Raw genomic sequence first — 230,686 nt, forward strand, 5'->3', positions numbered from 1 at the left:
GATCAAACTCTCCATGAAAGTTTTGATGCATTGCTCGTTAGAGCTGACGTTGATCTTGCGATCATGTCGTTTAGTTCATAATTGGTTGTTTTGTTCAGTTTTCAAAGATCAATTTCATTCTGCCGCTCGTTTGGCGACTAGAACATTGTATCATGTTTTAACTTGCGTTGTCAACATGTTATTTGTTTGTGTCAGCTCCGTTCCGAAGCGACTTGAATAATATATCATGATCTTGGGCATACTGCAACACTTTATAATAAAAAATATTGAATTGCTGCCAAAGAAGCTAACCCTGGAATACCTAATAAGCCCACCATTACAGTTGTAGCAGCATTTATCGGAATGTGCAGCCCAGCAAGTGCTCCTACTACATTAAATAAAAATAATAGAAAGACACCAATAATGAGCCTGACTGAACCTTTAAGTATTAGACTAAACAGCTTTCCTGACGTACCTGAAATGAGTAAGACTAATACTGCTGCTAACAGTATACCGATTATTGCATATGACATATTTCATCTCTCCTTTAACTTGTCCTGCTTTCTACACTATGAGCAGGGACAAGAAAAAAGAACACGCATTGCGTTAAGTACGCAATGCGCTTAGGTTTCGGTGTCTTGCCTCACGAAGCATGAACAGATACTTGGCTTGCGCCACCTGTAAATCGTACTGCCCCATTTCACTTGCATCGACACTTCTCTCTATTATAGATTGGATGCTCACCCAATCATTTTTCATTTTGAATATATCAGCTAACAACTCTTTGTCCACGTCAGATCTCTTCAATCTTCTGCCAGCCATTAATCTCACCTGCTTTACAGTTCTCTTCTGCCTTCCATCGCTTTGGAAAGGGTGACTTCATCCGCATACTCCAGATCTCCACCCATTGGCAGGCCGTGTGCAATCCTTGTTGTTCGTATACCAGATGGTTTGACTAGTTTGGATATATACATCGCTGTTGCTTCGCCTTCTATGTTCGGATTGGTAGCTAGGATCAATTCCTTCACTTCCTCATCCTTCAGGCGGTTCAATAGAGATGGAACATTGATATCTTCAGGTCCGATACCGTCCATCGGAGAAATAGCTCCATGCAATACATGGTATTTCCCATTGAATTCACGCATCTTCTCCATAGCGATGACATCTTTCGGATCTTGCACGACACAAATAAGAGAGCTATCTCTTGCTTCATCCTGACAAATACTACAAGGATCCTGATCGGTGATATGACCGCAGATGCTGCAGTGGGTCAATTCACGTTTGGCATTGATTAATGCCTTCGCAAAATCCATGACGTCATCTTCCTTCATGCTAAGTACATGGAAGGCAAGACGCACGGCAGTCTTTGGTCCGATTCCAGGCAATTTAGTAAAGCTGTCTATCAGCTTCGAAATCGGTTCGGGATAATACATCTATTTAGTTGCCTCCTAGAACATTCCTCCAGGTAACCCTTTCGTGAACTGTCCCATTGTTTGGTTGGATTTTTCGTCGACTTGCTTCAATACTTCATTTGTTGCAGAAATGATAAGATCTTGGAGCATTTCCACATCATCCGGATCTACTACCTCTTCCTGGATGACTACATCAGTGATTTCCTTTTTACCATTGGCAACAACCTTTACAGCACCGCCGCCTGCAGTTGCTTCGAAAGTCATTTCGAAAAGCTCTTCCTGAGCCTGCATCATTTTCTTCTGCATTTTCTGCATCTGCTTCATCATATTGTTCATATTCCCACCACCACGCATGGAAAAATCCCTCCTTGAATTGGTTATTAGTCTTTTATTTCGAGTAAATCATCTCCGACCAGCTTCCTGGCCTCTGCGATAATTGGGTCTTCCTCTTGCTTTCCATCCCCTGAAGAGTCATCCTGCTTCTGATTCTTCAGGAAGTCTTCACGCAGTTCTGTCCAATTCGCCTCCGGAATTGGTATGACCGTAACTTGGTGTCCGATCCGTTCTGCTAGTAATGATTCTATCGTGTCTTTGTGTTCCAAGGCAAGTGAACAGTGAATCTCATATTTGAAACCGATTATAAGTGCATTCTGGGAGGCTGCTCTTGGCTTACTATTCAAAATCGTCGCATGCGCAGGGGCGCTCTGCCGCTTAAGGGCATCCATAAAGCTTGCCCAGTGCTCAGCAACCAGCTTCAGTTCATCCTTTGTTGCTTCTGATAATACTTGGCGTATGCGTTCAAACGGAACACGATAGCTATTCTTGCTGCCTGTTCTTACCGGACGCTTCGGCTGTTCGGCAGGAGCTGTAGCTGATTGCGGCTGCAATTTCAGTTGTTTCAATTCCTGTTCCAGCTGAGAAATCTTGCGCGTCAGCTGCTGCACAGCTTCGGCTTCCACACTCGCTGTCGGAGCACTTTTATCCGCAATATGCAAAATCGCTATTTCAACAAATACCTTCGGACTGTTTGCCCATTTGATCTCCTGCTGGCAGCGATTAAGTTCTACAATCGCCGCTTGGATCCAAGAAGCATCCACTTCCTCTGCCAGTTGTTTGAAACTATCGTCTACCAGTACGCGTTCAAGGATGTTTTCCATGCCAGGTGCACTTTGGAACATAAGCAAATCCCGTAAGTAATAGATAAGATCAAAAACGAAACGCCCTGGATCCTTTCCATCCTGTATCAGCAGATCCACTTGTTCAAGTGCTGCTTGTACATCTTGTCTGGCACAAGCGCGGATTACCTCTGTAAGTCTATCCTGTGAAACGGCACCGGTAACAGCAAGCACATCCGCAAGCTCCACAACATCTTCACTATAGGAAATAGCCTGGTCGAGCAAGCTGAGTGCATCCCGCATACCGCCTTCTGCAGCTAGTGCAACTGACTCAACTGCATCGACAGATACTGTAATCTGTTCTTTCTCCAGTATCTCCTGCATCCTGTTCACCATTGCCTGCTGGTTGATACGTTTGAAATCGAAACGCTGACAGCGTGAAATGATTGTCAGCGGAATCTTATGCGGTTCTGTTGTGGCTAAGATGAAAACCACATGTTTGGGTGGCTCTTCCAATGTCTTGAGAAGAGCATTGAATGCCCCAATCGAAAGCATATGAACTTCATCGATGATATACACTTTATATTTAACCGCACTAGGAGCATATTTCACTTTGTCCCGGATGTCCCGTATTTGTTCAACACCGTTATTGGACGCCGCATCGATTTCTATAACATCTGCAATCGAACCATCTTGGATACCTCTGCAAGCCGCACACTCGTTGCATGCTTCCTCTACTGGTGCATGCTCACAGTTGATCGTCTTTGCAAAAATCTTCGCCGCACTTGTCTTCCCTGTACCACGCGGACCGGAAAACAAGTAGGCATGCGAGAACTTATCCTGCATGATGGCATTTTTCAATGTACGGATAATCGGCTCCTGGCCTACTACATCAGCAAATGTCCTTGGCCTCCAGACACGGTATAACGCTTGATAACTCATTGCGCCGCGCTCCTTTTTTCATTCTTCCCTCATTATAACGGAATTAGGTTACTGATACTACATGTATAAAAAGAGCCCTTACCAAATGGCAAGGACTCTGATTGTGTATTAATTAAGCGCCGTGCACCCACCGTCGATAATACGGATCTAAGCGTTACATAAGTTCATGGCTCGACCCAGGCTTCCCCGCGGCACACAAGAAAGACCGCTTACTGCTGCTTCCTTCCGGACCTGACAGGGTTCACGGGTTCCTGTTGCGCAGGACCCGGGTGTCAACACCAATTCCTTATGGCAGACCTTAAAGCCGCATTACCTCGGGCGGGAATTCGGCCTCGCTATAGCGGATTGCGAGTACAGGGCACCGCTACCTCCCCGCTTAGCACGGCTAAGTTGTGAATAATGTTAGGCGCTTCGATAGCGCACTTCATAGTATAGCTTGTTTGCGGAAAAAAATCAATCCCGGCTGTTTTTCGCTGCTTTTTTCTTCCGGAGTTCCCGGAAAAATGAGGTCAACAATCCGCCGCATTCCTCCTGCAGCACACCGCCTGTCACTTCTGTCTGATGATTGAACCGATCATCTTCCAATAAATTATATAAAGTGCCTGCACAGCCAGCCTTCGGATCATACGCACCAAATACGACACGTCGGATCCGTGATTGGATGATGGCACCTGCACACATTGGGCAAGGCTCAAGGGTCACGTACAAATCACAATCCTCCAATCGCCAGCTGCCTACCTTTTCATTGGCCGCTTGGATTGCATGCATCTCTGCATGTGAGTGTGCCTGCTGTGTTGTTTCTCTAAGATTGAAGCCGGAAGCGATGATCTCTCCATCCTTCACGATAATAGCTCCAATCGGAACTTCTCCAAGATGCTCCGCTCGCTTTGCTTCCTTGATCGCTTGCTCCATCCAGTAAGCATCGTTCGTCATATCTATCTCCCACATTTCTATCCAAAGGTTTCAAATTACGTAAAGTTGATAATGTATAAGTATAAGAAGCTTCCTACTACGAAGTAAAGGAGAATTATCATGAGTGACAAAAAAGCCGTTTTATTTATAGATGTATTCAACACATTTGATTTCCCCGGCGGCGAAAAACTGCTGGAGAATACAAAAGAAATACTTCCTAACTGGGAGAAACTACGCAAAAAGGCAAAAGAAAATGATTGGCCAGTCATCTTTGTGAATGACCACTACGGCATCTGGCAGGATAACTTCAAAAAAATAGCTGATTATTGCCGGAATGAAAATAACAAGGAGATCATCGATAGTATGATGCCGCACGAAGATGATTATTTTCTTTTGAAACCGAAGCATTCTGCTTTCTTCCAGACATCACTGCCATCCTTGTTAAAGGATTTAGAATGCGATCGAGTTATTCTAGCAGGTGTTGCGGGTAATATTTGTGTTATATTCTCCGCAAATGATGCCCATATGCGGGAGTTCAAACTGGATGTGCCAAGAAACTGTGTAGCATCCAATACAAAAGAACAAAACGAAGACGCATTGCGTGTCATTGAAACGACTCTCAGTGCCAATACAGATCCAATTTGACATAGAACGGCTCCTCCGAGCATAGCTTTTCTACAGAGGCTTAATAAAGGAGGAGTCGTTTTGCAAATATATGTAGTACAGACTGGGGATTCACTGAATAGCATTGCAAGCCGCTACGGTACGACAAGTCAGGAATTGATTACCGCAAACGAACTGGCAGCACCAAATGACCTTGTCGTCGGACAGGCGCTGGTGATTCCAATCATTGGCTCATTCTATTATGTCCAAGCCGGTGACAGTCTTTACACCATTGCCAGAAGAAATAACTTATCCGTTGCAGAGCTCGCACGAATCAATAACATTTCAGCATCGGCTGTCCTGCAGCCGGGACAGCGTCTTTACCTGCCGGCTAAACCAAAGAGGCAAATCGAATCGAATGCATATATCGAGCCTTCCGGAAATACTGTTTCTCAGACATTGGAGACGGCAGCAAGACAGCGTGCACCATACCTTACCTATCTGATGCCGTTCAGTTACAGAGTAGATCGGCAAGGAAATTTAACTGCTCCGCCATTAAATGAATTTCCAACAATTGCACGCGAAAACAACACAACATTAAGTCTTGCCGTTTCCACGCTCGAAAGCGGCGCATTCAGCGCTGAATTAGGAACTCGTATTGTCACCAATACTGCTGTTCAGGATCGCTTGTTTACAAACATTATCAATACCGCCAACGAAGTCGGTTTTGGAGAGGTGCACTTTGATATCGAATTTCTGCCAGCGGAAAATCGGGAGGATTATAACAATTTTCTCAGGCGTGCTGTCGCCAGACTTCGACCTGAGGGACTGCGTGTATCGACAGCGGTCGCTCCCAAGACGAGTGCGACACAGCAAGGGCAATGGTATGAAGCACATGATTATGCCGCTCATGGGGAGATTGTCGACTTTGTCGTGTTAATGACCTATGAATGGGGCTATAGCGGCGGACCGCCAATGGCTGTTTCTCCATTACCGAATGTTCGTGAAGTTGTGGAATACGCTTTGACCGAAATGCCTGCCAATAAAATTATGCTGGGACAGAACTTGTATGGCTATGATTGGACACTACCATACGAACCCGGCGGAGAATTTGCCAGAGCCGTCAGTCCGCAGCGAGCTATTGCGATTGCCCGTGAAAATAATGCTTCGATTCAATACGACACTACTGCGCAAGCACCTTTCTTCAGATATACAGCTGCTGGCGCACAGCATGAGGTGTGGTTTGAAGATGCCCGCTCCATCCAGGCAAAGTTCGATTTGATCAAGGAGTTGAACTTGCGTGGAATCAGTTATTGGAAGCTTGGTCTTTCCTTTCCGCAGAACTGGCTGTTACTTACCGATAATTTCACAATCCGAAAGCTATGAGAGCAGTAAATCTACTGCTCTTTTTTCATGTCACCGTCACCCAGAGCTTCTCTTCACGGAACTCATCTCCGTCCACTACCACTTGTGGAATGGCAACACGGACAGGACTTTCGAGCGGTGAAGGTGTCAGTTTTACTTCCACAGACGATACCCATTCTCCGATAATTTTATCGGCAAAAGAAAACTTTTCTCCGAAACCATCCCGGAACCATTTCACTTCATTCTGCTTTGATACTCCCGGCTGATTCATACACAGGTACAAAGAAACATCATCACAGAAAGAAAGCATCTTTTGATCAATATCCAACGTAGCACTTTCGGCTGAAGTAAGTGTTTGTATGTCAGCTTGCTGCAATCCATGCTCCCTATCCAAGAATGCTTTTATCTGCTCATCTTCTGTGTTGTTGGAAAAGAACGAGCAATAATGCCGGCTGCACAATATAGCTGCATAGCGGGATTGTTCCCGTACTTCCATGATGCCCTGCTGATATGCACGCAGCTTGTCCGTTAAAGGATAATCGATAAAGCTATAAAAACCTTCCACATCAGGCTTTTGCTTTGGTACTTCATCCAACGGAATCCAAGCTCGGTCGTGCTGGTCGATGGCCATGATAGTCTCAGGACGCTGAACAGGTGAATGTGAATCATCCTTTCGCCAATGCCTGGCTATTTCCCCGGAAATAGCCGCATGGTCATGCTGCCGTATCAATACCGTTTTACCTGCATTATTCTCACGAACGATCATACTATCCCTCCTATGAAAAACTCCCGGCTCATAGCCGGGAGTAATAATCATTGCTTATTTCAATAGCTTCAAGGATTCCTCGATGAAAGCTGGAATATCATCCGGCTGTCTGCTCGTAACCAGCTGATCCTGACATACGACAACTTCCTTGTCTTCGACTGTTGCACCAGCATATTCCATATCTACTTGAATGGATTTATATCCTGTCGCTTTTCGTCCTTCAAGTGTCTTAGCGGTGATCAGCAGCTGCGGACCGTGACAAATTGCGAAAACAGGTTTCTTTTCATCCATGAAATGCTTCGCGAAATTAACAAATCGATCATCTGCACGTAAGCTATCAGGTGAGTTCCCGCCAGGAATGAACAGTGCATCAAAATCTGATGGGTTTACATCATCGATGCCTTTATCGATGGACACTGTCGCTTCTCCTTGTTTACCTGTTACACTTTTACCTGATTCAAATTCAATTGTTGTTACTTCATGACCAGCTTCTTTAAATGCTTTCGCCGGATCCGTATATTCTACATCTTCAAACGTATCGGTAATGACAGTTGCAATTTTAGCCATTGTCTAACACTCCTTTATAAAGTATTACACAATGTATAGTTCCACGCAGGCTGCCGATTAAACCTGTTATTCCTCTAAAGTAGATGTATCACCCAGCGGCAGTCCGAGCTCTTTGGCACGAAGCAGACGGCGCATGATTTTGCCGCTTCTTGTCTTTGGAATGGAGGTGACTATCTCAATTTCCCTTGGTGCTGCATGCGCACTCAGTCCTTTTTTGATGAACTGCCGGATTTCTTCGCGCAGCTCCATGGAATCTTTATACCCCTTATCCAATGTGATGAAAGCTTTGATGATCTCTCCGCGCTCTTCATCCGGTTTCCCGATTACCGCTGCTTCAGTAACAGCATAGTGCTCGATAAGCTTGCTTTCCACTTCAAAAGGTCCGACCAGTTTTCCAGACGTGTTGATCACGTCATCCAAACGTCCTTCAAACCAGAAATAGCCTTCTTCATCCATCTTGGCGCTATCCCCTGATACATACCAGCCATTGATGAAATAGCTGTCAAACTTCTCTTGATTGCCCCAAATCGTTTTCATCATCGATGGCCAGCCTGCCTTTACCGCAAGATTTCCGCTCGTATGAGGCGGCAGTATATTCCCGGCATCATCAATGATCGCTGCTTCTACACCTGGTATCGGTTTGCCCATCGCCCCTGGCTTGATTGGCAGTGTAGGGTGATTGACGATAAGCATGGCACCTGTTTCTGTCATCCACCATGTATCATGAATGCGTTTGCCGTATACTTCTTCTGCCCAATAAATGATCTCCGGGTTCAGAGGTTCCCCGACACTGAGGACATGACGAAGCGAGGACAAATCATAGGAATGAGCAACCTCATCTCCTGCAGCGGCCAGCTTCCGCAAAGCAGTCGGGGCTGTATACCAGACCGTTACCTTATGCTTCTCAATGACCTTATACCAAGCTTCCGGTGTAAAACGGCCCCCGGCAATAACATTTGTCGCCCCGTTCAGCCAAGGTCCGAATATGCCGTAACTTGTACCTGTCACCCAGCCAGGATCAGCCGTGCACCAGTACACATCATCTTCCTGCAAATCCAAGATCCATTTGCCAGTAGCATAATGCTGCACCATCGCACGATGTGCATGATAAACACCTTTCGGCTTCCCAGTGGATCCAGAGGTATAATGCAGCAGCATACCATCCTCCTTATCCAGCCACACAGGCTCGAATTCGGTTGATGCCTGATCCATCAGTTCTGTGTAGTCATGTAGTCCTTCTGTTTCACAGTTAAGTACAATGACTTCTTTCAATTCGGGCAAATTATCCCTGTTAACGCGCGGCAGCAGTTCTGCCGTTGTAATCAAGATGCTAGCGCCGCTATCCTTCAGCCGATCTTCTACTGCCTGTTCCATGAATGCTTCGAATAATGGTCCGGCTACAGCGCCAATTTTAAGAATACCAAAAAAGCTTGCGTAAAAATCAGGACAGCGAGGCATAAACAAAAAGACACGGTCTCCTTTTGCTGCACCGAGAGATTTCAGCATATTGGCGGCCTTATTGCTGCGTTCCTTCAGTTGTGTGAACGTCCACTTCTCCTCTGTCTCTCCATTCTGATAAATTAAAGCAAGCTGATCCGCTTTAGTAGGATTTTCTGCATGACGGTCAACTGCCTCATAAGCAGCATTTAATTTGCCCGTATGGAACCAGGAGAAATCCTGCTCCATCTGACTCCATTCAAACGACTGACGTAGTGCTTCAAAATCCGTTACATTGTGCTTTCCACTGAGAGGTGCTAACATTTTCATGATTCGACATCCTTCCCTATAATTTGTAAGCGTTTACAATTAACACGAATAAAAAAGCCTCTGTCTGCATCAGCAAATCAAGTAGGTTATTTCCATTGTACATTGTTTTCCTTACCAGTCAAAGCGAAATCATAAAAGCGAGCACCCGCTTCGTTAAGATCCTCTATATAGATAGAGACAATTTCACATTGCTGCTGTTATCTCCATCATAAAGAATGACAATATAAAAAGGTCCGCTCTTACAAAGAGCGGACCTTTTACTTACACTTAGCAGATTAGTGGTATGGGGGATACCTGATATCACTATACCCATCTGTGCAATATATAAACATCAAATTGAAAAAGTTTATAAGTTTTTATAGCGGGAAGAGCATAATATAGCAATTTTCATAAAGGAGTGGATTATAAATGGCTGAAAATAAACAAAGTCTGAGCGACAAAGTAAAAGGTGCCGTATCAAAAACAAAAGGTGAAGCAAAAGATCAAATCGGTAACGCAAAAAATGATAAAGGCATGCAAGCAGACGGCAAGAAAGACAAAGCAAAAGGAAATCTTCAGGATACTGCTGGTAAACTAAAAGAAGATTATGACCGTCGTTAAGAAAGAGAAAGACTGTTTGTCAGATAAACTGACAGAAATCACGGGGTACTTGGGAAAGTGAGAACAGCACCCAATTTCGGCAAATTTCGTGCTACACTTAATTCATGATTTCCCCTAAATTTCTAACGCAAAATGGCTGCCAAATCGGCAGCCATTTTTGTTTTAGACAAGTTCTACATATTGCGGATTTGCTGTAATATAGTTCCCGCTCTTTAGCCTATACATCGTGGAACCATCTACAGTCAGTGTTTCTACCACGGTGAACACTTCCCCTTGGCTCACTGTACCTGCCCGTGCATTCCAATCTGGTGCATCATAATAGTATAGAGATGCCGCCTTCACTCGAATCAAGAAAGTAGAACCCGAACCTGACTTCTTCGTTAGGCCAAGTGCTTTCTCCAAGCCATTGACATGACCTCGCGCCACATTCTGAATCCATGAGTTGGATTTCATCTTCGCTGCATCAGCACTATTATCAATAAAGCCATTTTCTGTCAGGACAGCAGGCATATTTGTTTCCCGAAGTACATGGAAGTTCGCCTTTTTTCTGCCGCGATCCGCCATTCCATTCAGCTTCATTACTTCCTCATGAATTCGTGCCCGCATTACGCCTGTCTCGGAGCTATCCGATAATGTGGAGTAAATAAAATCCTCATAACCAGTCCCACCACCAGCATTGACATGAATACTGAGGAAGAAATCAGCTCCCCATGCATTTGCATCATTCGTACGCTGCGTAAGGGACGGGAACGTATCCCCGGTGCGAGACATACGAACCTCTGCATTTTCATACTCCAGCTCCAGGATATTACGAATTGATGTCCCAATTGCCAACACGATATTTTTCTCCTGGATTCCATTTGCTGTTGCACCCGGATCTGACCCTCCATGACCTGGATCTACATAGATTTTCACCATTCGACCATCTCCCTTTCTTTTTTTGACTGCTATATGTTACTTTATGCAGCCTTGTACTAGATAAAAGCGGTTGGTGTCACAATTTCACAACCCATTCTGTATCTATTATCGAAAGGTAGGTTCAAATAGTGTTATCTGTTCATAAAATCATCGCTAACTAGACACACTAACAGAACGAGAGAGAGGTGATAGGTGATGTTTCCTTGGCAGAAAAAGAAGACAGAAGCAGTGGAAAAGCGGAAAACCACTAAGATATCCAGAAGCTTGAAAGAGAATGTGACCTATCTTGAAGAACAATATTTATATGGGACTAACTTTGATTTCAACTCTAAGGAACTTCGAGGATCAACTGGGATATACCACCTATTCTACTATTCCACAATTATTGATACGAAACAGTTAAACGAGCATATCGTGACACCTTTGCTTGAAACAAAAAGGGATATTCCGGTGCCGCGGATCGTTACATTATCCAGTCTAAGTTCTGTGAAGAATATGGATGAAGTGGAGAAAGGCCTTAGCTCGGGCTGCGTCATCATTTTCAAAGAAGGAATGAGCGAAGCATTCAAAGCAAAAATCGATGACTTTAAACACCGCGCCGTGGAAAAGCCTGAGAATGAGAAGACCATTAAGGGACCAAAAGAATCCTTTACGGAGTCTTTGCCAGTGAACATATCTATCTTTCGAAAGCAGATACCTTCCAAAGATCTGATTATCGAAAATATCAGCGTCGGTACAAGACCCGAAATGCCTGTATCTTTAGTTTATGCACGTGATCTAGTCAACGAGGAAATACTTGAAAATGTCAAACAGCGTATCAAGAAGATTACAGCCGGCAATATCCGAAATATTGAGATATTAGAGCAGTTTCTCGAGGAAAGACCCGCCTCCCTGTTTCCTACGATGCTATATACAGAACGTCCAGACAATGCAGGTAACTATATTATGGAAGGCTATGTGGCAATTATTATGGAGAATTCTTCCTCTTGTCTGATCGCCCCTATCACTATCTGGTCTTTCTTCCATTCACCAGAGGATAGGTATTTGAGATGGGCTTTTGGAAACTTTAGCCGACTAGTACGCGCTATCGCATATTTCATTACATTATTTGTTTCTGCAAGTTATGTAGCTATTACGAATTATCACAGCCAGCTTATCCCGATTGATCTGCTGCTAGCCATAGCAGCAAGCAGAGAACGAGTTCCGCTGCCAATTGTATTCGAAATCCTGTTGATGGAAGTAGCGTTTGAATTGATCAGGGAAGCAGGGATTCGCATCCCTTCCCCGCTCGGACCAACTATCGGAATTGTTGGAGCATTGATTCTCGGTCAAGCGGCAGTAGAAGCAAATATTGTAAGTCCTATAGTTGTTATAATCGTGGCTTTAAGCGGATTGTCCTCGTTTGCCGCCGCTAACTACAGTATCAATCATACATTGCGAATTTCCCGCTTTCTTTTCATTGTTGCTGCCAGTATGTATGGACTGCTTAGCCTTTTAGGAGCAATATTGCTTTGGGTAGCGTATGTCGTTTCAATCAATTCCTTTGGTGTCAGCTATTTCTCACCTGCTACCCCATCAAACCGATCACCAAGGGACACGTTCTTCCGCATGATACTAAAAAAAGAAAAATGGAGACCTGGATTCCTGAATCCGAAAGACTGGGATAAACAATGAAAGGAGGATACCATGATGGAGCTCAATAAAAAACCATTACGGATTCGTGAGCTTACAGCGATGATTTTCATGATAATTGGTCTAAAAGGCGGTGATACCACGCCAGCTCTCTTCGCTGATCAAGCTCAGAATGCCATATGGATAGTTCCGATCATCTCCTTCCTTTTTCTATTAGGTCCGTTCCTGATTCTCATGCACCTTCTTAAAAAATATAAAAAATATAATTTGATTGAGCTCATCTTCCATCTGATTGGAAAGAAGGCAGGAACCTTGCTTGCCTTATTGCTATTCATCTGTGGTTTCATCGCCATGTTTACTGACATGCGTAATGTCATGGAAGAAATCAACTATCTTTATTTCCCGAATTCCCCAACACTCGTCATTTACGTTATCTTCCTCACTGTATGTATACTAGTTGCTAACAAAGGGTTGGAAACGATAGGCAGCTTGGCTTGGGCACTGCTTCCGATAATTATTGTCACAATCATTGCAGTGATATTCGTGGACTTGAAAGAAGCTGTACCGGTACGCATTTTCCCTCTATTCGGAGGAGGAGTAGGTACTGTTATTTTCGAGGGTATCTCCAAATCAGCTGCCTTTTTAGAGATATTTTTAATAACGATTGCGTATCAGTCCTTTCACCAAACAAAATACTTTCACAGCGGTATTTATTTAGGAGGAAGTCTTTCTTTTATGCTTATCGTCTCCTTTTATGCCGTATATACGATGCTGTTTGATTATAACTCAATCAATAACATTGCTTTTCTCTATCAAGAAGCGACGGAAATCGTAACTCTTGGACATTTCTTCACGAATATCAGCACGCTTTTTATGGTCGGCTGGATGTTCTCAAACTTCTTGCGATTTATAATCTTCCTTTATTTGATATGCTGGATTTTTGGAGCAATCTTTGAAATTAAACGGTTTGAAGGATTGCTGCTACCTATCGGATTCATTGCCATGATACTTTCACTCATTCCGCCTAGTTTTGTTGTAAATGAGATGTTTTTCAGAGAAAAAAGTCTGCAAATTATGACGCCCCTCTTCTTCCTTTTTCCTTTTCTGTTATGGGCAGCATCTTACTGGAAGGATAGAAAAACATGAAGAACTTACTCATTGTTATGCTGCTTTTACAAACGGCTGTCCTTTTGAGTGGCTGCTTTGACCGTAAAGAATTAGAAGAACAGGCATACGTCATCAGTATTGGGGTTGATAAGACAGAGAGTGAAGATGTATTCCGTTTCACATTTGAAATTGCCAACCCTGAAGTAGGCAGTACTGTTTCAGGTCCTTCTACCCCAGAGCCACCCCAAGAGGTAGTCAGTGTCTTAGGTACCGACTTTCTTTCTGCTACAAATGCTGCCAATGTATCGGTTGCAAAGGAAATTTCACTGGATCAAGTACGTGTTGTAATTGTTTCCGAAAAACTGGCTCGCTCCAAGAAGTTTATCCATTTGATGCAAACTGCACCAAGCATTATCGATTTGAAACTTAATGCACAGTTGGTTATCAGTAAGGAGAAGGCTGAGGAATTTATAAGAACTAATAAACCAAAACTGGAGTCCCGCCCGCACAAGTATTTTCAATATGTGCTTGATCGAGCCAAAGAAACAGGCGTTATCCCAGAAGCACCATTGGTTCGGTACTTCCAAATTACCGAAGGCGATGCAGATCTCTTTATTGCACCGTTTGCTACTACGAAAAAAAATCCTAAAGAAGAGTACGGTGCAGAGGACAATTACAAAGCTGGTGAAGTAAATATAAAAGGCGGAAACTCGACCCAATTCATTGGATCAGCAGTGTTTAAGGAGGGTCAGATGATTGATATATTGACAGGAGAAGAGACGCGCTTCTCCTTGATGTTGGATACAACGCTGCCCCAGCAAGATATCATAGCGAATTACACAGATCCATTAAGACCTGGTTTCGATTTGGCAGCTCGTGTACAAGCGGACAAAGTAAAAGTGAAAATTGACTATAAACCTACAGGCAAGACAAATATCGATGTGTATGTAAGTATGCATATGAATATCTTTGCAGTACCAAGCACTCAAAATTATATGATCAATTCAAAAAACAGGAACATCCTGCATGCTTCGCTGGAAAAACAATTGCAAGAAGAAGGAGAAAAATTCATCAAGAAAACACAGGAGAAATATAAGCTGGAACCCTTCTATTGGTCCCTGCACATCAGAAGCAAGTTCCTTACGATCAAGGACTATGAAAAGGCAGACTGGTCGAACAAGATTTATCCGAATGCCAATGTGAGGTTGCATGTTAAGGTTAGAAGCCTGGAGTTTGGTAAAATCTTGCGGGAATCGGATTTAAGAAAGGTGCGGGATTGATGCAGATTTTCTATATGACGCTCATGGTACTCTTTGTCACTGGCTATACTTGTTTGTTTTGCTACTCGCTTTATAAGTCCAATAATAAAAAAGGAATGATAGCTGTAATCTGCCTAATCATTATAGTTATCGTAAGTCCCTTTCTGCTTTATAAATTTTAAAACAGCCACAGCCCTTCACAGGCTGTGGCTTGCTTTACATATATACGGCCCCGGCAAGATTCGAACTTGCGACACACGGTTTAGGAAACCGATGCTCTATCCCCTGAGCTACGGAGCCACGACATACTATATTATAACTGAATCGGGAAAGCTTGCAAAGTCTGTCGCTTTTTCCACTAGTTTCTTCCTTCACTGTATCGAAGCAATAGCCCTTCTATGGTAAACTATATTTATTTGCCATACAACGTTTGAGTTTGGAGGATACATCATGCACGAGCTGCCATTTATTGCAGTGGAAGGACCAATCGGTGTCGGAAAGACATCATTGGCTAAAAGAATTGCTGATCACTTTCAGTATGAACTGCTGAAGGAGATTGTAGAAGAAAACCCGTTCCTAGGCAAATTTTATGAGAATATCGAGGAATGGAGCTTTCAGCTGGAAATGTTCTTTTTGACGAACCGTTACAAACAGCTGAATGATATTCGAAAGGACTATCTGTCACAGAATCAACCGGTGGTCGCAGATTATCATATAGCAAAGAATATGATTTTTGCCCAGCGTACACTTGCTTCACCGGAGTTTGATAAATACAGCAAGATTTTCTCCATTCTTACAGAGGATATCGCGCTGCCTAATATGGTCATCTATTTGGATGCCAGCTTGGAAACATTGCTTGAACGGATCGAAATGCGTGACCGAAAAGAAGAACAGCATATCCAGCCGGACTACTTAAAGCAGCTATCTGCTGATTACCAAACCTTCATGGATCGTTTTGAGCAAGAAAACCCAGACATACCTGTGCTTCGATTAAGCGGAGATGAGTTGGATTTTGTGAAGAACGAGCAGGATTGGAAGTATATTTGTGACAGGATCTCCTCTCACTTGGATAAAGGAGTAACATCATCATGAACCTTAGAGAGAAATACCATATACCCGCAGACAGTGTGATCACCATTGCAGGTACTGTAGGTGTCGGAAAATCGACAATGACACAAGCCTTGGCAGATGCGTTACAGTTTCGGACGAGCTTTGAGAAAGTGGATGGAAATCCCTACTTGGATAAATATTATGCTGACTTTGAACGCTGGAGCTTCCACCTTCAAGTCTACTTTCTAGCTGAACGCTTCAAAGAGCAAAAAAGAATTTTCGAATACGGCGGCGGCTTTATACAAGATCGTTCCATCTATGAAGATACTGGTATTTTTGCTCGGATGGCGTATGAAGAAGGAAATATGTCCAAGGTCGACTATGAAACATATCGTTCCCTCTTTGATGCGATGGTGATGACACCCTACTTCCCTCATCCAGACTTGCTGATTTACTTGGAGGGATCCTTCGATCATATCATCAGCCGTATCAAGCAGCGCGGTCGGGAAATGGAACAGCAAACACCGATCAGCTATTGGGAAGAGATGTTCCATCGCTACGATAAATGGATTAATGATTTCAATGCTTGTCCGGTATTGCGAGTGAATATAGCAGACTATGATTTACTGAATCCAAATACGTCCATTGAACCGATTCTGGAGAAAGTCGGACACTTCATCCAGCACTCCCGTAAATGGACATCCCATCAGCCTTCCAAATAAAAAATCCGCCTTCATAGGCGGATTTTTTATTTATTGAATGCTTGTCCCATTTCCTTGGATCGATCGGCTGCTGCTTTTACGCATGCTTGAATGGCGATTTTGACGTCTTGCTCTTCTAACACGCTGATACCTGCTGCGGTCGTACCGCCAGCACTAGTAATGTTCGCACGCAGCTGAGCTGGGGTTAAATCAGACTGCTCAAGCATCTTTGCAGCCCCTTTGAAGGTCTGGATCAATAGTCGTTTGCTAACATTCTCATCAAGACCTACTTGAGAGCTTGCTTCCTCCAAAGCCTCCATCATGTAATATAGATAAGCCGGACCGCTGCCAGAAATGGCAGTGACAGCATCCATATCCTCTTCTGCTACCTCTACAGCTTCTCCAACAGTCTTGAACAGCCTGCTTACAATCTTCATTTCCTCACTACCTGCATGAACTCCAGCAGCGATAGCTGTAGCAGCCTCGAGGATTGTAGCAGAGGTATTAGGCATAGCGCGAACTACCGGCTGATTGAACGGAAGATAGCTTTCCAAGAAAGATGTGTGAATTCCTGCCAATATAGATACAATAACTTGTCCTGGCTCAAGCTTCGCTGCTTTTAAAGACGATAATGCTGCCTCCGCATCTTTAGGTTTCATTGATAGTATAATGACATCAGCATCTTTCAAGAGATCTGTCTGATCACGCGTAACAGTTACACCGTACGCTGTGTGCAATTCGTGCAATCTCTCCTCATTCGCATGATTCGTCAGCCATATATCTTCCGCTGGGAGCAGCTCTGCTGTGATCAATCCTTTAACAAGCGCTTCGGCCATTGCTCCTGCGCCTATAAATGCTATTTTCTTCATAAATGCCTCCGTTCCACGTGAAACAAGTTTGTAGTATTATCCGATGCTTCATAATAGAAGTCAATATATAAAAAAAATCGTTACGATGAACGTAACGATTTTATATATCTCCAATTTTATGCATTTGTAAAATATATGGCGGAGGAAGAGGGATTCGAACCCCCGCGAGCCGTTAAGCCCCTGTCGGTTTTCAAGACCGATCCCTTCAGCCAAACTTGGGTATTCCTCCGTAAGACAAAGACTAATATATCATATAGGATACCAATATGTCAACAAGATAAGAAAAAATGGCGGAGGAGGGGGGATTCGAACCCCCGCGAGCCTTAAACGGGCTCCTGTCGGTTTTCGAGACCGATCCCTTCAGCCGGACTTGGGTACCCCTCCATGCTTTTGTCTCCAAAAGCTATCTCACCATATTTTTAAGTTTGATGTCAAGGCTGCCGCTTTTAGCGGATTTCTGTTTTACCACCCATATAAGGTACCAACACTTCTGGAATCTTCACGGATCCATCAGCCTGCTGGTAATTTTCCAAGATAGCAGCAACCGTTCGGCCTAATGCCAAACCTGATCCATTCAATGTATGAACGAATTCTGGCTTGCTCTTGTCATCTCGTTTGAAACGGATGCCAGCACGACGCGCTTGGAAGTCCTCGAAGTTTGATACAGAGGAAATCTCGCGATACGTACCACCGCTAGGCAGCCACACCTCGATATCATACGTTTTTGCAGAAGAGAAACCAAGATCTCCCGTACATAATGTAACCACTCGGTGCGGAAGACCAAGAAGCTGCAACACTTTCTCTGCATGGCCTGTGATTTCTTCCAGCACATTATAAGATTCTTCTGGCTTCACAAATTGAACAAGCTCAACTTTGTTAAATTGATGCTGACGGATCAAACCGCGTGTATCACGGCCGGCAGATCCTGCTTCAGAACGGAAGGAAGCGCTGAATGCAGTGAATTTCTGCGGGAGCTGTTCCCCTTTCAATATTTCTTCACGATAATAGTTCGTTACAGGTACCTCAGCTGTGGGAACGAGGAAGTAATCCCAGCCTTCTACCTTGAAAGCATCCTCTTCAAACTTCGGCAGCTGACCTGTTCCTGTCATGCTTGCTCTGTTCACCATATAAGGAGGCAGCATTTCCTGATAACCATGTTCATCAGCGTGAAGGTCCATCATAAAATTGATCAAAGCTCGCTCCAGACGGGCACCTAAACCTGTGTAGAATACAAAACGGCTTCCTGTTACCTTCGCAGCACGTTCAAAATCCAGAATTCCTAAATCAGCCGCAAGATCCCAGTGCGCTTTTTCCTCAAAGTCCTTCTGCTGCACTTCTCCCCATTTACGTGCTTCTACATTATCGTCCTCAGAGTCACCTACAGGCACGCTCTCATGAGCAAGATTAGGGATGGACAGCAATAACATATCCAGCTCACCCTCCACGCTCCGGAGCTCCTCATCAAATGATTTGATTTGATCACCTACGTCGCGCATCTCTTTGATTTGGACATCGGCATCCTGCTTTTCTTTTTTAAGAACAGCAATCTGCTTGGATACCTCATTGCGTTTTGCTTTCAGTTCCTCTGTGTCATTGATCAGCTTCCGGCGGCGATCATCCAAATCTCCGAATTTATCTAAGACAGTCAGATCTTCACCCATATTTTTCAGCTTCTGTTTTACTTCTTCAAAGTTTGAACGTAAAAATTTCAAATCCAACATATGTGCTTCCTCCTTTTTTCTTAAACAAAAAAAACATCTCATCCCTATAAAGAAGGGACGAGATGTTTCACCCGCGATACCACCCTGGTTGAAGACAAATAAGTCTTCCGGCTCGACAAGGTAACGGTTTGTACCGGGTATGTTTCCATACCATTCCAGGATGGATTCACTCACAGCTCTGCATCGATTTTCACCAGCCATCGACTCTCTTAAAGCATGCTGTAAGTTACTAGTTCCTATCATCACGTTGTTGTTATTCTTCCTACAGAATAGCTAATTCCAGGTAATTATGCAAGTATGATATGCAATTCCAGCTCTAGCTTCTACATCCTAATAGGATTTTATACGAGAAAAGCGGAAAAGACTGAGTCTTTTCCGCTTTTTCTTCTTCCGCTTTTCAGCTATGTCTAGCTGCGAAAGCCAGGAACTAGAGTATAAGCAATGAATCCCTGCGTGGGGAAAAACCTCCCACTCCGTGCTCCCTTACTTATCCTTACGTTCCTAAACGGCTTTCTCCGCTTTTCTTAATTGTCTAGCTGCAAAGAACAGAAACTGCGGTATAGGCGATTAATCCCTGCATGAGGAAATGCACCTCATTACGGGCTTTCTCACCTATTCCTCCGTTTCTAAGCGTTCTTTTCCGCTTTTCTTAATTAAAACCAGCCTTTAACTGTGTCAGCAACGCTAGTGAAGATTCCTGCGAAGAAATCACCGATTGCGCCTAGGGAGAGCATGAACCAGTTTGATTTCTCTACATCTTCAGATGCTACAACGTCAACAGTATAGGAGCCGCCGTTGATGTTGCCTTGGTCATCGCCGTCATAGACAAGTGTCGCAGTTCCGACTTTGTCGCCTTTTTTCACTGGAGCGACCAATTCGCCATCTGCATTCAGCTTGTCCTTATCGACTTTATATTCCAAATAATATTTATCTTCTTCGCCATTCTTTACAGAAGTGGTAACTGCATCTTTTGTTGAGATGGCTACACTATCTTCTTTTCCTTTTGCAACTGGTACAGAATCATGATCTTTGATTTCTGTTCCTGCTTTGTAAAGTTCAGCCTGCTCGAATTGATTGAAGCCGTAATCAAGCAGCTTTGCAGTTTCCTGGAAGCGTGCTTCCTCACTGGCAGACTTCATGATAACAGTTATATATCGCTGACCATCACGTTCAGCCGTACCTGTAAAGCAGTAGCCTGCTACGTCTGTATGACCTGTTTTCAAACCATCCATGCCTTCATAGCCGTAAGCTTCCAAGTAGCCAGGCATGTTTGGCAGCATCCAGTTCCAGTTCGTGATTTGTTTACCGTCGAAATCTGTTTGGGTAACGCTGGAAACCTCAAGTGCTTCTGGGTGATCCTTGATCAAGTTATATGCCAGGATACCAGTGGACTTTGCAGTCATCAGGTTTTCATCGTTCACATTTGTTCCCTGTGGTCGGTTATCACCTAAGTCTGAGTTAGAGAGACCGGATGAGTTAACGAATTTATAGTCTTTCATACCAATGTCTTTCGCTTTTTCATTCATCATCTTGACGAATTCCGTCTCACTGCCGCCGACAAGCTCTGCAAGTACTATTGTTGCGGCATTATCGGAGTTGATAGCCATCGCGTTATAAAGGTCGCGAACTGTATAATCCTTGTTCTGCGTAAGTCCTGTGCCAGAAAAGTCTGTATTAGAGGAAATACTGTACGCATAATCGCTCACTTGTGTTGTCGTATCCCAAGAAATATCCCCTGCTGCAATAGCATCCAAGATGAGATATTCCGACATCATCTTCGTCATACTTGCTGGAGGTAAAGTGAGATCTGCCTGCTTCGCATATAATATTTCACCAGAGTTGGCGTCTATTAGAATTGCGGATTCCGCTTTAATATCCAAGCCTTCCGCAGCTTGAGTGTCTAGTGGCTTCGCTAGAAAAGTGTTAAACGTAATCAGCATCGCGAGCAAACCGATCATCGATGCTTTCAAAAGATGTTTCAAAGTCTTCCTACCTCCACAAAAATATAGAATCGATACTGTGCATCCCCGCTATTTTACCATAGACAATAGGCAGAGGGGAACGTACTTTATACCGATTCTACATTTTGTTCACAGGTCTGGAATACACCAGTCAATTGGCTTCAACCCATTATTTTCTAATATCTCGTTTGTCTTGGAAAATGGCTTGCTGCCAAAGAAACCGCGTCTTGCTGATAGCGGACTTGGATGAACCGATGTAAGTGTATAGTGCTTCTCCGTATCAATCAGCTTCTGCTTTTCTTGGGCATGTTTCCCCCAAAGAATGAAGACAACAGGATCCTGCTTCTCATTCAACGACTCAATGACTCGGTCTGTGAAGTGCTCCCACCCTTTACCGCGGTGCGATGCTGCCTGGTGAGCTTCTACTGTCAAAGCTGTATTTAAAAGCAGCACACCTTGTTCCGCCCAACGCTTCAAGTAACCATGTGTCGGAATCGGACAGCCGATATCATCTGCCAGCTCTTTGTAGATATTGATTAGCGATCTTGGTATAGCTACCTCGGGCTGTACCGAAAAACTTAGTCCATGTGCCTGATTAGGGCCATGATAGGGATCCTGTCCTAAGATGACAACCTTTGTATCGGCAAATGAAGTTACTTGCAATGCTTCGTAAATATGATGCATATCCGGATAAATCGTCCGTTCCTCATATGCTTTTTTTAAAAAGCTTCGCAGCTCCTTATAATAGTCTTTCTCAAATTCACCCTGCAGAATATCTTGCCAGTCATTATCAATTAGTTCTTTAACCATGTCACTCCACCTCCAGGACATTGTATCAGACCTATACCCGTTATGAATAACGAAAAAAAGCCACCCTCATGAAAGGGCAGCTTCTAAATCAGCTTGCAACCGGCTGATTCATTTCAGATCTTTTATACATGTACTGGAATGCGATTAGAGCAGCGAAAACAACTAAACCAGCAATACTGGTCCAGACTCCCGGGTAGATCAAGGCTAGGCCGGCAGCCAATGCTACTAGACGCTCTGGCCAATACAATCTTCGGAACCAATAACCGATCATTCCGGCACCAATGACTATCATGCCAAGAAAAGCAGTCAGGAATATCCAAGCAACCTCTAGATAATTGCTTGTGCCAACCAGCAGCAGTTCCGGCGCAAAGACGAACATATATGGAATGACGAAAGCAGCAATGGCCAGCTTCGTCGATATGACCCCGGTGGCAATCGGCCGTCCTCCAGACATACCTGCGGCCGCGAATGCTGCCAAAGCAACCGGTGGTGTAATATCAGCCATGATACCGAAATAGAAAACAAACATATGCGCTTGCAGATCACTGACTCCAAGCAGGATGATTGCTGGTGCAGCAATCGTCGATGTAATGATGTAGTTGGCTGTCGTCGGCGCACCCATACCAAGAATGAGGGACGCGATCATCGTAAAGAACAACGTCCAAAATAGCTGTTCATTTGCGAGACCGACCAAGCTGTTCGCAAGGCTCAGACCAAGTCCTGTTTTTGTAACGACTGCAACGATGATCCCAGCTGCTGCAGTTGCTGCAATTACACCGAGGGCAGTTCTTGCACCGTCCACTAATGCTTCAATTGTCTCCATGAAGTTACGGTCGAAGAAATAGCTGACAGCGATAGTTGCAATGGCTGCGATGATCAACCCATTTTGAATGGACATGCTACCGGTTATACCGCTGTAAATCAAATAAGCAACTAGTACAACCCCGAATACGATCGGGTACAGATGACGGTAGACTTCCTTTCTGATTAACGCGACAAGCACACATGTAACGATCCCATACAGTGCGGCTCGCATGATGCTGAGACCCGAGCTCAGATAAAACACCATAGCGATTATGGGAAGCAGCAAATATAGCTTGCTTAGAACTTCCTTTTTGTTTGGAAGTTCTTCTTTTTTGAGGCCTCTCAATCCAGTTCGCTTCGCCTCGAAATGCGTCATGATCCAAATGCCGGCAAAATAAAGGATAGCCGGTATGATTGCCGCTTTGGCAATCGTCCAATAGCTCACACCGATGAATTCGACCATCAAGAAGGCTGCGGCCCCCATTACAGGCGGCATGATTTGACCTCCTGTGGAAGAAGATGCTTCGACGGCACCTGCGAAGTTCTTGGAATAACCAAGTCTCTTCATCATTGGAATGGTAAAAGATCCCGATGTTACAACGTTCGCTACCGAGCTCCCGCTTACCGTACCTTGCAGAGCACTGGAGAATATCGCAACCTTCGCCGGTCCTCCAATTCTCCTTCCGGCTACAAGTAATGCAAGATCATTGAAATACTGCCCTACGCCAGTCTTTACCAGGAATGCACCGAATAAAAGAAAGAGGAAAATATACGTTGCCGATACACCGATCGGCGTACCGAGCATGCCCTCTGTTGTGAAGAATAGGGAGTTGACGAGTGTATCTATATCCACTCCTGGGTGGACGATGAAATCAGGAAGCTGCCTGCCCCAGTAAGCATATGCCATGAAGAGGATGGCGATGATGACGATAGGCAGCCCGACAGTACGTCTTGTCGCTTCCAGAACGAGCAGGACCGCTATTCCTCCTGTAATGAAATCCAATGTAGTCATCTGCCCGCCTTGTGCAATGATGTTGTCATACATGACCGGCCAATAAGCACCTACATAAAATCCAAGTGCAGCTAACAGATAATCATACCAGGCAATCCGTTTATCCTTGCTTTTACGCTTTGCCGGGAATAACAGATAAATCAACACAAGCCCGAATCCTAAGTGGACGGATCGATGAATCTGAGTCGGTACATTTCCATATGTAGCGGTATATAATTGGTACAAGGAAAACGCGAGCAATAAGAAAAAGACGACAGTAGCCATGATGCCTGTGAGCTTTCTGAAATTTGATTCAGTATCATATTTCTCAATCAGCTGCTGTTGTTCTTGTTCCGATAATACGTCAATGTTCGTAGCTTTATCGTTCATTCAAGCAGTTCTCCTTTCCATAGCTCCCATAGATTTGTGTATTCTGCTTGGATTTTAATGGAGACACCTGGTCCGATATTGTCTTGGAGAGAATAGCTGTGCTTCTGATAGACCAGCTGGTGATTTGCCACCACTTCTCCGATTGTCAGGTTAAGAGCATCCTGATAGCCCTTCATATTCCGTATATAATATTTTCCATCTTTCATCTCGAATGCTTCACCGGACTTGGCATTTGCTGGCATGCCGACTGCAGTATCTTCGTAGACAAGCTGAAAAGGATATAATCTTGTTTGCTTGATGGTGTACTCTTCCGTCACATCTGAACGATGGATGGAATGGGTGTATCGGATACTCACATGCGCTTCATCCTCGACCGGTAAATAAGCCAGGAGACGCTCACTTTGCAAATCTTTACAGGCGATTATATGCCGGAAGGGGACAAATATGTACAATGCAACCAGTGTTATGATCAGTAGACTGATCAAAAAAATGATGCGAAATCGCAATTCAATTACACCTGCTTTTGTAAAAAAAACGCCGGTAAACGAGCTACCGGCGTTTTCCGTATTCAATCAGGAAGAAGGCAGTTCCACTCCTGCTTCCTCCAAATAGCGCTGGGCACCTGGATGGAATGGAATGCTTACACCATCAGCAGCTGTTTCTGCTTTGATGAATTCTGCCTTTTGATGGCCGATATCTCCTGTATTTTCATACAATGCCTTTGTCATGTTATAAACGAGCTCCTCATCCATACCTTCAGTGGTTACAAGCATTGCATTTACAGAAACGGTTTCTACAGGCTCCTCCAAGCTGTATGTTCCTGCTTCGATCGTGTAAGGAGCGTAATAAGGCTTCTCTTCGATCAATTGATCCACTTTATCTTGATCCAGCCCTACAATCGTGACTGGAGTCGTTGCTGAAAGACTTTCTACCGCCCCTGTCGGCGTACCAGCTGTAATGAAAGCAGCATCAATGGTACCATCCTGCATACCAGCTGTTGATTCACCGAAATCAAGATTCTGGACTTCGATATCCTCCACTGTCATGTCGTAAATTCCAAGGATATCTTCTGCACTTGCATTCGTTCCTGATCCCGGGGCACCAATTGATACTGTTTTGCCTTTTAAATCTTCCACTGTCTGTATGCCGCTATCTTCCGTAGCGACAATCTGGATCGTTTCCGGATACAAAGAACCAATGGCCTGGATGCTATCGATTCCTTCACCATCAAACATCAACGTTCCTTCCGATGCATACGCAGCAATATCAGTCTGGCTGAACGCGACGATATCATCATTTCCTTCACTCAATTTATTCATATTCTCCACTGAGGCACCAGTAGAGGTAGCTGTCGCTTTTACATCATCCACATTGGAATTTAGAATCTCCGCGATACTTCCGCCAAGCGGATAATATGTACCTTCTGTTCCGCCTGTGAGCAGCGTGATGAACTGCTGTCCGCCTTCTTCCTCACCGGAATTCCCTGAACCCCCTGCTGTTCCCCCTCCACAAGCGCTGAGTATAAGTGCTAACAACGTCATAAGTACTACTGCTGAAAGTGATTTCTTCATTTTCATTCGTTCATCTCCCCCTTGAGATTATTAATTCTCCATAACGTTAGCAAACCCTCCCTACTTTTACAATATTATTTATATTGCAAAAAATCTGTTTATTTGTTAGATTATGTACTATAAAAAAGAAACGACACCGATTTTGGCGTCGTTTCAAAATATGATTAGTTTACGGAATAGTTCGGTGCTTCTTTTGTGATTTGGATATCGTGCGGATGGCTTTCGCGCAATCCTGCACCAGTCATACGGATGAACTGTGCATTTTCACGGAAGTAATCAAGATCAGGAGCACCGCAGTAGCCCATGCTGGCGCGCAAGCCGCCAAGCAGCTGATGGACTGTATCGGAAAGTGATCCTTTGTATGCTACACGGCCTTCGATACCTTCTGGTACCAATTTCTTCGCTTCTTCTGTTTCACCCTGGAAGTAACGGTCTTTGGAGCCGGATTTCATTGCACCGACAGAACCCATACCGCGATACACTTTATATTGACGGCCTTGGAAGATTTCAGTCTCACCAGGGCTTTCTGTTGTACCTGCAAACATACTGCCGAGCATGACAGCATGTCCGCCTGCTGCGATCGCTTTAGCGATATCACCGGAATACTTGATTCCGCCGTCAGCAATGATAGCGACACCATGCTTTTCAGCTTCCGCTGCACAATCGTACACAGCAGTGATTTGCGGTACACCTACACCAGCTACAACACGTGTTGTACAAATGGAGCCTGGTCCAATACCGACTTTTACGACGTCAGCACCAGCTTCAATCAGCGCTCGCGTACCTTCAGCAGTCGCAACGTTACCAGCAATCAAATCTACTTCAGGGAACTTGTCCTTGATCGCTTTCACCTGCTCCAAAACACCTTTGGAGTGACCATGCGCTGTATCAACAACAAGTACGTCTACCCCTGCGTCTACCAGTTTACTGATGCGGGTCATTGCATCACCAGTAACCCCAACAGCAGCTCCTACTAACAAACGTCCATGTTTATCTTTAGCAGAATTCGGGAACTCAATCACTTTCTCGATATCTTTGATCGTGATCAAGCCTTTCAGCACACCATTTTCATCGACAAGCGGCAGCTTTTCGATTTTATGCTTCTGAAGGATTTTCTCTGCATCATCCAATGTAGTTCCAACAGGTGCTGTCACCAAATTTTCTTTTGTCATGACATCGGAGATCGCGATGGAATAATCCTGTACGAAACGAAGATCGCGATTTGTCAGTATACCAATCAGTTTCTGCTCTTCTCTGTTGTTAACGATAGGTACACCTGAAATGCGGAATTTACCCATCAGATGCTCTGCATCGAATACTTGGTTTTCCGGGCATAAGAAGAATGGGTCTGTGATAACGCCGCTTTCAGAACGTTTAACGCGATCCACCTGCTCTGCTTGCTCTTCAATGGACATATTTTTGTGAATGATACCAAGTCCACCCTGTCTAGCCATTGCAATCGCCATGCTTGCCTCTGTTACTGTGTCCATTCCTGCACTGATCAATGGAATGTTCAAAGTGATATTTTTCGTCAATGCTGTCTGGAACTTCACATCACGTGGCAGAACCTCTGATTTCGCCGGTACAAGCAAGACATCATCAAAAGTTAAACCCTCTTTTGTAAACTTATCTTCCCGCATGTTCATCCTCCTTTTTATCATGAAATGTTTATATATGGTTAAAATACTGCTATTAAAACCTATTGTTACTTACAATACGCCAAGATGCGCGGTTTTTCAACTATATGAGCACGTAAAAATCACTGGAGGATTCTGTATGCATGATGAAAACGTATCCACCTTTCTTTCCTTCCTCGAGGCAGAGGATGCAGCTCTTTCCTTCCTGCAAAAAAGCTACCAGTATCTTGGAATTCCAGACGCCGAAGCACGGAGCTATCAGAACATTTCTGCCTTCCTTGCCTATCTGGAACACGGTAAATCTTATTATTCCCATGGAAAGAACGCCCCGCTGCTAATGAAACCTGTCTTATTATTTTACGGAATGACCCATTTTATGAAGGCGAGTTTACTGCTGACGCGTCCAGCCTACCCAGAATCCACAGCGGATCTTTCCCATGGGTTATCGACTAGAAAGCGAAAGAAGCGCGACTATCAATTCAGCTTAGATGAAGTTCTATTGCAGCAGCGCGGCTTATTCCCGTATTTTTCACGTCATGTGTGCAAGAGAGAATTTCATAGCATCAAAAAGGTTTCCATGGGGGATATGTTCGGATTAGTTCCGGAACTGTATGATCTTCTTTCGCTGCAGGAGGGAAAGCGCAATTTGACAGAAGCTAGACTGGAAAAGGATGTACTTATTCTGCCGGATTGCTTATTAGACGAGTTTCAATATACAAAACGCCGTTTCTTGGAGTTCCTGGAATCTTTCTCTTTTAATATCACAGGGCAGGAACAGCTGACAATGCAGCAGCCTGATTCGCTATGGCAAGCTGCTGGGCCGCTTTATTCAAATCCAGTAAAGGGCCAATACTACTTTGTCCGGCAAAGCTGTTGGAGCAGCTTTCATGAGTGCATGGCGCATTATGCACTGCTGTACAACCTAAGCATGATTTGCCGCTATGAAGCAGAGTGGTGGACAGATCTGCTTCATGTCAACCGCCGCAATGAATATCCGCTCATTGTCCGGTTTCTGGAGATTACTGCAGAAAAATTCCCTTTATTGATTGGATCCTATATGCTGAAGCATTTTCAGGATATTAAAAAAGCACGCTGATCAGCGTGCTTCATGAGATGATTTGTTCGATTCTTATATGCGGCATATCAGTCAATGCCTTTACTTGACCAGTCTCTTGTTCACGTACCATCGGCCTCGTCGGATGGTTATGATCGGTATAGACAACCTCCGCAAACTCCCCGGATGATAATTTGACAGTCGTGTTTTGCTGGGCATCGACAAATGCCTGGGTAAAGTTCTGGATCATTGCTGGATCAAAGCGTCTGAACTGCTCCTCCAGGATAATATCCAGCGCTTTATACGGTGATACAGCAGCCTGATAAGCACGTTCGGTTATCAAAGCATGATATGTGTCACAGATGGAAAGGAGACTTGCAAAGGAATGAATCTTTTCCTTTGGTAATCGCAATGGGTAACCAGCTCCATCAGCCCGTTCGTGATGCTGGAGAATGGCAAGCTTCGCTTTCGACGAAAGGAGAGAAGCTTTCTCGACCATCCGATAGGAGAAGGTTGGATGCTTTTGGATGTCTTCCCAATCAGTATCCTGCAAACGTCGTTTCTGGATGTGATACGGCTGCTTAAGTTTAGCCATACCGCAATCTGCCAGATAAGCAGCTAAGCCGATTTGCTTGATGTCCGCTTCAGGAAAACCTGCTTTTTGTAAAACAGCAGCCACAAGTGCAGCGGTACCAGTCGCGTGTTCCGGCAAATAATCACTATGCGTTTTGTATGCAGGCAGATTGAACACATTTCCTTCCCATTCACTGACCTTCTCCAATACAGGAAGAATGTGTTTGCGAAGTGCAGCTATATCGACAGCAGAGCCATGCTGCCATGCGTTGAACTGCTTTTGATAGCTTTCAACTGCTGCTGCATAGGCATCCAGGAAATGCACTTGTATATTGGCTGGCTGAACGCTTACAGTCTCCTTTTCGGGAACGAAACTGCTGCCATCCTCTAAGCGAGCTGCAACTGTTACTTCTTTTACGAGCATTTTTTGCAAATAAAAGATTTCTGTATCTGTCAGGACTGTCTTACTTTTTACTAGCGGCATACCGCTTTTACCTAAAACATCGGCTGTTACGATACAGCCGGAAACGAGCTGATTGGCTGAGACGATCATATTCTGCATCCTTTCATCCAAAGGTTATGTAAAAAAAAGCATTCCCACTATGGGAGCGGGAATGCTCAATATCATACTTCTTCTGTATCATCAGTCTCTGATACTACTGGTTCCTCCAGCATATCATCTGAAACTGCTTCTATTTCTTCCTCTTGCTCTTTATCAATCCGAGCAACAGTTGCTACTGCTTCATTCTCCTGAATACGAATCAGAATCACACCCTGTGTATTACGGCCGGTAGTCGAAATACTGGAAACAGGCATCCGAATCAATACACCGGAAACTGTAATGATCATGATATCTTCCTCGCCGGTAACCGGCTTAGCTGATACCATCTGTCCCGTTTTATCCGTGATTTTGGATGTAAGGATCCCTTTACCGCCACGGTTTGTGATGCGATACTCTGACTCAGGTGTCCGTTTACCGAAGCCTTTTTCTGTTACATTCAAGATATCGACACCTTCATCGATTATATCCATGGACACAACCGAATCATCTTCTCCGCGCAAGGTTATTCCTTTAACCCCAGCAGCAGTACGGCCCATTGGTCGGATTTGCTCCTCAGGGAATCGGATCAGATATCCATTCTTCGTCGCGATCATGATATGTTTATGGCCATCTGTCATTCGAACAGAAATCAATTCATCATCCTCACGCAAGTTCAATGCGATTAGACCGCCCTTACGGATATTGGCAAATTGAGATAGAGTCGTCCGTTTGGAGATACCTTGTTTGGTTGTGAAGATCAAATACCAGTCATCGGCGAACTCTTTGACTGGAATCAAAGCATTGATCCATTCGCCTTTTTCGATTTCCAGCATATTGATGATCGGAATTCCTTTTGCTGTACGGCTGAATTCCGGCACTTCATAACCTTTCGCACGATATACTTTTCCTTTGTTCGTGAAGAACAGAATCGTATCATGCGTGCTTGTGGATATTAGATGTTCGACGAAATCATCTTCATTCGTTCCCATACCTTGGATTCCACGGCCGCCGCGTCCTTGGCTGCGGTAAGTGTTTGAAGGCAGACGTTTGATGTAGCCTTGATGCGTCAATGTGATAACGACGTTCTCGACAGGGATAAGTGCTTCATCCTCAATAAAGTCAGTACCGCCAATGACGATTTCTGTACGGCGATCATCACCGAAACGTTCCTTGATCTCAGTCAATTCTTCCCGAATGATCTCAAGCACCTTCTCTTCATCTGCAAGAATTGCTTTAAGCTCCGCGATTAAGCTAACCAGCTCCTGGTACTCATCTTCGATCTTGTCACGCTCCAAGCCTGTCAGGCGCTGCAGACGCATATCAAGGATGGCTTGTGCTTGCTTGTCAGAAAGCTCGAAACGCTCTATCAATGCATCACGTGCGATATCTGTTGTCTGGGATCCACGGATCAAGCTGATGATCTCATCAAGATTATCCAGTGCAATCCGTAAACCTTCCAGGATATGTGCTCTTGCTTCTGCTTTGCGCAATTCGAATTCTGTTCTGCGGCGAATGACAACTTGCTGGTGATCAAGATAATGTGTCAAAGCCTGCTTCAAGTTCAGAATCTGCGGTTTGTCATCTACAAGAGCAAGCATATTGATCCCAAAGGATGTCTGCAGGGCTGTATGCTTGTACAAGTTGTTCAGAATGACATTCGGGTTCGCATCACGGCGAACCTCGACCACAACGCGCATACCGTTTCGGTCGGATTCATCCCGAAGGTCTGTAATTCCTTCAATGCGCTTATCACGAACAAGTTCAGCAATTTTCTCGACAAGACGTGCTTTATTCACCTGATATGGCAATTCATGTACAAGAATCGTTGATTTGCCGTTATCATGCTCGATAATTTCTGTCTTGGCACGAATTGTTATCGAACCACGGCCCGTTTCATATGCTTTCCGAATACCGCTGCGGCCCAAAATCTGAGCTGCAGTAGGGAAATCCGGACCGAATATATAATCATCCATCAATTCCTCGATAGTGATATCCGGGTTTTTACTGAGTGCCAAAACCGCGTTGATTGTTTCATTCAGGTTATGCGGTGGAATATTTGTTGCCATACCAACCGCAATACCAGAAGCTCCATTCACGAGCAAGTTAGGGAATCGAGCTGGCATTACGAGCGGCTGTTTTTCAGAGCCGTCGTAGTTATCGCCATAATCGATCGTATCCTTGTTGATATCACGCAATAGCTCCATGGATATCTTGGACATACGCGCTTCTGTATACCGCATTGCAGCAGCGGAGTCACCGTCCACAGAACCGAAGTTTCCATGTCCGTCTACGAGCATATAGCGATAGCTGAAATCCTGTGCCATCCGGACCATCGCTTCGTATACAGCTGTGTCGCCATGCGGATGATATTTACCGATTACTTCCCCGACGATACGGGCTGATTTCTTATATGCCTTATCAGCATGCATACCCAGATCATGCAATGCATAAAGGATTCTGCGATGCACCGGCTTCAAGCCGTCTCTTGCATCAGGCAATGCACGCGCTACGATAACGCTCATTGCATAATCAAGAAATGAGGTACGCATTTCCTGACTTATATCTCTTTCTTGCACACTTGGACGTAATTCATCCGCCATGCGAAAACCTCCTGTCAAATTGCCGGAAACAATACTCTATTGGTCAGATATCTAAATTCTGTACATTCTGTGCGTTATCTTGGATGAAATTCCGTCTCGGCTCAACTTTGTCGCCCATCAGGACGTCAAAGATTTGATCCGCATCGATTGCATCAGCCAAGCTGACTTGAAGCAATGTACGGTTTTCCGGATCCATTGTCGTTTCCCACAGCTGTGCTGCATTCATTTCTCCAAGACCTTTATATCGCTGCAATCCTGGTTTTGGTACTTTCGGAATCTCACTCATTACCTTCTCAAGTTCCCGGTCATTATAAGCGTAATAAGCTGCTTTTCCTTGCTGTACTTTGTAGAGTGGCGGCTGTGCGATATAAACATAGCCATTTTCGATCAGTGGTCGCATGTAACGATAGAAGAACGTCAACAGCAGTGTCCGGATATGGGCACCATCGACATCCGCATCAGTCATGATGACCAGTTTATGATAGCGTGCTTTGGAAATATCAAAGTCTTCACCAATACCGGTACCAAGCGCTGTAATCATGGCACGGATTTCATTATTGGCCAAAATTTTATCCAATCTCGCTTTTTCAACGTTGATGATCTTACCACGCAAAGGCAAGATTGCTTGGAAGTGCCGGTCGCGTCCCTGTTTTGCAGAACCGCCGGCAGAGTCTCCCTCTACGACGTACAATTCACTGATGGAAGCATCCTTGGAAGAACAGTCAGCAAGTTTACCTGGTAAGCTGCTCACTTCCAGTGCACCCTTACGGCGTGTTAGTTCGCGAGCACGCTTAGCTGCGATACGGGCACGGGATGCCATCAAACCTTTTTCAACAACAATTCGCGCTGTATCAGGGTTCTCAAATAAGAACTTGGAAAATAGCTCTGTGAACGCTGCATCCGTCACTTGACGTGCTTCACTGTTTCCGAGCTTCGTTTTCGTCTGCCCTTCGAACTGCGGATCCGGATGCTTGATGGAAATGATTGCAGTCAATCCTTCGCGCACATCATCACCAGAAAGGTTTGGATCTGCCTCTTTGAACATGTTGTTTTTACGGGCATAGTCATTAATAACACGCGTCAGGCCGGATTTGAAACCAGCTTCATGCGTTCCGCCTTCATACGTGTGGATATTATTCGCAAATGAGTAGATACTGCTTGTATAGCCGTCATTGTATTGCAAAGCAATCTCTACAGTGATTTCGGAATCTGTATTCTCTGCATAGAATGGCTCGTGCAGTACTTCCTTGGAACGGTTGAGATGCTCCACATATGAACGGATACCGCCTTCGTAATGGAAGGTGATGCGCTCTGGATTCTCTTCGCGTTTATCTTCCAGGCTGATTGCAAGTCCTTTGTTCAGGAACGCAAGCTCCCGGATACGAACTAGCAATGTCTCTTTGTTATATTCAGTCGTTTCTGTGAAAATCTCAGGATCTGGTTTGAAATGTGTAATTGTACCAGTTCTATCGGATTCACCAGTAACTTGAAGGTCTCCTGTCGGAATTCCACGCTGGAAGCTTTGTTCATGGATTTTGCCATCGCGGTGTACCTGGACATCAAGCTGCGTGGACAAAGCATTTACAACTGACGCACCTACCCCGTGCAGACCTCCGGATACCTTATAGCCCCCGCCGCCGAATTTACCGCCGGCATGAAGTACTGTCATGATAACTTCAACCGCTGGGCGGCCAGTCTTCTCATGTGTACCTACCGGGATTCCACGGCCATTATCTTCAACAGTGATACTGTTATCTTCTTCGATGATTACTTGGATATGGTCACAGTAGCCAGCAAGCGCCTCATCGATACTATTATCGACAATCTCCCATACAAGATGGTGCAGACCGCGTTCACTCGTAGAGCCGATGTACATTCCCGGTCGTTTGCGGACTGCTTCCAATCCTTCTAGTACTTGTATCTGATCTGCATCATACAACTGTTCTTCAGGCATTTTATCTTCCATTGCCATTTAAATCACCTGCATTTCTTTAAAGGTTATCTTCTTCTATCATTCTCGGAACCGTTGTATCAGCCCGTTTCTTCAATGTCTGCACGGATAAAGGACTGGAATAAATCCGATCAGTGGTGACAATGATAGATTTGGCTGATATATGATCCGCTTCATCGTTTTCTGCCAAAGTGGGATCAACTGTTTTAGCTGCTTGGCTGTATTCCAGGATGGCTACCACTTCCTCAGCTCTGACGACATTATTCCAACCGATCGAGATAAACATCAGGACCCTCCTGACTCACTGACAAGCTTCCCTGATTTTATCGTGAACAGTTCTGCCTGTTTCAGAGTTTCATGCTGGATTCCCGATACATTCGTCGTCGAGACAAAGGTTTGGACCTTCCCCTGTATTGTTTCTAGCAAATGCGATTGCCTGCTGTCATCGAGCTCGCTTAAGACATCATCCAGCAAAAGAATCGGATAATCTCCGACCTCGTTATAAATCAGTTCTATCTCAGCCAGCTTCAGCGACAGAGCAGTCGTACGCTGCTGACCCTGTGAACCGAAAGCCTGTACATCTTTCCCATTCACATAAAAAGACAGGTCATCACGATGGGGGCCTGCTAAAGTTGTCCCTCTTTCCACTTCACGTGTCCGTAATTCAGAGAATTTCTCCTCATATGCTACTCTCAGCGTTTCCTTATCGGATTCTTCTGATACGTGCAAGTTGGAAAGATATTCTATATCAAGCGTCTCAAGCTTCGTCGTGATGCTCTGGTGGATGGGCTGTGCCCATTTTCGGAGCATTCCGAGGAAGAGGAAGCGTTTCTCTAATATGATGGCAGCATGCTCGATCAGCTGCTCCGTCAGCACATCAAGCATTGTCGTGTCAGCTTGGCGCCGCTGCAGAAGCTTCAGCAGATGATTCCGCTGCTTCAATACTTTTTGGTATTGTCCAAGGTGGTAGATATAGACCGGCTGAATCTGCCCGATCTCCATATCAATAAAACGCCTGCGAATTTGCGGACTGCCTTTCACCAAGTTCAGATCCTCAGGGGCGAACATGACGACATTGAGCGCCCCGATATAATCACTTAGGCGTTTTTGTTCCAGATGATTCAGTTTTGCTTTCTTTCCCTTGGACGATAGGACGATCTCAAGCGGAAACCGCTGTTTCCGCTTGAGGATGTTCCCTTCTATTTTAGCATAATCTTGATCCCATTGGATAAGTTCTTTATCTTTAGGGGTTCGATGCGATTTGGAGAAGGCAAGCACGTAGATGGCCTCCATCAGATTCGTCTTGCCCTGTGCATTCTCGCCGATGATCACATTCACCTTATCGTCAAATTGAAGCTGCAGCTTATCGTAATTCCGATAATGCGTAAGCGTTAGCTCTTGGATATGCATGCTTAGGTCCTTTCTGTATCCGGCAGACTGCTATGCCTTTTTGACAATGAATACCTCGGATGTCGCCGGCAGCTCTACACGATCCTCCGGATACAGCTTCCTGCCGCGTCTGTTTTCTTCCTCGCCATTGACCAGCACCGGATAATCAGCTAAATACAGCTTGACCATTCCACCGCTTTCGACAGCATTCACTAGCTTCAGGAATTTCCCAAGCTGGATATATTCGGTATTGATCTGAATTTCTTCGTTCATTTCCGCTCTCCTTACTTTATGTTGCCTTCTTATTATTTTACTAAAGTATCCACAACTTTGAAAGTTATTTTCATTATGCCCAATCCTGCTGGACGTCATGTTATGCACAGAAAAAAAGCACCGCCGCCAGGGCAGTGCCTTTATCCACATGTGAATAACTCAGTAAGTACGGACTGGGGTAATCAGCTGCAGCAGGTCCTCGTCGTCAGTTGGACGGATAAGGAATGGGCGCATTGCTCCCGTGAATTCGATCTTCACTTGCTCACTTTCGATAACCTTCAATGCATCCATCATATATTTCGCACTGAAACTGATCCGCAATTCTTCACCTGAAATTTCCTGAACGGTCACTTCCTCTACGACACGTCCAACTTCCGGGGAATTACTGCTAATTTCAAGCTGTCCGGAATCCTGGGTTACCAGCTTCACGACATTATTTCTATTTTCTTTCGCCAGTAAGGATGCCCGGTCGATAGAGCGGAGCAATTCCTTCGTGTCGATAAGTAATGCTGTCTTGCTTTCTGATGGAATGAGACGGGATGTATCTGGATAGTTTCCTTCCAAAAGACGGGATAGGAAATACAGATGTTTCGTCCGGAACAGAATTTGATTATTTGTGATCCGAATTTCGACAGGATCCTGGTTCTCATCGAGGATTTTGTTCAATTCGGTCAAACTTTTCCCTGGAATGACAACATTTTGGAAACCTAACGCTGCTTCATTTGTTGAAACAGGGATCTGACGGGATGCCAAACGGTGACTATCTGTCGCAACAAAATGCAGCTGATCTTCCTGAACGCGAACATTCACACCAGTAAGCAGTGGTCGAGTTTCCTGGGTTGAAACAGCAAATACAGTTTCTTTGATGACATTTTTCAGTAAATCGGCAGGCAGTTCAAAGCTATCTTCACTATGCAGTTTTGGCAGCTGTGGATATTCCTCTGCATCCTGGCCATTTAATTTAAATTCAGCACTTCCGGATCGGATCGTTACGTTCAATTGTGCGTCAGATTCAATTTCAACAGCATTCATTGGTACTTTTCGAACGATTTCTGGGAAGTATTTTGCTTGCAGTACGATGCTGCCAGGTTCGATGTGTTCAACATAGACAATGCCGTCTTCTTCTTTTGGGATGAAAGATTCGATGGAAATATCAGAATCACTTCCTGTTAACGTAATTCCATCTTCTTTTGCTTCGATTTTCATTCCGGTAAGGATCGGAATTGCTGTTCTGGATGAGATTGCTTTCACAACATCCTGAATACTTGCTAAGAGCCGATCACGTTGTATGACAAATTTCATGATAATTGCGTTCCTCCTATGGGGGGTTCTTCTTATTAATTATTATTTATAAAAATACAGTAGTAGTAATAGGGCCTGTGATTATGTGGATAAGTATAGAAAAGCCCAGTAATATCAATAAAAATACCCTGTGGATAATATGTGAATAAAAAATGGCTTTATGCACGTTTATCAACAGGGTCCAATCGTCAGAAAGATTTGAGTCTTTCTTTTATTTCATCGATGTCGCGCTGTAAATCCTGATCTACACTTAGTAGTTTAGAGATTTTCTCATGCGCGTGAATAACGGTTGTATGGTCTCTGCCGCCGAATTCTTCTCCAATTTTCGGTAAAGAGAAATCAGTCAGTTCCCGTGATAGGAACATAGCGATTTGGCGAGGGAAAGCGATGGCCTTCGTACGTTTCTTCGCAGTGAATTCTTCCAAGCGGACATTGTAGCGCTCGCCGACTTGTTCCTGGATCGCATGGATCGTAATGACCTTCGGCTTAGAGCTGGGAATGATATTTTTCAGTGCATCTGCTGCTAACGAAGCATCAATATCCGAGTTGATAAGGGATGAATAAGCAACAACACGTATAAGAGCACCTTCCAGCTCCCGGATATTGGTGTCTATTTGATTGGCAATGTACAGCATGACTTCATTCGGGATGTCCAAGCCTTCTGCTTTTGCTTTCTTGCGAAGGATGGCAATCCGTGTCTCCAGATCCGGAGGTGTGATATCCGTGATCAATCCCCATTCAAAGCGGGACCTGAGCCGGTCCTCCAATGTTGGAATTTCCTTTGGCGGCCGGTCACTGGAAATGATGATTTGTTTATTTTCTTCATGTAACGCATTGAATGTATGGAAGAACTCTTCCTGCGTCTGTTCTTTTCCAGCCAGGAATTGAATATCATCTATGAGAAGGACGTCGATATTGCGGTATTTAGCCCGAAATTCCGCGGTCTTATTATCCCTGATGGCATTGATGAATTCATTCGTGAACTTCTCGGAGGATAAGTAAACAACCTTTGCATTCGGATTATGATCCAAGACATAATGGCCGATTCCATGCATTAAATGGGTCTTACCGAGCCCGACACCACCATATATGAATAGCGGGTTATAAGCTTTTGCGGGTGCTTCTGCAACGGCAAGCGAAGCAGCATGGGCAAACCGATTCCCAGAGCCGATAACGAATGTATCAAATGTGTACTTGCTATTCAGCATACTTTTTGGTGATTCTGCCAACGTATCCTTTACGGCAGCTTTTTTGGGCATCGGCTGGCGGATGACTTCTTCTTCCTGCTGAAATTCCGGAATGATGAATTTCGTCTGCAGCCGATTGCCTGTCACTTCATAAAGTGTATCTCCGATCAAAGAGGAGTAGCTGCTTTCCAGCCAGTCTCTGGCGAATTCGTTGGGGGCTTCAATCACAAGTGTATCTTCTTCAAGAGCATAGGCTTGTGTATTTTTCAGCCAAGTATCAAAACTGGGCTTACTGATTCGTTTTTCTATTGCTTGTAATGTCTTTTTCCATAAATCCTGAATATTCTCCAACAGGCATCCCCCTTTCTGAAAAAAAATGAAAGAAGCAGTCACTTTCCCTTAAGAACTGCAACATGATAGGTATTAAAAGGCCTTTTCGAGACATGCGAAAAAAGGTTCACGCATGCAAAAAGGCCGTGCACATACATATATGGATGTGGATAGAAGATCCGCATAATAAAGGGCAATGAAGCCACTTCTTCAGTTGTCCACGCCGCTGTTGATAACTGCATCTACAGCCCTGTGAATAGATGTCCACAGCTTATCCACAATCTGTGGATAATAGATTTTGGTGATGTGGTTATCCAATCAGTAAAACACAGATATGATACCAGAATAATCCTTGTCTTGCAATGCTTAATCGACACTTATCCACAAATGCCGGCGATTGTAGACAAAATATATCCACAGCATGCGGTTATGTGTGTAAGTTGTCGAAAACTTGTGTGGAAAAAGTTATGCACAGGGTTACTAGGTTAACATGGGCTGTGGATAAAAGAAAGAGAGGATTCCGCAAAAAATGATAGGTTGACATGTCTGCCATTCTTTACGTATAATGTTCAAGACTGTCTATGACCTTTCGCATTATTTTTATATATCCTCGAGGGAGGTGTTTTATATATGAAACGTACATTTCAACCTAATAACCGTAAAAGAAAAAAAGTACACGGCTTCCGTGAGCGTATGAGCACAAAAAACGGACGTAAAGTTCTAGCTCGTCGTCGTCGTAAAGGAAGAAAAGTATTGTCTGCATAAGACCACTTGAAGTAGTGGTCTTTTTGACTTTATATACTTGAACGGTGTACTGACACAGCAAAAAGCTGTGCTTTTACATGAGTAGAGAAGGAGAATAAACTACAAGCTTAAATGCCGCGTTTATTCTCCTTCTTTCAAATTAAAGACTATTCTCGCAAATAGGCATGCTTGAGGGGACCCTCTATGAAGAAAGAATATCGAATTAAAAAGAATGAGGCATTCCAGGAAGTATTCCAAAAGGGAAGCTCCTTTGCGAACCGTCAGCTCGTTCTATATTATAAGAAGCAGGAAACATCGGATGCGCATTTCCGTATCGGACTGTCTGTCAGCAAGAAACTTGGAAACGCTGTTATGCGGAACAAGATTAAGCGCTACTTGAGACAAGCCTTTCATGAACTGGACGAGCAGGTTGCCCCGGGCTATGATTTCATTGTCATTGCCAGGCAGCCAGCGAAGGATATGGCTTACCAGGAATTGAAAAAGAGCTTGATCCACGTGCTTTGGAAATCACATCTGCTGAAACAGCCAAACAGAAAAAATAATAAAGAGAAGCAATAGGGAAAGTCTTATGCAAGGAAGTTAAGGAGGAAACATGGTGCGTAAAAAAGTTTTATTAGTATTGGCACTCGTGCTGCTCGTCGCGGCCTTAGCAGGCTGTGCGCCGAACACCGATCCAATCACTTCGGAAAGTACCGGATTCTGGAATCAGTATTTCATCTACCCGCTATCTTGGTTGATTGCATATTTCGCAGATCTTACAGGTGAGAACTTTGGTCTTGGGATCATCATCGTAACAGTGATCATCCGATTGGTATTGCTGCCATTGAACATCAAGCAGCTGCGGAGTTCTCGGGCAATGCAGGAAATTCAACCTGAATTAAAGGAACTTCAGAAGAAATACAGCTCCAAAGATGCAAACACGCAACAGAAACTACAGCAGGAAACGATGCAGCTCTTCCAGCGTCACGGTGTAAATCCTTTGGCAGGATGTCTGCCGATCATCGTACAGATGCCAATTTTGCTTGCTTTCTATCAAGCGATCAGCCGTACAGAAGCAATCAAGGAACATAACTTCCTTTGGGTACAGCTTGGATCCCCGGATCCATACTTCATTCTGCCAATCGTAGCAGGTCTTGCAACATTCCTGCAGCAGAAATTGATGATGGCAGGAAATACAGCAATGGCAGCTAATCCGCAAATGACGATGATGCTTTATATCATGCCAGTCATGATTACTGTATTTGCGCTATTCCTTCCATCAGCTTTGGCATTGTATTGGGTAGTCGGTAACATCTTCATGGTGGCACAGACATTGCTTATCAATAAACCGATGATGTCGAAAAACAAAGCACAAGCAGACAGCAAGAAATAATGAAACAGCTGACTGCTCGCGGCAAAACAGTAGATGATGCGATTCAATCAGCTTTACAGCAGTTACGTGTTTCTAAGGAAGAAGTCGAAGTCACTATAATAGATGAAGGAAGCAAAGGCTTCCTCAATCTGTTTGGTGCCAAACCGGCAGTAATTAAAGTGGTCGTGAAGACTGATAACGTACAAGCAGCAAAAGAATATTTGGAAAGTGTCATCCAGCATCTGCGCCCAGGTGCAGAGGTGGAGATCACGGCCCGGAAGAAAAAGCATGTGATGTTTACACTTAGCGGAGAAAATCTCGGCATGTTGATTGGAAAAAGGGGACAAACGCTCAATGCGCTGGAACAGCTTGTCGAACAATTTCTGCATCAGCAAAAAGCATATCATTATACTGTTACCGTCGATGCGGAAGGATATCGGTCAAGAAGACGGGAAACGCTTGAAATGCTAGCTGTCCAGGCTGCCAGTAAGGCATTGGCGCTGCAAAAAGCAATTCCTCTTGATCCAATGCCGGCTAGCGAACGGAAAATCATCCATGCGACAGCTCAAAAGCAAAAGGGTGTCGAAACCGTTTCGAAAGGTAAGGAACCGAACAGGTATATCGTCATCCAACCAGTTAAGGAAAAGTCTTGGCAATGATGCCAAGACTTTTTTTATGCTCTCTATTCACATGTGGATAAGCCGAAGCTAGCATCCGCCACTAAATTTTCATGTGGATATCTTTCTTTTTGATAGACACCTGTGCTATTCTTATAAGTTAGTGAGTATAAACTTAATCATAGCTATATGCTGTGGATAAATAGATAAAAAAAGATAGAAAGAGGTGAAGAAATGCAGAATGATACAATAGCTGCGATATCGACTCCTGTTGGAGAAGGAGCGATAGCCATTGTTCGTCTTAGTGGTGCTGAAGCAGTGGAGATTGCTGCTAAACTTTTTGATGGAAAAAAACTGACTGATGTACCAAGTCATACAATTCATTATGGTAAACTCATCGACCCGGAAACCGGCGAGGTTGCAGAGGAAGTGATGGTGTCTGTTATGAAGGCACCGAAAACATTCACACGGGAAGATGTCGTTGAAATAAATTGCCACGGTGGTCTAGTATCCGTGAATCGTGTCCTGGAACTAGCATTGCAGGAAGGTGCACGTCTGGCAGAGCCAGGGGAGTTCACTAAGAGAGCCTTTCTTAATGGACGCATCGACCTTTCTCAAGCAGAAGCTGTCATGGATTTGATCCGAGCGAAAACTGATCGGGCAATGAACGTTGCTCTCAATCAGATGGAGGGCAGACTATCCCGTTTGATCCAGAAGCTGCGCCAGGAATTATTGGAAACAGTAGCGCATGTTGAAGTGAACATTGATTATCCCGAGTATGATGATGTGGAAGAGATGTCCCACAATATGATGATCGAGAAAACACAATATGTGTATGAAGAGATAGAGAAGCTGCTCGAAATGGCGAAGCAAGGAAAGATCCTGCGGGAGGGGTTGGCTACAGCAATTATCGGCCGTCCGAACGTGGGGAAATCTTCTCTGATGAATGCACTAGTGCATGAAAATAAAGCCATTGTTACAGAAATCGCCGGTACGACACGAGATATCATTGAAGAATACGTCAATGTACGCGGCGTTCCATTGAAGCTGGTTGATACAGCAGGAATCCGTGAAACGGAGGATATCGTGGAACGAATCGGTGTAGAGCGCTCACGTCAGGTTCTAAAGCAAAGTGACCTTATTTTGCTTGTGCTGAACTATGGAGAAGCTTTGTCTGACGAGGATCGTAACTTATTCGAAGCTGTTGCCGGTCTAGATGTGATTGTCATCGTCAACAAAACGGATCTCTCCCAGCAAATCGATCTGGAAGAAGTTCGTCAGCTGGCAGGAGACCGTCCAGTCATTACGACTGCATTGATTGAAGAAAAAGGAATCGACGAATTGGAGCTTGCTATCAAGGATACCTTCTTTGCAGGGGAAATCGATGGCGGCGACTTGAGTTATATATCGAATGTACGACATATCCAGCTTTTGAAGCAGGCATTGTCATCGCTTCGGGAAGCGATGAATGGCATCGAAATGCAAATGCCGATGGATATCGTCCAAATAGATGTGACAAGAACATGGGAATTGCTCGGTGAAATCATCGGAGATACCGTGCATGAAAGCTTAATCGACCAACTGTTTTCACAGTTTTGCTTAGGAAAATAAAAAAAGGAGAGAATGAACATGACATACGATGCTGGGCATTATGATGTCATCGTCATAGGTGCAGGACATGCCGGCTGTGAAGCTGGTGTGGCAGCAGCAAAAATGGGTGCTAATACTCTAATGCTGTCCATGAACCTTGACATGACAGGATTCATGCCATGTAATCCATCCGTCGGCGGACCTGCAAAAGGTGTGGTAGTGCGCGAAATCGATGCACTTGGCGGCGTGATGGGTAAAGTTATTGATAAAACGTATATTCAAATGCGTATGCTCAACACAGGAAAAGGTCCTGCCGTTCGTGCTTTGCGAGCTCAAGCGGATAAACCGCTATATATCACTGAAATGAAGAAAACTTTGGAAAGCCAAGAAAACCTGACGATGCGTCAAGCAATGGTTGACCGTTTGATCATGGAAGATGGTGTCTGCAAAGGTGTCATCACAGAAACGAAAGCGGCGTATTACGCAAAGACAGTCGTTATCACGACTGGAACATTCATGCGCGGACGCGTCATCATCGGAGATGTTTCTTATGAAAGCGGCCCGAACAACCAACGTGCATCCGTCACGTTGTCAGAGCATCTTGAAGAACTTGGCTTGGAAATGGTACGGTTCAAAACTGGCACACCGCCACGTGTAAACAGCCGTTCCATCGATTATTCCAAAACAGAAATTCAGCCAGGAGACGAAGAACCGCTTGCGTTCTCTTACGAAACAACTGAATTCATTACCGATCAGATCCCTTGCTGGCTGACGTACACTAATGAATTCACACATAATATCATCAATGAAAACCTAGGTCTATCTGCTATGTATTCCGGTATGATCAAAGGAACAGGACCGCGTTACTGTCCTTCTATTGAAGATAAAGTTGTCCGTTTCAACGATAAACCGCGCCACCAAATCTTCTTGGAGCCAGAAGGACGCAACACAGAGGAAGTATATGTACAAGGACTGTCTACTTCCTTGCCGGAATACGTCCAAAAAGAAATGCTTCAAACGATCCCTGGTTTGGAAAACGCTGAAATCATGCGTGCCGGCTATGCAATCGAATATGATGCAATGGTTCCGACACAGCTATGGCCGACTTTGGAAACGAAAAAAATTCCTGGTCTTTACACAGCGGGTCAAATCAATGGAACATCCGGTTATGAAGAAGCATCCGGTCAAGGAATCATGGCTGGTATCAATGCTGCTGCAAAAGCACTTGGCAAAGATCCTGTGATTCTTGATCGTTCCCAAGCTTACATCGGTGTTATGATCGATGACTTGGTTACAAAAGGTACGAATGAACCTTACCGACTTCTAACATCCCGTGCAGAATACCGTTTGCTGCTTCGTCATGATAATGCAGATATGCGTTTGACCGAAATCGGACATCAAATCGGTATGATCAGCGAAGAACGCTATGCGCGCTTCCTGGAAAAAAAACGCCTGATTGAAGAAGAACGAAATCGTTTAGCAGGAATCATCATCAAAACAGAACCGCATGTGGTTGAGCTGATGGACGAAGTCGGATCTGTCATGAAAGAAGCACAGCGTGCATCTGATCTTTTGAAGCGTCCTGAAATCAAATACAGCTTGCTGGAGAAAATCGTTCCTGCAGACAAAGAGCTGCCTGCTGACGTAAAAGAGCAAGTTGAGATTCAAACGAAGTATGAAGGCTATATCGCGAAATCCATGCAGCAAGTGGAACGGATGAAGCGTATGGAAGATAAAAAAATACCAGATACAATCAATTACGATGATGTCAGCGGGCTCGCAACAGAAGCACGCGAAAAACTGAAAAAAGTCCGTCCGCTATCTGTTGGCCAGGCATCCCGTATTTCCGGTGTAAACCCAGCCGATGTTTCCATCCTGCTCGTATTTATCGAACAAGGTGGACACGTGAAAGCAGCAAATCAATAATCTGTCGAAAAGAGGTACAGGATGAACCAAGCAGATTTTCTACAACAATTGGATGAGCAAGGAATCACATTATCCGAGAAGCAGCTAAAGCAGCTGGAGGATTATTTCCATCTATTGGTGGAGTGGAATGAAAAGATGAACTTAACAGCAATTACAGAAAAAGGGGAAGTGTATTTAAAGCACTTCTACGATTCGATTTCTGCTGCTTTCTTCTTTGATTTTAAAGGAGATGAAAGTATCTGTGATGTTGGAGCAGGAGCTGGGTTTCCATCTATCCCGCTGAAAATTGTTTTTCCAGAGCTGAAAGTGACAATTGTTGACTCCTTGAAGAAGAGAATTACATTCCTTAACGAGCTTGCAACGAAGCTTGGCTTATCCAATGTCGCTTTTTATCATGACCGAGCAGAGAACTTCGGGAAAAATGAATCCTTCCGTGAATCCTATGATTTGGTCACGGCGAGAGCAGTGGCTCGGATGTCCGTACTGTCAGAGTTGTGTCTGCCGCTTTGCCGGACTAAGGGTCATTTTATTGCCATGAAAGGACCTAATTTGGAAACGGAACTTCGGGAGGCAGAACCGGCAATTCAATTGCTGGGCGGCGAATTGGTGGAAAGCTTCACTTTCGACTTGCCGGAAGAGGGTGGAGAAAGGAATATCGCCATCATCGCCAAACGTCGGAAGACACCGAAGAAATACCCTCGTAAAGCTGGAGTTCCAAACCGCGAGCCGATCGTTTAATACAAGAGAAAAATAGTGAATGAAGTACCATACAAGCTTACCATTCTCAACCAATCTATGATAAAATAGTAGATAAGGAACTGGCTCGGCTTATGTAAGCGCAGCAGCTTCTACTGTAGAACTGCTGCGCCTTTTTATACATGTTTCACGTGAAACATTTACTATTCCTTATGTACCTGCTTGCTAGATTAGGATTGTAAAAAAAGGTGGTGTCTGAGGATGTTACACCCGTTCAGCCGTATTTTTGGGCTAGGTGATAAATCGGATTCAGCAGAAACGGAAAATGATGCGCATCAGGATGAAGTAGTAAACCTTCGGGTACAGGATATAGTCCCGAACCAATACCAACCAAGAACTGTTTTCCAAGAGGATAAAATCAAAGAGCTTGCACAGACGATCCGCACACATGGCATCATCCAGCCAATAGTTGTACGGAAAAATTCTGAAGGCAGCTATGAATTGATTGCAGGAGAGCGTCGCTGGCGTGCAGTGCAGTCCTTGGAATGGGAAACAGTGCCTGCCATCATCCGTGAAATGTCGGATACAGAGACGGCCTCTGTAGCACTGATAGAAAACCTGCAGCGTGAAGAGTTGACTGTTATCGAAGAAGCTCTTGCGTATGAGCGTTTGTTGGAGCTGCATTCTTTGACTCAGGAAGCACTGGCGCAGCGTCTCGGAAAAAGCCAATCTACCATTGCTAATAAGATGCGCTTGTTAAAGCTGCCAGAATCTGTACAGCAAGCGTTATTGGCAAAGAAAATCACAGAACGGCATGCTCGTGCGCTCATAGCTCTTAAAGATGCAGACAAACAAGAGTTGATTTTGCAGGAAATTATAGATAAAGAATTGAATGTAAAAGAGACAGAAGCACGCATTGCACGTATTTTAAATGCCCAGCCGAAAAAGAAGCGTCCGAAGCTGAAGGGTATCAATAAGGATATGCGCATTGCCATGAATACAATCCGTCAATCACTTTCCATGGTTTCCGATACCGGTATCAACTTGGAAACAGAGGAAGAAGATAAGGACGATTATTATCAAATTACGATTAAAATCCCGAAAAAATCCTGAATAAAGCTCCAATAATATCCCCATCTTGCTGAAAGATGGGTTTTTATATAGGAAAAGGGAGCTAACTTTTCAAAATCTTGAATTTATCCGTCGGTTTCTATGAAAAAATGATAGAATAAATGTATTGAGTTTGAGGTAGGTGACACCATGGGCAAAGTAATCGCAATAGCAAATCAAAAGGGCGGAGTAGGGAAGACAACTTCGAGCGTCAATTTGAGTGCTTGCCTGGCTTTTTTAGGAAATAAAGTTTTGCTAGTAGACATTGATCCGCAAGGAAATGCTACAAGCGGTGTTGGTGTAAACAAAGCAGATGTCGAAAATTGTGTATATAACGTCCTAGTCGAAGATATGGAAGCCGAAAACGTCCTTGTATCAACAGCTGTTGATAATTTGGATGTCATTCCGGCTACTATTCAGCTTGCAGGAGCCGAGATCGAGCTAGTGCCTACGATCTCAAGGGAAGTCCGTCTGAAAAAGGCTATTGATAGTGTGAAAGACAATTATGATTATGTCATCATCGATTGTCCGCCTTCTTTAGGATTGTTGACTTTGAATTCGCTGACAGCGGCAGATACGGTCCTTATCCCAGTTCAATGTGAGTATTATGCATTAGAAGGGCTAAGTCAGCTATTGAATACGATTCGGCTTGTACAAAAACATTTGAATAAGCATCTAATGATTGAAGGAGTATTGCTGACAATGCTGGATGCCCGTACGAATCTTGGTATTCAAGTTATTGAAGAAGTAAAGAAATATTTTCAAGATAAAGTGTACCAGTCGATCATTCCAAGAAATGTCCGGTTGGGAGAAGCACCTAGTTATGGTCAGCCAATCATTATTTACGATCCGAAGTCGCGTGGTGCAGAAGTTTATTTAGACTTAGCAAAGGAAGTGATGGCGCATGGCCAAAGGGTTGGGGAAAGGTCTTAATGCTTTCTTTCCAGAATTGGAAATGAAAGAAGAAGATCAGATTCAAGAAATTGCAATCAAGGAATGCCGGGCGAATCCATATCAACCGCGCAAAGTCTTTTCTGCAGATGCAATTGAGGAATTGTCGCAATCGATTCAGGAATATGGCATCCTGCAGCCACTCATTGTCCGTAAGAGTATAAAAGGCTATGAAATTGTAGCGGGAGAAAGAAGATTCCGCGCAGCAAAAGCAGCTGGTTTGAAAAAAGTGCCTGTCATCATCAAGTCACTGGATGATGAGAAGATGATGGAGCTAGCCCTGCTGGAAAACCTTCAGAGGGAAGATCTCACGCCAATTGAAGAAGCACAAGCGTATTCCAATTTGATGAAGGAATTGGATATCACGCAGGAGATTTTAGCTAAACGCTTAGGTAAGAGCCGATCTCATATAGCGAACCTTGTTCGTTTATTGACGCTGCCCCCCGAGATTAGTGACTTAATCAATCATGGTGAATTATCAATGGGTCACGGGCGCGCTCTATTGGGGTTAAAGGATAAAAAGAGATTGCAGCCGCTAGTTGAGAAAATACGCAACGAATCGCTGAATGTACGGCAAGTAGAGCAGCTCATCATCAAGATGAACAATAATCTTCCAGAACCAGAGAAAAAGAAAGCTGTAAAGGATATATTTCTTGTTCAGACTGAATCCCAGCTACGGAATCAATTCGGAACGGATGTAACAATCCATCGTGGTAAGCGAAAAGGGAAGATAGAGATTCAGTTCTTCTCCGATGAAGATTTGGAAAGAATTTTAAATGTATTGAATAGATAAAAGCCAATAGGAGCTTACGCTTCTCTTGGCTTTTTTTGTTTGTTTCACGTGAAACATATCAATTTTCGGCTGCTGTTATGTCGGGTGATAGTATAGGAACTTGTTTGCGATCGACAGCAAGTAAGAGGGTACTGATTTTGTATGCTAGCTGCATGACAAGATGCAAACGAGTATTTTGTAACACAAAATACTCCATATCACCGCTGGCGTTAACAATTCCAGTTATTTGGGCATCCCCAACTGCTGGGAGATTTTTCTTTAATGCGGCACCCGGACGAAGAGGTGTAGGAGAAACGATAATAGAACCGATGGAACTGGTTCTGCCTAAGCAGGCATCAATTGCAATTATATAAGCATTTGGATGCTTTTCCTCTATCATTTGCAGACGTTCAACCAGATTGACAGCATGCACAGGAGATTCCAGAGTCCCGTAAACCTGAAGTCTGTTCAATGGTTTTTCCGTCAGAAATGAACCAATAATGGGTCCTAGTGCATCACCGGTTGAACGATCTGTACCGATGCAAAGGACAACTATCTCCCGATCATCAGGAATCCATGAGCTGATTGTTTCATAGGCTTTACTCATAAGAAGGGGGTCTTGATAGTCGCAGCGGAACTCCTTTTTTTTCGTAAATATTCTCTTCAGGCTCATAGCTTATCCTCCATACACATATTGGTAATAGTATATAGCTTTTCTACTTTTTCTATACGTGTTCATATGAAATTGGAGGGACTGTGATGTGGGCTGCAGGGCTGAAATGGATGTTTTTGATATTGGCAACATTAATAGGGGCTGGATACGCTTCAGGAAGAGAGATCTGGCAATTTTTTGGCTATGAAAGTGGACTGGCTATCATCATTTTCACCGTTCTGTTTACGATATGCAGTCATGTGATTCTGCATATAAGCTTCACCGAAAGAAGCACGCATTACTTTCCGGTACTGGAGCGGCTTGTCGGCAGAAGGTTGGCTGCATTTTATGATGTGTTGATTGTTTTCTATCTTTTTACAGTGACAGTTGTTATGATTGCTGCTGGCGGTGCTACTGGAACGATGTATCAGATTCCGAATTGGCTGGGCATCCTCTTCATTGCGTTAATGATTGTCCTTATTTTCACATCCAATGTAGAGGGTGTCGTTTCGATGAATAGTTATATCCTCCCTATCCTAGTCGGCGGCCTTGTTCTTGTTCTTATCATCTATACAAGACATGAACAAATCAATCTGCTGCAGGATTGGCATGAACAGGCAAATTGGCAAGCGGCATTCCCATTCACAGCGCTGAATATCCTTCCTGTTGTAGCTGTAATTGGTGCAATCGGTAAGCAAATGAAAGGGAAGGGGGAGTTATGGATTGCGAGTATCGGCAGCGGGCTAATCATCGGTGCGCTTACGTACTTATACAACAATGATTTGATGCATATCAGTCATGCAATTCCACACTATGATATCCCATTGTTCTATATTTTGAAAAACTATCCCTCTATTGTCCTTATTGGCATCAGCATTGTGTTATGGCTTGCTATCTATACCTCGGCTGTCTCGGGAATACTGGGTATTGTTTCACGATTTCAAACAAAATGGAAGGGACCGCTCTGGCTGCAAGCAGCAGTGCTGGTTTTGCTTATGCTGCCGCTCACACAGCTTGGTTTTACAGACTTGATAGCTTTGATGTACCCGATTTTTGGCTTTGCTAATCTTTACATCCTCTCCGCCATTCTTGTATACCCAATACTAAATCGATACAAAATGAAATAGAAATTTGATAATATATAAAGAAAACAACTGGACGAGGAGATACGTACTTCATGAATGTAGAGGAGCAGTGGACCAGTATTTACGATTATTTGACGAGTGCCGAGCTTTGGACAACCATTGGATTAGCAGTGTTAAAGATTGTTATGATCATTATATTATCTATGGTTGTCGCTCGTGTAGCCAATAATATAGTGGAGAGGACTTTTCATAATTCCTTTAGGGAAAAGGCGAAATTAAAAGCTCCTCTCGTATCAGAACGCCGCGAAAATACGCTGAAAAAACTAATCCAAAATGTAATTACGTATGTCGTGTATTTCACCGCTGTTGTGATGGTGTTATCACAGCTTGGATTAAACATTGGCGCATTGATTGCAAGTGCCGGAGTTGCCGGTTTAGCAATAGGCTTCGGGGCACAAAACTTAGTGAAGGATGTTATCAGCGGCTTCTTCATTATTTTCGAAAACCAATTTTCTGTAGGAGATAATATTCAGACAGCTGGCGTGCGGGGAGATGTAGAGGAGATCGGATTGCGGACATGTAAGATTCGTAACTGGACAGGCGAACTGCATATCATACCAAATGGCAATATTACACAAGTGACCAATTTCTCTGTCCACAACAGCTTGGGAGTATTGGACATCAATGTACCGTATGAAGCGAATCTGCAAGTAGCAGAAGAGGTCATCATGCAGGTGCTGCTGGAAATGCCTGCTGAATATCCTGAGATACAAGCAACCCCGCAGCTGTTAGGTGTGGAGACCTTGTCAACGTCTCACATCGTTTTGCGGGCAATCATTGAAACTTTGCCAATGCAACATTTTGGTGTAGCAAGGGAAGCTAGAAACCGTATTAAAACAAAACTATTGGAACGCAATATCAGTATTCCAGCTCCAAGGCTGGTCATGTATAATAAACAAGAAGCAGAAGAGCTCATGCAGGAAAGTGCCGTAAGGGGGAATGCTCGTGAGTGACAAAGTCTATCAGCTTAATGATGTGGTACAAATGAAAAAAGCCCATCCGTGTGGCGAAAACCGGTGGAAGATTATCCGGTTGGGAATGGATATCCGGATTAAATGTGAAGGCTGTGGTCATAGCGTGCTCATTCCTCGAAAAAAATTCGAGACAAAAATGAAAAAAGTTTTGGAGCATGCAGAAGAACCGACAAATTAAAATACGCGTTTCACGTGAAACATAGAAGTCTGTCCGATTTTGTCATCGGAGGGACTTCTTTTTTTATATACAAAAATCAATTATAGAAAGAATTACGTATCCAAATGGCAGAAATCCACACATAATTTTGCTGTTTTATAGAGAATAGTGTACTCTAGAAGTACGTATGTTTACTTGGACAAAGTAAGGGCAAGCTGACATGATATATCGTAAGTCAGTTACCGGTACTGCCCCATCTTCCCTGCCTTTGGGCGGAGTGTTCAGTAAGCAGATCTATTTTGGCCGGCTGTACGTAAAAGCGGCCAGGACACTTAAGGAGTGGAAGATTACATGGCTTTAACAGCAGGTATTGTCGGATTACCAAACGTCGGTAAATCCACATTGTTCAATGCGATCACACAGGCGGGAGCGGAATCTGCAAACTATCCGTTCTGTACGATCGATCCGAATGTCGGCATCGTAGAAGTCCCTGATTCACGTTTAAATAAATTGACTGAACTGGTCAAACCGAAAAAAACCATCCCGACTGCATTTGAGTTCACCGATATCGCTGGTATCGTAAAAGGTGCAAGTAAAGGGGAGGGACTAGGAAACCAGTTCCTATCACACATCAGACAAGTGGATGCAATCGTTCACGTCGTGCGCTGCTTTGATGATGAAAATATTACGCATGTATCCGGTAAAGTAGATCCTATCGATGATATCGAGACGATTAACTTGGAATTGATCTTTGCGGATCTTGATTCTGTCAACAAACGTCTGCAGCGTGTGGAAAAACTTGCACGTCAAAAAGACAAAGAAGCTGTTGTAGAACAAGAGATCCTGTCCAAAATCAAGGATGGATTAGAGAACGAACAGCCAGCACGTGCGCTGGAATTTACTGAGGAGCAAAGTAAGATTGTGAAAGGCTTGCACCTATTGACAAGCAAACCAGTCTTGTATGCTGCTAACGTGAGCGAAGAAGAAGTAGCAGATCCTTCTGCCAATCAGAATCTTGTAAAAGTGCAGGAGTTCGCTGCAAACGAAGGTGCGCAGGTGATTGTTGTATGTGCGAAGATTGAATCGGAAATTGCAGAGCTCGAAGGAGAGGAAAAAGAAATGTTCCTAGAAGAGCTAGGTATTCCGGAGTCCGGTTTGGATCAGCTGATCAAGGCGTCTTACAGCCTTCTTGGGCTTGCAACTTACTTCACGGCTGGTGAACAAGAAGTTCGTGCTTGGACGTTCCCTATGGGCATCAAAGCTCCTCAGGCAGCTGGTATCATCCATAGTGACTTTGAAAAAGGATTCATTCGTGCGGAAACAGTTTCCTACGAGGATCTAGTTGATGCGGGTTCTATGAGTGTTGCGAAAGAACGCGGTAAGGTTCGCTTGGAAGGAAAAGAGTATTTGGTGAAAGACGGGGATGTCATGCATTTCCGTTTCAACGTGTAAGGTCGGATCCTCATCTTGCAAATATGTGGAAACAGCTTGCTTAACGGCAGATAATTTGCTATAATTCATCATTGTGAGTAATTAAGATTACTCCTTGCTCTTATGAAAGATAAGAGCCGTTAAGTCCAAAAGGAGGTGCAAACGGATGAGAGAATACGAAATCATGTACATCGTCCGCCCAGATATCGAGGAAGAAGCTAAAACTGCTCTAGTTGAGCGTTTCAACGGAATCCTAACTGATAACGGTGCGGAAATCGTGAAAGTTGACGAGAAAGGCAAGAAACGTCTTGCTTACGAAATCAACGATTACCGTGATGGCTACTACTACGTCATTAATCTAAACGGCAACGAAGCCGCTATTAATGAATTCGACCGTCAAGCGAAGTTCTCTGATGATATTATTCGTCAGATGGCTATTCGTCTAGACGAGAAATAAGGAGGGGTTCTGATGTTAAATCGTGTCGTACTTGTCGGCAGATTAACCAAGGATCCGGACCTGCGTTATACACCAAATGGAGTGGCAGTTGCCAACTTTACCTTAGCAGTAAACCGTCCTTTCTCTAATCAGTCAGGCGAACGTGAGGCAGATTTCATAAACTGTGTTGTATGGAGACGTCCAGCTGAAAATCTGGCGAACTTCATGAGCAAAGGAAGTCTGGTTGGCGTAGATGGCCGTGTCCAAACGAGAAGCTTCGATAATCAAGAGGGTAATCGTGTATATGTAACAGAAATTGTTGCGGATAGCGTGCAATTCCTCGAGACCAAAGGTGGCTCTCAAGGAGGCGGACAAGGTTCTTCTGGATACCAAAATCAGAACTCGAACTTCAACAACAATAATAACAATTTCAATAGCAACAATAACAATAATAATAACTATAATCGAAATAACGACCAAGATCCTTTCCGTGATAAAGGTGAACCGATCGATATTTCCGATGATGATCTACCATTCTAATTTAAGGGAGGCAATCTGATATGGCAGCACGTCGTGGTCGCGCTAAGCGCAGAAAAGTATGTTATTTCACAGCAAATGGCATCACTTACATCGATTACAAAGACGTTGATTTGCTTAGACGTTTCATCTCCGAGCGTGGAAAAATTCTTCCTCGCCGTGTGACTGGAACTTCTGCAAAATACCAGCGTAAATTGACAATCGCTATCAAACGTTCTCGTCAAATGGCTCTATTGCCATACGTGAGCGAGTAATGAGAAAAGCATCATCCTGATGGATGATGCTTTTTTTATATATTTTAATAGCTGAGTATACGACAAGAGGCTCTATATGGAGGGTCTCTTTTTGCATCTAGTTTTCAGAATTTAATTAATTTGATAATAAGCGCCTATTACGAACAAGATGCTTGAATCTCATAGCAGAACCCTTATAATGGGAAAAGTTGATTCTTAATCTGACAGATGGAAAGGAGCATCTATATGGCTGCTACTACACAAACAATTGACAAGCATGTGCAAGTGGAAAATCGTATTCCGTTGATCATTGTCTTAATGGTGGGGAATTTCATTGCATTGATAAATGAAACTGTGATGAATGTCGCTTTGCCCAATATAGAAGAGACCCTTGGAATCCAAACGACGACTGCTCATTGGCTTTCAACCGGTTATATGCTGACAATCGGTATTCTTATTCCGATCAGTGCTTATCTGATGCAGCGTTTTACCACGCGGCAATTATTGCTGACTGCACTATCGTTTTTCTTTATAGGAACGCTGATTGCCGGTATTGCTCCTAACTTTTCAATTCTGTTGCTCGGACGTGTGATTCAAGCTTCTGGTTCAGGGATTATCATCCCGCTTGTAACGACAGTGATCATTACGATCACACCGCTCGCCAAGCGCGGTTCCATGCTTGGGTTGCTCATGGTAGTGATACTGTTTGCACCTGCTATCGGTCCTGTATTTTCCGGTCTTGTTGTGGAACAAGCTTCCTGGCGATTTGTGTTCATCAGCGTATTGCCTGTGACACTTGTTTTGCTTGGCTTTGCTGCTTATTATGTTCGGAATGTGCTGGAGACGAAGCGTACAAAGATCGATATCCTATCTGTCGTGCTGGCAGTGATCGGTTTTGGTTCCATCGTCATCGGATTCAGCAGTGCTGGAGCAGAAGGATGGACAAGTCCGTTAGTATTGGGCGCTTTAATGATTGGCCTAGCTGCGATTGCATATTTCGCTTATCGTCAATTCAATTTGGAGACGCCGATGCTGGATTTGCGCCCATACAAAAATAAAAATTTCTTAATGGCAATTTTAGTGACCATTACAGTCATGATGTGCTTCTTTGCAGCGATGATTCTCTTGCCTGTGTTCATGCAGGATGCTTTAGGAATCAGTGCTTTTGATTCTGGTATAGTCCTGTTCCCAGGCGGTATCATGATTGCAATCATGGCATTGCTTACTGGCCGTCTTTCCGATAGATTCGGTCCTAAGCCATTTGCTATCACAGGAACAGTACTTCTAGTAGCAATGATCGGGTTGATGACGACAATTTCAACTGAAACGACAATGCTGCAGTTTACGTTGCTGTATGTTGGCTTTACTTTCGCAATTGGGCTGATTCTGACACCGATGACGACATTGGGTCTGAACCAATTGACGGAAGAGCTCTATTCTCATGGCAGTGCTTCTCTGAATGCCTTTAATCAAATCTCTGGGGCAATTGGTCCGGCACTGTTCATCACCTTGATGAGCGGCGGGAGCCAAGCTGTAGCTTCCCAGAGTGCTGATCAGGCGATGACAGCTGGCTTACAGTTTGCGTTTACTATTGCAGGGGCCTTTGCTGTTGCCGCCGTAGTATTCGTTCTGTTAGTCAAACAATCCAAACCAGTTCACCATTATCAATACGAATGAAAAATAGCGAGTTCCCTGAGGGGGCTCGCTATTTTTGTAGCTGCTGCACAATTTTGGAAAGATCATCATGAATGATAATATCAAATAGCTCATCCATGACTGTTGGTTCCCGATTGATCAGGATGGATGGCTTTCCAAGTGAGCTGGCGTATTCAGGAAGCATGTTGAATGGACTGACGAGCAGGGATGTTCCTAATACAAGTACCAGTTCGCTCTGCTGTATCGCCCGTTCTGCTCTGTCATGCTCGGTAATCGGATCACCAAACAAAACAACATCCGGCTTCAGCACATGCTCACAACTTTCGCAAACAGGGGTTTCAGCTGCCAATAGATAAGGCAAGCCATAGCTCCTGCCGCAGTTCGGGCATGTGGCACTATTCAAAGTACCATGGTATTCAATGACATGCTCATTACCTGCAAGGGTATGAAGACCATCAACATTCTGGGTGATGACAGCGATTTGTTTTCCGTTCACTTCTAAGTCTCTGAGATAGCGATGTACATGGTTCGGACCGTAATCCTTTAGCAGCTTCACGCGGAAAATATCCTTGTATTTCTGCCAGAAATCTACTGGATTCTTATAAAAATAGTGATTGGAGATATAGTATTCCCGGGATTCATCAGCAGTCCAAAGGCCAGTGGTGGAGCGGAAATCAGGAATACCGCTGGCAGTGGATACGCCAGCTCCAGTCAAGACTGCGACTGATGAAGCACCTGCGATCATTTTAGCTGCTGTTTCCAATTGCATGTTTCATACCTCCAGTGCATTTATTATTTTTTCCAGTATAGCAAAAAAGGCAGAAGGAAGCAGATAACAGCAAAATCCGAACAATCGGATTTGCTATAATTATTAGAAAACATATTGACAATGACTGTAAGTCTGCTATGATAAATAAAAAATTGAACCAAAACATAACTATGTTGATGAAGATCATACCTTTGTTCGTGATTATCCAAGAGAGCTAGTGGCTGGTGTGAACTAGCATAATTCGTCAAAGGGCAGCACTTCTGAATAGGCAGGCTGAATTTAGTAGGTTTGTCCGGTATATGCCCGTTATGCATAGCTTCAATGAAGGCTGTCGTGTGGAAGCAGACAGTGAAAAAGGGTGGCACCGCGTGAGTAGATCCAAGCTTTTCGCCCCTTACTTATCAGGTAAGGGAGCGGAAGGCTTTTCTTATGGGCTCTTTTACCTGTGAAGATATCTTACAATCCAAGGAGGAAAAGAAATTATGTTACCAGATCAACTTTTACTACGGATTCCAGGACCATCACCAATTCCGCCTAGTGTACAGCGCGCAATGAGCCAGCCGATGATCGGCCATCGCGGTGCAGAGACAACAGCTTTGCTGCAGCGGATCAAGCCGAAATTGAAGCCCGTATTCGGAACAGAACACGATGTACTGCTTGTGACAGGCAGCGGTACAGCCGGCTTGGAAGCGGCAGTAGCCAATACTTCCAAGCCAGGAGATGACGTGTTGATTGTAGTCGTAGGTGCTTTTGGTGATCGATTTGTAAAAATAGCCCAAGCATATCAGCTTCAAGTACATCGTTTGGACGTTACATGGGGAGAAGCGGTAAATCCGGAGGATATCAAGACATTCTTGCATAAACATCCGGAAATCAGCTCTGTTTTCGTCACATATTGTGAAACGTCCACAGGAGTGCTGAACCCAATCAAGGAAATCGCAGAAGCAGTCCATGATGTATCGGAGGCTTTGGTCATCGTTGATGGCGTATCCTGTGTGGCAGGTGTAGAGACGGAATTTGATAAATGGGGCATCGACATTTTGGTGACAGGAACGCAAAAGGCATTTATGCTGCCTGGAGGCATGTTCTTCGCTGTAGTAAGTGACCGGGCATGGCGTGTGATTGAAGCAAATACTCAACCCCGGTTCTATCTGGATCTGACAAAATATCGGGATGGACTCGAAAAGGACAGCACACCATTCACACCGGCTTTATCCATATTGTTCGGACTGGAGCAAGTGCTCTCATTGCTTGAGGAAGAAGGGCTGGAGCAGGTGTATGCTAGACATCGGCTGATGCGGGATATGACAAGAGCTGCTTTCCGTGCGTTAGATATACCGTTGCTAGTAGAGGATGCTAATGCTTCTCCGACAGTTACGGCCATTAAACCGGCAGACTTCGACGCCGAGCAGCTGCGTAAGCAAGTGAAGCAGGAGTTCAACCTGGCGTTTGCAGGCGGACAGCAGCATATGAAGGGAGAAATTTTCCGGATTGGTCATATGGGATATTGCTCTCCGGCAGATGTACTGCAGATTATCGGAGCAGTGGAAATCGGTCTTGTGAAAATTGGCAAACAGATCACATTAGGCGCAGGCACAGCAGCAGCACAGCAAATCTACTTGGAACAAGGAGCGAATTGAACATGACTTACCACGTACTAATCAGTGATCCGTTAAGTGAAGAAGGCATGGCCCCATTAACACAAGCAGATGACTTTGCTGTTACAGTGGACACTGGCCTGACGGAAGCAGAAATCATCCAAAAGATCAGTAAATATCATGCGCTGCTTGTCCGCAGCCAGACGACTGTTACACGTGCAATCATGGAAGCAGCTCCTAATCTTAAAGTGATCGGGCGTGCTGGTGTTGGGGTGGATAATATCGATCTGGAAGCTGCAACAGAGCTTGGCATAGTCGTTGTCAACGCACCGGATGGGAATACTAACTCCGCTGCTGAGCATACAGTTGCGATGATGATGTCACTTGCGCGCAACATCCCGCAGGCTTTCCTTGCTTTGAAGGAAGAACGCTGGGAACGTAAGCAGCATATCGGCGTGGAATTGAAAGGTAAGACACTTGGTATTGTCGGCATGGGACGAATCGGGGCAGAAGTTGCATACCGTGCAAAGGGACAGCGTATGGATGTAATCGCCTATGATCCATTCCTGACAAAAGACCGTGCGGATAAGATGGGGATTGGCTATGGAACACTGGAAGAGGTCTTTGCTGCGAGTGACTTCCTGACAGTTCATACCCCATTGCTGAAAGAAACACATCATATGATTTCCACTGAAGCTTTCGCACAGATGAAAGATGGTGTGCAGATCATGAACTGTGCAAGAGGCGGGATTATTGATGAGGATGCTTTGTATGAAGCAATCATCAGCGGGAAGGTAGCTGGCGCTGCATTGGATGTGTTCGAAGAGGAGCCGGCAGTTCATCATAAACTGCTGGAGCTGCCGCAGGTTATTGCCACACCGCATCTAGGTGCAAGCACAGTGGAAGCGCAGGAAAACGTTGCGATTGACGTCAGCAAAGATGTGATGCAGATTCTGCAAGGAGGTCAGGCGATCCATCCGGTCAACTTCTCTTCCATTTCTCCTGAAGTGATGCGGAAAATCCAGCCTTACTTTGATCTTGCTGAAAAGCTCGGAGCCTTCCTGGCGCGCACAATGCCTGATGCAATAGAGGAAGTGACCGTCTATTATGCGGGAGATCTGGCAGACCAAGAGGTTGCTCCATTGACACGAAATACAGTCAAAGGGTTGCTGCAGCGTTATCTAGGAAATGTAAATGACGTAAACGCGACTCACCTAGCCAAGAAACGCGGTATCACAATCAATGAGCAAAAAACATCTACAACAAGAGGTTTCACTAGTCTGGTAACAGTCGAGGCAAAATCGGCAACCGTGACGCATCAAGTAGCAGGAACATTGGTTAATGGTTTAGGAGCACGTATTGTGAAGGTGGATGACTATTATGTCGATGTCACGCCAGCCGGCCATATGTTGCTCGTCCGACATAAAGACCAGCCAGGAGCAATTGGCCGTGTAGGTACATTACTTGCTAAATACGCAGTCAATATCGCAACGATGCAGGTAGGGCGCTCAAATGAGGGCGGCGACGCAATCATGATGCTGACGGTCGATAAAGAGCCGCAGAAAGAAGAAGTGGAAGGATTAAAACAGCTGGATGACATTTTTGATGTGACAGCTATCACGATATAAAAAAAGCGAGCAGACTATGTCTGCTCGCTTTTTTAGCGCTTTTTGGCTTTTAACATATAAAATATCGGAAGGCCGATGACTGCTATTCCGATTGAGAGAAGGCAGCTAAGGAAGTCTGTGAATAATGTACTGATCAAGACAAACAAAGAGCCTGCAATTGCTGCAATCGGGATGAACGGATAGAGCGGCACACTATAAGCACGTTCTTTTCCTTTATTACGCCTCCGCAAGATGAAAACAGCATAAAAAGCGAGAACATAAAACATATAGATCGTGAAAATGCTGATTTCAGACAGCTTATCAGGATTGCTGACAAGCATGAAGATGATAGAAAGCACAAGCTGCAAAATGACTGCGACCCAAGGTGTATGCAAGGTAGGATGCACCTTTTTGAGCAGGTTGGAAAACGGCAGCTGACCGCGTTCAGCCATTGCGAATGGAATACGCGGGAATGTGAGGATCTTACCATTTAGACAGCCGAAAATGCTGACGATGATACCCAAACTAACGATAATCTCACCGGCATCACCTAGCACAAGCTTAGCTGCTGTGCTAGCTGCATTTGTGTTCAGACTTACAATTTCTGCTGCAGGCAGGATATAAAGCATGGCAGCGTTGATAAACAGGTAACAAGCTGTCACGATCAGAATACCGCCGATCATCGCTCTTGGTAATGTCTTTTCCGGATTCTTCATTTCGCCGCCCATGGAAGCAAGCATGATCCAGCCATCATAAGCGAACAGTGTGGCTAATACGGCCGCGCCGAAGTTTATATCGGAAATGGCTTCCGGTACTGCGCTGAAAAAGTCCGCATCGCCTTTCCAAAAACCGAAGATAACAATAAGCAGGATTGGGAGCAGCTTGCCGATTGTCGTAACAAGCTGTACAGCACCGCCGAGTTTTGTGCCTAATATGTTAATGATACAAAGGAACACGACGCTTGCGATACCAACAGCCGCTGTCCATTTTGTATTCCAGCCGAACAAATTGACCATGAGAGTTCCGAAGTATAGTCCGAGAGCCCCGATGATGGCTGGTCCATAAAGAATCGTTTGCACCCAGCCGCATAAGAAGCCCCATAGTTCTCCATACGTTTCTTCTAAGTACGCGTACAAACCGCCAGTCTTTGGAATTTGTACACCGACTTCAGCAATGGTCAGACCGCCAGCGAGTGTCAGCAGTCCGCCGATTAACCAAGCGAGCATAGCAATTTCAGAACTGCCAGCATGACTCAGCACAGGGCCTGGCTTCATAAATACTCCAGAGCCGATGATGGTTCCTACTACGATGGATAAACCTAGAAATAGTCCGATTTCCTTCTTTAATGCTGTGTTCTCTGGTTGATTCATGATGTCACTCCTTATCGACGCAGCATACTGCATTCCTTTAGTGTAGTAATGAAGATATGTAGTTCATTATAGGAAATGTGCCTGCAAATAGAAACTAGAAAAAGTATTCTGACATGTAAGGGTTTTATCATAAAAGAAAGGAGCTTGCAGCAATCTGCAGCTCCTCTGGATAGTGTCTCCAAATAAAGAGTAGTTATGTGTTTGTTCAGCCTAGCGGCATTGCTTTGCGCTGGCGCTTTTCGAATGTTTGAATCTCAGTATAGCCGACCTGTTTGGCAAGCTCTATTGCCTGTTGGTATGCATAACCTACATGCTTTGGTGCGTGTGCATCGGAGTTTATCACGATGCCGACACCAGCATCATAGCATTTCTGCAATAGTACGGGATCGGGATATATTTCCCCGACTGGCTTCCGCAGACCAGCTGTGCTGATTTCAATGCATGTGTCATTTTCTGAGAGCGCTTTGACAACTCGATCATATTCTCCTTCGACAAAGGCTTGATCGTCTGGTTTATAGCCGAAAATCTTAATCAGATCAATATGGCCGACAAAGCTGAATAACTTGGACTGGGCAAGTGTGATGATTTGGTCATAATAATCACGGTACGCCTGCTTCAGATCCCGTTTTTCATATTCTTCTTTATAAATATCCAGATCGATTCCCCACTCACGAATCCAGTGGACGGACCCGATGACGTAGTCGAAAGGATGCTGATCGAGGAATTCTGCCATTTCGGCTTCCTTACCAGGTGTGTAATCCATCTCGATTCCCATTTTGACAGGAAGTTCAGCTTGTTTGATCTCTTTGAAAAAAGCGAGATAATCCTGAAAATGAAGTGTCCGGCGGTTTTCTACCCACGGGTTGGATAGGATTTTGTTTGTTTCTTGAAAGAAGTATGCATGCTCCGAAATCCCGAATTCTTCAATCCCTTTTTCTTTCGCCGCACTGAGATATTGGCGGATATAGTCCAAAGTAAACGAGCCAGTTTCTGCCATATGTACATGATAATCGGTCAACAAAACGTCCAACTCCTAACGGTTAAGTTAAAAATAGTGTGACATATTCTGCAGGATGTTCCAAGAGGAGATTTCACAACCTGCCCGAAAGCTGAACTTCTGAAATAATAAAAAAAGCTCCGCCTTTATAAGGAAGAGCTTTCCAGGGATATAGGATTAGAAGATAGAGTGCAAGTAACCGCCGATGCTGCTGATTAAAAGTGTTGCTGCGAGAATCGCATTGAAGTGACTATTTTTCATGGTATTCCGGTCCTTTCCGTAGATTGAATTGGTTTTTGTTTACCCGTTTCGTTGTGTTTATAACCTGATCTGATCTTGGAATAATCATAGCACGCAGGAATCTTGTACTTCTTCCTGTTTCGGTAGAAAAATTGTGTAAAAAGTGTGGAAAAGAAAAATCGACTGCATGCTTGTCGCGATGCAGCCGATTTTGAGGTTCGTCTCATTAGTGGCTAATGAGGTATGTAGTATGTAGTGCTAACCCGTTGTAAGGTTGTCTCACTATTATAAAGGCTCATTTCAGAAAAATAAACAGGTAAATTAAGATATTCACAAACTTAGCAGCTGGTGGGACTATCTTCACGGCGAATCATTTGTTTGAAGACTTTCTTTCGGGTATAATCGTGGGGTAGCATTTTTTCGGATGAACAGCTTTTTTCTCATGCCTTCGTCCATTACAAACGAACGTAAGCACAGCCTATGCAGCTGTGCTTTTTCTACAAGTGCAAGATTACATATTTAAATGGGGTGTCACGATTCATGAACAATACTCGACAATTGACGGAAGGAGCTATGCTTGCGGGGATTTATCTGGTGCTGCTGCTTATCGCAACTTTTGCACCAGTGATCAGTATCCTGGCGACGTTCGCCATGCCAGTACCGATCATCCTCTATTGGATCCGCCATGGTTTCAAGCCAGGTATCTACTTTGCTATCGCCATTCTGCTTCTTTCCTTCATAGGGACACTTGCCGGGTTTTTCATTACGATTTCAGTTGTGATTGGAGCGGCAGCGACGGGTTATTCCCTTCATCACAAGCAATCGACTTATGAAGCTTTATTAAAAGGAACTGCAGGGTATGCACTAGGATTCACTATATTCCTGGCAGGTACGCAATTTGTATCAGGAATAAACATCATTGACGAAGTTCAAACAAGCTATCAGGCTACGATCCAATCGGTTCAATCTGAGATGGATACGGTCGGGGTGACAGTAACAGATGCCCAGTGGGAACAGGTCAATGCTATGTTTGATTATATCATGGTGCTGATTCCGACAATGATTGCTGCCGGCTCCCTGCTGTATGCTTTCATCACGCAATGGCTGGCTCAAAAGATCCATAATCGTCAGAGCAAAGATCGGATCCTTTATCCGCCATTCCGCCGATTCAACCTGCCGGTCATCGTATTATTCATCTATTTCATCGGTTCATTCGCCCGCTGGTTCGATATGGATCCAAATGGATGGCTCTATCCGATTGTCGCCAATGTCACGGAGCTTGCCGGAATCCTTCTCGTGCTGCAAGGATTCTCGTTCTTCTTCTATTTTGCCCACCACCGGAATCTGCCAAAAGTCCTGCCGATTCTTGCGGTCGTACTATCGGTCCTTTTCGGGACAGTACTGCTGTATCTTGTGCGTATTTTGGGTATAATTGATGTAGGATTCAGGCTGCGGGAGCGGATGAGCAGCAAAAAGTAGCATGGTCGCGGAATTTAGGTTTAGGAGCTGACATATATGCCAGAGATATTTAAGAAACCAGCATTGAGTAAGCATTTGATCGTGACATATGTACTTGCTGTCATCCTGCTTGTTTGTGTATGGTTTTATGAATGGAAGCTTGGGCTGCCGCTGACAGTGCTCCTGGCTCTGTCTTTTTTCTACAGTATACTGACGGAACAGCGAATGCAGGACCAGACGGAGGAGTACATTTCGACAATGTCCCACCGTGTCAAGAAGGTCGGCGAGGAAGCACTTTTGGAGATGCCGATCGGGATCGTACTGTACAGCGAGAATTACCAGATTGAATGGACGACGCCTTATATGAATAGGTTTGCGGAGGATACACTTGTGGGTGCCCCGCTGGATGATTTATCTGATGCGCTGATACCAGCAATCAAGGACGAAAAAAACGAGGTTTGGATTACGCTTGATGATTATGATTTCCTGACAGTGATCAAAAAGGAAGAGCGGCTTCTGTATTTATTCGATCGGACGAAGCAGTTGGAAATCCAGAACTTATATAATGAAGAACAGACCGTTCTAGCTATCATTTTTCTTGATAACTATGAAGAGATGACCCAGAATCTGGATGACACAGCGAAAAGTCAGATCAATTCCCGTGTGACAGCTCAATTGAATGAGTGGTCACGCCAAAAAGGTCTTTACTTAAAGCGTACATCTCAGGAACGATTCTTGGCAGTACTCAATCAGCGCATTTTGAGGGAACTGGAAAAGACGAAATTTGAGATTCTCGATGAAATTCGCGGCTTGATAACAGATCAGAATATACCGATCACCCTTAGTATAGGTGTCGGAGCCGGCGGGCAGACATTACCTGAGCTTGGGGAACTTGCACAATCAAGCTTGGATTTGGCGTTGGGACGTGGCGGAGACCAGGTTGCCATCAAAGGAGAAGCCGGCAAGGTGCGCTTCTATGGCGGCAAAACGAATCCGATGGAAAAACGGACCAGGGTTCGGGCACGTGTTATATCTCATGCGCTGAAGGAATTGGTCAAGCAGAGTGAGCAGGTGCTCATCATGGGGCATAAAGCGCCGGATATGGATTCAATCGGAGCTGCCATCGGAATCTTGAAAATTGCAGAAGCAAATGATATTGTCGGGCATATTGTCCTTGACAAGCAGGATATTACAGGCGTTTCTAAGCTGATGTCGGCCATTCAAAAGGATGAAGAGCTTTGGGAACAATTCATCAGTCCAGAAGAAGCGCTCGATCGTGTAACGAAGAACACACTTGTTGTCGTTGTTGATACGCACAAGCCTGTAATGGTAGCTGATGATAGACTGCTCAGCAAAACGGAACATGTTGTGGTGATCGACCACCATCGCCGGGCAGAGGAATTCATTGAAAAGCCGACGCTCGTCTATATGGAGCCATATGCATCCTCGACAGCAGAGCTTGTGACAGAGCTATTGGACTATCAGCCTAAGAAGCTGCGATTGTCCACCTTGGAAGCAAGTGCCTTGCTCGCGGGAATTATTGTCGATACGAAAAGCTTCACGCTTCGTACCGGGTCAAGAACATTCGATGCGGCATCCTATTTACGCTCCAAAGGCGCTGATACCGTCCTTGTCCAGCGTTTCATGAAAGAGGACTTGGATACGTATGTCAAACGGGCGCACTTAATTGAGAATACGGAGCTCTACCGGGAAGGCATCGCAATTTCTGCAGGTGAAAAAGGGCAGGTATTCGGGCCGGTTGTCATTGCTCAGGCAGCAGATACATTGCTGACGATGGATGGTGTGAGTGCCAGCTTTGTCATTTCCGAGCGGGAAGATGGCCGTATTGGTATCAGCGCCAGATCACTTGGACAAGTGAATGTTCAAGTGATCATGGAGAGGATGAATGGCGGCGGACATTTGACAAATGCTGCTACACAGATCGCTGACACAACAGTAGAAGCAGCGAAGGAAGAGTTGCAGCTGATCATTGATGAATATGTTGAAGGGAGAAAAGAAGAATGAAAGTAATCTTTACAGAAGACGTAAAAGGTAAAGGGAAAAAAGGACAAGTAAAAGAAGTGCCAGATGGTTATGCACGCAATTACTTGCTTAAAAATAACTTGGCTGTACCAGCTACAAAAGGCAATGTGAAAGTACAGGAAGCAAAAGACAATAAACAGCATCAGCTTGAACTCCAGGAAGTGGAGGATGCGAAAAAATTGCGTGAAACGCTTGCTAACCTAACAGTAGAAGTAAAAGCGAAATCCGGAGAAGGCGGCCGTCTATTCGGATCTATCACAAGCAAACAAATCGCTGATGAGCTGAAAAAAGCTCATAAAATTAAATTGGACAAACGGAAGATCGAACTGAACGAACCGATCCGGGCTCTTGGTTATCGTGACTTGGATGTGAAGCTGCATCCGGAAGTAACAGGTAAAGTGAAAGTCCATATCAGCGAGCAATAATATTTTTTCCAACAAAATACTAGCAGTTTTCCATCCCCCTTTTTACACAAAAGGGGGATATTTCGGTACAATGGTAGCAGTATGCCAGAAATGGGGGAATCATGATGGAAGAAGTCTGGAATGATCGGACCCCTCCACATAATATAGAAGCAGAGCAAGCTGTAATTGGTGCTATTTTCCTGGAACCGGAAGCTTTATCGAGAGCATCGGAACAGGTTGTAGCGGACGATTTCTACCGAGCAAGCCACCAGCGTATCTTTGATGCGATGATGCGCCTATCCGATAGGGGAGAACCAGTTGACCTGGTAACCGTCACCACTGCACTTGCTAATGCAAAATTGTTGGAGGAGGTCGGTGGCGTTTCGTATTTGAGCGATCTTGCTAACGCCGTTCCAACTGCAGCAAATATTGAATATTACAGCAAAATCGTAGCTGAAAAGGCGCTGCTGCGCCGACTTATACGTTCTGCCACGGATATTGTCACATCCAGCTTCGCTAAAGAAGATGCTGTCGAGGATGTTCTCAACGAAGCAGAGAAATCGATTATGGAAGTATCCGGCCGTAAAAATTCCGGAGCTTTTCAGAACATAAAGGACGTTTTGATCGAAGTATACGATAATATCGAGAAATTACATCATCAAAACGCTTCTATTACAGGTATTCCGACTGGTTACCGTGACTTAGATAAAATGACCTCCGGATTCCAGCGTAATGATTTGATCATCATTGCTGCCCGTCCTTCTGTAGGTAAGACAGCATTTGCCTTGAACATTGCACAAAATGTATCGATACATGCAGGGGAAAATGTAGCTATCTTCAGCTTGGAGATGGGTGCATCACAGCTTGTATCACGTATGCTCTGTGCAGAGGGGAATATCGATGCACAGCGTCTGCGGACAGGAAGTCTGCAAGCGGAAGACTGGGCCAAACTCACGATGGCAATGGGGAGCCTGTCTAATGCAGGGGTTTATATCGATGATACGCCTGGTATCCGTGTAAGTGATATCAGGTCCAAATGCCGTCGTCTGAAGCAGGAAGGCGGATTGGGGATGATCCTGATTGATTACTTGCAGCTCATCATGGGTTCAAGCTCTGGAAAAGGAGAAAACCGTCAGCAGGAAGTATCGGAAATCTCCCGTTCCTTAAAAGCTCTAGCCCGTGAGCTGGAAGTGCCAGTAATCGCTCTATCACAGCTTTCTCGTGGAGTAGAGCAGCGACAGGACAAACGTCCGATGATGTCCGACTTGCGTGAATCAGGAAGTATCGAGCAGGATGCCGATATCGTCGGCTTCTTGTATCGTGATGATTATTACGACAAAGAATCGGAGAAACAGAATATCATTGAGATCATTCTGGCTAAGCAGCGTAACGGCCCGGTAGGAACAGTCGAGCTGGCGTTTGTGAAAGAGTATAATAAATTCGTAGATTTGGATCATAGATATTCGGAAAGCGATGTTCCACCGGCATGATTACTGCACCCTATCAATCGATAGGGTGTTTTTTAACGAACAAATATAGGTCTTAGTCAGTAAATGTTCGGTTGTATCATTGACATGTGTTTTGGGGATTGATACACTTTAGAGGTGTTAAAAATAGTTTATTTGGCGGAGGTGCCACACAGATGTCCTCAGTAGTAGTAGTAGGAACCCAATGGGGAGATGAAGGGAAAGGGAAGATCACTGACTTCCTTTCACAAAATGCCGAAGTTGTTGCTCGTTATCAAGGCGGGAACAATGCTGGCCACACAATTAAATTCGATAATGTCACATATAAGCTTCACTTGATTCCATCGGGAATTTTCTTCCCGGAAAAGAAATGCGTATTAGGCAACGGTATGGTAATTGATCCAAAGGCGCTGCTAGAAGAATTGAAATATTTGCACGAGCGCAATGTCAGCACAGATAATCTTGTTATTTCCAACCGTGCACATGTCATTCTTCCGTATCATCTGAAATTGGATGAGCTTCAGGAAGAAGCAAAAGGTGTTAATAAAATCGGTACAACTAAAAAAGGTATCGGTCCTGCTTACATGGATAAAGCAGCCCGCATGGGTATCCGAATTGCAGATTTGCTGGACAAAGATGCTTTCCGTGAAAAGCTGGAACAGAACTTGGACGAAAAGAACCGCCTGTTCGAGAAAGTTTATGAAAGCAAAGCCTTCACAGTAGAAGAAATCCTTGATGAGTACTATGAATATGGACAGCAAATCGCGAAGTATGTAACAGATACATCCGTTGAGCTGAACAATGCACTGGATCAAGGCCGCCGCGTACTGTTTGAAGGTGCACAGGGTGTCATGCTTGATATCGACCAAGGTACTTATCCGTTCGTTACAAGCTCCAACCCGATTGCTGGGGGAGTTACGATCGGTTCTGGTGTAGGTCCGACTAAAATCAATCACGTTGTTGGTGTTTCCAAGGCATACACAACTCGTGTCGGTGATGGTCCGTTTCCAACAGAATTGCATGATGAGATCGGTGATCAGATCCGTGAAGTCGGTCGTGAATACGGTACAACAACAGGCCGTCCGCGCCGTGTGGGCTGGTTCGATAGCGTAGTTGTCCGTCATGCGCAGCGCGTGAGCGGTATTACAGATCTTTCTTTGAACTCGATCGATGTACTGACAGGGATCGAAACCTTGAAAATCTGTGTTGCTTATCGTTACAAAGGCGAAGTCATGGAGCATTTCCCAGCAAGCCTGAAAGAATTGGCGCAATGTGAGCCAGTTTATGAAGAGCTGCCAGGCTGGACAGAAGATATTACAGGTGTTCGCAACTTGAGCGAGCTTCCAGCGAATGCGCGCCACTATCTTGAGCGTATTTCCCAGCTTACAGGTATTCCACTAAGCATCTTCTCTGTAGGTCCAGACCGTACACAAACAAACGAAGTAAGAAGTGTATACAGCCAATAAGTTGAAAAATCGTCCATAGGGGCGATTTTTTCTTTTTTCTTCCAAAAACTGCCGAATCGACCCCTTGCAAAGACATTTGACCGAAATTGCTGTAAAATAGGAAGGGTATGCAAACACTGAACTAGTAATAAAAGATAATACAATTCAGATAAAAAACACTGGAAAGCGTGGGAATACGATGAACCATAAGATCTTAGTGGTGGACGACGAAAAACCAATCGCTGATATATTGAAATTCAACTTAGAGAAGGAAGGATACGAGGTGATCTGTGCATATGACGGTGATGAAGCTGTCGAATTAGTGCAGCAAGAGAACCCGGATTTGATCCTTTTGGATATTATGCTGCCGAACAAAGATGGCAATGAAGTTTGCCGTGAAGTGCGGAAGACACATAATATGCCGATCATCATGCTGACTGCAAAAGATGCAGAGATTGATAAGGTACTCGGTCTTGAGCTTGGTGCTGATGACTATGTCACAAAACCTTTCAGCAACCGGGAAGTGATTGCCCGTGTTAAAGCGAATTTACGCAGACAGGCTCAAATTCCAGAGGATGACAGCAAAGAAAACAAAGATATCGAAATCGGTAAGCTTGTCATTCATCCGGAAGCCTATACCGTTACAAATGATGGCGTACAGGTAGAACTGACGCATCGTGAATTTGAATTGCTTCATTACCTTGCCCGTCACAGCGGACAAGTCATGACACGTGAACATTTGCTGGAGACAGTATGGGGATATGACTATTTCGGCGATGTACGCACAGTTGACGTAACTGTCCGCCGTCTCCGGGAGAAAATCGAAGACAATCCGAGCAGTCCGCTCTGGATCATTACACGCAGGGGTGTAGGTTATTATCTTCGCAGCCCTGAACAGGAGTAACATCTATGAATAAAATAGGCTTTTTCCGTTCTGTGAGCCTAAAACTGGTTGTCGTTTACATTTTGCTGCTGATCATCGCCCTTTTGTTGATCGGCGTCTTTTTTACCAACAGCTTGGAAAACCAGCTGATAAGAAATACGCGTGATTCTCTTGATTCCAATATGCAATGGCTGGAGCAATCATTAGCTCAGGAATTTGAAGAAGAGCGTTCCCCGACCGATCCTACATTAGAGGAAGACATCGCGGATTTACTGAAGACTTATTCAGAGGGCGGAGAGACAAAAATACAGGTAATTGATATACAGAGGCAGCTTGTCGGGACAAGTGAGCTTGGTGATCAGACTTCAATCGGTTCCAGGGTGACAGACAATAATATCGTTCAAGCGATCACGAATAATGGTTTTGCACCTGCATCGGAGACAAAGCTTAACATCGTTATAGATAAAGCCACAGGCGATCGCACGCTGAAATCGTATTACAACATCGAAGGAACAGATAGTAATGGCGAGAGTGAACTGCTCGGCTTGATTTATGTTCGTACGTCGATTGAAGATGTCTATAGTCAGCTGAAAAGCACGAACCTTATCTTCTTGCGCGCCACATTTATCGCACTTATCTTTGCAGCTATCCTAGGGGTACTCATTGCCCGGGCAATAACGAAACCAATCAAGGAAATGCAAAAGCAGGCCCGTGTTATGGCAACTGGGGACTTCTCCAAACGAGTGAATGTCTATGGAGAGGATGAAATTGGGCAGCTAGCCCGTACTTTCAATCACATGAATGATGAACTCCGGCAAGCACATATGCGGACTGAGGGAGAACGCCGCAAGCTTAGTTCTGTCCTTTCTCATATGTCAGATGGTGTCATCGCGACCGACAGGAATGGAGCTATCACGCTAATGAATGCTCCAGCAGAGAGTCTGATTGGACGAAGTGCTGACGAAGTACGCGGTCAATTCCTAATTGAAGTATTGAATCTGAATGAAAAGATAGTCGATATAACAGAGATTCAGGAAACAGGATCGATCATCATTGATATGAGTGATGATGACCAGTATTTGCTGCTGCGATGCAATTTCTCGATCGTGCAGGATGAATACGAGCAAATCAGCGGGTTCATCACTGTAATCAGTGATGTTACCGAACAGGAACAAATTGATCAAGAACGCCGGGAGTTTGTATCAAACGTATCTCACGAGCTCCGGACTCCGCTGACAACCATGAGGAGTTATTTGGAGGCACTGACAGATGGTGCATGGAAGGATGAATCAATCGCACCGCATTTCCTTGACGTAACCCAGCAGGAAACGGATCGGATGATCCGGCTTGTCAATGATCTGCTGCAGCTCTCCCGTATGGATAGCAGCAACTACACGATGGAGTGGGATCGAATTAATTTTGTTGACTTCTTCCATCACGTAATTGACCGTTTTGAAATGAACAAGCGCGATGATATCCATTTCGAACGCTATTTGCCGAAGGAAGAAGCGCTCGTCACGATTGATAAAGATAAAGTTATGCAAGTTTTGGATAACGTGATTAGTAATGCAATCAAATATTCTCCCGATGGCGGTACCATCCGTTTCCGCCTTCGTAAAGACAGCCAGAAGCTATTAGTCAGCATTTCCGATGAGGGTATGGGTATCGCATATGAAAAACTAGATAAGATATTCGAACGATTTTACCGGACGGACAAAGCTCGTACACGTAAACTGGGTGGAACGGGTCTTGGCCTTGCAATTGCGAAAGACCTTGTCGAAGCGCATCATGGTGTCATTTGGGCAGAGAGCAAGGAAGGAAGAGGCACGACCGTGCTCTTCACCATTCCGATAAACCGGAAAAGGGGTGAGGTGCGATGAAGATGGAAACTTTCAATACGATTCTTCTAATCATACTTGTGGCATTAAGTTTGGTCCTGACAGCCTATGTATGGACATTTCAGCCTAACAGTTTGAAATCAGATTCAATCGGCACTGAAGAACCTAAAACATTGGACGGGACAGAAAAACAGCTGGCTGATGTGGTTCGGCCCACGCATACGTATGTGCATAACGGTGGCAGTCACTTTGTTTTTACTTCTAAGGATGAAGAGCAGGTCTTCGTGAATGGATTGGCTGACTGGACACTTACGAATACCAAATCAGGAAGCGTAACGGAACTGCCCCAGACGAGTATAGAACTTGTTTATCCGGTGACTGTTGCCTATTCCCAGCTGAATGCTCTCTTCCAGGTTGAAGGAGCAGAGAACGTAACAAACAGACTTGGTAACGGTGGCTTTACAAGACTGTATTTGGAACCGAGCAAAGATGGCAGGACGACAAAATTGACTTTTGTCAACGAACGGCAGGAAAACCCATTGGAGAGTGTCGTAACTGCTACTGCCACAAATAGTGTCTATGATTTCATTCACGATGAGGATAAACTCAATGCTGCAGTTTCCTTATCAGATACAAATGAATGGAATAGAATTTATCTGCCGGAAACGGCTGATGTTAACGATAGTATTGTCCGCGGCGAGACGATTACCAGGAATGATTTCGCGGATGTTTATATGGAGGAAAAATCTGTACAAGGTACAGATCAATATACGGATAGCAACTTATTAGAAATGATCAAGTTCAGAAACAATGGTCAATTCGCTTCTTATCAATATAATTCAACCTCTTCCAGCGTAGGGACAACGAGCAGGACGGATCAGCTGCAATCTGCAATCAATGCCATCAATACGCATAAGGGATGGACGGATGATTATAATTTGTATGCTATAAGCGGAGAAAACAACTTTACATTTCAGTTTCGGATGATAAGTAACGGCTATCCTGTTTTTCAGACAAATGATCTTTCCTTGATTTCTATCCGCATGCAGGATAATCTTCCCGAACCAGTAAGCTATGAGAGGACGCTCCTTAACATTGGTGTTGCCGGTGGTTCACAGAATGAATATCAGCTAACAGCACAGCAAGTGATAGACTGGATCAATGAAAACAAGTATAGTCCGCGTGATATCCAGGATGCTATCATTGGGTATCGCTTGGAAGATAACGATGATTCTGCTATTTACAAATATCATCTGAAACCAAGCTGGTATGTGAAATACCAGGGAGAATGGTATGAGGTAGGAGACAGTGAGACAGGGGGAGAGAGCTGATGCAGTGGAATAAAATAAAGCTCATGTTCATTCTCGCCTTCCTTGTCTTAAACATTTATCTCATCTTTCAGCTGTTTCCGCAGGAAGAAACGGAACAGCTAGTACTGGAGACAGAAAGCCAGGATAAAGTTCTGTCCACTGTGACAGGGTATAATGAGCTTTCTGATGAAGAAACGGAACCAAATCAGCAATATGAAGCTAAAAAGCTTCTTTTTACAGAAGAAGAATTAGAAAAGATCCCATCAAAGGATCAAATGGACCTTGATATCAGCTCGCGTAATCAGCTTGTTGCGAAATTTAAGGAACCACAAGAATTGCCGATCGAGGTTCCGATCGATGAAGATAAAGAGCAGACAGCTGAAAAATTAAGCACCTTTGTCGATGATTATGTCCTGCACGGAAATGATTATACCTATTGGGGCAGGCAAGGGAATAAACTGCTATTTTTCCAGAAGACAAGTGAAGGACAAACTTATTTTAGTCCGGATAGCATGCTACTTGTCACTATCAATGACGAGTACGATGTAACCGAATATACACAAACATATATCGAGGATTTTAAAAAGAGCGAGCATAACGGGGATCTAAAGCAGTATTCAGAGAAGCAGGCGGTTAAAGCACTGCAAAGTCAGCAGTATATTGAGGCCAATGACACAATTGAAGTGGAAAAAGGCTTCTATCCGACTATTGAGCTTTCTTCAAAGCCGAACTATGCACCTGCGTACAAAATAACAGTGAACAATACGAAGCATTACTTTTATTTGCTGCTGCCGGATTATCCATATGTGTACGCACCGACCGAGTCAGGTTTTCTAAGCAGTTTACAGCCAGAGACAGAAGAAACACAATAAGAGGTGAAACAGCATGACGTTAAGCTTTAGCGTACTTGCTTCAGGCAGTTCTGGGAATGCGTTCTTTATCGGAACGGAAAAAGAGCGCATCCTGGTCGATGCTGGTCTGACAGGCAAGGAGCTGCAGCGTTTATTGGAGGAGGCAGGAATCGATCCGGCGACACTGACGAAAATCCTAGTCACACATGAGCATAGTGACCATATAAAGGGATTAGGTGTGGCGGCAAGGAAATTCGATCTGCCGATCTATGCAAACGAAAAGACATGGAAAGCGATGGAGAACAGCATCGGGAAAATACCTTTGGATCATAAATTCATTTTTGACATGGAAGAGACGAAAACATTTGGAGATCTGGATGTGCAGTCCTTCGGTGTATCCCATGATGCGGCAGAGCCGATGTTTTATGCTTTCCATCACGAAGGTAAAAAGGTAGCGTTAGTGACAGATACTGGTTATGTATCCGATCGAGTGAAGAAAATCGTCGAGAAAGCAGATGCTTATATTTTTGAAGCAAACCATGATGTAAGTATGCTGCAAATGGGCGCCTATCCGTGGAATGTAAAACGAAGGATACTTGGTGACCTTGGTCACGTATCCAATGAAGACAGTGCGCTTGCTCTTACAGACTTGATTGATAACAATACGAAACGCATTTATCTTGCACATCTGAGCCGCGATAACAATATGAAGGACCTTGCACGGCTTGCAGTTGGAAATATCCTGCAGGAGCGAGGCTTTGATTTGAATAAACACATTGAGTTGCATGATACTGATCCAAAAACACCGACACCGATTTTCCAGATAGTTTAAATTTCCGAAATCGTGGAAAGATAGCTATATCGAAAAGAATTGGAACGGAGGCTAATATGGACTACTTTGATGATCACCAGAAGGAACCGGAAAAACCGAAGCGCACAAGCTGGCTGCTGCCGGCTATATTGGGCGGTATCATCGGAGCTGGTATCGTATTGCTTGTTGCTTATGGCCTTGATCGAGACAGTCTGACGCCGAACGATCAATCACAGTCACAGCAAGGAGAGGCTACGCAGCTCGCATCAGATTCGAATCAGAATCCCAATTTACAAAATGTCAGCGTGGATGTGCAATCAGGTATTACAGATATTGTCGATAAAACAGCACCAGCAGTCGTCGGTGTCGTGAATCTGCAGCAGGGTGATGCGCTTTTTTCACAGGAGGAGAGCACTGCAGGAAGCGGCTCTGGCGTCATTTATAAAAAAGAAGGCGATAAAGCCTATGTGGTGACCAATCATCATGTTGTCGAAGGTGCGACGGATGTAGATGTTATTCTCCATAACGGGGTGGAAGTTTCCGCAAAGCTGCTAGGCAGTGACGTTTTCACGGATTTGGCAGTCTTGGAAATGGATGCTTCCCGAGTGGAGCAGGTGATTGAGATTGGTACTTCTTCTACTGTCAAAACAGGTGAGCCTGTAATTGCAATCGGAGATCCGCTAGGCTTCTCGGGATCAGTTACACAAGGTATCATCAGCGGAGTCAATCGCACCGTTCCCCAGGATTTTAATGGGGATGGCAGAGCAGATTGGCAGGCAGATGTTATGCAGACAGATGCAGCAATCAACCCTGGTAACAGCGGTGGCGCCCTTATCAATATGGCGGGGCAACTGATTGGTATCAATTCGATGAAAATCGCTGAATCCTCTGTGGAGGGAATCGGATTTGCTATTCCAGTCGATAGTGCAGTACCTATCATGGAACAGCTTGAACAGAATGGGCAAGTGGAGCGCCCCTACTTAGGAGTAGAAGCATATTCATTGAATGAAATACCGGCATCGGAACGGACAGAACATCTCGGGTTGCCGGATGACATGGAAAATGGTGTCTACATTTGGAGTCTTGAAGCCCTATCTCCTGCGGGAAAAGCAGGATTACAGGAGCTGGATGTCATCACAGAGCTTGATGGTCAGCCAATTGATGATATGACATCTTTACGCAAGCATCTTTATGAGGATAAAAAAATCGGAGATCAAATGAAAGTAACGTATTATCGAGATGGCGAGAAAAACGAAACGACCGTCACATTAAGTGAACAGCAATGAGGCAGCCAATATGGCTGCCTTTTTAGTTATGCACATCCTGTGGATGCACATGAGGATAACATACTCTATTTTGTAGCGAACAAATATTCTTATTACTAAATAAAGAATTCATCATGTGTATATGTGGATAAGTTTGTTGATAAGTTGTTCATAGACTGTGGAATGCTGTGTATAAAAGGGTTATGCACAAGTTATGCACAACTAAAGTGGATAAACCAGTGTAAGCGACTACATAATTTTTATTGAGCTTAACCATTGTGGCTATAGGCTTTTTCTGCTATTATTAGCTAGTAAATTGACCATAATTCCAATTTGGTCATTTGGTCTATGTGGACAACTCGTGAAGTACAATTTGGGAGGAAAAGTTATGAACATGTTGAAAAAAGAATGGCTTCGCATATGGAAAGACCGGAAAATGCTCCTAGCCATTTGCGGTATTTTAGTTGTTCCGCTGCTTTACAGTACAATTTTTCTGGCAGCTAACTGGGATCCATATAACAAAACTGATAACTTAGCAGTTGCTGTCGTGAATAAAGATAAGGGCTCCACATTTGAAGGCAAAGATCTCCATGTTGGAGATGATTTTGTGGATAATCTGAAAGACAATGATAAGTTCGACTGGCAGTTCGTTGATGAAGCAAAAGCGATGGATGGGCTGAAGGCAGAGGACTACTATATGGTTGTGAAAATTCCAGAGAATTTTTCCGCCAATGCGGCTACGTTGCTGGATGAAGAACCGAAACAGATGAATATTGATTACTATTCCAACCCAGGAAAGAACTATCCAGCCTCCAAAATAACAGACACTGCCATGCAGCAGCTGGAGAAAGAAGTGGCTGAACAAGTAACAGAGGAGTACGCTCATTCCGTCTTTGCCAGTCTTTCTGATGTAGCAGATGGACTTAAGAAGGCTAGCGATGGTTCCAAGGAACTTGCAGACGGTTCGAATGAAGTGAATGAAGGTGCGAAAAATTTAAGCAAAAACTTGGCTAGCCTGTCGGCAAGCACAGCGACGTATACAGAAAAGGTCGGTGAAGCAGACCAAGGAATGCAGAAATTGGATCAAGGTATTCAAAGTCTAGCATCACAGTATCCTGACCTTGATGAAGGAATCACCCAAGTCAATGAGGGCTTGCAGACTTTGAATGGCAAGAGCGGAGAACTGTCCAGTGGTTCGGATAAATTGGTCTCTGCTACAGATGATTTAACAAGCGGTCTTGAAAAACTGCAGCAAGCAACAGATCAGTTGGCTGGTAAGTTCCCGGAACTGAATAACGGAATTGCCTCAGCGAATGAGCAAGCACAAGCAGTCAAAGGTGACTTGGAAAATGCTCAGTCGAGATTGTCTGATTTGATGGTATTGGCAGAGCAGCTGCAAGAATCTCAGCAGCAAGTGGAAAGTCAGCAAGCTGACCAGCTGCAGAAGATTGAGGATACAATAGCAAGCAGCAGCAGTCTGTCGGATGAGCAGAAAGAAGAACTCCAAAACCAGATTCAACAGATTGGCGGATCTTCACCTGATATTCAGCTGCCGGATATCGATCCTGAAGCGATCAAGCAGCAGCTGGCAGAAGTGACTACGCAGCTAGATAGAATCAACGAACTGGCTGAAGGTGCACAGCAGACACAAACAGCATTGAACGGTATCAATGATGCAACTGGTAAACTATTAGCTGGTGCAACGGCTATTCAATCTGGCCAAACAGATTTGAATGATGGAATCAATGCATATACGGATGGAGTCAGTCAGTTGGCTGATGGATCTCCTGCACTGGTTTCAGGTTCTCAATCTGTTAACGATGGATTGAATCAGCTGCAATCAGGCAGCACGCAGCTAACCGCAGGACTGGATCAATTGAACGCGAATGGTCCGCAGTTGTCTGATGGAGCGCAGCAGCTGACAGAAGGTTCTCAAACTCTATCCGATGGTACACAAAGCGTGACAAATGGAAGTAATGAACTGTATGGTGAGCTGGCTAAAGGTGCAGAAGACGCAAATATCAGTACAACTGATAAAACGGATACGATGTTTGCTAGTCCGACGGAAGTGAAGGATGAAAAATTGAGTAATGTGCATACCTATGGAGAAGGGCTCGCGCCATACATCCTTTCCTTAGGATTATTTGTTGGAGCACTTGTATTCACGAATATCTTCCCGCTCCGTGATCCGGCAAGTAAACCGACATCTGGTTTTGCTTGGTTCCTGAGCAAATTCAGTATTGTACTGTTTGTCAGTGTGCTTCAATCTATATTCGCAGTGATTATGCTTGTCCATGTGGTTCACCTGCAGGTGCATAGTGAATGGCGGCTGCTTCTATTCGCCATCCTATTCAGCATCACAAGCTTCCTGCTTATTCAGCTGCTCACAGTTGCATTAGATAATGTGGGTCGCTTCTTAGGTATCATTGTATTGCTGATTCAAATAGGTGCAGGCGCAGGAACTTATCCGGTAGCATTGCTTCCGGAATTCTTCCAAGTTGTTCATAAGTTCGTGCCGATGACATATGCAATCAATGGATTCCGGGAGATTATTTCTATTGGGGATGACTGGGGCTATCTATGGCGACAAGCAGGTTACCTGAGCATCTTTTCTGTGATATTCTTAGCTTTGACAATTCTCGTATATATATTGCAGAATCGTAAATTCAAAAAGATTAATGATGAAGAGTCTGCAGTTTCTATGTAAATGAAAAAGGGGTAGAGAACAATGATTACAGATAAAAAAGAACGAGTCATCGAAGCAGCAGCATTGTCTTTTAGTCAATTTGGTTTCAAAGCAACGACGATGGCTTCTGTTGCGAAAATAGCCAAAGTAGCAAAGGGCACAATCTATACGTTCTTTGATAGCAAAGAGTCATTGTTCTCCACTATCCTGGAACGGACAATGAAGCAGTTGCGACAAGCAGCTGATACAGCGATACAGGAAGAAGCAGCTTTTCATGAAAATATCCAAGCAATGCTGGATGCAATTCTCGGGTTCCGGGAAAATCACCAGCTGCTGATCAAGATGGGACAGGAAGCGAAGGAATTGGGTACAGCAGAAGTATTAGAGATTCTTACCCAAGTAGAGAGACAGATCCTAGATTATATCAAGTCAGTTATCCTGAAAGAAAAGGCGAAAGGTATTGTTACCAAACATGATCCTGAGCTGCTTGCATTTCTAGTTTATAAAACGTATATTGCGCTCATTTCCGATTGGGAGCGGCAGCATGACCCGCTGCCAAAGGAAACAATCTCAGAAGTCATTAGAGCTCAAATTCATTGAAAAAACCGCTGCTATTATGCAGCGGTTTTTTAATGGTTGGCACGGGTAGCTTCTAAGGCTTGCTGAACATTTGCGTAAAATGAAATTTCTTTTTTACGGAAGTCTGCCAGCTTGACGCTGGCTTTAGCAGTTCTCGGTTCAAGCCCTGTAACGATCAGCCGAGCTCCCATCACTTGCAGCAATTGATGGAGTCGCACAATTCCTCTATGCACGTCTTCATTCAATTCCAACACACCTTGCAGATCCATAATAAATGTTTCTTCATCATGATCATGGACATGGACGGAGATACGCTGGTAGATTTCTTCCCAGCGCTCCGAATTAATATTGCCTACCAGAGGAAGTATACATACCTTTTCTGAGATTGGAACGAATGGAGTAGACAGCAGAGAGGCCTCCTGTTTATAGTCGTCTGCTTGCCTTTCTTTGTTCTTACGATCTGAGATATCCTGTTGAACACCAACAAAATATAACTTATCTTCGCTAGGAACAAAAATTGGATACATGGAAAGTTCATTCCAGAAAGATTTTCCGTCTTTTCGATAATTCAGCAATTCTACAATGACAGATTGTTCCTCTTCTATCGCTTTTCGTACTTTTGCTACTTCTTCTCGAGAAGTCTTTTCTCCTTGGAGGAATCGGCAATTTTGGCCGATTATTTCTTTTGTCGTGTAGCCTGTGACCTGCTCAAATGCTTTATTCGTATAGATGATCGGATTATCTGGCAGTGAAGGATCAGTGATAACAACGCCGGCTCCTACATAATCGATGACTTGGCGAAAGAAGGCATCGTTTATTTTGGTCGAATAGTGGATCTCTTTTTCCATGATTGTCTATCCTTCCTGAATAAGAATGTATTCTTATAACTTCCTCATCTGGTGATTTCTAAACGTCGTTCAAGCGCTGCAGACTCCTAGCTAGTTACGTTCATCATATAGAAACTCGCAGGTTCATACAACAAATATATAGTCGCAGAAGGGAACTATTGGTAAAATAACGGAGAGAAGCTAGTGTCAAAAAGTGAGGAGATTCTTTATGTATAAACAGGAGCCTATTTTTCTGGAACCCGCTTTGCAAGAGCGGATCTGGGGAGGGACGAAGCTTGCAGATGTATTCGGTTATCAGCTGCCTTCCGAACAAACTGGTGAAGCTTGGGTTATTTCTGCACATCCGAACGGACCAAGCAAGATACGGAATGGTGAATTAGCAGGTCAGACGTTATTGGATGCATGGCAGAATCATCGTGATTTATTTGGAGAGCATGACAATGAAGATTATCCATTGCTTGTAAAAATCCTCGATGCGAAGACGGACTTGTCTGTACAGGTGCATCCCGCTGATGACTATGCCCAGGAAGTGGAGAACGAACCTTATGGAAAGACCGAATGCTGGTATGTAATCGATGCCGAGCCTGGAGCCGAGATTGTTTTCGGTCATCATGCACAAACGAAGGAACAGCTGGAACAGATGATTGATCAAGGTGAATGGAATCAGCTGTTGCAAAGGATCCCTGTTAAAAAGGGCGATTTCGTGTATGTCCCAAGTGGGGCGATCCACGCTATCGGAGCGGGTATTGTCATTCTAGAAACGCAGCAAAGCTCTGACATCACTTATCGTGTGTATGACTATGACCGGAAAGATGACCAAGGGAATGAACGAGAGCTGCATTTGGATTCTGCCAAAGCTGTGTCGACTGTTCCACATGTAACAAATGAAACAAGAAAATCAGCTGTGACGAATGGTGCACTAACAGAGCAGCAGCTCGTGCAAAGTGAGTACTTTACAGTCTATCATTGGCAGCTAGCAGGTCAGATTGAACTGAAAGCTCCAGATTCGTTTCTGCAAGTCAGCATTATCGAAGGGAACGGAGAGATCATATTGGATGGTCAATCTTATCAATTGAAAAAAGGCGATCATTTCGTACTGCCTGTTCACATCGGCAATTATACGTTGAAAGGGCAACTCGAAGCGATAGTTTCTCATGTGTAAGAGACTGGGGAAAAGATGTATCAGATAAACGGGAACCCGAACAAGGACGTGAATCTTCCAGCAAAGATTTACATAAGTTCGGGTTTTTGTAAGGCGAAATTTCTTTTGCCGAAGTGGTACTCAGAAGGATGGTTATTTTTAAGTACTAGTATTTTGGTTATATCCCAGCCTCATTATTCGACAGCTTTCGTCTATTTCCTGGGAAATAGTTGGGTTTTTTCTGCAAAGTATTTCCTTCCCTATGCTATAATTGGGGAACAGTTTAAAGAGACAGGAAAGGTGAGCTATGAAACGATTAGCAGCATTGTTATTTGGGCTTAGTATGATATTCCTGCTTTCTGCTTGTTCGGATGATCAGACAGCAAAGGATGGTCTTGATCAGTTTGTCGACAATTGGAACGCTCAGGATTTCGATAAGATGTACGAGCAGCTGACAGAAGAATCGCAGAAAGAGATTTCCAAGGAAGATTTCGTCAAACGCTATACAGATATCTATGATCAATCTGGTGTAGCCGATTTGAAAGTCACTGCAGGAGATGTTTCAGAGGATGAAGAGAAATCCGACGCTGACACACAGCAGCTGCCTTTGTCTGTATCCATGCAGACAGTTGCTGGTGAAGTGAAATTCGATAAAGACGCAGAGCTTGTCAAAGTTGATGGAGAAGACGGTGCAACATGGAAAGTGAATTGGGACCCTTCTTATATATTTGCACAGCTTAATGATAACGAGAGCGTGCGCATCACTTCTGTTGAACCAGAACGCGGCCGCATTCTGGATACGAATGGAGAGGAGCTTGCATTCAATGCAACTGTTCCTTCTATCGGCATCATCCCAGGTCAGCTTGAAGGGGAAGGGATGACACGGGATGAGACGCTGGATCAAGTGGCTGAACTTCTTGAGATGGACCGGGAAGAGATTGACAGCTTACTTGACCAGAGCTGGGTGACGGATGAAGTAGATGTACCAATTAAAACATTGCGCCCAGATCAGCGTGATCTAGCTGCGGAAGTAACGTCACTTCCAGGTGTGCAGAGTACAGATACAACTTCAAGGTATTATCCGTACGGAGAAGCGGCAGCACATTTGACTGGGTATGTGAAGAAAGTAGATGCTGAGTTCCTTGAGAAGGACGACAATGCCTCTAACTACGATGCTAACTCCTCTGTTGGCTCAACAGGGTTGGAATCAGTCTATGAGGATCAGCTTCGCGGGACATTAGGATGGAAAATCTACACAGTTTCAGAAGACAGCGATGAGCAAGAAGTGATTGCTGAGACAGCTGTGAAAAATGGTGAAGATGTCGAGCTGACCATTGATATTAATACGCAAGAGAAGATATATGAACAGCTAAAGGATGACAGCGGTGCTTCTGTTGCCTTGGATCCGAAAACAGGAGCTACCCTGGCATTGGTGAGTGCACCATCTTATGATCCGAATAATTTCATTTTTGGATGGGATGATGAGGAATACGAGAAGCTGTCCAATGATGAGAATAGTCCGTTTTCAGCTAAATTCAATAAAGCTTATGCACCAGGATCCACTATCAAGCCGCTTACAGCAGCTATTGGATTGGAAAATGGAGTCATTACACCAGATGAGAAGAAGCATATTGAAGGGCTGAAATGGGATAATGATGGCAAGTTCGGAAATTACAGTGTGACGCGTGTTTCAGAAGCCCTTTCGGATGTGAATCTAGAGAATGCGCTGATTACATCGGATAATATCTACTTTGCGATGACAGCGGTGGATACCGGAGCGAAAAACTTCGAAAAAGGTTTGAAATCCTTCGGCTTCGATGAAGAATTGGATTATGCATTCCCAACGGCAGCATCGTCTATTTCCAATGAAGGTCTTGATAATGAGACCCTTCTTGCAGATTCGGGCTATGGCCAAGGGCAAGTGCTTATGTCTCCGCTTCATTTAGCAGCATCTTATACGCCTTTTATCAATGATGGCAACTTGATCAAGCCGACGTTGCTGAAGTCGGAAGCGGAGGAAGCTGTCGTATGGCATGAAGGTGTTTTGCCGAAAGAAGGAGCAGATGCTATCACAGAAGGTCTTCGCGGTGTTGTGGAAGATGAACGCGGCTCAGCACATCAGCCTGTTGTGGATGGTCTGACGCTCGCTGGTAAAACTGGTACTGCTGAATTGAAGCAAAGCCAAGATGACAAGAACGGTACGGAAAATGGCTGGTTCGTTGCTTATGATTACGATAAGCAGGACATGCTGATCAGCATGATGGTAGAGGGTGTCCAGGATAAAGGCGGCAGCCATTATACTGTTGAGAAAGTGAAGAATGTCTTCAAATAAAGAGAAGCGTGCGGGTTCCGCACGCTTTTTCTATATCAAGAATATAAGCTATAATAACATGTTGACAGGGAATATAAATGGGAATTAAAGGAAGGAGGGGGATATATGGGGGAAAAACGCTATTCACCATCAGGCACGCTGGCACTTGGTATTCTATCGATGACACTCCCAGTGATCGGAATAATCACAGGTATCATTGCACTTATATTTGCGAATAAAAGTATCAAGGTGACAGAAGATACAGAAACTGCAAAGGCATTGTATTTGGCAGGAAGAGTATGCGGTATCATTGGATTGTGCTATCAAGCATTCATCATGATTTACTTCATTATCATAATCACTATGATTTTGACAATGCCAGGGTATTATTAAAAAAACAGCCTCGGACTCAGTCCGGGGCTGTTTCATGTTCAGGAGTTGTCAAATCAACATCTTCCAGTTTATGCATTTTCGTTTTGTATTTCACTTTATAGATAAGCCAGCAAAGCAGGAAGATCGGGATACCAATATAGGAAGCGATGAATCCTCCAAGATCGAAACCGTCTTCTGTAAAGGATGATACGCTTTGACCGACTACAACAATGATACTTAGTGCAAGCGCGAATATTGGAGCGAATGGGTAGAACTTCGCTGTGTACGGCAGGTCCTTGATATCATTGCCTTGTGCTACATACGCTTTACGGAAGCGATAATGACTGATTGCGATTCCTATCCAGATAATGAAACCAGTCATACCGGCAACATTCAATAGCCATGTATAAACGATTCCGTTACCGAAGAAGGAAGTAAGGAATGCCGCACATCCTACGACTGCTGTACCGATCAAGGCGTTGACAGGAACGCCATTTTTGTTCAATTTTCCAAGGAAACGAGGAGCTTTGCCTTCTTTGGCAAGGTTCCATAGCATACGAGTGCTCGCATACATACCGGAGTTTCCGGCAGATAAGACAGCTGTCAGGATGACAGCATTCATAACGGATGCAGCAAACGCGATACCGGCTTTTTCGAAGACGAGTGTGAACGGACTAAGCTGTACATCCTCACTTGCCAAGCTTTCCGTTGTATACGGAATGAGCATTCCGATGACGAAGATGGCGAGAATATAGAATAACAGGATACGCCAGAAAACTGACCGAATCGCTTTTGGAATGGATTCTCTCGGGTTGTCAGCTTCTCCGGCGGCAGCCCCAAGCAATTCCGTTCCTTGGAAGGAAAAGCCGGCAGCCATGAACACACCGATTAAAGCAAGAAAGCCACCATTGAATGGAGCGTCACCTGTCGTAAAATTCGAAAAGCCTGGAGACTCCCCGCCTAATATACCGATAATCATCAGCAGTCCGACGATGATGAAGATAATTACAGTGATTACTTTGATTAAGGCGAACCAATATTCAGATTCCCCGAAGCCTTTAACAGAAATATAATTCAGTAAGAACATGATGATCAGACTGATCGCACTCCAAATCCATGATGGTGTATCCGGGAACCAGAAGTCCATGATCAGGGTTACAGCAACTAACTCAGCTGCGATAGTCGATGCCCAGCTGAACCAATAGTTCCATCCTAATGCAAAGCCAAGTGATTCATCGACAAATTTAGTTGCATATGTGCTGAAGCTGCCTGATACGGGCATGAAGGCTGCCATCTCTGCTAGGCTGGTCATCAGGAAAAAGACCATACAGCCGATGAGGGCATATGCCAGCAGTGCGCCGCCAGGACCAGCTTCACTGATCGCACCGCCACTGGCAAGGAACAGGCCGGTACCAATTGTACCTCCAAGGGAGATCATCCCTAAATGACGGGCTTTGAGTTTTCTTTGCAGTCCAGGTGCTGTGTTGTTATGTTTGTTGCTCACTTCTTTCACCTCGTCTATAGTATGGCATGTTACTGTGTACTTACTAAAAAAAGCCGTATCAGATAGACTTGCTCTATCTGAACGGCTTATTATACAAAACAGCATCATTCTAAAATAATAAGATAGCGCAGCACGTGTATATTAGCTCACGTGGTTATTCTGTCCCTATTCGGTCCAGATGCAGCATTTTTGTAAAAGCTACGTACTATTTTCATTGATTAATGAGTGCCTATGCAAATCAATGAGTTCTTATGCAATTGAAACCTTCCTAACTTTACTATACAAGGGGACAGATTTCAACTGTATTCTAGAATGGATTATTTTGGTGCTTTCCGGTGCTGTGTAGCGCACTCGTAGCTATAGCCGATTTCTATTAAGGTAGATTCCTCAAAAGCACCGGCAGTAAACGTAATTCCGAATGGTTCACCAGCCTCTGTGTATCCAGCAGGTACAGTAATAGAAGGATATCCTGCTTTGGCAGCAATATCGCATCCATAATAGCTAGGGAAGATGATCGCATCGAGCTTCCCATCAGCCATAACGCGATCGAGACCTTCTGTGCGGGATTGCCGTATGTCAGCTAACCGATCTTGCAGATAGTCTGCTTGTTTTAATGTGCCATCTGTTTTCTCAGAAGCTTCAAGAATATCTTGACCGTGCTGGAGTGCAGTCTCGGTGTTGATGCGGTTCCATTCAATCACTTCTTTTAATGTATGAGCGGGCAAATGGGATGAGACTGTTCGTAAGTATCGATTCACACCATGCTTGAATTCATGATACAGAACACTGGATTCCCTCGTTATCTCCGGGACTTTTACGTTGATAAGTTCTGCCCCTTGCTCACGCAATGCAGTAAAAGCTTTCTCCATTAGCTCGCGTTTCTCGGGGGCAAGATTATCCAGCGTTTGTCCGTCTATACCAAGGCGTTTTCCGTTCAATCCTTCCGTTCGAATATACGCAGTGTAATCCGGAAGAGATGGAGCAAAGAGAGTGGCCGGATCTGCTTCATCCCTGCCGGCAATCACTTGCAGCAGGAGGGCTGCATCCTGAACTGTCCTTGTCATTGGTCCAGCAGTATCTTGACTGTGAGCAATCGGAATGATTCCATTGCGTGATACTAGCCCGACCGTAGGTTTGATCCCGGCTAATGAATTACTGCTTGAAGGGCTGAGAATAGAGCCGCTCGTTTCTGTTCCTATGCCAACCACAGCTAGATTGTTCGCAATAGCTGCACCAGTCCCGGAACTGGAACCACCGACATCAAAGCTGCCATAAGGGTTTCGCACTTGGCCTCCGCGTCCGCTGAAACCATTCGGCATCGGCTCTGACATAAAATTAGCCCATTCTGTCATGTTGACCTTCCCTATAATAATAGCGCCTGCTTCCCGCAGCTTTCTGACGATAAAAGCATCCTGCTTAGCAAAGTTATCAGCAAGAACTAACGTGCCGGCACTTGTGTGCATACCGTCCGCTGTATCTATATTGTCTTTAATAAGTACAGGAATACCATGAAGCGGTCCGCGCAGTTTTGCTTCTTTTCTTTCCATATCCATCTGTTCGGCAATGAATAAGGCATCCGGATTGATTTCCAATACACTATTTGTGCCTTCTTCGCAGGAATCTGCCGTTGCAATACGCTCCAGATAAGTCTGGACTAACTGAACTGATGTAATGTTTCCAGCTGCTAAATCAGTTTGTAAGGATGTAATTGTCATTTCTTTAATTGTAAAAATATTCATAGACTGGATTCTCCCCTGTAAAATGTGTATGATTAGAAAATCTTCTGTATTTAGATAAGTCGGACTTATTAATTATACTAAATTTTCTTGCAATAAACTTCTAGGGGACCCCGATTTTATCATTTATACAGAAGCATCCAGAAAGGGGAAAAAGATTTGGAAACAACAAAGACAGTCAAGGTGCTGACTGCCGATCCTAGCGCATTAGGATTATTCGGACTAGCAATGGTCACATTAGTAGCATCTTCGCAAAAACTTGGTTTGACGGAAGGACTTTCTATGGTTCTGCCATGGGCATTCTTCTTAGGAGGCATTGCACAGCTGATTGCTTCCGCTCAGGACTTTAAACATAATAATATCTTTGGGGCAACAGCATTTGGTGCTTTCGGTTTGTTTTGGTTCGGTGTTGGCATGAGCTGGCTCATTCAGCTTGGTGCTTTTGGGGAAAACCTGCAAACCGCCGCAGACAGCCGCCAATTAGGTGTAGCTTTTATTGGATATCTTATATTCAGTCTCTTTATGACAGTTGGTGCTATGGGGACACATAAAGTACTATTTTTTATATTTGTAGCAATTGATTTTCTATTTATCGGTTTATCTTTAAGTTCTTTTGATATAGCATATGGAATAACACATACGCTTGCGGGCGTTGCGGAATTGATTATTTCACTATTATCTTTCTATGGTTCTGCTGCTGCAGTGCTGAACGGTCATTATGGACATACAGTCCTTCCGATCGGCAAAGCATTCGGTGTTTTCACAAAAGCAGACTAATGGAAAAATAGTTAGCAAGGGGCATAGACATGGCAAGAAGTGATCGAGCATCAAATGATTTACACAAAGGTTTGAAAAATCGTCATGTGCAGATGATCGCGCTTGGCGGAGCAATCGGAACAGGTTTGTTTTATGGTTCTGCTTCATCGATCGGACTGGCTGGGCCTGCAATTGCACTTGCGTACTTAGTCGGCGGTATCATGATTTTCTTCATCATGCGGGCACTAGGTGAGCTTTCTGTAGATTCTCCAAACTCTGGTTCCATCAGTTACTACGCTTATCAGAATTTAGGCGATTTCTTCGGATTTGTTTCCGGCTGGAATTATTGGTTCAATTATGTGGCAGTGAGCATGGCGGAGCTGACAGTCGTCGGTATCTATGTACAGTATTGGTTCCCGAGTATCCCTACTTGGGTCACGGCATTCGGTTTTCTGGTCTTGATTACATTTATCAACCTTTTGAGTGTCAAATTGTATGGTGAGTTCGAATTTTACTTTGCCATCATCAAAGTTATCGCAATTATCGGGATGATAGTTCTTGGCTTGCTTATCATCTTCACTGGTATTGGGAACGGCGGCGTACCGACTGGCTTCTCTAACTTGTTTGATGAGGGCGGCTTCATGCCGAATGGATGGACTGGTGTAATCTTATCCCTTGTCCTTGTCATGTTCAGTTTCGGCGGGGTTGAATTGGTGGGAATTACAGCAGGTGAAGTGGATACTCCAAAGAAGACGATACCGAAAGCAATTAATCAAGTTGTTTATCGGATATTGATTTTCTATGTAGGTGCATTGCTTGTTATCATGTCTGTCTTTCCTTGGAATCAAATCGATGGTCAAAGCAGTCCGTTCGTACAGATATTTGATGGCGTCGGAATTCCGGCTGCTGCAGGTATTCTGAATTTGGTCGTTCTTACTGCTGCGGTATCTGCACATAACAGCAGTCTTTACAGCAACGGACGTATGCTGCACTCCTTGGCAAAGCAAGGGAATGCACCAAAGTTCTTGGGTAAAGTCGGTAAACGGACAGGAGCCCCGGTAGCGGCGATCTTTGTATCATCAGGGGTTGCAGCGATAGCAGTCATCGTAAACTACCTGTTCCCTGAAAAAGTGTTCAGTTATCTGATGGCGATTGCGACAATCGCTGTAATTATCAACTGGATCATGATTGTCATCATCCATTTAGCTTTTCGGAAGCGGATAGGAAAGACTGCAGTAAGTAAGCTATCTTTCAAAATGCCATTATATCCGATTGCCAACTATATGGTTCTGGTATTCTTAGTAGCAGTAATTGTGATAATGGGCTTTATACCGGATTACCGTCTGGCGCTGTTTATACTGCCGATTTGGGTGATCATTCTCTCGGTTGGCTACAAGCTGAAACGAAAATAAAAAAATGCGTATCCTCTAATGGATACGCGTTTTTTTGTGTTGTTTTTATACATGCTGCAGCATACGGAAACTGCCATTGGATAGCTGAATCGTCACATCAGATTGGGCTGCGATTTGCGGATCATGTGTAACCATGATGACGCATTTGTTCTCCTGGTGAGCGAGGTCGGTAAAGAGCTTTACAATTTCCTTGGAAGTCTTATCGTCCAGGTTCCCAGTAGGCTCATCTGCTACTATCAAATCGGTGTCACAGCAGAAAGCCCGTGTGATGGCCACACGCTGCTGCTGCCCGCCGCTTAGCGTCAGAACACGCTGCTTCGCTTGCTCCTCGGAGATGCCGACCTTTGTCAGCATTTTTAAGATATAGTCTTCTTGGTTCTCCACTTTTTTTCCGGTGATAGCCATAGCCGAAGCAATATTTTGATAAGCTGTCATGTAAGGAATCAGATTATAAGACTGGAAAATGATCGAGACATAATCGTGGCGGAATTTGCCGAGCCCCATTTTGCGGATTGATTTCCCGTCATATTCGATGTCTCCTTCTTTGGCTTTGTCCAGCCCTCCTGCCAAAGACAGGAAGGTGGTCTTGCCGGATCCAGATGTACCAGTGATCGTATAGAAGGTGTTTTTATAAAAGTCGATATTCACAGATTGGAACAACGGATTTTGTTTATCCGTGTACCAGTAACCAACGTTTTTGAATGCCAATAATGGTGCTGTCATGTTTACCCCTGCTTTCTATTCTTGTTTCGTCAAAATGTTTTTCGGCTGAAGTCGAAGGATCGAAATGGATGGGATAAGTGCTGCAATGATGGCTACAGCCAATCCGATACCGCCAAGAATCAAGATATTTTCCCATGTCACATTAATATTCAGGCTGCTGATTGCTTCACTAGGCTGACTAAATGCATCAGAGACAGCTTGTCCTGGGCCACCACCGCCCATCATACCGCCGCCAGGTCCTTGCTGCATGGACGTAGATGCAGTCTCGGCAGATGCCGTTGTTTGCTGATCTAACAGCTGGTTACCTAGTACGTTCGCAATCGGATTTCCGAATATGGAAGACAATCCGACTGCAACAATGGCAATCACAACGATTTCTGTAATGAACTGTCCTGCCAGCTTCCATTTCTTCTCACCGATCGCCATAAGCACACCCATTTCATATTTACGCTCCCGGATGGATAGCATAACGATCAATGCAAGGATAATCGCACCTGCAATCGTTACAAGATAGACGATGTTTTTCGCAAAACTAGCAACATTTTCGATTGGTCCTACCATTTGCTGGTACAGGTCATCGTTTGCATCGAGTTGATACACGTCGAAGTCGACATCCGTTTTCTCTGCTGCGGCAATGAATGCATCGATGTTTTCAGCATCGTCCATTTGATACGTTACAGATTCTACTGTATCCGTATAGTCTTCACCTTTTAGCGTATTTGCTGCTGTATATGGAACATAAATCGTGTTATACGGATTCAGGAAGGAGAAGTTCATTGCTTGGTCGCTTCCTGCTGAACTTGTTTCGTAAATACCGACAATTTCAAGCTCTTGTGTTGTATCTTCATCACTAGCAGAGCTGATATTGATTGTATCCCCAACGGCTAGATCATTTTCCTCGGCAAGTGTCTGCTCGATGACAGCAACGTTGCTGCCAGCGTCTGATTCTTCAATTCCTCGTCCGTCTACGATTTCTGCTTCGCCATCACTGAAGCTATCTGCTTCATCACTGGTCAGCGTACCGTTTACGGTAAGATCGGCTTGAACTATACCGCCGCGGCCTTGGTCACCGCCAGGGGCCTGTTCGCTTTCTGTGTCACTGCTGTCTGTGGATGTGCTGCTTTCGATAATATCGAAGTTTTCCGCATTAGCAGAAGCTGAAACAGAATAGTTGTAGCTCTTCACATGATCTAAAGCTGCGATTGACTCTGCATCATCCAGGCTGATTGGTGTGCTGGTGAACTGCGGCGGGCCGTCTGACTCGCTTTGCTCACTCTGCTGCTTCTCCATCGCTGCTTCCCGGTCGACTTGCAGTGTGACAGAGCCACCCAGCTCCTGTCTTGCCAATTCACTGGATGCCTTGGCTGCTGATTGAATTGTAAGCCCAGATAGTACGAATACACATATGACGGTGAAAATCACCAGTTGTAATAAGGTCTTTCCTTTTTTTGCTTTCATGCTCCAGAAAGCACGTTTCAAGAAATTCATTTTGCCATCTCCTTTACTTTTTCCGGGCATGCTATAATGCTTCTGAGCCACGCCCGACCTGCTAATTGCTAGTATGGGGGCACGTGCTGAAGTGTACTTGAAAGCTAGCTGAAGATTTGCTGAAAGTGAAAAAATCTGGAATCTTCAGCTGTTTTTCAGCTAGTTGTTCCATAATAAAGAAAAAAAGAAGAATGGATGACAGAATGGAGAACATAAAAGTATTAGTCGTCGATGATGAACAGACAATCACACAGTTCCTGATGCTTGGATTGCAAAATGAAGGCTATATTGTTGAGAGTGCAGCTGATGGTATGCAAGCTATTGCCAAAGCAGATCAGTTCGAGCCGCATATCGTCATATTAGATGTCATGATGCCGGGGATGGATGGCTTTGAGGTGTGCCGGATGCTGAAAAAGAAAGGACGGAAGCTTTCTATCATTATGCTGACAGCAAGGGATCAAGTGGACGATCGTGTGAAAGGATTGAATGGCGGTGCGGATGACTACTTGGTCAAACCGTTCAGTTTTGAAGAACTGCTAGCCAGAATGCAGGCACGGCTCCGCAATCAATTTCCGGAACTGGGCGATTCCCTTGTAGCGGGACCTGTACGAATAGATGACCGCCGCAAGGAAATATACTTGGAGGAAGAGCTGCTGCAGCTTTCTCCGACAGAGTATGAGCTGTTAAAATACCTTGCTATGAACCAGGGGATTGTCCTCAGCAAGGCACTTATCCTCGATAAAGTATGGGGATATGCATTCGGCGGAGAAGAAAATATTGTAGAAGTGTATATCCGTTCTCTGCGGGAAAAGCTCCACGATAAAGATCGGCAGCTGATTCGCACAATCCGGGGGGCAGGCTATCGCCTGGATGTCAGATGAAGCGAATACCCAGATTGAAGCCAAGAACCTTGAATAAGCAGATTGTTGCGTTATCCTGTCTTATTCTTGCCATTATCCTGACAGTCATCGGTATCTTACAATACTTCTTGATGAAAGATTTCCTATATCAGAATGAGGCAGATGCCATGCAGTCACAGCTGCATTCGCTTCCGCCAGCATTGCTTGAACAAAATGATGATATGCATCAGCCATTTCTATTCGATCGTTCTTTAGCCAGGATCGATACAAATGGTAACTACACAGATGTATCAGAGGAGAACGGCTTATCGAGTCCGCGCTTGGAGCAGGAAGAGCTTCGCAAGTATATGAACAGCAGGGATGATAAGTCCGCCAGATACATCGTGACGGAAGATGAAGACGGCAATGAGCAGCTCGTGGTCATTGTCGCTGACAGACGGTTCGGTGATATTAGCGGTTATTTACAAGCAGGGACGGAGACCGCTTCAATCAACGATGTCATCAATGGGCAGCTGCAGGTATTTTTCCTGCTGGCTATCGTGGCATTGGCTGCAGGCATCCTGCTTTACACACGAGTGATCAAAAAGGCGCTCGATCCGTTGCATCGGATAATCAGGAGGGTAGAGAGGACGAATGCGGAGAATTTGTCCGAGCGGATGGAAGAGGACTCTGAGCAAATCGAAATCAAACGACTTACAGTCGCCTTCAATCAAATGGTAGAGAGAATCGACTGCTCGTTCCAGTCGGAACGGGAAGCAAAAGAACAAATGCAGCAGTTCATTGCGGATGCATCCCATGAACTGCGAACGCCGCTTACTTCCATTCACGGGTTTTTGGAGGTCCTGCTTCGAGGAGCAGCAGATAACCCAGCCCAGCTCTATCCAGCCCTTGAAAGCATGCTCAAGGAATCGAAGCGGATCAAGAAGCTGGTAGAGGATTTGCTTTTACTCACCAAGCTGGATCAGTCTGAGGATATGCAGCTGCAGGATCTGGAGGTGAGTACTGTACTGGAGGAAATGATGCCGCATTTTGATATGCTTGCTGGCAGCAGGAAAGTACAGTTTTCAGTAAATGAGCATCTATTAGTAGCTGCTGATAAAGATAAATTGAAACAAGTGCTGTTGAATCTATTTTATAATGCAGTCCAACATACGGATCCTGAACATGGAGAGATTGATATAATCCTTGGTAAAACAGATCATGCAGCTGAAATTGCCGTAAAAGATAATGGATCCGGTATCCCAGAAGCACATCTTCCGCATGTCTTTGACCGATTCTATCGAAGTGACAGTTCACGCGCGCGTCAGCAGGGCGGTGCGGGTCTTGGTCTTTCCATCAGCCATTCTATCGTCAAGGCGCATAACGGGACGATAGAGGTGGAGAGTGAAGAAGGCAAGGGCACTATATTCCGAGTGTCAATACCGAAAAAAAGAAGGAACCCGTAGATGAACGGGTTCCTTCTTTGCTATTAATCTTCGCGGGAGATTTCAATCTTACCGACTGAACCATCCTTGCTGTCATCTTTTACTTCAAATTCGATTCCATACTCTGGTACTTTACGTCCAGCATCAGGAAGTGCTTTGTTCAAGTAATTATTATCATCCTCGAACTCATCATAGCTCTTCGTATGGTTGTCCTTCAGTGTCAAACCATTCGTTGCGCGATAATCAAGGAACATCTTCTCGGATTTATCCTTGCTGAATGCGGCATCGTGAATTTGATAACGAGTGGAAGCTACTGATTTGTCGCTCCAGTAAAGTGCCTTCTGATCAGCATCCACTACCCCAAGGAAGCCTTCGCCTGGATGAGTACCAGTCCAGTTGTTGTCATAAGAATTATCGACGTACCATACTAGAAGGCCAGTGTTGTAGCTCATCAAGCTGTCACCACGACGGATACGATCAAGTCCGATATCAACGCCGTTATGCGTACGCCATTCTAGCAAGTAGTAATGCTCGGAAAGGGAAACGCCTTTATCTTGAGCAAATCCATTTAGCTCAAAACTACTGTCAGCTTCTGCATCGTCTGTCAGGACAGTGCTGCCATCAGCTGTCACTTGAATATCGTCCACATAGAATCCAGCGTTGTTTACAGCTACATCCGTCCAATAGTTCAAGGAAAGCTCTATTTCCTGGCCTGCATAGGCACTCAAATCGAAAGTAGCATCCACCCAGCCATCAGATGTACCGGTGATACCATCACCTGGGTTCTGTTCGTTCGGATTTTCTGTTGTCGTGATGCTGCCAGGGACAGTTTCCCCATTCACTTTGACAGAGGCATAATCCCAATCTTGTTCAATATCATACCAAGTTTTAAATGTCAGCTCAGCTGAAGAGGCATTGGTCAAATCAACAGTTGCCGTCATGTTATTATCAACATTATTACCTTTTCCGCTGAAATAGGCGAATGTGCCGCTTGCAGGTTGTGTGACTTCGGTTTCTTTATCTGGCAAGTTAACGCGAATCACGTCATTATTCGTACCTTTTGTCACAGCTTCATCCAATAGCAGTTCAATACCATCGTCATCCAAATCTTCTGCTTCGATCGTTGTACCGCTCAGCCAGTTACCACCATGTGCGTTTTGCAAATATTCCTTTGCATAGGCACTGAAACCTGAAGGCTCTGTTCCAGGTACATCACCAGCCCAGCTTCCGCTTGCCATGATGGACCAATAAGCAACCGCTTCCCCTTGGCCGGTATAGTTCGTATCATACTCATCCGGCAAGCCTAGGTCATGGCCGTATTCATGCGCGAATACCCCCATAGCTCCGTCTTCCGGTTCGATTGTATAGTCGTAAGCAGCAAGCTGTCCGTCAAAGCGGTCACTAGTGGAGCTTCCGCCAGGGACTGCAACAAGTCCGCCAAGATTCCAGCGGTGAGACCAGATTGCATCGCCGCCAAGGCTTCCGCCGCCCGCTTCTTCACCGACACCTGCGTGAATGACCATCAAGTGGTCGATGATACCGTCTGGCTCATGGTAAACGCCATCGCCATCATAGTCATCGCGATCCCACTGATCGTACTCGCTCAAGTCGACGTTCGGATCTTGTCCAGCCTTCGTTAGTGCTTCGTAGACCAATTCCCGCGCAGCAGTATCACTGCCATCTGGAGCAGGATCGTTGGCACCATAGTAAGCTGCAGGATGATCTGCTGTGTACCATCCGGCAATTTCTCCGTCGACAGTATAGCTGCCGCCGGATTGTGCCTCATAATACTGCTTCATAGAAGCGAACTCCTGGCCATCCGGACCAGTATAGCCATCATCACCAAAGATCATGTTTTGGAAGTGATCATGTGTATAATCTTCGTACCACATATCCGTTTCTTCCGGTGTGATAGAGCTGTTCTGGTAATCAGGGAAGTCAATTGCGAGGACGAGTACTTTGTCTTCCCGCACTTCACCGTCATACTCTTCTTCCTTCACGTTATCTACTTTCTTATTTTTTCCTTTATCTTTACCTTTTCCTTTGTCTTTGCCTTTCTCTTTGGATGCACTTGCAGCATTGTCGGCATTGCCATTCTGCTTATCAGTGTCACTAACCACTGTTTCATCGATTGCAGCTTCTTTCAGCTCATCCGGCAAAGGCTGCTTAGCAGCTTCTGCGCTCTTTTCTTCCCGTTCCTTTAGATAAGCATTCAATACTTCCTGGGCTTCCGCTTCCGTAGCATCCTTACTGATCTTTCCTTCTTCTTTAAGCAATTCAATCAATTTATCCTCATTTGCAATTGCACTGTCGAAAGGTCCGCCGCTTTGGGCAGTTTTCGGCGAGTACGTCACAGCTGGTGTTTTTTCAACAGTTGCTTCGGCATGGGCTTCCTGCGCTGGCACAAATGATAATGTAAAAGTGCTAAATCCGATAACGGCTGCCATCGCAGAAGCCATCCATTTATTCTTCTTCAAGCAAGTCACTCTCCCTGTGCTAATAGTTTAAATAGTCGGAAAACAGATTCGATATGTAGGTAAAGTTTTCCTTAAAGGGTAGTATAGCGACTAGTCTGCTAGATTTACAATGGTACTTTGGAAGGAAGAGAAGTGGTATATACATTGAAATAATGCGGTTTTCGTGAGATGTCATCACATAATCCGACAGGGTTGGCAATAAAGTTGGGAAACAAGAGAGTGGAAAATAACGTAAACATATGGAAACTTGTAGAAGGATGAGGAAAGTTGGGAAAGTACAAGCAATCAGAAAATATTACTTTTACTAGAAAAATGAGATAATAGACCTATCTATTTATCTTATTCAATAGAATTGAAGTTGCAATATATGGAATATCAGTATGTATTTTTAATAATAGAAGGGGGAGGAAGCTGATATCTCCCCTCCCGTATTTATGTATGCAGTATTTCTTCCGTGTAATCAGAAGCTTCAGATTCAGCATGCGCAAATGTACCTTCTTGGAAGAATAACGGAAAGACAGTGCGGACTACATCCTGCATTGGCAGTTCCATCGCTTCAGACTTCTGGAACCATGATGGATTGCCTTCTCTGGAATCTGACAGCAGTGTGCCGGAAAAAGAATCAGTTATATAATAGAAGATCAGATAACGGACATTTTGTTCATCGTTCACGTAATGCTGTACGCCTTTATACTCCAGATTCCATACGTCCAGTCCTGTCTCTTCCTTCACCTCGCGCATTGCGCTTGCAGTGAGACTCTCAGGAAAGTCCACCTTTCCGCCAGGCGGGATAAATCCGCGGAAGTCATCATGCTGACGATCCAGCAGAAGCACCTGATCCTCATTATGTATCATCACCATATTATAGATCTTGTGCTCGATCATTTCAGTATCCCGTCTCGACGGAAGCGTTCACGATATACATCATATCGTTTTTATCCTGTTTCTCCTCTAAGTAGATAGCGCTTGTAGTCAGCATACCACCATCGATTACTTCTACTGTTACAGTACCATATGGAATCCGGGCCTTGACCTGCTCGATATCCAGCTTGTCCTTATCAGCAGGGACAGCCAAGCGGATATTTACCTTCATATTATGCAAATCGTTGTCTGGCAGGACGCTCGTAATACCAGGCATGGAATTTGTATGTATAGCATTGACTACTGCACGTACCGCTGCTTTTGTAACGTCTTGACCGTGTACATCGACACCGAAGCCGGTTTGTATGGACATGATTTTTTCCATATGATCACTCCTAGATTGTTCTGATATAGTTACTGTATCATATTAAGATTAAAGAATTCTATCAGCTATATGTAAGATTTGGTAAACTTGTTGAGTGAAAGGGGATGTGCTTGTGAACTATGTAGAGAATCTTCGGAAGTACGTCGGGCATCAGCCTGTCATATTAGTTGGGGCATTATGCCTTCTTTTTGATGAAAAGCAGCATGTCCTTTTACAGAAACGAATCCACCCGCCCGAAACATGGGGCTTGCCTGGAGGATTGATGGAACTTGGTGAATCAGCTGAACAGACAGCTGCCAGGGAAGTGCTGGAAGAAACAGGACTGACAGTGGAGGAATTGAAGCTGGTTGATGTGTATTCCGGAAAAGATAATTTTGCCGTAGCTGCGAATGGTGATGAATTTTACAATGTGACAATCGTGTACCAGACTAGTAAGTTTCACGGAGAATTAATGCTGGATGAAGCAGAATCTATGCAGCTGGGCTTTTTCCCGCTTGATGAACTGCCGGAAAAGATGGTCAGGAGCCATCGCCGATTTATAAAGGAATTCAGTGAAAAGGGGTAGCTTATCAGCTACTCCTTTTCTGCCTTGTGATAGCTGTTATTTTAACTAGTCATGGCATGGATGATACAGCATATTCAATTAGCAAAGAGACAAGGGCAAGAACGATCATAAATACGGTGGATATACCTAAAATCCAATCACTGTTATCGAGCATATTTTTTCGTTGCCGTCTTTGGAAAATGAAAAATAAAGCCCCTAGTAAAGCAGAACTTCCCCAAATCATCAAACCCAACTTAGTGAAAAGCAGCTCCCATGCAGCCAGCCAAAAAGCGAGTATACCTAGATGAATAGCACATAATGAATAATTGGCTGTTCGCCTTAAGATCAACATTATCATCACCTCTATTGCACTATCCTAGCACGCGGAACGATTCTACTTATATAAAACTTTTTGATAGCCTCATACCTGGACTTGCTTAACACCTCTGGCAGTAGACTGACGCTCTGTCAGAGAGAAGGCAAGTTCGGCTGGTGTGTATGGTGTTTCCGTTAATACCGCGTGCATGCGACGAAACGCTTCTGCTCCCATCTGCTTGAGCGGATTGCGGACATGAGTCAGCTCCATCAGTCCAGCAACATCGCTTTGGTCGGATTCGAAACCTACCAAGCCCAGCTCATCAGGAATGCTGATTCCCTGCGTCCGTGCTTCGGCAGCCATGCCGGCTGCAACGTAATCACTGGCGTGGATGACCGCATCAGGCATATTCCTACCGTTTAAAAGCTCCTGCAGGGCTCTGCGTCCGTCATCGACGGTGAATGTCTCATCTAAGATCCATTCGGGATGGACGGGAAGGTTATGTGTTTGCAATATATCCTCAAAAGCCTTCTTCCGTTCCAGGCTGTTTCGGCTTTCGGCTCTTCCTATTGTACAGGCAATGCGGTTATAGCCTTTTTCGATCAAATGCTCAAGCCCAAGCTGGAACCCTTCGTAATGATTCATATAGATGGATTGGATCTGTGGATGCTGCAGAGGCTCACATGTCATAATCGGTCCGTACTTTGTATAAGTGGCAACTTTCTCCCAATCTAATCCGCAGCGCAGGATAATCAGCCCGTCCAAGCGCTTTTGACGCAGCATTTCCAATGCCTGCAATTCCTGATCGGCTTTTTCATTCGTTTGGTAAAGTAAGGTTTGATATTGGCAGGAGGTGCCAGCTTCGGCGATACCTTGAACAATTTGCATAAAATAATGACTGATGGAAGGCGATACGACACCAATAGTATTGGTCCTGCCTTTTTTCAGCTGTACTGCATTGCTATTTTGAATATAGTCTAGTTCATCAATGACTTGCTGGACTTTGCGCCGAGTATCTTCATGGACATGGGGATGGTGATTGAGGACACGTGAAACAGTGCTGCGGGAAACGCCAGCCATCTGTGCAATCTGTTTGATATTACTCATGTGCTTCACCTCATTAGAAATCGCTTTCTTACCTTTATTTTAGCGGAAAATGAACGTTTTGTAAGCTTTGGTCGACCGGTTTACAAATTCCTTACGAATTTGTTCTTGACCTGGGATGCATTCCAGCATTTAAGCTGTGGTTGTAGATCAAAAATGTAACCATATAGGAGGCACTGATCATGGGAAAATTGAAGATCGTTACAATCGGCGGAGGTTCAAGTTACACACCGGAAATCGTGGAAGGGTTCATTAAACGCTATGATGAATTGCCAATTACAGAGCTTTGGCTCGTGGACGTAGAAGCAGGGAAGGAAAAGCTTGAGATTGTAGGAAATATGGCAAAGCGCATGGTGGAAAAAGCAGGCTTGCCGATCGATGTGCATTTGACATTGGATCGCCGGGAAGCTTTGAAGGATGCAGACTTTGTTACAACACAATTCCGTGTTGGACTATTGGACGCACGGGCAAAAGACGAAAGAATCCCATTGAAATATAATGTAATCGGACAGGAAACGAACGGACCAGGCGGATTGTTCAAAGGTCTGCGTACTATTCCTGTCATCCTTGATATTTGTAAAGACATGGAGGAGCTTTGCCCGAATGCATGGCTTGTGAACTTCACAAACCCAGCTGGTATGGTAACGGAGGCAGTGCTTCGCTACTCTAATATCAAAAATGTCGTCGGCTTATGTAACGTGCCGATCATGATGAAGATGCAAGTAGCAGAGCTGCTTGGTGCCGATGGAGATCGTGTGCACATCGACTTTGCTGGTCTGAATCACATGGTATTTGGCTTGAATGTATACTTGGACGGAGAAAATGTTACGGATACCGTGCTGGATAAAATGACAAGCGCCGATAAAAAAGAGATGACGATGAGAAACATCAAAAACCTTGACTGGGAACCTAGCTTCATCAAAGGTCTGAAAGCTATCCCGTGTCCATACCACCGTTACTACTACAAGACTTCGCAAATGCTTGAAGCGGAGCTTGAAGAAGCAGATAACGAAGGTACGCGTGCCGAGGTCGTGCAAGGCGTTGAGCGTGATTTGTTCGAGCTTTACAAAGATCCGAATCTTGCAGAGAAACCTGAGCAGCTGTCCAAACGCGGCGGTGCATACTACAGTGATGCTGCTTGCAGTCTGATCAACTCCATCTACAATGACAAACGTGATATTCAGACAGTGAACACAATCAATAATGGTGCTATCCAGAGCATTCCGAACGATTCCGCTATCGAAATCAACTGTGTCATTACCAAAGATGGTCCAAAACCGATTGGCATTGGTGACCTTCCAGTACCAGTGCGCGGACTTGTTCAGCAAATCAAGTCATTCGAGCGTGTTGGAGCTGAGGCAGCTGTAACAGGTGATTACAACACTGCTTTGCTTGCGATGACAATCAACCCGCTTGTACCTTCTGATGAGATAGCGAAGAAGATAATGGATGAAATGTTGGAGGCTCACAAAGAGCATTTGCCACAGTTCTTTAAAAAGATAGAAGCATAAAAAGATGACCCGTGCAGAGAGCACGGGTCTTTTTTACGTGGAATGCCTCGGTACAAGATATCCTTGCCATTGAAATAGCTTGGGTACATTAATGTTACCAGATAGCTGCATATCTAATTGTTCTGCAGTCTTTCGTGCCATGGCCTCTATCTCATTATCATAGGTGGTCAGCGGAGGATCGGTAATCTGAGAGATAGGATGGTTATCAAACCCGGTAACTGCGCAATTTTCTGGCACAGCGATTTGATGCTGCTTGGCAGCATGCAGAATCCCAGCGGCAACGAAGTCACTTCCTGCAAATATGCCATCTATGAGCAATTGTTTATCATGAAATAAATCAGTACCCAAACGAATACCATCCTCAATTGATACCATTCCTTCTATGCGTTTCCCGCCTTCCTTTAGATTTCTCGCACCTAAGGCATTTAGAAAACCTTTATATCTAGCTTCTTGGGATGGGGAAGTGTGGTCAAGGCAGAATAAGAGTCGCTTCTTACCTGTTTGCAGCATATGCATGGTCAATTTATAGGCGGCACTCTCTTCATCTAGACTGCATACAGTTGTGTCAATTTCATATTTCTCATTACAAATAAGTATTGGACCGTTTTCTAAGCAACGGGCTAAAAGGTGAGCTTCCAGTGCGGATGAAGTTGCGATTATAGCGTCCAGTTCACGCTGTTTCAGCTTGGCGAATACATCCAGTTCACGTTTCTTATCACCGAATGTCTGAAAGATAACGGGTTTCCATCCTTTTGCTGTACAGGCATTCGATAATGATTGCACCAGTGCTGCGAAATAAGGATGATCGACTTGAGGTGTGAGAATACCTATGGCAGAGGTTTTTCGCTTACGAAATTGAACAGCCAAGCTATTCGGGGTAAATCCGGATTCCTCGATAGCAGAAAGGATCTCTTGCCGCTTCTGTTCAGATACATATGGATGCCCATTTAATACGCGAGAGACAGTACTTTTGGAAACACCGCATTTCTTTGCGATGTCGTTTATAGTAGGCATTCAACCAGCTCCTTGGACATTGAATGTAGCTTTATCATAGCATACCTGTTTTCTTGTTGACCTGGGAACGTTCCCATCTCTTATGGTAGGAAGGGAGGTGGTTGAATAATGAGTGTGAAAAAATGCTTTGCTAGTACCGACAGCACAAAGGCACTTATTTGTTTTGATTTTGATGAGACTTATTTTCCTCATGCTTGTGAGAAAGGGCAGCTGGAGGATTTGCATGCGATGGAGCTTTATCTAAATGGGATTTCCAGACAGTATCATGTGAAGATTGCATGGGTTACCGGAAGTGATTGTAATTCCCTGGCGGCTAAAATGGAGCGTGCACGTCTGACTTATATGCCCCATTTCATTGCAGCTAATCTGGGAACCGAACTGTACCAACTAACAGCTGGTGGAGAACTAAAGGAGATATACGATTGGAAAAAGCATTTACCTGTTCAAGAAGAATTCAATCAGCTTGTAGAGGATTTGATTCATATGCTCTCTTTGGATGGGATAGCATTACAGCCACAGACGATGCATGGGCAGAGCTCGTACAAAAAGAACTATTATTACTTTCCTAATGAAGATGATTTGGCCGAGGTAATGCATCGTATAAGGCAGGCAGCCGCTGCAGCTAAGGTAGGTTTGAATGTGAACGCATGCAATCCACTGGCAGGAGATCCAGACGGGGCATATGATGTGGATTTCATTCCGTTAAGGACTGGAAAACGAGCGGCCGTTCAGTTCTTGGCAAACCATTGCATGGTGGAACCATCGCAGATCTATGCTTTTGGAGACAGTGGAAATGACCTTGAAATGCTGCGATATGCAGGAAATGGTTTCCTTGTTGCTAATGCAACAGAGGAGGCGAAACAGAAGCATAGTCAGGTATGCGGAACACCTTACGCAGCCGGTATCCGTACGACGCTGCAACATTTCTTTATTTGATAAGAGTAGTGTGGAATTGTTGAACCTAGAAAAATACCGGTTTCTTCTTTGCGTCCCAAAAGTTGAGGGTTACTTGGGACGCAGTTCATTTATTAGCAGAACCGTTAATGCGCTGCTTGGTCTTTTTGATCCTCTTTCATTGAATATATAGCACCCAGCTGACTAATAAATATAGCTAGGAAAACCATTTAATATGTCTCTCTAGAACCAAATCATAAGGAAGCTGTGCTGTATTAAGATTCCTACTATATATTGAAAATCAACCAAATCCTGATAATGAACTCCTCTGACAACTAATTGGTATCCTTTATATAACTGTATTACCAAATAGAAGAATAAAATTGTTTGTTTAGAGCAGTCTTTTTTCATTTTTCCTCCCTATCCAAAAATTACAGCTACTATAACTGCCTCGAATCGGGTAATCTAAAGTGAGAACATTTGTTCCCTTTGGAGGTGGTAAAGATGGATTATAGCGGATTTCAGCAGCATGAGGTATTGTGTGTGGATATGCGGAGCTTCTATGCGAGTGTGGAATGCGTGAAACGCGGCCTTGATCCGATGACGACACTGCTTGCAGTGGTCGGGGATACGAAGCGGCCGGGTAGTATCGTGCTAGCTGCCAGTCCTGCGCTGAAGAAGAAGCATGGCGTCAGCAATGTGAGCCGTTATTTCGAGCTGCCGGAAGATCCGGAACTCGTCATTGCGGAAGCACATATGAAGGATTACTTGGAGGTTTCGGTGGCAATTACCGAGCTAGTGCATGAGTATGTGCCAATGGAAGCAATCCATGTTTATTCTGTCGACGAATTCTGGGTGACACTTGATGGCACGGAGAAGCTGCATGGAACTGCAGAGGAGACAGCGGCCAAGCTGCAGGCGGATATCCTGGAGCAATTCGGTGTTACGGCGGCCATTGGAATCGGAGATAACAAGTTCCTGGCCAAGGTCGTGATGGATATTCATGCAAAGAAACAGACCTCTGGTATTGCCGTTTGCCATTATCAGGATGTGCCGCGCTTATTGTGGCCGGTCCCGATACAGGATGTTTGGGGGATTGGACGACGAATGCAGCGGAATTTGAATCGGATGGGTATTGTCACGCTTGGGCATCTTGCTCACACTTCTTTGGAGCATCTCAAGAAACGGTATGGTGTGATGGGTGAGCAATTATACTGGCATGCATGGGGAATCGATGAGAGCGAGGTGCTCGGTGATTTCGTCAAACAGGAGCAGAAAAGCTACGGACACGGCATTACACTGCTGCGTAATTACCGTGGCGAAGAGATTCCGACCATCATCTTGGAGCTGTGCGAGGAGGCCTGCAGACGGGCAAGACGGGACAGGAAGGAAGGCAATACAGTCCATCTGGCCGTTGGATATGCCAGTCAGCATGGCGGCGGCTTCAGTCGGTCCCGTTCCTTTACGAGCCCTTCGAATCTGACGACGGATATGTATAAGCTCTGCCTCGAACTATTTCATGAGCACTACCAAAAAGGCCACGAAGTCAGACGAGTGTCTGTCTCCCTGACCAATTTATACGATGAAGAAGCGACCCAGCTCAGCTTGTTCGAGGACAAGAGCAAGCAGAAGGATCTGAGTCGGACGATGGATCAGATTCGGGCACGTTTCGGTACGACCGCCATTCTGCGTGCCAGCAGCCATACAGCTGCCGGAATGACAATTGAACGCAGTGCGAAAATCGGGGGCCATCAAGCCTGAGTCAAGCTGCTGCCGTCTGCTGAAACAGCCGGCGCAGCTTTGGTACATACATGATAAGGAAGACGGACCGACCGAGACTGAAGAGCAGGAAGGCGATCCATAGTCCGTGATTGCCGAGTGGCTGCAGGGCATAAAGAGCCGCTAAGTAAAGCAGGACAGCAAGAATCATGGAGTTGCGGACAAAGCGTACTTCCGTTACGCCAGTGAAAACGCCATAATAGACAAGGCCAAGGCTGGCGGCGATCGGAAATAGAACAAGCCAGTTGGCATAGGATCCAGTCAGCTCGATAATGTGCTGCTGATCGGAGAACAAAGGATAGATCCACTTCTGGCCAGCAAAAAACAGAAGCGCAAGCGTCACCCCGATACCAAGCCCCCATTGCAAAGATAGACGCAGAGACTGCGAAAAGAGTTTTTCATTGCGTTCCCCAAGAGCCCGACCGGCCACAATGCTGGACGCATTAGCAAAGCCATCAAAGAAATACGCCATCATATAGTGAATCTGAATCAGGATGGCATTGGCTGCCAGCATATCTTCCCCAAACGCAGCACCTTTTGCTGTAAACAGGTTAAAAACAATTAGTAAACATATCGTCCGAATGAATAAATCTCGGTTGACCTTCATCATTCGCCACATCGGTTTAGGATCGACTGCGCGTCGCAAGACCTGTATGAATGGATGCTGCCGGCATATTTGCGCAGCAGGACAATGCCGAATACACAAGAGAAAATCTCGGCAATCAGCGTAGAAGCACCTACACCTGCCACTCCCAAATCCCACACATGAACAGAAAGAATACAAAGAATGATATTCAGCATATTCGTGCTTATCTGCAGAACAAGTGTTGCTTTGATATAGGACATGCCGATCAGCCAGCCAAGGATGACATAGTTGGCAAGCGCAAATGGCGCACCCCAAATCCGGATAGAGAAGTAAGCCGAAGCGCTGCTATTCACGGCATCACTCGCTCCTAGGAAGGAGAAGGAATAGTGCAGGATCGGCTGCTGTATAAGAACGAATAGCAGGCCGACAATAAAAGCGACCAGGAAAGGACGCATTAACGCCATTACATGTTCTTCTTTATCGAGACTGGCAGATGCCTGAGCGGCAAACCCGGATGTGCTTACCCGCAGGAATCCGAAAAGCCAGTACATCGTATTGAATATGATCGTACCGATGGCGACCCCGCCAATATAAGAAGCATTGGAAAGCTGGCCGACAACGGCTGTATCAACAACACCCAGCAATGGCGTCGTAATCGTTGACAGGGTCAGCGGCAGGGCCAGCGCTAAGTAGTTTTTATGCTGCATGCACTCACCTTAATAGTAGTAATTACGATATAATATACCGCACATGTTTGCAGAAGTAAACGCTATTTGTTTCCAAACATAAACGTCATCGTATTCACACGCATATTGAGGATCAATCCAAGAGATGCGAGTGTAATGACGAGGGCACTTCCTCCATAGCTGATAAGCGGCAAACCAAGTCCCGTAACGGGCATCAGTCCGATACTCATACCGACATTTTGGAATATCTGAAATGTCAGGAACCCAGCGATTCCTGCGCCAATCAAGGTTCCGAATGAATCATGATAGCGCTGGGAAATCATGACGATTTTATAAATGAGCATAAAGTAAAGCAGCAGTACAAGACTTGTCCCGACAAAGCCGAAAACGCCGCCTATGACTGCGAAAATCAAATCTGAATAGGCGTATGGCACATGTGGCAGATGTTCGTAGCCACTCATATTACCAGATCCAATCGCCATGATCGATTGATTCAGCTGATAGCCGGAAATCGTATATTTTTCTGGCTGCAGCCAGCCATAGAAACGGCTTGCCTGATAGCTTGGCAGCATGCCGAGTATCCGATCGAGGAAGAAATCAGTCGCAAAGAAGTATGTAATGGTTAAGGCAAGTACAATCGTTAATGGAACAGAGAAGATAAGCAGTATCGTTTTTATCCGGACGCGGGAAACAAGCAGCATCGCCCCGTAAATAGCAAGATAAACCATTGCATTACCGAAGTCCGGAAATTGCATGACGACAGCAACAGGGATTAATGTGATAACTGTCAGTTTGCCGACAAGCAGTATTTCCTCCTTTAATGCAGGAGAGCTATCCGTCCCTTTACTGATCACTTGTGCCAGATAAAGAATCAATCCGATTTTCATCGATTCAGCAGGCTGGAATGAAAAGCCGCCGATTGTATACCAGCCGTATGCTTCATTGATTTCTTTGGAGATGCTGGAGGGTGCAATCAAGATACCTACTAATAACAGCAGGAAAAAAAGATAAACAAAAAGTGATAAACGCTTCAGTATATCGAGATCAAGAAAATAAGACACGACAAAACAGCCGCCTAAACCAATTACATACCAGACAACCTGCTGCAGAACAAAATATTCTCCTTGCAAGAGTTGTACTTGATATAAACTGACTAGGCTTGCAAGTCCGAGCAGTATGATAAGCGAGAAATAGAGATAATCAAATTTTTCCAGATATATTCGCAGTTTTTGCATGCATGTCACCATTTCATCATAAGGATAATCTACAGTTCTATCGTAACAGAAATTTCCAATTTAAAAAGCCGTATTCTGGAAGAAATACGGCTTTTTCCTATTAATGATGATGGTGGCTTCCGCTATCATCCTGTTTTTTCTGTTCTTGTTCCTGTTGTATCTTTTCTATCTCTTCTTGTGTCAATTCTCCAACGCGAATCTGCTTCGTCGGCATCAAATGGATATTATCGACCTTTACATCTGCTTTAACAAAATATACGCCATCAGATGGGAAGTTATATTCCAGATGATAGGTTCCGTCTGTATCCAATGAGGCAGGAATTGTTTCTGCATCTGCTTTGTTCTCATCTTTCCATACAAGGAAGTTGACGGTTGCTTCCTGTTCAAGTGCTTTCCCATCATGTGACAGCTTTACACCTATTTTCGGAGCAGAATCTGCTTCGATGGATTCAGGAGCTTCAATGATCACGTTCACTTCTTCCCGTTTCGCATAGTGGTCAGCTGCTTCAGGATCGGCAGAGCATGCAGCAAGGAGAAAGAATGTCAGTAACAACGGCGTAATTTTAAATAGTCGCATCTGCTTTTCTCCTTTCTTACGCATTAAAGAACCTCTTCAGTGCAGGCACCCTCGGAATGACAAACCGATCAAACAGCCAGACGACGATAATCGAGATTCCGACAAGCGGGAAGATGATGCCAAGAATGATAATCAGTACGATAACGCCTTTCATGACTTTGTCAGACGGTGCTTTCGGTGAGCCAAGCTTACCTTCCGGTTTCCGGGAGAGCCATAGGATGAAGCCGCTCACAGCAATACCTACAATGCCAATCAAAACAAGCAACCCGATAATCTGATTCCAGATACCGAATTCCGTTCCTTTATGAATGGTAATACCATAGGCAATTACTTTTCCAAGTGTATGGTAATTATCATAGCGGTAATCTGCCAAAACAGCACCAGTATACTGATCAATGTGCATCGTCACTTCATCACGGGCATGCGGCGGGAAAGCAGATAAAGTGAATACACCATCCTGCGTTTGCGGAATCATGATATTATAGCCAGGTTTTACACCTTCATCTTCGGCTATCGACACAACATCATCAACAGAAAGCTGTGTGTATTGCTGATTTGTAGAAATTGGGACTGGCAAGTTCTCAGCTGACCAAGGCACATCAGCGATTTCTTTTGTTTTCACATCAGAAGCAGGAGCATCACCAACCCACACAGAAGGTGGATAGCCGACACCTGCATTAGTGGTAATCGTTTGGAAATTGTTTCCCCATAATCCTGACCAAGGCAGTCCTGTAAGAATCAGAAATAGCAGACCTAACGAAATCCAGAATGCAGGCACTACGTGCAAGTCACGTGCCCGTAGTTTTTTCCCTTTGTTCAAGCGCGGAATGAGAACACCAAAGATTTTTGATTTCCCTTTCATTTTAGGCGAGCCCAGGTAAACGCCAGTAATGATCAAAATCAGCGCCCAGCAAGCTGCCCACTCGACAATACGATCCCCGAAAGTACCCATCAGCAGCTCGCCATGAATTTTTTCAAATACGTTAACGAGCTTGAAAGAGTCTTCTAATTTACCGAGTATGACATTTTCATAAGGGTCGACGTAAACGGTATAAGCTTTCCCGTCTTCTGTAATACCTACCTCAGCAGAACGGTCTGGACTGTCACTTGGACGATACGACGTCACTGCTGCATTCGGATTCACAGCTTCCACTGTATTGATTTGCTCGGATGGCGTTGTGACAGTAGTTTGCGGAGTGACTTCATAATAGTCCTTGTAAAGGGCTGCTTCGATTTGAGGTTTAAATAGATAAACACCGCCTGTGATAGCCAGAATGATGAGGAATGGCATAATTATAAGACCTGCATAGAAATGCCAGCGCCAGACAGACTGGTAAAGTGACCGACGTTTCTGTTGTTTCTGCTTCGACACCGACGGCTCCTTTTGTGCCTCCATATAGGACAACTCCTTTTCTTCTATATTTAAATGTAATAATAGGCAAAGTAGTACAAGCCTAAGCTTAGGACAATTTTCACGCCCATACAAGTAGGGAAATGCAGGTTATTATGACCATTCCTTGAACATAACATTGATAAATTTGTAAAGCGTTTCCATTCTGTTGTGCATGGGGCTGAAACGCTGATAGGACAGGCTTTTGTGATGTGGCATTCCTTGACATGGAGTCCTATAGTGTTAGCATAGATAACTGTTAACAGGGAACGAAAAATTTTCTCAAAAGGAGCGATTAGGTATCTTAACTAACAAACGGATTTTGTATGTCGGAGCAGGATCGATGGCAGAAGGAATGATTGCAGGAATGAATGGGTCAGATAGCATGCATCACGAGCAGATATATGTGACGAATCGAACAAATTCGGAGCGTCTCTGTGAGCTGCAGGAGCGCTATGCTATTACCGGAATTCCTCAGGCTGAGGTGGATTGGAGCAGTATGGATATTATCATACTCGCGATGAAACCGAAGGATCTAACTGCTTCATTAATCGATCTGCAAGATAAGGTTCAAGAAGGACAGCTAATTATATCGGTAGCTGCAGGCATCCAGAATGAACAAATCGAGCATTATCTGCCAGAGAACCAACCCGTTGTTCGTATTATGCCTAACACTTCCAGTACCATAGGTGAATCGGCTACGGCTATTGCACCTGGAACACATGTATCCGTCGAACAGCTTACACTTGTCACAGAGCTGGTAAAGACATTTGGCGAGGCTTTTGTCATTGCGGAGGAACAGATGGATGTCTTTACAGGAATGGCTGGAAGCGGACCTGCCTATTTCTATAAGCTGATGGAGCATTTCGAGGAAACAGGTGTAGCTGCAGGCTTTGACCGAGATACAGCAAGAAAGATCGGAACGCAAACTATGCTTGGAGCAGCCAGAATGCTAGAGGAAACAGAAGAAGAGCCGGCTATTCTGCGGAAGAATGTAACCTCTCCGAATGGAACAACTGCAGCCGGACTTGATGCACTTAATGATGCTGGAGCGGGAGAAGCGATGACAAAAGCGATTCTTTCTGCAGCGGAACGATCCAATGAAATCAGTGAAGAGCTTAAAAAACAGCTTTTGACACGCTAATGCATGATAGTGAAAAAATGAAAACTGGAGGACGTTATTATTTCTATTCAAGCAACAAAACCGAAACGTATTGTCGTCAAGATCGGAAGCAGTTCATTGACCAGCCTGCATGGAGAAATCAGCCGTAAGAAGCTGGAGAAACTAGTGGAGCAGCTCGTGAAGCTGAAAGACAATGGCTATGAGGTATTGCTTGTATCATCGGGAGCTGTGGCAGCCGGCTATCGCAAGCTCGGTTTCCTGGAAAGACCGAAGTCGCTGCCGGAAAAACAAGCCGCTGCATCTATTGGGCAGGGTCTGCTGATGGAAGCCTATTCGGACTTATTCCTGTCGCATGGCTATGTAGCATCACAGATTTTAATTACACGTGGCGACTTCTCGGACGAAACCCGCTATAATAATGTTAGAAATACAATAAATGTATTAGTTGATCGCGGCATCATTCCGATCATAAACGAAAACGATACAGTGACAGTCGACAGACTGCGCTTTGGAGATAATGACACACTTTCAGCAAAGGTTGCCGGATTGGTCGGTGCGGATTTTCTGGCAGTCCTTTCTGATATTGATGGTTTGTATACTGATAATCCAGTCGAAAATCCGGAAGCAACACGCATCGAGCTGGTAAAAGCCATCACACCAGAAATAGAGGCAGCTGCAGGCGATGCAGGAAGTGCAGTCGGAACCGGCGGTATGAAGTCCAAGCTGGATGCATTCAAGATTGCGATGGCATCTGGTATTAAAGGTTTTCTAGGCAATGCAACAGCAGAGGATATTATCTATCATTCTGTGTTGGGTGAAGCAGAAGGAACTTATTTCGAAGCGGATCAAGATATGGATTATTTGAATCGCAAGAAGCAGTGGATTGCGTTCAATTCAGGACCTGTAGGTGAAATCATCTTGAAGAGAGCTGAACAGACACCAGATTCCGTTGAATTCCAGAATATCAGCACCATCAAGGGCAATTTCAAAAAAGGCGACGTTGTGCGCATTCTGGATGAAAAAGGCGCTCGGATCGGTTTAGGCATCGTGAATCAAGCTGCGTCCGACCTTTGGCAGGCTTTGGCGAGTCCGGTAAGGAATATAGAAGAGACGATAGTCGATCAGGAAGCATTTGTTTGCGAACTGGAGCACACCGTACCTATTCAATGACAGAAGGAGGAACATCATGGAGCATATAAAAGAAGTAGTAACAGTAGAAGAGCAAGCCATTGCAGCAAAAGCAGCGGCTAAGAAGCTTGCACTCCTGACAACAGCGGAAAAAAATGAGGCACTGCTTGCAGTCGCAGCGTATTTAGAAAAGGAATATGAAGTTATTCTGACTGCGAACGATAAAGATATGCAAGCGGGAGAAGAAAAAGGCTTTGATGCTGCTTTTCTTGATCGTTTGAAGCTCACTCGCGAACGTATTGAGGATTTTGCAAATGGTTTGAAGGAAGTAGTTGAACTTGATGATCCAACTGATCATGTGGTCAGCGAATGGACACTGGAAAACGGCTTGCACGTTAGCCGTATCACGGTGCCATTAGGCGTCATCGGTATGATTTATGAAGCTCGTCCTAACGTAACAGCAGATGCGACTGGTTTGGCACTTAAGTCGGGCAATGCAATCGTTCTGAAAGGCGGATCATCTGCTATTCATACAAATACAGCAATCGTAGAGGTTATCAAAAAAGCCCTTCAGCAGACAAAAGTTCCAGCGGATGCTGTGCAGCTTATCCAATCGACTGATAGGAAGGAGACGGCGAAGCTCTTTACAATGAAGGAGCACATCGACGTTCTTATCCCTCGCGGCGGTGCATCACTCATCCAAGCCGTGATTGATTCTGCAACGGTTCCTGTTTTGGAAACCGGTGTAGGAAACTGCCATATGTATGTGGATAATACTGCACAAGTTGATATGGCGATCTCGACATTTTTGAACGCCAAGACAGATCGTCCGGCAGTTTGTAATGCATTGGAGACATTGATTGTTCAGCGGGAATGGCTGGAGACAAATAAAGATGCACTAGTACAAGCATTACGTGAAAATGGTATTCAAACACATGGAGATGATATAGCGGTTAAGCTTTTACCTGATTGTAAACCTGCTGTAGAAGCGGACTGGGCTAATGAATATCTAAGCCTGGACGTCGCAGTACGCGTAGTTGAATCCGTAGAAGAAGCAATTGACCACATCGATCGTTATGGTACAAAGCATTCGGAGGCAATCATTTCTGAAGATGACGAAGCAGTAAACAAATTCATGAAGGCGGTAGATGCAGCTGCAATTTACCATAATGCATCGACACGTTTTACAGATGGTCATGCTCTTGGATTTGGAGCTGAGATTGGTATTTCAACACAGAAGCTTCATGCTCGCGGACCGATGGGGTTGCCTGCGTTAACGACGTATAAGTACGTTATGAAAGGCAACGGCCAAACAAGATAATAGAAAGCTCATCCTAATGGATGGGCTTTTTTTGTTACTAATATGAGACAGAATATATTCGTATTTATCAAGGTTGTAGCTTGAGTTTTCTGCAGCCTATTCAGTTTTTCTATACAGCTAATTTCCATTTTTTTATTGCATAAAATCCCTATTTTGTTATAGTTGATTATGATAATCATTATCAATTAGAGGGTTGCTTTAGTCCTGATCACGCTAAAGTACGAAAAGGAGAAGAGCAAAATGAAGTGGAAAACAGTAAGTGGTATTGGTCTTGCAGCAGCCTTAAGCTTTTCTTTGGCAGCTTGCGGAAATAGCGAGGATACAGCATCTGGTGAATCTTCGGATAAGAAGGAACAGCAGATTACATATTTGGATAAGGAATACACACTTCCAAAAGAGACGGATACAATCGTGGCAGCAAGTCTTGAGTCAATGGAGGATGCAACTGCATTGGGAGTGAAGCCTGCGGGGGCATTATCTGTTGGTGGTGAAACTCCTGCATATTTAGAAGAGGATTTATCAGGGGTGGAATTGATCGGCGAGAAAATGCAGCCGAATTATGAAACAATTCTCTCGCTGGAACCAGATGTGATTCTAGGATCCTCTAAGTTTCCTGAGGATGTAAGCAAATCACTGAATGACATAGCTACGACTATTCCATACTCCCATATTTCAGAGAACTGGGAAGCGAATTTGGAGCTGCTCGGTTCTTTGACAGGTAAAGAGGACGAAGCAGAACAAATCATTTCAGATTATGAACAGGATTCGGAGGAAGCTAAAACGGAACTTGGTGAAAAGCTTGAGGACAAGCAGGTGTTAGTAGTCAGAATCCGGGCAGGCAGTTTGTACGTGTATCCACAAAATGTATATTTGAATCCGGTATTATACGGAGATCTAGGCTTGCAGGTACCTGACGTTATCAACGAAGCAGAAGCACAGGCAGAAATTTCCTTGGAGAAGCTGGCGGAAGTAAATCCAGATTACCTGTTCCTTCAATTTGAAACAACTGAAAATCCTGAAAATGCTAGTGCTTTGGAAGACCTGCAAAATAACGACATATTCAAGTCTACTAATGCAGCTAAGGAAGATCATGTATTCGTGAATGCTATTGATCCATTGGCACAGGGCGGAACGGCATGGAGTAAGACAGAATTCCTGAAAGCAGCAACTGAAAAGCTGGCTGAATAACAATGTATGGCACGAGGAATAGAATTGCTTGGATAGTGCTGCTTACTGCTCCTTTGACAGGAGTGATTGTTGTATTGATTTCAGTCTTGAATGGCGTGAAGGATATGCCAGTCAGTACGATTTGGGATGCGATTTTTCATTATGACTCTGCCAATGTAGACCATACCATCTTGCTGACTGCGAGACTGCCAAGAGCTTTGGCGGCCTTGCTGGTAGGTGCGTTCCTAGCTATAGCTGGGTCAATTATGCAGGGAATCACACGTAATTATCTCGCCTCTCCATCTATCATGGGGGTCAATGATGGTTCTGCACTAGTAATTACATTGTGCATGGTGCTTGCTCCCGGTCTATCTGGTAATATGATGATTCTTTACTCCATGGCAGGTTCTGCAGTCGGTGCCGGTATTGTGTTCGGCTTCGCGTCACTGTTGAAAAATGGGATGGCGCCTGTTCAATTGGCTATTATCGGGACAGTCATCGGAACCTTCCTCAGCGGTTGTGCAGCGGCTTTCGCCTCCTATTATCAGGTGTCACAGCACGTAAGCATTTGGTATAACGCGAGAATGGACAGTGTGGATGTCCATATGCTGAAATTGGCTGTGCCGATTGGCCTGATTGGTTTAATTCTGGCTATGTCCGTTTCTAAGTCAGTTACAGTCATGGCGCTAGGTGAGGAAGTTGCTGCGGGTCTTGGGCAAAAGACAGTTTATATTAAACTAATCAGTATGCTCAGTGTTGTCTGTCTGACTGGTACGGCTGTCGCCCTTGTCGGAAAGATAGCTTTTGTCGGACTTGTTATCCCGCATATCACCCGGTTTCTAATCGGGGTTGATTACCGTCTGCTCATTCCTTGCTCTGCAGTGATTGGCGGAATCTTCCTTTGCTTATCAGATGTGGTCAGCCGCTTTATCAACACACCGTTCGAAACACCAATTGGCGTTGTGACAGCTTTTATTGGTGTTCCATTCTTCCTGTATCTCATTTGGAGAAAGGGAGGAAAGCAATATGCGGCTTAGAATCGGTTCCAAATTAATTCTAAGTGGATTGATTATTAGCTTGCTGCTGTTGCTTTCTATCTACCTGCATTTAACGAATGGCAGCTATACCATGACTGTGGGAGACATTGCCCGAACATTATTTGGATTAAATGATGATCGCAAGCTTGAACTGGTCATCTTTCAGTTTCGCCTGCCTCGGATTGTAATCGGAGCATTGGTAGGTGCAGGCTTGGGCATAGCTGGAGCAGTTATGCAGGGAGTCACGCGCAATGGACTAGCCGATCCAGGAATACTCGGCATCAATGCTGGTGCTGGTACAGCCATTGTTATATATATCTTCTTTTTCCAGGGAATGATTCAATCCGAGTCGATTGGCGGTTGGCTGGCTGTCTTGATGATGCCGATATTCGGCTTCATTGGTGGTCTGCTGGTGGCGTTGCTCATTTTTGCTTTCTCCTGGCGGCAGGGTACACTTGATATGCAACGGCTAATCCTGACGGGTATTGCCCTTGGAACAGGTTTTGGAGCGTTGTCACTGTACATATCGTTGAAAATGAATGCAAATGATTTTGAAATGGCCACTGTATGGACGACAGGCAGCATTTACAATGCGAATTGGATTTATATCTATGCGATGCTACCATGGATCATCATCCTTGGTGCCTTGCTTTACCGGAAATCTTATCTGCTCAATTATTTTCAGTTAAGCGATGACTCCATTCGGAGCTTAGGTATCCGAAATGAACGCGAAAAGGCGATACTGCTGCTGGCAAGTATTGGTCTAGTGAGTGCCTGCGTGTCTGTTTCTGGAGGGATTGCGTTTGTAGGCTTGATTGCACCACATATTAGCAGGCGTCTTGTCGGAAATGATTACCGCTATAACATGCCAATCAGTGCATTAACCGGCATGGTACTGCTCGTCTTTTCAGATTATATTGCTAAAACTGTTTTTGCTCCGGCAGAACTGGCGGTAGGTATTGTTGTATCAATAATAGGTGTACCTTATTTCTTGTACTTACTGGTAAAAGCAAATAGAGGAGGTTGACATATGTCAGAGGAATGGATTCTTTCGGGGAAAGAGCCGGGAGTGAATTATCGTGTTCAAATATATATACCAGATCAGCCCCCGCAATCAGAAGAAGGCTATCCGGTTATCTATATGCTGGATGGAAATGCTTATTTTGGATTGGGTAAAGATGTCATACGTAATCAATCGCATAACTTGCTTAAAACAGAAGTGGATCCAGCAATAGTTGTAGGGATATCACTAGATGCAGAGGAGTCGGTTATCAGAGAAAGACGTTTCTACGATTTCACACCGCCAGCATCAGATTATAAATTTCCAGATAGGATGAAATGGAAAACGACTGGGAAGCATGGAGGGGCAGAAATTTTCCTGGACTGGCTAATAGATGAGCTTCAGCCGAAGATCATGGAAAATTATCATGTTCAGCAGGATAAGCAATGTCTGTACGGCCATTCTTTGGGTGGATTGTTTGCGCTGTACAGTATGTTCAAGCGACCGGAAGCTTTCCAATGCTATCTGGCTATCAGTCCTTCCATCTGGTGGAATGAAAAGCATATTTATTCCTTTTTGAACGAAGCTAAAGATTCCAAGCTCTTCATCGGTGTAGGGGAGAAGGAAGGCTTCATGGTGGAAGATGTAATGGCGCTCTATCATCGTTTACCGAGCGTGATGGATGGAAAGACTGCATACTACGTCGCAGATGATGAAAATCATGCGTCAGTCGTTCCTGCTACGCTGAGTCGTGCATTTCGCTATTTCTTCACCTGAACCGGTTTTTTTGTTTCCAGCTCGATATCTGCTAAAATGATAGGAAGCGATTAAAACGGAGGGATGTCCACATGCAAGCCTTTATCCGGAATGACCAGTACAACAATATTAAAGAACAGGTGCAGCAGCTTGTGAATAGTTCAGCTGCTGTCAAAGATATAGACATTATTTTTGGACTCCGCTCATTAGCTGAAGAGAAAATCATGAACCGGTTCGAGAAGCTCTCGGAGGAAGAGGCGGAAATGCTTGGAAGAATCCATGGTGTGCAGGATGAAATTGATGCAGAGCTCTTTTTGGCTCAGCTTCGTCCGTCCATCAAGCCATTTCCTGTCGTTACAGAACAGCAGCTTCGGAAGCTGTTCCCGAAAGTGAAGCACTTGCATGTACCTAAACTTGATGAAGTTGATTGGGAGAAAACATCCTATCTGGGGTGGAACGATTCGGGACAGCAGGCAAAATACATGGTCGCTCCGCATGAGGGTGGGATGATAGCCGCTCGCGGCACGATCACGCCCTCCTCTCAGCCGGGGATTTGCACCATATGCAATAAGCTTGAGAGTGTAGGGTTATTCATGGCAGAGCCTATTGGCCGCGGCCAAGGAACGTATGTGAAACGCGGGAACTATGTTTGCAGGGATAGCTCCAAGTGCAATCGAAACCTGACAGATATCAACCGGTTCTACAGCTTCATCGCTAATTTGCATGCATCATAAACAAAAGAAGGAGCACATGCCTTGAGGCGTGTGCTCCTTCTTTTATTCTTCGGGCAAATCAAATGTCAAATCAGCAGCCAGCAAGTCTTCTTCCTTGTCAGTGATACTGGAGATACGCAGGGAGAAGGAATCTTCTTCTTTGTAATCTGCCTGATCCATGAGGAAAACAACATATTTCGTCGAAGTCTGGCCAGGTTGGATCTCACCAGAATCTGCTTCCAAAACATTATGGTTCAGGATCCGGTATGTTGGAGTTTCAAGAAAAGCACCCATTTCCTTCAAAGGAACCGCACTTTCTCCATCATTCTTCACTTCCAGCTTCGCTGTTGCCGCAACGATTTTCTCCGGATCCTCGAAACCGGTGAAGGATTCCTCATAGGAATCTGCCGGTTTCAGTTTCGTATATTGAATCCCTTTCAGGGTCACTTCCAGATTGTCATTAGTTTCGGACTGATCAAAGTTCTGCTCAGCCAGCATTTCCTTCTCTGCAACCGAATCTTTCGTCAGGCGGTCCGGGAAGTAGGGGTTTTCTGCTGTCACAGTGTCCGTCAAATCGGCAGACAATGCATCTGTATCTTCGTTTCCTTCTGTAACTGCTGCCTGTGCTGCCGGTGTTTTTGGCTCATCTGCTGCTTTTTCATCCTTGCTGCAGGCGGATAAAGTCAATGCGATCACGATCAGCAATACCGCAGCTGGAATACGGAACAGTTTCATATACTTCTTTCATCCTCTCTTTTAACAAGATCGTCTTCTAGAAATAAGTAAATAAAGACATAAATATCATACCGTAACCCTATATGGAATGAAATGAAAAGAGCCTAAACTCCTAGAAGAAAGTCTAGGAAGGGCTGGAAAAATTGGAGATGAGAGGTATCATTTCTCCCTAATGGCTGGTAAAATGTAGGAGAGTATAGGTGATTTATAACAAACAGAAAAGAGTTGCATTTGCCGCATTTTTTTATTGCATAAATTCCGAAGTGCGATATATATTTAGAAAGTATGAATCAGGATTGGAAGCAAGTACATTAAGTGAGGAGAACGCGGAAAATGGGGCAAAAAAGAGATCTGAAGGAATTGTCCATGTACCTAGAAGAAGACGAACGGATTTTTCTCTACGTACAAAGTAAGCTCGACGAGAGGAATGGCATCCTTGGCGTCACGCAGAACCGAATCCTGTTTACGCACAAACCGTTGATAAAACCAGCTTATCTGGATACGACCAGCTATGACAGCATCGATTATATCCTTTATACAGAAGGTACCGGGGAAGGCGAATTGTCTATCCATTTAAACAATGGAGATATAAAATATGTAACCAGTCATCGCCTGATCCATCTCAAGGGTGTAAGTGATATCGTCAGAATGTTCGTTAACAATCATCAGCGGGATCTCTTGTTCCGGAATACGTTCAATCGCAAGCAATTGTTGGAATAGATAGACGCAAGGAACAGAAGCAGTAGGATGGAGAACTGTCATAGAGAGCTGCTGGTTGGTGCAAGGCAGTCAGGGAAGCATCCGAACTCGTCTGGGAGTGCCCGGGAGGAAATGCCTGGTCGGCTGGCAGCCGTTATCAGCTTTTGAGGGTGAGCTGCTTTCTCGCCGAAAAAGAGTGGTACCACAATGTCCATTGTCTCTTTACGAGATAATGGGCATTTTTTTATAAGGAGGAGTGTACTATGGAGAATTGTTTTATCTGTGACAAGCATGCAGGTCGTTTTCAACTGAGCGGCGATTGTATCTTTGAAGATGATTATATTTATATCAGTCATATTGATAAAAAAGGACAACCAACTTATCTCAGTCATATCATGCTCGATTTGAAACGCCATGTTCCACAAGTCGGGGATATGGCGGAGGAAGAGGCTGCAGCATTCGGTATCGCAATGAAACGAGCGGCCAAGGCATTACAGGAAACGCTTCATGCAGAGCATGTGTACAAACTTGTCTCCGGAAATTCTGTGCCTCATGCTCACATGCATATCATTCCCAGATACGCTGGAACTCCTGAAAGGTACTGGGGACCGGTGGAGGTTTATGATTGGCCGGGTGCTCCTTTTGGCGGTGAGTCGGACATAAAGGAAGTCTAAGCAAAACTAACAGGGCGGGTTTGATATAGAAATAACCGGTCAAATGGTACTAGTTATATAATGCTGAATTCTTAAGGGAAATGATAAAAAACTGTTATATAAAGAAAGACAATAGTAACGTTTTGAAAAATTTAGGAGATAAACCTTGTTTTGTACCGAGATGCTTATATAATGAAACCACACCTAGTAATTACATAATTTAACAATTTTATGGAGGGGTGATGAGAGTGTCAAAGTTCAAGAAAGGTTTGACAGGCGTGCTGCTGGCAGGTGTGATTGTAGGTGGAATTTCTGGTGGGGTTTCAGCATCAAGTAATGGAATCACTGAGAATGGCAACTCGGAAGTCATTAAAGCAGATCAAGGGGTAACAGAGGGCTATGTGAAAGACACCCAAACTGGATTCACTATCAATGCAGAATCCGGTGCAATATCTGGCGGGTATTGGATCCGTGGTAAAAGGGATGGCAGAGTCGTTTCTGAGTTTAAGCACTATACAAAAGAAGGACGTGCCTCTGTGACTAATGGTGCCGGCTACCACGATGACGGAGGATGGAAAGCACAAGATGTTTGGAGCAAGGCTGACTTGGACTGGAGTTTCTGGGGAACAAACAAGGCTTACTACGATTATAAGTAAAAAATACAAGGAAATAATGCAAGGGTGTTATCACTCTTGCATTATTTTATGAGGTGAAATTGTGAGAGCGATTTTAGGGTTCTTAGCTTCTCTATTCCTGTTGATAAGCCTGTACGTTACGAATGACTTACTCGAGCAATACAAGTTCAATCACTTACTGTATAAAGATAGAACAGCGGCAGCATTGAATTTCACTAATTACGAGGGCAATCCTAACGATTTACTTGAATCATATGCAGAACGATATGATTTGGAAATATCCAAATATGTATTCGTGAATCAGGATACCATCAGAATATTCACTACTGATCCTTCACTAGGGTCCCGTATTGATAGGATAGACGGTGATTTTCCCAATAAGGGCACCGCACAATTTATAACGAATCGACTTAATAATTCCAGCAATGATAAAAGTGGATCTTTTCATTCCGGAGAAAGTACGATAGCTATATCCATTTGGAATTTAGATAACCAGAAACAGGCTAGTGCAAGCGGTATTTATTACATAGATGATAAAGATGGTTCCGTATCTGTCATGCTGGATCAGCTGCAAAAAGATGGCGTTTCATCTGAGCTGATAGAGGCACGCATTGACCCAGTAGTGATCAGTCAGCCGCTGACCTTTCTCATATCACCGCTTATCATTCTTCTTTCTATGATTGGCGTTATTTCCTTTTACCTGATAAACCGAAGTGATCATATCATGCTTTATAAAGTGATGGGTTACTCTTATATCAGAATATCTTTTATCTTAGTAAAAAAGCTTATTTCACCTTTGGGCGCGGCAGTTTTAACAAGTTATATCCTATATCTGATCTTCCGTATTGTTACGAAGAAAGAGATTCTGAATTTGGTGGACTTTACGCTTCTGTACGCAGGATTGGCAGTAGTACTCTTTGTTGGAATAGTTCTTTATACGTTCCTGCTTATAGGCTTAATCTTTTTCTTTGGGAAAGAATATGAGGCTTTGAAAGGTAAGAGGCTTTATAAAACGTTGATGGCACTCAGTTATGTAATGAAGATTTTATTCCTTATTGCTGCTGTTGGGGCCCTGTCGCAATTGGATCAAACAAAGAAATCGCTGGAAGAGTACCAAAATAATCTCGAAACATGGAATCAAACAGAGAATTTGTACCAAACGGTATTGTATTCCACAGGACAAGTTGATCTAGCGATAGAAAGTGGGCAGAATAACAACTTAAAGCAGGTATATAATCAATTAAATAATGAACTGAATGGTTTTCTGATTGATGCAGGCAACTATGAAATAAGCTCTAATGGAAGCTATTTATATGAGATGAACACAGATGACCAGAATGCGTCGACTTCTCCTTATGGAAAAGCTATAACTATAAATGAGAACTACTTGGAATTCAATAAGATACGTGCAGAGACGGGAGAAATTGAAGGATCTATCGTATCCGACCCTTCTGTCACGAATTTGCTGGTTCCTGCAGCTCTCAAAGACAAAGAGGATGAAATTAAAAAGAACTTCCTGGACTACTTCTATTTCCAGAAGGTTGAAGTTGGAAACATTTATAGAGAAGCAAAAGGTCAGGAACTGGACGACAGCCCTAAGAACGATTTAAGTATAAATATTATCTATGTACGAGATAACCAGGAATACTTTACGTATAATCCCGCTAACAAAGGAGAAGGAGATTACTTTATTAAAGATCCGATTGCCATATTAGATACTGGGCAGTTCGATGCTTCCTATTACATGAGCTACTTGTCCCGGGCATATTTCTTTTATTCGGATCAATCGGAACCTACTCAGAAATTAGAAGAGATCGCTGGCGAACATGATGTTACGTCACAAATTAATTCCGTTATCTCGGTCTTTGACGAGTACGGGCAGAAGATACAAGAGTTGAAAACAGACAATTATTTATTATTATTGGCGATCATTCTATTATATATCGCTACATTCACCACTAGTGTTTACTTCACAATATGTCATTTCTATAACTATAAGATGGAAGTATTATTGAAGAATATTCACGGCTATTCGTATTTCAGAACGAACAGAACGCTGTTGCTATTGCAATTTTTGAGTTATTGCATTCTTTTAATAGGGATATTGTTTGTATCATTACCGTCCCTAATCATTATTGTGTTCGGAGGGATATTGATTGATGCTCTGCTAGTGATCGGCTTAAGCAAATATTATACCGCTAATATGCATACTAAACTTAGAAGAGAGGCATAGAGATGATCAAAGCTACTCATCTAAAGAAAAAATTTAAAGAGAAAACCATATTTGATGATTTTTCTTTAACAGTGAAAAGCGGCGAGTTCCTATCCATTACAGGGGAGAGCGGCAGGGGAAAAACAACTTTAATTAATCTATTGAGTCTTCTGGAAAAGCCGGATAGCGGTGATATAGAGTACGACGGGATTAAGAATCCCAATGCGAAACAGACAATGCTGCTGCGCAGGAATGAGTTTGGTTATTTATTTCAGAATTACTCCTTGATTAACAACGAAACGGTAGAGAAGAATATCCTTTTGGCCATTGCTTATAAAAAGATTAACAATAAAAAAAGAATGATACAGGAAATCCTAGCGAAAGTCGGCCTTTCCGGTTATGAAAAGAAGCGTGTCTATACGTTAAGCGGAGGTCAGCAGCAACGAGTTGCACTTGCACGAGTCATTGCGAGGGACTGCAAGTATATATTTGCTGATGAACCAACAGGAAACCTCGATATTAAAAACAGGGATGCTATCTTTCAGCTGCTGTTGGATATGAACAAAGCCGGTAAGACAATTATCATGGTTACACATGATTTAGAGATAGCCAGAGCTTCTTCAGCTCAACTTGAAATCTAGCAGTCAAAATTATTTCCATGCGAATACGATAATTAAAACTAGAAATCAGAGTAATATCAATATAATCTGCAAGTGTAGAGGAGAATCAATCGGAAGTGACAGACCATAACGAGAAAGTGAAAGCATATTACGAAGCTTATACGAAAGGAAATCCTGATGCACCGCTAACTTATACGGCCTGGAGCTTCGGCGGAAATAATGCTTTAGCTGACGAACTGGCCGAATTGGTCGTTCAAGGAGTCAAAACGGCAACCTCCTCTAATCATCTGCTATATGAATTAGAGAATGAGCCAATTCCTGAGCCGGGTCTCCATAGTGTCATTCTTGATAGTGCAGGAAACCCTCATGCCGTGATCGAAATTGTTCAGGTAGAAGTGAAATCGTATAAGGATGTTGATGCAGCATTTGCCTATAAGGAAGGAGAAGGTGATCGTTCACTTGCTTATTGGCGTTCAGTCCATGAGCCTTTCTTTACAAAGGAAATGGAAGAGATCGGACGGAGGTTCTCACCAGAAATGCTTGTAGTTTGCGAAGAATTTGCAGTGAGGTTCATTGCTTGAAGGCTGTGAAATCTTTTCTAACCGAATGTAAGATGAAAAAAAAGTCCATTGTCTACTTAGCAGACAATGGACTTTTATATGAATAATGCTTGGAACATTGTAGGGGGAAATCTTAATCATATGTAGAATGTCTTCTTAAGAGGTTAAGTTTTACTTATAATCAGGACTCATATAAGCCCAAAGAAATAAGTAGGGGAGTTTAGGACAGTTGGTTAATTTGGTGAGTAATAGTGAGTAGGGTTTTCCTTTTAAAAGGATGACTTTAAATGCAGCCTGGTACCAATCTAAAGGTTGAAAACACAATGTAGTCCTGCGGAAATAATATAGCATCGTTATAAATCTACTCAATATAAGCTTTTAGCCTTATTAAGAAGGGATAATATAACTTGTGAATTACTTCTATCCATTTTTAAACTGCGTTGATATCAATTACGCTTAATGTAAAAATATAATATCGCTATTTCTATTGCTCATAAATAATTGGCACCCTGCACACACTGTAAACAAGAAGAAACAGTGGAGGGAACCTGATGAAAAAAGCGATAGTTGTATTTGTGTTTCTGCTTGCTTTTTCTGCTTTTACACACCCATCGCAAGCACAACCGACAAAGAATGTAATTGTGGAAACAGAGTATTACGATGACATCGAAGAATTGAAATACCCGCAAGTAAAACATGCGGGAACACCGAAGCTTACAAGAATGATCAACAAGGACTTCCAGGCATATATTGAAAAAGCAGCATTAGCTCGTAAGGAAAATATAGAGGCTGGCAAAAAGTATAAATATGACCCGGATTTTCAGACTGATTTTGAAGTCAAATATAATACGGATCGTAAGCTCAGTATCTTGATGAGCAGTTATATCTTTACTGGAGGAGCGCACGGCTCTACTGCGGTAGAATCGTTTAATTACGACTTGAAAGAAAAGAAACGCGTCTATTTGACGGATATACTGCAGACGCCAAGTCAGCTAAAGAAAGTTCAGCACTATGTCTTCACCTACGCTAAGGCGAGACCAGAGATATTCTATCCGGATTTGAAAAAAGAGGACATCCACCTAAATGAAAAAACAGCGTTCTTTTTTACAGATGAAGGAATAGCCCTTGTCTTCCAGCAATACGATATTGCACCATATGTCTCCGGTAATCAAGTTATCAAAATACCTAAGAAAATATACAGCTAAGAAAGAAGCCATGGAAGTATGCTGCATCCATGGCTTTTTCGGGTATACCTACACTAATAAAATAGAGAAATGGGGAGAACAAATAATGAAGTGGGGAATTCTAGGACCAGGTTCGATTGCACATCATTTTGCGGAAGCATTACAGAAAGAAGGGGAATCCATCCTGGCTGTTGGTGCAAGAAACAAAGAAAAGGGGAAGGCATTTGCAGAGAAATTCGATATACCTAGAGTTTATGAAGGATTCCAGGGTGTGCTTGATGATTCTGAAGTAGATGTTGTATACATAGCGACGCCGCACGCCTTTCATTATGAAACAATCATAGAAGCCTTAAAGCATGGAAAACATGTGCTGGCTGAGAAAGCGATTACAGTGAACGGCAAGCAGCTTGATGAAATCACTACGCTGGCAGCAGAGAAGCAACTGATTGTGGCAGAAGCAATGACAATTTATCATATGCCGATTTATAAAGAACTACATCAATTGATCGATGCTGGTAAAATTGGGGATATTCAGACGCTGAGTGTGAACTTCAATAGTATAAAGGAAAATAATCCCAAAAATCGTTTCTTCAACCCCGATTTAGCAGGCGGAGCACTCCTCGATATCGGAGTCTATGCCTTGTCATTTGTTCGCATGTTTATCCAGGATGAGCCAACTGAAGTCATCAGCACGGTTACGAAGCATGAGACAGGTGTGGACCAGCAGGCTGGAATTATACTGAAGAATAAAAAAGGGCAGCTTGCTACAATTACTTTATCCTTTATGGTGGAATCACCAGAACGTGCTACAGTCATGGGTACAAAGGGATTCATTGATATGGAGAAATTCTCCCGAGCCCAACAGGCTACCGTTTGTTATATAGAGCAAGGCAAAACAGAAACAATAGAAGCAGGGGAGACGGAGAAGGCGCTGCAGTATGAAGTAAGAGCAATGAAGGAACTTATCGAGAAGGATGTTCCACATGTAACATTACCGTATACGAGGGATGTCATGAAGATTATGGATCAGCTTCGGAAACAGTGGGAAATAGAATTTGATTTTGAGTGATAGATAAAAAGCAGGGATCCTCAGGATGCCTGCTTTATTTTTAATTCATAGAAGCTTGCCATGGTGGTCCGAAAGTATGGTTCCAGCCAGAACGCACCGATGCCTAAGGTTAGTATTGTCAATAGTGCCCAACCGATAAAGCTGAGCTGTAACAAAAATAACCTGCCCTTATTGCCGCGCATCTTTTCTTTACTTTCCCGAATAGCCTCAAAAATAGAATAATGTGGATTCTCCCGTAAAATATATAGTGTCTGGGAATAACTTAGATATTTGATGATGCTCGGTACAACCAACAATAGGGTCCAAAAAGTCAGCAGGGCAGTTAGAATCAGTCCTGTCAGCATATACCGCCAGAAACGTTTGAAAGGTGTAAAGATGAAGCCGAAGGTAGGCCGATCTCCTTGGACGAAGCTTTGGAATAGCCAAGTTGTTCCCGTGAAAAGTGGCATAAGCAACACATAATTAAAAAGAGTATCTCTTACAAAACGGAGCGTCTCTTCCTTAATGGTAATCTCTTCTTCAACCACAATAGAAAAGCCAAACCAAGAGTTTGATATTAACTTTATCGTAAATGAAATCACGGAGAAGAGGAAGACTGCAAGTACACTTTTCCCCCAGTTGCCTCTTAGGCTGTCCAAAGCATCCTGCTTCAGAGATTGATTAGTAATCATATAAGTCGTCCCCCGGCCTTTTTAATATATATACGTTATATTTTTATTGAGCATACCACACATTTATGGGGAAGTATGGTTGATTTGGCAGTGAAGTCATGTTAATATTTAACTATCTTGCAAAACAAAGTAGTGGGTTCTTTTTTTTAGTCCAACTATCTTGTAAAACAATATAGTTGAGGAGGAAGCGGATATTGTCATCCAGTCAATTATTAAAAGGCATCCTGGAGGGGTGTCTGCTTGCGATCATTGCTGAGCGTGAAACGTATGGCTATGAAATGGTGGAGAAGCTGGCTTCCTATGGTTTTACCATGGTAAGCGAGGGCAGTATCTATCCATTGCTGCTGCGCATGAAAAAAGAAGGCCTCGTTACGACAACCAGTAAGACATTACCATCAGGCGGACCAAAGCGGAAGTATTATCAGTTAACCTCAGAAGGTCATGCTGAACTGGAAAATTTCAAAGGGAGATGGGCAGACATCTCTACGAGCGTGGATAACATTTTGAAGGGGGATCAATCGTGACATTATCTAAGGAAAGCCAGACATTTCTCGAAAACTTGCGGATTTATCTATTCGCCAGCAACAAAAAAGAAGACGAAGTGAATGAATTAATGGAAGAGCTGGAAGATCACTTGTATGAAGCAGAGCAGAATGGCAAGAGTGTCGAGCATATTATCGGAAAGTCTCCAAAAGCATATATGAAGGAAATAGAAGCAGTGGTGGAAACGGATGGGAGGTTTTGGCTTATATATGTCCCGCTTATCCTGTTGAATGCCTTTGCGTATCTCATCATGAATAAGGCGATAGCGGACGAAAGAGATTATTCCATGCTGGCGCTCATTGGAAATCCCTTAGTATTTATTGTTACCTTACTCTTGCTGTTTGGAATGTATCGCTTTCTAGCAGCAAATAAACTATCTAAAAAGGTAACCGTCATATTATATCTATTGATGGGAATAGCTCCTTTTGTCATGTTCTTAGGGATACTGGTGGGAGATTTCTTCATTGAGACACCAGTGCTTACAATCAGTCCTGCCATGAATATAGCAGTGATTATTGCCGCTTGCATCATTTTCATTGCTGCGGCACTATATTGGAAAGCCTGGATTTCCGTCATCGTTCCAGCGGTTCTCTATATTCCACAGGTAATTTTACGTTACATTGATATAGCTGAGGAAACCAAGTTAATCGTTATACTCGCGATTATTATTGTTTTCTCCCTTTCATTAATAATCTGGCAACTTATTCAGTACAAGAAAGACAATTGACGCATGCTGCGGCATGCGTTTTTATATTGACTGGAAATTGATTTACATGTAATATATATCTTGCAAATGTAATGTATATATTACATAGGAGAGTCGTATCTATGAAAAACAACGTAAAGATAACAAGAATGGAACTGAAAATGACACAGGAGCAGCTGGCCAGGCAAGTACGTGTCACCAGACAGACAATCGGTTTAATCGAAAAAGGAGAGTATAATCCAACACTACAGCTTTGTGTTGCGATTGCAAAAGCGTTAGGTAAGACTCTGGATGATCTATTTTGGGAGGTAAGGTGAAATGGAGAAAACTTGGATTCGGTTTTTGCTGCCGGATGATGAATATAAGCGAAGGAACATGCTCGTTTATTTTGCGGAAGCTGCTATTCTGCAGCTAGTGGTGATGATTGTCTTACTTGTCATATCCCGCTTTGATCCATTCCCTATAAATAGTGTTCTTGTATTACTATGGATGCTGTTCGGGACAATAGCTTACATCTGGATTCGTTATATACTGTCTGGTATGGAGTTCGCTGAAATCATGACTGAAAAAGCTTATCGACGAGAGAGGAAAGTAATCGTAATTAAATCAACGTCATTTCTCCTTGTTATGTGTGCGGGTATTTTGTTTCTTTATATCTTTGGCATGATGTCAGTTCCTTTTATAGAAGGTCTGATGGTACCCTTCATTGCAGCATTACTGCTATTCATAACTAATTATGTATCACTAAGAAGGTCCTACCAGAAAAACAAAGAGCTGATTGAATAACCAGATCATTTACCTGTCTAAGCACTGCATCCCGCAGTGCTTTTTTCGTGTTTTTTTAACAGAGGAAGGAATTTGTTTTTACTTAAGGGAAACAGTAGACAAGACGAAGGAGGAGCGCGGATGATACGTATTGGCCAGCAGTTGACTATTTTCTCACTTATGTTCTTGCTATTATTTGTCCCTGCGGAAGCATTGGCAAACATCAATGAGTACCCAACTTTGGAAAAGGTGAAGAGAGCTGAAGAAGCGGGATTCTCTAAGGAAGGTTTGGCGAAAGTGGATGAATTAATTGAAACTGATATTCAAAATGGGTTCCCGGGTGCATCATTGATCATTATAAAAGACGGAAAGATAGTAAAGGATTCTCGTTACGGCTACCGCCAAGTGTACGACGGACTGGAAGAGCTTACGCATCCAAAGAAAGTCAAAAAGGATACGTTATACGATCTGGCTTCCAATACGAAAATGTACGCCACCAACTTTGCACTGCAGCATCTGGTCAGTGAGGGAGAAATCAGGTTGACGGATAAGGTCAGTGATTACATTCCGGAATTCAAGGATGAGGCTAATGCAGCGATAAAAGGAAAGGATACAATCCTAATACAAGATCTGCTGCAGCATCAGGCAGGTTTCCCGGCGAGTATCGAGTTTCATAATCCAGATAGAGCAGGAGCTCTTTATTCACAGGATCGAGAGCGAACAATCGGACTTCTGCCTAAAGTTCCGCTCCAATATGAACCAAGAACAAACCATCTGTACAGCGACATTGATTATATGCTCCTTGGTGCCATAGTGGAACGCGTGACAGGAGAACGGCTGGATAAGTATGTAGAAGAAACCTTTTATGAGCCGCTTCGTTTGAAAAAAACAATGTTCAATCCATTGGAAAATGGTGTGAAGGTAAAAGATGTGGCTGCGACAGAACGGCTCGGTAACACAAGAGATGGGTATTTCTCTTTCCCGAATATCAGGACGGAAACGATAATCGGAGAAGTGCATGATGAGAAGAGCTATTATGCAATGGATGGTATATCCGGTCACGCGGGACTCTTCTCGACGACGAACGATATGGCTGTTTTGCTGCAAGTCATGCTGAACGGCGGAGGGTATGGCAAACAGGAATTTTTTGATGAAGATGTGATCGAGGCGTTTACGGCGGCTTCTCCTACAAATGAAACGTATGGACTTGGCTGGCGCAGGAACGGGGATGAGGGGACCATGGATTGGATGTTCGGTTCGTTGGCAAGTGATGCAGCTTATGGTCATACGGGCTGGACTGGTACAGTAACGATCCTCGACCCGGAATATGACCTAGGGATTGTGCTGCTGACGAATAAGAAGCACACGCCTGTGCTTGATCCGGCAGCAAATAGTAATCTGTTTGCTGGTGACGAATATGCTACAGGCGATTATGGACCAGTAGTCCAGGCAATATATGAGGCGATGGAATAAGACACGGTCATAGACCGTGTCTTTTCATGTGATAACGAGAGCCCGTCTACCCATTGCATCATATACACGTATAAAGTGGGCTTTCTCTACTCTTATATGTTCGCCGCTTTTTTCTGTTGATTCACAGTCATGGAAATAAACGTAGTTTTCATCCGTACCGGTGACAACGATGCAATGCAGCGGTCGGGGTGCTTGAACAACCTTCCCAGCCGGAGTGTGCCAGATGCGGGGAGTGGGCATGTCATGATGAATGGTAAACCAGACTAATACAGGGCATTCATTTGACACATGGGTTTCAATTACCTCGAATGCCTCTCCATACAGTGCCAAACTGCCGGACCGGTACGTATCTGCTGCTTGTTTCAGCGGATTAGGATTTATCGTAATACCATTATCGAATGGGTCGCCGACAAAACCATCCTCCGGATCGCCCCATATGCGGATTGTCCCATCCTCATTCCGCTCTACAGATGTGTTATCCATGGGCATTTCCCGGGCTAATGAAAGTTTATCGACAGCTTCTCCATAATAAGACAGAGCCATTGCCAGCGCCGTTACTTCGCACCCGGAAGGCAGTTCAGGTCGCTGTTTGATATAAGGAACAGTCAAAAGTTTCATAAGCATCCTCCAAATTGTATCTCAGCGGCTTTGAACCTCTGCTTTGATTAGGTTTTGTCGTTTAATATGCGATTCGTAAAAGCCAGCGCGAGTCGTTTTATAATATGGATATGACCAAAGGTGACTAATTGTTGTAAAACTGCCTAACAGATACCAGCCGATGAAGCTTAACTGCATCAGGAATAATTCCCCTCTTTTACCTTCCATGCGGCGCTTACTTTCATTTATGGCTTCCATCGCACTGAGATCAGGTTCGTCTTTTAAGATATAAATAGTTTGAGAATAGCTGTAATATCTTAAAATACCAGGAATGATAAGCAGAAGAGACCAAAGAGTTACCAAAATCATTTTCAGTAATCCAGTTGTAAATAGCTTAGGGAAGTACCTAAAGGTCGTGAACATCAAAGAGAACGGTGCATGTTCCTTGCGAACAAGATGAAGGTACATCCAGCTCGTTCCGACAAACAACGGCATAAAGAATGTATAACAAATTATGTATACTATACCCATAGTAATTAGCAGAGCTAAATCTTCTTCTCTAGGATAAGTTAGAAGGAGAATGAATACATGTAACACCAAGGCTATGAAAATAATGATTACGTATAATAGTATTCCAGACCCAACACCTTTTCCCCAGTTATTTGCCAGTCCATCCAATGCTTTTTTCTTCAAGTCTTGATTGCTTGTCATCTACAAAACCTCCACATTTTTAACTCCATATTGGAAAAACATGTATTATCATATCATTTAGAAATTCGATATGGAGATGTCAAGGTTAATATTTCCAAAAATAATTAATACTGCCTATTGAGTGATTGAGCGAATATACTTATGCACCCAAAGACAGATGTAGCCTGATACCTACTTTGATATAATGGACAGACAATAGCATAGAGGACTCAAGGGTGGTCGGCTCACTTATCCCTCCAGGGAGGGAGGTGATGCCTCTGACAGTATTCGAGACGCTGACGCTGATGATTTCTTTCGGTACGCTGGTTGTTGCGATTATGTCTGATAATAACCAAAAAAAATAACCACCCTTGAGTGACAGCTCATGATGGGTAGGTTATTTTTTCGCTCTTCTGTGGGTCGATTCCTTTGAGGAATCCTTGCTATTGCTTGACCGTTTGGTGTTACCAGCACCAGATGGTCTTTTTTTCGTTATTATCTTATGCACATTCTATCGTAAATAAACCTTGTTGTCATGTGTTTTATGTATGCTTGAAATGTCCAAACCGAATACCTCAGCAAACCCAGTTCTCCCTGTCTCGGTAAGCAGGAGTGCTCGCGATTCAGGCTTTCTTCTTAGCCAGTCCAATTCCAGAAAGCGTTCCAGCATGGCACTTCCTAATGCGCCAGCGACGTGATGCTTGCGCTCGCTCCAGTCCAAGCAGCAATGACTGAATGAACGTCTTTTTCTTCGGGCTGTTTCCACGTCGATACCAAAGCTTGAAAAGAAGATTTCTCCGTTAGCCGTCAGGTTGAATTGATCGCGATCTTGAATTACATAGCCGCTATCAACTAGAGCGTTCGCAACCAGTATGCCAAGTGAGCCAGCTAAATGGTCATAGCAAGTCCTTGCGTAGCGGATAGCTTGGTCTTCTGTTGCCTGCTTTAAGGAGGAAACTCGAGCTGTCGGGGTGATCGTCAGCAGAGATTCGATTACTTTTGCAATGGCAGGATCTTTTAATCCGTAATAACGGTGGCGGCCCTGCTTGGTCTGACCAAGGAAACCGGCTTCTTCTAGCTTTTTCAGGTGAAAACTGGCTGTTTGCGGCGTGATACCGGCAGCACGGGCCAGTTCACCTGAAGTATGGAATCGGCCGTCTAGCATGTAAGTGAGCATGATACTCCGGGACGGTTCACTAAGCAGGCTAGCAGCAGCTGCGACATGTTGAGGATGCAAAGTCATTCTCCTTTCCTGACATCCACATTTCGATGACGCTCGTAATATCTTTATTTTAAGCTAAAGATGGAAAGGAGAGAAGCAAGATGATGGAAACCAAAACAATTAATCCTAAAATTTTATATTATGGCAACCCTGTTGTCCTGCTAACGACAGTGAATGAGGATGGAACGACGAATATCAGTCCAATTTCCTCTTCCTGGGCATTGGATCATTTTCTTGTTATCGGCCTTGGTACAACGGGAAAGGCATATGAGAATCTGCAGCGAAAAAGAGAATGTGTGCTGAATATTCCTAGTCCTGATTTATGGCAGCACGTTGAAAGGCTTGCTGCTTGCACCGGTAAAGAGACCGTTCCTTCAGATAAAGCGGCGTATGGATACGTCTACGTAAAAGATAAATTCCACACTGCTGGTTTGACGAGAAAATCCACCTCGGTTGTGAGTGCAGAGGCTATTGCGGAATGCCCGCTGCAGATTGAAGCAGAAGTACGACATATTAGAGAACCAGATTATATGGAAAGTATAGCGATTATAGAGCTGGAAGCTGCAGCCATCCATGCACAGGAAGGCATTATAAAAGAGGGTAAGCATATAGATCCGAGTAAGTGGAGTCCGCTCATTTACAACTTCCGTCATTACTTTGGCCTTGGGGAAGAATTAGGCAAGACAGCACGAGCATGATGGAAGAACCCCCTCGTCGAATAGATGAGGGGGTTCTTTTATTTAACGAGTAATAGTTCTTGGAAATTTGTAAAATCCTGAATAATGCCACCAGAACCAAGCTTGTTCTGTTCAAAGGTTTCACGATTTTTACCAAAAGGATCGATTGCAATAACTGTACCGATTCCAGCTTTTTTCGCGGCAGTAAGACCTGAAAAGGCGTCCTCGATTACAAGGCACTCGTTTGGCTGGAGACCTAGCTTTTTCGCTGCTATTAGGAAGATATCAGGAGCGGGTTTTCCCGGGAAACTGCCATCATCGAATGTAACAGTTTCAAAATCGAACCACCTGTCCAGCTTGAATACGTCAAAGTAAAAGGCTACATTTTCTTTCACTGTTGCTGTGGCGATCGTACGAGGCATGCCCTGTGCTTTCAGGTGATCTAAAATCTCGGCCAAACCTTTTGTCAGCACCAGATCCTTTTCATTTTGCAGACATAGCTCCCGGTAAAGACCTTCTTTTTCATCCGATAGCTTCCGGATATCTTCACTTGTGAGGTCCTTATTGATGAAGTGCCGTAAAATTTCACTATTTGTTCGACCGTGGATATTTGTAAAGATTTCTTCATCTGTTATGGTTGCTGCAGCATACTTGCGGATCATATGGAACCAAGCTTGCTCATGTAAATGGGAATCCAGGAACATGGTACCGTTGAAATCAAAAATGACGCCCTTCAATTTTATTCCCCCTTATGCCTTTTGTGGTAATTGCACCTCAACATACTGCTCATAATGCGCCTGAACGTCTGCGCGCAGCTTATCATCCGTTATTAAGTAATCCATATCATGCAAGTTGTAAAATACATAGAAATCTTCCCGATTGAATTTCGTATGATCGACAAGCAAGTACTTACTGCGAGAATTGTTCAGCGCAATCTGATGCGCTTCACCTTCTTCAATACTGTAGGTAGAAATCTCTTCATTATGGACACCGTTCGCGCTGATAAAAGCCTTCGTAAAATTGAGCTTTTGCAAGCTGCTATTTACAAGTGGCCCAACAAACGTACCGGTATTCTTGCGGAAGTCACCACCTATCAGCATAATCTCCGCTGTATCACTCTGGGTCAAGATCTCAAACACAGGATAGCTATTCGTGATAATTCTGATTTTCTTATGAAGTAAGTGGCGGGCAAGCAGTTCAATCGTCGTTCCTGGCCCAAGAAAAACCGTATCTCGATCGCTTATGACCGAAGCAGCTAGTGCAGCAATCTGTGTTTTTTCCTCTACCTGGACATCTAGCTTTTCCACGTGGGACAACTCCTGATCCATTGCATGGGTGATACTTTGTGCCCCGCCATGTATCCTTACGAGCTTACCTGCCTTATCTAATTCATCCAAATCTCTGCGGATTGTCATATCTGAAACGTTCAATTCGTGGATGATATCGTTGACTGTTATGATTCCTTGTTTGTTGACGATGTCCACTATTTTCAATAAACGCTCTCTTTTCAACATATTTTCACCTCAAAACTTTAAACATAACTTATCATATGCAAGTTTAAGCAGTCAATAAAAATAAACAAATACAAACAGAGAAATGTTCGTGTTACGCACTAATTTGCCTAATTTTAGAAAATATATCGTTGACAGGTTAATTGTATCCGTTTACAATAAACGAAAGATAACAAAAACAAACAATAATTCACTACTTAAACAAACATTTTGAAGGAGGAATCCGATTATGTATAAGTTGCCTGAGGATTTCATATTTGGAGGAGCAACAGCAGCCTATCAAGCAGAGGGCGCGACGAAGGAAGGCGGTAAGGGGCCGGTAGCCTGGGATGAGTTCCTGGAGAAGCAAGGTCGATTCAGTCCCGATCCTGCCAGTGACTTTTATCATCAATACCCAGAGGACATCAGACTTTGTGAGAAATTCGGTGTGAATGGTATCCGTATTTCCATTGCTTGGACAAGAATCTTCCCGGATGGAACTGGAGAAGTGAATCAAGAAGGCGTTGATTTCTACCATAATCTTTTCGCAGAGTGTCAAAATCGGAATATCACAGCCTTCGTCACCTTACATCACTTCGACACACCGAAGACACTGTTCGATAAAGGAGATTTCTTGAATCGGGACAACTTGGACGCCTTCGTCGACTATGCGGCGTTCTGTTTCAAGGAATTCCATGAAGTTCACTACTGGAGCACTTTCAATGAAATTTATCCAGTTGCGACAAATCAGTACTTGCTAGGGACATTCCCTCCGTCGGTAAAAAGTGATTTCTCAATGATTATCCAATGCTTGCATAATATGATGGTTGCCCATGCACGGACGGTTAACTTGTTCAAGGACAATAATTACCCTGGTGAGATTGGGGTCGTGCATTCTTTAGAAACAAAATATCCAGCAACAGACTCACCGGAAGATCAGCATGCGGCTTTCTTGGATGATGCACTTTCCATCCGCTTCCTCTTGGATGCTACATATCTCGGATACTATTCAGATAAGACGATGCAGGCGCTCGAAGAAATTGCTGAAGCGAATGGAGCAACATATGAATTCCTGGAAGAAGATTTTGAGATTATGAAGAAGGCATCCCGCCGAAATGATTATCTTGGTATCAACCATTACCAGTGCCACTTCGTAAAAGCGTATGATGGCGAAACGCAGATTCATCACAATGGAACAGGAGACAAAGGGACTTCTGTTTACAAAGTGAAAGGTATTGGAGAACGGATTTACAAAGAAGGTTTGAAGCGTACAGATTGGGATTGGCTGATTTATCCGGAAGGTATGTATGACATCCTTGTGCGTATAAAAGAGGATTATCCTCATTACAAAAAAATTTATATCACGGAAAATGGTATGGGCTACAAAGATGAGTTCGAGGATGGCGTCATTATGGATGAGGCGCGGATTGACTATTTGAAAGTCTATATGGAAGCGATCGGCAAGGCGATTGAGGATGGAGTAAATGTAAAAGGTTACTTCCTCTGGTCTTTGATGGATCTGTTTTCTTGGACAAATGGTTATAACAAACGCTACGGATTATTCTATGTCGATTTCGAAACGCAAAAGCGTTATCCGAAGGCTTCTGCTTACTGGTACAAGCGGCTTAGTGAGACAAAGACAATCAGTTGATCTTCTGCACGGTGGTTCCTGCTCGCCGTGCTTTTCCGAAATTAATATAAAGCAAGCATTCTAGGAGGATTATTATGACAAAAGAATCATTACAAATGCTAGGTTTTGAGATTGTAGCATATGCCGGGGATGCGCGCAGCTCGCTCATGAAATTGCTGCGGGAAGTGCGGACAGGTAACTTCGAGAATGTAGAAGAAGAGTTGAAAAATGCGGATGAAAACCTTAAATTGGCTCACAATGCACAAACACAGATACTGGCAGATGAGGCAGCTGGCAAGGATATGGATATTGGCTTCATCTTCATCCATGGTCAGGATCATTTGATGACAACATTGCTTCTTCGGGAGCTTGTACAGGACTTCGTCGAGCTCTACCGCAAAACGAGTTAAAGAGGAGGAAGTAGGATGAAAGGGATTATTGGACAAATTGAAAAAGGGAAACCGTTCTTCGAGAAGGTTTCCCGAAATATCTATCTTGGGGCAGTTCGTGATGGTTTCCTGACCGCAATGCCTGCAATTCTGTTCGCAAGTATTTTCATCCTTCTGGCAGCTTTGCCTGAAGTACTGGGATTTGCCTGGCCGGAAAGTGTTTCGACATGGCTGTGGAAAGTATATAACTATTCCATGGGTGTGGTAGGCTTGCTGGTTTCCGCTACTACAGCCAGAAGTCTAAGTGAATCAGTGAACCGGAAAATGCCAAAGAATAAAGTTATCAACTCGACATCAGCAATGCTTGCATCCATTGTTGGGTTCATGCTATTGAGCGTTTCGCAGATCGACGGCGGATTCTCTGCCGAATACATGGGAACCAAAGGTTTACTGGCATCATTTGTATCCGCTTTCATAACGGTTAATGTCTATCGTTTCTGTGTATTGAAAAATATCACGATCAAAATGCCAAAGGAAGTACCAGGAACGATCTCCCAGACATTCAAGGATATTTTCCCGTTCGCATTCTCTGTCCTTGGTATGGTCATTATCGACTTGATTGTTCGTACTACATTGAATGTGCCATTCGCAGAAGCACTAGTCAAATTGCTTTCCCCATTATTCACTGCGGCCGACGGCTACCTTGGTATCATGATCATCTGGGGTATGATGGCATTCTTCTGGTTTGTCGGTGTGCACGGTCCGTCTATCGTTGAACCAGCGATTGCTGCCATCATCTATGTCAATGTAGAGGCTAATCTGCAACTATATAATGCAGGAGAGCAGGCATCCAATGTCTTGACAGTAGGCCTTGGTAACTTTGTAGGTACGATGGGCGGAACAGGTGCCACGCTTGTAGTACCGTTCATCTTCATGCTCTTGGCAAAATCCAAGCAGCTGAAGGCAGTTGGTAAGGCGTCCTTCATACCAGTTAGCTTTGCGGTGAACGAGCCATTATTATTCTCGGCGCCGATCATCCTGAATCCGTATTTCTTCATTCCATTCTTGCTGACACCGATGATCAACGTATGTATCTTTAAATTCTTCGTTGATGTCATCGGCATGAATAGTTTCATGTATGTCCTGCCCTGGGCCACGCCGGCACCAATAGGTCTTGTGCTCGGAACCGGAATGGGACTATGGTCGTTCGTGCTAGTGTTGACCTTGATTGTCGTAGACTTCTTGATTTATCTGCCATTCTGTAAGGTATACGACAAAGAGCTCGTCATGGAGGAAGCGCGCAACGCGCAGCTGGAAGCAGCGGCGGCAAGAACGCAGCCAGCGATGGCTTCCGCAGTAAGCGGCATTGCAGCAACGCAAGCAGCAGTAGAATTGGAAGAAACAGAATCTGTTTCAAATGAAGTAAAACCTACAAACGTCCTCGTCCTTTGTGCAGGTGCTGGTACAAGTGCCATGCTAGCCAATGCTTTAACAGAAGGAGCCGAACAATTCAGCGTACCGATCTCTGCGTCTGCTGGAGCATACGGCTCGCATTATGAAATCATGCAAGATTACGATATGGTCATCCTGGCACCGCAAGTAGGATCGTATTTTGAAGATATAAAAGAAGATACTGATCGTCTCGGTATTAAATTAGCTGCAACAAAAGGCGCAGAATATATCAGTTTGACACGTGATCCAAAGAAAGCAGTGGATTATATCATCGATCAGCTTAAATAAACAGGAGGAGAAACCTTTGAAAAAAAATTTCATATTGCTGTTTGTTTTATTGTTAAGTTTCGCGGGTGCATTTGCAGGAGTTCAGCCGGCTGAGGCAGCTGGCTATGACAGCTCCTTCATCCGAGGTGCAGATATATCCACGCTGGCGGATATGGAGAAGGCTGGAGCGAAGTATTATGAGAACGGAATGCAGAAGGATCCCTTGCAAATCTTAAAGGATAACGGAGCTAACTATGTCCGACTGCGCATTTGGAATGATCCGAAAGATGCTGCAGGCAATACGTATGGTGCGGGTACAAATGATTTGAAAACGACAATCGATTTGGCCAAGCGAGCTAAAGCAAAAGGTATGAAGGTATTGCTTGATTTCCATTACAGCGATTTCTGGGTTGATCCTGGTAAGCAAAACCTGCCGAAAAGCTGGCAGGGATTATCCTTCGAACAGCTTAACACGAAGGTATATGATTATACGTATAGCGTGCTTGCCGAAATGAAGAAACAAAATGTCTACCCGGATATGGTTCAGATAGGAAATGAATTAAATAGCGGCATGCTGTGGCCTCATGGCAAGAGCTGGGGAGAAGGCGGCGGTGAATTCGACAGACTGGCAGCTTTCCTCAAGTCCGGTATTAAAGCGGTGAGGGATACAGAGCCGAAAGATACCACTTTGATGCTGCATTTGGCGGAGGGCGGTAATTATGAGACCTTTAAATGGTGGTTCGACGAAATTACTGCCCGCAATGTGGAATACGATACAATTGGAATTTCCTATTATCCTTATTGGCACGGTACGCTTGATGACTTGGAAACAAATATGAACAATATATCCAAGCGTTATGGAAAAGATGTCATTGTTGTCGAAACAGCATATGGCCATACGACGGGTAACGCCGATGCAAAGGAAAATGCATTTGGTCAGGAAGAAGCTGCAACAGCTGGTTATGCAGCAACCCCGAAAGGACAACATAACTTCATGCAGGATCTGGTAACATCTATCCAGCAAGTGCCGAATAAGAAGGGAACCGGATTCTTCTACTGGGAGCCACTATGGAATAACGGAAAAGTATCCTGGGCTACGACCGCTGGTATGAATTATCTCGGCGTTACAGATGATCCGGGTAATGAGTGGGATAACCAAGCAATCTTTGATTTCAATGGAAATGCATTGGATGCTGTGAAGATTTTTGGTACACCGAATGCAGCTGCTCAAACTAATTATGCGAAGAATCCCAGCTTTGAATCAGGCGGTTCCACTGGAACTCCTGCTGATTGGACAAAATGGACTGCTTCTGGAACAACAGGCACAGCTGTCAAAACAGAAGCTGATGCACTTGATGGGAATTACAAGTTATCGTTCTGGGATGCAAAAGCATATGAAGCTTCTGTCTACCAGCAGCTGACTGGTTTGCCGAATGGCACGTATAAACTATCTGCTTGGGTAAAGTCTGGCGGTACACATACAACTTCTGAGATCTATACGAAGAATGGCAGTTTACAGCTGAAACAGACAATACCCGGCGCTGCTGCAGATTGGACAAAAGTAACGCTTGATAATGTCAAAGTCACAGACGGTAAATTAGAGATTGGCATCTACAACAAAGCTCAAGCGAACGCTTGGCTGAATGTCGATCACATAAAGCTCCAGAAAAAATAAAGAACAGCCCGCAGCTAATACTGCGGGCTGTTCTTATTCTGTTGTCAGTGCTTCAAGAGAGTCCAGAATATGATCAATCAGATTCGGCAGATCCTCCATCTGATTCTCGTTGACTTTCCTGTCAAAGCGCACTTCAGCAGTATTTTGATAATGCTTTTGCTGTTTATCGTACGTATATTGCAGCGTTTGTTCCGGCCGGCTTGGCGGCGTCCAAATCTGAGTCAGGATAGACTCGATTTCAGGACATTCTGTATCAGGCTCTTCTACTGTCATATAGAAGAATAATCGTAAGGTACAGCCAGGATTCTTTTCTGGCTCTTCCAGAATCTCATCTGCCAAATCACGTAAAGAAGCCTCCAGACAGATTTCAGCTGTCACTTCCGCATTTTCCTGCAATGTGAACCCGAGACGGAATTCCCGCGACATTGTAGCCATTTCCATGCGGTCATGACGGGATACAATGGTTATTTCCTTATCTAAGTTATCCAAATCATAAAGCTGATTCTCGAAAGCGACTTTCAAGTTATCAAATACAGTAGGATCGAACATCGTGCAGGACCTCGCTTTATCTATATGAGAAAACTCTAGCATAAGCCCGATATAGAAACAATCTTTACCCAGGGGTGCTAGTAAAAACTGTCCGCATTCGTTACAATTTTATGGAAGACAAATGAGGTGAAGAACGTGTTTAAGATACTATTGATCGAGGATGACAAAAGTCTGTTCGAAGAAATAAAAACGCGATTGACGCAATGGTCTTATGAGGTGCATGGGATAGAAGACTTTGGACAGGTAATGAAGGAGTTCTCCAGTGTGCAGCCGGAATTAGTACTGATTGATATCCAGCTCCCAAGCTATGATGGTTTCCATTGGTGCCGTATGATAAGGGCGCATTCCAATGTTCCGATCATCTTCCTGTCGTCCCGGGATCATCCAATGGATATGGTCATGGCGATGCAGCTGGGCGGAGATGATTTTGTCCAAAAGCCGTTCCATTTTGAAGTGCTAATCGCAAAAATCCAGGCTATTCTTCGGCGTGTTTACAACTATAATACCGATAGCGTGACATTGAAAACGTGGAATGGCGCAACGGTTGATTATGAGAAAAATGAAGTAGAGAATGAGACTGGCAAAGTAGAATTGACGAAGAATGAAATGTACATCCTGAAGCTTTTGGTAGAACAGAAAAACAAGATTGTCTCCCGGGAAAAGCTTATTACAAGTCTATGGGATGACGAGCGTTTTATCAGTGATAATACATTGACTGTTAACGTGAATAGACTGCGGAAGAAGCTGGATGACATCGGACTGGGACAGCAGATTGAAACCAAAGTAGGACAAGGCTACTGTGCATTGGAGACAGGTCAATGATTCGAAAATATCTTCGGGATAAAGCCAGCTGGATAGGCATGTTCGTCCTGCTTTCCGGATTGCTGCTGTTAGTGGCGTATGTGGATACGACGATTCCTTTTGATTCTATTTTTTATGTACTTCTGCTGTTTTGGCTGCTTCTTACGGTATTCCTCTTCTTCCGTTATCACCGGGAAACACGCTTTTATCGCAGCTTGAATGATTGGGAGAAGAGTCTGGATGTTTCGACGCTGCCAGATCCAGATCGGCCATACGAATATATCGTTCACGAAAGTCTCCAAGAGCAAGTGAATTTCCTGAATCGAACTTCTTCTGATCGACGGGAGATGTTAGAGCGGGAGAAGGATGAACTGCTATCCTGGATTCATGAAGTAAAGACACCGCTGACTGCTATGCAGCTGATCATTGATCGTATGGAAGATGATGCACTGAAGCAGCAGCTGACATATGAATGGCTGCGCGTGCACATGCTGCTCGATACACAAATCCATCAGAAGCGTATCTCATTCATCGAGAATGACTTATATATAGAAGAAATCGAATTGCCCACTGTCATCAGTCAGGAAATCCGTTCCTTGCGTTCGTGGTGTATGCAGAAGGGTATCGGATTCGACCTTGATTTGCAGACAGAAGTAGTGCTGAGTGATACAAAATGGCTCACGTTCATTCTGCGCCAGCTGCTATCCAATGCGGTAAAGTACAGTGAAAACAGCGACATTCATATTTCTAGTGAGAAAATCGATGATCATGTGCAGATTCGTATTCAGGATCATGGTATAGGGATTGATGCAAAAGACTTGCCGCGTATATTTGATCAAGGGTTCACATCCACTATCCAGCACAATAAGGCTGCCACCGGCATGGGGCTTTATTTGACCAAGAAAGCGGCAATACCGCTGAAAATCAAAGTGGATGTAGCTTCTGAACTCGGGAAGGGTACATGTGTTACACTTACTTTCCCGAAACGAAACGATATGGTCGGCATGACTGGCGTGTGACAGGATTGTCACACGCTTTTGTTCGTTTGTTAGCTGAAAAGCAGGAGCATATGGTAAAGCATCCGTATACTTGAGGTAACAAATCAGACAAAGAGGTGCGAAACAATGGGAATTCTAGAAGCCACAAGAGTCCAGAAGAATTACGGAAATAAATTCAATAAACAGGAAGTACTGCGAGGTGTCGACCTAAGTATCGAGGAGGGAGAGTTCGTCGGCATCATGGGTTCTTCCGGATCTGGTAAGACGACGCTGCTGAACGTGCTTTCTTCCATCGACCGTGCAAGCGGCGGAACTATCCTGATCCAAAACAACGAGATTACAAACATGAAAGAGAAGCAGCTGGCTGAATTTCGCAAGAACCATCTTGGATTTGTATTCCAGGACTATAACTTGCTTGATACGCTGACAGTGAAGGAGAACATACTGCTTCCTTTATCTATCAAAAAAGTACCCAAAAAAGAGGCTGATCGCAAATTTGAGGAAGTAGCTAATCAGCTCGGTATCTTGGAGCTGCAAAATAAATATCCAAGCGAGATCTCCGGGGGGCAAAAACAGCGGACTTCTGCTGCGCGTGCATTCATCCATGAGCCAAGCATCATCTTCGCAGATGAACCGACAGGTGCACTTGATTCGAAATCTGCATCTGATTTGTTGAACAAGCTTAGCTCCTTGAATGCAAATCGAAAGGCAACCATTGTTATGGTCACGCATGATCCGGCAGCAGCCAGCTATTGCAGCCGCGTCATTTTCATCAAGGATGGTCAGATTTATACACAGCTGAACAAGGGTCAGCAGGAGCGCCAAGCTTTCTTCAGAGACATCATGTCTACACAAGGTGTCCTCAGCGGGGTGCAAAATGAGCATTAATAGTCTGATACTCCGCAATCTGAAGAAAAACCTGCGTAACTATTATCTTTATGTATTTGCTTTGATTTTCAGTGCTGGTCTATATTTTGCATTTGTTACGCTACAGTATGACAAGTCGATGGATCCTGTAGAAGGTTCGGTAAAAGGCGGAGCAGGGATAGCTACCGCTTCGGTGCTTCTCATCTTTATCGTTGCAGTATTCTTGCTGTACGCAAATACGATTTTTATCAAGCAGCGCAGCAAGGAAATCGGTCTGTTTCAGCTGATTGGTATGACGAAAAATAAGATTTTTAGATTATTAAGCGCAGAAAATGCCATCCTTTATTTTGGCAGTCTCTTAATTGGTATCCTATTGGGATTTGCCGGTTCAAAGCTTTTAATCATGATCTTGTTTAAAGTTACAGGTGTGGAAGGAATAGCATCACTGTCCTTTTCATCAAGAGCATTACTTCAAACGCTGTTAGTATTCCTTTGTATTTACGTACTTATCATGCTGATGAACATACTCTTTATCAAACGCCAGACCATTCTTTCATTGTTTCACGTGAAATCAAAAACAGAAATGACTGCGCGGAAGCTGTCTGCTTTCCAAGTCATCATCGGAATTTTAGGGATTGCACTGATTGCGGTGGGATACGCTGTCTCGGGCAAGCTGTTTGATGGTGATTTCACCTCCATGGTGGAATTGTTCGGAGCTATGTTCTTTATCTTGTTCTGTGTCATTCTTGGTACTTACTTGTTCTATAAAGGATCTGTTGCGTTCCTGGTAAGTCTTATTAGGAAGCAAAAAGGCGGCTATCTGAATATTAAGCAGGTACTGTCTCTTTCATCCATCATGTTCCGTATGAAGTCCAATGCGATGCTGCTTACCATCATTACTACTGTATCTGCGTTAGCAATTGGCTTACTGTCCTTGAGTTATATCACGTTCTATTCAGCGGAAGAAACAGCTTATAACTATACAGGGGGAGAAGATTTCTCCTTGCTGACAGAGAGCGATGCTGAAGCCTTTCGTCAGGCTATGGAAGACAACAAGATTGCTTATACGGAACATAAAGCCGAAGTGTACACAGTACAACTCAATATAGACGACATTCTACAAACAGAGCTGGAGCTGAACTTTAACGCGTCTATGATGGATACAGCTGTTATAAGCGAGAAGGCAGCGGGTTTGGATGTAGCTCCAGATGAATTGAAACTAACCGGATATAATGAGCTGCTGCAGCGTTTTATGTCTCTAAAAGATGAAGGCGATGTTGTTGTCCATGGGAAAGAGTCCGAAACGACACTCCACTACACAGGGCTTGAGGACGAATATCCAATCTCCAACTATTACACCATGGGCGGTCTGCCGACAATGATTGTCGATGATGCCTTGTTCCAGGAATTGAAGCAGGATATTAATCCAGATTTGAATCAAGGCTATCATTGGTATTTCGGCTATACAATCGAAAATAATGATCAGCTGCAAAAGGCAAATGATATATTCAACGGTTTGGATCTAGAAGCAAAGGATAACAGTGAATCTAGAATCGATATACTCGAAGACCAGAAATCAACAATTGGTTTAACGTTATTCATCGTCGGCTTCCTTGGTCTGACTTTCCTGATTACGTCCGGCTGTATCCTCTACTTCAAGCAGATGGATGAAGCAGAAAGCGAGAAACCGAATTACACGATCCTCCGCAAGCTTGGATTCACAACAACCGATCTTCGCCGCGGTATCCAGCACAAGCAGCTATTCAACTTCGGAATTCCGCTCGTCATCGGACTTTTGCACAGCTACTTTGCTGTCCAATCTGGCTGGTTCCTGTTTGGTTCAGTCATGCTGACACCGATGATAGTCGTGATGGTGATTTATACACTGTTGTATTCCATCTTTGGTATTCTTTCGGTTGTTCATTATAACAAGGTAATCAAACAATCGCTTTAAACTATGGGGCTGCCGGGCAGCCCTTATTACTTGGAGGCAAGTAATATGACGATCTACCAATTGATCTATCGCAATACCAAACGGAATATACGCCACTATGGACTTTATTTTTTCGCACTTGTATTCAGCGTCGGATTGTATTTCGCATTTTTGACAATGCAGTTTGATGCTTCTATGGGCTCGATTGAAGATTCTATAAAAGTCAGTGCAGCAATACAGGTAGCCTCCATGATGCTGTTGTGGATTGTAGCTGTTTTTCTTATCTATGCCAATAGGCTTTTAATCAAACGCAGATCAAAGGAAATCGGTTTGTACGAGTTGGTTGGAATGACAAAGCATCGGATAGCTTTTTTGCTTGGCGTAGAAAATGCGATTTTATATTTGGGAAGTTTAATCTTAGGGGTCTTTGCAGGGTATTTGGGATCTAAATTACTCACTATGATTCTCTATAAACTGACAGGGCTTGAAAATATAGCGGAACTGAATCTTTCAGCTTCGGCGCTAAAATGGACTATTCTCGTTTTCAGTTTACTCTACTTGCTTTTGATGACCATGACGACTTTCCAAATAAAAAGGCAAACCTTGCTTTCTCTTTTCCTTGTGCGTGATACGTCTGAAACAGCTGGGAAACGCATTACTTGGTGCCAGATGGTGATCGGCATAGCTGGAATACTCTTTATCCTATTCGGTTATTATTTGTCTACAAGGCTGTTCGGCGGTGATTTTGATGCAACGAATGAGTTGATGATGCTAATGCTGATCATTCTGACATTCTGTATTGCTGGTACATATCTTTTCTTTAAAGGATCTGTTACGTTCCTGCTGATGCTATTTCGTAAACGTAAGGGTGGGTATCTTTCTATCAAGCAGGTTCTATCTTTAGGGAGTATAATGTTCCGGATGCAGACAAATGCTTTCTTGCTTACAGTCATCACAACAGTATCAGCACTGGCAATTGGATTTCTGTCTCTGGCTTATATTACGTATTATTCTGTAGGCAAAGATGGAGATGCGCTGACCGCGGGAGCAGACTTTGTCTTTATAGCAAAAGAGGATGCGAATAGTTTTGAACACTTGCTTATGGAATCAGGCATTCAGGGGCAGGTGAAGGAAACGTCAACGTTGGAGCTTAGCGTTGATTTAACTGATATACTTGCGAAGGGTGCAGGAATTACAGCAGAGCAGCAATTCTTGGTTATACCAGATAGTCAAGCAGGCATGGATGTATCGAGAGGGCAGATGGTATTGACAGGTCAAAGTGATCGGTTAAAGCGCTCGATGAAATTCAAGTCTGGAGAGATGCAGATTTTAGGAGAAGCTGAACGTACCTTGCAGCTGGTAGACATCCACGACACTTATCAAGTCCCTTCTTTTCTTTCCTTTGGTGCTCCGATAGGCGTTTTAAATGAAGGAGATTATAGGCAGCTGCAAGAGATTTCTTCTGTGATATCACAATCCTTTTTCAAAGTGATTGTACAGGATTATGAGGACAAAGAGGATGCAGCTCAATTATTTCGGGAGCAGCAATTTGATGACAACGCTGTTTCAAAAGTGCTGGCGGCGGAGCAGCAGAAGATGCAGATGGGTCTGTATTTATTCATCGTCGGGTTCCTTGGTCTGGCATTTCTCATCACATCCGGCAGCATTTTGTATATCAAGCAGATGGATGAAGGTGATAGCGAACAACAAACTTACACCATTCTACGTAAGATAGGCTATACAAAAAATGATCTTAGGAAAGGCATCGTGCATAAACAGCTTTTCAACTTCGGTATTCCATTACTGATTGGCTTGTCTCATAGCTATTTTGCTGTGAAGTCCGGCTGGTTTTGGTTCGGTTCGTCTCTATGGATCCCGATGCTGGTTGTAATGGTTGTTTACACATTCTTATATGCCATTTTTGGTGCTCTTTCTGTTATGTATTACAAGCAGATTATTGCAAAATCCCTCTAGGGCAGTCAACAGACTGTCCTTTTTTCGTGTCAGGATCCATAAGTTTTCTGTGGTTTCCAAAGGGTATAGGAGAAGAAGAGTATGATACATACTAGTGCTAGAAAAGGAGGAGAATCGAATGAGGATACTGATGATTCTGCTTGCGACAGTTTTCGTACTCAGTGCGTGTGGTAATAATGAATCACAAACGCAAGATAGCCAGGGTGCCAATGATACGGAACATATGCAGCATGATGAATCCGGAAAATTGTCGGAGGGACTGGAGCAAGCAGATGATCCTGAATTTCCGCCTGGCAGCAAAGCCATTATACAAGCTGACCATATGGAAGGTATGAAAGGTGCAGAAGCGACAATCGTGGGTGCATTTGATACATATGCTTATGAAGTGACGTATACGCCAACGAATGGCGGCAAGCACGTTGATCACCATCGCTGGGTGATTCAGGAAGAGCTGAAGGAACCGGGTGACCATCCCTTAGAACCGGGAATAGAGGCTACGCTTGAGGCAGACCATATGGAAGGCATGAAGGGTGCAACTGCGATTGTGGAAAAAGTAGAGGATACAACAGTATATATGGTCGACTATGCTTCGACACTCACAAGTGAAGAAGTGAAAAATCATAAGTGGCTGACGGCAGAAGAGTTGGCACCGTTAAAAGAATAGCTCCATAGCGGGGCTATTTTTTATGGAAATTTATCTTTACAAATAGTAATCATTACGATAATATACAAAACGTAATGATTACGAAATCATAGCATACATATAGATTTAGAGGAGGAAGAGGGATGAAGAAATTATGGATGAAGGTTTTAGGGATAGCAGGGTTGCTGATGCTGCTTGCAGCTTGTACGAATAACGCAGATTCGGAGGGTGATAAAAAGCATCTGACCTTCGTTTATAATTTCGCGACTAATTCCTTGGATCCGAATGTAGACTCCAGCTACGTACCTTTGCGTGCAGGTATTACAGAAACGCTAGTACGATTGAATGAAGAAACATTAACAATCGAACCGTGGCTGGCTGAGAGCTGGGAAGGTAAAAACGAAGGGAGAGAATGGACTATCAAGCTTCGTGAAGGTATCAGCTTCCAAAATGGCGAACCGATGGATGCAGTCGCAGTGAAAGCATCATTGGAGAGATCTTTGAAGGATAACGTAGCCATCCAAAATGCATTGAAAATAGATTCTATCGAAGCAACAGATGATAGAACATTGCATATCACAAATACACAGGCGTTTCCGGAATTCGTTTCAGAACTTGTAAATCCAAATGTATCGATTATTGATGTTGAAGCAGGCGACTTTGTAAACAACCCAATTGGGATAGGCCCTTTCAAGCTGGAATCCTTTACACCAGGCAGCAAATTGGAGCTTGTTCGGAACGAGGACTATTGGGATGAGAAAGCAAAGCTTGATTCTGTGACATTCTCTTTTAATGAAGATGCAAATGCACGCTCCTTAGCATTGGAATCTGGTGATGCGGATGTTGTATTCCGTCCGGAAACGGAAAGCATTGAGAGCTTGGAAGCTAAGGATGGTGTGAAGGTTGAATCGACTGAGACCTTCCGTGTGCACCAGCTGACGATGAATATGCAGCGGGAAGCTCTGAAAGATGTGAATGTCCGTAAGGCAGTAGATGCCTTGATTAATCGGGAGGAAATTGCAAATTCTGTATTGCTTGGATATGCACAGCCGGCAAAAGGCCCGTTCCCTGACTCCTTGCCGTTTGCGCCAAGTTATAGTGCTCGTGAAACGGGAGAAGAGGTTGCAAAAGAATATCTTGAAAAAGCAGGTTACTCTCTAATAGACGGTAAAATGCAAAAAGACGGAGAACCTCTTGAGCTTACGATGCTGACATACTCCTCCAGAGCTGATCTTCCATTGATTGCACAGATATTCCAATCTGATGCTAAAAAGCTTGGTATTGAGGTAGAGCTGCGCCAAATCGAGATCCCGGAAGAATATATGGCGGCAAATCGCGATTGGGATCTGGCAACATACAGTAATTTGACAGCACCCCGTGGTGATGCAGGGTATTACTTGAATGCGACGTATCATCCAGATGGAGCTTTGAATTTCAGTGGGGCAGATGAACCAGAGCTGACTAAGATCATCGATGAATTAAATGTAACAGTAGATACAGACAAGCGTGCAGAACTAGCCGAAGCGGCTGCTAACTATGTGGATGAAAATCAGATCAATTCGTTTGTGATTTATCCTGACACACTCGTAGCTTTCGATGAAACGAAAGTAAAGAACTGGGTTACGACAAGAAGTGAGTATTACATGATTACAAACCAATTGGATGTGAAGTGATGTTTCGTATTATCGGGAGACGGCTGCTGGAGGTTGTGCTATTCATCTTATTCGTCACCTTCTTCAGTTTCCTTTTTCTTCGTCTTGCGCCAGGGGATCCAGCGCTCTCAATCCTGAATGTGGACGAGCTGAATGTAAGCCAAGAGCAAGTAGAAGCGCTTAGGGAAGATATGGGCTTCAACGATCCTTTGCTTGTTCAATATGGAAAGTGGCTGTTGGATTTTATTCAACTTGATTTTGGAAATTCATATATAACTAGTCAGCCGGTTTCAGAGATGCTGCTGACGGGTCTGCCAGCCACACTGGAGCTGACGATCGGTTCCTTGATCGTTATGCTCTTGGTTGCTATTCCGTTAGGATCGCTGTCAGCTCTATATAAGGATAGCTGGATTGACCATATCAGCAGATATTTTTCCATTATTGGAGCAGCTGTTCCTAGTTTCTGGCTCGGACTTATCTTGATAGATATGTTCGCTGTGAGGCTTAGCTGGTTCCCAACAATGGGACGTGACAGTTTGTTATCCCTTATCCTGCCATCAGTGACATTGGGACTTGCTATTGCAGGTGTTTACGTACGGCTGCTCCGTTCCAGTCTATTGGACTCTCTAGGGCAGGAATTTGTTCGCGCGGCGAGAGCACGTGGCATCTCAGAAAGACGCATTTTCTTTTCACATGCTTTCCGATACAGTTTACCGCCTGTCATCACAGTATTCGGTGTCAGTCTTGGCAGCTTGATTGGCGGCGTAGTCGTTGTGGAAGTATTATTTGCTTACCCTGGCGTAGGTAAACTTGTCGTTGACTCTATCCGGCAGCGCGATTATCCGCTGATTCAAGGTTACATAGTTCTGATGGCAGCTATCGTATTCGTTGTGAATACATTAGTGGACTTATCTTATCGTTATGTAAATCCTGAACTTCGATTAAAAGAAAGGAAGCTCAGCTAGATGAGTGTTATGGCTCTTTCTCCAAAAAAAATAAAGAAAACCAAGGTCTGGCTAATCAGTGCGCTTTTGCTTTTATTAATAGCAGTAGTGTCATATACCTTCCTTTACTTGAAGCATGATGCCACGATGACAGATGTCGGGAACCGGTTGGCATCTCCGTCATGGGAGCATCCCATGGGAACGGATCATTTAGGACGAGATGTACTGACGAGGCTCTTGCTCGGCTTCCGCCTGACTGTCGGCTACAGTGTGATTGCTTTGGCAGCAGCAGTCATCATCGGTGTTCCATTCGGATTGCTTGCTGGATTAAAGGGAGGTTGGGTTGATCGCCTATTCATGCGAATTGCCGATGGCTTCCTTGCCTTTCCGGATACAGTGATAGCCATTGTTCTTAGCGGTTTGCTGGGGCCCGGTATTGGAAATCTGCTTTTTGCAATTGTTCTCGTGAAGTGGGTCAACTATGCCAGGATGGTGCGCAGTACAGTGCTGACAGAAGTGCAAAAAGACTACATCACCATTGCCCGAATCAATGGTCTTTCCACATTTACAATTATGCGCAAACATCTGATGCCGCATATCATCGGAAATGTACTCGTCCTGGCCAGTTTGGATTTTGGTAAGATCATCTTGCTGATCTCCTCGCTTTCCTATATCGGACTCGGAGCACAGCCTCCGACGCCAGAGTGGGGCGCTATGCTGAACGAGTCCAGACCTTATTTCCAAGCGAACCCGGAAATGATGATATATCCTGGACTGGCAATAGTGGCGGTTGTGTTGGTGGCAAATATCCTTGGTGACTATTTACGAGATAAATTCGATGTGAAAAAGGAGGTGCAGCCATGATTTTATCGATTAAAGATCTAACCGTATCACATGGTGAGAAAACGATTGTGGATCATGCCAGTCTAACTATCGATAAAGGAGAATGGTTTGCCCTCGTAGGTCAAAGCGGCAGCGGCAAAACGATGCTGTCACAAGCAATCGGCCAGCTGCTCGGACCTAATCTAAGCGCCTCTGGCAGTATAATTTACCAAGACAGCAATATCCTTGAACGTCCAAGAACAGAAATGAACCAATTGCGAGGAAAGGCGATCAGTTACATTTTCCAAGACTATCACGGTTCGTTCACGCCGTTTCTGACGATTCAGCAGCATATGGAAGAGTATTTACTAACACATGGAGTGCAAGAAAAGAAAAAGCGTAAAAGTATGATAAATGAAGCATTTGAATCGGTTGGTCTGGATGCAGCTTTTATTAGGAGATACCCATTTCAGCTGAGCGGAGGCCAGCTGCAGCGTGCATCTATAGCACTTGCACTGCTTTTAGAACCTGATATTTTGATTGCAGATGAAGCAACAACGGCACTTGATAGTGTATCAGCGCATAAGATTCTTTCTCTGCTTCAAGAGCTCCAGCAAAAAACAGGCTGTGCCATTCTTTTCATCACACATGATTGGCGGCATGTTGCTCGTTATGCAGATAAAATTGCTGTCATGAAAGATGGGAAAATCATTGAAGCTGGTTCAAAACAAAAGCTCATCAACCAGCCGGAACATGCGTATACCAAACAGCTGATCCAGGCTGCACCTACGCTTCCAATGCGTATCAAGGAGGCAAGCAAATCATGACTGTTATGGAGATTAGTCATTTGAAAAAGAGCTATAATCCTGGAATGCTCGCTGTGAATGATGTGTCCCTTTCCATTCATCAAGGGGAAAGCCTGGGATTAGCAGGTGAAAGCGGATGCGGCAAAAGTACGCTGGCGCGCTGTCTGCTTGGTGTGGAAAAGATTGATGGCGGGTCCATCAGTTTTGATGGGAAACCGCTGGCCAAGGCAAATCGTAAGGGGCTTCGAGACTATCGCCGGAACGTTCAGACAGTCTTTCAAAATCCAACTGCTGCATTAAATCCGAAGCTGAAAATCAAGGACTCCTTGCTCGATCCTTACTTACAGTTTCAGCAGGAGCTTGAACTGGAGCATTTTACATTTACTTCAAAAAAAGGTTTTGTGGAGCAGCTGCTTGAAGCAGTTGAACTGCCGAAAGAACTTGGCGACCGTTATCCGCATGAGCTGAGCGGCGGACAAAAACAGCGTGTAACCATTGCACGCGCCATCAGTATCGAGCCAAAACTCATTGTCCTGGATGAACCGACAGCAAGTCTTGATGTGATTTCCCAAGGAGCCATTCTCGAGCTGCTTGCTTCTCTGCAAAAGACATTAGGCATGTCCTATCTGTTCATTTCACATGATTTAGCCGCAGTTTATCAGCTGTGTCAGCGCATCGCTGTCATGAAAGATGGGGAACTGATGGATATCTTTCAGAAGGAAGAAATTTACGATAATAGCCGTCATGCTTACACGAAAGAATTGATTAGTATATTTTGAGCGGATGCTCCAAGAGCACCCGCTTTTTCTTTATGACTTGAACTGCTCGATTAGATCCTTCAAAGACAGCTCCCCAATATTTCCTTCCGGCCGCTTCCGGACAGCAACTGTTTTATTCTGCAGTTCGTTGTCCCCGACAATGAGCAGATAAGGGACTTTCTGTTGTGACCCCTCCCTAATTTTAAGACCAATCTTCTCCGAACGATCATCAACTGACACACGATAACCTGCCTTACGTAATTCCTCACAAACTGCCTTGGCATAATCAGCATGCGCATCGCTGATTGGAAGGATACTTGCTTGAACAGGTGCTAACCAGAATGGAAAGTCTCCTGCATAGTGCTCGATGAGGATAGCCATGAACCGTTCGATTGAACCGTAGATAGCCCGGTGAATCATAATCGGCTGTCTGCGGCTGTTTTCTTGATTCACATAGCTGCAATCGAATTTCTCCGGCATTTGGAAATCGAGCTGAACAGTCCCGCATTGCCAGCTGCGTCCAAGGCTGTCGAGAATATGAAAGTCGATTTTAGGTCCGTAGAAAGCACCGTCGCCAGCATTTACTTTATACGCGATGCCTTGTCGTTTCAGGACATTTTCTAAGGATGCTTCCGCTTTATCCCAAACAGCTGGTGAACCCATGAAGTCCTCTGGGCGAGTGGATAGCTCTACTTCATAAGAAAAGCCAAATAGACTGTAAAATTCATCAATCAGCTGCAGTACTTTTTCCACTTCTTGTTCAATCTGATCTTCACGGACGAACAGATGCGCATCATCCTGTGTGAATGACCGAACACGCAGCAATCCATTCAGGGAGCCAGACAGTTCGTGCCGGTGCACCAGACCTAATTCTGCATAACGCATTGGAAGATCGCGATAGCTGCGGAGCTTGCTGTTGTAGATGAGGACTGCTCCCGGGCAGCTCATTGGTTTAATAGCATAGCGCTGATCATCTACCTCAGAAAAATACATGTTTTCGTGATAATGATCCCAATGGCCGGACTGCTCCCAGAGCTGCTGCTTCATCATGATTGGAGTTTTGATTTCATCATATCCAGCTTGGGCATGTTTTTCTTTCCACAGCTCCTCCAGTTTATTGCGCAAAACCATTCCTTTTGGCAAGAAGAAAGGCATGCCAGGTGCTTCCTCCATGCTTAGGAAAAGTTCGAGCTGCTGTCCTAGTTTGCGGTGATTCCTTTTTTCTGCTTCTGCTTGTTTGTTCATGATAATTCCTCCTTTTAAATATAAAAAAAGACCACAATCCTCCCGTGATCGGGACGATTGTGGTCGTGGTTCCACCCAGATTTCCGCCAGAAAAATGGCGCTCATATGTTTTAACGGTTCCTACCGATAGCGGATACTGCAAGTTCCCCGCTATAGCTTGAAGGTGGTAATCCAAATCGTTCTCCTGCAGGGCTCTCAGCCGGTGACCCTGCTTTCTGTCAGGAGAAGGATGATCTGAATCATGTCCTTCGCATTGCTTTTCTCGATATAAAATTGTAAACAAAAAGACCGCACTCATCTCCCTGAAGGGACGATTGCGGTCGTGGTTCCACCCTAATTCCATCAGCATATAGCTGATGCTTCAAAATACGATAACGGTCTTCCCGATTACGGATACTTTTGTTTCCCCGTAATAGCTCCAAGGTGGTAATACATATGCTTATCTGCGAAGGTTCCAGCAATTCCTTCGCTCTCTGAGAGATAGAGGCTTGTGCATCATGTCCTTATCAACGCTTCTGTTTTGTTGTATGCTCATTATACAGATACTGGATATAGGCGTCAAATGGAAATGAGGGATTTTTTTGAGAAACCCAAAGGATACTGCCAAAAGATTCATCGAAATCAATCACCCCGAATGCGCAGGAGCATTGCTGGCAGGAAGCTGTGCCAGAGGGGAAGCAACACAGACCTCTGATTTGGATATTATTATTCTGTACGCAGGAGAAAATCAGGCATATAGGGAATCATTGCTTTTTGAAGGATGGCCGGTAGAGGCATTTGTATACACCGGAGAAGCTTACCTCAAATTCTTTGCCAGTGATGCAGAGCGCGGAATCCCGTCCATGCCAAGGATGGTGAGTGAAGCGATTGTGCTGAAGGAGTCGCCGGCCGTTACCAAGATGAAATCCGAAGCAAACAGCATATTTTCTGCTGGACCTTCCCCCTGGAGCAAACAGAAGATCGATCATAACCGGTACATGATTACCAATCTAATGGATGATTTCCTGGATAAAGAAGTTGGAGGAGAAGCATATTTTCTGGCAAATGCAATCATCAATGATCTGGCCATATTCACACTCCGTACCAGACAGCATTGGATTGGTTCTGGTAAATGGATGTTCAGGGAGCTGAAGAGTATGGACGCAGCGCTGGCGAATCGATTCGAGCAAAGTTTAGCTGCGTTTTATCAGCAGCATGATAAACAAGCTATCGTGGAGCTGGCAGATGACTGTCTGGATCCATACGGCGGTCGACTATTCGAGGGATATTATGTTGGGTAAGGGGGAGAGAAACATGGAAATCCGAAAGTTGACAGCCTCTGATGCAGAAGCATACTGGGAACTTAGACTGGAAGCCTTGCAGGCACATCCAGATGCATTCGGTACTTCCTATGAGGATGCAATAAAACAAGAAAACCCGATAGAAAGAGTAAAGGGAAATTTAGTGAGCTCGCACGCAGAGACATATGGGATATTTATGCATGATAAGCTCGCCGGCAACGCAACATTAAGATATGAGATGCCTGCAAAGCTCCGCCACCGTGCAGATTTAGTAGCAGTTTATCTAGCTCCGGAAGCAAGGGGAAAAGGGTACGGAAAAAAGCTGATAGAGCATATGCTCAAAGTGGCTAAAGAACGTGGGGGCATAGAGAAGGTAAATCTGGTCGTAGCTGCGACAAATCCGGTTGCCAAGCATGTTTACGAACAAGCTGGGTTCAAGCAATTTGGCGTAGAAGAGCATGCATTGAAAATAGGAGATACATATATTTCAGAGATACATATGGCTTTGATTTTGGAAGAGAGCAAATGAATTACATTTTTGAATTGGATGGTACGATCTAACCTGGAGATCCTACGAACTGATGTGTAGTATAGTAAGCAAATGAACCCTCACATTAGCGAGGGTTCATTCTTTGATCAACAAATAAATAAAATAAGGTGCACCAATTGCAGAAACAACCAATCCGATCGGAATCTCCGAGGGTGCTAGAATCGTTCGCGATAAAGTGTCCGCTACAAGCATGATCAGCGCGCCGATCAGTGCACAAATCGGGAGCAGATGCTTGTGGTTCGGTCCAACGATACGTCTTGCCAAGTGCGGTGCGACAAGTCCGAGGAATGTAATTGCTCCTCCAGCTGCTACGCAAGCTCCCGCCAGTGCAACAGCAAGGAGCAGAAGGATTGTGCGCTCTTTTTGCACCGGAGCCCCGACACCGACAGCGATTTGGTCGCCTAGTGTCAAAACGTTTAATGCTTTTGCTTTATAAATTGCATATGGGACGAGCAGTATAATCCAAGGCAAGAGTGCAAGGACATAATTCCAGCTCGTCTGCCAGATGCTGCCGTTCAGCCAGATTGTCGCCTGCGTGAAATCCTTCGGTTCCATCATAAGCTGGAAGACGATGATCAGACCGCCGAAGGCAGCGTTTATCCCAATACCGACAAGAATTAGACGGACTGGCGTAACACCTTTTTTCCAAGCTAATGCGTAAATAAGGCTTGCTGCGAGGAGCGCCCCAGCGAATGCGAATAGTGGCATGATGAATACTTGCAGGCTGCCGGTACCAGCCAGCTTATCCTGCAGGAAGAAAATATAAAGGACGACAGCAAAACCTGCCCCTGCATTGATTCCTAAGATACCTGGGTCAGCAAGTCCATTCTGGGATACACCCTGCAGGATCGCACCGGCAATACCCATTCCGATTCCTATCAATAGCGCAATTACCATACGCGGCAGACGGAAATCGAATAAGATCACATCAAATGAGCCATCGCCCGTACCAAGCAACGTCTTTACAACATCTGCCGGTCCGATAGGGATTGTTCCTGAATTCAAGCTGATGAAAAATACAATGAGAATAGCAGCAATGATTCCAATTGCCACCAGGCTTGTCTTTTTCGCAGAGTGTATCATATGTTCTTACCCTCCCGGCGAGCTAGATAAATGAAGAATGGTACGCCGATCAAAGCTGTGAGGGCACCAACAGGTGTTTCAAAGGGCGGGTTGATCATCCGGGATGCAATATCCGCAAAGTTAAGCAAAAGACCGCCCAATACTGCCGAACATGGAATGATCCAGCGATAATCTGGTCCGACGAGGAACCGCGTGATATGCGGAATGACCAATCCGACAAATCCGATGGTACCGCCGACTGAAACGGCAGCTCCTGTTAAAATCAGCACAACCAGCACCCCGGCTGCTTTCACCAGGCCGGTTTTCAAACCAAGTCCGGTCGCCACATCTTCTCCGAGACTGAGTGTCGTAACCGAACCGCTGATGAACAATGCCAGCACCAATCCGATAGCAGCAGCTGGGAATAACAGCTTCACTGTATCCCATTGCACATTCGCAACGCCGCCCGCGTACCAGAAGCTCAAGTCCCTCGCTACATCAAAATGAATTGCCATTGCATTAGAGAAGGCTCCAAGCAAAGCAGTGATAGCAGTTCCTGCCAATGCCAGCTTCACTGGTGTCAATCCGGTTCTTGCCAGCAGGCCGATTCCGAAAACAAGTCCAAGGCCAAGTCCTGCACCTAGGAATGAGAATAAAAGCAGGTTCACATTGGAGATACCAGGAAGGAAGACAAGCGCAATCGCAATCATGAAAGTCGCACCGGATGTTACGCCCATGATTTGCGGAGAAGCAAGTGGATTGCGAGTCATCCCTTGCATGATAGCTCCGGATGCAGCAAGCATAGCGCCGATCAGAACTGCCGCTACAGTACGAGGCATGCGAAGCCGATGAATGATTTGATGGGATGTATTTGCCGCATCGTAATGGAAAATACTATTCCAGACAGTGCCCAGTGAGATATCCGCAACACCGAATACGATGGATAGTCCTATAGAAAGAATCAGCAGGGCGATACCTGCGATAAGTATGATTGTGCCAATTAGTCTGCGTGCTTGCATCGTTATCCCGCTTTCTGCACTCTATGTATACCAAATGAATGAAATGATGCTTGTAATTGATAATGAGAATTGTTATCATCTAATATGATAACATAAACCAAGAGGTGAGTCCCTTGTTCAAAAGAAAGAGTATGTTTTTACTGCTGGCAGTCTTCGCCAGTGTTGTATTCATTATAACAGGTTGCGGCAACAACGATTCAAGTGATAATGCTGAAAATAACTCCTCCGATCAAAAGAGAAGTGAAACACGTACAGTTACGGATGCAATGGGCCATGAAATAGAAATCCCTGCAAACCCTGAAAATGTACTTGCTTCCTATTTGGAGGACAACCTTGTAGCACTTGATATCACACCAGTAGCGCAATGGTCTGTAAATAATGGCGATCCACAAGGTTACTTACAGGATAGCTTGAAAGACGTGCCAACAATTGATTCCACACTTCCCTTTGAGGCGGTGGCAAGCTTTAAACCAGACTTGATCATCATGGATTCTGCTTCCATGGTAGAAGGCGATAAGTACGAGCAGTACAATAAAATTGCCCCTACATATGTAATGGGCACAGAAGAAAACGGCGACTGGCGCAAAGAATTGCAAACAGTCGGTGAAATCTTCGGTAAAGAGGATGAAGCACAAAAGGTGCTTGATGATTATGATGCAAAAGCAGCAGATGCAAAAGAACAAATCCAAGGTGCAATTGGCGATGAATCCGCAGCTGCTATCTGGCTTGTCGGCGGACAGCTTTACATCGTAAGTGAGAACCTATCCAGCGGTGCGGTCCTTTACGGTGACCTAGGTCTTACAGTTCCAGAAGGCGTTAAGGAAATTTCCGAAGGTGCAACAGCAAACTGGAACCCAGTTTCTCTTGAGCAACTGGCTGAGATGGATGTTGACCACCTCTTCTTGGTCAATAGCGATGAAGGCGACGGATCTGAAATCCTGGATGATCCATTGCTTGCAAATGTACCAGCTATCAAAGAAGGCAATGTCTATAAATATGATAAAGAAACAAGCTGGCTGTACACTGGCCCGATTGCGAACGAGCAAATTGTGGACGATGCAGTTGAAAGCTTAGTGAAGTAAGAGAAACTTCTTCCCTGTGAAAATGGGGGAGAAGTTTTTTTTGTGTAATGAAATAAATTGTTTATTGAATGCAGATAAATTTAAGGAGAATAAGTATAGAGCAGGAGGATCACTCCTGCTTTTTTGCTGATCAAATAAAGATACTTTGGTATGTATGGAAGTAAATATCCAAAGCTGTACAGATCGAGGCTGTCAGGATAAAGAAATCGTACGCTGAAAAATTCTTTCTCTGGTGTTAATCCAGCCGATCACAAAAAGAGGAAAAATAATTGATACCCATATATCGCTATGATTAAAGGCAGATACGGAAATAGCTTTATAAAGAAGCCAACTGTAAATAAATATCGTAATGACTACACTGTTAACGGTAAAAAAAAAAGCATTTTCAAAGTGATATATCCTTGTAAGTAGGATTTCCTTTCAGTGTACACGAATGATGTTAAGAGAAAGTAATAACAGGAGGTTTCTTATAGATGACTAAGATAGCAATAGTAACTGGAGTTTCGTATCCCCGCTCCATTGGTACGGCAGTATGCCGCCGGCTAGCAGAACAAGGAGTGGATATCTTTTTTACATATTGGCGGGCAGGTGAGACCTGGCCTGATCAGCTTAGGAGCGAGTTGAAAGAAGCCGGTGTCAAAAGCATTGGTATGGAAGCAGATCTAGAACAACCGGAGACAGCCGAAACTATTCTGCAAGAAGTACAGCAGCAGCTAGGAGTCCCGGCTATATTAATCAATTGTGCTGCTTTTTCAGAGAATGGCAGCTATGAGGAACTTGATAGGGTTCAGCTTGATCGTCATTATGCTGTGAATATGAGAAGTGTCTTCCTGCTTTGCGCAGAATTCGCAAAACTTTTTAAAGAGCATCGGCCAGCCGACAAGGGAAGTATCGTAAACCTCACTTCTGGTCAGAGCCAAGGGCCTATGCCTGACGAACTGGCATACATCGCTACCAAGGGTGCCATTACGGCATTCTCTCAATCTCTCGCAGCTGACTTGGCGGCGCTTGGAATCAATGTCAATGCAGTCAATCCAGGTCCGACAGACAGTACATGGATGACAGACGATATAAGACAGCACCTGCTTCCTCAATTTCCAATGGGGAGAATCGGAGAGCCGGATGATGCAGCGAGACTTATCAGTTTCCTAGTCGGAGAAGATGGCTACTGGGTGACGGGACAGGAGCTTCATTCAGAAGGCGGTTTCCTTCGTAGATGACATTTATGGAAAATAAATCTATTAATGGTTCATGCTATCAGTTAAGATGAAAGGGAAGTAAGTACGAGGGGGAAACTGATTGCGTTACTTGTATGAAGAAACAGTTAAGGAAACAGGAAAAGAGATGCCTGGATACCCTGCATTTGCGGGATTAATGAAAAGCATGCAAGAGGAACTCCAGGAAAAGTATGGTGAATTTTACGCTGTGTATAATACAGACGATGTTCATTTTGAATTATGGACTATCGTAGAAGAAGATATCCGAAAAGAAAATCCGGAAATCGAGCATGTTGCGCAGCTTTTTGAGCGGCTGGAAAGCTATACATTTGAATACGATGAAGAAGCACAGGAGCCAGTTTATAAGGTATACCGCGCGTTAAATAACCAGTTGTATGCATATCCTGCTGCTGGTGTTGCTTTTGCGAGAATCCCGTATTTCAGTGATGCCAGCATCGTGTATTTGCAATGTGTGCTGGCTACAGGAAAAGAAAATATCTCCTCCTTCCTGCAAACGCTTCGAGATAGAGTCTGGAAGAAAAGCAGAGATGAAGTTCTTGTCTTCAAGGATAATGGCGAGGGTGTCACACAGGAACAGCAGCAAGTCACAAATACGGTAAAGCGCGAGGATGTCGTGCTCAATGAATCTATAAAAAAAGAGATTTATGGCATGCTCGATCAATTTTTTACAGAAGATCGATCCTTTTTCACTACCTATGACATTCCGTACCGTCGCGGGATCCTATTATATGGACCGCCAGGAAACGGAAAGACAACACTAGTAAAGTCGATTGCCAATACGGTTGCAGCACCTGTGGCTTACTGGCAGATTACGGAGCATACATCCAGTGAATCGATAGAGGAAGTATTCAGTTCTGCTACAAGACTGGCACCAATGGTACTGGTCATCGAGGATATCGACTCTATGCCGGATGAAGTGCGTTCCTACTTCTTGAATACATTGGATGGGGCAACGTCCAAGGAAGGCATCTTCTTGATTGGAACAACCAACTATCCAGAAGAAATCGATCCTGGCTTGATTAATCGTGCAGGAAGATTTGATCGCGGCTATGAAATCACTTTGCCGGATGCATCCTTGCGCAGCCAGTATGTTGAGAAAGTTGGCTTCCTGAATCTATTGAATCAAGAAGAAGTGGATAAAGTGGTTGATAAGACAGAAGGTTTCTCGTTTGCACAGCTCAAGGAACTCTTTGTTTTCCTGGCAGCAGCTAAACATCAAGGAGATGAGGTTTCCGCTAAAGACATCATTAAGAATATGAAGCGGGAATACAAGAAAAGCAAGTCTGGGAAATGGTGGGAAGAACAGCAGGATGAACTAGGATTCCGCTAAAAAGGGAAAAGGCGATCTGGTTTTAATCAGATCGCCTTTTTCAATGAATTCTTCAGCTTGCTGCAAGTACGACAACCAGCAAAACAGCAGCAAGTACAATGCGGTAAATAGCAAATGGAACAAGCTTGTACTTGGATATGATTTTTAGGAACGTTCGTATTGCAAGCAGTGCAAAAACAAACGCACTGATAAATCCAGCAACAAAGAACGGAATGACATCAGGAGTGAAAGCATCCAAGTGCTTTATAAGCGTAAGTGCACTTGCGCCTGCCATAACAGGAACAGCCATGATAAACGTGAAGTCAGATGCTACACGGTGATTCAATCCTAGGAGGACACCGCCGGAAATAGTTGAGCCTGAACGAGAAAACCCGGGCCAAAGAGCGATACATTGGAAGAGTCCGATCATAAATGCTTTCTTATATGTCAGTTCATCCAACGATTCCACTGTTGGCGGATGCTTTTTTGTATGGCGGTCTGCAACTAACATGAGGATAGCACCTGCAATGAGTGCTGCAATCACTGTGATAATTGAAAACAGATAGTTGTCCACCATATCCTGTACTAAGAAACCGAGCACTGCTGCCGGGATAAGACCTGTAATGACAATTCCCAGGCTGAATTTACCTTGCTTGCCTGGAAGCTGTTCCGTCTTTCCCTGCAGTTTTCTTATTCCGAGTATGTCCATGAATCGGTCCTTGAACACAATCACGGCAGCCAGTATGGAACCTAGCTGAATCACGACCATGAATGTGATGCTAACTTCCTTATTGAAAAGCTGATCAATATTCAGCCATAAATCGTCTACGATAATCATATGCCCGGTGGAGGAGACAGGAGCAAACTCCGTCAACCCTTCCACTAAGCCCATGATGAGCCCTACAATAATTTCATACATTTGTTTTCTTCCTTACTGTTTGAATTGTATTCTTCTTCCGGAGCTTTCGCAGGAACCAGATTCCAGCACCTGCTAAAACAAGTAGTGCTAAAGCAAGAACGCCGTATTGATAATAACCCAGGTATGTTTCTACACTTTCCCACGATGCGCCAAGCCATACACCAAGCATGACCATGACAGCGTTCCAAATTAACGTGCCAAAAGTAGAATAGAGAAGAAACATGCCGAAATGCATATTCGCCATACCTGCCGGAATCGATATGAGACTTCGTACGACAGGGATGAATCGGCATAGGAATACTGTCCATACGCCATATTTATCAAACCAGCTATCTGCTTTATGTAAATGGGAACTTTTTAATTTCAAATATCGACCCCAGCGTTCCACCCAAGCCTCGAGCCGTTCCAGATCGAAAAGCTTTCCGACCCAATACAATATAACGCTTCCGAGCATAGCCCCAACAGTTGCGGACAAGATTACACCTACGGGACTTAAGCTGGTACTGGCAGCGAGAAAGCCCCCGAATAGAAGAATGATTTCGGAAGGAATTGGCGGAAAGACATTCTCAAAAGCCATCAAAAAAAGAATGGCAGGGTATCCGTAGGTTTCCATTAGGTCAGTCATCCAAGATTCCACAAGCGTTTCTCCTTTTATTTATTGGTAGCCTGCATAGCGGAATGCACTGCCAAGGTATCATCCAGATATCCAAAAGGGAAAATATAATCAGGAAGCGCATCAATTGGATTGATGAAATATAACAATGCTGCTCCTAGAATGATCAATTCACGTTTAGATCCCGCACCGGTCTGAAATTTGACGTACATCTGCTTCAAGTCTTGGACAAGCTTGCCGACACTTCCAACGGCATTAAGCTTCTCTTCGAATTTCTCGTCAATAATTTGTTTTCCGCCATCAGTCAGTGCGACTTCCTCGTATGAAGCAAGCTGTTTTTCGACGCGTCCCTGACTGAAATCTGGATCAGCTTGCTGACAAAGAGCTAGTAGATGCTGCTGCCCATCAATCGGTGCGGATTCAATAAAGCCGGCTGCAGTCATTAATTCTTCAAGGGGCACATCCAATGATTCGCTCAATTTATGTAAATGATTTACCGTTGCATTGCGTTTTCCATTCATGATCTTGGAAACAATTGCTGGATCGATGCCAGTTTGCCTGCTTAAAGCACGCATCGATAAACCTTTTTCTTTGGTTTTATGCTTCAATAATGTGATTAGTTTGTCATTCATTTGCATGAAAAGATGCCTCCTTTGTTCAATCACCTGTTAAAGGTACAAGAGTGTTGACAATTTGTCAATCAATGAGGTAGAAATGAAAGAGAAAGAAGGGATGGAAGTGCAGCATTGGAATTTTCAAGCGGCAGTTTTGATTCTATGTGTCGTTTCAGGACTTGTCGATGTATTGGGATATATCGGATTAGCCCATGTGTTTACTGCGAATATGACAGGGAATATCGTTCTCCTTGGAATTGGTTTGGGAGATGCCAGGCAGGTCGTAATAAGCAATGCATTATTTGCTTTACTTGGATTTGTCATAGGAATCTTAGCAACTAAAATAGTTGGAAAAGAAAAAGGAGAGCCAAGAAGAATCGTGTTTGCCGAGTTTGTATGGCTGACAATCATTGCATTGTGCGTACTCTTCGTACCGGCTTCCTCTATCTGGTCTATTGTGTTATTGGTGTCATTAAGTGCAGCTATGGGGATGCAGACCATTGCTGGCAGGAATATGAAGGTCGCTGGGGTTTCCTCCACGGTGCTGACTAGCACACTGGCTGCCTTTGTTGAAGGAATCGCAGACTGGGTTACTCGTAGGTCACAATCCATGATTGATTCTTATCTTAGAGGAGCAGCAATTCTCCTCTATCTGCTTGGTGCCGCACTCGGCAGCTTTAGTGAACGAATGATTGGTCTTCACAGTTTATGGGTTGCAGTCATTTTGTTATTTGCCGCGTTTTTATTACAGAAGGAAAAATCCATTGCGTGACTAATAGAAAAAAGCGATCCGTTGTGGATCGCTTTATTTGCTGATGCTATCATGTATGGTTTGAATCTCTTCATCAGGGATGAGCAGATAGTAGATACCATCAATGGTTGTACCTTGTCCTTTCATCTCATGCTCTTGGACAGACTGCCGGACATTTCGGTAATCTGTAAACAAGTGCTGCATGGAAGAAAGATTAAGATTCGTCTGTACATTATTGCCCATTACTTTAAGTAGATCGTCAATCTTGTTAACCGATTTAATGCTTGCTCCTTTATTGATCACAGCTTCGATCACTTGGCGCTGACGGGCGTTCCTCCCGAAATCACCTTCCGGATCCAAATGTCTCATCCTTGCATAACCAAGAGCCTGAGGACCATCCAGCGTGATTTCGCCTTTTTTATAATGATAGTCCTTCTTATAAAATCCTTCATCATACCAGTCTAATTCATTCTGTACAGTTATTCCGCCAACAGCATCGACCAGATCGGATAATCCTTCCATATTTATCTCTACGAAATAATCAATATCCGTATCAAAAAGGTTTTCAACCGTATTAATGGACATATCCACTCCGCCAAATGCGTAGGCATGATTGATCTTATCCACTGTACCGTGACCGACAATTTCTGTACGCGTATCCCGTGGGATACTGATTAAATCCATTGATTCCGAAGCAGGATCCAAGGACATCATCAAAAGCGCATCAGAGCGTCCTGCATCACCATCACGTTCATCAACACCAAGCAGCAGGATATTGATGCGCTCTTTGTTCTTCACTTTTTCCGATGTTACGCCATCATCAATAGCTGCAGATTCCTTCTGTATACCGTCCACCGTCTGCTTTACATCTTTTGCAGTAAGGAAAAGGAAGGAACCAGCCCCAATTAGGAGCACAAGGAGGATGAGTAGGATATACCTGCCTATTCGTCGCTTCTTCTTACGTCTTGTATGCCGTTGTTTTTCCATTTGCGTATCCCCCTAACCATTAAAAGGTACGCTGTTGTTGACATTTTGTCAACAACATACATAATTATCAGCACATGAGGGATACTAACTGTATCGTAACAATTATCGGACTTTACTTCCCAGCAACAGACCTGCCCGATGAGTTTTTGAAGGGAGGAATGTCTGCCATGAAGGATTCCCCAACCAATCCAAAACAGCCAAAAGATAATCTGGCTCTTCTGCTCGCACTCTTCACTGTCATCCCTACAGCTTGCAATCAACTACTGGATGCTGCACATAAATTTATCAAACTATTCTTCTAAGGCGAAACCGCAGGGCTGCGTGCTCTGCGGTTTTTTCCATGCATCTTTCATCTATACAAAAATTTACAAATATTACTTTATTATTGATACACTTAGGAAAAGGGGTGGTTTTGTGAAAGTCATCTTACTATTTGGACCGCAGGCTGTCGGAAAAATGACAGTCGGGCAAGAGCTTGAGAAACGGATGGGATATCGATTGCTGCACAATCATATGACAATCGATTTGCTAGTACCTTTTTTCGGATTTAGTGAGGAAATGTGGCGTCTATCCACGCTTTTTAGAGAAGAAATATTCCAATCGGTAGCTAAGACAAATCTTCCGGGTTTCATATTCACTTTTGTTTGGGATTTTTCAAGTCAGGAAGATTGGGAAACGGTTGATAGAATGTGTGCAATCTTTAAACAGCAGCGTATAACAGTCTATTTCGTCGAATTGCAAGCAGATGTCGGTATCAGATTGAAACGCAACGTAACCGAGAACCGTTTGGAGCATAAGCCGACAAAAAGGAATATTGCCTTTTCGGAAGCGGATCTTCTCCGCACGATGGAAACAAGCCGCCTTCAATCAAGAGAGGGAGAAATCAAGGAAACAAATTATGTACGGCTTCAAACCGATGATCTTTCGGCTACTGAGACAGCAGAGGTGATCATTCAGCATTTTGGTTTAGAGGATATGCAATGAACATCGGGCATAAATTTGGGGCAGGCTTTTTACTTGTTAGTATGTTTTCTTTATGTGTCGGTTTAAACGGCTTTTTACAGATGGATCAGGACATAGGTATTGGAGGAGCACTTATCTTCGCTATGTATATGAGTCCTTTTATTTTTATTTATGGCATCTGCATTTCCTGGCTGATCAGCAGGAAAGTAAAACCAGTTAATCCGGGGAAGATAGGACTTTATATGGCACTGCATGGATTAGGGGGACTGCCGTTTGCAGTCTTGAGTCTTTCTTCTCAAAGTTCTGCTGCTTTTCTGTTTGCTGCTGGTCTAGGTGCATTTTTGGCGATACTGTTCGCTTTGATTGAACTCGGTCTATTATATATAACGAAAAAGGCGCGTATCGGATGGCTGGTGCTGTATGTGCCAATCCTAGCTTACTTGATGGTTTTCCTTATTGGTCAGGTGCAATCGGCACCACCTCCAATTGATGAGATAGGAGACATCGATCCAGGTTATTCTGCCAGAGAAGCAGTTATATTCGTTACACAGCGGCATGGTCAGGAAGAAAACGGAGGATTCCCTGCGGAAACAGGAAAAGTAGAAAGGTGGGAGCTATTCGGAGAGCGTTTCACGAGAGAAACGGTTATTGAAAACGTTCCGGGGGAAAAGGAAACATATTATGTAACATTGATGGAAAAGAACTTGGATCGGCAGGAAGTCTATAAGACGACCTATCTAACTAGGGAGAATGAATTGATGCTTCATAATAGAGTGAGTGAATAACAGAAGGAGGGATAGAATGGATAGCAAGGCAATCATTCTTTTTGATGGTGTTTGCAACTTATGTAATAGCAGTGTCCAATTTATCATCAAACATGACAAAGCTGCTTACTTCAATTTCGCCTCCCTCCAAAGCGATCTTGGCGGACAGCTGAAAGAGACTAAGCAAATTCCGGATAACGCAGACAGCATCATACTTATGGAAAATGGCAAGGTGTATATGCAATCCAGTGCGATTTTGCGTATCGCTCGAAATCTGGATGGTGTATGGAAATTGGCTGCTGCAGCTCTTATCATTCCGCGGCCAATTCGAGATATGGTTTACCGATATGTGGCTAAAAATCGTTACCGCTGGTTCGGCAAACAAGATCAATGCATGCTGCCATCACCCGAATTAAAAGAGCGATTTTTGTGAGAATAAAGATATTGTGAAGATTGAGCAGGGCTCCTATACAAATTGCCTAATGAACGGTATCATACTAGCAGTAGCCAAGAACGGCAAATTTTGCATAGAAAAGAGTCAGCTAATGAGAATAACGATTCTGGCCGCAATCGTACTGTGCTTGATTGGCGCGGGCATCTATTCGATTGCGTCGAACAACAAGAAGGAAGTGGAAGCAGTGACAGCTCCCAAACAGCTATTCGTTGCTACTGATGGCAACGATGAGAATGAAGGAACGAAAGAAAAGCCCCTTCGTACGATACAGGCAGCTGTGGATCAAGCCACCGCAGGTACAACCGTTTATATTCGTGGAGGAACTTATACGGATGGATTTGAATCTGTCCATAGCGGAGCGGAAGAGGCACCAGTTATCATTCGGAATTTTGAAGATGAAGAAGTGGTCATCAGCGGAAAAGAAAAGGTAATGGAAGAAGATACAGCACTTGTGAATGTTGATGACAACGAATACATCACAATACAAGGACTAACCATTCAGGATTTGAATGTGGATTCTCCAGATTTTGCTGTGATGGGTATCCTCGTAACGGGCAATAGCTCTCATATTACTATCATTCAAAATCATATCCACCATATAGGGAACGATTCGGATGAAGGTAATGCCCACGGCATTGCAGTATATGGAACCGGCAAAATGGAACAAATACGGGTTATGGATAATATTGTAGAGGAATTAACCCTTGGTCTTAGTGAAGCAGTTGTGCTGAACGGTAATATCGATGGATTTGCTGTAACAGGCAATACCGTTCGCCATAACAATAATATCGGAATTGATCTGATTGGATATGAGGGTACATCGGAAGACCCTGATGCAGATTATGTACGGAACGGAACAGTCCAGGGCAATGTAGTTCATGATAACTCTTCTTATGGCAATCCGGCATATGGAGAAGATTACTCTGCAGGCGGCATTTATGTAGATGGTGCTAAGAATATCAAAATAAAAGCGAATACAGTTTTCCGAAATGATCTAGGTATTGAAGCAACTTCTGAGCATAAAGGACAGTACGCTGATAACATTGAAATTACTGAAAACGAAGTATATGAAAATAACTATACAGGCATTTCAATTGGAGGCTATGACGAGGAGCGAGGCGGAACTAAAAATTCGTCTATCACCTATAATGTGCTTTTCAGAAATGACACAAAAGACCTTTATGGCGGTCAGCTGCTTCTGCAGCATGATATTAGCGGCAATGAGATCTCATATAATGTGTTCACAGCGGGCAAGAATGGTCTATTTATCGCAAATGACTTCCAAACAAACAGCAATACTTCCATGACTAGAAATGTATACGATAAAGACAAAGAAAACAGCTGGGTGTGGAGACAGCAAGAATATAGCGATTTTGCCAGTTTTAAGGAAGCAACCGGACAAGAAGAGGATTCGGCTTATATAGAAGTGCATTACATGGACGCCTCCAGTAAGGATTTCACCCTGAAAGAAGGAACCACAGCACAAGCAGTCATAGACTGAAAAAACCTGCATGCTCAGCATGCAGGTTTTTTTGTATGAAGGTTGTGGGATGATAATAAATCTTCCTTTTACATAATAGGATTACAGCTGCGTAAATATTCTCTTATCTTTGTAGCATTTGTGTAAACGAATACAAATGTAGACGAGTATTTGCTATGCTTTATCTATTAAATTAAGGGAGGAATCTGCTCGTGAAAAGAGCGATGGATTGGAAGTTCTTCGTATTGGCTGTTTTGCTTATTCCTTTTACAGTCTTCGGTTATGCAGTACAAAGCCAAGCTGAAACTGCAGCTGACCCTGCACCGGAAATACAGCCAAAGGGGGAGGCGAACGGAAAAAAGGTCTTATTTGATAATACACATGGACAGACTGCTGGTGCGGCAGACTGGGTTATTGATGGTGCTTTTTCTGATTTTGGTGATGCCTTGGCTGAGGAAGGCTACTATGTGAAGGAATTACGAAAAACATCCGCTATCACGTATGAGGATATTAGTGCGTACGATGTTTTCGTCATTCCGGAACCGAACATCCCTTTCAAGACATCAGAGCAGGATGCGATGCTGCGCTACACGCAGGAGGGCGGCAGTATCTTCTTCATCGGAGATCATTATAATGCCGATCGCAACTACAACCGTTGGGACTCTGGAGAAATCTTTAATGGTTATCGCCGAGGAGCTTTTGAAGATCCAGCTAAAGGTATGTCGGCTGATGAAGCAAATTCTGATCGAATGCAAGGTGTAGAGAGCTCCGACTGGTTAGGAGATAATTTCGGCATCCGCTTCCGATTCAATGCTGTAGGAGATATTGAATCTGGACAGACTGTGGTCGATCCATCTGATTCCTTTGGGATTACAGAAGGTATTGAAGTCGTTGAATCACACGCGGGAGCTACATTGACAATTCTCGACCCGACGAAATCCAAAGGCTTAATTTATTTCCCGGAAAATATTCCAGCTTGGCCGAATGCTGTCGACCAGGGAGTTTACGCTGGCGGTGGAATTGATGAAGGTGCTTTTGCGGCAATATCCAAAGTCGAGCAAGGTAAAGCTGCATTCATTGGCGACTCATCGCCTGTAGAAGATGCTACACCTAAGTATCTTCGCGAGGACAGCGGCAGAACGAAACGTACGTATGATGGCTTTACAGGAGAAGGCAATAACGGGCAGTATCTGCTTAATGTTATGGAGTGGTTGAGTGAAAAGGAAAGCTATTCAAGCTTTGAGGAAACATCTATTTCTTTGAGTGAGGAGACTCCCCTGCTTGAAACAGCTACAATCAATGAAAATCCAGAGCAAACTACTGAAACACAAGCAGAACCATGGTCTAATCCGCCAGCCGGATATCGCTGGTATGATCCGAGCACGTTTGCTGCTGGTTCCTACGGATCTGATGAGGTAGCATCCAATCCAACATACGACGTTGTGACGCCTGCTACATTACCAACTCAGCAGGAATTCACCGTGCGAGTTGTGGTGGAAGATCTGGAGCCGGGTGAAACACTGACTGGTTTGCAGCTAGGTGCTTACTTACCGGGTGGACAGCAAATCGGGAAGTTCAATACGACCGGGTCTTGGCCGAGCAGCTATGGATATAGCAGCAGTTTTTCCGTCACTGCAGATGCGACAGGAAGAGCTGTAGCAGATGTACCTGCCCAATTGAATCCGTCGACTGCGGATGGTACTGCAAGCTTGCGACTTCGCAAGGATGGCAGCAATCTTCTGACTAAGTCTGTACGGGTCGGAAACGTTGAAACAGAACCCCTGCCGGAAGACGAGGTGGAGCTTCCGCAGCAGGTAGCTATTGAGGAAGCGCGCAACGTACAGGACGGAGAGGTCGTTACGATAGAGGGCGTTGTAACGTCAACTCCGGGCAGCTTTGGCGGGAAAGGTTTCTATGTACAAGACGACACTGCCGGTATTTATGTTTTTCAAGACAGTGACAGTTTTAAAGCAGGGGATCTTGTCCAAATCAGCGCTGTAAAAACTACCTATAACGGAGAAGTGGAAGTAATGGATATCATCAAGTCCGAAATTATTGGCCAAGCAGAGGTACCAGCACCTAAGTCCGTTTCTGTGGTTGATGACACGAACCAAGGGCAGCTTGTTAAACTTAGTGAAGTGACAATCCAGAATATCGAAGCGGTCGGCACATATGGGACGTTTGAGTTTGATGCAGAAGCAGCAGATGGAAACGTGACGCGTGTGCGAGTAGACAATCGAATTGGATTGAATCATGACGCCTTCACTTCACAGTTCCAAGAAGGAGAAAAAGTTGACATTACAGGTATTTCATCTATCTTCAATGATACGTATCAGCTAAAACCTGTTGCAACGGATAATATCGTCAAGTTAGCTCAAGCGGAAGAGCCGGTTCCATGTAAAACCGATAATGGAAAACATAAAGGTGCAGACAAAGGAAATGGGAAAGGCAAAGGTCACGATAAAAGCTGGAAATGTGCTGCATAAAAATATGGAGAAGCAGGGGAGTCATCCCTGCTTCCTTTTTCATTGCTCTTCATAACCTCCTGTTTTGGCTGTTTGTTAATCACAATCTAAGGCATGATAAAACCCTGAACGCCTCCTTCTGACTCTGAATCTGATTTTGTTTAAGTAACCGTTTATCGGGAATACATTTATTAAGCGTGGCTGCGCTTCGTTAAAGTAATGTGAAAGAGACGCATATCTGGAGGAGGAGACTATCATGACACAGAACAATAACAAAATGAGTAATGAAGAAGCGGGCAGAAAAGGCGGACAAGCAACATCCAATAACCATGATAAAGACTTCTATAGAGAGATTGGTACTAAAGGCGGTAATGCTAACGCAGACGCCCATGATAAGAAGCATTTTCAGGAGATCGGCTCTAAGGGCGGAAATTCCAATAAAAACAGCAGTAATTAAGAAAGCAGTGTGAACAAATGAAAAGACAAAAGTGATCGCTTCCGAAGTCATTGATTCGGGAGCGATTTTTTTATTGTTTATTGGGCTGTTTATTCCATGATAACCGGTACGCATCCAAGGGAACATACATAGAATGACTTGAGTCAAAAAGGAGGGATATCATGTCTGAAAGTTACGGCGGCGGAAAAGGATACGGCAGCGGCTTCGCGCTTCTAGTAGTACTTTTCATTTTGTTGATCATCATCGGTGCTTCTTACGTTGGAGGCGGCTACGGTTACTAATCAATAGGAAAAGAAACCGCGGTTATGTACCGCGGTTTCTTCTTCTTTTTTTCTTTTCATGATCCAAGGTTACCTCTGTCAGGGCAATGAAAGCTGTAACAACAATTTCCGTATACCATACTAAATGTACAGGTTCGTATAAGCCATTCACAATGGAGATTGCAATCCAATTCATTAAAAAGTTCAAAGAAAAAGCTATCATAAACTCATATAAGGTCTGTGTCTTATGCTTCTTAGTAAGAATATAATAGAGAGCTTTTGCAAATAACTCACCGAAAATACTTAGAACAAGATATACACCGACGAATACGGCCAAATGCTTGGGTGATTCATAAGCAACACCAAGGATGCTGAAGGCACCAAGAAAACCAAAATAGTAGAGGGCGGCTACAAAAGCGAGGGAAAATCCAACTAGTATGGTTAAGATTATTGTTACCGAAATCTTGGATTCTCTGTTTCTTTTACCTTTGCGCTGCCACATTGTCACTGCTATCACCTCATGCATTCTCTCTGACACTTCATACGAATAATCTATTTAAAAGTTTCATATAGATGATTAGTCAGAGTGAAGCAGGCTATACATGACCATATCCAGGAAGACACCATTCAATTTTTCATATCCACGTAGAATACCTTCTTCATGAAAGCCAGCTTTTTTGAGCAGACGACGCGAAGGTGCATTACCCGGCTCCACCTTTGCTTCTATTCGGTTCAACTTTAACGTATGGAAGCCTTCCTCGATTAAAGCTTGCAATGCTTGGCTCATATAACCCTTTCTCCAATATTCCTTTCCTATTTCATAGCCAATTTCTCCGCGTTGATTCTCGGCATCAATGTAGTTGAATCCGCAAGTACCAACGATTGTGTCATCTTCCAGAACAATTGTATAGCGACCAGCATGTTCCAGCTGCGTCAGGTATAAAATCATTTCTTCTGCCTGTTCTACAGACTGCATTGGGTTGATATTCATGAATGCAGTCACATCCGGATCGGACCAGAATTGAAATAAGGCAGGCGCATCGGAAACGGATATGGGACGCAGATGAATTTGTTTTTGTTTGGACAATCTATATGCTCCTCTCATTGTATGATTAAACAGAATTATGTATATTTAGTATATTATGATAGGCGGTGATACTCTTGTTATCTTTGTTTCTGACAAATGTGCTTTTAGGACTGTCTATCGCTCTCCCAGTTGGTACAGTTACGATTGAGATGACCAAACAAGGCTTAAAGAATGGTTTTGTACACGGCTGGATGGTGGGAATAGGCGGTATGACGGTTGACTTTCTGTTGATGGTCGCTCTTTTTCTTGGTCTTGCCCCGATTTTGGCAACCCCTGCAATTCAGACGGGCATGTGGCTGCTTGGTGCTCTCTTCTTGTTGTATATTGCCTATGACAGTATCAAAAATGCGGACAAGCAGATTATGATAAACGGTGAGAAATCGACAAAAAAACTGCTATCCTCTTACAAAAACGGACTGCTTGTAGCAATTTCACCTAGTAACCTCGTGTTTTGGATAAGCGTTTTTGGTACCTTTTTATCAAGCAGCTTTTCAGAAGGAAACGAGCTTTCCTTCATTGTCGCTGGACTCGGTATTCTGGCCGGTATCCAAGTGCATGATATCGGTCTGATGAGTATCGTCGCAGGTACAAGAAGGGTCGTAAACGAAACATTTGTCAAATGGGTCTCCATTGGAGCGGGATTAGTTCTAAGTTATTTTGCTGTCCTTTTCTTCACCCAATTTTTAAAAAGTATCCTCTGACAAAGGCTATTTGTAGTTTACCGCTTTTTTCCTGTAGAATATAGATATAATTTCCTGGAGGCGGTAGTTGTGGCAGAACCCTTGAAAGCAATATATACGGAGGATTTCCTGAAAGGTTTCGCTTTCAAGGTGAAACAAGCTCATCATGATTTTGATGAAAGAAAATTCGTTGATACAGTGATGGATGCTGAATGGGAAGAACTCGAATTAAAGGGTCGAATACGCCGGATCAGCATGGTACTCGGTTCCTTTCTTCCGGAGAATTATCCAGAAGCATTAGGGATTCTGCTGGCTATTCAGGACCAGTGTGAGGGGTTTCCTTATTTGTTTTTCCCCGATTTTGTCGAGGTTTTCGGGGTGGAACCAGAGCATGAAGAAATATCGCTGCAGGCATTGGAGCAATTCACTAAGCGTTCGACTGCAGAATTTGCCATCAGGCCGTTTCTTATCAGGGCCCCTGATCGGATTATGAAACGAATGGTGGAATGGGCGCAATCTGATGATCATCATGTGCGGCGTCTGGCAAGTGAAGGCTGTCGTCCGAGGCTGCCATGGGGGCAGGCAATTCGTCAGTTCAAAGAAGATCCAAGTCCTATATTTGAAGTGCTGGAATTATTGAAAGCAGACGCCTCTTTGTATGTACGGAAAAGTGTTGCCAATAATTTGAATGATATTGCCAAGGATAATCCAAACAAAGTTATTTTGACGGCGAAACGCTGGAGCGGTTTTTCATCAGAGACGGACTGGATCATCCGGCATGGCTGTCGTACACTGCTGCGAAGCGGGGAACCAGAGATAATGGCTTTATTCGGTTATGAGGAAGCGGCTGAAATGCTAGCTGACGCCAGAATAGTTACGGATCGTCATAGCGTAAACATCGGTGGGGCAGTGACGATGACATATTCTTTTAATGTGAAGAAGCAGGCTAAGCTGCGTATAGAGTATGCAATAGACTTCATAAAAAAGCGCGGGATTTCCCGAAAAAAATTTCTCCTGTCGGATCGGATATTTACGGCGGGAGAGAGTATCGCGAAAGAACGAGTCCACAATTGGAAAGACTTGACCACCAGGGTTCATTATCCGGGTATACACCGTATTGTACTGCTTGCCAATGGGGTGGAAGTAGCTCATACAGATCTGGAACTGATTAAGTAAAGGAGTGGGAAGATGAAACGCATTGCAGTATTCTGCGGCTCTAGCATTGGCGCTTCGCCAGTATACATCGCCGCGGCTAAAGAGTTAGGAAAGACACTGGCAGCCCAAGGTCTGACACTTGTATATGGTGGTGCGAGTGTAGGATTGATGGGGGCAGTAGCAAATGGAGCCATGCAAGCAGGCGGTCATGTGATCGGTGTGATGCCTGAATTCCTGGAGAAGCGGGAAATCGTCCATTCCCATGTATCGGAACTGATCGTCGTTTCTTCCATGCATGAACGAAAAGCGAAAATGGCAGAGTTAGCAGATGGCTTCATCGCACTTCCTGGAGGACCAGGTACGCTGGAAGAGTTTTTCGAGATCTTCACATGGGCACAACTTGGATTGCATAAAAAGCCACTCGGTATTTTGAATGTGGAAGGCTATTATGATAGGCTGGTAAGCCTATTTGACCATATGGCAGATGAGCTGTTTATGCATGAAAAGTACCGGTCGATGACACTAACAGATACTGAGCCTGAAAGTCTTCTGGAGAAGTTCCGTCAATATGAGGCACCGGAAGTAAAAGCCTATATCAGGCGACCAGAGCAGACGTGATAGCGTCTGCTCTTTTATTTACCGAAATCTTCCTCGGATTAAGCATAAGTCCATTGAGACGGCAGTTCCCATTAAGATATATATACCTCTCACTTCTTCTCCTTCGTGTGTCACAGCTACTTGGACATCGCGTTCCCAGTGCTTGCTGTCCAGTATATCGGGATATTTTTACAACTCAGCAAAAATTATCAAAAGCGCAATATATTTTTAAGTTAAGCTGTAACTAAGGAGGTGAGCAAGTGCAGGGGAATGAAACGACTGTACAAAGAGCTATTTCTTTTATCGAAAACAATTTACATGAACCTCTTACGGCCGACCGAGTTGCGCGTGAAGCCGGATTCTCCAAATTCCATTTTCATCGATTATTCCAGTCTTCCGTTGGATTGTCGTTCACAGATTATATCCGCCGAAGGAGGCTGGCTGGAGCGTCAGCTGCGCTGCTGCATACTGAATTAGGAATACTCGATATCGCGTTCATGTTTCACTTTGAATCCCAAGAGTCATTTACCAGGGCTTTCAAAAAGCATTACGGCCTTCCGCCAGGAAAATACAGACGTATGATGCGAGCTGCTCTGCATCAGAAGGAGGAAAAAATGGAGGATAAACAAGTACGAGGGTGGATACTAAGCGGTTCCGATCCTCACAATTATGAAATGGGGATTGACTATAAACATGTACATCAAGGGAAAGCATCAGGTTATCTGAAATCGAAAACGGTCATGGGAGCGGAGGAATTTGCCACGATGATGCAGCAATTCAAAGCAGCAAATTATATAAAAAAAAGGCTGCAGCTGACTTGCTTCATCAAGACAGAAGATGTACAAAGCTTTGCCAGCATGTGGATGCGAGTAGACAATACATCTGATGATATTGTCCAATTCGATAACATGAGCAACCGCCCAATCCTGGGAACGACAAATTGGACTCGGTATCGCATTGTGCTTGATGTACCGGAGAATAGTGCCGTCATTTCATTTGGAGTTATCTTATCCGGAAAAGGAAAGGTTTGGGCAGATGGGTTTCGTTTTGAGGAAGTGGATGAGTCTGTTCCGACTACGAATATAGATATGACATATACTCTGCAGGATGAGCCAGTCAATCTGGCATTTGAGGAGGAACTGAGTTGATATGCTTGAAATACTTTTAAATATCATTCAGCTTTTCGTTTTGTATTGGAGGCAAGGTGTGCCTGATGAGGTGCTTTTCATATGGATTCCTATTCCATTGTTACTCGTGATTTCAGAAATGTTTACACGCAAGGTTATTCATCGGCCGGTACAAGGAATAGCAGCTTACATGAGACTCCTGTGTAATTGTATTTTGTTGAGCGTAGCATGGCTGGCTTTATTTCCCGGCTTGCTGCACGTAGCAAGGCAGTATCATATTCAATCAAACGAATTGTCATTAGAGGTATCTGTTCAACTAGCCAGCGTATCACTTGGACTTGCTGCGTTCCTGCTTCCTTTGGCTGTCTTTTGGATTAGAATTGAGGGGCGAATTCTAAGATACTGCTATATTTTTATTTTCAGCATCCTTTATCATATGCTTCTGCAGTTGGGTGTAGACCTGTGGAAAGCGGAGATAGAGTTACCAATCTTAATAAGCATCGGAATAAGCCTGCTGTTCTTTGTGCTGACAGTAGTCATACCTAACTTGGATTACACAGATGAACAAGCAACGTACCGTCTAAAAGGGCAGCATACCTAATATGCTTGTCCTTTTTATGTTCTCTTCTAACCTATTGCCTATATTACCAGCTCACTCCTTATGGTAAAATATTCGAAAAAAGGGAAGTGTTGCGGTGTGTCAGATTTCCAGATTGGCAGTGTGTTTGTGCATGTTAAAGATGTGAATAAGACGGCAAATTGGTATGCAAATCTTTTAGGTAAGCCCCAACCGCAACCAACATCGGGACCGGTGCAGTTTATGGAAACAGCTGATGGAAGAGGACTTGTTATCGATGATAACCGGAATAATGCATCGGGTATCCGTCCTGCCTTCATGCTTGAGACGACAGATGTTGGACTCGCATATAAAAAGGTCAGAGAACAAGGGGGCAAGATTGTCCGGGAACTAGAGAAAGATGAAGCAGTCGCTTTCTTCAATTTCCAGGATCCTGATGGCAATATCGTCATGGTGTGTGAACGGCGTACATGATTATTTGGATTAATGGAGCATTCGGTGCTGGAAAGACACAAACTGCGATAGCTTTACGACATCGGCTGCCGAATGCATTCATCTATGACCCTGAAGAAGCAGGTTTTTACATAAGGAAGCTTATACCGAAATCGATGCAGAAACTGGATTTCCAGGAGCATGAGCTCTGGCGTTCCATCGTATATGAGCATCTGGCTTATATAGCTGCAAATACGGAAGATGTCATTATTGTTCCAATGACAATCACAGACCCGACTTACTACAAAGAGATCATTGGGAATTTGCGAATGGAAGGACACCAAACCTATCATCTCGTACTAACTGCTTCTGAGGATACCTTACTTTTACGCCTTGCCAAACGGGGCAACAAGCAGATTTCCTGGGCTGTTCAGCAGATACCACGGTGCGTACAAGGTCTCTCAAACCCAATTTTTGAAAATAAGCTGGTTACAGATAATATGTCGATAGCCGAGGTAGTCGAAGCAATCGGCAGACAAACAGGTCTTCATCTGCAAAAGGATCACCGTTCCTGGTGGAAGGCATATTGGCCACGATTAACCTCAAGGTGGAGATAGAGTTTGTGGCTGTCCTAAAAGATATGCGACTAACTATGAATATACGATAATGCCTCAAAAAAGGTGGTGCATAAAATGAGTATCGAAAACGTAAAAGATTATTTAGCGAATTACAATCGAAGCAAAGATATCATAGAGCTCGATTTATCTAGTGCCACTGTAGATCTAGCTGCTGCTGCACTCGAAGTGGAGCCTGCACGCATCGCGAAGACGTTAGCTTTCAGAGGCAGGGAAGATGGGGAATCTGTGCTGATTGTTGCTGCAGGTGATGCAAAAATCGATAATAAAAAGTTTAAAGAACTATTCGGGGTAAAGGCGCGGATGCTTTCTGCTGATGAAGCGTTAGAACAAACAGGACATGCTGTCGGAGGGGTTTGCCCGTTTGGATTGATAAATGATTTGCCTGTTTATATGGACATCTCGTTAAAACGTTTTACTACGGTTTTTCCGGCCTGTGGCAGCAGTAACTCGGCAATAGAGCTGACTTGTGAAGAACTTGCCGAATACGGCAAGGGAAAAGAATGGGTAGATGTTTGCAAGGGCTGGGCTGAAAATAGCTAACGAAAGTAATGGCTGTTGCTTACAAGGGGTTCCGCTTTGCTTCTATCTCTGACACTGCTAAACTTAGCATGTACCCTATACTTCACAAAAAGATAGGTTAGGAGAAAGAATTATGTCAGAAAATAATACAAAAAATGAGATATTTTCTTGGTTGCGAGCAATCGGGATTGCTGTCATTATTGCTTTTGGCTGCCGATATTTCCTGTTTACACCGTCAACGGTGCATGGAGAGTCAATGCTTCCGACATACCAGGATAGCGATCATGTCATTGTCAGCAAGGTTTCGAAAATAGAGCGAAATGATATTGTGGTATTCAACGCACCCGATGCGGATGCCCACTATATCAAGCGGGTTATCGGTCTGCCTGGGGATACAATTGAGGTTATAGATAATGTGCTGTATGTGAATGGTGAAGCGCAGGATCAATCTTATTTGCCGGATGATATGGTTACTGGTGATTTCAAACTGAAGGAATTGACCGGCGAGGAAAAGGTACCTGAAGGTAAAGTATTTGTCATGGGTGATAACCGTACAAATAGTAAAGACAGCCGTATGTTCGGTTTCATTTCAGAGGAAGAAGTAATCGGAGAAGTGAAGATGACCTTCTATCCATTTTCTGATTTCCACATAGGAAATTAATATGTGTCATGTACATGGAAAGACAGTAGATGCGGAGACAAGGTGCGTTCATTATCACTCTCCATTGGATGTCATAGCAATTAAGTTTGCTTGCTGTAATCAATTTTACCCTTGTCACCAATGCCATGAAGAAACTGCCGGTCATGAGGCCATAGTCTGGCCGAAAGATCAATTCGATGAGAAAGCAATACTATGCGGTGTGTGTAAAGCTACGCTCCGTATCGATCAGTATATGGATACAGACCATTGTCCGGCATGTGATGCAGCATTCAACCCTGGTTGTCAGCTGCATTATCATCTATATTTTGAGCGAATAGAAAGAGACTGTCGTTGACTGACAGTCTCTTTCGTTTGTTTTAAGATACAGACCGCTGCTGTGAGGTATCTCCTGTTTTGGAGAAGATAAATTTCAGCATGGACGGCGTTACAAGTGTTGTCACAATAACCATTATGATAATACTTGTGTAATATTCCGGATCAAGTAAACCGGAGCTTAAGCCAGTACCGGCAATGATCAAGGCAACTTCGCCTCTTGAAACCATACCAGTTCCGACTGCCAAGGAGGATCTTACATTGAAGCCTGTCAGCCTTGCGCCCAGCGCACCGCCTAGAAGCTTCGTCACAATAGCCATAATGCTGATAAGCACAATGAAAAGAAGCTGTGATCCAACTCCTTCGAAACTGATGTTCAAGCCTATGCTGACAAAGAAGACCGGAACAAACACACCGTAAGCGATTGGCTCTAATTTATGCTCAATGACTTCTTTATGCTTGGTTTGGGAAATGGCAATCCCAGCTGCAAATGCCCCGATAATGCCTGCGACACCCATGTACTCAGCAAAGTAGCTGAACACAAGTGCTAGGATGATGCCGCCTGATACGATTGCTTCACTTACTTGGAGACGGGCAAACAGTTTCATGACTAGCGGAATCAGCCAAATGCAAGCGACGATGATAACCCCGAAGAAGAGTACTTTCTTCCCGATCAAAGCACCAAGACTAACGGATTCCCCTGTGCCGAGCACACTCATCAGCACGGCAAGCAAGACGACAACGAGAATATCGTCAACAACAGCTGCTCCAAGGATTGTCGTACCTTCCCTTGAATTCAGCTTGTTCATTTCCTTCAATGCCTGGACAGAAATGCTGACGCTTGTTGCGCAGAAGAGTAGAGCCAAAAATAGCGCGTGTCCCTGACTCATCCCAAATGCAAGGGCAAGGCTGTAACCACCGATGAAGGGGAAAAGAACACCCAGAACAGCAACTGCAAAAGCGGATTTCCAGTTTTCTTTCAGCTGTTGCAGATCTGTTTCCAGTCCGGCAATGAACATGAGGACAAGTACTCCGATTTCGGAGAATTCATGGATGAAGGAAGTTTGCTGTATCCAGCCGAGTACGGCAGGACCAAGAATGACACCGGCAAGCAGCTCCCCCAAAACAGATGGCTGCCCAATTTTTAAGGCTAGCTGACCAGCAATTTTCGTAAACAACAAAATTAAAGCTAAGTGCAAAATGAATTCCATATCTTACTCCTTTGTAAAGTATTTATGCAATTCCGGCCACAAAAAAGGCATATCCGCCAGTTTTCACTGTGGATATGCCTAAAAGGACACAGAGGGGCCTGGGGTGGCAGGCTCCTCCGGAAAATGCATATGTAATTGATTTATAGTTACTCATTATAGAGTAGTTATTGAACCAAAACAACCATTTTTCAACTGTTTGTAGCTGGCAGAAAAGGGAAAACAGGTGACGTAACCTATGTAAAGGAGTGTCAGACGTGAAAAACACATTTGATTTTCATACAAAAAAAGGACTCTATCAGCATATTGAAGAGACACTTGCATTCTATTATCCTGCAGCAATAGATAGCACTTACGGAGGATATAACGAAGGCTATTATAAGGATGGAACACTCACAGAAGATACAACCAAACATATCGTCGGTCAGGCGCGTCACTTGTATAATTTCAGCGTCGGCTTCAAACTTACGGGACAAACAGAATACAAAGAGGCAGCAGAGCATGGTATAGCCTTTTTTCAGGAGAAACTAAGGGATAAAGAGTATGGCGGTTATTTTACAGCGATGCAGGATGGAAGTGTGACAGATGATAAGAAGCTGACATATGGACATGCATTTATCTTTCGGGCCGCGGTTGCTGCGGTGGAAGCAGATATAGAGGGAGCAGAGGAACTGCTTGCTGATGTGTATCAAGTGCTGGAAGAAAGGTTCTATGAACCAACCGTAAAACTGTATAAGGATGAAGCGTCACGAGATTGGTCCAGCTTTTTGGAATACCGCGGACAAAATTGCAATATGCACATATGTGAGTCAGCAATTACTGCATATGAAACAACGGGTCAGCAAAGATACCTGGATCAGGCTCTAAGTATTGCAGACCAAATAACTAATAAACTTGCTGCTCAAAGTAACGGCTTTATATGGGAAAACTACGATGAGGCTTGGATGAAGGATGAACAATTCAATCACGGCGAGACAAGAGATGAATTTCGCGCCTATGGATTCGTTGGAGGTCACCAATTTGAATGGAGCAAGCTCCTTGCTTGGCTGTATATCCACAAGCAGGACAGCTGGTTGCTTGAACGTGCAGAAGAGCTTTATCAAACTGGCTGGAATCATTACCATGATCAAGAAAAAGGCGGTATATTCTTTGTAATGAACCCAGAAAAAGAGTTGATCGATAAAGGGAAATCTTATTGGGTGTTAGCAGAAACGCTTGCGGCCTCAGCATTGCTGCATGGCCAGACAGGAAATGATGTATATAGCGAGCATTATGAGGAGCTGTTCCGATATGTACAGGAACATTTCATTGATCCAGTACATGGTGCTTGGTATCAATGGCTCACAGCTGATAATAAAGTGGAGGACGAGGTTAAAAGCCCTTCCCCGAAAACAGATTATCATCCGATTAGTGCAAGCTTCCTGATAGCGGCCTACCGTGGAGAGGATCTGTAGCGCTTTGCGCAGATCCTCTTTCTTATTGTTATAATGAAAAGGAAGGGAGCGGATTTGTATGTATGAAAGTGAAAGATTGCAGATCAAACCATTAGAGAAAAAGCATGCCAGTGAGCTTCTTGATTTGAACCTGCGCAACAGAGAACTTTTTGAGTCTATCTCACCGGTAGAACGCAGTGATTCGGACTATACACTGGAGAAATACAAAAAGAATATTGAAGCGGCAAAGAAGGATTGGCAGGATGATAAACGCTATGAATTCGGAATATTCCTGAAACAGGATAATGTTTTGATTGGCACTGCTTCTTTATTCTTTATTGAGCGGACTACAGCAGAAAAATGCATGATCGGTTATTCGCTGGATGAAGCACATAATGGAAAAGGCTATATGACAGAAGCTGTACAGCTAGTATTGGATTTTGCTTTCGGAGATGCAAAATTCCACAGGATTGAAGCCGGGGTAATGCCGCGAAATCTAGGGTCGGTTGCGGTACTGGAGAAATGCGGGTTCCAACGAGAAGGCTTGGAACGCGACCTGCTTCGTATTGATGGCAAGTTCGAGGATCATTATAAATATTCTATACTGGCAACTGATCCGCGCACAAACTAAAACCCAGGAGCTATGTCTGCTCCTGGGTTAATCATTTAATGCTGCTGGGATGGAACTGGGCGTGAATGCCGGCGTTCATTATTCTTCTTAGCAGCAGCTGGCTGCTGCGGACTGCGGACCGTTACCGCAAGGAAGAATGAAATGACACAAAGTACTGCAATAGCTACGAATGTCGGCTGGAATCCGCCAAGCAGTGACGCGATGAATGAGCCTCCTAAAGCCCCGATACCAAACCCCTGATAAATGACACCATAGTTTTTGCTTTGGTTTTTCAATCCAAAATAATCTGCGACGATAGTTGGGAAGACAGTAATGTTACCGCCGAAGAAGAAAGCAATTGCCGCCACACAGATGAAGAACAATGTTGTTGATACTTCTACCATGCTTAGTACTGCTACAGCTCCCGCTGTGACAAGAAGTCCTGCAGCAACCAAGTACAACCGTTCCACCTTATCGGACAGGGCACCTAGTACGACTCTGCCAGTCGTATTACAGATAGCAACGACAGCTACGGCGTTCGCTGCTGTTGCAGCAGAAAGACCCGCGAGTTCCATGCCGGCATCTTTAACGATCCCGATTAAATACAAGCCGCTCATGCAGGCTGTCAGGAAGATGATGAACAGAATATATGCTTGCTTCGTATGAAGCATTTCCTTGATACTGAAGTTCTTGGTTGCTGCCCCAGTAGTTGTTTCCTGTGGAAGGATAGCATCCTTAAGGAAGAAGGCTCCTCCGCTGATTAAGATAAGTGCTGCTATTCCCCAGATTAAGAATGTACCTTGTACACCAGCTGATGAAAGCAATGCTTGGTTAATATATTTGAAGACTAAGCTTCCTGTTCCGAATGCCCCTACTGATATACCAGATATGAGGCCTTTCTTTTCCGGGAACCATTTGATGACGTTCGATAGTGTAGTGATATAAGCAATACCGTTGGCAAAGCCGACAACAACGCCTGCTAATAGATAGATGAGCCATAGTGATGTAGCTAGAGAGCTTAATATCAGCCCGGCACCGAGCAGGATTCCGGCAAAGATGACTAGTTTCTTGATGCCGAGTTTATCCTGCAGCTTTCCGCCGAAAAGAGTGGCTACTGCCAGTGCAAAGCTCGTAATCGAGAAGGTGATAGCTACAGAAGATGTGCTCCACCCATATGCATCAGCCAATGGCTGGTTAAATAAACTCCACGTATAAATAGTACCTAGACCAATTTGGGTAATGATCGTACCAAGTACAATCAGCCAGCGATTCGTTCCTGTTTTCATGAGAAGTCCCTCATTTCATCTACGTTGTTTTGATAGTTTTATCATATCCGCAATAGATGTATCTGAAAGCGTTTTCTCATGAGTTGCTCTATTTGAGGAATGAATGGTCCTTAAAGGCGCATAATCTGTCTGAACTCTTTTGCTTTACTGCGGCTGACTGGAATCTGCTCATTAAGTCCTTTCATTTTCACAAGATACGTATTATGGAACCAAGGCAGAATCTCATGTATTTTTTCTGTATTTACGATATAAGAACGATGGCAGCGGAAGAACATATCTGTTGGAAGCTGCTGCTCGAAAGTAGTGATAGAACCAGGGTAAGTATATACCGCATCCTTTGTGTGCACAGTCGTCTGCTTCTCGTCGGCCTCGGCGAAGGCAATTTCCTTTAAATTGATTACATAGATCTTCTCGCCCTTCCAAACATTCAGCCGCGCTGGTGTCTCTGCTGATTCTATTCGCTCTGTATCTGCCGATGCTTTATGGGATTCTAGTTTCTTAAGCATGGCCGCAACACGTTCCTCGCTGTATGGCTTTAATATATAGTCGAATGCTTCAAGCTCAAATGCCTTAGCTGCATGTTCTTTATAGGCAGTTGTAAATACGATGGTCGGTTTATGCTTGAACTGAGCCAGGCTCCCCGCCAGCATCATGCCATCTAATGACGGCAGATTAATATCGAGGAACAATACATCTGTGGTGTGATCCTGAAAATATTTCAGTACATCCAATCCATCATCGAAGCAGTTTGTTACTTCAATAGAGCTATAAGTCTCAATCAAATACTGCAGCTCCTCTTGTGCCGGTAATTCATCTTCCGCAATGATTGCCCGTAATGGCATGTTCATTTCCCTTCCTTCACTGGTATATCAAAATATATCTCCGTACCGGGATCAAGCCGATTGATAGTCAGCCCTTTTCCATAGATCAAACGGACACGCTGATGCACGTTGGCTAGTCCGATATTTTTCACACTTGCTTCATCCTTATATAGTTTTTCAATAATCTCTGGGTCGATCCCAACTCCTGTGTCTCGTATACTGATGCGGATATCATTCTCCCGTGCTTTGACAGAGAGATAGACCGCACCTTGCCATTTTCGTTTGCGAACGCCATGATGGATAGCATTCTCTACCAAAGGCTGAAGCAGCAGACTAGGAACCTTTATCTGTACCGGATCAATCTCATACACAATCTGGAGCTTGTCACCGAAGCGGGATTTCTCGATTTCCACATAATCGCGCACCTGCTTCAGTTCCTCTTCTATAGCTATCATTTCATCATGAAGCTCCAGGTTATAGCGCAAGTAGCCAGATAGATTATGGATCAGCTCACGAGCCCGGTTCGGATCGCGTCTCGTTGTTGATGCGATCGCATTCAGCGAGTTAAAGAGGAAATGCGGATTGATCTTTGATTGCAGAGCCTTGAGCTCAGCCTTATTAGCTGTTTCTTTTATCTGCTCAATTCGGGAAATCTCCATCAGATTTGAAATGATCTGTGCCAACCCAATTCCAAGCGTCTGTAAAGAGTCTGTTATCCGGTTTTCCTTTTCATAATATATCTTTAAAGCACCTGTCACTTCGTCGCCTTCCTGGAAAGGAACGATGAGCAAACAGTGCATCTGCGGCAGATGATGATCATCCACTTCATTCCGGATGACAATTTCGCCGCTGTTGATTGCCTGCTTCGTCATTTCGCTTACAATCGACGTTGTATCCTGATAGCGCTCCGCTCCGAGTCCGTAATAGGCAACCACTGTTTTGGTATCCGTTATAGCCACAGCATCCGCATCAATCTCTTCTTTGATGATTTGGCAGATACGCTGCAAGGAAGCGGGTGTGATGGACCGGAAATACGGTAGTGTCTTGTTGGCAATATCCAATGCAAGCTTCGCCTGAGCGGCGGCGATTTGTTTCTTTTCTCCCTCGATATTATGGACGAGCAGGATGAGTAAACCGATGCTGATTTCCCCAATCATCATCGGAACTGCTATTTGTTCTACGATAGAGATACCTTGAGACCTTGGCTCCCCGAGTGCAATGATCAGCAGCATGGTCAATACCTGGCTCAGAATACCTGCACCGATACCGACATACCACCAACGATGCTTCTTGACTTTTTTATTGATAAAACCGGAGGCAAAACCTGCAGTCACACTAGTGATCAAGCAAGGTAAGGAAGTGATACCATCAATATCGATCAAATAACGGTGCAATCCTGATACGACCCCTGTAATGATGCCGACCCATGGTCCGAATAAAATACCGCCAGAAAAGATAGCCACTGTCCTTATATTAACGAGACTGCCTTCCACTTCAATTCCTGAATATGTCCCGAATATAGCAAAACTGCAAAAGACGACAGTCAGCACACTGAGTTCCCGGACCGAGTGATTTTCTTTTTGGAGTATTTCCTTAAACCCTTTAATTTTCGTCAGGAAAAAAAGGATAATCAGCAGCAAGGCAGCACGCTCGAATATCGATATGATCATTTCCAAGGTTGAATGCATAGTTGTAATCCCTTTCATCTGTATTACTACCAGTTTATCAGAAAATTAGACTGGAAGGGAATGGATGCTGTAATGATTAGGTTGTCAAATGATAGATTCATTTGATTAAACTGACAGAATGGAAATAATATGTCATATTGTATAATTAGGCTGGATTTATTAAAATGAAAGCGCTATAATTAATATAATGAAACACCGTTCCACAATGTGGAATGATATTAAAGACATCAGATTCTGATGTCTTTACTTCTGAATATAAATGTAAGGGGTTTCAACGGAAGCGGGAGCTACTGAAAAAAAGTAAGGAGATGATAGAAATGGAACTGCGATACGCGACGCACCCAGACCATGCAAAAACATTCACAACCGAGGAATTACGCAATCATTACTTAGTTGAGCAACTTTTTGTACCTGGAGAAATCAAGCTTGTATACAGCATGGAGGACCGGACGATCATCGGAGGTATTCAGCCAGCTGGCAGCTCAATCGCCTTGGAAGGCTATGACGAGATCAAAGCGGATTACTTCCTGGAACGACGGGAAGTCGGGATTTTCAATATCGGCGGAAATGGAAAAATATCAGTTGATGGAGAATCATACGAAATGGCGAACAAGGATTGCATTTATATCGGCAAAGGCAATCAGGAATTACTGTTTACCAGCAATGATGAAACAGATCCAGCTAAGTATTATTTGTTTTCTGCACCTGCACATACCACTTATCCGACCAAGCACGTGTCATTCCAAGATGTTCCGGGAGATGCGATGGGTGCTAAGGAAAGTGCGAATGAACGCGTGATCCGCCGCATTATTCATTTGGAAGGTATCCAAAGCTGTCAAATCGCGATGGGTATCACGATTCTGGAAAGCGGCAGTGTCTGGAATAGCATGCCGACACATACTCATAACCGCCGGATGGAAGCGTACCTGTATATCGATTTGGATGAAGATGCACGTATGTTCCATTTGATGGGGGAACCGCAAGAAACACGTCATCTTGTCATGAAAAATGAACAAGCAGTCATTTCTCCGCCTTGGTCCATCCATTGCGGAAGTGCAACAAGCAACTATGCATTCATTTGGGCAATGGCTGGAGAAAATAAGACGTACACCGACATGGATCAAGTGTCGATGGATGAGCTTCGCTAAAGGGGGATAAAGATGAGTTTAACGGACTTTTCCATGAGTTATTTCGATTTGACTGGCAAGGTTGCAATCGTGACAGGCGGCAGCAAGGGACTGGGTCAGGGCTATGCAGTCGCTCTGGCAAAGGCAGGGGCTGATGTCTTCGTCGTGACACACCGGGATGATTGGGAGGAAACGAAAGCATTGGTCGAAGAAGCTGGTGGCAGGGCACATTTTCATCAGGCTGATCTGACAGATAGAGAAAAAGTGAAGCAGGTTGTGACGAGTTGTGTGGAGGTCTTCGGAAAGGTTGATATTCTCGTAAACAACGCTGGTACAATCATCCGGACACCTTTGCTTGAGTACAAGGAAGAAGACTGGGATAAGGTCATGGACGTTAATCTGCATGCTGTCTATTTGTTAGGGCAGGAAGCGGCTAAGGTGATGGCAGAACAAGGCGGCGGGAAAATCATCAATGTCGCATCGATGCTGTCGTTCCAAGGCGGCAAATTCGTACCGTCCTATACGGCAAGCAAGCATGCTGTTGCAGGATTGACGAAAGCCTTTGCCAACGAGCTGGGCGCTTATAATATCCAAACGAATGCGATAGCACCGGGGTATGTGGCGACTGCCAATACTGCACCGATCCGTGCCGATGAAAAACGTAACGCAGAGATTTTGTCCCGGATTCCGAGCGGCCGCTGGGCAGATCCGTCTGATTTGATGGGTGTAGTTGTATTCCTGGCAAGTCGTGCATCTGACTATATGAATGGCCATGTTCTGGCTGTTGACGGAGGCTGGCTCGCAAGATAAGCAGGTTGGAAGAATTGCGTCGGAGTTGTTTGACGGGAAAGAGATATTGAGAGGACTGGGAAGGTGACCAAAGATCTGGAGAATCTTTGTGTGTGCCACCCTCTCATTCCAAAGATCTGGGCGATCACTATAAAAATAGCATATCACGTAAAGTGATTCAAACATCTCAATTTCTTTTGCTCGATTACCTATAAGGAAAGGTAAGGAATGCAAAATGAAAATAATGAAAACGATGGAGAGAATTCCTGGCGGGCTCATGCTCGTACCGTTATTTTTAGGGGCAATCATCAATACCTTCGCGCCGAGTTCGGCGGAGTACTTCGGATCCTTCACTGGCGGACTCATGACAGGCACTATTCCGATTCTGGCAGTTTGGTTCTTCTGTATGGGAGCAGGCATCCAGCTGAAATCCACGGGTACTATTTTGCGCAAATCCGGCACACTCGTTATCACGAAGATTGCTGTTGCATGGGTTGTAGCTATTATTGCAGCGCAGTTCCTGCCTGAAGGCGGCATACAGACTGGTCTTTTTGCCGGCTTTTCCGTTCTGACACTCGTTGCAGCCATGGATATGACGAATGGCGGATTGTATGCATCGATCATGCAGCAATACGGATCAAAAGAGGAAGCTGGGGCATTTGTCCTTATGTCCTTGGAATCCGGCCCGCTCATGACGATGATCATACTTGGTTCTACTGGTCTTGCAGCGTTTGAACCACAAGTATTCGTTGGAGCAGTACTACCGTTTCTAGTTGGATTCCTGCTAGGTAACTTGGATGGCGATCTTCGTGCCTTCTTCAGCAGAGCAACACAAACTATGATTCCGTTCTTCGGTTTCGCGCTGGGTAACTCCATTGATTTAGGTGTCATCTTGGAGACAGGTCTTGCAGGTATCATCCTTGGGGTGCTTGTTATCGTCGTTACTGGTATACCGCTCATGATTGCGGATAAATATATCGGAGGCGGAAATGGAACTGCTGGTATCGCAGCATCCAGTACTGCTGGTGCGGCAGTTGCCAACCCAATGATCATTGCCACAATGATTCCGGAATTCATGCCGATTGCAGAAGCAGCTACTGCACTTGTTGCAGCATCTGTTGTTGTTACGTCGATTCTCGTCCCGATTCTGACAGCTTTTTGGGCACAGCATATGAAGAAGAAGGAAAAGCAGAATACAGACGACACAAATATCGACCCGAACAGTATCAACTCAAATACTGTATAAAACCACCGGAGAGGCATATACAGTATGTCTCTCTTTGCATAAAGGAGACGTTGACAGATGAGCAGGATTTTAACAATTGGGGAACCGATGGCACTGTTTGTTGCGGAACAAGAAGGACTGCTGGATGATGCCGAACGCTTTTCCCGTTTTATTGCAGGAGCAGAAGTGAATTTCTCTATCGGAATGGCGCGACTTGGCCATCAAGTGACGTATGTCACGCAGCTGGGTTTGGATCCATTCGGTCGAAACATCCATAAATTTTTACAAAAAAATAAGATAGATACAACGTTTGTCAGCTATGAACCTGCATTCGTGACAGGAATGCAATGGAAACAGAAAGTGAAAAGCGGAGATCCGGAAGTATTTTCGGCACGGAAGAACTCCGCAGCATCCCATATGGATAAAAAGCTGATCAAGAAAATCAAATGGGCGGATTATGATCATCTCCATTTGACAGGCATTCCTCCCGCTTTGTCTGAAAGCTGCCGGGAATTGGTTTTTCAGATGATGAAGGAAGCCAAGGAAAATGGACTTCAGGTATCATTCGATCCGAACCTCCGGCCGGGGCTGTGGCCTGATAAGCAGGAGATGGCGCAGGTTATCAATGAGCTTGCCAGCCAAGCGGATATTATCTTCCCCGGTGTAGCTGAAGGAAGACAACTGACTGGCAAAACAAATGTGCTCGATATTGCTGCATATTATCATGAGGCTGGTGTACCGATTGTTGTCCTGAAGCTGGGAGCAGAAGGAGCATTTACAAGTCGCATGGATGGTACGCAATTTTATACAGAAGGATTCCCGGTTAAAGAAGTGGTCGATACAGTTGGTGCAGGAGACGGCTTTGCGGTCGGTGTCGTGAGTGGATTGCTGGAAGGGCTGGAGCTGCCTGACAGCATCGCAAGGGGAGCGGCCATCGGTGCGCTTGCCGTCATGTCACCTGGAGATAATGATGGCTTGCCGAACCGTGAAGAGCTTTCACTTTTCATGAAACGAGAGCCGATTGGGTAAAAAGGAAGACCTTCCGCTTGGAAGGTCTTCTCCTCTATCCGGAATAGCCTAGTGCATGAGATATCTCCAAGCTGCAGGCCTTCATTTTAGTTATCAATTCGTTGTTTACTCTATCCATCGTTACGCGATTGCTTGGTCCTGAGATGCTGAAGCTCGCCACGATCCGATGTTCATGGCTGTAAATCGGAGCAGCGATACACCGAATGCCTTCTTCATTTTCGATATTGTCAAGCGCATACCCCTGTTGTCGGACTTTGTCCACTTCGGTGCGCAGCTCTTCCGGCGACGTGATCGTACGTGGCGTGCGCGGCGTGAAAGTCGTGGAATCAGCTATTTCTTCTGTACGATCTGCCGCCATACCTGATAAAAGTATTTTTCCTACAGCCGTACAGTACATGGGCGCTCTGTTGCCGATACGCGAATACATGCGTATCGTCTGGTTGCTTTCGAGTTTATCGATGTAGACAATCTCACCTTTATCCTCGATGCAAAGGTGGACAGTCTCATTGACATCCGCACACAGCTGCTTCAAATAAGGTTTGGCCACATTGGCGATGTTGTTATTATTCAAGACACTGCGAGCAACATAAAGTGTTTGTAAACCGACCTTATACTTGTCTGATTCCGGGTCCTTAGCAACATAATTCATATCCACAAGCGTTGCCAGAAGCCGATGCGTCGTACTCTTCGATAAGTCTACCAGCCTGGTCAGCTTCGCAATCGATAGTCCGTCGGGATAATCGGAAAGCGTATTCAAAAGAGTCAAGGCACGTTCGAGTGATTGCACATTAGACATAGATATTACTCCGTTTCTATTGCATTCATTGCTTACTTCTATGATACGGGAACGGTTGGAGTTTGTAAATTCAGTACACATATGGAGGGATAGTTAAATGAGAAAAGCAGAAGTATTAGCTAAGATTAACGAACAAGCTATTGTTGCTGTAGTCCGTGCCGATTCGCCAGAGCAGGCAATCCAAATTTCCGATGCTTGTATAGAGGGTGGATTGACAGCAATCGAAGTGACATTTACTGTCAAGGACGCTGATCAAGTGATTAAACAGCTTTCTGCTCAATATACGGAAAACACAGATGTGATTATAGGGGCAGGCACGGTACTGGATAGAACGACAGCCCGTCTAGCCATACTTGCAGGCGCCAGTTTCATAGTGAGTCCAACTTTTGATGCTGAAACTGCCAAGCTATGTAATCTTTATCAAATTCCCTACTTGCCAGGGTGTATGACGATCGGGGAGATAAAGCAGGCGATGGAAGCAGGAGCTGATATTATCAAGCTCTTCCCGGGAAGTGTTTTCGGTCCAAGTTTTATCAAAGCTATCAAAGCGCCTCTTCCGCAGGCAAATATCATGCCAACAGGAGGAGTAGACTTGGAGAATGTAGGTGATTGGCTGAAGAATGGGGCAGCAGCTGTTGGGGTCGGCGGCAATCTTGTTGCTCCTGCCAGTACCGGAGACTATGAGAAGATCACACTTATTGCACAGCAGTATATCCAAAAGGTAAAGGAAGCACAATCAGATCGTGTGAATATTTGAACATGGGTCAAGCTGCTCCCCTCATAAACTGAACACGGAGGAAGGGGGCTTGCTTCATGTCAGCAAAAAAGCGGGAAATCGTAATCATTGTTGTGAAAGCTACGGCTATTTACTCATTTGTCGTGATTGATATTGCTGCAGGTACAGGATTTTATATGACTGCAAAGCTATTCGATGCAGGTGTGATTATTGCTTCAATCTGCAGTATGGCGGGTGTGGAAAGTTTGAAAAGGAGCCCTGGATTGGTTCGTAATTTGACAAGCAGAGAAAGGAAAACATAGCAATTGATATGACAAGGTCGACAGGAAATGTGACTGCATATTATCCTTACGCCAGCCCTGGTTCTATTGATACCGGAGATAGATTTTGTAGGGGAAAATGAAATAAGAAGGAATGCAGAAAATGCATTCCTTCTTATTTTGCTATTGTTTCGTTGACCCGCATATTACCGACCGTAAAATAAAATGGTGCAGGAAATGGAGGTTTCTTTCCTCTTTTAAGCCGGTCACCCGCTTCATTGAGCCAATAAATGGATTTATTGATAGCGGAGAAGAAGACGACCAGCTCCCCATCATCACCAACACAAAGACAGGACCCGAATATGCCATTCTGGTACCAGGGATCACCGATGTCCGCTTTAATGAGCAGCTTCGGCTCCTCCGACCAATCAGCTCTTGTGAAGCTTGCTGTCTTACTTTTGAGTAACCAGAGATCCTGTGGTTTATAAGTGTCTTCTCCGAAGGCATTGCCGCAGCGGCTGACAAGTAAGTAGTACATATTATGAATTCGCTTCGGTCTCGCATGCGTAAATGCTTCCTCCCGAGTGAAAAACAGACGTGGCTTTGTCCAAGTATCAAGACCGTTTTCACTTTCGGCGGCATACACCTCGTGCATTGGGATATCTCCTTTACCAGGCTCGTGTGGTGTAGCCGCAAACCACATCTTCCATTTACCTTCATCAAAAATTACCTTGGGTGCAAGCACACTATCATTCCTTACAGTGCCGACCATTACTGGTTTTGGGTGCCGAAACCATCTTCCATGCCTCATTTCCAGACAGCCGATCGAATAGGGAGATTCATTTCCAAGAACATTACTGGCACTTCGGCCGGTATAGTAAATACGCCTGACAGGCGCACCATTCACTTCTCCTTCAACATAACAGGGCTCGTGGAGTCCGTACCGATCCCAGGCTGCTTCCTTCGGCTGAGGCAGCAAAGGCTTCGCTTTGTTGGGCTTTCCTGGATAAGTCGAAATCCTCCAGGCATTAGCTGTCGTCAATGGTGCTCCTTTTGGAAGACTGGCGCTGAACAGGTTGTTTTTGAAGTTGCGCTGGAGTCCGCCAAAAAACATCCACCACTGGTCATCTATCTTCTGCACGCTGGGATCACCTAATCCTAGCAAATTGCGAATGGGCTTATAGCCATCCAGCATCGAATATAATAGATTTGGTCTTGTATCCATCCTAACCACCTCACTAGCAAGCAGTATAGACGAAAGAAGCATCAAACATACCAAGCATTATAGTCTTGCATAACAGAAGCCTAACTGTGGTTATGCTTTCTTCTCAAGCCATGATCCCTCCGATATTTTTTGATCGATAAAGTCCAAAACAGTCTGTATTTGTACCATTTGATTTTTAAGTTTTTCCTTGTGTTGCAGCATGCTTGCCATTACATCAGGATGTTCATGCATATTGCCTGTTTCGGCAATATCAAGGTAAGACTTCAATTCTTCTAAGGTAAACCCTGCTTTTTTCATACAGATGATAATTTTCATCCGTTCAATATCTGTCGGTAAAAAAGAGCGATGTCCATTTGGCAGCCGGTTAATTGCAGGTAGTAATCCAGCTTTCTCATAAAAACGAATTGTATCAATACTTAAACCGGAAAGCGCACTTGCTTGTTTAATCGTATACATACGTCCGCCTCCTTCTTTTATAACTTTATTGTAAAACCTGGAGTTCACTCCAGGTCAAGAAAATAATTCCGAATTGACCTGGAGTGAACTCCATTTTATATACTACAGCCATTCACGAATGGAGGAGAAAGAAATGACAGAAGGAAAGAAAAAAATAGCACTTGTTACAGGAGCAAACAGCGGTATAGGTTTGGAGCTGACAAAGAAACTGATTGAAAACGATTGGGAGGTTGTCGCATTAATTCGTTCCGGATTCCCGGAAGAAGAACTTAAGCTGCAGCAGAAGATCCGTCAGAGGATAATTAGGATTTATCGCACTGATTTATCAGATTTCACGAAGCTCAAGTCTGCTTTGGAACAAATAAAGGAAAAGGAGCCGAAGCTCGATGCGCTTTTCAATAATGCTGGGGGCAGTTTTCCGGAGCTGCTATTTTCACCGCAAGGGCGTGAGCTTCATTACGAAGTGCAGACCGTAGTCCCATACATTATCACAATGGAGCTATTAGAGCTATTGAAAAAAGGTTCGCCAGGTATGGTTATACAGACGAGTTCAGATGCATTCAGATTCAGGAAAACATTTGAACCTGAGGAATTGGCAAGACCGAAGAAGTTTCAGAAGCTTACCGGCCCATATACATCAACGAAGCTAGCCATTACCCTATGGACACACGCTCTAGCTCCAGAACTGAAGGAAGAAGGCGTTACGATTATCAGTGTTGATCCAGGGAATAACAACACAATGCGAAAAGGCCGAAACGGAGGCTTACCGCTGCTTATTCAGCCATTCATCCGCTTCTTAGGCCCTCATCCTAGCGTAGGAGCAGGGAGATTGTTCGCAGGATTAGAAAGATCCCCGGACGAGGCTGGGTTATATTTTTCGAAAGGCCAGCCAACCGAGTACAAGTTTAAACAGCATGCTTCCCAAGTTCTTTTCCAAGTACGAACCGTTTATGAAAGAGAGTTTATTTCTTTGTAAAAGGGACCCGATTAGGCCCCTTATTTTTGGTGGTAAGTTGTGTCCAATCGGCGGATGATTGCCACGGTACTAGGTGGCTGGGATATAACAAATTCCCATTGCTTTAAACCGAATGATATTCTTGGGCGCCGCTTCGGCAGAACACTCCGCTTTCCACGAGCACGGCCTCAGCCTCCACGTGGAAAGTTTACCACTGCGGGGTCTTAAGCTTGTGCTGTTCCTGTAGGAGTCTCCGTATTCTGCCTACGATAGGATGGATAACTAATCAAAACGACCGAACTCATGTAAATTCTCTTAGGAAAATTTACATGAGTTCGGTTTTTTATCTGGCTAAAACACTTTTCTCCCAGCCTCTTTATTACTAAGTCAGCGATTGGAAAAGAGAGCAGAGAGTCGATGACGCTGTTGGCTTTTTGACTAAGGGATATAATTAGCTGATTTCTACAGGAAGTTTCATAGTGCAGTGGGAACAGAGTGGTGTTGAGCTTTGTTTCAGGTAACAGCAGTTCAGCTAGTCTCCTAAATTCCCAAAGATTCCGTTAGCCACGTTTAATCGTTTCGTTCAACTTTGCGCGATACTTGTCTTGCCATGTTGTCACGTCCCTCACTAGTTCATCACAGAAATCGGCCACGTCTTCACCAGTGAGATCGGTCACTTTTTTGCCTTCCATTGCACCGTCCTCAAAGAGGTCGAGAATGCCTCCGAAGATACGGCTGATGTCCTTCCAGTCGGATTGACCACTAGAGGTCCACATATATTTTTTGATAGCATTGTAAGCATTCCGGTATTCGCTTGGAAGTGCACTTGCACGCTTCTCCATTGCCTTCCATTCTCGCTTGTCATCCAAATCACCGATAATTTTTTTTATAATACTCATATCATTTCTCCTTTTGATTTGTTTTAAGCTCGTTAATTTTGCTTGAAACGAATTCCCACTTTTCCCAAAAACGCTCAAGTTGCTCTTGACCTGATGTATTGAGCTTGTAAAACTTTCTCGGCGGTCCGATAGTAGATGGTTTTTTCTCTGTATCCACTAATTTGTTTTTCTCTAGACGCATGGTGATCGTATAAACTGTGCCTTCCACTACATCAGTAAAGCCTAGCTCTCGCAGTTGTTGCGTAATTTCATAACCATAAGTTTCACCGCGACTGATGATTTCAAGCACACAACCCTCAAGCACCCCTTTCAACATTTCTGTGATGTTTTCCAATATTGCCCCTCCGTTTGAGTTATTTATATTTTTACTTTTCGCACCATATAGCAATGTATTCTGTGTTGCTGGTATTCGGTATTACTTACTACTGGTATATAGTATTACAGGGTAGCTTTTGTTGTGTCAAGATTTTAATCATATAAATTTATTTTAATTTCCGAGAAACATCGTAATCATTAGATAAATGACGATTTTAAAAGAGAATATGAAAAATCGTCGTATTCTTTAGCTTATTTGACTGTTTTCTTATTAAAAACAGAGCGTATTCAAATTTTTCATCGTTTTACTAACCCTTATAACGGGCGTAGAATAAGGTTCATCTTCCAAGTGTAACCAAACAAAATTGCATAGCATTCGTAATCGCTTAATTCCTGAATCCAGGAAGCGGGGGAACCAACCGTAACAATTGTTACATGGGGTGAATCTCTGAAAAGAGTAGGGCTACTCTCTGGCCCGAATCCGTCAGCTAACTTCGTAAGCGTTCGAGAGGAAGCCAAAAATTGTGATAGGCACACGTTTATTTCGTTATGCCCAGAAGTCGCAGAAGAGGGCCCTCTTCTGCGGCTTCTTTTTTATGCACTTTTTTAGGGTGTAAATATGAAAGAACCGAGGAGGATCAGCATGGATTTACTTTACATTGGATTGAGTTTATTGCTTTTCGGAGGCATGGCTGTGTTACTGGCAGCTGCTGCTCAGATTGCCGAGAAAGAAGGGACACGTTAATGGTTCAAATTGGCTTGCTTGTATTAGGTATAGGAATCATCGGTTATCTGATCTATGCCTTGTTTTATCCGGAAAAATTTTAACGAAGGAAGGTTCACATGATGATCGTTTCGGTAATAGTCTTGGCCATTGTACTCGTTTTAATTGGGTTCTCTTTAAAGCCTATGGGCTTATATTTGGCTGCTGCATTCTCAGAATCAAGGATTGACCGGTTTTTCCTGCCGCTGGAAAACATCTTATTCCGCATTTCAGGCATAAAAAACCACAAGCAGACGTGGAAGCAATACGTGCTATCTATGCTCTTGCTAAATATGGTATTGCTGCTGTTTGTCTATACAGTGTTCCGCCTTCAGGGCGTTTTACCGCTGAATCCGCTCGATATTTCAGGAATGGATCCAGCTTTAGCTTTTAATACTGCAGTAAGTTTTATCACAAACACAAACTTGCAGCATTATAGCGGAGAATCAGGTCTATCGCTATTTTCACAGGTCACATCCATCTTGTTCATGATGTTCGCAGCCCCTGCTACAGCGCTTGCGGTAGCAATTGGGTTCATCCGATTGCTTGGCAGTAAGCCAATCGGGAATTTCTTCGAGGATTTCGTCAGAGCGTTGGTACGCGTACTTTTGCCGATTTCCTTTATCACAGCAATTGTATTCATTGCACTCGGAATGCCGCAGACATTTTCAGGAGCTGTGCATGCGACTACGATGACAGGTGCGGAACAAACCATTCTGCGCGGACCGATCGGTGCATTCCTATCCATTAAGGAGCTCGGGAATAATGGCGGTGGATTCTTCGGGGTAAACTCTGCTCATCCATTTGAGAATCCAAATGCGTATACGAACGTGCTGCAATGCTGGCTAATGCTTTTGCTGCCTGCTTCCTTGCCTTTTACATACGGAAAGCTGGCAGGAAAGCCGAAACAAGGAGTAATGCTTTTCGGTGCAATGGCAACTGTATTCCTTGTCATGCTTGCGGCAGGCATCGCTTTCGAGATGGAAGGTAGTCCAATGCTTCAAGGAGCGATGATGGAAGGGAAGGAAACCCGCTTTGGGGTTATCGGAAGTGTATTTTATGCCATTGTCACAACCGCTGCAGAAACCGGTGCAGTCAACACGATGCATGATACACTCAGCCCTCTCACAGGGATGCTTGCGCTCGGAAATATGCTTTTGAATACAGTTTTTGGCGGTGTAGGTACTGGCTTCATGAATGTCATTCTTTATGTGATGATTGCCGTCTTCATTGCTGGCCTGATGGTAGGGCGTACACCTGCCTTCCTTGGTAAAAAGCTTGAGGGAGCTGAAATGAAGCTGCTGGCGATCACGCTGCTGGTCCAGCCGATACTTATCCTTGTTGGTACAGCGATTGCAATGTATTTTCCAGCAGGTAACGGAGCAATATCAAACCCCGGGTATCATGGTTTGACGCAAGTACTGTACGAGATTGCATCATCAGCTGCTAATAATGGTTCAGGATTTGAAGGACTGGGGGATGCAACTACATTCTGGAATGTCCTTACAGGCATCATAATGTTCCTGGGACGCTATATTTCCATCATCACGCTGATTGCTGTCGCAGCATCACTGGCGAGGAAAACTGCTGTTCAAGAGAGCAAGGGCAGTTTGCGGATCGGCAGTCCTTTATTTGCAAGTTTATTAGTCGCCACCTTTTTCTTAGTAGGTGCATTGACCTTCCTGCCTGTACTGGTTCTTGGTCCGATTGCAGAATACGTAACTTTATAGGAGAGTGACTTGTTATGCTAGCACATACTGCAGGGAAAGAAGAGATTCCCTCCAATCGTTTAGTTTCAAAGAAAATCTTGAAGGAAGCTTGTGTGGATGCTGTAGTGAAGCTGCATCCGGCTTATATGGTTCGGAATCCTATCCTTTTCATTGTTGAACTTGGATTTCTAGTTACGTTATTACTCGCGTTTTTTCCTGGCGCCCATTCCCAGACAATGGGCAGCGGTTTTTACTGGAGCGTTTCAGTGATTCTGCTGATGACAGTGCTGTTCGCGAATATAGCGGAGGCGGTGGCCGAAGGAAGAGGGAAGGCGCAAGCGAATACGCTGAAACAAACAAAACAGGATACGGCTGCCAGGCGTATCCTCCGAGGAAAAGAGGAAATCATCTCATCGGCTGATCTTCGAAAGGGCGATGTCGTACTCGTTAAGGAAGGAGAGGTCATCCCTGGAGACGGCACGATTATTGCTGGTATGGCAAGTGTTGATGAATCGGCAATTACCGGGGAGTCAGCTCCGGTTCTAAAAGAAGCGGGAGGAGATTTCAGCTCCGTCACAGGCGGCACAACTGTCGTCAGTGATGAGCTTACGATTGAAATCACCAGTCAGCCAGGAGAAAGCTTCCTGGATCGGATGATTGCGCTAGTAGAAGGAGCAGACCGTAAGAAGACACCTAATGAAATTGCTTTAAACACGGTGTTGATTAGCTTAACGATTATTTTCATGCTCGTCGTCATCACATTGCCTTTTTTTACAAACTATATTGGCTTCTCGATTGATACAGGCATGCTTGTTGCGCTGCTTGTCTGCCTCATTCCGACTACGATTGGCGGTTTACTGAGTGCAATAGGAATTGCGGGTATGGACAGGGTGACACGATTCAATGTTTTGGCGATGTCTGGCCGAGCTGTGGAAGCAGCAGGTGATATTGATACAATCATTTTGGATAAGACCGGTACGATAACTTTCGGAAATCGCATGGCAGCTGATTTCATACCTGTAGAATCTGTATCAAGAAATGCTTTGATGCAAGCTGCAGTCATCACATCCTGGAAAGATGAAACACCGGAAGGCCGATCAGTGCTCAGTTTGGCCGAAGAACAGGGTATAGCTATGGATCAAAAGAAATGGGAAGAAGCAGTATTCGTGCCTTTCCAAGCACAAACAAGAATGAGCGGCATGGACTTGGCTGACGGCGGCAGCTATCGAAAAGGTGCGGTAGGGGCAGTCAAAGATTGGGTGCTGAAACGTGGCGGTAAGGTTCCGGTGGGTTTACAGGAAAAATCTGATCATATCGCGAAAATGGGAGGAACCCCTTTAGCGGTGGCGGTGGATACGGAGCTTCTCGGATTGATTTATCTAAAGGATACCGTCAAACCGGGAATGAGGGAACGCTTCGATGAGCTGCGGAAGATGGGAATAAAGACAATTATGTGTACCGGAGACAATCCGCTTACCGCAGCGACCATTGCGAAAGAAGCTGGAGTCGATGATTTTATCGCAGAAAGCACACCGGAGGATAAGATCGAGGTAATCAAACGAGAGCAGGCACAAGGTAAACTTGTTGCAATGACCGGAGATGGTACGAATGACGCACCTGCACTAGCTCAAGCTGATGTCGGGCTTGCGATGAATAGCGGAACGACAGCTGCGAAGGAAGCGGCGAATATGATCGATCTGGATTCTGATCCGACAAAAATAATTGAGGTTGTTGCTATCGGAAAACAGCTGCTGATGACGAGAGGGGCACTTACTACTTTCAGTATTGCCAATGATGTAGCTAAGTACTTTGCAATCATTCCGGCTCTGTTCATGCTCGGCATACCGGAGATGAATGTCTTGAATATCATGCAGCTGGAGTCACCGACAACAGCAATTCTATCTGCACTTTTATTCAATGGTTTGATCATCCCTGCGCTAGTACCGCTGGCGGTAAAAGGTGTGGCGTATAAGCCTGTTTCTGCGGATAAGCTGCTGAGAAAAAATATGTTCGTATACGGACTTGGCGGTGTTGTCGTCCCGTTTATAGGAATAAAAGCTATTGATATGCTGTTAAGTCTGTTTCTATAGGAGGCAAATGAATATGAATAAACATGTATCCAATATCGTTCCTGTACTGCGGCTTGCATTAGTATGCCTGGTTTTGTGCAGTGTACTTTATCCTTTGGCTGTGACGGGAATCGGACAGCTATTCTTTCCTTATCATGCTGATGGCAGCTTGGTAAAAGATGAGAACGGCACAGTGATTGGTTCGGAGCTGATTGGACAAACGTTTACTGACCCTGCACTATTCCAGGGAAGGGTGTCGAGTATAGATAATGATGCTTCGGGATCTGGAACACCAAACTACGCACCATCAAATCCGGATTTGATTTTGCGGACAGAAGAAGCGATAAAGGATCAGCAAACGGCTAATCCAGACGGCGGGCCTGTACCGCTGGATTTAGTGACGAATTCCGGTTCTGGGCTTGATCCGCATATCTCGGTGGAAGCAGCAGAATTTCAGGTGCCGAGAATAGCTGAAGCGAGCGGTATTCATGAAGAGGAGCTATACAAGTTGATTGACCAGCACCGCACATCACAAGCAGAAGAGCTGCTCGGTGCACCCGCTGTAAATGTACTGCAGTTGAATATGGATTTGCAGGCAATGAAATGATGGAAACAAATGAAAAAGCTGCTGCGTTTTTGGCAGCTGCATCGGCACAAGGGAGAGGGCGTCTGAAGCTATATATCGGCGCTGCTCCCGGTGTCGGTAAAACCTATAAGATGCTGACGGATGCACTGCAGATGAAAAAGGAAGATATAGATGTTGTTATCGGTGTGATTGAAACACATGGAAGGCCGGAAACCTACGCGCAGCTAGGCGATCTCGAACATGTTCCATTGCTCGATATTCAGTATAAGGACCGTCCATTTCTTGAGCTTAATGTAGATGGAATATTGCAGCGTGCGCCAAAAGTGGTTTTAGTCGATGAGTTGGCGCATACGAATATTCCAGGTTCGAAACATGCGAAACGTTACCAAGATATTATGGAATTACTGGATGCAGGCATTGATGTGCACGCTGCCGTCAATATTCAGCATTTGGAAAGTGTACATGATATTGTGCAGACGATTACCGGAGTTCGAGTCAATGAACGTGTACCGGACTTATTCGTGCAGCAGGCAGACGAAATCCAGCTCATTGATGCTACTCCTGAAACCTTGCAGAAGAGATTGCGGGAAGGGAAAATCTACCCCTCGCATCGTATTCAAAAAAGCTTGCAGAATTATTTTCAGCTGACCAATCTCGCTGCACTGCGTGAACTTGCACTTCGGGAAATTGCGGATGAGGTGGACGAAAAGCTGGAACGACAAAATGGAACGGATTATCGCGGACCTTTGGGGGTCCACGAAAAGATACTTATTTGTGTACAGCATGTCGATACTGCTGAGAGGCTTATACGACGTGGATATCGAATGGCAAATCGTTTGAATGCGGAACTTTTCATTCTTCACGTAACGCGTGATGGGATGGCTGAAAAAGAGAAGATTGATTACATCAGGCAGCTTTGTTCAACATTCGATGCACATTTTCTCCTGCATACATCCAATAAGCGTGCAGCAAATGCGATAGTCTCGGAAGCGAAGAAACATTTCATCACCCAAATCCTATTGGGGCAGTCTGCCCGAACCCGCTGGGAGGAAATATGGAAGGGATCTATTGTAAATACAATCATGCGGCAGACATGCAACATTGATATTCATATTGTTGCTGATCAGGAGTCTGTTCGTTAGTTATCATAAGCATAGCGGAGCATTGCTTATGATAAAAAGGAGGTGTCACCGATTGGTGTCACCTCTATTTCTTCTGTTCTCGTATGACGTTATTGATACGCACCATGGTTTCTGTCATCTGATGCAATTCCTCAAGGTCGATTTTGGAATAGTATTTATCGATGAGTATTTCATCCAATTGCTTGAGACTATCCATATACTCTCTGCCGTTATTACCAAGAGCTAAAAAGTACTCACGCTTGTTAGTAGGATTGGCTTGCTTCGTAATCATCTCTCTTTTCTCCAGTTTGGACAGTACTTGGCTGACAGCACTTTTGGAGATGCCGAAATCTGCTGCAATATCGTTGGCTGTAGTTTGTTTATTCCTTTGGATATAAGACAGCATATATTCCTGCTGAACAGTTAAATCCAGCTCATCAAGTTTCTTTGTTTCTTGGGAGATAAGAATGCCAAACTCCTCATACGCTTCATTCATTCTTCGGATGATTTCCTTATATGAACGGCTCATGTGCATCGTTCCTTCCAAAACAGCTTCTTTATTGCATATTACGCCATTTTTTAGCTTTTGCAAATACCAGGGCTGCCATTAGTAATCCAGTACCTGCGAAAGCGGCCAGCAAAATACGTGCAGAGAAACCAACGCTCATTAAAGAACTGAACAGGGTTTGAGATATAGGATCGAAAGCTGTGGAAGCCAAGAACACGATACTCATGACCCTTCCCATCATGGCAGGATCCGTTTTCTCCTGAATGATGACATCAGTCGGAATGTATGTGATAAAACCGAAAAATCCAATCATTGCTGCAACTGGAATCAGCCAATATAAGCTTGGGATTTGACTGAAGACGCCAAGAGCTAAAACACTGGCAATCAGGAATAAAAGAATCTGTCTTCCGCGATTCTTTTTTAGTGTGAAGATAAGCAGGAAGATGGTCGCTGCAAGAGAGCCGACAGAGAAACCAGCCTCTAAAAAGCTAAGATCCAAAGCACTGCCGCCGAGTTCTTCAGCCAGGATAGGCAAGCTGAGAAACATTGGGCCAAAAACAAAGAAATTCACAATGATTATGATGCTGATTGCAGATACATAGATAGAAGAGGATCGCAGGTAATGATAACCTTCTTTAAATTCTGTAATAAACGAAGTTTTCTCTTTGTTTTTATCCGGCTTTGTATCCTTAATAAAGGACGGATAGACAAAACATGCACCCATTACAGTAGCTGCAATACTGACAGCAAAGGTAGCACTGAAATTGTAATAATGCAATATAGCGCCAGCAGCAACTGGACCAATTAAATAAAGCAGTTCTTGGGAACTATGAATAAGTGTATTGGCCGGCTGCAGTTCTTTCTGGGAAACAGTGCTCGGGATTAAAGACGAGAGAGCAGGGAAGAAAAAACCATCCAAACAGCCGATGAAAAAGGACACAATCAGGAGTAGAGCTAATGTTAAGGAATCATTTATTACACTCCAAAGCAGGATACCTAGTAAAACTCCCTTTAGCAATTGAGTACTGAATAAAATTTTTGATTTCTGAACGCGGTCGGCAAGCACACCGCCAATTATCATCGTGATCATACGCGGTATTGAAGCGGCCGCCATTACAAGGCCGAGGTACTGAGGATGATGCAGTACATCAACAACATACCAGGACACAGTAATCATATACATGGAGAAACTCAAAACCGTGAAGAGTTCAGAAGTAAGAAGACAGCTGAATTGTTTGTTTTTAAATAAAGCCTTCATCGTAAGCACCTCATAAATTAAGTTAACTAAACTAAACTATATGAGTTTCTTTGTTTGTTGTCAACGGTAAAATACCTAAATGGTATATACTGGAGATAAAGAGGGGGGGTATGAAAATGAAAGAAGTGCGAGTAGCCTACGCATTGATTCACAATGAAGAAACACAGCAAGTCCTTATGGTACATAACAAAAAGAACGGCAGCTGGACACTGCCAGGCGGCTTGGTTGAACCAGGTGAATCTCTAGCTGATGCTGCAGTACGGGAAGCGAAAGAAGAAACAGGTTTGGAAGTAGAAGTAACGACAATCCTTGCTGTAAACGAGGCCAAACTCCAAGCTATCAATGAACATGCTACCTTTGTGACGTTTAAAGCGGAGCATATTAGTGGAGAAATTCAGATCCAGGATATGAAGAAAATAGCCGAAGTTGAATGGAAGTCGTATGCCGAAGTCGATGAAGTAATGACCTATCATCCAGGTGGAATTGAGAGTTTGCTTGGTGTCGGTGTGCCTTACGTAGATGAAGGCATCATTGCTCCTGTCGAGGAATAATTACAGGGAAAGGAAGAACCTGTAAGTGGATGGCAGAAATGATACCCAATTGATGGATCATCTAGTTCATAGAGATTTATTTATCTTTCTAAAGAATATGGATGGCAAAGGAGATCGCGTTCGCGATCTCCTTTTTTTCAGATAATGAAGTTTATCGAAGTGGGGGATGTACGTAAAAAACATTGATTTAAAGCTGTGTAGAGCGATTTGGGCCCTTTATACTGCAATATACAAGGAGTCCTGGAAAAGGAGGGGATTACGGGCTGAAATTTACTACTAAATGCCGATATTGTCAGATTATAGAACATGTTACGCTTATTAACATACGTTTTGAATGGAGGATGAAAAATTGAATAAGAAATTAATGCTGTTCTTCGGCGCAATTCTTTCTGTGGTTATTATTAGTGGTTGCGGAAGTGACAGTAAAAAAGAGGCGAGTACGGAAGAAAAACCGGCTGCATCTGAAACAGCTGGTCAAAAAGATGAAGAAGTAAAAGCAGAGGAAACGGCTGCAGATAAAGGAGAAGCTGATTCCGGTTCTGCCGATTTCACCGAACTAATTGATTATATGAAAACGACTACAGATGCAGAGGAAACAACTGTCTTTTTTGAAGCTACCGAGCCACAAACACATGAAATGGAAGGTGTGACAGTCTCCTTGGATTCCTACTCCCTGGTCGGTTTGAAGGACTTCCACACAGACTACAGTATTCCTTTCAACGATGAAACAAATGGAGGCGTCATTCTTGCTCAATTTACAGTTAAGAATGAAACAGATAAAGATCTCCACTATACACCATTTATGTATATGAGTTTTACAGGTGCCGTTAAAGATTATAATAACTACAAAGATATTATCCCGGAAGAAGGTCAACTAGCGACAAAGCTAAATCCTGATAACAAATACGAGATTAAAGCAGGAGAAACCATAACCGGTACTTATGCTTATCCGATGGGTGAAACGGAACTTAAAGCAGCAGTGGAATCCGGAGCTGCTACTATAGAAGTTCCTGCACCAACGACTGATCCGGATGATTTAAGTACAGCTCTTGGAACCAAAGGTCAATTCACTGTTAATTTGAGTGAAGAAGGCGCAAAACAAACAGAAGCAAATGCAGCTTTTTATCAGGATGGAATTTCGGTGGATAACATGGGTGAAAAAATAATGATCGAGGAGAAGGAAGGCATCGGGCAGAGTCAGGAGCTTGGTGATTCTACCATTACATTGGATGGCTACCAATTCACTGATTTTACACCAAATGAATACGAAGCACCTCGCTTTGAGAATTTTAAAAATGGTGTTGTCCTGTTGACTGTTAAATTCAATGTTGATAACAAAGGATCAGATAATATCGGGTTGGATAACATCGCATCCAATCTTTATGTGAACGATGGGTCACAGTACCAAATGAGTGAACGTATGCTATCCCCTTATGAGTACCAGCAAAGCATTGCAGCGGGTGAATCCGGTGAATTGCTGCAGGTATATGTACTTGATAAGGAGCAGTACGACAAGATATGGAAAGATAAAGCATTCGATATCGAGCTTGGACCTTTGTATGATGAAAACTCAGAGGACATTTCCAAAGGAAAGAAAGCTGAATTCAAACTTAAATAAAGTCTGCTTTTAGTAATAGCCGCTTGAAATTATAGTGAAAACCGACTGGCACCTGCCAGTCGGTTTTTTTTTGCTTGGGATAACGATTAGAGCTACTTTTGAACCAATACTAGATTTGCCTGTAATATGTTCACAAATTATATTAGATAGGCACTATATGTATGTTAATATTAAATGATAAAATCTATATATAGTTTTTCTTTCTATGGCTAAGGGAATAGCTTACTGTATCGAAGCGACCCGGAATATGATAGAATTATGGACAGATTGGACTGATACGATGGGACTTTCTGAAAGAGGTTCAGCAACGATGCCCAAATCCCTCCAAACAAAAACCTTGCTCATCGCATATGCTTCCGTCAGCGGAAATACAAAGGAAGTTGCCGAACTGATCGCACAAGAGCTGACACATAAGCAGCAGGACGTGACGCTTTATTGCGTGACTGGCAATGAGCCGTTTCCGCATGTGCCGGATTATGATGCGATGCTTATTGGTACGTATACATGGGGATCAGGTGATACCCCATTCGATGTGAAGGATTTTGTGGCAGATGTCGGATATAAGCCGGAGAATGTGTTTGTGTTCGGCACTGGTGATACGCAGTTCGGCGGTGATGATATGTTTTGCATGGCAGCTGACAAGCTGGCGAAATTCTATCATTCTCCGCTTGCCCCGCTCAAAATAGAGCAATCGCCAAGGGGATCTCAGGAAGAAGAAGTATTGGAATGGACGAGAGGAGTATTGGAATGTCTAAATTGATGAAGGCTACCGTTCTGGAGCCGACGAATCCAAATAAATCTACTGCATTATTTAACGGAGATGCAAGCGGAATCCTGCATTGGGATAACGTTGCATACCCGCATTTTTATGAACTGCGCAAAACAATCCGCGGTTTGTTCTGGACTGCCAATGAAGTGAATATGGTGGCAGATACGAAGCAATTTGCAAATCTATCAGATCAGGAGCGTACAGCATTCCTGAAAATTATCGGTTTGCTGGCGACATTGGATGGTCCTCAAACAGATATCGCCTCCAAAATAGCTGCTTATTCGACAGACCCAAGCGTCAAATCGATTTTAGCGACAATTGCTGACCAGGAAAGTGAGCATAACCATAGCTATACGTATGTACTTGCGTCTGTAACAAATTATGATAACCAAATTGCTTCCTTTAACGAAGGGCGTACGGACAAAGTTTTGCTCGAACGGAACGAAAGAATAGCTGCTGTTTACAACGAATTCGCACAAAACCCAACGATTGAGACAGTGCTTAAAGCAATGGTGTACTCTACGCTTTTGGAAGGGTTATTCTTCTACAGCGGATTTGCCTTCTTCTATAACTTAGCGCGTAACCAGAAAATGGTCGGAACATCCACGATGATTTCCTATATCAACCGTGATGAACTGCATCATGGTCGTTTTATCAGTGAGTTGTTCCGCGCTACATTAGCGGAGAATCCAGAATACAATAATGATGAGTTCATTGAATGGGTATATGATCAATTCCGCCATTCTGTTGAGCAAGAAACACGATGGAGCCGTTATGTATTGGATGGTATCGATGGTATCAACTTGGATGATATGGAAGGCTACGTAAAATATCGTGCTAATAAAATGCTTCGTATGCTTGGACTAAGCGAAATTTACGAAGGCTACGAAAAGAACCCGATGAAATGGATCCGTGCTTACACGGATAACTTCAATGGAACAAAATCTGACTTCTTCGAACAAAAATCCCGTCAGTACACGAAAACGAGTGATCTGAACGGTTTCGATGATCTATAAGAACAGCAAAAGAGCCAGCCGGGTAACGGCTGGCTCTAGCTGTATTCCTCTTTTTTCTGTACAATCCGGTGAATATGGATTGTCAGGTAAAGCAAATCTTCATTCGTAAGCTGCTCCTGGTACATCTTCTGGATATAGGACTGCACCTTCTGCGCACATGCAAAAGCTTTGCTGTAATTTGTCTTTACCATATCAAAAAGACTATTGTCTTCTTCTTTTTGTTTACGATGGTTCAAAATCCGCTGAGCGAAGAATTTAAGATGGGTAACGAATCGATAGTAAGCCAGGGATTCTTCGTCATATTCTATGCCAAAATGAAATTTTACAATATGAAGGACATCCTGGATGAACTTTGTAATGTTAATCATCACGGGCATATTTTCGTTCATTTGCGCATTGACGATATGCAAGGCGATAAAGCCTGCTTCATCCTCCGGCAGAATAATACCGACTTTCTCCGCAATGATCGAAAGGGCGTGCTGTCCTATTCGGTATTCATCGGGATAAAACCGTTTTGTTTCCCAAAGGAGCGCATTCTTTATATCGATACCTTGCTGGAACCTTTCTACTGCATAGTAGATATGATCAGTCAGACTAACATAGATATTGTCATGTATTTTTTTACTGGTGTTTTGCTTGGCATATCGGATGATTTCCTCGGATACTTCGACGAAGGTAAGGGGAATCTCACTTAAGAGTTCCATCAGCCTTTTATTCATTTCCTTATCATCGAGCTTGAAAGTCTTTTCTATTTTGGATTTATCCACTGTATCGCCTGCCTTACGACCAAAGGCAATACCCCGTCCCATGATGACAAGCTCATGTTCCTGCTCGTCCAAGACGGTGATGACGTTATTATTCAACACTTGCTTGATCTGCATCAGGACCACCTATTCCTTAGAAAGGATAAACTATCTAGGTCTATAGTATAGGAAATTGATAACGATTACAATCCGAATTATCCGAATAAATTATGTCAAAATCAATTGCTTATGTAATAGAAAGAAGCCGAGCACGAAAGCCCGGCTCCTATAATTTTATAGGATTTCTATTCTCACCAATAGAGCCAATAGAACCTGAAGGAGCAATTGAACATTTACAGCTAAATCAGTATCTGTTGTAGTTACTCTGACATTTCGGGAGTTTTTGACAAAGGTCTTCTGAACATTCTTTTGTTTGATAGTAGCTCTTTGGAAGAGTTCTTGAGCGATCTGATCAGCTTTGCTGCTATCAGCAATAGAGAGTTGCAATACAACACCGATAGCCGCCTGAAGAGCTGCTTGTATTGTAAGAGCTGCTTGTGTGTCAGTTGTTGTTACCTCTACATCTACAGAATCGATAACATAGATACTTTCCTTTGAAAGTTGTTCTGTATCGGATTTTTGTCTAGCTGATTGATTCACTTCTGGATCTGAAAAGTTACCTGCTGTTCTTGGATCAAGTGCACTCCATTTTTGGTTTCTATTTGGTTGCCAAACCTCACTCATCTATATCACCTCCTTAATCTAGTATTCGTTTTAGTTCTACCTGAAGCTCGTCGGTAATCTTTTTGATTTTCTGACGTCTTTCTGGAGAAAGGTTCCGTAAAGCATCATCGGATACCCCATGTTTAGCTAGAACATTTGATAGCATTAGATCCATAACGGATCCTTGAGGATTGCTTCTAGCAATCTCAGTGAATTTCTTTTTGAAATTTTCATCCATTAGTAGCAGACCTCCTTTTTGTTATGTTTTTCGTATAGTGTAGATTATGTAGAAAGGCTATTTTGTAGTGGGTAAATTACGGTTGTGAAAAACCTATTTTTTTGAAAGGTAGAATAGATGTCCCTGTTTCAGCTAGATTAATGCCTTGTTTAAAGAGAAAATGGACATGTGCCGTTGATAGGTTTCATGTCGTTCTAGACAGAAAAGAAAAGAGAGCGTAACGATTTCTTTGTGCTGTTTGATTTGCAAAGAGCCAATTGAGATGTTATTTTATTACTGTACCGTCTGGACGGTTAGGAGTGATGGGATGAAAACACAAGATAAAATCCTGAATGCTGCAGCGGAGCTCATCCTGGAAGAGGGCATCAGCAATGTCACACTTGAGAAAATAGCCAATCGCGCAGAAATAAGCAAGGGTGGGTTGCTGTACCATTACCGCACAAAGGAAGCATTGTTTCAGGAGTTGAATGTAGCTGCTATCAGAGAATTTGATGAGGCAATTGTCCGTTATTTAAATGAACAACCAAATGGAAGAGGTGCATATGCAAGGGCATATGCGTTAGCAACTATAGAGGATATCCAAAAAGGCGGCACACATCGAAGCAGTGCACTTATATCTATTTTCAGTGACCATCCGGAAATCATGGAAATCTGGAAAGAGGGCTATTCGAGATGGCAGCAGCAATTTGATCAAGATGGATTGGATTGGGAAGAAGCTGCTGTAATCCGTTATGTTAGTGATGGGCTTTGGTTCAATGAGATGGCAGGCACAACAAGCACATCCTCTTTTGCTGCTGATTTATTACACAAATTGCTGGCACGTATAGATAAAGAAAAGGAGGATTAACATGTCTTATTTATTTTTGGCTGCTTCCATCCTATTTGAAGTTTTCAGTTCTACAATGCTGAAATTCTCAGATGGATTCAAACGTCTGCTGCCAGTGATTGGTATTGTCGTGGGATATGGGATCAGCTTCTACGCTCTATCCATCACATTGCAGTCCCTACCGCTGGGGGTTGTCTATGCGACATGGAGTGGTGTTGGTACCATTTTGACTGTTGTGATCGGTGTATTGCTTTTCAAAGAGAAGGTTAACAAAAAAGGTGCACTAGGCATCGCCATACTGCTAGTTGGTCTTGTATTGATGAATTTATCCAAGTAAAGGAAGATGCTAAATGAAAGCAGGTCTATTTCTTGCTGCAGCAATTATATTGGAAACAATCGCTTCATCCATGCTGAAAGTATCGGATGGGTTTTCTGTCTTGCTTCCGTCGATTATCGTTGTAATCGGATATCTAGGTGCATTTCTATTCTTATCCTTCACACTGAAGTCCATGTCACTGTCTACTGCTTACGCGACTTGGTCTGGAGCTGGAACGGCTCTTACAGCTATGATCGGTATCACAGTATTTGGAGAATCCGCTTCCTGGATGAAGTTTATCGGCTTGGCATTAGTGATTGTCGGCTTGGTGTTATTGAACACACAGCATAAGGAATCAAAAGAGAAAGAGGCTTCAGTCCAATAAGAAAAGAGGTACTGCAAATGCAGTACCTCTTATTTTTTCAGCAGAAGATAAAGGAAATAAGGAGCGCCTATAAAGGCGACAACAATACCAGCGGGCAGCCCATCCACCGTCGCTATATTCCGTCCAATCGTGTCTGCCAGCAGCAAGAGCCAGCCGCCGATCAAGGAAGCGACAGGGAGTACGTACTGATGCCTGGCACCAACAAGCGCTCGTGCGATATGCGGTGCCATCAAACCAACAAAGCTTATGCCGCCAGCAACCGACACAGCTGCCGCAGCAATTGCTACCGCTGCAATCATAAGAATGATACGATCGCGATTCAGCTGAACACCTATCCCAACTCCGACTTCTTCACTCAGCGCCAGCACATTGAGCCGATTCGCCATGTAAAGCGTAAGCGGCAGAATGATAAGGATCCAAGGCAGCAGGGCAAGGACGAATGGCCAGTCCGTGCCCCAGATATTTCCCGCGAGCCATTTTGCGATGAAATCCACTTTTTCCCTGTCAGCAGAGGATATCAGGACGATCATCATACCGGATAAAGCCATGGAAAAACCGACACCGACTAATACAAGCCGGACCGGCTGGAGACCGTGCTGTTTGCTGTAGGAAAAAAGATAAATCAGCATGGCTGTCACAAGTGCACTACCAAATCCTACAAGCGGCAAGGCATATGCAAAGCTTCCTGCATCGATCGGCATGAATAGGAAAAATACCGCGATACCCAATCCGGCACCGGAATTAATACCGATGATTCCGGGATCTGTCAGATCATTTCTCGTGATTCCTTGGAGGATTGTACCAGACAGGGCCAATGCCATTCCAGCTAATAGTGTAACTGTAATACGAGGAAGCCGAATATCGAACAGAACAAATGATTCAGGAAAAGTCCCATTGCCAAATAGTGTCGGCAGTAACCGATTATAAGATAACGAGGCAGGACCAAGCCCCATTCCGATGACGATTGTAACAAGGATCAACGCAGCCAGAGAAATCATCAGGATAGCCTGTTTGCTTTTCTTTGCTGTTTTCATGAGTAAGCGCGACCTCCCCGGTGGACGATGAATAAGAAGAATGGCAAACCGAGCGCAGCCACGATGGCCACAAGCGGTGTTTCATATGGTGCATTGATCGTCCGGGCAGCTGTATCAGCGAGCAGCATGAAAGTTCCTCCGGCAAAAAAGGATAACGGCAGTATATAACGATAATCCGTACCCGCAAAAAAACGGACAATATGAGGAATCATCAGACCGATGAATGTCATGTTACCGACCAATGCAACTGATGCTCCTGCCAAAAGGATAGTTACAAGGAATAATAATGCTTTGATTGCAAAAGTTTTCTGACCAAGGCCAACAGCTACTTCATCACTTAAGCTGAGCAGTGTTAGCTGATGCGAAAGAAATAATGACAAGATGATTCCAGCCAGTATGATTGGAATAACGAGCTGTAGCTGCGTCCAGTTAACACCGACTAGACCGCCGGCTGTCCAAGCAGAAACTTGCTTGGACAGCTTGAAGCTTAAACCGATTGCTTCGGATATCGCATATAACAAGGCGGATACAGCAGCCCCAGCCAAGACGACCTTCACTGGGGAAAGACCGCCAAGACGAAGCGATCCAATCCCGAATACTAGTCCTGCACCGACAGCTGCTCCGATGAAGCAGGCAATAATAATAACAATATAATTTGCTTGGGGGATGAACGCCATAGCAGCTGCCAGCGCGGCATTGGCTCCGGCTGTTAAACCGAGCAGTCCCGGATCCGCCAGCGGATTGCGTGTCATGCCCTGCATGATGGCACCCGCCACAGCTAAAGCCGCTCCGACAAAGAAAGCCCCGACTTCCCGCGGCAGACGATTTTCACGGATTATTAATATGTCTGCATTATGTTGACTGGTGAATATTGCACCCCACACATCCCGAAAGGATATATCAGCAGCCCCGAATGATAAAGCCACAGTGAATGCTGTAAGGGAAAGCATGATTCCAACTACAAGTTTCAGAGTAAATGGTATGTTCTTCATCAGGCACGCATCTTTCTATGTAAGATAAGGGAAAGAGCCTCCTATTTCCCTAGGAAGCTCTCTTTAATAAAGTCTAACTGGTAATCCAGTGTATTGGAATCGTTAAAGTAGAAGGCATTTCCATCGACTTCGTATACATGATTGTTCTTTGCAGCAGTCGTATTCTGGAAGGACTCGGAATCCTCGACAGATGTATCCGTATCATCGAATTTACTGAAGATCACGTAGTCGCCCATGTACTCTGGTAATACTTCCGTTGATAAAGCGAAGTAGCCGGCCTCCAGTGCATCCGCTTTTACTTTCTCTGGCATATTCAAGCCCATTGCCTGGTAAAGTACTTCTGTTCCGCGTCCCCAGTTATCACCATATACGTAGAGCTGTTTATCAAAGTTCTCGACAACAGAGACTGTTGCATCAGGACCAATTTTCTCCTTAATCTGTTCACCAGTTTCCGCTGCGCGTTTTGTAAAGTCATCGACCCAAGCCTGTGCTTCTTCTTCTTTATTGACCAGTTTGCCGATTTCCACATGCTGATCAAGATAATTCAATTTACCGTAAGTAAAAGTCACTGTAGGGGCGATTTCTTTTAGCTTATCTAGATTTTTTAAACTGGTAAACCCAATGATCAAGTCCGGTTTGAGTTCGATGATTTTCTCCAAATCATCCTCTGTCACTTCTTCGGCATCCTTTAACGCATCTTCAAAGCGTGGATTCTGCATTGACCAGGCATCAGCTCCGACAATTGGCACATCTAAATCGATTAAATCACCAACGTAAGAGGAAAGCACTACCACGCGTTCCGGGTCAGCGGGCACCTCAACTGGGCCATTTTCGGATTCGTAAGTGAATGTGTCGTTCCCATCGCCGGTTGAACGCGCCTTTTCTTCAGAACCAGAAGAATTATTGCTGCCGCAAGCAGCTAATACAATCACTAAAATTAATAAGACCGGGAATAGCTTTTTCATTATGTATATCACTCCTCATTTTATAGGGGGGAGTGCCCTGTTAGGGGGACAGGGCACCAGGGTTATACGATGAGAATGAGAATGATTATCAATCTCGCTTGATTACATCATAAAGGCAGAAAATTTAGATGTCAACATTGATTTCGAGAAAATTTTCCGTTATATTTGAATGAGAATGATTATCACTATCGGATTAAAGGAGGAGTCAGTGTGCAGGAAGAATTGCTGTATGATGTTACCATCATTGGTGGAGGTCCAGCGGGATTATATTCCGCTTTCTATAGTGGGTTACGGCAAATGAAGACGAAAATCATCGAGTTTCAGCCTTATTTGGGCGGCAAGCTCCATGTTTATCCGGAAAAGATGATTTGGGACGTAGGCGGATTACCGCCGCTTCCGGCAGGCAAACTGATTGACCAGCTGACAGAGCAGGCGCTTACCTTCGATCCGGAAGTGGTATTGAACGAGAAGGTAACAAGCATCAAGCGAAACGATGATGGAATCTTTGAGCTCCATGCGGCAAGTGGTACAGTCCACTATTCGAAGACAATTATTGCAGCGGTCGGCGGCGGAATACTTAATCCGCAAAAACTGTCCATTGAAGGCTGTGAGAGATTTGAGGTAGCAAATCTCAACTATACAGTGAAAGACATGCAGCGTTTCAAGGATAAGACTGTCATCATCTCTGGCGGCGGAAACTCTGCTGTCGATTGGGCAAACGAGCTGGAGCCCATTGCGAAAAGGGTATATGTTACATATCGCAATGAGGCGCTGAAGGGACATGAAGCATCAGTGGAACGCTTAATGTGCAGCGGTGCTAAGTGTTTCCTTTGTACATCGATCACAAAGCTCGTGGCGTGTCCGAACCAGCAGCATATTGAACGTGTGGAATTGACGAATCATGAAACGAACGAAACTACTTTCTTGCCAATTGATGAGGTAATTGTCAATCACGGCTACGAACGGGATATGGATTTGATTCAAAATAGCGAAGTGGATATTGAGCTTGTGGATAATTACTATATCGCTGGAACGCCGAGCGGGGAATCCTCTGTACCTGGTCTGTTTGCAGCAGGAGATATTTTGAAGCATGATGGCAAGGTCACTTTGATTGCCGGCTGCTTCCAGGATGCAGCGAATGCTGTCAATAAAGCGAAACAGTATATCGAGCCAGCTGCAGACGGCTGGGGTATGGTTTCCTCTCATAATGTATTGTTCAAGCAGCGTAATCGTGAGCTGGCAAAGAAATTGGTATAAGAGCGCATATTGTGCGCTCTTTTCTTTTTGGGATATGCGGATGAATCAATCAGACTATCGGCAGGTATTCCATAGGAAAAACACTTAGTATAACTGAATCAGAAGTAAAAGCCTTTTTATGAGTAAAGTACCTTTATTTTACAAATGATTACAATATCTGCTTATTCCTTCTGTTTCGGTGGTATAGCTTATCGAGGTGATGAGATGGATAAAAGATTTCTGATTGCGCCATTTGCTGCATTACTCCTATTCCTGTGTGGCTGTGGGGCAAGCGCAACCGATGAGACTGCAAGTGACGAAAATACAAAAAGCGAAGCAGCAGAAACGGAATCATCTGCTAATGAGAATCAAGAATCATCTAATTCAGATACAATTGCTAGTGAAGACAAAGAAGCAGCGGAACCAGATGAATTTTTTGCAGCAGAAGAGGACAGTACAGCAATGCCTAAAAGTGATCCTCCTGTCCAAGAGGAAGCAACAGACACATTGGAAGCTGACACCCTGGAATCGGAAACTTCATCTGCTGAACCTGTAGATGGAAAAGTAACATTTGAAGGTGTGACCTTCGAGCTGCCGTCTGAGTATATCTCTTTAGGTGAAATGGAAGAAATGGGCATACCTATGGTGGGGTATCAATATGGATCCACCACGCTCAGTGTCGTAGCGGAAGACATTTCTACATTTCCCGATCTTACACTGGAAACATATATTGCACTTGCAAAGCAGCAAACAGGCTATGACTATACAAGTGATGTAACGTATGAGATTAAAGGCATGGAAACAAATGAACTTATCAGCAAGATGGATGGCTTCACGTTACAGCAAAATACGATCATCCATGACGGAACTGCATATATTTTTTCTTTTAATACACTGGATGAGACGTACGAACAAGATAAGGAAGTTTTCCGAGCTATATTGGAATCAGTCTCGTTTGAGGGTGAAAGTAACGTGTAGAGAGCTGTCTATTAGGCAGCTCTTTTGTGTGGTGATCAAAAGACTTGTTAGTAATAGGGAAGAATTTGGTAGAGTATAAATTGTTTTTATAAGGATTTTCCTGTATATACTTTGATGCTAAGCTAAAATAATAGAAGTTTGCACGGCATGAAAAATCACAATTCGGTTGGTAGTCCGGATGCATTTTTGCAAGTAGCCTTCCCTCCTCGGGATGTCCATCATGCCAGTACGTGCACAGAGGAGGAGTTAGTATGAAACTTACGATATATTTTGACGGGCAATTTTATACAGGGATTATCGAAATAGAAATATCTGGTCGCTATCATGCGTATAGACATTTATTTGGAAAGGAACCTAATAGTGAAGAGGTCTTGTATTTTGTTAACCATGAATTATTGGGATTGATAGAAAATAAAAGCGGATCTGGTATTCAATTTAAAGAAGAGAAGCGGAGACCTATAAACCCAAAACGATTGCAAAGACTAGCTGCTAAGGAATCCAAAAAAATGAGCTTATCTACAAAGGCAGAGCTGGCTCTGAAACAAAGCTATGAAGAAAATAAAAGGAAGAAACAGATTAGAAAGAGACAATTCTTGGAGCAACATAAGGCTCACAAGCGTCAGCTCAAAATTATGAAGAAAAAAGCGAAGCATAAAGGAAGATAAAAATTCACCAGGTTCACATAGAACCTGGTGAATTTTTTACAATTTGTGAACTCTTTCCACAATCGCTGCCGTTACATCCTCTGTACGATATGTCCCGCCCAAATCAGGAGTCAGAATCCCAGCCGCTGTCACATCTTCAATAATATCCAGCAGTTTAACTCCAAGCTCTTCCTCACCAAAATGATCGAGCATTAACTTCGCTGTCCATATTTGCCCGATCGGATTAGCAATTCCTTTACCTACAATATCTGGAGCGGAACCGTGGACGGGCTCGAACATGGAAGGGTATTTACCATTCACATTGATATTGGCAGCAGGAGCAATACCGATACTTCCCATAATGGCGGCTCCGATATCGGTAAGAACATCTCCAAATAGATTGCTTGCGACAATAACATCGAAGCGCTGCGGCTGCGTAACAAAGAAGGCGGCGAGGGCATCGATGTGCTGACTGTCTGTTCCGATATCTGGATAATCACTTTTCACAGTTTGAAAGACTTCATCCCAAAACGGCATAGAATGTACTATTCCATTTGACTTTGTTGCGCTTGTTACATGTTTTCGGCGCTTTGCGGCAAGCTCAAAAGCATAGCGCATCGCTCTTTCTGTGCCTCGTCTTGAGAAAATTGCGTTTTGAATTGCCACTTCGTCTTCACCACGGAAGATCCGGCCGCCCACTTCGCTGTATTCCCCTTCACTATTCTCCCGTACAACTAATAAATCGAAGTCCTTCGGGTTGGTAAGTGGTGAGGTAATACCTTTCAATAGTTTGGCAGGTCTGATATTGATGACCTGTTCAAATTCTCGCCGTATCTTGATCAGCATACCCCACAAGGAAATATGATCCGGAACTAGCTTCTGGTTCCCGACAGCACCGAGAAAAATAGCATCTGCATTCTGCAGGCGATCCAATGCATCGTCTGGCATCATTCGGTTGTGCTCCAGATAATATTCGCAGCTCCACGGGTACTCGTCGAATGCGAACTGCAGACCGCCATGAACCTCAGAAATCGCTTTCAAAACTGTCTGTGCTGCAGGAACTACTTCTTTTCCTACTCCATCTCCTGGTAAGCTTGCTATCTTTAATTTCTTCATACGTCTCCTCCTTGTTTCGCTTCGATGATAGTTTCCCGCATTTCTTATGATTTTGACTTTATGAGACAGAGATAATGTAATCCAAAGGAGTGCAGCTGTTATCTGGAACAGCCTTCGGTAAAAGGATATCCAGTCCTTCTATCAATGATAGCGGTTACTGTTATTATAGCTGAGTGAAATAAAATTCGAAAATAATTCACGGTGATTTATTTGAAAATACAGCATATATACCTTATAATTTCGATAAGCTAGTATACAAGAGCGGAGAAAAAAGCCTCCATCCCGGTAACGAGATGGGGGTTTTTTTTTAAAATTGAAAGGAGGCGATTCCCTTGGGAAGGTGAAGGTGCTGAATATATTGCCGCTGCGGAAAAAGACACCAATATAGAAAAACAACATCATACGGAGGTGAACCCCTGTTTAGGGGGAAAATTTGGACCCATTATTAGTACTTAATCTAGCTTTAGTAGCCTTGTTCATCATTCTGACGGCATTCTTCGTCGGTGCCGAGTTCTCGGTCGTAAAGGTACGTATGTCACGAGTCGAGCAGCTCATCGAGGAAGGAAACAAGAACGCCTTAGTCGTCAAGAAGCTAGTCCATAATCTCGATTACTATTTATCTGCTTGTCAGCTTGGGATTACTGTTACTGCATTGGTACTTGGTGCATTAGGTGAACCGACTGTAGAGAAGATATTACACCCAGTATTCGATTACTTCGGTTTTTCAGAATCTCTTTCTACCATTCTTTCATTTGCTATCGCCTTTGCGGTCGTGACTTTCCTGCACGTCGTTATCGGTGAGCTGGCTCCGAAAACATTGGCAATCCAATATACAGAGAAGATGACGCTCATTCTGGCGCGTCCGCTGTATTGGTTCGGAAAGCTGATGGCACCTTTTATCTACACACTGAATGGATCTGCACGCGTATTCCTGCGCATGTTCGGTGTTAAGCAGGTTGCGCATGAACAGGCCCACTCCGAAGAGGAACTGAAGATTATTATGGCACAAAGCTTCCAGAGCGGTGAAATCAACAAAACTGAGCTGGATTATATGGAGAACATCTTCACATTCAACGATCGCGTCGTCAAGGATATCCTTGTTCCGAGAACACAGGTTGTCGCGATTTCTGATACAATGACACGCCAAGAAATCCAGGAAATAATGGTGGAGCATCAGTATACACGCTATCCTGTAACAGAAGGCGGTGACAAAGACCGGATTTACGGCTTTGTTAACGTCAAAGAAATGCTGACTGATTTCACGTCGAAAGAAGACAAGAAATTAGATGCTTTCATCCATCCAATCCCGACAGTGCATGAAGGAACAAGTCTGAATGATACGCTGCTGACAATGCAGAAGAGACGTGTTCATATCGCGCTAGTAGTCGATGAGTACGGCGGAACTGCTGGTATTGTGACGATGGAGGATATGCTTGAAGAGATCGTCGGGGAAATACGCGACGAATTCGATGAAAATGAAAAACCGGACATCCAAAAGGTTTCTGAGAATAAGTACCGTTTGAATGGCCGTGTCCTGCTTGAGGAAATCGAAGAGCAATTTGACATTCGTTTCATTAACGAGGCAGAAGTCGATACAATCGGCGGATGGATGCTCACCAATCTTAGAAGTATCGAGGAGCATCGCGTCATAGAAGCTCATGGATATGAGTGGGAAATAACGGAGACGCTGAATCATCAGATCGTTGAAGTGGAAATGCGCAAGCAAACCCAGGTCGAACAGCTGGAAGAAAGCATTTCCAATTAAATAAACGCCGCCCAACTGAAGGGGCGGCGTTTTTTGCTGTTGGAAATACTTTTGCAATCCATATATATAGTATTAAAAACCATAGTGAAGTATACTATGGTTGTTATTTATTAACAAACAAGATAATGTTTTTTGATAAATAGTAACATTATATGTTGACAATTAACATTATAAAGCATATCATGAACACATAAGATGTTCATGATTAACAAAGGTGATACAAAATGCAGCCAAATGAACGCAGAAATGTGATTTTAGAACAATTAAATAAGAATGAAAAGATAGATATCGATGCATTGGCAGCGGAGTTGAATGTATCTGCTATGACAATCCGACGAGATTTAAACTACTTGGAGGAACAGGAGCAGATCATCCGGACGCTGGGTGGTGCAATTCTCAACAAGCCGCTGGTGATGGAGTCGTCATTCCAGACAAAAGAAGGTAAGCATGCTGAGGAAAAGCGTCAGATTGCGAAACGGGCTGTTGAACTGGTGCAGGAACACTTTACAATCCTCCTTGATTCAGGAACAACGACACTTGAAATCGCAAAGCTGCTAAAGCAGAAACGAAATCTGACCGTCGTTACGAATGATATCAAGATCGCAGCTGAGCTGATGGACAGTGAGGTCAAGGTGATTCTGACTGGCGGAGAGATGCAGAATAATATCGGGGCGCTATTTGGTCCGCTCACAGAGCAGACATTGCGTAACCTGCATGTAGATCTGTTTTTCCTAGGTGCCCATGCAGTTCACCTGCAAGTTGGTGTGACGGCGCCTACTTTTGAGAAGGCTTCCATCAAGAAATTGATGGTCGAATCAGCTCAGGCAACTTGGCTGGTGGCAGATTCGAGCAAGCTGGATCAAAAGGCGCTGGCGAAAGTTTGTGACTTGGAAGTATTATCCGGTGTCATTTCGGATAGCGGTATAAAGGCTTATCATCCGAGAGAATTACCGGAGCTTTTGGAGGTCGTAGCAGCAGAGGAGGAAGCCTGATGAAGATTGGTGTAATTGCAGATGATCTGACTGGTGGGAATGGAACTGGTGTTAAGCTGACGAAGCTTGGATATAACGTTGCGACGATGGTCTTCTACGATCATCTTCCTTCTTCAGAACAGATTAACGGTGTGATTGTCGATACCGATAGCCGGTATGTGAAAGAGGAGGTTGCACACCGTCGTGTGAAAACGGTTGCGGGGAATCTGAAGAAGTGGGAAACGGATATCGTCTGCAAGCGAATCGACAGTACAGTGCGCGGTAATATCGGCGTTGAGCTTGATACACTGCTCGATGAATTGGGGACACAGGCAGTTGCTGTTGTCGTACCGGCTTACCCGGATTCCGGACGAATCGTTTCTGGCGGGTACTTGCTTGTTCACGGTGTACCTGTTCAATTGTCAGATGTAGGGAAGGATCCGGTTAAACCGGTTACAGAGTCACATGTACCGAAATTGGTTGAAAAACAGAGCAAATTTACAGTAGCAAGCATCGGCCTTGAAACAATCCTTGCAGGCAAGCAAGCGATCGAGAGCAAGATGCAGGAAGCAATTGACGCGGGTGCCAGAATCATTGTTCCAGACGTCATCACGAATGAAGATATTGATGCGGTAGCAGGAGCTATGGCAGAGCTTGAATCCTATCAAATGGTGCCAGCTGATCCTGGCCCGCTGACAGCAGCATTCGCTCGAGCATTTAGCAGGAAGCGAATGAAGGATAAAAAGATTATTGTCACAGTTGGAAGTGTAACATCGAATAGCTCAAAACAGCTGCAATATCTGAAGGACAAAACGAATCTCAGACCAATTTATGTAGACTCCAAGAAGCTGGCAACAGTAGATGGTGTTTGGGATGAAGAGGTAGATCGGGTAATTGCGCTGGCAAAGCAGGAGTTGGAGAAACAAGACATCTTGTTAATCACAACTGATGCACCAGGTGCTGAGATTCTTGATTTGAAAACGCTCGGGGCACAGCAGGGTGTGAGTCAGGATGCGTTAGCGAAACGTATTGCGGACGGTCTCGGCAAAATTACAAGAGTGGTTGTCCAGGAGAGCAAGTTCGAAATTGGAGGCTGCTTCTCTAGTGGTGGAGATGTAACCGCTTCACTATGCTCGATAAGCAGAGCAGAAGGAATTCAGCTGTTGGATGAGATCTTGCCGCTGATCGCTTATGGAAAGTTTATGGGAGGATACCTGGATGGTATTCCGATTGTAACTAAAGGCGGCACGGCAGGTGGAACAAAAGCAATTTATACAAGCGTGAAATATTTGGAAGCTAAATTTTAAGGAGGAATAACAATGGCAGAAAGAGCAATTATCGCAATTCCAATGGGAGATCCAGCAGGTATCGGACCAGAGATCACAATGAAATCACTAACAAAGCAGGAAATTTACGATGTATGTAAACCGCTTGTGATTGGTGATACTGCAGTCATCAAAAAAGCGATTGAAATCGTTGAAGCGGATCTGGAAGTAAATGAAGTATCTTCCCCGACAGAAGGAAAATACGAATTAGGTACAGTCGACGTAATCAACTTGGACAACATCGATATCAATACACTAGAGTACGGCCAAGTTTCTGCTCAGGGCGGCCAAGGCGCTTTCGAATATATCAAAAAATCTGTTGAGCTTGCGATGGATGGTCAAGTGCAAGCACTTGCGACAACACCAATCAACAAAGAATCTTTGAAAGCAGCGAAGGTTCCTTACATCGGACATACAGAAATGCTGGAAGACCTAGCTGGTTCTGATGATCCGCTAACAATGTTCGAAGTAAACGGTATGCGTATCTTCTTCCTTACACGTCACCTTTCTTTGAAAGATGCTATTGCACAGATGACAAAAGAAAGAGTACAAGATTACTTGATTCGCTGTGACAAAGCACTTCAGCGTCTCGGTGTGGAAAATCGCCGCTTTGCAGTGGCAGGCTTGAACCCGCATAGCGGTGAAGGCGGCTTGTTCGGCTGGGAGGAAGTAGAACAAATCAAACCAGGTATCGAGCTTGCTGTTAAAGATGGTATCGATGCAGTCGGACCTGTTCCTGCTGACTCTGTCTTCTTCCAAGCACTAAACGGCAAGTACGATGCAGTTCTTTCCTTGTACCATGACCAAGGTCATATCGCAGCGAAGATGACAGACTTCCACCGTACTGTTTCCATCACGAATGGCCTGCCGTTCTTGCGTACATCCGTCGACCACGGTACAGCATTCGATATTGCCGGCAAGAACATTGCGGAAAGTATCAGTATGGAAGAATGTATCAAAGTTGCAGCGCAATATGCACCAAACTTTACTCGTACGACGCTTTAAGCAAAACAACATACCGGAAGATTGGAAGGATGTAGAAGTCCTTCCTTTCTGACGGACAACAATGTAAACACTTACAAAGAGATTTGGGGGAAATCATCATGCCATTACTGATCATAGCTTTAGGTGTACTATTATTGCTTATCATGATTATGGGACTTAAACTGAACACATTCGTTTCCTTGATCATTGTTTCCTTTATCGTCGCATTGCTGCTAGGAATGCCGATGTCAGAAGTTGTTGGCTCAATTGAAAGCGGTTTAGGCGGCACACTCGGTCATATAGCGCTGATATTCGGTATGGGTGCTATGCTTGGCCGTCTGATTGCAGACGCTGGCGGTGCCAACCGCATTGCGACTACGCTTATTGATAAATTCGGCGAAAAACGTATTCAGTGGGCTGTTCTATTTGCGTCCTTCATCGTTGGTATCGCATTGTTCCTTGAAGTAACAATCGTTTTGCTTATTCCGATCATCTTCTCGATTGCAAAAGAATTGAAAGTATCGATCGTGCATCTTGGTTTGCCGATGGTAACAGCGGCACTAGCAACACACGCATTCCTGCCGCCGCATCCGGGTCCGACTGCAGTAGCAGCTGAATATGGTGCAAATATTGGTCTTATGCTTATTTATGGTATCATCGTTGCGATTCCTACGGTTATCCTTGCAGGTATCCTGTATCCGAAGCTAGCTAAAAAAATCGTTCCAACTGCTTGGACACGTGAGGGCAGTGAATCGTTTGGTGTTGCAAAAACATTTAAAGAAGAAGAAATGCCAGGTTTCGGTATCAGTGTTTTCACGGCACTATTCCCAGTTATCCTCATGGCAATCGGTGCAGCTGTGGATATCCTGCAAGCAGAACGAGGGTTTGCTGACAATATGTTGATAGAAATCATCCGCTTTGTGGGTAACTCCTCCACAGCGATGGTAATTTCTCTATTAGTTGCGATATACACAATGGGGATAAGAAGAAATATTCCTATTAAGAAACTGATGGATTCTTGTGGATCGGCTATTAATGCACTTGGTATGCTGCTATTGATCATCGGTGGAGGCGGAGCCTTGAAGCAGGTTCTTATCGATGGCGGTGTTGGTGACTATGTAGCTTCTATCTTTGCAGATACATCCATGTCTCCAGTGTTCTTTGCTTGGATGGTTGCTGCAATCCTTCGTATCTGTCTTGGTTCTGGAACTGTTGCTACACTGACAACGGCTGGTTTGGTTATTCCGTCACTAGGTACAATGCCAGATGTGAACCTGGAGCTGGTAGCACTTGCAACTGGTGCCGGAAGTGCGATTGCATCTCACGTCAATGACGCTGGATTCTGGATGGTAAAAGAGTCACTCGGAATGACATTGAAAGAAGCTTTCGGTACGTATACAGTTCTTTCAACAGTTGTGGCGGTATCGGGTCTTGTATTCACAATGATTCTGGATATCTTTATCTAATATAAGAAACGGGTACAGCCAAGGCTGTATCCGTTTCTTTTTTATGCCTCTTATTAGTTGGATAACTCTGTTAAATCCTATAGACAAATTTACACAGCAGGATAATTTTTCAAGTTAGATGAATCCTTACAACACTTGAAAGACACATCCAATTGCGACACTATTTATTTAAAGGGAACTAATAAAAGGGGTACTTATGAAAAAGAAATTTATGATTGCTGTACTGTTGATAATTATCGCTATCTTAAGTACACATTTTATTAACAGATACATTGCAGAGAAGAAAATCGATCAATATATCGAAGACTATGGTATTACCAAAGATGATATAAGTGAGGAGGGATATCCACTATTCAATTCATTGAGCGCACCGAAAGGATATTTTAAATCAATAAGCACAAAGGAAGATGGGGAAAATTATTATATTTTTAGGTATTTTAAAGACAAAGTCGAGTTCTATGGTGTTGTAGAAGGTAATGAAGTTTCAATTGATGATAAGTTAATCAAAAAACTTAAACATCAACCTTCTGAAAAAGTTCTTCCTTAACATCTTAAGTTTGCATCAAGTAAAAAAGGAGAACAGCTTAGCTGTTCTCCTTTCATTTTTATATTACTGAGCTAGGTAACCGCCATCAACTACAAGCGTTTCGCCTGTTACGAAGTCGTTTTCAGTCAAGAATACGATAGCGTGTGCGATTTCATCCGCTTTGCCAAGACGGCCGATTGGGTGTTTCGCTACAAGTCCATCATAGAAGTCACCAAGAGCTTCTTTGTTCACCATTCCTGATTCAACGAATCCTGGGTTTACAGCGTTAACACGAATGCCTTTATCGCCATATTCCACAGCAAGAGATTTAGTCAATGTGTTAACAGCACCTTTGCTGGCGTTGTAAGAAAACGCACCAGGCTGTGCAACGAAGCCTAGAACAGAAGATGTATTGATGATGACACCGCCGCCTGATTTCAGCATTTCCTGGATAGCATACTTGGAAGCCAAGAAGATACCATCTTGGTTGATCGCAATTACTTTGCGGTAATCTTCATAAGAAAGCTCATGAGTTGCGCCCATACCGCCGATACCAGCGTTGTTCACAAGAATATCAACTTGACCGTAGTGTGCTACTGTTTGATCGATCAAGTTTTTAATAGAATCTTCTTCAGCAGCGTTGAACTCAATGAATAGAACGTCCCCGCCAGCTGCTTTCAGTCTGTCTGTTTCTCTTTGTCCTGCTTCAGCGTTATAGTCCGCAATGACTACTTTACCGCCTTTATTTACATAAGCTTCTGCGGCTGCAAGGCCGATGCCAGATGCTGCTCCTGTAACGATTGCTACTTTTCCTTCGATTGTTGACATATGCGTTACCCCCAGTTTGTTTAGGTAAATTATCCTACAACTTTATGATGAACTTTTGAACTAAAGAAGTCAAGAAATTGACACATTATTAGTAATTTCTTCATATTAAAAAGGGTAGTGTTCGTAAACACTACCCTTTTTAATATCTCAACTATTTAACATACTTATACACAATTGCCTCATACGGTCTTAATGTATCCTTATTATCCACATGTGGATAATTACTGATAACACAATGCTTTTTATCCCAATCATCCACACACTCCCTGGGGATATCGTAGTGTGCTTCTTCACCCGTCATGTTTAGCAGGATGACCCATTCTTCATCATCCAGCCTGCGTATATACCCAAAGATTTGCTCGTGATCATTCAGGATAATCTCAAACTCTCCATAAACCATGATGGAATTTTCCTTACGCAGCCGAATCAGCTTTCGATAAAATTGCAGAACGGAATCAGGATTCTCAACACCGGATTGCACATTGATTTCCTTATGATTTGGATTGACTGGCAGCCATGGTGTGGCGGTTGTGAACCCTGCATGATCAGAGGTATCCCACTGCATTGGAGTTCTGGCATGGTCTCGGGTCTTATTCCGTATCCGATCCATAATAGTCGTTTCGGATTCACCGTACTGATTCACTTTCAAATCATAGTAGCTGAGTGCTTCTTGGTCATCTATTGTATCAATAGAATCGAAATGCGGATAGTTGGTCATGCCAAGCTCCTCTCCCTGAAAAATGAACGGCGTTCCGCGCAAAGTATGCAGCATCGTAGCTAGCAGCTTTGCCGATGGAATCCGATATTCTCCATCATCTGCAAAGGTGGAAACCATTCGCGGAGCATCGTGGTGGCTTAGGTATAAGCCGAACCAGCCACCGCCATCTCCAACGTCCTTTTGCCATTTGCGAAGTACCTCTCGGAAATCGTGTACTGTCCATTTCTTACTCTTATACTTATCTTCATCCTGATCAGCGAGCTCCGTTGCTTCAGCAGAAAGTACCATATCCATTTCTTCCCGTTCCGGCTTCGTATACCGAAGTACATCATGATCATGTACGGCAGATGTTTCACCTGCTGTGAAAAATTCGAAATCCTTTTTCAGCTCTCTGTTCATTTCATGGAGATAGTCGTGGATGTGTGGGCCGTTTTTAAAGTAATCCTCACCTTTAGCCTGCAATGCATCCTGGTCGGAATCTGGGAAGCGACGATCCTTTGAGATGACATTCACTGCATCAATACGGAAGCCGTCTATCCCTTTTTCCAGCCAGAAACGCATTATGTCATATATTTCTTGGCGAACTTGCGGGTTATCCCAATTCAAATCAGGCTGTTTATCACTGTACAGATGCAAATAATATTCCTCTGTTTCCTCGTTCCACGTCCATACAGGTTGTCCAAGATGGGAGAGCCAATTCGAGGGTGGGGAGCCATCGTGGCTTCCTTGTTCCCAAATATAATAATCATGATATGGATTATCCTTAGAGGATTTCGCTTGCTGGAACCATTCATGCTCAATAGAGGTATGGTTCGGGACGATATCGAGCACAAGCTTAATGCCGCGACGATGAAACTCTGACAGTAAGATCTCGAATTGTTCCATGGTTCCGTACTCTGGCTGAATCGCTCTGAAATCCTTTACATCATAGCCGTGGTCAAAATCCGCGGATACATAGATTGGCGGAAGCCATACTGTATCCACTCCGAGATATTCCAGGTAGTCTATCTTCTCTAATATACCGCCAAAATCACCAATACCATCCCCATTGCTGTCTTTAAAGCTGCGGGTATACAACTCATAGATAACACTTTCTTTCCAATACTTTCTCTCCATCTGATCACCTGTCCTCCAAATTTTCATGTAGGACTATTCCCTTACTAGAGATAAATGAAAACCGCCAAGCTTAGTGAAAGCAAGGCGGTTGAGTATTAGCTGCGAATTTTCTTGATGATGAAGAGAAGTAACTAGCCGCTGCAGCGATTCCTGCTGCAACGTACGGGGAGATTTCCAGCTTTATTTAGATGGATAGTTTCCTCGCCTTTTCCTCCATATATAATCGATAGTAATTGCAAGAAAGTGTTCACACGAAAGGCTATTTTGTTTCGATTACTCTTTAGACTCAGCCTTTTTCGCTGCTATTTTTCTCAATCTGCGGTACAGCAATAATCCAGCCAGTCCATACACTAGTCCAAGCACAACAAAAGCAATTCCTAAATAAAATTTATCACTAGCCCAAATCATCACAGCAATTCCTGCGAGGATACAGAGTATACCAAGGAAGAGTATATAAAGGGCGTTCTTTTTCAACATAAGTAAAAGCCTCCTAAACGGTGTTAAACTCGTACTATTATAACAGAAAAGCAGGATCATTTTGATACGTTATCTATTAAACTGGAAGCCTTTCCGATAAAATGGAACTAAGACATATTGCGGGGGGAGACAGCATGCTGAGTTTGGTTCCATTAATGATTGAGCGGGTAGGTATCATTTTGATAACGGTTTTCCTGTTCTCCCAATTGAAAGCGTTTCGACGGCTTATTCTTCATAATCAATCAATGAAGGAGAAGCTCCTTTTATTGCTTATTTTCGGCTTCTTTGGTGTGTTGAGTAACTATACGGGCGTGGAAATACATGGTGACAGCCGTATGGCAAACACGTGGTTATTGGACATTGAAGCGGATAGTGCCATTGCAAATACACGGATACTTGGAGTGACGATCGGAGGCTTGCTGGGAGGACCTTTCGTTGGACTGGGTGTTGGTTTGATAGCTGGTTTGCACCGATTATTTCTAGGCGGATTCACAGCCGAGGCTTGTGCAATCTCGACTGTGTTAGCTGGTTTAGCAGCGGGCTATTTCGGACGACGGCGCAAACAGAAAAAACAGCTGACAGCAGGTTATGCTATCCTGATCGGTGTTTCAATGGAAATCATCCAGATGGCGCTGATTTTGTTATTAGCATCCGACATGGAACCAGCTTGGCAGCTTGTTCAGATCATCGGTTTGCCAATGATTGTGATCAATGGAATCGGCATGCTGCTGTTCATGCTGATCATCCAGATCATTCTGCGGGAGCAGGAGCGTACGCGAGCATTGCAGACGAATGCAGCATTTGCTATTGCAGACAGGACGCTCCCTTATTTTCGGAAAGGGCTGAACACAGATTCGTGTAATAAAGTTGCTGAAATCATGCTGGAATGGACAGAGGCCGATGCGATCGCAATCACAGATAAACATGGTGTACTAACTCATGTTGGCGTCGGGTCTGATCATCACTTGCCAATCCATGGTTTTGCTACCGAGCTGACAAAGCGTTCGCTTCGGGAAGGCCGTGTACTGACAGCTAAATCACAGGAAGAGATTTTATGCTCCCATCCGAACTGCCCGCTGCGTGCGGCGGTCGTTCTGCCGCTTCGAGTCGGAGAGGAAACAGTCGGCACGTTAAAGCTGTATTTCATGAATCCCAATGATTTGACGCGGGTGGAGCAGGAGCTGGCAGAAGGGTTAGCTAATCTATTTTCCACACAGCTGGAACTCGCTGAAGCAGAGCAGCAGAGCAAGCTGCTGAAGGACGCTGAAATCAAAGCATTGCAAGCACAAGTACATCCGCATTTTCTATTTAACAGCATCAATACGATATCCATTCTTTGCAGAACGGACCCGAATCAGGCGCGTCGCCTGCTGCAGGAGCTGA

Annotated in this window: 229 protein-coding genes, 3 tRNA genes, 1 other RNA gene, 1 pseudogene, 1 riboswitch and 4 other annotated features (1 of these 239 cut by a window edge); of the genes and pseudogenes, 147 read left to right on the forward strand and 87 right to left on the reverse strand. The window is 44.1% G+C overall.

What is annotated here, in order from left to right; genetic code table 11:
* Positions 1-251 precede the first annotated feature (251 nt).
* The 7 genes from ACH6C1_RS00005 to tadA form a co-directional block, all read right to left on the reverse strand.
* Positions 252-512 carry a pro-sigmaK processing inhibitor BofA family protein gene (locus ACH6C1_RS00005; RefSeq protein ID WP_374073513.1) on the reverse strand — a complete coding sequence of 87 codons (261 nt, stop codon included), beginning with the start codon at positions 510-512 and terminating at the stop codon, positions 252-254.
* Positions 513-585: 73 nt separating this feature from the next.
* On the reverse strand, positions 586-801 hold the full coding sequence (locus ACH6C1_RS00010) for a YaaL family protein (protein WP_038562524.1): 216 nt from the start codon (positions 799-801) through the stop codon (positions 586-588).
* A 14-nt stretch (positions 802-815) separates the two neighbouring features.
* Positions 816-1,412: a recombination mediator RecR gene (gene recR, locus ACH6C1_RS00015; RefSeq protein ID WP_038562527.1), complete on the reverse strand. Its 597-nt coding sequence runs from the start codon at positions 1,410-1,412 to the stop codon at positions 816-818.
* A gap of 15 nt (positions 1,413-1,427) precedes the next feature.
* Complete coding sequence (locus ACH6C1_RS00020) at positions 1,428-1,745, reverse strand: YbaB/EbfC family nucleoid-associated protein (protein WP_095222150.1); 318 nt, start codon at positions 1,743-1,745, stop codon at positions 1,428-1,430.
* Positions 1,746-1,771: 26 nt separating this feature from the next.
* Positions 1,772-3,448: a DNA polymerase III subunit gamma/tau gene (dnaX, locus tag ACH6C1_RS00025; RefSeq protein WP_374073516.1), complete on the reverse strand. Its 1,677-nt coding sequence runs from the start codon at positions 3,446-3,448 to the stop codon at positions 1,772-1,774.
* Positions 3,449-3,567: 119 nt separating this feature from the next.
* Positions 3,568-3,833, reverse strand: an RNA gene (gene ffs / locus ACH6C1_RS00030) — signal recognition particle sRNA large type.
* Positions 3,834-3,901: 68 nt separating this feature from the next.
* Entirely contained in the window at positions 3,902-4,381 is a 480-nt protein-coding gene (gene tadA, locus ACH6C1_RS00035) for a tRNA adenosine(34) deaminase TadA (protein ID WP_374073518.1), read from the reverse strand.
* A 99-nt stretch (positions 4,382-4,480) separates the two neighbouring features.
* Here tadA and ACH6C1_RS00040 point away from each other — a divergent pair, with 99 nt between their 5' ends.
* Both ACH6C1_RS00040 and ACH6C1_RS00045 read left to right on the forward strand, forming a co-directional pair.
* The gene (locus ACH6C1_RS00040) at positions 4,481-5,005 is read left to right on the forward strand and encodes a cysteine hydrolase family protein (RefSeq protein WP_374073521.1); all 525 of its coding nucleotides are present in this window, start codon (positions 4,481-4,483) and stop codon (positions 5,003-5,005) included.
* A gap of 60 nt (positions 5,006-5,065) precedes the next feature.
* Positions 5,066-6,349 (forward strand): glycoside hydrolase family 18 protein, encoded by a 1,284-nt coding sequence (locus tag ACH6C1_RS00045; RefSeq protein ID WP_374073523.1) that lies wholly within the window; start codon positions 5,066-5,068, stop codon positions 6,347-6,349.
* Between the two features lie 25 nt (positions 6,350-6,374).
* On the opposite strand, the gene ACH6C1_RS00050 is transcribed toward ACH6C1_RS00045, so the two are convergent.
* The 3 genes from ACH6C1_RS00050 to acsA form a co-directional block, all read right to left on the reverse strand.
* Complete coding sequence (locus tag ACH6C1_RS00050) at positions 6,375-7,094, reverse strand: DUF3891 family protein (protein WP_374073525.1); 720 nt, start codon at positions 7,092-7,094, stop codon at positions 6,375-6,377.
* Between the two features lie 54 nt (positions 7,095-7,148).
* A complete protein-coding gene (locus ACH6C1_RS00055; RefSeq protein WP_374073527.1) occupies positions 7,149-7,661 on the reverse strand; it encodes a type 1 glutamine amidotransferase domain-containing protein in 513 nt (170 codons plus the stop codon).
* A gap of 66 nt (positions 7,662-7,727) precedes the next feature.
* A complete protein-coding gene (gene acsA, locus ACH6C1_RS00060) occupies positions 7,728-9,428 on the reverse strand; it encodes an acetate--CoA ligase (protein ID WP_374073529.1) in 1,701 nt (566 codons plus the stop codon).
* 408 nt (positions 9,429-9,836) lie between these two features.
* Between acsA and ACH6C1_RS00065 the strand changes: the two genes are divergently transcribed.
* Positions 9,837-10,028, forward strand: coding sequence for a CsbD family protein (locus ACH6C1_RS00065; protein WP_374073531.1), 192 nt, complete (start codon positions 9,837-9,839; stop codon positions 10,026-10,028).
* 162 nt (positions 10,029-10,190) lie between these two features.
* On the opposite strand, the gene ACH6C1_RS00070 is transcribed toward ACH6C1_RS00065, so the two are convergent.
* Positions 10,191-10,946, reverse strand: coding sequence for an N-acetylmuramoyl-L-alanine amidase (locus tag ACH6C1_RS00070; RefSeq protein WP_374073533.1), 756 nt, complete (start codon positions 10,944-10,946; stop codon positions 10,191-10,193).
* Between the two features lie 195 nt (positions 10,947-11,141).
* Between ACH6C1_RS00070 and ACH6C1_RS00075 the strand changes: the two genes are divergently transcribed.
* Genes ACH6C1_RS00075 through ACH6C1_RS00085 form a run of 3 tightly spaced genes read left to right on the forward strand, consistent with a single transcriptional unit; the run spans position 11,142 to position 14,965 of the window.
* Entirely contained in the window at positions 11,142-12,620 is a 1,479-nt protein-coding gene (locus ACH6C1_RS00075) for a spore germination protein (RefSeq protein ID WP_374073535.1), read from the forward strand.
* Positions 12,621-12,632: 12 nt separating this feature from the next.
* Positions 12,633-13,724, forward strand: a complete 1,092-nt coding sequence (locus ACH6C1_RS00080; RefSeq protein WP_374073537.1) for a GerAB/ArcD/ProY family transporter — start codon at positions 12,633-12,635, stop codon at positions 13,722-13,724.
* Positions 13,721-14,965 (forward strand): Ger(x)C family spore germination protein, encoded by a 1,245-nt coding sequence (locus tag ACH6C1_RS00085; protein ID WP_374073539.1) that lies wholly within the window; start codon positions 13,721-13,723, stop codon positions 14,963-14,965. Before ACH6C1_RS00080 ends, ACH6C1_RS00085 begins: the two co-directional genes overlap by 4 nt.
* 206 nt (positions 14,966-15,171) lie before the next feature.
* On the opposite strand, the gene ACH6C1_RS00090 is transcribed toward ACH6C1_RS00085, so the two are convergent.
* A tRNA-Arg gene (locus ACH6C1_RS00090) sits at positions 15,172-15,244 on the reverse strand.
* A 150-nt stretch (positions 15,245-15,394) separates the two neighbouring features.
* Here ACH6C1_RS00090 and ACH6C1_RS00095 point away from each other — a divergent pair.
* Together ACH6C1_RS00095 and ACH6C1_RS00100 are read left to right on the forward strand one after the other, a co-directional pair.
* Positions 15,395-16,036, forward strand: a complete 642-nt coding sequence (locus tag ACH6C1_RS00095) for a deoxynucleoside kinase (protein ID WP_374073541.1) — start codon at positions 15,395-15,397, stop codon at positions 16,034-16,036.
* Positions 16,033-16,716, forward strand: coding sequence for a deoxynucleoside kinase (locus ACH6C1_RS00100; RefSeq protein WP_095222122.1), 684 nt, complete (start codon positions 16,033-16,035; stop codon positions 16,714-16,716). Before ACH6C1_RS00095 ends, ACH6C1_RS00100 begins: the two co-directional genes overlap by 4 nt.
* Positions 16,717-16,742: 26 nt before the next feature.
* Here ACH6C1_RS00100 and proC (ACH6C1_RS00105) read toward each other — a convergent pair whose 3' ends face one another.
* The 10 genes from proC (ACH6C1_RS00105) to guaB all read right to left on the reverse strand — a co-directional run bounded on the left by proC (ACH6C1_RS00105) (position 16,743) and on the right by guaB (position 27,452).
* A complete protein-coding gene (gene proC, locus ACH6C1_RS00105) occupies positions 16,743-17,564 on the reverse strand; it encodes a pyrroline-5-carboxylate reductase (RefSeq protein WP_374073544.1) in 822 nt (273 codons plus the stop codon).
* Between the two features lie 136 nt (positions 17,565-17,700).
* Positions 17,701-17,793 (reverse strand) — tRNA-Ser (locus ACH6C1_RS00110).
* 59 nt (positions 17,794-17,852) lie between these two features.
* Positions 17,853-17,948 (reverse strand) — tRNA-Ser (locus tag ACH6C1_RS00115).
* A gap of 62 nt (positions 17,949-18,010) precedes the next feature.
* Complete coding sequence (gene serS / locus ACH6C1_RS00120; RefSeq protein WP_374073546.1) at positions 18,011-19,285, reverse strand: serine--tRNA ligase; 1,275 nt, start codon at positions 19,283-19,285, stop codon at positions 18,011-18,013.
* 50 nt (positions 19,286-19,335) lie between these two features.
* Positions 19,336-19,537: a binding site (T-box leader), on the reverse strand.
* Between the two features lie 401 nt (positions 19,538-19,938).
* Positions 19,939-21,267, reverse strand: a complete 1,329-nt coding sequence (locus ACH6C1_RS00125) for a serine hydrolase (RefSeq protein WP_374073548.1) — start codon at positions 21,265-21,267, stop codon at positions 19,939-19,941.
* 108 nt (positions 21,268-21,375) lie between these two features.
* The gene (locus tag ACH6C1_RS00130; protein WP_374073550.1) at positions 21,376-22,056 is read right to left on the reverse strand and encodes a uracil-DNA glycosylase; all 681 of its coding nucleotides are present in this window, start codon (positions 22,054-22,056) and stop codon (positions 21,376-21,378) included.
* Positions 22,057-22,144: 88 nt separating this feature from the next.
* A complete protein-coding gene (locus ACH6C1_RS00135) occupies positions 22,145-24,241 on the reverse strand; it encodes a TRAP transporter permease (protein WP_374073552.1) in 2,097 nt (698 codons plus the stop codon).
* Positions 24,238-24,747 (reverse strand): DUF1850 domain-containing protein, encoded by a 510-nt coding sequence (locus tag ACH6C1_RS00140; protein WP_374073554.1) that lies wholly within the window; start codon positions 24,745-24,747, stop codon positions 24,238-24,240. The genes ACH6C1_RS00135 and ACH6C1_RS00140 overlap by 4 nt, the downstream gene beginning before the upstream one ends.
* Positions 24,748-24,813: 66 nt before the next feature.
* Positions 24,814-25,818: a TAXI family TRAP transporter solute-binding subunit gene (locus ACH6C1_RS00145; RefSeq protein WP_374073556.1), complete on the reverse strand. Its 1,005-nt coding sequence runs from the start codon at positions 25,816-25,818 to the stop codon at positions 24,814-24,816.
* Positions 25,819-25,976: 158 nt separating this feature from the next.
* On the reverse strand, positions 25,977-27,452 hold the full coding sequence (gene guaB, locus ACH6C1_RS00150; RefSeq protein WP_095222095.1) for an IMP dehydrogenase: 1,476 nt from the start codon (positions 27,450-27,452) through the stop codon (positions 25,977-25,979).
* Between the two features lie 136 nt (positions 27,453-27,588).
* Here guaB and ACH6C1_RS00155 point away from each other — a divergent pair, with 136 nt between their 5' ends.
* Positions 27,589-28,545: a YaaC family protein gene (locus ACH6C1_RS00155; protein ID WP_374073559.1), complete on the forward strand. Its 957-nt coding sequence runs from the start codon at positions 27,589-27,591 to the stop codon at positions 28,543-28,545.
* 10 nt (positions 28,546-28,555) lie between these two features.
* Here ACH6C1_RS00155 and ACH6C1_RS00160 read toward each other — a convergent pair whose 3' ends face one another.
* The 8 genes from ACH6C1_RS00160 to dnaA form a co-directional block, all read right to left on the reverse strand.
* A complete protein-coding gene (locus tag ACH6C1_RS00160; protein WP_374073561.1) occupies positions 28,556-29,629 on the reverse strand; it encodes an HD-GYP domain-containing protein in 1,074 nt (357 codons plus the stop codon).
* Between the two features lie 71 nt (positions 29,630-29,700).
* Positions 29,701-32,217, reverse strand: a complete 2,517-nt coding sequence (gene gyrA / locus ACH6C1_RS00165) for a DNA gyrase subunit A (protein WP_095222089.1) — start codon at positions 32,215-32,217, stop codon at positions 29,701-29,703.
* Positions 32,218-32,260: 43 nt separating this feature from the next.
* On the reverse strand, positions 32,261-34,189 hold the full coding sequence (gene gyrB, locus ACH6C1_RS00170; protein ID WP_095222087.1) for a DNA topoisomerase (ATP-hydrolyzing) subunit B: 1,929 nt from the start codon (positions 34,187-34,189) through the stop codon (positions 32,261-32,263).
* A 19-nt stretch (positions 34,190-34,208) separates the two neighbouring features.
* Positions 34,209-34,454 (reverse strand): extracellular matrix regulator RemB, encoded by a 246-nt coding sequence (remB, locus tag ACH6C1_RS00175; RefSeq protein WP_095222085.1) that lies wholly within the window; start codon positions 34,452-34,454, stop codon positions 34,209-34,211.
* Positions 34,454-35,578, reverse strand: coding sequence for a DNA replication/repair protein RecF (recF, locus tag ACH6C1_RS00180; RefSeq protein WP_095222084.1), 1,125 nt, complete (start codon positions 35,576-35,578; stop codon positions 34,454-34,456). The genes remB and recF overlap by 1 nt, the downstream gene beginning before the upstream one ends.
* A 30-nt stretch (positions 35,579-35,608) precedes the next feature.
* A complete protein-coding gene (yaaA, locus tag ACH6C1_RS00185; RefSeq protein ID WP_095220703.1) occupies positions 35,609-35,830 on the reverse strand; it encodes a S4 domain-containing protein YaaA in 222 nt (73 codons plus the stop codon).
* A 159-nt stretch (positions 35,831-35,989) separates the two neighbouring features.
* A complete protein-coding gene (gene dnaN, locus ACH6C1_RS00190) occupies positions 35,990-37,132 on the reverse strand; it encodes a DNA polymerase III subunit beta (protein ID WP_095222082.1) in 1,143 nt (380 codons plus the stop codon).
* Positions 37,133-37,320: 188 nt separating this feature from the next.
* On the reverse strand, positions 37,321-38,670 hold the full coding sequence (gene dnaA / locus ACH6C1_RS00195) for a chromosomal replication initiator protein DnaA (RefSeq protein ID WP_374073568.1): 1,350 nt from the start codon (positions 38,668-38,670) through the stop codon (positions 37,321-37,323).
* Positions 38,671-39,279: 609 nt separating this feature from the next.
* On the opposite strand from dnaA, the gene rpmH reads away from it, so the two are divergent.
* The 10 genes from rpmH (at position 39,280) to ACH6C1_RS00245 (ending at position 48,448) form a co-directional block, all read left to right on the forward strand.
* Positions 39,280-39,414, forward strand: a complete 135-nt coding sequence (rpmH, locus tag ACH6C1_RS00200; protein WP_093726343.1) for a 50S ribosomal protein L34 — start codon at positions 39,280-39,282, stop codon at positions 39,412-39,414.
* Positions 39,415-39,597: 183 nt separating this feature from the next.
* Positions 39,598-39,972, forward strand: a complete 375-nt coding sequence (gene rnpA / locus ACH6C1_RS00205) for a ribonuclease P protein component (protein WP_374073570.1) — start codon at positions 39,598-39,600, stop codon at positions 39,970-39,972.
* 37 nt (positions 39,973-40,009) lie between these two features.
* A complete protein-coding gene (gene spoIIIJ, locus ACH6C1_RS00210; protein ID WP_095222076.1) occupies positions 40,010-40,786 on the forward strand; it encodes a YidC family membrane integrase SpoIIIJ in 777 nt (258 codons plus the stop codon).
* Positions 40,786-41,424, forward strand: coding sequence for an RNA-binding cell elongation regulator Jag/EloR (jag, locus tag ACH6C1_RS00215; protein WP_374073572.1), 639 nt, complete (start codon positions 40,786-40,788; stop codon positions 41,422-41,424). The genes spoIIIJ and jag overlap by 1 nt, the downstream gene beginning before the upstream one ends.
* A 192-nt stretch (positions 41,425-41,616) precedes the next feature.
* A complete protein-coding gene (gene mnmE / locus ACH6C1_RS00220) occupies positions 41,617-42,993 on the forward strand; it encodes a tRNA uridine-5-carboxymethylaminomethyl(34) synthesis GTPase MnmE (RefSeq protein WP_095222072.1) in 1,377 nt (458 codons plus the stop codon).
* A gap of 18 nt (positions 42,994-43,011) precedes the next feature.
* On the forward strand, positions 43,012-44,898 hold the full coding sequence (mnmG, locus tag ACH6C1_RS00225; protein WP_374073575.1) for a tRNA uridine-5-carboxymethylaminomethyl(34) synthesis enzyme MnmG: 1,887 nt from the start codon (positions 43,012-43,014) through the stop codon (positions 44,896-44,898).
* Between the two features lie 21 nt (positions 44,899-44,919).
* Positions 44,920-45,636 (forward strand): 16S rRNA (guanine(527)-N(7))-methyltransferase RsmG, encoded by a 717-nt coding sequence (gene rsmG / locus ACH6C1_RS00230; protein ID WP_095222069.1) that lies wholly within the window; start codon positions 44,920-44,922, stop codon positions 45,634-45,636.
* Between the two features lie 219 nt (positions 45,637-45,855).
* Positions 45,856-46,707, forward strand: a complete 852-nt coding sequence (gene noc / locus ACH6C1_RS00235) for a nucleoid occlusion protein (RefSeq protein ID WP_095222068.1) — start codon at positions 45,856-45,858, stop codon at positions 46,705-46,707.
* A gap of 147 nt (positions 46,708-46,854) precedes the next feature.
* Complete coding sequence (locus tag ACH6C1_RS00240) at positions 46,855-47,637, forward strand: ParA family protein (RefSeq protein WP_095222066.1); 783 nt, start codon at positions 46,855-46,857, stop codon at positions 47,635-47,637.
* Positions 47,609-48,448 carry a ParB/RepB/Spo0J family partition protein gene (locus ACH6C1_RS00245; RefSeq protein WP_095222065.1) on the forward strand — a complete coding sequence of 280 codons (840 nt, stop codon included), beginning with the start codon at positions 47,609-47,611 and terminating at the stop codon, positions 48,446-48,448. The genes ACH6C1_RS00240 and ACH6C1_RS00245 overlap by 29 nt, the downstream gene beginning before the upstream one ends.
* A gap of 58 nt (positions 48,449-48,506) precedes the next feature.
* On the opposite strand, the gene yyaC is transcribed toward ACH6C1_RS00245, so the two are convergent.
* Positions 48,507-49,100: a spore protease YyaC gene (gene yyaC, locus ACH6C1_RS00250; protein WP_374073579.1), complete on the reverse strand. Its 594-nt coding sequence runs from the start codon at positions 49,098-49,100 to the stop codon at positions 48,507-48,509.
* A gap of 86 nt (positions 49,101-49,186) precedes the next feature.
* Between yyaC and ACH6C1_RS00255 the strand changes: the two genes are divergently transcribed.
* From ACH6C1_RS00255 to ACH6C1_RS00295, 9 genes are all read left to right on the forward strand, one after another.
* A complete protein-coding gene (locus tag ACH6C1_RS00255) occupies positions 49,187-50,206 on the forward strand; it encodes a YkvI family membrane protein (RefSeq protein ID WP_374073581.1) in 1,020 nt (339 codons plus the stop codon).
* Positions 50,207-50,256: 50 nt separating this feature from the next.
* On the forward strand, positions 50,257-51,177 hold the full coding sequence (locus ACH6C1_RS00260; RefSeq protein ID WP_374073583.1) for a mechanosensitive ion channel family protein: 921 nt from the start codon (positions 50,257-50,259) through the stop codon (positions 51,175-51,177).
* The gene (locus tag ACH6C1_RS00265) at positions 51,170-51,376 is read left to right on the forward strand and encodes a DUF951 domain-containing protein (RefSeq protein ID WP_093726332.1); all 207 of its coding nucleotides are present in this window, start codon (positions 51,170-51,172) and stop codon (positions 51,374-51,376) included. The genes ACH6C1_RS00260 and ACH6C1_RS00265 overlap by 8 nt, the downstream gene beginning before the upstream one ends.
* Before the next feature lie 199 nt (positions 51,377-51,575).
* The gene (locus tag ACH6C1_RS00270) at positions 51,576-51,716 is read left to right on the forward strand and encodes a hypothetical protein (protein ID WP_176465656.1); all 141 of its coding nucleotides are present in this window, start codon (positions 51,576-51,578) and stop codon (positions 51,714-51,716) included.
* A complete protein-coding gene (gene ychF, locus ACH6C1_RS00275) occupies positions 51,707-52,807 on the forward strand; it encodes a redox-regulated ATPase YchF (RefSeq protein WP_095222057.1) in 1,101 nt (366 codons plus the stop codon). Before ACH6C1_RS00270 ends, ychF begins: the two co-directional genes overlap by 10 nt.
* Positions 52,808-52,952: 145 nt before the next feature.
* Positions 52,953-53,243 carry a 30S ribosomal protein S6 gene (gene rpsF, locus ACH6C1_RS00280; RefSeq protein ID WP_095222056.1) on the forward strand — a complete coding sequence of 97 codons (291 nt, stop codon included), beginning with the start codon at positions 52,953-52,955 and terminating at the stop codon, positions 53,241-53,243.
* A gap of 12 nt (positions 53,244-53,255) precedes the next feature.
* Positions 53,256-53,762: a single-stranded DNA-binding protein gene (ssb, locus tag ACH6C1_RS00285; RefSeq protein WP_095222054.1), complete on the forward strand. Its 507-nt coding sequence runs from the start codon at positions 53,256-53,258 to the stop codon at positions 53,760-53,762.
* A 20-nt stretch (positions 53,763-53,782) separates the two neighbouring features.
* Complete coding sequence (gene rpsR, locus ACH6C1_RS00290; protein ID WP_038562624.1) at positions 53,783-54,013, forward strand: 30S ribosomal protein S18; 231 nt, start codon at positions 53,783-53,785, stop codon at positions 54,011-54,013.
* 225 nt (positions 54,014-54,238) lie between these two features.
* Complete coding sequence (locus ACH6C1_RS00295; RefSeq protein ID WP_366248353.1) at positions 54,239-55,669, forward strand: MDR family MFS transporter; 1,431 nt, start codon at positions 54,239-54,241, stop codon at positions 55,667-55,669.
* Positions 55,670-55,697: 28 nt separating this feature from the next.
* On the opposite strand, the gene ACH6C1_RS00300 is transcribed toward ACH6C1_RS00295, so the two are convergent.
* The gene (locus tag ACH6C1_RS00300; RefSeq protein ID WP_374073589.1) at positions 55,698-56,417 is read right to left on the reverse strand and encodes an NAD-dependent protein deacylase; all 720 of its coding nucleotides are present in this window, start codon (positions 56,415-56,417) and stop codon (positions 55,698-55,700) included.
* Between the two features lie 164 nt (positions 56,418-56,581).
* Positions 56,582-56,815 (forward strand) — a binding site (T-box leader).
* Between the two features lie 84 nt (positions 56,816-56,899).
* On the opposite strand from ACH6C1_RS00300, the gene ACH6C1_RS00305 reads away from it, so the two are divergent.
* On the forward strand, positions 56,900-58,057 hold the full coding sequence (locus ACH6C1_RS00305) for a pyridoxal-phosphate-dependent aminotransferase family protein (RefSeq protein ID WP_374073591.1): 1,158 nt from the start codon (positions 56,900-56,902) through the stop codon (positions 58,055-58,057).
* A gap of 2 nt (positions 58,058-58,059) precedes the next feature.
* The gene (gene serA, locus ACH6C1_RS00310; protein WP_095222036.1) at positions 58,060-59,643 is read left to right on the forward strand and encodes a phosphoglycerate dehydrogenase; all 1,584 of its coding nucleotides are present in this window, start codon (positions 58,060-58,062) and stop codon (positions 59,641-59,643) included.
* Between the two features lie 32 nt (positions 59,644-59,675).
* Here serA and ACH6C1_RS00315 read toward each other — a convergent pair whose 3' ends face one another.
* Both ACH6C1_RS00315 and ACH6C1_RS00320 read right to left on the reverse strand, forming a co-directional pair.
* A complete protein-coding gene (locus ACH6C1_RS00315) occupies positions 59,676-60,992 on the reverse strand; it encodes an APC family permease (RefSeq protein ID WP_374073594.1) in 1,317 nt (438 codons plus the stop codon).
* 205 nt (positions 60,993-61,197) lie between these two features.
* The gene (locus ACH6C1_RS00320; protein ID WP_095222032.1) at positions 61,198-62,013 is read right to left on the reverse strand and encodes a histidinol-phosphatase HisJ family protein; all 816 of its coding nucleotides are present in this window, start codon (positions 62,011-62,013) and stop codon (positions 61,198-61,200) included.
* 756 nt (positions 62,014-62,769) lie between these two features.
* Here ACH6C1_RS00320 and ACH6C1_RS00325 point away from each other — a divergent pair.
* The 13 genes from ACH6C1_RS00325 (at position 62,770) to ACH6C1_RS00385 (ending at position 79,289) form a co-directional block, all read left to right on the forward strand.
* Positions 62,770-63,708, forward strand: coding sequence for a YybS family protein (locus ACH6C1_RS00325; protein WP_374073597.1), 939 nt, complete (start codon positions 62,770-62,772; stop codon positions 63,706-63,708).
* 36 nt (positions 63,709-63,744) lie between these two features.
* Positions 63,745-65,712 carry a DHH family phosphoesterase gene (locus ACH6C1_RS00330; protein WP_374073601.1) on the forward strand — a complete coding sequence of 656 codons (1,968 nt, stop codon included), beginning with the start codon at positions 63,745-63,747 and terminating at the stop codon, positions 65,710-65,712.
* Positions 65,709-66,155 carry a 50S ribosomal protein L9 gene (gene rplI, locus ACH6C1_RS00335; RefSeq protein WP_095222027.1) on the forward strand — a complete coding sequence of 149 codons (447 nt, stop codon included), beginning with the start codon at positions 65,709-65,711 and terminating at the stop codon, positions 66,153-66,155. The genes ACH6C1_RS00330 and rplI overlap by 4 nt, the downstream gene beginning before the upstream one ends.
* A 104-nt stretch (positions 66,156-66,259) precedes the next feature.
* On the forward strand, positions 66,260-67,624 hold the full coding sequence (gene dnaB, locus ACH6C1_RS00340; protein WP_095222025.1) for a replicative DNA helicase: 1,365 nt from the start codon (positions 66,260-66,262) through the stop codon (positions 67,622-67,624).
* Between the two features lie 152 nt (positions 67,625-67,776).
* Complete coding sequence (locus ACH6C1_RS00345) at positions 67,777-69,066, forward strand: adenylosuccinate synthase (RefSeq protein ID WP_374073603.1); 1,290 nt, start codon at positions 67,777-67,779, stop codon at positions 69,064-69,066.
* Positions 69,067-69,244: 178 nt separating this feature from the next.
* Positions 69,245-69,949: a response regulator YycF gene (gene yycF, locus ACH6C1_RS00350; protein WP_095219677.1), complete on the forward strand. Its 705-nt coding sequence runs from the start codon at positions 69,245-69,247 to the stop codon at positions 69,947-69,949.
* A 5-nt stretch (positions 69,950-69,954) separates the two neighbouring features.
* Positions 69,955-71,808: a cell wall metabolism sensor histidine kinase WalK gene (gene walK / locus ACH6C1_RS00355; protein WP_095222021.1), complete on the forward strand. Its 1,854-nt coding sequence runs from the start codon at positions 69,955-69,957 to the stop codon at positions 71,806-71,808.
* Positions 71,805-73,097, forward strand: coding sequence for a YycH family regulatory protein (locus ACH6C1_RS00360; RefSeq protein ID WP_374073606.1), 1,293 nt, complete (start codon positions 71,805-71,807; stop codon positions 73,095-73,097). The genes walK and ACH6C1_RS00360 overlap by 4 nt, the downstream gene beginning before the upstream one ends.
* Positions 73,097-73,948 carry a two-component system regulatory protein YycI gene (locus ACH6C1_RS00365; RefSeq protein ID WP_366248342.1) on the forward strand — a complete coding sequence of 284 codons (852 nt, stop codon included), beginning with the start codon at positions 73,097-73,099 and terminating at the stop codon, positions 73,946-73,948. The genes ACH6C1_RS00360 and ACH6C1_RS00365 overlap by 1 nt, the downstream gene beginning before the upstream one ends.
* 13 nt (positions 73,949-73,961) lie before the next feature.
* The gene (locus ACH6C1_RS00370) at positions 73,962-74,759 is read left to right on the forward strand and encodes an MBL fold metallo-hydrolase (RefSeq protein WP_095222017.1); all 798 of its coding nucleotides are present in this window, start codon (positions 73,962-73,964) and stop codon (positions 74,757-74,759) included.
* A 56-nt stretch (positions 74,760-74,815) separates the two neighbouring features.
* Positions 74,816-76,024 (forward strand): S1C family serine protease, encoded by a 1,209-nt coding sequence (locus tag ACH6C1_RS00375; protein WP_374073609.1) that lies wholly within the window; start codon positions 74,816-74,818, stop codon positions 76,022-76,024.
* Between the two features lie 367 nt (positions 76,025-76,391).
* On the forward strand, positions 76,392-78,710 hold the full coding sequence (locus tag ACH6C1_RS00380) for a YhgE/Pip family protein (protein WP_374073611.1): 2,319 nt from the start codon (positions 76,392-76,394) through the stop codon (positions 78,708-78,710).
* Between the two features lie 21 nt (positions 78,711-78,731).
* Positions 78,732-79,289, forward strand: coding sequence for a TetR/AcrR family transcriptional regulator (locus tag ACH6C1_RS00385; protein WP_374073613.1), 558 nt, complete (start codon positions 78,732-78,734; stop codon positions 79,287-79,289).
* A 29-nt stretch (positions 79,290-79,318) separates the two neighbouring features.
* On the opposite strand, the gene ytvA is transcribed toward ACH6C1_RS00385, so the two are convergent.
* On the reverse strand, positions 79,319-80,116 hold the full coding sequence (gene ytvA / locus ACH6C1_RS00390) for a YtvA family blue-light photoreceptor (RefSeq protein ID WP_374073615.1): 798 nt from the start codon (positions 80,114-80,116) through the stop codon (positions 79,319-79,321).
* Between the two features lie 208 nt (positions 80,117-80,324).
* Here ytvA and manA point away from each other — a divergent pair, with 208 nt between their 5' ends.
* The 3 genes from manA (at position 80,325) to ACH6C1_RS00405 (ending at position 83,961) form a co-directional block, all read left to right on the forward strand.
* The gene (manA, locus tag ACH6C1_RS00395; RefSeq protein WP_374073617.1) at positions 80,325-81,278 is read left to right on the forward strand and encodes a mannose-6-phosphate isomerase, class I; all 954 of its coding nucleotides are present in this window, start codon (positions 80,325-80,327) and stop codon (positions 81,276-81,278) included.
* 286 nt (positions 81,279-81,564) lie between these two features.
* On the forward strand, positions 81,565-83,589 hold the full coding sequence (locus ACH6C1_RS00400) for a penicillin-binding transpeptidase domain-containing protein (RefSeq protein ID WP_374073619.1): 2,025 nt from the start codon (positions 81,565-81,567) through the stop codon (positions 83,587-83,589).
* A 105-nt stretch (positions 83,590-83,694) separates the two neighbouring features.
* A complete protein-coding gene (locus ACH6C1_RS00405) occupies positions 83,695-83,961 on the forward strand; it encodes a DUF4190 domain-containing protein (protein ID WP_374073621.1) in 267 nt (88 codons plus the stop codon).
* A 16-nt stretch (positions 83,962-83,977) separates the two neighbouring features.
* Here the strand turns inward: ACH6C1_RS00405 and ACH6C1_RS00410 are convergent, their stop codons facing one another.
* Positions 83,978-85,444: an amino acid permease gene (locus ACH6C1_RS00410; RefSeq protein WP_366248334.1), complete on the reverse strand. Its 1,467-nt coding sequence runs from the start codon at positions 85,442-85,444 to the stop codon at positions 83,978-83,980.
* 317 nt (positions 85,445-85,761) lie between these two features.
* A complete protein-coding gene (locus tag ACH6C1_RS00415) occupies positions 85,762-87,183 on the reverse strand; it encodes an amidase family protein (protein ID WP_374073623.1) in 1,422 nt (473 codons plus the stop codon).
* A gap of 156 nt (positions 87,184-87,339) precedes the next feature.
* Here ACH6C1_RS00415 and ACH6C1_RS00420 point away from each other — a divergent pair, with 156 nt between their 5' ends.
* Together ACH6C1_RS00420 and ACH6C1_RS00425 are read left to right on the forward strand one after the other, a co-directional pair.
* The gene (locus ACH6C1_RS00420; RefSeq protein WP_374073625.1) at positions 87,340-87,957 is read left to right on the forward strand and encodes an acetate uptake transporter; all 618 of its coding nucleotides are present in this window, start codon (positions 87,340-87,342) and stop codon (positions 87,955-87,957) included.
* A 29-nt stretch (positions 87,958-87,986) separates the two neighbouring features.
* On the forward strand, positions 87,987-89,348 hold the full coding sequence (locus ACH6C1_RS00425; RefSeq protein WP_374073627.1) for an amino acid permease: 1,362 nt from the start codon (positions 87,987-87,989) through the stop codon (positions 89,346-89,348).
* A 45-nt stretch (positions 89,349-89,393) separates the two neighbouring features.
* On the opposite strand, the gene ACH6C1_RS00430 is transcribed toward ACH6C1_RS00425, so the two are convergent.
* Both ACH6C1_RS00430 and ACH6C1_RS00435 read right to left on the reverse strand, forming a co-directional pair.
* The gene (locus tag ACH6C1_RS00430) at positions 89,394-90,071 is read right to left on the reverse strand and encodes an ABC transporter ATP-binding protein (protein WP_095221996.1); all 678 of its coding nucleotides are present in this window, start codon (positions 90,069-90,071) and stop codon (positions 89,394-89,396) included.
* Between the two features lie 15 nt (positions 90,072-90,086).
* Positions 90,087-91,559, reverse strand: coding sequence for an ABC transporter permease (locus ACH6C1_RS00435; RefSeq protein WP_374073629.1), 1,473 nt, complete (start codon positions 91,557-91,559; stop codon positions 90,087-90,089).
* Positions 91,560-91,762: 203 nt separating this feature from the next.
* Here ACH6C1_RS00435 and ACH6C1_RS00440 point away from each other — a divergent pair, with 203 nt between their 5' ends.
* Together ACH6C1_RS00440 and ACH6C1_RS00445 are read left to right on the forward strand one after the other, a co-directional pair.
* The gene (locus ACH6C1_RS00440) at positions 91,763-92,440 is read left to right on the forward strand and encodes a response regulator transcription factor (RefSeq protein WP_217973690.1); all 678 of its coding nucleotides are present in this window, start codon (positions 91,763-91,765) and stop codon (positions 92,438-92,440) included.
* Entirely contained in the window at positions 92,437-93,864 is a 1,428-nt protein-coding gene (locus tag ACH6C1_RS00445) for a sensor histidine kinase (protein WP_374073633.1), read from the forward strand. Before ACH6C1_RS00440 ends, ACH6C1_RS00445 begins: the two co-directional genes overlap by 4 nt.
* A 23-nt stretch (positions 93,865-93,887) precedes the next feature.
* On the opposite strand, the gene ACH6C1_RS00450 is transcribed toward ACH6C1_RS00445, so the two are convergent.
* From ACH6C1_RS00450 to ACH6C1_RS00460, 3 genes are all read right to left on the reverse strand, one after another.
* On the reverse strand, positions 93,888-96,302 hold the full coding sequence (locus tag ACH6C1_RS00450; protein ID WP_374075514.1) for an immune inhibitor A domain-containing protein: 2,415 nt from the start codon (positions 96,300-96,302) through the stop codon (positions 93,888-93,890).
* Between the two features lie 450 nt (positions 96,303-96,752).
* Positions 96,753-97,205 carry an 8-oxo-dGTP diphosphatase gene (locus tag ACH6C1_RS00455; RefSeq protein WP_374073636.1) on the reverse strand — a complete coding sequence of 151 codons (453 nt, stop codon included), beginning with the start codon at positions 97,203-97,205 and terminating at the stop codon, positions 96,753-96,755.
* A gap of 1 nt (position 97,206) precedes the next feature.
* The gene (locus tag ACH6C1_RS00460) at positions 97,207-97,566 is read right to left on the reverse strand and encodes a Lin0512 family protein (RefSeq protein ID WP_374073638.1); all 360 of its coding nucleotides are present in this window, start codon (positions 97,564-97,566) and stop codon (positions 97,207-97,209) included.
* A gap of 112 nt (positions 97,567-97,678) precedes the next feature.
* On the opposite strand from ACH6C1_RS00460, the gene ACH6C1_RS00465 reads away from it, so the two are divergent.
* A complete protein-coding gene (locus ACH6C1_RS00465; RefSeq protein WP_374073640.1) occupies positions 97,679-98,131 on the forward strand; it encodes an NUDIX hydrolase in 453 nt (150 codons plus the stop codon).
* 49 nt (positions 98,132-98,180) lie between these two features.
* Here ACH6C1_RS00465 and ACH6C1_RS00470 read toward each other — a convergent pair whose 3' ends face one another.
* Together ACH6C1_RS00470 and ACH6C1_RS00475 are read right to left on the reverse strand one after the other, a co-directional pair.
* Positions 98,181-98,462 (reverse strand): hypothetical protein, encoded by a 282-nt coding sequence (locus ACH6C1_RS00470; RefSeq protein ID WP_374073643.1) that lies wholly within the window; start codon positions 98,460-98,462, stop codon positions 98,181-98,183.
* A 69-nt stretch (positions 98,463-98,531) separates the two neighbouring features.
* The gene (locus tag ACH6C1_RS00475; RefSeq protein WP_374073645.1) at positions 98,532-99,533 is read right to left on the reverse strand and encodes a LacI family DNA-binding transcriptional regulator; all 1,002 of its coding nucleotides are present in this window, start codon (positions 99,531-99,533) and stop codon (positions 98,532-98,534) included.
* Between the two features lie 179 nt (positions 99,534-99,712).
* Here ACH6C1_RS00475 and ACH6C1_RS00480 point away from each other — a divergent pair, with 179 nt between their 5' ends.
* Positions 99,713-101,041 (forward strand): 6-phospho-beta-glucosidase, encoded by a 1,329-nt coding sequence (locus ACH6C1_RS00480; RefSeq protein WP_366248324.1) that lies wholly within the window; start codon positions 99,713-99,715, stop codon positions 101,039-101,041.
* Positions 101,042-101,074: 33 nt separating this feature from the next.
* Here the strand turns inward: ACH6C1_RS00480 and ACH6C1_RS00485 are convergent, their stop codons facing one another.
* Positions 101,075-102,055 carry a LacI family DNA-binding transcriptional regulator gene (locus ACH6C1_RS00485; protein WP_374073647.1) on the reverse strand — a complete coding sequence of 327 codons (981 nt, stop codon included), beginning with the start codon at positions 102,053-102,055 and terminating at the stop codon, positions 101,075-101,077.
* 108 nt (positions 102,056-102,163) lie between these two features.
* Here ACH6C1_RS00485 and ACH6C1_RS00490 point away from each other — a divergent pair, with 108 nt between their 5' ends.
* Together ACH6C1_RS00490 and ACH6C1_RS00495 are read left to right on the forward strand one after the other, a co-directional pair.
* The gene (locus tag ACH6C1_RS00490; protein ID WP_374073649.1) at positions 102,164-102,991 is read left to right on the forward strand and encodes an HAD-IIB family hydrolase; all 828 of its coding nucleotides are present in this window, start codon (positions 102,164-102,166) and stop codon (positions 102,989-102,991) included.
* A 462-nt stretch (positions 102,992-103,453) separates the two neighbouring features.
* Positions 103,454-104,710, forward strand: coding sequence for a DNA polymerase IV (locus tag ACH6C1_RS00495; protein ID WP_374073651.1), 1,257 nt, complete (start codon positions 103,454-103,456; stop codon positions 104,708-104,710).
* 1 nt (position 104,711) lies between these two features.
* Here the strand turns inward: ACH6C1_RS00495 and ACH6C1_RS00500 are convergent.
* The 4 genes and pseudogenes from ACH6C1_RS00500 to ACH6C1_RS00515 form a co-directional block, all read right to left on the reverse strand.
* Positions 104,712-106,021 (reverse strand): annotated as a pseudogene (locus ACH6C1_RS00500) (MATE family efflux transporter).
* Positions 106,022-106,083: 62 nt separating this feature from the next.
* Complete coding sequence (locus tag ACH6C1_RS00505; protein WP_374073653.1) at positions 106,084-107,235, reverse strand: FtsW/RodA/SpoVE family cell cycle protein; 1,152 nt, start codon at positions 107,233-107,235, stop codon at positions 106,084-106,086.
* Positions 107,236-107,335: 100 nt separating this feature from the next.
* Positions 107,336-107,812, reverse strand: coding sequence for a FixH family protein (locus ACH6C1_RS00510; RefSeq protein ID WP_374073655.1), 477 nt, complete (start codon positions 107,810-107,812; stop codon positions 107,336-107,338).
* 16 nt (positions 107,813-107,828) lie between these two features.
* Complete coding sequence (locus ACH6C1_RS00515) at positions 107,829-109,208, reverse strand: PepSY-associated TM helix domain-containing protein (protein ID WP_374073658.1); 1,380 nt, start codon at positions 109,206-109,208, stop codon at positions 107,829-107,831.
* A 250-nt stretch (positions 109,209-109,458) separates the two neighbouring features.
* On the opposite strand from ACH6C1_RS00515, the gene proC (ACH6C1_RS00520) reads away from it, so the two are divergent.
* The 8 genes from proC (ACH6C1_RS00520) (at position 109,459) to ACH6C1_RS00555 (ending at position 117,468) form a co-directional block, all read left to right on the forward strand.
* Complete coding sequence (gene proC / locus ACH6C1_RS00520; RefSeq protein WP_374075516.1) at positions 109,459-110,346, forward strand: pyrroline-5-carboxylate reductase; 888 nt, start codon at positions 109,459-109,461, stop codon at positions 110,344-110,346.
* 45 nt (positions 110,347-110,391) lie between these two features.
* On the forward strand, positions 110,392-111,495 hold the full coding sequence (gene proB, locus ACH6C1_RS00525) for a glutamate 5-kinase (RefSeq protein ID WP_374075519.1): 1,104 nt from the start codon (positions 110,392-110,394) through the stop codon (positions 111,493-111,495).
* Positions 111,496-111,511: 16 nt separating this feature from the next.
* The gene (locus tag ACH6C1_RS00530; protein WP_374073660.1) at positions 111,512-112,774 is read left to right on the forward strand and encodes a glutamate-5-semialdehyde dehydrogenase; all 1,263 of its coding nucleotides are present in this window, start codon (positions 111,512-111,514) and stop codon (positions 112,772-112,774) included.
* Between the two features lie 240 nt (positions 112,775-113,014).
* Entirely contained in the window at positions 113,015-113,962 is a 948-nt protein-coding gene (locus ACH6C1_RS00535; RefSeq protein ID WP_374073662.1) for an iron-hydroxamate ABC transporter substrate-binding protein, read from the forward strand.
* 2 nt (positions 113,963-113,964) lie between these two features.
* Complete coding sequence (locus ACH6C1_RS00540; protein ID WP_374073664.1) at positions 113,965-114,978, forward strand: FecCD family ABC transporter permease; 1,014 nt, start codon at positions 113,965-113,967, stop codon at positions 114,976-114,978.
* On the forward strand, positions 114,968-116,005 hold the full coding sequence (locus ACH6C1_RS00545) for a FecCD family ABC transporter permease (protein WP_367459274.1): 1,038 nt from the start codon (positions 114,968-114,970) through the stop codon (positions 116,003-116,005). Before ACH6C1_RS00540 ends, ACH6C1_RS00545 begins: the two co-directional genes overlap by 11 nt.
* Before the next feature lie 3 nt (positions 116,006-116,008).
* Positions 116,009-116,755 (forward strand): alpha/beta hydrolase, encoded by a 747-nt coding sequence (locus ACH6C1_RS00550; RefSeq protein ID WP_374073667.1) that lies wholly within the window; start codon positions 116,009-116,011, stop codon positions 116,753-116,755.
* Between the two features lie 71 nt (positions 116,756-116,826).
* The gene (locus tag ACH6C1_RS00555; protein WP_366248313.1) at positions 116,827-117,468 is read left to right on the forward strand and encodes a FusB/FusC family EF-G-binding protein; all 642 of its coding nucleotides are present in this window, start codon (positions 116,827-116,829) and stop codon (positions 117,466-117,468) included.
* 42 nt (positions 117,469-117,510) lie between these two features.
* On the opposite strand, the gene ACH6C1_RS00560 is transcribed toward ACH6C1_RS00555, so the two are convergent.
* Positions 117,511-118,182: a DUF4352 domain-containing protein gene (locus ACH6C1_RS00560; protein ID WP_374073669.1), complete on the reverse strand. Its 672-nt coding sequence runs from the start codon at positions 118,180-118,182 to the stop codon at positions 117,511-117,513.
* 333 nt (positions 118,183-118,515) lie between these two features.
* Here ACH6C1_RS00560 and ACH6C1_RS00565 point away from each other — a divergent pair, with 333 nt between their 5' ends.
* The 8 genes from ACH6C1_RS00565 (at position 118,516) to ACH6C1_RS00600 (ending at position 125,814) form a co-directional block, all read left to right on the forward strand.
* On the forward strand, positions 118,516-118,902 hold the full coding sequence (locus ACH6C1_RS00565) for a PH domain-containing protein (RefSeq protein ID WP_095221958.1): 387 nt from the start codon (positions 118,516-118,518) through the stop codon (positions 118,900-118,902).
* Positions 118,903-119,106 (forward strand) — a binding site (T-box leader). It begins immediately after the preceding gene.
* A gap of 38 nt (positions 119,107-119,144) precedes the next feature.
* A complete protein-coding gene (locus tag ACH6C1_RS00570; RefSeq protein WP_374073671.1) occupies positions 119,145-119,555 on the forward strand; it encodes an HIT family protein in 411 nt (136 codons plus the stop codon).
* A gap of 227 nt (positions 119,556-119,782) precedes the next feature.
* Positions 119,783-120,190: a hypothetical protein gene (locus tag ACH6C1_RS00575; RefSeq protein WP_374073673.1), complete on the forward strand. Its 408-nt coding sequence runs from the start codon at positions 119,783-119,785 to the stop codon at positions 120,188-120,190.
* Positions 120,191-120,251: 61 nt separating this feature from the next.
* Positions 120,252-122,402 carry a DUF1430 domain-containing protein gene (locus ACH6C1_RS00580; RefSeq protein ID WP_374073675.1) on the forward strand — a complete coding sequence of 717 codons (2,151 nt, stop codon included), beginning with the start codon at positions 120,252-120,254 and terminating at the stop codon, positions 122,400-122,402.
* A gap of 2 nt (positions 122,403-122,404) precedes the next feature.
* Positions 122,405-123,022, forward strand: coding sequence for an ATP-binding cassette domain-containing protein (locus ACH6C1_RS00585; protein WP_374073677.1), 618 nt, complete (start codon positions 122,405-122,407; stop codon positions 123,020-123,022).
* 95 nt (positions 123,023-123,117) lie between these two features.
* Complete coding sequence (locus ACH6C1_RS00590) at positions 123,118-123,582, forward strand: ASCH domain-containing protein (protein WP_374073679.1); 465 nt, start codon at positions 123,118-123,120, stop codon at positions 123,580-123,582.
* 530 nt (positions 123,583-124,112) lie between these two features.
* Positions 124,113-124,766 (forward strand): DUF3298 and DUF4163 domain-containing protein, encoded by a 654-nt coding sequence (locus tag ACH6C1_RS00595; protein ID WP_374073681.1) that lies wholly within the window; start codon positions 124,113-124,115, stop codon positions 124,764-124,766.
* An 85-nt stretch (positions 124,767-124,851) separates the two neighbouring features.
* Positions 124,852-125,814 (forward strand): Gfo/Idh/MocA family protein, encoded by a 963-nt coding sequence (locus ACH6C1_RS00600; RefSeq protein WP_374073683.1) that lies wholly within the window; start codon positions 124,852-124,854, stop codon positions 125,812-125,814.
* 20 nt (positions 125,815-125,834) lie between these two features.
* On the opposite strand, the gene ACH6C1_RS00605 is transcribed toward ACH6C1_RS00600, so the two are convergent.
* On the reverse strand, positions 125,835-126,485 hold the full coding sequence (locus ACH6C1_RS00605) for a DUF975 family protein (RefSeq protein WP_374073685.1): 651 nt from the start codon (positions 126,483-126,485) through the stop codon (positions 125,835-125,837).
* Between the two features lie 194 nt (positions 126,486-126,679).
* Between ACH6C1_RS00605 and ACH6C1_RS00610 the strand changes: the two genes are divergently transcribed.
* From ACH6C1_RS00610 to pbp4b, 5 genes are all read left to right on the forward strand, one after another.
* Positions 126,680-127,009: a PadR family transcriptional regulator gene (locus tag ACH6C1_RS00610; RefSeq protein ID WP_374073687.1), complete on the forward strand. Its 330-nt coding sequence runs from the start codon at positions 126,680-126,682 to the stop codon at positions 127,007-127,009.
* A complete protein-coding gene (locus tag ACH6C1_RS00615) occupies positions 127,006-127,755 on the forward strand; it encodes an HAAS domain-containing protein (protein ID WP_374073689.1) in 750 nt (249 codons plus the stop codon). Before ACH6C1_RS00610 ends, ACH6C1_RS00615 begins: the two co-directional genes overlap by 4 nt.
* 101 nt (positions 127,756-127,856) lie before the next feature.
* Positions 127,857-128,051, forward strand: coding sequence for a helix-turn-helix transcriptional regulator (locus ACH6C1_RS00620; RefSeq protein ID WP_374073691.1), 195 nt, complete (start codon positions 127,857-127,859; stop codon positions 128,049-128,051).
* Position 128,052: 1 nt separating this feature from the next.
* Entirely contained in the window at positions 128,053-128,520 is a 468-nt protein-coding gene (locus tag ACH6C1_RS00625) for a hypothetical protein (RefSeq protein ID WP_374073693.1), read from the forward strand.
* 159 nt (positions 128,521-128,679) lie between these two features.
* Complete coding sequence (gene pbp4b / locus ACH6C1_RS00630) at positions 128,680-129,972, forward strand: penicillin binding protein PBP4B (RefSeq protein ID WP_374075521.1); 1,293 nt, start codon at positions 128,680-128,682, stop codon at positions 129,970-129,972.
* Positions 129,973-129,996: 24 nt separating this feature from the next.
* On the opposite strand, the gene ACH6C1_RS00635 is transcribed toward pbp4b, so the two are convergent.
* Entirely contained in the window at positions 129,997-130,590 is a 594-nt protein-coding gene (locus tag ACH6C1_RS00635; protein WP_374073695.1) for a C39 family peptidase, read from the reverse strand.
* Positions 130,591-130,611: 21 nt separating this feature from the next.
* Positions 130,612-131,280, reverse strand: a complete 669-nt coding sequence (locus ACH6C1_RS00640; RefSeq protein WP_374073697.1) for a DUF975 family protein — start codon at positions 131,278-131,280, stop codon at positions 130,612-130,614.
* A 251-nt stretch (positions 131,281-131,531) separates the two neighbouring features.
* Between ACH6C1_RS00640 and ACH6C1_RS00645 the strand changes: the two genes are divergently transcribed.
* On the forward strand, positions 131,532-131,624 hold the full coding sequence (locus ACH6C1_RS00645; protein WP_374073699.1) for a putative holin-like toxin: 93 nt from the start codon (positions 131,532-131,534) through the stop codon (positions 131,622-131,624).
* Positions 131,625-131,770: 146 nt separating this feature from the next.
* Here ACH6C1_RS00645 and ACH6C1_RS00650 read toward each other — a convergent pair whose 3' ends face one another.
* Positions 131,771-132,502: an ArsR/SmtB family transcription factor gene (locus ACH6C1_RS00650; protein ID WP_374073701.1), complete on the reverse strand. Its 732-nt coding sequence runs from the start codon at positions 132,500-132,502 to the stop codon at positions 131,771-131,773.
* Positions 132,503-132,582: 80 nt separating this feature from the next.
* On the opposite strand from ACH6C1_RS00650, the gene ACH6C1_RS00655 reads away from it, so the two are divergent.
* Positions 132,583-133,179: a flavin reductase family protein gene (locus tag ACH6C1_RS00655; protein ID WP_374073702.1), complete on the forward strand. Its 597-nt coding sequence runs from the start codon at positions 132,583-132,585 to the stop codon at positions 133,177-133,179.
* A 38-nt stretch (positions 133,180-133,217) separates the two neighbouring features.
* On the opposite strand, the gene ACH6C1_RS00660 is transcribed toward ACH6C1_RS00655, so the two are convergent.
* Positions 133,218-133,895, reverse strand: a complete 678-nt coding sequence (locus tag ACH6C1_RS00660; RefSeq protein ID WP_374073704.1) for an HAD family hydrolase — start codon at positions 133,893-133,895, stop codon at positions 133,218-133,220.
* Positions 133,896-133,907: 12 nt separating this feature from the next.
* Entirely contained in the window at positions 133,908-134,672 is a 765-nt protein-coding gene (locus tag ACH6C1_RS00665) for a DeoR/GlpR family DNA-binding transcription regulator (RefSeq protein ID WP_374073706.1), read from the reverse strand.
* A 226-nt stretch (positions 134,673-134,898) separates the two neighbouring features.
* On the opposite strand from ACH6C1_RS00665, the gene lacG reads away from it, so the two are divergent.
* The 4 genes from lacG to ACH6C1_RS00685 all read left to right on the forward strand — a co-directional run bounded on the left by lacG (position 134,899) and on the right by ACH6C1_RS00685 (position 140,061).
* The gene (gene lacG / locus ACH6C1_RS00670; RefSeq protein WP_374073708.1) at positions 134,899-136,299 is read left to right on the forward strand and encodes a 6-phospho-beta-galactosidase; all 1,401 of its coding nucleotides are present in this window, start codon (positions 134,899-134,901) and stop codon (positions 136,297-136,299) included.
* A gap of 74 nt (positions 136,300-136,373) precedes the next feature.
* Positions 136,374-136,688 carry a PTS lactose/cellobiose transporter subunit IIA gene (locus tag ACH6C1_RS00675; protein ID WP_095221919.1) on the forward strand — a complete coding sequence of 105 codons (315 nt, stop codon included), beginning with the start codon at positions 136,374-136,376 and terminating at the stop codon, positions 136,686-136,688.
* A gap of 15 nt (positions 136,689-136,703) precedes the next feature.
* Positions 136,704-138,407 (forward strand): PTS lactose transporter subunit IIBC, encoded by a 1,704-nt coding sequence (locus ACH6C1_RS00680; protein WP_374073710.1) that lies wholly within the window; start codon positions 136,704-136,706, stop codon positions 138,405-138,407.
* Positions 138,408-138,423: 16 nt separating this feature from the next.
* Positions 138,424-140,061 (forward strand): glycosyl hydrolase 53 family protein, encoded by a 1,638-nt coding sequence (locus tag ACH6C1_RS00685; RefSeq protein ID WP_374073712.1) that lies wholly within the window; start codon positions 138,424-138,426, stop codon positions 140,059-140,061.
* Positions 140,062-140,094: 33 nt separating this feature from the next.
* On the opposite strand, the gene ACH6C1_RS00690 is transcribed toward ACH6C1_RS00685, so the two are convergent.
* Positions 140,095-140,610 carry a hypothetical protein gene (locus tag ACH6C1_RS00690; RefSeq protein ID WP_095221916.1) on the reverse strand — a complete coding sequence of 172 codons (516 nt, stop codon included), beginning with the start codon at positions 140,608-140,610 and terminating at the stop codon, positions 140,095-140,097.
* A 135-nt stretch (positions 140,611-140,745) separates the two neighbouring features.
* On the opposite strand from ACH6C1_RS00690, the gene ACH6C1_RS00695 reads away from it, so the two are divergent.
* From ACH6C1_RS00695 to ACH6C1_RS00745, 11 genes are all read left to right on the forward strand, one after another.
* On the forward strand, positions 140,746-141,432 hold the full coding sequence (locus tag ACH6C1_RS00695; protein ID WP_374073715.1) for a response regulator transcription factor: 687 nt from the start codon (positions 140,746-140,748) through the stop codon (positions 141,430-141,432).
* Positions 141,429-142,430 (forward strand): sensor histidine kinase, encoded by a 1,002-nt coding sequence (locus ACH6C1_RS00700; RefSeq protein WP_374073717.1) that lies wholly within the window; start codon positions 141,429-141,431, stop codon positions 142,428-142,430. Before ACH6C1_RS00695 ends, ACH6C1_RS00700 begins: the two co-directional genes overlap by 4 nt.
* A gap of 105 nt (positions 142,431-142,535) precedes the next feature.
* Positions 142,536-143,297, forward strand: coding sequence for an ABC transporter ATP-binding protein (locus tag ACH6C1_RS00705; RefSeq protein WP_374073720.1), 762 nt, complete (start codon positions 142,536-142,538; stop codon positions 143,295-143,297).
* On the forward strand, positions 143,287-145,230 hold the full coding sequence (locus tag ACH6C1_RS00710; protein ID WP_374073723.1) for an ABC transporter permease: 1,944 nt from the start codon (positions 143,287-143,289) through the stop codon (positions 145,228-145,230). The genes ACH6C1_RS00705 and ACH6C1_RS00710 overlap by 11 nt, the downstream gene beginning before the upstream one ends.
* Positions 145,231-145,275: 45 nt before the next feature.
* Entirely contained in the window at positions 145,276-147,183 is a 1,908-nt protein-coding gene (locus ACH6C1_RS00715; RefSeq protein WP_374073725.1) for an FtsX-like permease family protein, read from the forward strand.
* Between the two features lie 118 nt (positions 147,184-147,301).
* Positions 147,302-147,847 carry a YdhK family protein gene (locus ACH6C1_RS00720; protein ID WP_374073727.1) on the forward strand — a complete coding sequence of 182 codons (546 nt, stop codon included), beginning with the start codon at positions 147,302-147,304 and terminating at the stop codon, positions 147,845-147,847.
* Between the two features lie 122 nt (positions 147,848-147,969).
* Positions 147,970-149,499: a nickel ABC transporter substrate-binding protein gene (gene nikA, locus ACH6C1_RS00725; protein ID WP_374073729.1), complete on the forward strand. Its 1,530-nt coding sequence runs from the start codon at positions 147,970-147,972 to the stop codon at positions 149,497-149,499.
* Positions 149,499-150,443 (forward strand): nickel ABC transporter permease, encoded by a 945-nt coding sequence (nikB, locus tag ACH6C1_RS00730; protein ID WP_374073731.1) that lies wholly within the window; start codon positions 149,499-149,501, stop codon positions 150,441-150,443. The genes nikA and nikB overlap by 1 nt, the downstream gene beginning before the upstream one ends.
* A 9-nt stretch (positions 150,444-150,452) precedes the next feature.
* Positions 150,453-151,286, forward strand: a complete 834-nt coding sequence (gene nikC / locus ACH6C1_RS00735) for a nickel transporter permease (RefSeq protein ID WP_374075523.1) — start codon at positions 150,453-150,455, stop codon at positions 151,284-151,286.
* On the forward strand, positions 151,283-152,071 hold the full coding sequence (locus ACH6C1_RS00740) for an ABC transporter ATP-binding protein (protein ID WP_374073733.1): 789 nt from the start codon (positions 151,283-151,285) through the stop codon (positions 152,069-152,071). Before nikC ends, ACH6C1_RS00740 begins: the two co-directional genes overlap by 4 nt.
* Positions 152,068-152,829: an ABC transporter ATP-binding protein gene (locus ACH6C1_RS00745; RefSeq protein ID WP_374073735.1), complete on the forward strand. Its 762-nt coding sequence runs from the start codon at positions 152,068-152,070 to the stop codon at positions 152,827-152,829. Before ACH6C1_RS00740 ends, ACH6C1_RS00745 begins: the two co-directional genes overlap by 4 nt.
* A gap of 30 nt (positions 152,830-152,859) precedes the next feature.
* Here the strand turns inward: ACH6C1_RS00745 and thrS are convergent, their stop codons facing one another.
* A complete protein-coding gene (gene thrS / locus ACH6C1_RS00750; protein WP_374073737.1) occupies positions 152,860-154,053 on the reverse strand; it encodes a threonine--tRNA ligase in 1,194 nt (397 codons plus the stop codon).
* Between the two features lie 303 nt (positions 154,054-154,356).
* Positions 154,357-154,572: a binding site (T-box leader), on the reverse strand.
* 62 nt (positions 154,573-154,634) lie between these two features.
* Between thrS and ACH6C1_RS00755 the strand changes: the two genes are divergently transcribed.
* Complete coding sequence (locus tag ACH6C1_RS00755; RefSeq protein WP_374073739.1) at positions 154,635-155,333, forward strand: nucleotidyltransferase domain-containing protein; 699 nt, start codon at positions 154,635-154,637, stop codon at positions 155,331-155,333.
* A 13-nt stretch (positions 155,334-155,346) separates the two neighbouring features.
* Positions 155,347-155,862, forward strand: a complete 516-nt coding sequence (locus ACH6C1_RS00760) for a GNAT family N-acetyltransferase (protein WP_374073741.1) — start codon at positions 155,347-155,349, stop codon at positions 155,860-155,862.
* A gap of 96 nt (positions 155,863-155,958) precedes the next feature.
* Here the strand turns inward: ACH6C1_RS00760 and ACH6C1_RS00765 are convergent, their stop codons facing one another.
* Positions 155,959-156,966: a FecCD family ABC transporter permease gene (locus ACH6C1_RS00765; RefSeq protein WP_374073743.1), complete on the reverse strand. Its 1,008-nt coding sequence runs from the start codon at positions 156,964-156,966 to the stop codon at positions 155,959-155,961.
* Positions 156,963-157,964 (reverse strand): FecCD family ABC transporter permease, encoded by a 1,002-nt coding sequence (locus tag ACH6C1_RS00770; protein WP_095221889.1) that lies wholly within the window; start codon positions 157,962-157,964, stop codon positions 156,963-156,965. The genes ACH6C1_RS00765 and ACH6C1_RS00770 overlap by 4 nt, the downstream gene beginning before the upstream one ends.
* Before the next feature lie 113 nt (positions 157,965-158,077).
* Between ACH6C1_RS00770 and ACH6C1_RS00775 the strand changes: the two genes are divergently transcribed.
* From ACH6C1_RS00775 to ACH6C1_RS00785, 3 genes are all read left to right on the forward strand, one after another.
* Positions 158,078-159,046 (forward strand): ABC transporter substrate-binding protein, encoded by a 969-nt coding sequence (locus ACH6C1_RS00775; RefSeq protein ID WP_374073747.1) that lies wholly within the window; start codon positions 158,078-158,080, stop codon positions 159,044-159,046.
* 473 nt (positions 159,047-159,519) lie between these two features.
* Positions 159,520-160,266 carry an SDR family oxidoreductase gene (locus ACH6C1_RS00780; RefSeq protein WP_374073749.1) on the forward strand — a complete coding sequence of 249 codons (747 nt, stop codon included), beginning with the start codon at positions 159,520-159,522 and terminating at the stop codon, positions 160,264-160,266.
* Positions 160,267-160,390: 124 nt separating this feature from the next.
* Positions 160,391-161,614, forward strand: a complete 1,224-nt coding sequence (locus tag ACH6C1_RS00785) for an AAA family ATPase (RefSeq protein ID WP_374075525.1) — start codon at positions 160,391-160,393, stop codon at positions 161,612-161,614.
* A gap of 52 nt (positions 161,615-161,666) precedes the next feature.
* Here the strand turns inward: ACH6C1_RS00785 and ACH6C1_RS00790 are convergent, their stop codons facing one another.
* From ACH6C1_RS00790 to ACH6C1_RS00800, 3 genes are read right to left on the reverse strand one after another with little or no spacing between them, the layout of a single operon-like run.
* The gene (locus ACH6C1_RS00790) at positions 161,667-162,512 is read right to left on the reverse strand and encodes an undecaprenyl-diphosphate phosphatase (protein WP_374073751.1); all 846 of its coding nucleotides are present in this window, start codon (positions 162,510-162,512) and stop codon (positions 161,667-161,669) included.
* Positions 162,505-163,149, reverse strand: a complete 645-nt coding sequence (locus ACH6C1_RS00795) for a DedA family protein (RefSeq protein ID WP_374073754.1) — start codon at positions 163,147-163,149, stop codon at positions 162,505-162,507. The genes ACH6C1_RS00790 and ACH6C1_RS00795 overlap by 8 nt, the downstream gene beginning before the upstream one ends.
* Positions 163,150-163,163: 14 nt before the next feature.
* Entirely contained in the window at positions 163,164-163,763 is a 600-nt protein-coding gene (locus tag ACH6C1_RS00800) for a helix-turn-helix domain-containing protein (RefSeq protein ID WP_374073756.1), read from the reverse strand.
* Between the two features lie 55 nt (positions 163,764-163,818).
* On the opposite strand from ACH6C1_RS00800, the gene ACH6C1_RS00805 reads away from it, so the two are divergent.
* Complete coding sequence (locus tag ACH6C1_RS00805; protein WP_374073758.1) at positions 163,819-164,511, forward strand: YoaK family protein; 693 nt, start codon at positions 163,819-163,821, stop codon at positions 164,509-164,511.
* 33 nt (positions 164,512-164,544) lie between these two features.
* Here the strand turns inward: ACH6C1_RS00805 and ACH6C1_RS00810 are convergent, their stop codons facing one another.
* Positions 164,545-165,477: an LCP family glycopolymer transferase gene (locus tag ACH6C1_RS00810; RefSeq protein WP_366248263.1), complete on the reverse strand. Its 933-nt coding sequence runs from the start codon at positions 165,475-165,477 to the stop codon at positions 164,545-164,547.
* 167 nt (positions 165,478-165,644) lie between these two features.
* On the opposite strand from ACH6C1_RS00810, the gene ACH6C1_RS00815 reads away from it, so the two are divergent.
* The 8 genes from ACH6C1_RS00815 to ACH6C1_RS00850 all read left to right on the forward strand — a co-directional run bounded on the left by ACH6C1_RS00815 (position 165,645) and on the right by ACH6C1_RS00850 (position 172,341).
* Positions 165,645-165,779, forward strand: a complete 135-nt coding sequence (locus ACH6C1_RS00815; RefSeq protein WP_286160680.1) for a hypothetical protein — start codon at positions 165,645-165,647, stop codon at positions 165,777-165,779.
* A gap of 112 nt (positions 165,780-165,891) precedes the next feature.
* Positions 165,892-166,461 (forward strand): DEAD/DEAH box helicase family protein, encoded by a 570-nt coding sequence (locus ACH6C1_RS00820; protein ID WP_374073762.1) that lies wholly within the window; start codon positions 165,892-165,894, stop codon positions 166,459-166,461.
* A complete protein-coding gene (locus ACH6C1_RS00825; protein WP_374073764.1) occupies positions 166,458-167,225 on the forward strand; it encodes a hypothetical protein in 768 nt (255 codons plus the stop codon). Before ACH6C1_RS00820 ends, ACH6C1_RS00825 begins: the two co-directional genes overlap by 4 nt.
* Before the next feature lie 16 nt (positions 167,226-167,241).
* Entirely contained in the window at positions 167,242-167,637 is a 396-nt protein-coding gene (locus ACH6C1_RS00830; protein ID WP_374073766.1) for a thiol-disulfide oxidoreductase DCC family protein, read from the forward strand.
* A gap of 112 nt (positions 167,638-167,749) precedes the next feature.
* Positions 167,750-169,159, forward strand: a complete 1,410-nt coding sequence (locus tag ACH6C1_RS00835) for a DUF1565 domain-containing protein (protein WP_374073769.1) — start codon at positions 167,750-167,752, stop codon at positions 169,157-169,159.
* 203 nt (positions 169,160-169,362) lie between these two features.
* Positions 169,363-171,624: an endonuclease gene (locus ACH6C1_RS00840; RefSeq protein ID WP_483887687.1), complete on the forward strand. Its 2,262-nt coding sequence runs from the start codon at positions 169,363-169,365 to the stop codon at positions 171,622-171,624.
* Positions 171,625-171,859: 235 nt separating this feature from the next.
* On the forward strand, positions 171,860-172,060 hold the full coding sequence (locus ACH6C1_RS00845) for a stress-induced protein, KGG, repeat-containing protein (RefSeq protein WP_095221865.1): 201 nt from the start codon (positions 171,860-171,862) through the stop codon (positions 172,058-172,060).
* A gap of 161 nt (positions 172,061-172,221) precedes the next feature.
* Complete coding sequence (locus tag ACH6C1_RS00850; RefSeq protein ID WP_084160736.1) at positions 172,222-172,341, forward strand: YjcZ family sporulation protein; 120 nt, start codon at positions 172,222-172,224, stop codon at positions 172,339-172,341.
* 22 nt (positions 172,342-172,363) lie between these two features.
* Here the strand turns inward: ACH6C1_RS00850 and ACH6C1_RS00855 are convergent, their stop codons facing one another.
* Together ACH6C1_RS00855 and ACH6C1_RS00860 are read right to left on the reverse strand one after the other, a co-directional pair.
* Positions 172,364-172,822: a YrvL family regulatory protein gene (locus tag ACH6C1_RS00855; RefSeq protein ID WP_286160683.1), complete on the reverse strand. Its 459-nt coding sequence runs from the start codon at positions 172,820-172,822 to the stop codon at positions 172,364-172,366.
* Positions 172,823-172,897: 75 nt separating this feature from the next.
* Positions 172,898-173,407 (reverse strand): GNAT family N-acetyltransferase, encoded by a 510-nt coding sequence (locus tag ACH6C1_RS00860; RefSeq protein ID WP_374073772.1) that lies wholly within the window; start codon positions 173,405-173,407, stop codon positions 172,898-172,900.
* A 74-nt stretch (positions 173,408-173,481) separates the two neighbouring features.
* On the opposite strand from ACH6C1_RS00860, the gene ACH6C1_RS00865 reads away from it, so the two are divergent.
* From ACH6C1_RS00865 to ACH6C1_RS00910, 10 genes are all read left to right on the forward strand, one after another.
* Positions 173,482-174,108 carry a LysE family translocator gene (locus tag ACH6C1_RS00865; protein ID WP_374073774.1) on the forward strand — a complete coding sequence of 209 codons (627 nt, stop codon included), beginning with the start codon at positions 173,482-173,484 and terminating at the stop codon, positions 174,106-174,108.
* A gap of 69 nt (positions 174,109-174,177) precedes the next feature.
* The gene (locus ACH6C1_RS00870; protein ID WP_374073776.1) at positions 174,178-175,263 is read left to right on the forward strand and encodes a DNA alkylation repair protein; all 1,086 of its coding nucleotides are present in this window, start codon (positions 174,178-174,180) and stop codon (positions 175,261-175,263) included.
* 12 nt (positions 175,264-175,275) lie between these two features.
* A complete protein-coding gene (locus tag ACH6C1_RS00875) occupies positions 175,276-175,860 on the forward strand; it encodes an LOG family protein (RefSeq protein ID WP_374073778.1) in 585 nt (194 codons plus the stop codon).
* A 239-nt stretch (positions 175,861-176,099) separates the two neighbouring features.
* Positions 176,100-176,987 carry a helix-turn-helix domain-containing protein gene (locus tag ACH6C1_RS00880; RefSeq protein WP_374073781.1) on the forward strand — a complete coding sequence of 296 codons (888 nt, stop codon included), beginning with the start codon at positions 176,100-176,102 and terminating at the stop codon, positions 176,985-176,987.
* A 1-nt stretch (position 176,988) separates the two neighbouring features.
* Positions 176,989-177,567 carry a hypothetical protein gene (locus ACH6C1_RS00885; RefSeq protein ID WP_374073783.1) on the forward strand — a complete coding sequence of 193 codons (579 nt, stop codon included), beginning with the start codon at positions 176,989-176,991 and terminating at the stop codon, positions 177,565-177,567.
* A gap of 96 nt (positions 177,568-177,663) precedes the next feature.
* The gene (locus ACH6C1_RS00890; protein ID WP_374073785.1) at positions 177,664-178,017 is read left to right on the forward strand and encodes a VOC family protein; all 354 of its coding nucleotides are present in this window, start codon (positions 177,664-177,666) and stop codon (positions 178,015-178,017) included.
* On the forward strand, positions 178,014-178,592 hold the full coding sequence (locus ACH6C1_RS00895) for an AAA family ATPase (protein ID WP_374073787.1): 579 nt from the start codon (positions 178,014-178,016) through the stop codon (positions 178,590-178,592). The genes ACH6C1_RS00890 and ACH6C1_RS00895 overlap by 4 nt, the downstream gene beginning before the upstream one ends.
* A 75-nt stretch (positions 178,593-178,667) precedes the next feature.
* Positions 178,668-179,153 (forward strand): YbaK/EbsC family protein, encoded by a 486-nt coding sequence (locus ACH6C1_RS00900; RefSeq protein WP_374073790.1) that lies wholly within the window; start codon positions 178,668-178,670, stop codon positions 179,151-179,153.
* Between the two features lie 112 nt (positions 179,154-179,265).
* A complete protein-coding gene (gene lepB / locus ACH6C1_RS00905) occupies positions 179,266-179,793 on the forward strand; it encodes a signal peptidase I (RefSeq protein ID WP_374073792.1) in 528 nt (175 codons plus the stop codon).
* A gap of 1 nt (position 179,794) precedes the next feature.
* On the forward strand, positions 179,795-180,127 hold the full coding sequence (locus tag ACH6C1_RS00910) for a CHY zinc finger protein (RefSeq protein WP_374073794.1): 333 nt from the start codon (positions 179,795-179,797) through the stop codon (positions 180,125-180,127).
* Positions 180,128-180,149: 22 nt separating this feature from the next.
* On the opposite strand, the gene ACH6C1_RS00915 is transcribed toward ACH6C1_RS00910, so the two are convergent.
* Positions 180,150-181,316, reverse strand: a complete 1,167-nt coding sequence (locus ACH6C1_RS00915) for a cation:proton antiporter (RefSeq protein ID WP_374073796.1) — start codon at positions 181,314-181,316, stop codon at positions 180,150-180,152.
* Positions 181,317-181,570: 254 nt separating this feature from the next.
* Between ACH6C1_RS00915 and ACH6C1_RS00920 the strand changes: the two genes are divergently transcribed.
* On the forward strand, positions 181,571-182,767 hold the full coding sequence (locus ACH6C1_RS00920) for an AGE family epimerase/isomerase (RefSeq protein ID WP_374073798.1): 1,197 nt from the start codon (positions 181,571-181,573) through the stop codon (positions 182,765-182,767).
* A 58-nt stretch (positions 182,768-182,825) separates the two neighbouring features.
* Positions 182,826-183,377 carry a GNAT family N-acetyltransferase gene (locus ACH6C1_RS00925; RefSeq protein WP_374073801.1) on the forward strand — a complete coding sequence of 184 codons (552 nt, stop codon included), beginning with the start codon at positions 182,826-182,828 and terminating at the stop codon, positions 183,375-183,377.
* Positions 183,378-183,412: 35 nt separating this feature from the next.
* On the opposite strand, the gene ACH6C1_RS00930 is transcribed toward ACH6C1_RS00925, so the two are convergent.
* The 3 genes from ACH6C1_RS00930 to ACH6C1_RS00940 form a co-directional block, all read right to left on the reverse strand.
* The gene (locus ACH6C1_RS00930) at positions 183,413-184,642 is read right to left on the reverse strand and encodes an L-lactate MFS transporter (RefSeq protein ID WP_374073803.1); all 1,230 of its coding nucleotides are present in this window, start codon (positions 184,640-184,642) and stop codon (positions 183,413-183,415) included.
* A 110-nt stretch (positions 184,643-184,752) separates the two neighbouring features.
* Positions 184,753-185,490 carry a LytR/AlgR family response regulator transcription factor gene (locus tag ACH6C1_RS00935; protein ID WP_374073805.1) on the reverse strand — a complete coding sequence of 246 codons (738 nt, stop codon included), beginning with the start codon at positions 185,488-185,490 and terminating at the stop codon, positions 184,753-184,755.
* Positions 185,487-187,151, reverse strand: coding sequence for a LytS/YhcK type 5TM receptor domain-containing protein (locus tag ACH6C1_RS00940; protein ID WP_374073807.1), 1,665 nt, complete (start codon positions 187,149-187,151; stop codon positions 185,487-185,489). The genes ACH6C1_RS00935 and ACH6C1_RS00940 overlap by 4 nt, the downstream gene beginning before the upstream one ends.
* Positions 187,152-187,468: 317 nt before the next feature.
* Between ACH6C1_RS00940 and kduI the strand changes: the two genes are divergently transcribed.
* From kduI to ACH6C1_RS00960, 4 genes are all read left to right on the forward strand, one after another.
* Complete coding sequence (kduI, locus tag ACH6C1_RS00945; RefSeq protein WP_374073809.1) at positions 187,469-188,299, forward strand: 5-dehydro-4-deoxy-D-glucuronate isomerase; 831 nt, start codon at positions 187,469-187,471, stop codon at positions 188,297-188,299.
* Positions 188,300-188,311: 12 nt separating this feature from the next.
* Entirely contained in the window at positions 188,312-189,088 is a 777-nt protein-coding gene (gene kduD / locus ACH6C1_RS00950) for a 2-dehydro-3-deoxy-D-gluconate 5-dehydrogenase KduD (RefSeq protein WP_374073812.1), read from the forward strand.
* Between the two features lie 214 nt (positions 189,089-189,302).
* Complete coding sequence (gene kdgT / locus ACH6C1_RS00955; protein ID WP_095221826.1) at positions 189,303-190,313, forward strand: 2-keto-3-deoxygluconate transporter; 1,011 nt, start codon at positions 189,303-189,305, stop codon at positions 190,311-190,313.
* Between the two features lie 57 nt (positions 190,314-190,370).
* Positions 190,371-191,321 carry a sugar kinase gene (locus tag ACH6C1_RS00960; protein ID WP_374073814.1) on the forward strand — a complete coding sequence of 317 codons (951 nt, stop codon included), beginning with the start codon at positions 190,371-190,373 and terminating at the stop codon, positions 191,319-191,321.
* Positions 191,322-191,355: 34 nt separating this feature from the next.
* Here ACH6C1_RS00960 and ACH6C1_RS00965 read toward each other — a convergent pair whose 3' ends face one another.
* Positions 191,356-192,117: an IclR family transcriptional regulator gene (locus tag ACH6C1_RS00965; protein WP_374073816.1), complete on the reverse strand. Its 762-nt coding sequence runs from the start codon at positions 192,115-192,117 to the stop codon at positions 191,356-191,358.
* A 97-nt stretch (positions 192,118-192,214) separates the two neighbouring features.
* Here ACH6C1_RS00965 and ACH6C1_RS00970 point away from each other — a divergent pair, with 97 nt between their 5' ends.
* Entirely contained in the window at positions 192,215-192,874 is a 660-nt protein-coding gene (locus tag ACH6C1_RS00970; protein ID WP_374073818.1) for a bifunctional 4-hydroxy-2-oxoglutarate aldolase/2-dehydro-3-deoxy-phosphogluconate aldolase, read from the forward strand.
* Between the two features lie 56 nt (positions 192,875-192,930).
* The gene (locus ACH6C1_RS00975) at positions 192,931-193,155 is read left to right on the forward strand and encodes a hypothetical protein (RefSeq protein WP_374073820.1); all 225 of its coding nucleotides are present in this window, start codon (positions 192,931-192,933) and stop codon (positions 193,153-193,155) included.
* Positions 193,156-193,288: 133 nt separating this feature from the next.
* Here the strand turns inward: ACH6C1_RS00975 and ACH6C1_RS00980 are convergent, their stop codons facing one another.
* Both ACH6C1_RS00980 and ACH6C1_RS00985 read right to left on the reverse strand, forming a co-directional pair.
* Positions 193,289-194,338 carry a glycoside hydrolase family protein gene (locus tag ACH6C1_RS00980; RefSeq protein ID WP_374073822.1) on the reverse strand — a complete coding sequence of 350 codons (1,050 nt, stop codon included), beginning with the start codon at positions 194,336-194,338 and terminating at the stop codon, positions 193,289-193,291.
* Between the two features lie 90 nt (positions 194,339-194,428).
* Positions 194,429-194,794: a MerR family transcriptional regulator gene (locus tag ACH6C1_RS00985; RefSeq protein WP_374073824.1), complete on the reverse strand. Its 366-nt coding sequence runs from the start codon at positions 194,792-194,794 to the stop codon at positions 194,429-194,431.
* A gap of 133 nt (positions 194,795-194,927) precedes the next feature.
* Between ACH6C1_RS00985 and ACH6C1_RS00990 the strand changes: the two genes are divergently transcribed.
* Positions 194,928-195,770 (forward strand): SDR family NAD(P)-dependent oxidoreductase, encoded by an 843-nt coding sequence (locus ACH6C1_RS00990; protein ID WP_374073826.1) that lies wholly within the window; start codon positions 194,928-194,930, stop codon positions 195,768-195,770.
* Positions 195,771-196,309: 539 nt separating this feature from the next.
* On the opposite strand, the gene ACH6C1_RS00995 is transcribed toward ACH6C1_RS00990, so the two are convergent.
* Both ACH6C1_RS00995 and ACH6C1_RS01000 read right to left on the reverse strand, forming a co-directional pair.
* On the reverse strand, positions 196,310-196,648 hold the full coding sequence (locus tag ACH6C1_RS00995) for a DUF1048 domain-containing protein (protein ID WP_374073828.1): 339 nt from the start codon (positions 196,646-196,648) through the stop codon (positions 196,310-196,312).
* Position 196,649: 1 nt separating this feature from the next.
* On the reverse strand, positions 196,650-196,982 hold the full coding sequence (locus tag ACH6C1_RS01000) for a PadR family transcriptional regulator (protein WP_366248226.1): 333 nt from the start codon (positions 196,980-196,982) through the stop codon (positions 196,650-196,652).
* Positions 196,983-197,336: 354 nt separating this feature from the next.
* A riboswitch (cyclic di-AMP (ydaO/yuaA leader) is annotated at positions 197,337-197,481 on the forward strand.
* Between the two features lie 226 nt (positions 197,482-197,707).
* On the opposite strand from ACH6C1_RS01000, the gene kdpF reads away from it, so the two are divergent.
* Genes kdpF through kdpDN form a run of 5 tightly spaced genes read left to right on the forward strand, consistent with a single transcriptional unit; the run spans position 197,708 to position 203,232 of the window.
* Entirely contained in the window at positions 197,708-197,791 is an 84-nt protein-coding gene (gene kdpF, locus ACH6C1_RS01005; protein WP_141234116.1) for a K(+)-transporting ATPase subunit F, read from the forward strand.
* Between the two features lie 15 nt (positions 197,792-197,806).
* Positions 197,807-199,456, forward strand: coding sequence for a potassium-transporting ATPase subunit KdpA (kdpA, locus tag ACH6C1_RS01010; RefSeq protein ID WP_374073831.1), 1,650 nt, complete (start codon positions 197,807-197,809; stop codon positions 199,454-199,456).
* Between the two features lie 14 nt (positions 199,457-199,470).
* Complete coding sequence (gene kdpB / locus ACH6C1_RS01015) at positions 199,471-201,525, forward strand: potassium-transporting ATPase subunit KdpB (protein ID WP_374073834.1); 2,055 nt, start codon at positions 199,471-199,473, stop codon at positions 201,523-201,525.
* Positions 201,526-201,538: 13 nt separating this feature from the next.
* On the forward strand, positions 201,539-202,111 hold the full coding sequence (gene kdpC, locus ACH6C1_RS01020; protein ID WP_374073836.1) for a potassium-transporting ATPase subunit KdpC: 573 nt from the start codon (positions 201,539-201,541) through the stop codon (positions 202,109-202,111).
* Positions 202,108-203,232 (forward strand): KdpD-like non-kinase potassium sensor, encoded by a 1,125-nt coding sequence (kdpDN, locus tag ACH6C1_RS01025; protein WP_374073838.1) that lies wholly within the window; start codon positions 202,108-202,110, stop codon positions 203,230-203,232. The genes kdpC and kdpDN overlap by 4 nt, the downstream gene beginning before the upstream one ends.
* 64 nt (positions 203,233-203,296) lie before the next feature.
* Here the strand turns inward: kdpDN and ACH6C1_RS01030 are convergent, their stop codons facing one another.
* Entirely contained in the window at positions 203,297-203,740 is a 444-nt protein-coding gene (locus ACH6C1_RS01030) for a MarR family winged helix-turn-helix transcriptional regulator (RefSeq protein ID WP_374073840.1), read from the reverse strand.
* Between the two features lie 28 nt (positions 203,741-203,768).
* A complete protein-coding gene (locus ACH6C1_RS01035; protein ID WP_374073842.1) occupies positions 203,769-204,977 on the reverse strand; it encodes an MFS transporter in 1,209 nt (402 codons plus the stop codon).
* A 116-nt stretch (positions 204,978-205,093) separates the two neighbouring features.
* Between ACH6C1_RS01035 and ACH6C1_RS01040 the strand changes: the two genes are divergently transcribed.
* The 4 genes from ACH6C1_RS01040 to ACH6C1_RS01055 all read left to right on the forward strand — a co-directional run bounded on the left by ACH6C1_RS01040 (position 205,094) and on the right by ACH6C1_RS01055 (position 208,931).
* Complete coding sequence (locus ACH6C1_RS01040) at positions 205,094-205,528, forward strand: NUDIX hydrolase (RefSeq protein ID WP_374073844.1); 435 nt, start codon at positions 205,094-205,096, stop codon at positions 205,526-205,528.
* A 349-nt stretch (positions 205,529-205,877) separates the two neighbouring features.
* On the forward strand, positions 205,878-207,146 hold the full coding sequence (locus ACH6C1_RS01045; RefSeq protein ID WP_374073846.1) for a DUF5068 domain-containing protein: 1,269 nt from the start codon (positions 205,878-205,880) through the stop codon (positions 207,144-207,146).
* 310 nt (positions 207,147-207,456) lie between these two features.
* Complete coding sequence (locus tag ACH6C1_RS01050; RefSeq protein WP_095222108.1) at positions 207,457-207,906, forward strand: flavodoxin; 450 nt, start codon at positions 207,457-207,459, stop codon at positions 207,904-207,906.
* Positions 207,894-208,931 (forward strand): ribonucleotide-diphosphate reductase subunit beta, encoded by a 1,038-nt coding sequence (locus tag ACH6C1_RS01055; RefSeq protein ID WP_038562910.1) that lies wholly within the window; start codon positions 207,894-207,896, stop codon positions 208,929-208,931. Before ACH6C1_RS01050 ends, ACH6C1_RS01055 begins: the two co-directional genes overlap by 13 nt.
* A gap of 35 nt (positions 208,932-208,966) precedes the next feature.
* Here the strand turns inward: ACH6C1_RS01055 and licT are convergent, their stop codons facing one another.
* The 3 genes from licT to ACH6C1_RS01070 form a co-directional block, all read right to left on the reverse strand.
* Positions 208,967-209,812, reverse strand: a complete 846-nt coding sequence (gene licT / locus ACH6C1_RS01060; protein WP_374073848.1) for a BglG family transcription antiterminator LicT — start codon at positions 209,810-209,812, stop codon at positions 208,967-208,969.
* A gap of 156 nt (positions 209,813-209,968) precedes the next feature.
* The gene (locus ACH6C1_RS01065; RefSeq protein WP_095221794.1) at positions 209,969-210,418 is read right to left on the reverse strand and encodes a spore coat protein; all 450 of its coding nucleotides are present in this window, start codon (positions 210,416-210,418) and stop codon (positions 209,969-209,971) included.
* 13 nt (positions 210,419-210,431) lie between these two features.
* Entirely contained in the window at positions 210,432-210,635 is a 204-nt protein-coding gene (locus tag ACH6C1_RS01070; RefSeq protein WP_095221793.1) for a spore coat protein, read from the reverse strand.
* A 307-nt stretch (positions 210,636-210,942) separates the two neighbouring features.
* On the opposite strand from ACH6C1_RS01070, the gene ACH6C1_RS01075 reads away from it, so the two are divergent.
* From ACH6C1_RS01075 to ACH6C1_RS01085, 3 genes are read left to right on the forward strand one after another with little or no spacing between them, the layout of a single operon-like run.
* Complete coding sequence (locus tag ACH6C1_RS01075; RefSeq protein WP_374073851.1) at positions 210,943-211,482, forward strand: TetR/AcrR family transcriptional regulator; 540 nt, start codon at positions 210,943-210,945, stop codon at positions 211,480-211,482.
* On the forward strand, positions 211,478-211,798 hold the full coding sequence (locus ACH6C1_RS01080; protein WP_176465659.1) for a DMT family transporter: 321 nt from the start codon (positions 211,478-211,480) through the stop codon (positions 211,796-211,798). The genes ACH6C1_RS01075 and ACH6C1_RS01080 overlap by 5 nt, the downstream gene beginning before the upstream one ends.
* A gap of 13 nt (positions 211,799-211,811) precedes the next feature.
* Entirely contained in the window at positions 211,812-212,162 is a 351-nt protein-coding gene (locus ACH6C1_RS01085) for a DMT family transporter (RefSeq protein ID WP_095221788.1), read from the forward strand.
* A gap of 29 nt (positions 212,163-212,191) precedes the next feature.
* Here the strand turns inward: ACH6C1_RS01085 and ACH6C1_RS01090 are convergent, their stop codons facing one another.
* Genes ACH6C1_RS01090 through ACH6C1_RS01100 form a run of 3 tightly spaced genes read right to left on the reverse strand, consistent with a single transcriptional unit; the run spans position 212,192 to position 215,153 of the window.
* Positions 212,192-213,196 carry a FecCD family ABC transporter permease gene (locus tag ACH6C1_RS01090; protein WP_366248212.1) on the reverse strand — a complete coding sequence of 335 codons (1,005 nt, stop codon included), beginning with the start codon at positions 213,194-213,196 and terminating at the stop codon, positions 212,192-212,194.
* Entirely contained in the window at positions 213,193-214,188 is a 996-nt protein-coding gene (locus ACH6C1_RS01095; protein WP_374073853.1) for a FecCD family ABC transporter permease, read from the reverse strand. The genes ACH6C1_RS01090 and ACH6C1_RS01095 overlap by 4 nt, the downstream gene beginning before the upstream one ends.
* A 41-nt stretch (positions 214,189-214,229) precedes the next feature.
* Positions 214,230-215,153, reverse strand: a complete 924-nt coding sequence (locus ACH6C1_RS01100; RefSeq protein WP_374073855.1) for an iron-hydroxamate ABC transporter substrate-binding protein — start codon at positions 215,151-215,153, stop codon at positions 214,230-214,232.
* 210 nt (positions 215,154-215,363) lie between these two features.
* Between ACH6C1_RS01100 and ACH6C1_RS01105 the strand changes: the two genes are divergently transcribed.
* The 3 genes from ACH6C1_RS01105 (at position 215,364) to ACH6C1_RS01115 (ending at position 218,032) form a co-directional block, all read left to right on the forward strand.
* Positions 215,364-216,410, forward strand: coding sequence for an NAD(P)/FAD-dependent oxidoreductase (locus tag ACH6C1_RS01105; protein WP_374073857.1), 1,047 nt, complete (start codon positions 215,364-215,366; stop codon positions 216,408-216,410).
* A 204-nt stretch (positions 216,411-216,614) separates the two neighbouring features.
* Entirely contained in the window at positions 216,615-217,367 is a 753-nt protein-coding gene (locus ACH6C1_RS01110; protein WP_374073859.1) for a hypothetical protein, read from the forward strand.
* 251 nt (positions 217,368-217,618) lie between these two features.
* On the forward strand, positions 217,619-218,032 hold the full coding sequence (locus ACH6C1_RS01115; protein WP_374073861.1) for a YjdF family protein: 414 nt from the start codon (positions 217,619-217,621) through the stop codon (positions 218,030-218,032).
* A 36-nt stretch (positions 218,033-218,068) separates the two neighbouring features.
* On the opposite strand, the gene ACH6C1_RS01120 is transcribed toward ACH6C1_RS01115, so the two are convergent.
* Positions 218,069-219,127 (reverse strand): tartrate dehydrogenase, encoded by a 1,059-nt coding sequence (locus ACH6C1_RS01120; protein ID WP_374073863.1) that lies wholly within the window; start codon positions 219,125-219,127, stop codon positions 218,069-218,071.
* A gap of 433 nt (positions 219,128-219,560) precedes the next feature.
* On the opposite strand from ACH6C1_RS01120, the gene ACH6C1_RS01125 reads away from it, so the two are divergent.
* The 6 genes from ACH6C1_RS01125 to ACH6C1_RS01150 all read left to right on the forward strand — a co-directional run bounded on the left by ACH6C1_RS01125 (position 219,561) and on the right by ACH6C1_RS01150 (position 226,185).
* Positions 219,561-220,892 (forward strand): hemolysin family protein, encoded by a 1,332-nt coding sequence (locus tag ACH6C1_RS01125; protein ID WP_374073865.1) that lies wholly within the window; start codon positions 219,561-219,563, stop codon positions 220,890-220,892.
* A 224-nt stretch (positions 220,893-221,116) separates the two neighbouring features.
* Positions 221,117-221,884 (forward strand): DeoR/GlpR family DNA-binding transcription regulator, encoded by a 768-nt coding sequence (locus ACH6C1_RS01130; RefSeq protein ID WP_095221774.1) that lies wholly within the window; start codon positions 221,117-221,119, stop codon positions 221,882-221,884.
* Complete coding sequence (locus ACH6C1_RS01135) at positions 221,884-223,170, forward strand: four-carbon acid sugar kinase family protein (RefSeq protein ID WP_374073867.1); 1,287 nt, start codon at positions 221,884-221,886, stop codon at positions 223,168-223,170. The genes ACH6C1_RS01130 and ACH6C1_RS01135 overlap by 1 nt, the downstream gene beginning before the upstream one ends.
* A 12-nt stretch (positions 223,171-223,182) precedes the next feature.
* On the forward strand, positions 223,183-224,193 hold the full coding sequence (pdxA, locus tag ACH6C1_RS01140; protein WP_374073869.1) for a 4-hydroxythreonine-4-phosphate dehydrogenase PdxA: 1,011 nt from the start codon (positions 223,183-223,185) through the stop codon (positions 224,191-224,193).
* Between the two features lie 98 nt (positions 224,194-224,291).
* Positions 224,292-225,638 carry a gluconate:H+ symporter gene (locus ACH6C1_RS01145; RefSeq protein WP_366248200.1) on the forward strand — a complete coding sequence of 449 codons (1,347 nt, stop codon included), beginning with the start codon at positions 224,292-224,294 and terminating at the stop codon, positions 225,636-225,638.
* A 196-nt stretch (positions 225,639-225,834) separates the two neighbouring features.
* The gene (locus tag ACH6C1_RS01150; RefSeq protein ID WP_374073872.1) at positions 225,835-226,185 is read left to right on the forward strand and encodes a hypothetical protein; all 351 of its coding nucleotides are present in this window, start codon (positions 225,835-225,837) and stop codon (positions 226,183-226,185) included.
* Between the two features lie 63 nt (positions 226,186-226,248).
* On the opposite strand, the gene ACH6C1_RS01155 is transcribed toward ACH6C1_RS01150, so the two are convergent.
* The 3 genes from ACH6C1_RS01155 to ACH6C1_RS01165 form a co-directional block, all read right to left on the reverse strand.
* Positions 226,249-226,992, reverse strand: coding sequence for an SDR family NAD(P)-dependent oxidoreductase (locus tag ACH6C1_RS01155; protein ID WP_374073874.1), 744 nt, complete (start codon positions 226,990-226,992; stop codon positions 226,249-226,251).
* Positions 226,993-227,143: 151 nt separating this feature from the next.
* Positions 227,144-228,853: a glycoside hydrolase family 13 protein gene (locus tag ACH6C1_RS01160; RefSeq protein WP_374073876.1), complete on the reverse strand. Its 1,710-nt coding sequence runs from the start codon at positions 228,851-228,853 to the stop codon at positions 227,144-227,146.
* A 246-nt stretch (positions 228,854-229,099) separates the two neighbouring features.
* Complete coding sequence (locus ACH6C1_RS01165) at positions 229,100-229,303, reverse strand: hypothetical protein (RefSeq protein ID WP_366248192.1); 204 nt, start codon at positions 229,301-229,303, stop codon at positions 229,100-229,102.
* Between the two features lie 134 nt (positions 229,304-229,437).
* Here ACH6C1_RS01165 and ACH6C1_RS01170 point away from each other — a divergent pair, with 134 nt between their 5' ends.
* Positions 229,438-230,686, forward strand: the 5' portion of a protein-coding gene (locus tag ACH6C1_RS01170) for a LytS/YhcK type 5TM receptor domain-containing protein (protein WP_374073878.1). 533 nt of this gene lie beyond the right edge of the window; only the first 1,249 of its 1,782 coding nucleotides appear in the window; the start codon lies at positions 229,438-229,440; its stop codon lies beyond the right edge, outside the window.

This window comes from Terribacillus sp. JSM ZJ617 (genome assembly GCF_044383785.1).
In the GTDB taxonomy this organism is placed as follows: Bacteria; Bacillota; Bacilli; order Bacillales; family Amphibacillaceae; genus Terribacillus.

Excerpts from the sequence above, each read along its gene's own strand:
- kduI (WP_374073809.1), top strand. The coding sequence starts at position 187,469 with ATGGAACTGCGATACGCGACGCACCCAGACCATGCAAAAACATTCACA.
- ACH6C1_RS00380 (WP_374073611.1), top strand. The coding sequence starts at position 76,392 with ATGAACATGTTGAAAAAAGAATGGCTTCGCATATGGAAAGACCGGAAA.
- serS (WP_374073546.1), bottom strand. The coding sequence starts at position 19,285 with ATGTTGGATTTGAAATTTTTACGTTCAAACTTTGAAGAAGTAAAACAG.
- ACH6C1_RS01050 (WP_095222108.1), top strand. The coding sequence starts at position 207,457 with ATGCCCAAATCCCTCCAAACAAAAACCTTGCTCATCGCATATGCTTCC.
- ACH6C1_RS00040 (WP_374073521.1), top strand. The coding sequence starts at position 4,481 with ATGAGTGACAAAAAAGCCGTTTTATTTATAGATGTATTCAACACATTT.
- yycF (WP_095219677.1), top strand. The coding sequence starts at position 69,245 with ATGAACCATAAGATCTTAGTGGTGGACGACGAAAAACCAATCGCTGAT.
- ACH6C1_RS00595 (WP_374073681.1), top strand. The coding sequence starts at position 124,113 with ATGAAAAAAGCGATAGTTGTATTTGTGTTTCTGCTTGCTTTTTCTGCT.
- ACH6C1_RS01135 (WP_374073867.1), top strand. The coding sequence starts at position 221,884 with ATGAAGATTGGTGTAATTGCAGATGATCTGACTGGTGGGAATGGAACT.
- ACH6C1_RS00790 (WP_374073751.1), bottom strand. The coding sequence starts at position 162,512 with ATGTATGAAATTATTGTAGGGCTCATCATGGGCTTAGTGGAAGGGTTG.
- ACH6C1_RS00875 (WP_374073778.1), top strand. The coding sequence starts at position 175,276 with ATGAAACGCATTGCAGTATTCTGCGGCTCTAGCATTGGCGCTTCGCCA.
- ACH6C1_RS00075 (WP_374073535.1), top strand. The coding sequence starts at position 11,142 with ATGTTTCCTTGGCAGAAAAAGAAGACAGAAGCAGTGGAAAAGCGGAAA.
- ACH6C1_RS00260 (WP_374073583.1), top strand. The coding sequence starts at position 50,257 with ATGAATGTAGAGGAGCAGTGGACCAGTATTTACGATTATTTGACGAGT.
- proC (WP_374073544.1), bottom strand. The coding sequence starts at position 17,564 with ATGAAGAAAATAGCATTTATAGGCGCAGGAGCAATGGCCGAAGCGCTT.
- rpsF (WP_095222056.1), top strand. The coding sequence starts at position 52,953 with ATGAGAGAATACGAAATCATGTACATCGTCCGCCCAGATATCGAGGAA.
- recF (WP_095222084.1), bottom strand. The coding sequence starts at position 35,578 with ATGCATATCCAAGAGCTAACGCTTACGCATTATCGGAATTACGATAAG.
- ACH6C1_RS00370 (WP_095222017.1), top strand. The coding sequence starts at position 73,962 with ATGACGTTAAGCTTTAGCGTACTTGCTTCAGGCAGTTCTGGGAATGCG.
- ACH6C1_RS00515 (WP_374073658.1), bottom strand. The coding sequence starts at position 109,208 with ATGGAGGCACAAAAGGAGCCGTCGGTGTCGAAGCAGAAACAACAGAAA.
- ACH6C1_RS01100 (WP_374073855.1), bottom strand. The coding sequence starts at position 215,153 with ATGAAAAAGCTATTCCCGGTCTTATTAATTTTAGTGATTGTATTAGCT.
- nikC (WP_374075523.1), top strand. The coding sequence starts at position 150,453 with ATGGCTCTTTCTCCAAAAAAAATAAAGAAAACCAAGGTCTGGCTAATC.
- ACH6C1_RS01040 (WP_374073844.1), top strand. The coding sequence starts at position 205,094 with ATGAAAGAAGTGCGAGTAGCCTACGCATTGATTCACAATGAAGAAACA.
- mnmG (WP_374073575.1), top strand. The coding sequence starts at position 43,012 with ATGACATACGATGCTGGGCATTATGATGTCATCGTCATAGGTGCAGGA.
- ACH6C1_RS00980 (WP_374073822.1), bottom strand. The coding sequence starts at position 194,338 with ATGGATACAAGACCAAATCTATTATATTCGATGCTGGATGGCTATAAG.
- thrS (WP_374073737.1), bottom strand. The coding sequence starts at position 154,053 with ATGAACAAACAAGCAGAAGCAGAAAAAAGGAATCACCGCAAACTAGGA.
- ACH6C1_RS00910 (WP_374073794.1), top strand. The coding sequence starts at position 179,795 with ATGTGTCATGTACATGGAAAGACAGTAGATGCGGAGACAAGGTGCGTT.
- ACH6C1_RS00560 (WP_374073669.1), bottom strand. The coding sequence starts at position 118,182 with ATGAAACTGTTCCGTATTCCAGCTGCGGTATTGCTGATCGTGATCGCA.
- ACH6C1_RS00935 (WP_374073805.1), bottom strand. The coding sequence starts at position 185,490 with ATGAACATGCCATTACGGGCAATCATTGCGGAAGATGAATTACCGGCA.
- ACH6C1_RS00455 (WP_374073636.1), bottom strand. The coding sequence starts at position 97,205 with ATGATCGAGCACAAGATCTATAATATGGTGATGATACATAATGAGGAT.
- ACH6C1_RS00620 (WP_374073691.1), top strand. The coding sequence starts at position 127,857 with ATGAAAAACAACGTAAAGATAACAAGAATGGAACTGAAAATGACACAG.
- ACH6C1_RS00995 (WP_374073828.1), bottom strand. The coding sequence starts at position 196,648 with ATGAGTATTATAAAAAAAATTATCGGTGATTTGGATGACAAGCGAGAA.
- ACH6C1_RS00900 (WP_374073790.1), top strand. The coding sequence starts at position 178,668 with ATGAGTATCGAAAACGTAAAAGATTATTTAGCGAATTACAATCGAAGC.
- ACH6C1_RS00135 (WP_374073552.1), bottom strand. The coding sequence starts at position 24,241 with ATGAACGATAAAGCTACGAACATTGACGTATTATCGGAACAAGAACAA.
- nikA (WP_374073729.1), top strand. The coding sequence starts at position 147,970 with ATGAAGAAATTATGGATGAAGGTTTTAGGGATAGCAGGGTTGCTGATG.
- ACH6C1_RS00095 (WP_374073541.1), top strand. The coding sequence starts at position 15,395 with ATGCACGAGCTGCCATTTATTGCAGTGGAAGGACCAATCGGTGTCGGA.
- ACH6C1_RS00960 (WP_374073814.1), top strand. The coding sequence starts at position 190,371 with ATGAGCAGGATTTTAACAATTGGGGAACCGATGGCACTGTTTGTTGCG.
- ACH6C1_RS01110 (WP_374073859.1), top strand. The coding sequence starts at position 216,615 with ATGGATAAAAGATTTCTGATTGCGCCATTTGCTGCATTACTCCTATTC.
- pdxA (WP_374073869.1), top strand. The coding sequence starts at position 223,183 with ATGGCAGAAAGAGCAATTATCGCAATTCCAATGGGAGATCCAGCAGGT.
- rpmH (WP_093726343.1), top strand. The coding sequence starts at position 39,280 with ATGAAACGTACATTTCAACCTAATAACCGTAAAAGAAAAAAAGTACAC.
- ACH6C1_RS01150 (WP_374073872.1), top strand. The coding sequence starts at position 225,835 with ATGAAAAAGAAATTTATGATTGCTGTACTGTTGATAATTATCGCTATC.
- ACH6C1_RS01075 (WP_374073851.1), top strand. The coding sequence starts at position 210,943 with ATGAAAACACAAGATAAAATCCTGAATGCTGCAGCGGAGCTCATCCTG.
- ACH6C1_RS00510 (WP_374073655.1), bottom strand. The coding sequence starts at position 107,812 with ATGCGACTATTTAAAATTACGCCGTTGTTACTGACATTCTTTCTCCTT.
- ACH6C1_RS00810 (WP_366248263.1), bottom strand. The coding sequence starts at position 165,477 with ATGGAAAAACAACGGCATACAAGACGTAAGAAGAAGCGACGAATAGGC.
- dnaB (WP_095222025.1), top strand. The coding sequence starts at position 66,260 with ATGGAAGAAGTCTGGAATGATCGGACCCCTCCACATAATATAGAAGCA.
- ACH6C1_RS00505 (WP_374073653.1), bottom strand. The coding sequence starts at position 107,235 with ATGCAAAAACTGCGAATATATCTGGAAAAATTTGATTATCTCTATTTC.
- ACH6C1_RS00065 (WP_374073531.1), top strand. The coding sequence starts at position 9,837 with ATGGCTGAAAATAAACAAAGTCTGAGCGACAAAGTAAAAGGTGCCGTA.
- ACH6C1_RS00855 (WP_286160683.1), bottom strand. The coding sequence starts at position 172,822 with ATGTGGCAGCGCAAAGGTAAAAGAAACAGAGAATCCAAGATTTCGGTA.
- remB (WP_095222085.1), bottom strand. The coding sequence starts at position 34,454 with ATGTTTATCTCGATCGGTTGGAATAATGTCGTCAGAGCTGAGGAAGTG.
- acsA (WP_374073529.1), bottom strand. The coding sequence starts at position 9,428 with ATGAAAATGTTAGCACCTCTCAGTGGAAAGCACAATGTAACGGATTTT.
- ACH6C1_RS00445 (WP_374073633.1), top strand. The coding sequence starts at position 92,437 with ATGAAGCGAATACCCAGATTGAAGCCAAGAACCTTGAATAAGCAGATT.
- ACH6C1_RS01030 (WP_374073840.1), bottom strand. The coding sequence starts at position 203,740 with ATGAGCCGTTCATATAAGGAAATCATCCGAAGAATGAATGAAGCGTAT.
- ACH6C1_RS01085 (WP_095221788.1), top strand. The coding sequence starts at position 211,812 with ATGAAAGCAGGTCTATTTCTTGCTGCAGCAATTATATTGGAAACAATC.
- ACH6C1_RS00405 (WP_374073621.1), top strand. The coding sequence starts at position 83,695 with ATGGGGGAAAAACGCTATTCACCATCAGGCACGCTGGCACTTGGTATT.
- dnaX (WP_374073516.1), bottom strand. The coding sequence starts at position 3,448 with ATGAGTTATCAAGCGTTATACCGTGTCTGGAGGCCAAGGACATTTGCT.
- rplI (WP_095222027.1), top strand. The coding sequence starts at position 65,709 with ATGAAAGTAATCTTTACAGAAGACGTAAAAGGTAAAGGGAAAAAAGGA.
- ACH6C1_RS00365 (WP_366248342.1), top strand. The coding sequence starts at position 73,097 with ATGCAGTGGAATAAAATAAAGCTCATGTTCATTCTCGCCTTCCTTGTC.
- kdpDN (WP_374073838.1), top strand. The coding sequence starts at position 202,108 with ATGATGGAAACAAATGAAAAAGCTGCTGCGTTTTTGGCAGCTGCATCG.
- ACH6C1_RS00145 (WP_374073556.1), bottom strand. The coding sequence starts at position 25,818 with ATGAAAATGAAGAAATCACTTTCAGCAGTAGTACTTATGACGTTGTTA.
- rpsR (WP_038562624.1), top strand. The coding sequence starts at position 53,783 with ATGGCAGCACGTCGTGGTCGCGCTAAGCGCAGAAAAGTATGTTATTTC.
- ACH6C1_RS00600 (WP_374073683.1), top strand. The coding sequence starts at position 124,852 with ATGAAGTGGGGAATTCTAGGACCAGGTTCGATTGCACATCATTTTGCG.
- ACH6C1_RS01115 (WP_374073861.1), top strand. The coding sequence starts at position 217,619 with ATGAAACTTACGATATATTTTGACGGGCAATTTTATACAGGGATTATC.
- ACH6C1_RS00850 (WP_084160736.1), top strand. The coding sequence starts at position 172,222 with ATGTCTGAAAGTTACGGCGGCGGAAAAGGATACGGCAGCGGCTTCGCG.
- ACH6C1_RS00375 (WP_374073609.1), top strand. The coding sequence starts at position 74,816 with ATGGACTACTTTGATGATCACCAGAAGGAACCGGAAAAACCGAAGCGC.
- ACH6C1_RS00080 (WP_374073537.1), top strand. The coding sequence starts at position 12,633 with ATGATGGAGCTCAATAAAAAACCATTACGGATTCGTGAGCTTACAGCG.
- ACH6C1_RS00665 (WP_374073706.1), bottom strand. The coding sequence starts at position 134,672 with ATGTTGAAAAGAGAGCGTTTATTGAAAATAGTGGACATCGTCAACAAA.
- ACH6C1_RS00640 (WP_374073697.1), bottom strand. The coding sequence starts at position 131,280 with ATGACAAGCAATCAAGACTTGAAGAAAAAAGCATTGGATGGACTGGCA.
- ACH6C1_RS00490 (WP_374073649.1), top strand. The coding sequence starts at position 102,164 with ATGAGTGTGAAAAAATGCTTTGCTAGTACCGACAGCACAAAGGCACTT.
- guaB (WP_095222095.1), bottom strand. The coding sequence starts at position 27,452 with ATGCGGGAAGATAAGTTTACAAAAGAGGGTTTAACTTTTGATGATGTC.
- rsmG (WP_095222069.1), top strand. The coding sequence starts at position 44,920 with ATGAACCAAGCAGATTTTCTACAACAATTGGATGAGCAAGGAATCACA.
- ACH6C1_RS00460 (WP_374073638.1), bottom strand. The coding sequence starts at position 97,566 with ATGGAAAAAATCATGTCCATACAAACCGGCTTCGGTGTCGATGTACAC.
- noc (WP_095222068.1), top strand. The coding sequence starts at position 45,856 with ATGTTACACCCGTTCAGCCGTATTTTTGGGCTAGGTGATAAATCGGAT.
- ACH6C1_RS00585 (WP_374073677.1), top strand. The coding sequence starts at position 122,405 with ATGATCAAAGCTACTCATCTAAAGAAAAAATTTAAAGAGAAAACCATA.
- ACH6C1_RS00400 (WP_374073619.1), top strand. The coding sequence starts at position 81,565 with ATGAAACGATTAGCAGCATTGTTATTTGGGCTTAGTATGATATTCCTG.
- ACH6C1_RS00990 (WP_374073826.1), top strand. The coding sequence starts at position 194,928 with ATGACAGAAGGAAAGAAAAAAATAGCACTTGTTACAGGAGCAAACAGC.
- ACH6C1_RS01160 (WP_374073876.1), bottom strand. The coding sequence starts at position 228,853 with ATGAAAATTTGGAGGACAGGTGATCAGATGGAGAGAAAGTATTGGAAA.
- ACH6C1_RS00495 (WP_374073651.1), top strand. The coding sequence starts at position 103,454 with ATGGATTATAGCGGATTTCAGCAGCATGAGGTATTGTGTGTGGATATG.
- ACH6C1_RS00345 (WP_374073603.1), top strand. The coding sequence starts at position 67,777 with ATGTCCTCAGTAGTAGTAGTAGGAACCCAATGGGGAGATGAAGGGAAA.
- dnaN (WP_095222082.1), bottom strand. The coding sequence starts at position 37,132 with ATGAAATTTGTCATACAACGTGATCGGCTCTTAGCAAGTATTCAGGAT.
- ACH6C1_RS00255 (WP_374073581.1), top strand. The coding sequence starts at position 49,187 with ATGTGGGCTGCAGGGCTGAAATGGATGTTTTTGATATTGGCAACATTA.
- serA (WP_095222036.1), top strand. The coding sequence starts at position 58,060 with ATGACTTACCACGTACTAATCAGTGATCCGTTAAGTGAAGAAGGCATG.
- ACH6C1_RS00825 (WP_374073764.1), top strand. The coding sequence starts at position 166,458 with ATGAACATCGGGCATAAATTTGGGGCAGGCTTTTTACTTGTTAGTATG.
- ACH6C1_RS01065 (WP_095221794.1), bottom strand. The coding sequence starts at position 210,418 with ATGAGTGAGGTTTGGCAACCAAATAGAAACCAAAAATGGAGTGCACTT.
- ACH6C1_RS00690 (WP_095221916.1), bottom strand. The coding sequence starts at position 140,610 with ATGTTCGATCCTACTGTATTTGATAACTTGAAAGTCGCTTTCGAGAAT.
- ACH6C1_RS00845 (WP_095221865.1), top strand. The coding sequence starts at position 171,860 with ATGACACAGAACAATAACAAAATGAGTAATGAAGAAGCGGGCAGAAAA.
- ACH6C1_RS00975 (WP_374073820.1), top strand. The coding sequence starts at position 192,931 with ATGTCAGCAAAAAAGCGGGAAATCGTAATCATTGTTGTGAAAGCTACG.
- ACH6C1_RS00740 (WP_374073733.1), top strand. The coding sequence starts at position 151,283 with ATGATTTTATCGATTAAAGATCTAACCGTATCACATGGTGAGAAAACG.
- ACH6C1_RS00055 (WP_374073527.1), bottom strand. The coding sequence starts at position 7,661 with ATGGCTAAAATTGCAACTGTCATTACCGATACGTTTGAAGATGTAGAA.
- kdpA (WP_374073831.1), top strand. The coding sequence starts at position 197,807 with ATGATGATCGTTTCGGTAATAGTCTTGGCCATTGTACTCGTTTTAATT.
- rnpA (WP_374073570.1), top strand. The coding sequence starts at position 39,598 with ATGAAGAAAGAATATCGAATTAAAAAGAATGAGGCATTCCAGGAAGTA.
- ACH6C1_RS00450 (WP_374075514.1), bottom strand. The coding sequence starts at position 96,302 with ATGGCTTCTGCGATGGCAGCCGTTATCGGATTTAGCACTTTTACATTA.
- ACH6C1_RS00130 (WP_374073550.1), bottom strand. The coding sequence starts at position 22,056 with ATGGTTAAAGAACTAATTGATAATGACTGGCAAGATATTCTGCAGGGT.
- ACH6C1_RS00270 (WP_176465656.1), top strand. The coding sequence starts at position 51,576 with ATGATATATCGTAAGTCAGTTACCGGTACTGCCCCATCTTCCCTGCCT.
- ACH6C1_RS00010 (WP_038562524.1), bottom strand. The coding sequence starts at position 801 with ATGGCTGGCAGAAGATTGAAGAGATCTGACGTGGACAAAGAGTTGTTA.
- ACH6C1_RS00530 (WP_374073660.1), top strand. The coding sequence starts at position 111,512 with ATGGAGCATATAAAAGAAGTAGTAACAGTAGAAGAGCAAGCCATTGCA.
- ACH6C1_RS00765 (WP_374073743.1), bottom strand. The coding sequence starts at position 156,966 with ATGATACACTCTGCGAAAAAGACAAGCCTGGTGGCAATTGGAATCATT.
- kdpB (WP_374073834.1), top strand. The coding sequence starts at position 199,471 with ATGCTAGCACATACTGCAGGGAAAGAAGAGATTCCCTCCAATCGTTTA.
- ACH6C1_RS00925 (WP_374073801.1), top strand. The coding sequence starts at position 182,826 with ATGTATGAAAGTGAAAGATTGCAGATCAAACCATTAGAGAAAAAGCAT.
- pbp4b (WP_374075521.1), top strand. The coding sequence starts at position 128,680 with ATGTTCTTGCTATTATTTGTCCCTGCGGAAGCATTGGCAAACATCAAT.
- licT (WP_374073848.1), bottom strand. The coding sequence starts at position 209,812 with ATGCAGATCAAGCAAGTGTTGAATAATAACGTCATCACCGTCTTGGAC.
- ACH6C1_RS00155 (WP_374073559.1), top strand. The coding sequence starts at position 27,589 with ATGCATGATGAAAACGTATCCACCTTTCTTTCCTTCCTCGAGGCAGAG.
- ACH6C1_RS01095 (WP_374073853.1), bottom strand. The coding sequence starts at position 214,188 with ATGAAGAACATACCATTTACTCTGAAACTTGTAGTTGGAATCATGCTT.
- ACH6C1_RS00780 (WP_374073749.1), top strand. The coding sequence starts at position 159,520 with ATGACTAAGATAGCAATAGTAACTGGAGTTTCGTATCCCCGCTCCATT.
- ACH6C1_RS01130 (WP_095221774.1), top strand. The coding sequence starts at position 221,117 with ATGCAGCCAAATGAACGCAGAAATGTGATTTTAGAACAATTAAATAAG.
- ACH6C1_RS00680 (WP_374073710.1), top strand. The coding sequence starts at position 136,704 with ATGAAAGGGATTATTGGACAAATTGAAAAAGGGAAACCGTTCTTCGAG.
- ACH6C1_RS00985 (WP_374073824.1), bottom strand. The coding sequence starts at position 194,794 with ATGTATACGATTAAACAAGCAAGTGCGCTTTCCGGTTTAAGTATTGAT.
- gyrA (WP_095222089.1), bottom strand. The coding sequence starts at position 32,217 with ATGGCGGATGAATTACGTCCAAGTGTGCAAGAAAGAGATATAAGTCAG.
- lacG (WP_374073708.1), top strand. The coding sequence starts at position 134,899 with ATGTATAAGTTGCCTGAGGATTTCATATTTGGAGGAGCAACAGCAGCC.
- ACH6C1_RS00565 (WP_095221958.1), top strand. The coding sequence starts at position 118,516 with ATGGGGCAAAAAAGAGATCTGAAGGAATTGTCCATGTACCTAGAAGAA.
- ACH6C1_RS00770 (WP_095221889.1), bottom strand. The coding sequence starts at position 157,964 with ATGCAAGCACGCAGACTAATTGGCACAATCATACTTATCGCAGGTATC.
- ACH6C1_RS01090 (WP_366248212.1), bottom strand. The coding sequence starts at position 213,196 with ATGAAAACAGCAAAGAAAAGCAAACAGGCTATCCTGATGATTTCTCTG.
- gyrB (WP_095222087.1), bottom strand. The coding sequence starts at position 34,189 with ATGGCAATGGAAGATAAAATGCCTGAAGAACAGTTGTATGATGCAGAT.
- ACH6C1_RS00710 (WP_374073723.1), top strand. The coding sequence starts at position 143,287 with ATGAGCATTAATAGTCTGATACTCCGCAATCTGAAGAAAAACCTGCGT.
- ACH6C1_RS00430 (WP_095221996.1), bottom strand. The coding sequence starts at position 90,071 with ATGACAGCACCATTATTGGCATTCAAAAACGTTGGTTACTGGTACACG.
- ACH6C1_RS00020 (WP_095222150.1), bottom strand. The coding sequence starts at position 1,745 with ATGCGTGGTGGTGGGAATATGAACAATATGATGAAGCAGATGCAGAAA.
- recR (WP_038562527.1), bottom strand. The coding sequence starts at position 1,412 with ATGTATTATCCCGAACCGATTTCGAAGCTGATAGACAGCTTTACTAAA.
- yyaC (WP_374073579.1), bottom strand. The coding sequence starts at position 49,100 with ATGAGCCTGAAGAGAATATTTACGAAAAAAAAGGAGTTCCGCTGCGAC.
- ACH6C1_RS00895 (WP_374073787.1), top strand. The coding sequence starts at position 178,014 with ATGATTATTTGGATTAATGGAGCATTCGGTGCTGGAAAGACACAAACT.
- ACH6C1_RS00240 (WP_095222066.1), top strand. The coding sequence starts at position 46,855 with ATGGGCAAAGTAATCGCAATAGCAAATCAAAAGGGCGGAGTAGGGAAG.
- yaaA (WP_095220703.1), bottom strand. The coding sequence starts at position 35,830 with ATGAACGAAGAAATTCAGATCAATACCGAATATATCCAGCTTGGGAAA.
- kduD (WP_374073812.1), top strand. The coding sequence starts at position 188,312 with ATGAGTTTAACGGACTTTTCCATGAGTTATTTCGATTTGACTGGCAAG.
- ACH6C1_RS00720 (WP_374073727.1), top strand. The coding sequence starts at position 147,302 with ATGAGGATACTGATGATTCTGCTTGCGACAGTTTTCGTACTCAGTGCG.
- kdpF (WP_141234116.1), top strand. The coding sequence starts at position 197,708 with ATGGTTCAAATTGGCTTGCTTGTATTAGGTATAGGAATCATCGGTTAT.
- ytvA (WP_374073615.1), bottom strand. The coding sequence starts at position 80,116 with ATGGAAAAAGAGATCCACTATTCGACCAAAATAAACGATGCCTTCTTT.
- ACH6C1_RS00385 (WP_374073613.1), top strand. The coding sequence starts at position 78,732 with ATGATTACAGATAAAAAAGAACGAGTCATCGAAGCAGCAGCATTGTCT.
- ACH6C1_RS00485 (WP_374073647.1), bottom strand. The coding sequence starts at position 102,055 with ATGCCTACTATAAACGACATCGCAAAGAAATGCGGTGTTTCCAAAAGT.
- ACH6C1_RS00160 (WP_374073561.1), bottom strand. The coding sequence starts at position 29,629 with ATGATCGTCTCAGCCAATCAGCTCGTTTCCGGCTGTATCGTAACAGCC.
- ychF (WP_095222057.1), top strand. The coding sequence starts at position 51,707 with ATGGCTTTAACAGCAGGTATTGTCGGATTACCAAACGTCGGTAAATCC.
- ACH6C1_RS01165 (WP_366248192.1), bottom strand. The coding sequence starts at position 229,303 with ATGTTGAAAAAGAACGCCCTTTATATACTCTTCCTTGGTATACTCTGT.
- ACH6C1_RS00085 (WP_374073539.1), top strand. The coding sequence starts at position 13,721 with ATGAAGAACTTACTCATTGTTATGCTGCTTTTACAAACGGCTGTCCTT.
- ACH6C1_RS01155 (WP_374073874.1), bottom strand. The coding sequence starts at position 226,992 with ATGTCAACAATCGAAGGAAAAGTAGCAATCGTTACAGGAGCAGCATCT.
- ACH6C1_RS00655 (WP_374073702.1), top strand. The coding sequence starts at position 132,583 with ATGATGGAAACCAAAACAATTAATCCTAAAATTTTATATTATGGCAAC.
- manA (WP_374073617.1), top strand. The coding sequence starts at position 80,325 with ATGTATAAACAGGAGCCTATTTTTCTGGAACCCGCTTTGCAAGAGCGG.
- ACH6C1_RS00970 (WP_374073818.1), top strand. The coding sequence starts at position 192,215 with ATGAGAAAAGCAGAAGTATTAGCTAAGATTAACGAACAAGCTATTGTT.
- ACH6C1_RS00005 (WP_374073513.1), bottom strand. The coding sequence starts at position 512 with ATGTCATATGCAATAATCGGTATACTGTTAGCAGCAGTATTAGTCTTA.
- ACH6C1_RS00330 (WP_374073601.1), top strand. The coding sequence starts at position 63,745 with ATGCCAGAGATATTTAAGAAACCAGCATTGAGTAAGCATTTGATCGTG.
- ACH6C1_RS00315 (WP_374073594.1), bottom strand. The coding sequence starts at position 60,992 with ATGAATCAACCAGAGAACACAGCATTAAAGAAGGAAATCGGACTATTT.
- ACH6C1_RS00050 (WP_374073525.1), bottom strand. The coding sequence starts at position 7,094 with ATGATCGTTCGTGAGAATAATGCAGGTAAAACGGTATTGATACGGCAG.
- ACH6C1_RS00360 (WP_374073606.1), top strand. The coding sequence starts at position 71,805 with ATGAAGATGGAAACTTTCAATACGATTCTTCTAATCATACTTGTGGCA.
- ACH6C1_RS00700 (WP_374073717.1), top strand. The coding sequence starts at position 141,429 with ATGATTCGAAAATATCTTCGGGATAAAGCCAGCTGGATAGGCATGTTC.
- ACH6C1_RS00435 (WP_374073629.1), bottom strand. The coding sequence starts at position 91,559 with ATGAATTTCTTGAAACGTGCTTTCTGGAGCATGAAAGCAAAAAAAGGA.
- ACH6C1_RS00745 (WP_374073735.1), top strand. The coding sequence starts at position 152,068 with ATGACTGTTATGGAGATTAGTCATTTGAAAAAGAGCTATAATCCTGGA.
- ACH6C1_RS00100 (WP_095222122.1), top strand. The coding sequence starts at position 16,033 with ATGAACCTTAGAGAGAAATACCATATACCCGCAGACAGTGTGATCACC.
- ACH6C1_RS00815 (WP_286160680.1), top strand. The coding sequence starts at position 165,645 with ATGAAGGATTCCCCAACCAATCCAAAACAGCCAAAAGATAATCTGGCT.
- kdpC (WP_374073836.1), top strand. The coding sequence starts at position 201,539 with ATGAATAAACATGTATCCAATATCGTTCCTGTACTGCGGCTTGCATTA.
- ACH6C1_RS00415 (WP_374073623.1), bottom strand. The coding sequence starts at position 87,183 with ATGAATATTTTTACAATTAAAGAAATGACAATTACATCCTTACAAACT.
- ACH6C1_RS00650 (WP_374073701.1), bottom strand. The coding sequence starts at position 132,502 with ATGACTTTGCATCCTCAACATGTCGCAGCTGCTGCTAGCCTGCTTAGT.
- ACH6C1_RS00675 (WP_095221919.1), top strand. The coding sequence starts at position 136,374 with ATGACAAAAGAATCATTACAAATGCTAGGTTTTGAGATTGTAGCATAT.
- ACH6C1_RS00550 (WP_374073667.1), top strand. The coding sequence starts at position 116,009 with ATGTCAGAGGAATGGATTCTTTCGGGGAAAGAGCCGGGAGTGAATTAT.
- ACH6C1_RS00245 (WP_095222065.1), top strand. The coding sequence starts at position 47,609 with ATGGCCAAAGGGTTGGGGAAAGGTCTTAATGCTTTCTTTCCAGAATTG.
- ACH6C1_RS00785 (WP_374075525.1), top strand. The coding sequence starts at position 160,391 with ATGCCTGGATACCCTGCATTTGCGGGATTAATGAAAAGCATGCAAGAG.
- ACH6C1_RS00635 (WP_374073695.1), bottom strand. The coding sequence starts at position 130,590 with ATGAAACTTTTGACTGTTCCTTATATCAAACAGCGACCTGAACTGCCT.
- ACH6C1_RS01120 (WP_374073863.1), bottom strand. The coding sequence starts at position 219,127 with ATGAAGAAATTAAAGATAGCAAGCTTACCAGGAGATGGAGTAGGAAAA.
- ACH6C1_RS00835 (WP_374073769.1), top strand. The coding sequence starts at position 167,750 with ATGAGAATAACGATTCTGGCCGCAATCGTACTGTGCTTGATTGGCGCG.
- ACH6C1_RS00540 (WP_374073664.1), top strand. The coding sequence starts at position 113,965 with ATGTATGGCACGAGGAATAGAATTGCTTGGATAGTGCTGCTTACTGCT.
- ACH6C1_RS00705 (WP_374073720.1), top strand. The coding sequence starts at position 142,536 with ATGGGAATTCTAGAAGCCACAAGAGTCCAGAAGAATTACGGAAATAAA.
- ssb (WP_095222054.1), top strand. The coding sequence starts at position 53,256 with ATGTTAAATCGTGTCGTACTTGTCGGCAGATTAACCAAGGATCCGGAC.
- ACH6C1_RS00885 (WP_374073783.1), top strand. The coding sequence starts at position 176,989 with ATGCTTGAAATACTTTTAAATATCATTCAGCTTTTCGTTTTGTATTGG.
- ACH6C1_RS00535 (WP_374073662.1), top strand. The coding sequence starts at position 113,015 with ATGAAGTGGAAAACAGTAAGTGGTATTGGTCTTGCAGCAGCCTTAAGC.
- ACH6C1_RS00605 (WP_374073685.1), bottom strand. The coding sequence starts at position 126,485 with ATGATTACTAATCAATCTCTGAAGCAGGATGCTTTGGACAGCCTAAGA.
- ACH6C1_RS00830 (WP_374073766.1), top strand. The coding sequence starts at position 167,242 with ATGGATAGCAAGGCAATCATTCTTTTTGATGGTGTTTGCAACTTATGT.
- ACH6C1_RS00070 (WP_374073533.1), bottom strand. The coding sequence starts at position 10,946 with ATGGTGAAAATCTATGTAGATCCAGGTCATGGAGGGTCAGATCCGGGT.
- ACH6C1_RS00965 (WP_374073816.1), bottom strand. The coding sequence starts at position 192,117 with ATGTCTAATGTGCAATCACTCGAACGTGCCTTGACTCTTTTGAATACG.
- ACH6C1_RS00915 (WP_374073796.1), bottom strand. The coding sequence starts at position 181,316 with ATGGAATTCATTTTGCACTTAGCTTTAATTTTGTTGTTTACGAAAATT.
- ACH6C1_RS00425 (WP_374073627.1), top strand. The coding sequence starts at position 87,987 with ATGGCAAGAAGTGATCGAGCATCAAATGATTTACACAAAGGTTTGAAA.
- ACH6C1_RS00295 (WP_366248353.1), top strand. The coding sequence starts at position 54,239 with ATGGCTGCTACTACACAAACAATTGACAAGCATGTGCAAGTGGAAAAT.
- ACH6C1_RS00300 (WP_374073589.1), bottom strand. The coding sequence starts at position 56,417 with ATGCAATTGGAAACAGCAGCTAAAATGATCGCAGGTGCTTCATCAGTC.
- tadA (WP_374073518.1), bottom strand. The coding sequence starts at position 4,381 with ATGACGAACGATGCTTACTGGATGGAGCAAGCGATCAAGGAAGCAAAG.
- ACH6C1_RS01145 (WP_366248200.1), top strand. The coding sequence starts at position 224,292 with ATGCCATTACTGATCATAGCTTTAGGTGTACTATTATTGCTTATCATG.
- ACH6C1_RS00760 (WP_374073741.1), top strand. The coding sequence starts at position 155,347 with ATGGAAATCCGAAAGTTGACAGCCTCTGATGCAGAAGCATACTGGGAA.
- lepB (WP_374073792.1), top strand. The coding sequence starts at position 179,266 with ATGTCAGAAAATAATACAAAAAATGAGATATTTTCTTGGTTGCGAGCA.
- ACH6C1_RS00325 (WP_374073597.1), top strand. The coding sequence starts at position 62,770 with ATGAACAATACTCGACAATTGACGGAAGGAGCTATGCTTGCGGGGATT.
- ACH6C1_RS00930 (WP_374073803.1), bottom strand. The coding sequence starts at position 184,642 with ATGAAAACAGGAACGAATCGCTGGCTGATTGTACTTGGTACGATCATT.
- ACH6C1_RS00570 (WP_374073671.1), top strand. The coding sequence starts at position 119,145 with ATGGAGAATTGTTTTATCTGTGACAAGCATGCAGGTCGTTTTCAACTG.
- ACH6C1_RS00800 (WP_374073756.1), bottom strand. The coding sequence starts at position 163,763 with ATGCAAATGAATGACAAACTAATCACATTATTGAAGCATAAAACCAAA.
- ACH6C1_RS00475 (WP_374073645.1), bottom strand. The coding sequence starts at position 99,533 with ATGAGTAATATCAAACAGATTGCACAGATGGCTGGCGTTTCCCGCAGC.
- mnmE (WP_095222072.1), top strand. The coding sequence starts at position 41,617 with ATGCAGAATGATACAATAGCTGCGATATCGACTCCTGTTGGAGAAGGA.
- jag (WP_374073572.1), top strand. The coding sequence starts at position 40,786 with ATGAAACAGCTGACTGCTCGCGGCAAAACAGTAGATGATGCGATTCAA.
- ACH6C1_RS01070 (WP_095221793.1), bottom strand. The coding sequence starts at position 210,635 with ATGGATGAAAATTTCAAAAAGAAATTCACTGAGATTGCTAGAAGCAAT.
- ACH6C1_RS00440 (WP_217973690.1), top strand. The coding sequence starts at position 91,763 with ATGGAGAACATAAAAGTATTAGTCGTCGATGATGAACAGACAATCACA.
- ACH6C1_RS00545 (WP_367459274.1), top strand. The coding sequence starts at position 114,968 with ATGCGGCTTAGAATCGGTTCCAAATTAATTCTAAGTGGATTGATTATT.
- ACH6C1_RS00715 (WP_374073725.1), top strand. The coding sequence starts at position 145,276 with ATGACGATCTACCAATTGATCTATCGCAATACCAAACGGAATATACGC.
- nikB (WP_374073731.1), top strand. The coding sequence starts at position 149,499 with ATGTTTCGTATTATCGGGAGACGGCTGCTGGAGGTTGTGCTATTCATC.
- ACH6C1_RS00555 (WP_366248313.1), top strand. The coding sequence starts at position 116,827 with ATGCAAGCCTTTATCCGGAATGACCAGTACAACAATATTAAAGAACAG.
- ACH6C1_RS00625 (WP_374073693.1), top strand. The coding sequence starts at position 128,053 with ATGGAGAAAACTTGGATTCGGTTTTTGCTGCCGGATGATGAATATAAG.
- kdgT (WP_095221826.1), top strand. The coding sequence starts at position 189,303 with ATGAAAATAATGAAAACGATGGAGAGAATTCCTGGCGGGCTCATGCTC.
- ACH6C1_RS01055 (WP_038562910.1), top strand. The coding sequence starts at position 207,894 with ATGTCTAAATTGATGAAGGCTACCGTTCTGGAGCCGACGAATCCAAAT.
- ACH6C1_RS00840 (WP_483887687.1), top strand. The coding sequence starts at position 169,363 with ATGGATTGGAAGTTCTTCGTATTGGCTGTTTTGCTTATTCCTTTTACA.
- ACH6C1_RS00470 (WP_374073643.1), bottom strand. The coding sequence starts at position 98,462 with ATGTTGATCTTAAGGCGAACAGCCAATTATTCATTATGTGCTATTCAT.
- walK (WP_095222021.1), top strand. The coding sequence starts at position 69,955 with ATGAATAAAATAGGCTTTTTCCGTTCTGTGAGCCTAAAACTGGTTGTC.
- ACH6C1_RS01035 (WP_374073842.1), bottom strand. The coding sequence starts at position 204,977 with ATGAAGGCTTTATTTAAAAACAAACAATTCAGCTGTCTTCTTACTTCT.
- ACH6C1_RS00305 (WP_374073591.1), top strand. The coding sequence starts at position 56,900 with ATGTTACCAGATCAACTTTTACTACGGATTCCAGGACCATCACCAATT.
- ACH6C1_RS00940 (WP_374073807.1), bottom strand. The coding sequence starts at position 187,151 with ATGCATTCAACCTTGGAAATGATCATATCGATATTCGAGCGTGCTGCC.
- ACH6C1_RS00480 (WP_366248324.1), top strand. The coding sequence starts at position 99,713 with ATGGGAAAATTGAAGATCGTTACAATCGGCGGAGGTTCAAGTTACACA.
- ACH6C1_RS00645 (WP_374073699.1), top strand. The coding sequence starts at position 131,532 with ATGCCTCTGACAGTATTCGAGACGCTGACGCTGATGATTTCTTTCGGT.